Genomic DNA, 230,686 nt, shown 5'->3' with positions numbered 1-230,686 from the left:
TACCTTATGAAAGTAACCAAACCACTCACTTTAGTATCGTTGATAAATGGGGTAACGCCGTTGCTAATACTTACACCTTAAACTATAGCTATGGGTCAGGGATTGTTGCGCAAGGTACAGGGGTTTTATTAAATAATGAAATGGATGATTTCTCTTCAAAACCAGGCGTAGCTAATGGCTATGGCTTAATTGGTGGTGAAGCAAATGCCATTGAACCAGGAAAACGCCCATTAAGCTCAATGAGTCCAACGGTTATCTTAAAGGATGATCAGTTATTTATGGTAACGGGTACACCAGGTGGATCACGTATTATCACCACCACATTGCAAGTAATTTCAAATGTTATCGACTTTGATATGAATGTCGCTGATGCGAGTGCTGCACCCCGTATTCATCATCAGTGGTTACCGGATTATATTCGTATGGAGTCTGGTTTGAGTTTAGATACGATAAAACTATTAGAAGCAAAAGGTCATACACTAAAAGTTGAATCAGCAATGGGCAGCACGCAAAGTATTATTAAATCTGAATCAGGTTTATATGGCGCGTCAGATCCGCGTAGACCATCTGCATTAAGTGAAGGTTATTAAGCGATAAACTAGTAAACCTAAAGCCCGACAGCAATTTACCCGTTAGTGAGTGAGATTATTAACGGTAAATTGCTTTTTTATCTCTAATAGCAATTATACCAATTGTATTAAATAACTGATCTAAATTTTGCGCCGGAAAAATGGCTTAGTTTGAGGAGTAAGTTGATGTAAATGGTTGTTCCCTATACGAAACTTACAACGAAAAAATAAGTTGTTTTAACAAGTAAAATAGATCAGTTACTTACTATGATTGGTATTACACCAAATAACTGATTATTTTTGTAAGTGATGCAAAAGCAGTTGTTGAACTGCGGAATTAACCTGCTCTGGTGTGGTAAAAACTAACCCGTACTGTACTTCGTTATTGACCCCCAGCTCTTTTACACTTTTTAACGATACCGAGAGGGTGACTGTTGGACTTCCATCACCTAGATTGGCCATGAGTTGATAGATACTGCCCTCCGATAGGGTTTCTTCTTTTTTGCAAACAAATGCACAACCATTAATGGATAAATCAATTAATACGCCATTTGCTAATACGGTTTCATTTTCAACATTAACCAATGAAGCTTCAATACTCACATCCACTCTACGATGCTTTCTTAAGCCTACTGTTTCGATACTTTTTGGGTAATCCAATACTAGCCAACGCCCAGTAATTGTCATAATTTTTTGAATGGCAGTACGAAAGGCGGTGACATTAGCTTGCTGTTGCTCACTGTTCATAAACCGAACAATAATATCATTGTTTTCTTTAAGGTGCGGTAGCGCTTTGATCCAACTAGCATCATTACCAAAGGCTAAAATCACAGACATATTCGGGTCAATACCAATCAAGCGTGATTTTAAACGAATCGGCTTAGTAGGCGTAATGACTTGAATATGTACTATTTCACCACACTTGACATGATTCAAACGAGTCAGTTCTCGATTATCAATACCAGTCACTTCCCCCTCCCCTTATTCCTTTACCTAACCTTAAATAAGTAATAGGCGCCATTTTATATTGAGAAATATTTTATTAAGCTTATTAAATCATAAAACCATCTTTTATAAAGCAAATTTTAAATATGAGACTTCTATTTAACGAACAAATTTGCGTGGGTGGTGATACCCGTCACTATCAGTTATGATCCCGCTTAAGTTCATCACACGAGAAAAATCATGACACAACCGGTTATTAGCAAAAAACAACTTATCGATACATTGACACTTTGGCATCAACAAAAAATCGATAATGAACAATTACAAGATTGGATGGTGACACACTTTGATCCACCAGAAACATTAATTGGTGAAGATGAGCCAGAGTTGATTCAGGAAGCAATGCACGTGATCATGAATGAGTACGAACTGGCGAAGTTAGATAAGTTTAAGGAACAAGGATACGAGTTTGCGATGCAGTTTTTACAATGTAATGAAGATAACTTTACTCAGCTAAGACAGCAATTTATCCATCAAGGTTTCAGCGATTAATTCAGGAACGAAGTCAGTTTGTAATTAACTGCCTTTATTAAAAGCAGATGAAATGTGATCTATAAATAGCGTGCCATTTTATAGTAAGCGACGCCACTTTTATAAAATAGCGTCCCTTCTATTTCAAACCCAAAACCTTGATAAAATGCCACAGCAGATTCTCTTGCATCAAACCAAAAATAGGTGGTGCCTGTGTCTTTTAATTTATTAATAATAAACTTCAACATCAAGCTACCCGCTCCCTGCCCTTGATAATCAGGTAAAGTAGCAAATTTCCTTAATCGCGCTTGGCCAGCATTGAAATAAACGGAAGCAACGCAAATCAACTGCCCATTTAACTGTACAGCAAAATGAGATGCCTGTTGATCACCTTCAACGACACAAAACTCTGGAGGCTTATCAGGCCATAACACCTGATGACGAATAATAATGGTTTGTTGCCAATCTATTTTAATAATACGCAAGTTAGCGGCCTTTTAAGGTTTTTTTAACATCGATTTACAAGTCATTTAGCCTGTTGACACTGCCAACAAAAGTCAAAGGAAGCATCATTACTTTCATTACAAGCAGAGCAGGTCCAATCAGGTGAATCAGCCCCTTGTTGAGCTTTTGTAGCGATTGCCAATGCTTGTTGATGATCATTATCGTCAAAAACCCAAATTTCAGGCCAACTATCTATGGCAGACGTTTCCCCCATTGCCCCCTGTGTAAACTCGTTTTTCATGAAGACTTGGATACCTTGCGCTTCAATAAGGTTTTTTATATTACCGACAATAAAGTGATTATCATGGCTATACACTAGTTTCATTCTGACCGCCTAGGTTATCTATTCATTTTATTACTCTTTGATAATGAACAGACCGGAATTAATCCACATATATTTCCATCTCTTCACCAATTTTTTTACGCATTTCCATCAGCTTAACCGCGGTTTCATGTTGTTTAATATCTTCTTCGCTTTCTGGCACCCATTGTGGAACTAATTCAGATTGACCATTTTGGTCAACAGCGACCATGATCACGATGCAATGTGTTGTGGTGCGTTTGTTAAGAGATTTAGGGTCACAGGCATTCACTTCTAAAGCTATATGCATTGAGGTTTTACCCGTATAGACAACTTTTGCTTTTACTTCCACTAAACTGCCAACATGGATCGGCGCAACAAAGCGAATCCCACCAGCATAGGCTGTCACACAATAACGGCCACTCCAACCCGCAGCACAAGCATAAGCAGCAAGGTCAATCCATTTCATTACTGCGCCACCGTGTACCTTCCCACCAAAATTGACATCCTGTGTTTCAGCTAAAAATCGAAGTGTTATTTCACGTTGTGGTTTTTTCATTATTATTCTCATTAAGTTATGGGGAGCTTTAAATCTATATCGTTCACAAAGGCTTAGCAAATATTTAATTGTCTATTCGTCATTAACGCCATTTAGATGATTATTTAAACAATTAATATTTAATGTCTAGATATCAATAAGATATTATAAAACAGCGTAATTGGTTCTTTTATTAATTTTCTATACCGATCATACTTTGAGGCCAAAATAATGAAAGCACAAAAATAATACTCACAATGTAGTACAATTAATAACAAAAAATCACTGCCAATGACTTTTGAGCAGTAAATAAGAATGATTGAACATTGAAATGGATTGTTATGAAGGTAGACATTAACCAATTACATACGGCAATTTGGATTTATGATATTGATGCTTTTGCAATCACATGGGCCAATCCAGCGGCACTCATGTTATGGGATAGCTCGAGTATTGAGGACTTATCACAACGTAACCTCAAAACAGGCCAATCAGATGCAGTACGGGAAACCATAGAACAATACCGAACCGCCTTCAAAGAAAATAAAGTACTACAAGAGAATTGGACCTTCTCACCAAAAGGAAAAGAGATAGAAGCTTTATGTCAATTCTCTGGTATTCAGCTAGAGGATGGGCGACTAGCAATGCTAGTAGAAGCAACGCCAACTTTACCAAATACCAACATGCAATTTAAAAGCGCGACTATCCTCTCTTTATATGATTTAGACGGGGAATTGCTCAGTGCAAATCCACCTTTTTCGAAAAATTTTCACAGTAGTACAAGCCATTTAAAAGCGCTCTTTTGCCACCCTCAAGATGCCATTAATTTAATACAAACTGTCAATCAAGGTGCAACCTTTGAGTCAGATATTCTAATGGATACCTGCCACGGTGAGGTTTGGTTTAGGGTGATTGCCAACCGCATTAATAACCAAGATAACTCATCACATATTTTACTTAGTCAATATGATATTCATAAAATTAAAGTAATAGAACAAAACCTACGACAACAAGCTTGGGCAGACCCTTTAACCAATTTAATCAATAGGCGCGGTTTAGTGGAAAAATTAACGCCTATGTTTGAAAATAATACGCCATTCACTCTGCTGTATATCGATTTGGACGGCTTTAAAATGGTTAATGATTCTTTAGGTCACTTACAGGGTGACGATATATTATTAAAGGTTAGTAAACGACTCAAAGCGCAAATACAAGATGGTGACACGCTGTGCCGTTTCGGGGGAGATGAATTCATTTTTATTATTGAAAATGGAGGAACACAAAGTGATATCTCCACGACCTTGCGCTGCCAAGCAATCATTGATGCCTTAAGCGAACCTTACCAAAGCTTTTTAGGCCGAGATTTACTGCTATCTGCCAGTATTGGAATTGCAGAATTCCCCAGTGATGCACAACATTATGAGCAGATCGTTGCCTATGCCGATGCTGCTATGTATCACGCGAAAAAACTCGGTAAAAAACAGTGGGTGCAATACCAAGTTGGAATGGAGAATGCGCAGAAACGCTTAAGTGTAGTGGCTCAGAAATTATCTTTTGCCTTAAGCAATAATGAACTGTGTTTACATTACCAACCGGTAATTAATTACTCTACTGGAGAGATAGTCTCTTTTGAAGCTTTATTAAGATGGTATAACCAGGAGTTAGGCTATGTTTCACCAGAGGAAGCGGTTCGTATCGCCGAAGAAGTTGGTTTGATATGTGAGATTGAAAATTGGGTGCTAGACCAAGCTTTGCATGATTTAGTAACCTTTAAGCAGTTACTCAATGACGACATCACCATGGCGGTAAACTTATCTGGTTTACACTTAGTAAACCCCAATTTAGTAGAGACAACTTTATACCTACTCAGTAAACATGAATTACAACCGCAGGACTTGATTATTGAGTTAACGGAAAGTGTATTATTAACCGATGTAAACCATGAAAATAGTCCAATTAACGCCCTGACTAGCCAACATATTAACGTGAGTATCGATGACTTTGGAACAGGCTATTCTTCTTTGGCTTACCTACATACGATCCCAGCGACCACAGTAAAAGTGGATAAATCGTTTCTCGACAACACCAACAACACCTTAACCCTTAAGTGTATCCAACGTTTAGTAAAAGACCTTTCCATGAATAGTTTAATTGAAGGTATTGAGACTAAACAGCAAGCAGAGTTGTTAAATGCTTTAGGTTATCACTTACAACAAGGCTACTACCATGGCCGCCCTCAGCCACTTTCATATTACTTAAGTGCAGACACACAGAGACAATCAGAAGTTTGAGATTGATGACATTGTTCAACGATTGTTAACAGTTCCCGCTCTAATTTTTTTAATTGGGTTATCTTATTTCGTATATCCGTTAAATGGCTCTGTACGATATCGTGAGATTGCTGGCCGCTATTAAATTGACCTCCCTGCAGTTCAATCAACTGTTTGATCTCTTCAAGACTAAACCCTAAAGCACGGCTATGGCAGATTAAGTGTAAGCGGTCACAATGTGCCTGTGAGTATTGACGTTGATTGCCCGTACTTCGCATCGCTTTTTGTAATACCCCAATGCCTTCGTAATAACGGATTGTTGGTATTTTACATTGTGTCATTTTACTCAGCTCACCAATTGAATAAATCATGATATCTCCCCCTTTTGTTCAAAATAAAACTTGAACCTCTAGTGACTAGAGCTTGTAGACTATTTTAGTAGACCCTAATTCATTAATCAAAGAGGTACAAGTTATGGCTGGATGTTGTCATCATGAATCTGATTTTACTGGGATTGACCCTGCTTATAAACGCATCTTAATCGCAGTCATTTTAATCAACGCTATCATGTTTTTAGTGGAGATGCTCGCTGGGGTTAAATCTAATTCACAGGCACTACAGGCCGATGCATTAGACTTTTTAGGTGATAGCCTAACCTACGGCATTAGTTTATGGGCCATTGGAAAATCCCTCACCCTGCGTAGTAATATAGCGATGTTAAAGGGCGTTAGCTTGTTACTGATGGCTATCTATGTATTAGCTTCAACATTCTATAAGCTTTGGTTTACTGTCACGCCTGACGCTGGCATCATGAGTAGTATTGCCATTTTAGCTTTTGCCGCCAATGTATTAAGTGTGTTGCTATTAATGAAATACAAAGATGGTGACGCTAACGTGCGCTCAGTATGGTTGTGCAGCCGTAATGATGCCATTGGTAACTTAGTGGTGTTACTAGCTGCTTCAGGCGTATGGGTTACGGACAGTGCATTACCCGACCTGATTGTAGCCGCCTTCTTAGCGACTCTGTTTTTGAGTTCATCAAAACAAATTATCCAACAGGCAAGACACGAGAAAAAACATGCACTTGAAAAAGACCACTGAGCATAAGTCTTTTGCTAAGCGGCGTCCTATAGCCGCTTAGTTTTTACTTGTCCTTTTTCATAAAAAACACAAAAAGGCGATGCAAATAACATAAACACCCTTTTACAAAAATTTAACCTGCCCTTATGATGGAGAATAAAACAATTAATTATTATTCACATTGGAAATTGTTATGCAGCCTATTTTATATTCTTTTAGACGTTGCCCTTACGCAATGCGAGCAAGGTTGGCACTTGCAATTAGCGAACAATCAGTACGACTCAGAGAAATTGTATTAAAACATAAACCAGCTGAACTATTAGCTATTTCACCTAATAAAACCATTCCAGTATTACAATTAGCACAACAAGCGACACCTGATATAGTACTTGATGAAAGTTTAGAAATAATGGTGTGGGCTTTGTCAGAAAACGATCCTGAACAGTGGTTATCTCCTTCTATTGAAGAGATGTTAGAGCTGATCGATATTAGCGATTACGAATTTAAACCTTGGTTAGATAGGTATAAATATGCAGATCGCCATCCTGAACACACACTAGATTATTACCGTCAACAAGCAGAAGAGTTTATTTTTCTATTAGAATCACGTCTAAATGAACATCCCTACTTGTTTTCAGATCGTATTAGTTTAGCAGATATGGCTATTTTTCCGTTTATTCGTCAATTTGCCAGTGTTGATAGGGCTTGGTTTGACCAAGCAGGTTATGGGCAAGTTAAACAATGGTTAGAGACATTAATGGCCAGTGACTTATTTGCCAAGTGCATGAAAAAATATCCAACATGGTTGGAGTCAGGTGAAGAGGTTCAATTCCCTTAACAGGTAAAGTGAGGTGTAATATGGCGACGTTAATAACAAAGTATCATGGCTTAAGCCGTTTTTTCACTGGATTTCAGCGATCATTGTGATTGGCTTATTTGCTGCTGGTTATTGGATGGTAGATTTAAGCTATTACAGTGAATGGTACAAAACGGCGCCACATTGGCACAAATCCGTAGGTCTTTGTTTTGTGGCATTTACCACAGCTCGTTTAATATGGAAATTACTCTCAACCGCACCAGCAATGGAAGGCTCAGCATTTGAAAAAAGCAGCCAGCGCAGCGCATATACTGATTTATATTTTGTTATTTACTATGTTTTTATCCGGTTATTTAATTTCAACAGCCGATGGTCGAGGCATTGATGTCTTTGATTGGTTTGAAGTACCTGGATTAGGCTCTTTTATAGAAGACCAAGCTGATTATGCGGGATTAGTACATGAATACGTCGCTTATACCTTAATTGGATTAGCGAGCTTACATGCCCTAGCTGCATTGAAGCACCATTTTATTAATAAAGATAACACCCTAAAGAAAATGCTTTAAATTTAACTCAATAAGGAAATATCATGAAAAAATTAATGATGGCTTCAGCATTAACAGCCGCAATGGCGTTCCCGCTAAGTGCAATGGCTGCTGACTATACAGTTGATACTAAAGGTGCACATGCTTTTGTTAGCTTTAAAGTAAGCCACTTAGGTTACAGCTTTATTCAAGGTCGTTTCAACGAATTTGACGGTACATTCAGTTACGATGCAGACAATATTGAAGCATCAAAAGTAACAGTCAACGTCAATACGGAAAGCTTGGATTCAAACCATGCAGAGCGTGATAAACACCTTAGAAGTGATGACTTTATTAACGCCAGTAAATACTCAACGGCTAAGTTTGTTAGTACTAAAGTGACAAAAAATGCCGATGGCACACTGTCGATTGCTGGTGATATGACCTTACACGGGGTGACCAAACCAGCGGTTATTGATGCTAAATTCATCGGTGAAGGTAAAGATCCTTGGGGTGGTTACCGCGCAGGGTTTGAAGGAACAACCCGTTTACAAGTGGCTGATTACGGTATTAAGGTCGTTGGTGCATCAAGCTATGTCGATTTAGATATCGTATTAGAAGGCGTTAGAAACTAACCACGTCTTCGTTCAGAAAAATCAAGCTATACACTTGATATAAAATAAATAAAAACTTTACCTGTGACTTTTTATTATGCGGGTAAAGTGCCCACTCTTAATATCATCAACCTCGCCCAATTCACCTGTTTGTTTACCAAAATGACTAAACTCTGACTTAAGATTTATCAAATAATTCTCTTTAAAATTTTATTTTTCAGCAATTTACCTATACTTTTCATTATAGAAACGCGTTACACTTTTTATGTGATTAGCAACACTATGGTGAATATATGACTTTAGAGACAAACACAGTAACAGTGAACAACCTACAGGAAGCTAACGACACAGACTTAAACTTACAGCAAAATCAGCCTTCGCTTTCTGTATCTGATATTTGGCTAGAACGTTTAACGGCAGAGCCGAACAAAAATCGACGCCTCGACCAACGTAGTGCATTTCAACGTGATAAAGCACGTGTCTTACATTCAGCTGCGTTTCGACGACTACAATCTAAAACACAAATTCATAACAATGGATTAAGTGATTTTTACCGCACCCGTTTAACTCATTCATTAGAAGTGGCGCAAATTGGCTCCGGGATTGTGGCCAACTTAAAATTAATTCAACCGGAATTTCGTAAACTTCTTTCTGGCTATAACCTAATAGAAACGATTTGCCTTAGCCACGATATTGGTCACCCGCCCTTTGGTCACGGCGGAGAAACAGCGCTTAATTACATGATGGTCAAACATGGTGGTTTTGAGGGGAATGCACAAACCTTTAGAATACTCACACAATTAGAGCAATACACTGAGCACAACGGTATGAACCTAACTCGGCGGAGCCTTTTAGGAGTGCTTAAGTACCCACTTTGTTTAAGCGAACTGAGTGTGCCCTATCCTGCTGACAACCAACGTAACTTCCGCCAACTTAAAACCGAAGAGTGGACACCAGCAAAAGGTATCTATGACCATGACCGACATTTGCTCGATGCAGTGCTATCAACGCTGTGTGAAAGTGATCGCAACTTGTTTGCCAGCACCCGAACGCCTGATGCCGATGCACCGACCAAGCAACACTTAAAAACAAAATATAAATCCTTTGATTGTTCCATCATGGAAATTGCTGATGATATTGCCTATGGGGTGCACGACCTTGAAGATGCCATTGCCATGGGGATTATCAACAAAGCGCTATGGCAAGAAAAAGTAGTGCCGCAATTAGCCGCCATTGAAAACTTTTGCCTGCATGATAAATTACAGGAGTTCACCGACAACCTATTTTCATCGCAACACTTTAAACGCAAAGATGCGATAGGCTCATTAGTTAATGCCCTGATCACCTCTATTACCATTCAGCGCGTAGATAAACACTTTAAAGAGCCACTACTGGCTTATAATGCTTATTTAGATACGGCTATGTTTAAAACCCTAGAGATATTGAAGAAATTTGTCTTAACCTATGTCATTCATAGCCCAGACCTGCAAATTTTAGAATACCGAGGGCAACAAATTGTGATGGAATTATTTGAAGCCTTTGAATCTGGCCCATTACGTTTTTTACCAGAAAGAGCCAAAGCCCTATGGAAATTTCATGAAGGTGATGTTTCACGTCAACAACGAGTGATTGCCGATTATATTTCTAGTTTAACCGATAACCATGCATTGCGGTTACATGCGAGCTTGTTTAGTAGCAACCAAACCGCACCAATGATTGGAGAGCATGCTTTTTAATGGATAGACTTTTTTAACAGGCAGGTTTAATAAAACGGCGCTTAATAGCGCCGTTTTTTTATTTAAAAACTCCTTTTATCGACATTGTTTTCTTGTAATACCAATTGTATTAAATAACTGTTCTAAATTTTGCGCCGGAAAAATGGCTTAGTTTGAGGCGTAAGTTGATGTAAATGGTTGTTCCCTATGCGAAACTTACAACGAACACATAAGTTGTTTTAACAAGTAAAATAGATCAGTTACTTACTATGACTGGTATAAGTTATTGGATACTCTAAAATAAACTTAAATGGAGTTTAAACGATGAAAACTATTCTATGCTTTGGTGATTCTAATACTTGGGGCTACTCCCTTCTCTCACGCGTCGTTATAATGAATCAGAACGATGGACAATGTTGTTGCAATCGCAATTGCCTAATGAATATCGGATCATTGAAGAGGGCTTAAATAGTCGCACCACCGTGTTTGAAGATCCCATTGAAGCAGGTAAAAAAGGATTAGATTACCTACTCCCTTGTTTAGGCAGTCACCACCCTGATTTAATTATTATTATGCTAGGCACAAACGATGCTAAGTCGAGATACAATGTCACTGCAAGCGATATATCTAAAGGAGCTGCACGCTTAGTTGAAGTTGCACAGCGCTTTGAACCAGGCTTTACCAGAACAGCCCCAGACGTGCTTTTAATTTCCCCTGCACAGATATTAGAGCTTGAAAATGGTAAAGAAGGCTGGGAAGGTGCTCAAGCTAAATCGGAACAATTTGCTCACTACTATGAGCTACGTGCGACCGAATTAGACTGTCACTTTTTAGACGCCGCTAAGTTTGTAAAACCTTGTGAAAAAGAGGGAATACATTGGCCCCAAGAAGAACATAAAAAACTAGCGAATAAATTGAGTGAATTGATCCCTACAATATTGCCATTGGATAACTGAAAATTAACTCAATAGTGTTTAATAACCTTAGCGAATAGAGTGTATGAATGTTCTATACTTTATTTAGGTATAGAACACTGCTTGCTAAGGTTTAAGTTAATCTCTCATGAAAAGATTGTATCATTTCTTCCATTATCACAATGATTATTGCTCCAATTAAAACAGGGGTTACAAAACAAACTCTGTACAGTCATTTTGAAAGCAAGGAAAGCTTAATACTTTCAGCACTTCAACAAAGACACACAAATTTCATTGAATGGTTAAAAACTAAACTTGATGGAGTAGACTCTAATGAGCAACTAATAATACGATTACTCTTCAGCAATAAAATGTATACGAATACTTAAACAATACGAAAATAACACTGCATTCACTGATTAATAAATAATTTTATTTCAAAGCGACGATAAACAAAAATCCCATGGCCTATTAAGCGATGGGATTTTTATTTAGAGCTGAATAAGTGGCTTCGCTTATGACCTAAGCATAACACTCTTCTTCTTGTTTGATATTACGGTAAGCCAGTGCAATAGGGTAACCACGTTGCTGAGTATAAAGCTCAGAACGTTTTGTAATGGCTTGGTCTTCAATAGTATCAGTGATTGGGAACAAGCGAGCCCCTACTTTATCTTTATCGACAAAACCTAGCTCTGCTAACTTTTCAGTTAATGCATCAGCACAGGTTAATACTGACGAAGCTTTAACGATTTCACAACGTGCATAATGATTGCTTTCAAAAGACACACCAGCGGTACGTAAGGTTGAGTCGTCACCTGGAATCTGTTGCGCACCAAATAAAGGCTTACCAGCGACAGTGGCCGTTTTAAAAGCAGGAATATATTGAGAAATGTGATCGATGGCGCGCTGTCCACGCGTAGTGACCTCGTGCTCTAACCAACCTTTATCTATTTTACGTAAAAACTTCTCATCCAATTGTGGTTGAGAGCTGTTTTTAGCGCTTTCTACTAAGCCGTCTTTAAATAAAGTAATATCTTCGGTCATGCCATGTAATTGTACTAGGTCGCCAGGGTATGGCGTAAATTGAGCCATGCCCTGAGGTGTACCACGCGTACCATGAATAATCACTTCCGGCCAAAAACCACCAGTACCTTTCCAGTGGGTAACATAAGCAGCTTTAAACTCAACTAAACGGTCACGATTAAAACCTGCTAGGTCGTCAATTTCACCGGTTTTAAAGCCTGCAGCGTTAATCACATAATCAAACTCATGCTCAGCTGGAAGATCATTTTCAGTGTAGCCCAGCTGCCATTTTTCAGGCTGTTGTTGCGAGAGTTTTGTTACCTGACTGTTTAAGTGAATCTGACAGTTAGCATTTTTCTCTAAAGATAACGCAGCCGTTGCCCCTAATCGGAAGACATTCCAACCAAACTCTTGCACTAACACCACAGGAAACTTAAGCAAAGATAAGTCAGTATGCTTGGCAAAAGGAATTAACCACTCTTCCGCTGTGCTTGGCACTTTTTTCTCATCTAAAGTGGCGAGGTGCTGCAACTCTTCTAGCTCAACTAAACGGTAATATTCGTTTACTTCACCCAGCACTTTATTTTTACTGTCTTTATCAATTAGCTTTTGATATTCATCTTGCAGCAGCGTTAAACGTGGTAACAGATCTAATGGTTGGCCTGCATCATGTTTTGGCACGGCAATAACCGTGGGTCTGTAATCGATAGAATCAGGATACAAACGTAATGCTTCTATAGACTCTTCTAATAAGGTCACACATTGTTCGTCAGGGATCTCTCTGTATAGATTACCACCCGCATGCAGATGGCAAATTGGAGGACCATTAACTAAACTTGTGCCCTTCTCAAATAGATCTACTTTTAATCCTATTTCGCTCAAGTACAGGGCAATCGAAGCTCCTGCTATACCGCCGCCTATTACTGCAATTTTTTTATCAGACATATCGCTTCTAGTCACTGTTTAACCGTTAATATTTGCGTAAAAAAGAAGAAACTAAACATTCAATGGTTATTGCTTAGCATCCGAAAGAGTGTTAACAATATTAGCAAAATCATCAAAGCTAACATCAGGCCCATGTTCGTTAATATCTTCGCCGTAGTTATAACCATAGGTTAAACCAATGCTCTGCATTTTCGCTGCATTTGCGGCTAAAATATCATTTTTAGAATCCCCTACCATGACGCAGTCATCGACAGTGACACTTAACTGTTCACAAGCGAAGTGTAATGGAAGTGGATCAGGTTTACGTTTTTCTAAAGTATCGCCGCCAACTAATAATGAAAATAAACCATTCATTGATAAACCATCTAAAATAGGTTGAATAAAATCGTAAGGTTTATTGGTAACGATTGCTAACTGGTAGCCTTTTTCTTTTAATGCTTGTAGAGAGCTAACAACATTAGGGTAAGTCACCGTATCCACGCATAGGTTTTTGGCGTAAAATTCCAAGAAAATAGCTAAAGACTTCTCTAATAATGCAGGGTCTAAATCAGGGTCAATCTCAGTTTGTCCAGATAAACCACGTTGTACTAAAATACTTGCGCCGTTACCTACCCAAGAGCGAATAATGGCTGGGGAAATCTCTTCTCTACCAATACTAGTTAGCATGTGATTGATTGCTAATGCTAAATCTGGCGCACTATCAATTAAAGTACCGTCTAGATCAAACAGGATGGCTTTTTTATCCGTGAATTTCAAAAATAACTCCTACAACATTTTTAATTATTTATATGTGTTCATCTAAGCAGAATGTGTTTAATAACGCCAATAAAATTTGATATTTATCACAATTATTCGCCATTTTAGCCTTTAATAAGTGATACGAAGATCTCTTAAATTAAGTTCACCGGTTTTTAGATTATTTAGATAGTTTTAATCAATTATTTCATTAGTTATCGCCGATTAAACTTTGTAGTCTAATTGCTGATGATTTCAGAAGAGCAGAGTAGGTTTTATGGAGAAAAATAAAGGAAGGTTAAAATACCAGAAAGGAAAGTATCACTAAGGACAGAGATAATTCATGCCCTTAGTCAGAAGCAATTAAGCTTCGAAGCCACCATGACGAGAGCCTGAATCTGAACCTGAATCAGGGCCTGAACCGTTGGAATCAGAGTCATCATCATTTGTTTCTGTCACTGCAATACTCACGCCACAGATTTGACGATATACAATGCCTAATACGTTTATACAGTATGGAATAACAAACAGTAAACCGATACCAGAGGTGATTAAACCAAACATAAACAGTACACAGAAAATAACTAATAACTGCGTAAATTGACCAATATTTTTGTGTACTAATTTAAAAGACAATTTTAAGGCCATGACAGGAGAGGCTTTCTTTTCTGCAATCAATGGGTAGACCAAGCAGAATGACATTTTTAAATACAGTAAAACAAGTACAGACAATACAAAGCCTGCACTGCCAAATACTTGTCCGAAAACCATACTCACCGCATTTGTCATTAAATTAACCATCATCGCTGCCAGCGACAATTTCAAGATTATTTTAAAATAATGAAAAAGGTGAAAAGAGTTAGTTTTAAGCCCCACTGAATGATGAACGCCCATCATAATAAGACCGGTCATTATTGGCGGTGCAATCAGTAATGCAAAAACAAAAAACAGACCAATGACTTTAGGGTCGGTTAATGAAGTGTCAGTATCTATAAATAAACTTAATAAAGAAAAAGACGCTAGCATGATAAAAAGACATGCCGAGACAAGCGGTAAAAAATGTTTGCGAGTGATCTTAAAACCATCGCTTAACAATTTTTTTAAATCTAAATGGTACCCTTCAGCCAGTGATTTTTTAATATCACCGCCCAATACAAAATATTTTGAACTCATAACCAAGTAACTTCCCTAAATGAAATAACAGCTGTTCAGCAGCCAGTCATTGTAGGGGGTTCTGGTAGCTTTTCAAGCTTATTCATAATTGCAGCCTCTGATATTAAAGTGAAATTTAAATCAGATCGCCAGGTGTTTATTTTAAAATCTGTTTAACTAACTGTGGAACCAGTTCCGTTGCTTTGCCCTGTAGCACTTGGTCAAAATGACTATGTACTTCACTGACTTCTAAATTAACCTCAATGGACTCTGCCCCACTACTTTTGGCTTCCTCTACAAAGCCCGCAGCAGGGTAAACTGTGCCAGATGTACCAATGGCAATAAACAGGTCTGCTTCTGAAAGAGCATGATAGATTTTATCTAAGCCTATCGGCATTTCACCAAACCACACTATATGTGGGCGCAAAGGTGATGGATACTGACAACAGGTACACAGGTCATCACTGTTTAAATCCTTTAGCCACTGAATCAACTGATTAGAGCTAGGACAGCGTGCTTTTAGTAATTCACCGTGCATATGCAATACGTTTTTTGAACCTGCTTGCTCATGTAAATTATCAATGTTTTGTGTCACTAATAGAAACTCACCCTCAAACTTTTGCTCTAATTCTACTAAGGCATGGTGAGCAGCATTTGGTAGGTTGATACCTGAACAAAATTGCTTACGGCGTTGATTATAAAAATCTAACACTAACTCTGGGTTGCGCTTATAACCTTCTGGTGTTGCTACATCTTCCAGTTTATATCTTTCCCATAATCCATCTTTAGTACGAAAAGTATCTATGCCCGACTCTGCAGAAATACCCGCTCCAGTTAATACCACAATTCTTTTATATTTACTCAAATCTTCGGTCCTAATTGTTAATGGAGGTTCAAAGCACATAAAGTAAGCACTCATACCACAGCACATTGTAATCTGAACAGCGTGACAAATGTGTGTCTGAACTCATGTAATATCATTCATACTAACTAGGCTAGGCAAATTTTAGGCAAAAAAAGCCGCAGAGCGACTTTTTCTAGATAGCTTAATGGCTTATCCTAGATTGATAACTAATGGCGAAAACGCTGATTAATTATTTGTTAGGTTTATCTGATAAGCTAGTTTCCACTAACTCTTTCAGTTTCTGACCCGCTTTAAAGGTAACAACTCTTCGAGCTTCAATCGGGATATCTTCTCCCGTTTTAGGGTTACGACCTGGTCGCTCGCCTTTGTCTTTTAGCTCAAAACCACCAAAGCCAGAAATTTTAACTGGCGAACCAGATTCAAGCGTTGATTTAATTTCTTCAAAGAAAGATTCTACAAACTCTTTTGCTTCTCGTTTGCTTAATCCAATTTCTTCCGATAAGTGTGCTGCTATTTCAGCTTTTGTCAGTGCCATAAATTAATCTCTCAAAGATGCATTAAACTCCGTAGAAACCGCTTCAACAATAGAACTAACGCTATCAGCAATCTCTTGTTCTTCCAAGGTACGTGAAGAGTCTTGTAATATTAAGCCTATTGCTAAGCTCTTTTTACCTTCTTCAACGCCTTGTCCTTGGTATACGTCAAACAAGTTTATGCTAACTAGCTCGGAACCGCCAATTTTTTCTATAAATTTTAGGACCTTACCTGCATTTACTTGCTCATCTACCACAAAAGCGAGATCTCGACTGTTCGCTGGGAACTTAGAAATATCACCCGCTTGAGGTAGCTGTCTAGTTAATATACTATCAACTTCTATTTCAAAAACAATAGCTTGCCCATTTAATGCAAAAGGTTTCTTCAAACTTGGGTGCAAACTACCAATATAACCCACATTTACGCCGTTACGGTAGATACCTGCAGATTGACCTGGGTGCAATGCACTGTGTTTTTCAGCTTTAAACTCAAAACTAGCATCATCAACGGTTAAATCTAACACAGCTTCTAAATCTGCTTTAAGATCAAAGAAGTCTGCAGCACGAGTTTCCAGTGACCAATGTTCATCACTGACGTTACCAATAATCACACCTGATAACATGGCTTGTTGGCGAATACCGTTTTCAGCTTGCTCATCTTTAATGAAACGTAAACCCGTTTCAAATAAACGAACGCGGTTTTGCTGACGTTTTTGGTTTTTAGAGACACTTTCTAATAGACCTGTCCATAAGCTAACACGCATTGCCGACATATCTTTAGAGATTGGGTGCGGTAAAATAAGCGCATCCGCTTCTGGGTGCAATTTAAGTTGCTTGTCTGGGTCAACAAAGCTGTAAGTGATCGCTTCTTGGTATTCACGGTTCACTAACACATCACGGATTTTAGATAATTTCAAACGTGATTCATTGTGAGCAGGCATAGTTAATGCTGCTTGTGGCGCAATATTTGGAATGTTGTTGTAACCAAATACACGTGCTACTTCTTCGATTAGGTCTTCTTCAATCTCCATATCAAAACGATAGCTTGGTGCTACTGCAGACCAACCTTCAGCAGTTTCAGTCACTTCACAACCTAACTGAGTCAAGATTTGCTGAACACGCTCTGCATCAATTGAAATACCGATTAAACGATCTAATTTACTACGACGTAATTCAATAGTTGCTTGTTTTGGTAAGTTTGCTTCACTCACTGCTTCTGTGATTGGGCCAACTTGACCACCACAAATTTCAACTAATAACTGTGTTGCACGCTCCATCGCAGTGACTTGTAACAGTGGGTCAACGCCACGCTCGTAACGATGTGACGCATCTGTGTGTAGACCGTAGCTACGTGCACGACCAGCAATCGCTAGTGGCGCGAAGAAAGCACTTTCTAAGAAGATATCTGTTGAACCTTCTTGTACACCAGAGTCTTGACCACCAAAAATACCTGCCATCGCTAAGGCTTTTGATTGGTCTGCAATCACTAATGTATCTGCATTTAATTTAACTTCTTTACCGTCTAATAACGTTAATGCTTCATCTTGATTAGCTAGGCGCACTTCAATGCCACCTTCTAATTTAGATAAATCAAAAGCATGCATTGGATGACCTAACTCTAATAATACATACTGAGTAATATCAACCACAGCATCAACACTGCGCACACCACAACGACGTAGTTTTTCAACCATCCATAATGGTGTTGTTGCATTTTGATTAATGCCTTTGATTACACGACCAAGGTAACGAGGGCAAGCTTCTGGTGCTTGTAAGTTGATAGCCACTTGGTCATCAATTGATACAGCTACGTTTTCCCAAGTTGGTTGTGTTGCTTCAATGCTATTTAACACTGCGACTTCACGCGCAAGACCGGCAATACCTAAACAATCAGCACGGTTTGCTGTTAAATCTACATCGATGATCACATCATCTAACTGTAAGTATTCACGAACACATTGGCCAATTGGCGCGTCTAAAGGTAGTTCAATGATACCTTCAGCACTTTCTGCCATGCCTAATTCAGACTCACTACACAACATACCAAAAGATGGCTGACCACGTAGTTTGGCTTTTTTAATTTTGAAGTCACCTGGTAAAACAGCACTGACAACAGCCACGGCTACTTTTAGACCTAAACGACAGTTTTTAGCACCACAAACAATATCGATTAACTCTTCTTCACCGATATTGATTTTAGTCACTTGTAATTTGTCAGCATCAGGGTGTTGACCACATTCAACCACTTCACCAACTAATACTTTAGTAAACTCACCAGCAACAGGATCAACATCGTCGACTTCAAGACCTGCCATAGTGATTTGATGTGTTAATTCATCACGTGTAATTTCTGGGTTAACCCACTCGCGTAACCAAGCTTCACTAAATTTCATTATTATTAACCCTTATTTGAATTGCTTGAGGAAACGAAGATCGTTTTCGAAGAATGAACGTAAATCATTAACGTTGTAACGTAGCATTGTTAAACGCTCAATACCCATACCGAAGGCAAAACCAGAGTATTTCTCAGGATCAACACCCATTGATTTTAATACGCTTGGGTGAACCATGCCGCAACCTAGTACTTCTAACCAACCGTTTTTACCTTTCACATCTACTTCTGCAGAAGGTTCTGTGAATGGAAAGTAAGATGGACGGAAACGAATCTCTAAATCTTCTTCGAAGAAGTTGTGTAAGAAGTCATGCAGAATACCTTTAAGCTGTGTAAAGCTTACGTTTTCTGCAATCATCAAGCCTTCAACTTGGTGGAACATTGGTGTATGTGTTTGGTCGTAATCATTACGGTAAACACGTCCAGGAGAGATAATACGTACTGGTGGCTTCTGTGCTTCCATAGTTCGGATTTGCACACCTGAAGTTTGTGTACGAAGTACTAAATCAGGGTTGAAGTAGAAAGTATCGTGATCAGCACGTGCTGGGTGATGCGGTGGAATGTTTAATGCGTCAAAGTTATGGTAACCATCTTCAACTTCAGGACCATCTTTTACTTCAAAACCTAACTCACTAAAGAACTCAACGATACGATCAGTGGTACGAGTTACAGGGTGAACGTTACCTTGCTTAGTACCACGACCAGGTAGTGTTACGTCAATCGTTTCTGAGGCTAGTTTGGCATTTAAAATTGCCTCTTCCATGCCTTTTTTACGTTCAACTAATACCGCTTGAATCGCTTGTTTTGCCTTATTAATTAATTGACCTGCAGCTGGTTTCTCAGCAGGTGGTAATTTACCTAAGCCTTTCATTTGCTCAGTCATTAGGCCTTTTTTACCCAGATACTGTAAACGAATCTCTTCTAATTCATTAGTATCTGCGGCGTTTTCGATCTGTTGTTGCGCGTTAGCAACGATTTCATCTAGATGCTGCATTCAATTTACTCTACTTTATACAAGTGATAAAAAATATGGCTGTAATTTTACGCAGATCAAATAGATATGGCTAGTGCTGAGGTGTGTTTGCGGTAGATAAAAGGCTGGAAATGCATAATTATTTTGTGCATTTCCAGTGCCTAATAGAATGAGTGCTTAATGCACCTTATAAGACGGTCCAACTTTGTGAGACTAAAAGTGTGTCTTGAGAAAAAATTTGCCCAGTGAATTTATCACCTTGGTTAATTTTACCCACGCCTTTTGGTGTGCCTGTCATTAAAATATCGTGTTTTTCAAAGGACATAAACTCATTCACTGCCGTAACTATCTCAGCAGGTTTGTAGATCATCAATTGATAATTAGCCTGTTGAATCACTTGGTCATTAATGAATAACACTAAACTTAATGAATCTACTGGCTGCTCAAAACTGACAAACTCTGAAAATACCGCAGAGGCATCAAAGGCTTTAGCACGCTCCCAAGGTAAAGATTTACTTTTAAGCACACTTTGAACTTCTCGTTTGGTTAAGTCTAAACCAATGCCAACACCAACAAACTGGTTATTATCCATCAAGAAGGAGATTTCTGCTTCATAGTGAATCGCGTCCACGGCATGGGTTTTAATCTCAGTGCTGATCGCAGAGTTCGGTTTTACAAAAATCACCGGCTCAGTAGGCACTTCATTATTTAATTCAGCAATATGCTCAACATAATTACGGCCAATACAGACTACTTTTGAAGGGCTAATAGGTTGTCCATCGAATAACACTGTTTGCATGAAAACTCCTAGATTATTATCGGCTAATTAACGTTTTGCGTTTTTAAATAAGGTGAAGTAATTATTAGTGGTTGCTGCAGCTAGCTCTTCGAATGAAACGCCTTTTAAATCAGCAACAAACTCGGCTACGTTGTAGGTGTAAGCTGGTTCATTTTCCTCACCACGATGTGGTACAGGTGCTAAATAAGGTGAGTCAGTTTCTACTAATAAGCGATCTAGCGGTACAGCTTTAATCACTTCCTGTAACTCTTTGGCATTTTTGAAGGTAACAATACCAGACACTGAAATATAAAAGCCCATTTGCATCGCTTCCTGTGCCATCTCAATAGACTCTGTAAAACAATGTAAAATACCTCCGACTTGCTCAGCACCCTCTTCTCGAAGAATATCTAAGGTATCTTCACGTGCGCCACGAGTGTGGATAATCAGAGGTTTGTTAAGTTTTTCGCGACGCGGATCTGCTTACGAAAAGCATCTATTTGCCACTCTTTGGTTTCTGGTGAGTAGAAGTAATCTAACCCTGTTTCACCAATAGCAATCACTTTTTCAGCACTTGCATACTCAAGCAATAAATCTTCATTCATCACCGCTTCTTTATATAAAGGATGCACACCACAGGTACTTGACACTTGATCGTAAGGTTTGATCATTTCAGCCATCGCAGGGTAATCTTCTAACGTAACACAAACGCTGAGTAGATGATTAATCCCTTTTGCTTGTGCCTTTTCAATCACATCGGCAATACCCGTGTGCTTTTTGGTGTAATCTAATCGGTCAAGGTGACAGTGAGAATCAACTAACATAGTGTGTTTCCTTAAATTCGTTCTTTATTTTAATCAACAAAGCGCTGATCAATAACTCTTGCTTTAATGCATTGTGCTCGGTTAATAAGCTGCGTGTTTTTAATATTTCTTGGCTTAACACACGCAAACTTTTAAAACTTAACTGTGCTTGCCAAAGTTGTAACTGTGGTAATGCAAAATAATAGATAGCATCTTGATTTAGTTGTTCAGTATTTAACTTCAACTTATGAATATCATGTAATAGATGAAAAAGCAGTAATAAATTTTGCTCTGCATCATTGGCTAATAACCGTGAAAAGCTAAATAACTGCTGTGGTTGATACAACATATTAAAGACACCTTCCACACATTGGCGACGTGTATCTAAACTTGCATCTTGTTGTAATGCCTTTAAATGGTTTAATAACGCTAATGGACTATTTTGAAACCAACGTAACACGCCTAGGTCACTCACTTGATAGCCCAATTCATATAACCAGTTAATTAAGGTTTGATCATCAGGGCTATGCAAATGAGTTTGCTGCAATCGGCTTAATAACGTTGGCATTAATTGATGATGGGTTCTTGCAAGCAAAATCAGATAGCTATCACCTTGCGGCTCTTCTAATGTTTTTAATAGGGCATTAGCCGCAGCCTCAGTAAGCTGCTCAGCACCTTTAATCAACACCACCTTATTGTTACCTAGCTGTGGGCGTTCATTAAGTTTTTCAGTCAATAAACGAACTTGGTCAATACCAATGGACTTATTTTTTTCAGCCACTAAAAAATGATAATCAAGATGATTATGTGCGCTAAATAGTTTGCAAGAGTGACATTCAAAACAAGCATCATCATGCTGTTTGTTTGTACATAGCAAATATTGCGCTAACTGTTGCGCTAACTTGTATTTACCAATACCAGCACTGCCGGTAAACAATAAACCATGGGCAAAACGTCCCTGCTGATAAGTCTGTTGCAGCTGCTGATAAAAAGGCGTTAACCAAGGCGTTGAAACCTGTTCAAAACTTGATTCAGCCATATTCGATGGAGTTTGCGTATTAGCCATTTATAAACTCGCTAACCAAATATCAAGTTGTCGGTGAATGGATTCCTTGACTTGATCAAAGCCTTGACTTGCATCGATACACACAGCATTTTTTTCTTGCTCAGTAAGCTGCTGGAATACAGCGCGAGAACGGTTAAAGAAATCAATAGCTAACCGCTCAATACGATCTAACTCGCCACGGCCTCTTGCTCGGCTTAACCCAAGTTCCGGTTCAATATCTAAAAACAGTGTAAAATCTGCTTTGAAATCACCTAACGCCACTTGCTTAATATCATTAATGAGTTGTAAATCGATACCACGACCACCACCTTGATACGCTAATGAAGACCAGTTATGACGGTCACCAATGACCACTTTATCCGCTGCTAAGGCGGGTTTAATTTTATGCTCAACTAGTTGTACGCGCGCCGCATACATGATTAATAACTCTGCTTTGTCATCCAGTTGCTCATCTGCCACATCCATTTTTACTATCTCGCGCATTTTCTCTGCGAGAGTAGTACCACCAGGTTCGCGGGTTAATTCGATATTTTGTTCAATAACACCTTGTAGTGCTAACCAATCTTGGATGTATTGAATGGCAGTGCTTTTACCTGCACCTTCTAATCCTTCAATAACAATAAATTTACCCGCTAGTTTTTGTATTGCTGACATTTTATTTTCCTCGGATATATTTATTAACGGCGTTGTTATGCTCTCTTAAATTTGTAGAGAAGTAAGAGGTACCATCACCTTTGCTGACAAAATACAGATACTTGGTGTCTGCAGGATGCAAAGCCGCATACAGGGCTTCTTCACTCGGCATTGCAATGGGCGTTGGTGGTAAACCGGTTATTGTATAAGTATTGTAAGGCGTTTTCTCTCTTAAATCTTTACTACGAATGCGCCCATCATAACGCTCTCCCATGCCATAAATAACCGTAGGATCCGTCTGTAAACGCATGCCTATTTTTAATCGGTTAACAAATACCGAGGCGATTTTATCTCTGTCGTTGGCTAAACCACTCTCTTTCTCGATGATTGACGCCATAATCAAAGCTTCATAAGGGGTTTTATAGGGAAGGTTTTTGTCTCTTTCAGCCCATAATTTCTCAACGATTACCTGTTGATGTAAGTACGCTTTTTTAATAATAGTAAAGGCACTCATATCAGCAGAGTAGTGATAGGTTTCAGGAAAGAGTAATCCTTCTAATTTAGATGAAGTACTGCCTAACTTAGCTAAAATGGCTTGTTCATCTTCTACAATAGGTTTAATTCTTTCTGCTTTACTTAACGTTTTCAGCCAATCTTTATAGGTACTGCCTTCTACAAAAGTGACTTTAAACTGATAACCTCGTCCGCTGTTCAAAATGGTTAATATTTGCTGTAAAGATGCTGCTTCAGGTAGTTGGTAAGTACCTGATTTAAGATGTGTTAATTCGGGATGTAGCTTAGCGACCACTTTCCACCAACGGTCTGAGTCTAATAAACCTTGCTCCATTAATTGTGGTGCTAATTGTGAAAAATAACTGCCATCTGCTAAGGTAAATAGCTGTGTTTCCGCAACACGTGGTGTACTTAAATAACTATCCACTTGCTGTTTTGCCCAACCAATCACACCTATTAGGATAACTATTAATAAGGCTGCTACTACACCTATTTTCTTGATCATAAAAACTAACTTCCTTGCTTAAGCAATGTTTGTAATTCTGTCACAGGCTTTAATTGCTCTGCTGAATAGTGTTTGTCTTGATATTGTTTGACCGCAACAACGCCCATAAGTGCATTGGTTAAACACAGGCAGGTTGCTTGGTTAATGTCTGCTAAGGTGATCTCTCTTTCAACGACTTTGATAGTTGCTAACTGTAGAATCCGCGCTCTCATTACCCCTGCGACACCACTATAATTAAGTATCGGAGTGATCCACTGCCCTGCTAAGTAAATAAACACATTAGCGCTACATGCTTCGACAACATGACCAAACTCATCACAGACTAAACCTTCTACGGCCTTTAATTTAAGTAACTCTTGTTTAATTAAAACTTGCTCTAAACGCGCTAATGATTTTAAGCCAGCAAGTTGTTTATTGCGCCCTAATTGGCTCTGACATTGCACAATCGCAATCCCATTTTTCTGCCAATCAAGGTATTGCTTAGGAAAAGCCGACAAGCTGATAACCCGCACTGTTTGTTCACAACCAGCAGCACTATAACCTCGACCACCACTGCCTCTGGTAAGCATCACTTTTAATACATGATGAGCATGTTTCGCCACTGATTGTGCAGTGTTGAATACTTCAGTTTGTAGTAAGTCCCAATCCACCTCGGGAAAAAATAAACGCGCTGCGCCATCTTTAAGTCGTTGTAAATGCAATGACCAATCAATGAGTTCACCGTGTTCAATTTTAATCGTAGAAAATAATCCATCACCATAGGCTAAACCACGATCAGTTGCATCAATACTTTGACTGACAATACCGTTAATTAACATGAAGTTACTCATCCAGTGTAAAATTGAATAAAGGATTATACGCATAATCCTTTATTCACTAAATAGATGATTAGAAATAATAGCAATCATGCTAGATAGCAAAGCATTATTGATGCCTTCCAGTGATTAGTATAAACATGCTTACGAGCACAATTTTTGGACATAAAAAAACCCGAACTTACGTATCGGGCTTTTAAAAATCAACCACAAAAAATGGCTAATTATTAGTAATAGTACTAGATACGTTTAAAGATCAACGTACCGTTAGTGCCACCAAAACCAAATGAGTTTGATAATGCGTATTCAATACTCGAAGGTCGCGCTTTACCGTCTGTTACATAATCTAAATCACAACCTTCACTTGGGTTTTTAAGGTTAATTGTTGGTGGAGCAACTTGGTCTTTCAGTGCTAATACACTGAAGATAGCTTCGATTGCACCAGCAGCACCTAATAGGTGACCAGTCATTGATTTAGTTGAGCTCATCATCACTGAGTTTGCTGCTTCACCCCAAATGCTTTTCACTGCTTGTGTTTCAGCGATATCACCTGCAGGTGTAGACGTACCATGTGCATTGATGTACTGAATATCAGCAGCCTCAATACCTGCATCACGGATAGCATTTTTCATTGATAATGCTGCACCTGCACCACTTTCTGGTGGTGACGTCATGTGGTAAGCATCGCCACTCATACCAAAACCAACCATTTCAGCGTAAATTTTTGCGCCACGTGCTTTAGCATGTTCATATTCTTCAATAATTAATACACCCGCACCATCACCTAGTACAAAACCGTCACGCGACTCATCCCATGGACGACTTGCAGTTTCTGGCGAATCGTTACGTGTAGAAAGTGCACGTGCAGCACCAAAGCCACCCATACCCATTTCAGTTGACGCTTTTTCTGCACCACCTACAAACATCACATCCGCATCACCATGTTGGATCATACGAGCGCCTAAACCGATGCTGTGTGTACCTGTAGTACAAGCAGTCGTTACGGCGATGTTTGGACCTTTTAGGCCTTTGTTAATTGAAACATGACCAGAAATCATATTGATGATAGTTGCTGGTACAAAGAAAGGACTGATTTTGCGTGGTCCTGATTTGTTATAGTTATCTTTGTTTTGTTCGATGATACCTAAACCACCAATACCAGAGCCGATTGCAACACCGATTCGCTCTGCATTTTCTTCTGTAATTTCTAAGCCAGAATCTTGTAATGCTTGTTCAGAAGCAGCTACACCGTATTGGATAAATGAGATCCATTTTACGTGCTTCTTTCTTTGGCATGTACTCTTCGACGTTAAAGTCTTTAACTAAACCAGCGAATTTAGTAGAAAACTTTTCAGTATCAAAGTGTTCAATATTTGAAATACCACTTTGACCAGATTGAATAGCCTGCCATGATTGCTCAACCGTATTACCTACTGGTGAGATGATCCCTAAACCGGTTACTACAACGCGACGCTTTGACACTAGACTCTCCTAAAATAAAGCTATAAAAATAATAACTAAAAATTTTTATACCAATGTATATTAAATCCATGTTGATAATATGACACAGAGAAAAAAATGGCTTAATTTGTGAGGTAAGTTAATGTAATCATGTCTCTTTTACAAACTTACAACAAAAGTAACTCATTTTTACCAGGTATATAGCACACGGGATTTTTACGATTGGTGTTTTAAAACACTTAGCTATTATTTACGATTAATTTATTAATGTTTAAATAGACAAAAGGCGGTCACAAGACCGCCTTTAGAGATTTCTGCACTTATAGTGAGAAATTAGCCGTTGTTAACAACGTAATCAATCGCAGATTGAACAGTAGTGATTTTCTCTGCTTCGTCATCTGGGATCTCTGTATCAAATTCTTCTTCTAGAGCCATTACAAGCTCAACTGTGTCTAGTGAATCAGCACCAAGATCGTCAACGAAAGAAGCTTCGTTTTTAACTTCGTCTAGTTGAACACCTAATTGCTCAACGATGATGTTCTTTACGCGTTCTTCGATATTGCTCATTTTTATCTTCCTATGTAATTACGCATTTGCGTTAAGTTGCGGTAGTTTATTCTATCGCGTTTAATATTCAAGTATTCTATCACTGGTTAGACCAGTATTTTAAGATTTTAATCAATAAATTAATAGAATATCTATCTTTTTGAGTTAATTGCTTATTTGCTCAACAAAGTTAGGCAAAAAATTAAACCATGTACATGCCACCATTAACATGAATTGTTTCACCATTAATGTATGCCGCACCTTCAGAGGCTAAAAATACAACAGTCGCAGCAATCTCTTTTGGATCACCTAAACGGCCAGCAGGTACGTTTGCTAAAGTAGCAGCACGTTGCTCTTCATTTAGTGCTTTAGTCATATCTGTTTCAATGAAACCTGGGGCTACTGTGTTAACAGTAATGCCACGGCTTGCAACTTCACGTGCTAATGATTTAGTAAAACCAATTACACCAGCTTTAGCTGCGGCGTAGTTAGCTTGACCAGCATTACCCATTGTACCAACTACAGAACCTACATTAATAATGCGACCAGCACGCTTTTTCATCATTGGACGAAGTGCAGCTTTACTCAATTTAAAGATAGGCGTTAAGTTAGTACCAATGATGTCATCCCACTCTGCATCTTTCATACGCATCAATAGGTTGTCACGTGTGATACCTGCGTTATTCACTAACACATCCACACTACCAAACTCTTTCTTAATGTCAGCAAATAATGCTTCAATAGACTCAGTTTCTGTGACGTTTAAGACAAAACCTTTACCTGCATCACCTAAGTATTCACTGATTGCAGCTGCGCCACCTTCACTTGTTGCTGTACCTAATACAGTTGCACCTAGTGCTACAAAACTTTCAGCAATTGCTCGGCCGATACCACGGCTTGCACCTGTTACTAAAACAACTTGATCTTGCATACTCATTATTATTCTCCTTTAACAGCAGCTAATGCAGCCGCTAAACTTGCTGTGTCATTAATTGCTTGTGCAGTAAAGCTCTTGTCAATACGACGAACTAAACCACTTAATACTTTACCTGGACCAGCTTCAACTTGTAAGTTGATACCTTGTTCAGCCATTTTAACAACGATATCTGTCCAACGAACTGGGCAATATAGTTGACGCACTAGCGCATCTTTAATCTTGTCTGCATCAGTTTCAATTGCTACATCAACATTATTAATCACTGAAATACTTGGTGTATTAAAAGTGATCTCTTGTAATGCAACGGCTAACTTATCTGCTGCCGGTTTCATTAATGCACAATGTGAAGGCACTGATACTGGTAATGGCAATGCACGTTTAGCGCCTGCTTCTTTACATAACGCACCAGCACGTTCTACGGCATCTTTGTTACCCGCGATAACCACTTGACCTGGTGAGTTGAAGTTTACTGGAGAAACCACTTCACCTTGCGCAGCTTGTTCACAAGCCGCTTTAATTTCTGCATCACCTAGACCAATAATGGCGAACATTGCGCCAACACCAGCAGGTACGGCTTGTTGCATTAACTGACCGCGTAGCTCAACCAATTTAATTGCATCTTTAAAGTCAATGACACCCGCACACACTAGTGCAGAGTATTCACCTAAGCTGTGTCCAGCAATCGTTGTTGGTTTTTCACCACCCACTTCAGCCCAAACACGCCAAATAGCAACAGAAGCTGCTAATAAAGCAGGTTGTGTTTTATCCGTTTGGTTTAATGATTCAGCAGGTCCATCTTGGCATAACGCCCAAAGGTCGTAACCTAATACATCACTTGCTTCTTTAAATGTTTCAGCAACAACTGGGTAAGTTGCAGATAAATCAGCTAACATACCTAAGCTTTGTGAACCTTGGCCAGGAAAGGCAAATGTAAAGTTTGTCATGTTTAATTCCTAATATTTATTCTTACGATCTCATCACTGTATCGCTTGTCTATATAATTACTTTAAAGGGGCCAGTTGTTACATCACAACTAATGCACTTCCCAAGTAAAACCACCACCAAATGCTTCTAATAGGACTAATTGGCCTGGTTTAATTTTTCCACTTCTTACCCCTTCATCTAAGGCAAGTGGTACTGAAGCAGCTGACGTATTGCCATGTTTATCAAGTGTTAAAATCACTTGTTCCATCGACATACCTAATTTTTTAGCCGTTGCAGCAATAATTCGTTGATTGGCTTGATGAGGTACTAGCCAGTCTAATTTGTCTTTTTCAATGTTGTTTGCAGCTAAGGTATCCACTACCACTTGGCTTAATTTTTTCACCGCGACTTTAAACACTTCATTACCTGCCATTGATAGGTATGAGTTGGTTAATGTCTGACTGTTACCACGTTCAACATTAGGTAATTTTAGTAAATCACCAAAGCGACCATCGGCATTAATATGAGTAGATAAAATACCCGCCTCTTCAGTTGCTGTTAATACCACGGCACCAGCACCGTCACCGAACAAAATGATAGTACTACGATCTTCAGGATCACAAGTTGCTGCTAACGCATCTGCGCCAATCACTAATACATTTTTAGCACTGCCTGATTTAATAAAGTTATCAGCCACACTTAATGCATAAGTGAAACCAGCACATGCGGCTGATACGTCAAATGCAGGAATATCATAAATACCCAATAGATTCTGAACTTCACAAGCAGCAGAGGGGAAAGCATTATGATTACTTGTTGTAGCAACAACAATTAAATCTAAATCACTTGCAACTAAACCAGCAGCTTGTAAAGCCTGCTCGCCAGCTTTTGTGCCCATAAACGCGATCGTTTCTTGTTCACTTGCAATACGACGTTCTTTAATGCCAGTGCGTACCGTGATCCATTCATCACTAGTATCAACCATCTTCTCTAAATCTTGATTGGTGCGTACTGCTGTTGGTAAATAACTACCCGTACCTATAATTTTGCTATTCATTTAATAAACAATCTCGCTCTGCTAAGACAGATGCTAACCTTTCACTAATACTGGTTGGTATCTGCCATTGAATTTCTTTGATGGCTTGTTCTATTGCGCAACTAAATGCAGCAATATTTGCACTGCCGTGACTTTTGACCACTATGCCACGTAACCCGATCAAACTGGCACCATTATACAGATCTGGATGTAAATGTTTTAATTGGTTTTTTATCAATGGATTTAATAACTTACCAAGCAAACGACTATACCAGGTTGCATCCATGGCTTTTTTAATTGTGCTATAAAAACGCGTCCCATCCCTTCATAGCTTTTTAATGCAATATTGCCACTAAATCCATCAGTTACGACAACATCCGCAGGGCTATCAAACAGCTCATTTGCTTCAATAAAGCCAATATAATTAATATACTTAGTTTCATTAAGCAAAGTTGCACAATGTTTGATTTCATTGCTCCCTTTATTACTTTCTCGTCCTACATTTAATAGGGAAACAGAGGGAGAACTCACCTGTTCAACCTTTTCGCAAAGCACACTTCCCATTAATGCAAAGTTAAATAAAGTATCACAACCACACTGTAAATTTGCCCCTAAATCCATCAAATAACTGTGACCACCACGATTATTCGGTAATGCAGAGACCAAAGCAGGTCGTGAAATTCCCTCAAGCGTTTTTAACACATGCTTAGATAACAACATTAATGCGCCGGTATTTCCCGCACTAACACATGCATCGGCCTCACCATCAGCGACTAATTGCAGTGCAATTAACATTGATGAAGGCACACGATGACGTAACACTGAAACAGGATCATCTTCCATCGATATGGTTTCAGGTGCATGCACTAATTTAACGCGAGCGTGATCAAGTAAATGATATTTTTGTAAAAGGGATTTATTTGCTGCTTATCACCGACAATAATGATGAATAAGTTGGTATGAAGTTGTAGGGATTGATAACTTGCAGGTAAAGAAATATGGGGGTCAAAATCACCCCCCATGGCATCAAGCGCAATAGTAAAGTTACGCAAAGTAATAACTTACTTTTCGATTACTTTTTTGCCTTTATAGAAGCCGTCAGCAGTAACGTGATGACGACGGTGAGTTTCACCAGAAGTGCTGTCAACAGTTAAAGTAGGTGCACTTAGTGCATCATGTGAACGACGCATACCGCGTTTTGAAGGAGTCTTACGACTTTTTTGTACTGCCATTTTAAAAATTCCTGCTTGTTACTTGAGCTTTAGCTGAGCTAGAGCATCAAATGGGTTAGGACGTTCTTGTTCTTCTTCAATTTCGCCAAAGCTACTTTCGTAGTCACTGTAATGACAATCCTCAATTGCATGCATTGCAATCTGCGGAAGTGTTAATAACAGTTCGTCTTCAACTATTTGATGAAGATTTACCTCCCCATTTTCATCGTAATAAATGGGTTCATAAACGTCTGGTAAATTATTTTCCTGCTCTTCATTCAGAACAGGACAATACGTAAATTCAGCTTCACATTGATAAATCATAGGCTCATTGCACCGTTGACAAGTGAGTTCTACTGCGACGCTTGCTTTCCCATGAAATATTCTCAGCCTTTGCTGATCCACTTCAAAAGAAAAATGAACGTCGATATCAGAGTGAATACTGTTTGTTGATTCTCTTAATCTGCTTAATAAAGACTTTTCTAGGCTAGCATCTAGCACTAATCTATTATTAGCAGCGCGAACAGAATCAACGCTAATCGGTAGTTTAACCTTTTGCATGGTCGCGAATAATATAGATAGAGTTCAATATAGTCAAAGAAAAACCGCTATTTTTATTAAGTTTTTACTCAACTATCGCTTTATTCTTTCACAGTCCTTAAAATAAACTTATTTTTATACTTAACTAGGATTCAATATGCCACAAAAGCTAGTATTAGCATCAACTTCGCCGTTTCGCAAACAACTATTAGAAAAGCTACATGTAGAGTTTTCCACAGCTAACCCACAGGTTAACGAAGATGAATTGCCAGGTGAAACCGCTATTCAATTAGTAGAAAGACTGGCAATTGCTAAAGCACAAGCTGTCACCGCTGACTTTACCGGTGCATTAATCATTGGCTCTGACCAAGTTTGCCTAAATAATGGCAAGATTTTAGGTAAACCAGGCAATTTTGACAATGCCTTTAAACAATTAAAAGCAGCCAGTGGTCAACATGTTACCTTCTATACAGGTTTAGCCTTAGTGAACAGTGCAACGGGAGAAGTACAGTCTTTAGTTGAAGCTTATGATGTTTACTTCCGTGAACTATCGGATCAAATGATTACCAACTACCTAAACAAAGAAGAGCCTTATAATTGCGCAGGTAGTTTTAAAAGCGAAGGTTTTGGCATTAGCTTATTTAGTCGTTTTGAAGGTAAAGACCCAAATAGTTTAATTGGTCTACCACTTATTTCTCTTATTGAAATGTTGGATAAAGAAGGCTTTTCAGTTCTTTAATCACAGCTATAGAAACAATCACAGCTATAGAAACGAAAATAGGGAAGTAAGATCACTTCCCTATTTATGTTTTAGTTGGTTTAATCCATTAATATAGAATCAACCTCATTACCCTGTTGCACTTCCATTTTGCCATTCATGAAAAGAGTCACCTGATTTTATTATGGATTTAACCACATACATGTTTTTATCTGCTTTATGAATCAAACTATCCGGTGAACAAAATTCACTTGGACCAGTCTGCGCATAACCAATGCTCATGGACAGCTTATTCAAATTAGTATGTGCCTGCTCAGCTAACCTGACACCAAAGGTTTGTCGTACTTGCTCATGTACACAGTTCGGGAAAACAATACAAAATTCATCACCACCGTAACGAAAAGCGTGGTCTTCAACCCTGGTTAAATCTTTAATTGCCTGAGCAACCGCCAATAAAATTTCATTGCCCTTTTGATGCCCTTGTTTATCATTAATCTGTTTAAAGTCATTAATATCAATATACACTAAGGTAACTGGGTACGAGTGTCGTTGGGCAATTTTTAATGTATCGGCTAAGGTATCATTCAGCGCTTTTACATTAAGCAATCCAGTTAATGGATCTTTCCTAGCTTGCTCTTTTAAATAATTAAACACATATTCTCTTTTAGACTCGTAGACATATACCATTGACCAGATAGCCGCGAGTGTAAAACCTGCATTGCCCATTACAATCCAATGCATTTCATGGTTATTAACCCAGACCATTTTTCCTAACACAAACAGCCCACCACTAACACTAACCAAGGTGATCAAGGAACCCGCTTTAATGCCTAATAAAAGATAAGATAAAATAGGGAAAATAAATAACCAGGAAAATAGTCCAGCTTTAAAGGTAGTGATCATAATGCCGTAGATCACCAGAAAGTAAAACGTACACAAATAGATAAATGACCATCGTTGCAAGTATTGCGTACGTTTGGCAATTAAAAAAATGGCACACCAAAAGCCCCAACAATCGCTTCAATCACAGCAAAAAGCTGCAAACCTGCAATCCAATTATTCACGGCAAAAAAGCTTACTGCAAAAATAGTAACTGCTAATAAAACGCGCAATGTAGTGCGACGATATCCATATTCTTCATTATCAACCATTAACTTTCCATTTTTAAGATTGCTTTATTCTTTAACTATTCAATAATTATTGTTTAGTTTGAGAATTTTTCCTGTTGTTCCCACTTTTAATATTGGAAAAACAATGTCAAAACACTTCACTTTGATAAGCGACTTACTTTATTTCCGTATAAAATAAGCCTTAATATTCTAAAACATGTGGTTAATTAGTAATAGTCATTTATCCAGTAGCGATAAGTTGCTCATGTAATTTAGATACCTGATCACGTAATTGCGCAGCTTTTTCAAACTCTAAATCCTTGGCAAAAGCAAACATCTGTTTTTCTAATTTCGCTATCTCTTTCAAGATGTCTTGCTCTGAACGAACCATACTATCTGCAGCATAAGGCGCATCTGTTTCAGCCACTTTATTCAACGGAGTGATAGTTGATTTTGGTTGAGGATTTTGCCCTAGTTGCATCACATCTGTTACCGACTTCGATAAACCTTTTGGTGAGATACCATTGTCTTTATTAAAGTTATCCTGTAGTTCTCTTCTATCTTCAGTGGTTTTAATCGCTTTTTTCATTGAATCAGTGATGCGATCTGCATATAAAATGGCTTTACCTTCCAGATTACGTGCTGCGCGTCCCATGGTTTGAATCAATGAACGCTCAGAACGTAAAAAACCTTCTTTGTCCGCATCAAGTATCGCCACTAAAGAGACTTCCGGAATATCTAACCCTTCTCGTAGTAAGTTAATACCGATTAACACATCGAACACACCTAAACGTAAGTCACGAATAATCTCTACACGTTCCACCGTATCCACATCAGAATGTAAATAACGTACTTTAATGCCGTGCTCATTAAGGTATTCCGTTAAATCTTCTGCCATACGTTTGGTCAATGTAGTGACTAATACTCTCTCACTTTTAGGGATACGAATATTGATCTCTGATAACAGATCATCAACCTGAGAGCTCACTGGTCGCACTTCGATAATCGGGTCTAATAACCCAGTAGGCCGTATCACCTGTCTGATAATATCTCCCTGTGATTTATCTATTTCATAATCGCTAGGGGTTGCCGACACATAAATAGTTTGTGGAGCCAGCTTTTCAAATTCTTCGAATTTAAGAGGACGATTGTCTAAGGCAGAGGGTAATCGGAACCCATAATTGACCAAGTTTTCTTTACGTGAACGGTCACCTTTATACATAGCGCCAATTTGCGGCACGGTAACATGGCTTTCATCGAGTATTAACAAACCATCCTTAGGTAAGTAATCAAATAAGGTTGGTGGCGCTTCACCCTGCCCTCTACTGGACAGGTAACGAGAATAGTTTTCGATGCCTGAGCAATACCCTAGTTCATTCATCATCTCTAGGTCGTATAGAGTACGTTGTGAAATACGTTGTTCTTCTATTAATTTATTTTCTGCTAGAAACTCTTTTTTACGCTCCTGTAACTCTTCCTTAATCCCTTCAATGGCATTAAGGATCTGCTCTCTTGGTGTTACATAGTGCGTTTTAGGAAAAATGGTGGTGCGCGATAGCTTTTCTAATTGTTGCCCGGTTAAAGGGTCAAACACACTGATACTTTCCACTTCATCATCAAAGAGTTCAATACGTATTGCTTGCTTTTCAGAGTCAGCAGGGAAAATATCGACCACTTCACCTCTGACTCTAAAGGTACCACGGCTTAATTCTGTTTCATTTCGTGTGTATTGAATATCCACTAAGCGCTGTAAGATGTCTCGGCTTGAGATGATTTCGCCAACACTGATGTGTAGCATCATTTGTAAATAGGATTGCGGGTCTCCCAAACCATAAATGGCGGACACAGACGCAACTAACACTACATCTTTACGTTCTAATAAGGCTTTAGTAGCCGATAAACGCATCTGCTCAATATGAGCATTAACCGCCGCATCTTTCTCTATAAAAGAGTCAGAGCTTGGGACGTAGGCTTCAGGTTGGTAATAGTCATAATAGGAAACAAAATATTCCACAGCATTATGTGGAAAAAAGGCTTTCATTTCTCCGTATAATTGAGCCGCTAAGGTTTTATTCGGCGCAAGAATCAAAGTTGGCTTATTTAACTGAGCGATAGTATTAGCTAATGTGAATGTTTTACCCGAGCCTGTTACCCCTAATAAAGTTTGATAAGCTAACCCTGACTCTATCCCTTCAACTAGTTGCTCTATTGCCTGTGGTTGGTCCCCTGCTGGAGCAAATGGACACACTAATTCAAATGACTTACTCATAAACCCTCATTACAACCTATTACTTATCCTTTAATCTTATCATTAGTCATTAATAAGCGAGTGATCCTTTGTTAATAAAAATCAATAAATTTACTTCTTAAAAACAAAAACAGCTAAAAACACAAGATATGTTAAATTTTTTACTCGAAACTTGTATTTCAATTAACAAAATTACGACAAAATAGCTCACTTCACCACAATAGAATTATCAAAAGTTATTTACTAGCCAACAAATACCGCATTAAAAGCAGGTCTTTTGGCAAAATAGGCTGTACAGTAAACAAACAATATAAATTCCTTAAACAGAATTTTTGTCAATAAAAATAAATAAAAATATTTTTAAATAATACACACATAGCTATTGACACAAGAATAAAAAAGAGAGCCCCCTAGGTGAATAACTTAAGCGATGAAAAAACCACTTGACGATTATAACCAATTGATAATAAACAGTTATTTTTTGCGGTTAAAAATAACCCTATTTAACCTAAAGCAAGGTGTAGCAAGGGCTTCAGACACTTCTCATTGATCTTCCCACAGAGTTATCCACAGAAAAAGTGGATAACCGTCTCTAGCCTAGAGTTAATCAGTGTTACAGAAAGATTAAGGTTATATGACGAAGATCTCACAATAAAAAAAATAGGCTAACCAGGTCAAATTTTATGCAAAATGTTTTTAATAAAGCTAATGCCTATTTGGCATCACAAAGCCTTAAATCCCTGCTCATAAGAGGTAAAACTAAGCTAATCGATTAAACATAAGCGAAATAAAATCATCACAGCTCAAAATTACACCTAGCAATGGAATCAGTAATAATAAATTCGCTTATTTCGTTAACAGGTTTGCTATGATGTTGTTTTACTCACCCAGCCAGGAACTAAAAATGTTGAAAACAAGTTTCAAAGGACTTTTACTCAGTGCCAGCATACTCACTTTGTTAGGCTGTACCGCTACCCCGAGTTATACGAACATCACCCCACAACTACAACTTGAAAGTAATAGACAAGTATTTACTAACCAACAACCTTGGAAAATTGACAGCCAAGACTTGCGCATCGCTCGATATGTAATTGAAATATCCAGCGGAGACGGAGTTGCCACCTTAATCAATGAGCAACAATCTTTACGTCTATTAGTTGAAAAAAGCTTAACTCAAGCTTGGACGGATAATAACTTAAAGCTAGATAACAATAGCGATTACCAGGTCGATATTAAGTTAGTGAAAGCTTTAGCTAAGGTGACTGAATCGACGCTAAGTTACGATGCATCATCACAAATGATTGTAGATGTGGCACTGAGTCATCAGGGTAAACATTTTCACAAAATTTTCCGCTCTACTAAACAATGGGATGGGGCTTTTGCTAATCAAGTAAACAATATAACTGAGCAACTTAATAAGCAATTATCGCTACTATTAAAACAGATCGTCGAAGATCAAGAGTTAAATAGTCAGCTGCAGCAATTTTAATCGCCACCTTTAATCTAACCAAGGAACTTAAATGAAAATTTTTAGTGCATTACTCTTATTAATCCTAAGCCATAGCGCATTCGCAGCTAACCCAACGATATTAATTGATACTAATAAAGGACAAATAACCCTAGAGTTATACCCTGAACAAGCACCCACCACAGTTGCTAATTTTTTGAAGTATATCGAAAGAGATCAATTTAAAGATACCGTATTTCACCGAGTCATTAACGGTTTTATGATCCAAGGTGGTGGTTTTTTAAGTTCAGGTCAACGTGCAGATATCCTTTCACCAATTACTAATGAATCAACCAATGGTTTAAGTAATGAAAGAGGTACGATTGCCATGGCACGTACTAATTCACCTCACTCCGCTTCTCGTCAATTTTTCATTAACCAGAAAGACAATGGTTTTTTAGATGCTAAAGGTAGCCAATGGGGTTATGCCGTATTTGGTAAGGTTACTCAGGGTTTAGATGTGGTGGATAGCATTGCTAAGGTAGCCACTAACTCACAGGATAAGCCGTTACAAGCAGTCATCATCAACAGTATTGAACTACAAAAGTAATCAACACCAATGATTAATCAAAAAATGCGACTTAATGGTCGCATTTTTTATTTTAAGTACTTTAAATTAAGTGACTACTTATGTTTTGGTAAAGTAACATTCACTTCCAATACAGATAACTCATCTTCTTCTTTGTCACTGAATTCACATTTCACATCATCTGTTGAAATATCCATGTATTTACGGATAACAGCAACTAGCTCTTTTTGTAATTCAGGCATGTAAGATGGCACATCAAAACTAGAGTGCTCATGCGCAACAATAATCTGCAAGCGATCTTTTGCTAATTTAGCCGTACCTTTTTTTGGTTTGTCCTTAATAAAGTATTGTAATAATCCCATTTTATCCCCCAAATATACGACTTAAAAAGCCTTTCTTTTCGACTGTTACAAAACGTAAGTCGCGCTTTTCTCCTAGTAACCTATCCACTGCGTCTTGGTATGCTTTACCCGCATCGCAATCTTGATTTAGAATCACTGGTTCACCTAAGTTAGATGCACTTAATACATCCTGAGACTCAGGAATAACACCGAGTAAATCAATGCCTAATAAGTCATCGATATCTTCAATGCTTAACATCTCTTCACGCTCTACACGCTCAGGTGCATAACGCGTGATCAGTAGATGTACCTTAACTGGCTCCATCTGCTTTTCTGAACGGTAAGATTTACTTGATAACATCCCAGTAATACGATCAGAATCTCGCACAGAAGAAACTTCTGGATTGGTTGTAACAACAGCTTCATCGGCAAAATACAATGCCATCATCGCACCTTGTTCGATACCCGCTGGTGAATCACAAATAATATAATCGAACCCATCTGCTTTTAATGCTTCGATAACTTCAGCCACACCTTCTTTGCTTAACGCATCTTTATTACGCGTTTGAGAGGCCGGTAAAATGTATAAGGTTTCAACACGCTTATCTTTTACTAATGCTTGCTGTAAGTTAGCTTCGCCATTAATCACATTAATCAGGTCGTAAACAACACGTCGTTCACAGCCCATGATTAAATCTAGGTTTCTTAAACCAATATCGAAGTCAATAATAACCGTTTTAGCGCCTGTTTTCGCTAATCCTGTACCAATAGCGGCACTACTTGTTGTTTTACCAACACCGCCTTTACCAGATGTGACAACAATTACCTTTGCCATATAACTTTCCTTTGAATTTTAAATTTTATTTAAACTTGAAAAGACCAAATTTTGATCCTTTAAAGAAACAGAGCAAGAGGTAGACCACATATCCTCTGGTAATGTTTCACTTAATTTATAAACACCCGCAATTGATACTAATTCAGGCTCTAATACAGTACAAAAGATAGCTGCACTCGTGTTGCCCATAGCACCTGCTAATGCCTTACCTCTTAATGTTCCATATACATGAATGTTGCCATCAGCAATAACTTCTGCGCCGGCCCCCACATCGCCGTTAATGACTAAATCACACTCTTTTGCATATATTTGCTGGCCAGAGCGAACTCGACCAACGTGCACTTTTGTTTTTACTTCGCAGACAACATATTCAGGGTCGCCAGACGCAGTGTCAGTGCTTGTTTTAATCTCTTCTTTTGGTTGATCAGATTGTTCAACATTTTTATCTGATGCTGGTGCTTTCACCATTTGTCTTTTTGAACTATGCAATACAGCAATTGATTCTGCTATTGCTTGCTCTTTTTGTTGTTCTGACAGCGTTCCAGTTATACCAGCTAAAATGAAACCATGCTCTGCAACTGTACGCTTTAATTGAGAAAAATCGATATTTAATGAAGATTCTTCTATACTTACCACCATCGGAGTATTAGCAAAAAACTCGGGAGCCATTAGTCGTTTTTTATTTAACTCTTCAGCTAATGCTGAAAGTGATTCACTCTCGAGATTGACGACCAACAAGGTAAAATTCAACGATTTTAACGTCATAATTGTCCTTTCTAATTAAATCTTTCTGTTTTGACATAAAATTCAGTCAATTTCTATAAAAAATAAATGCTTATGCATGTTATAGTTTGCGCCAACATTAGGCAAGTAAAGGGCTCGATTAGTATTATGTTATGTGCTGTATATAAAAGTATCCGTAAACCGCAAACCTATCTTTTTGTTGCAAAACGAGATGACTTTTCTCGCGTTCCGACGCCTTTGCTAGAACAATTTGGTCCACCGAAATTAGTCTCGGTATTAAATATTACCGACTCCACTAAAATGGCGATGGCTGACGCATCAAAAGTGATCTCTGAAGTGACACAAGCAGGTTTTTATTTACAGCTTCCACCGCCACCGGTAGATTACTTAAAAGAACATAAAAAACGTAAACAACAGCAATTGGAATCTGATTCATGAAAGTAAAAAATGTATTACTTAACCATCTCCATCGCTCAATAAAAAGTATCTCGGCGATCACTTTATGTTGTTTTTCTATGACAGGCTATGCAACCACTGAGCGTGACATTTCATTTACTCAGTATGTTGACACCTTAAAACAAGAAGCAACTGAGTTAGGTATCGACCCAACTACCGTTGAAAATGCTTTTCAAAAAGCAGAATTTTTGCAGCGCAGTGTCTCCTCGGATAAGCAGCAACCAGAATTCAAAATGACCTTAGATACTTACATTCCGCGAGCGGTACCGGAGTGGAAAGTCAAACAGGCCCGTGAAGCTTATAAAAAACATTACAAACTATTGCATAAGATTGGTGATGAATACGGCGTTCAACCTAGCTTTATTGTTGCGCTTTGGGGCATTGAAACTAATTTTGGACGTTTAACTGGACGCCATTACGTGATCTCTTCATTAGCAACCATGGCTTATGAAGGTCGTCGTGAAGCTTTATTTAAGAAGCAACTCTTTGCTGCGTTAACTATTTTAGAGCAAGGCCATATTAGCCAAGACAAATTTATTGGTTCATGGGCGGGAGCAATGGGGCAAGTGCAATTTATGCCAACCTCATATTTAAACTATGCAGTTGATTATGATGGTGATGGCAAAAAAGATATCTGGAATACCCCCGCAGATGTGTTTGCCTCTGCCGCTAATTACCTAAAAACAGAAGGATGGGATAGCCGTCATATTTGGGGACGTCAAGTGACTATCCCTGACGATTTTGATACTAACCTAGCGGGCATTAAACAACAGAAATCGTTAGCAGAATGGCAAGCATTAGGTGTGCGCCGTTATGAAGGCCAAGATCTGCCTAATGTTGATTTGCAAGCGTCGATTGTTATCCCAGATGATAAAAATGGCCGTGTGTACCTCGCTTACAATAACTATAAAGTACTGATGCATTGGAATCGTTCTTATTACTTTGCAACCGCGGTAACCTATCTTTCAGAACGTATTATGTCACCGAAAATTGTCGTTGAGTAAGGAAAAGTAAATGGACAAATTTTGGGAAACCAAGACACTGGCACAAATGTCACAATCGGAGTGGGAATCGCTATGTGATGGTTGTGGTAAATGTTGTCTTAATAAGATAATTGATGATGAGACAGAGGACTTACATTTTACCAATGTAGCTTGTCATCTTTTACACACCAAAACATGCCGCTGTAAAAAATATGAGAAACGTTTAAAAATTGTGCCTGAATGCGTGAAAGTATCCTTAGACGATATTGAACAATTTCATTGGCTACCAGCCAGTTGTGCTTATAAATTATTAATCGAAGATAAACCTTTACCAGAATGGCATCCACTATTAACAGGCAGTCAATCTGCAATGCATAAAGGTGGCCATTCAGTACGTGGCAAAATAGTCTCAGAAACACAGGTTCACCCCGATAACCTAGAAGATCATATTGCGATTTGGCCAGCAGAATAATCGAATACAAGACAGAGGATGATATGACAGATATTACTTTTACCACAATCCACGTTGCTCTAAAAGCCGTGAAACATTAGCGTTAGTAGATAATGAACAACACCAAGTAGAGATAATTAAATACTTAACAACACCACCTTCAGTGGAGACAATTGCACAGCTAATTAAGCAGTTAGGATTTGATTCAGCACGTCAATTAATGCGTACTAAAGAAACCTTATATAAAGAGTTAAACTTAGCATCCGAGCAAGATGAAGCAGCACTAATTGCAGCGATGCAGGCTAACCCAAAATTAATTGAGCGCCCAATTGTAGTTGCTAATGGCAAAGCAGCCATTGGTCGTCCACCTGAATCAGTCTTAACTATTTTATAATTAACTATTAGATAAAAAATACCGATGATAGAAGCTAATATCATCGGTATTTAATTGTTCAGTTAACGGCGAGCGTCTTTCTATAACCCCTCTATAAACGTAACACCTCTTTGACAAAAGGGATGGTTAGCTTACGCTTAGCTTCCAAAGAAGCATTATCTAATTGGTCTAATGTATTTAATAGCATACACATTTCACGTGATAAACGATTTAATAAAAAGCGTCCCACATCAATGGGTAATCGCATCCCTTTTAATTGAGCACGTAGCTGCAGCGCCCCTAATTTCTCTTCATCATTTAATGGCTGCAAATGGTGACAAGCACCCCACTCTAGCCGTGACACTAAGTCCACTAATTCAATACCAATCTGCTTAGGTAAATCACTGGCAGAGATCACTAAGTTAGCACCAGGTGCACGATTATCTTTGTTATCTAACCAACGATTATAAAAATCAAACAGTGCTTTTTCCCACAGTTTATTACCCGCAATAGCATCAACGTTATCTATGCACACTAGGGTAATATTTTCCATATTTTCAAAAATATCTAGGGTCATACTACGATGATGGTGTAGAGGGATGTAAGCAACGGTTTCGCCTATTTCATCTACTTCTGAACACAAGGCATGTAATAGGTGTGAGCGACCACTTCCCGATTCACCCCACATATATAAGATAGGTTCCCCTATCCCAACTACATTATTTTTAAGTAAGGTTAATAGTTCTGCATTTTGGCCTGGATAAAAACTTGCAAAGGTTTCATCGTCAGGAAACTTTAACGCCAATAAAGGGTATTGAAATCTTAATTCATCTTGAGGCATTAAATACTCTACTGTCGCCAAATATAATAAAAAGGAGCACTGGTCATTAAATCTCGTTGTAATTTAGGTTGTGCATTCAACGCATTTTCCAAACTCGTAACACTGCCCCTTAATGTCACTAAGAGTTCTGCTTTTGTATCACTTAAACTGACTATTTCAAAGCTCTCAACAGCATTTAAGTTATTTAATATATTACTTAAAGTCATTAATTCAGCGAGAGAGTCTACATTGTTAATATTAACCGCTTGTGTAGAACGTGCGCCGTTATTTTCTAAAATGGCAAACTGTTGTGCATAATAGTCAGCAATATCTCCCATCATTTCCGCGGTTACATCGGATTTTTCACCCTTACTGGTTTGTTTGATCACGACTTGGCTTTGTTTATTCTGCGCATTATATTTAACGAGTTCCCACTTCAATTGCCACTGACCACCTGCGCGGTTTAAATTAGCTAATACAAAGTATTCCGCATCATATCGAGTAGACGCCTCTGCCACGGTTTGATAAAAGCGTCCGCTTACATCTGATACAGACACCGCTAAAGAATCGTCAAGGTCAATCAAAGGAAAACTGGCTGTAATACCACGATCAAGTTGAGCTTGTTCTAAGCCAATGGTTAACGAGTTATCTTGATGACTATTAACCATATTATCGGAAGTCAGTTGTCTATTTTCATTCACTAACCAAATTAGAGGGTTAGGACGAGTTTCTCCCCAGATAGGCTGTTGCATTGAGATCAAAGCTTGATTAATGCGTTGTTTATCGAATAAAGCCGAGTAGTAACGCTCACCTTCAATATTTTGATAACCAAACTGTGAAAGGATTGAAGAAATGTCTTTTGCTAGTAATTTAGTGCCATCTAGATTAGTCACACTTTTGTTACCGGATACTTTGACTAAGACTTGTTGTAAAGCCTGTTCTCGTAATTGCTCCTCACTGTTGCCTTCAGCAACAACTAAGCCTTGATAAGCACTGATTTGTGGTAACGCAATACTGTGTGCTGAAAACAACACACTCACCACTAACAAAAAAGTAATCAACACATTATTTTTCATTTACTTATACAACCATACAATTTTTAATATAAAGAGATCATAAGCAGATCTTCTACTAATGCAAGTATCATGCATTAAATATATAAACGTTTGACTATTTAACCTGCTTTTTAATGAGTTACGAGATTAAATCAAAAAAGTTTAGATAAAACGGACAATTCTTTTCAGAAATAATTCGACCCCTGTCATATAGATGTTAAAATACGCGCAATTTTTTACCTTCTAAACTTTTAAAGCGATATTCGCTTTTAACTTCTATCTGTGGGGAAACCAAGTGAGCAACCAAAAAACCTCTTTAAGCTACAAAGACGCTGGTGTTGATATTGACGCGGGAACAGCATTAGTTGAACGTATTAAAGGTGTAGCTAAAAGCACTAAACGTCCAGAAGTAATGGGTGGACTAGGTGGTTTTGGCGCATTATGTCAACTACCAACGGGTTACAAAGAGCCGCTATTAGTTGCTGGTACTGATGGTGTTGGTACTAAGTTACGTCTAGCTATCGACCTTAAAAAACACGATACAGTAGGTATCGATTTGGTTGCTATGTGTGTAAACGACTTAATCGTACAAGGTGCTGAACCACTATTCTTCTTAGACTACTACGCAACAGGTAAGCTAGATGTTGATGTTGCTGCTGACGTAGTAACGGGTATCGGTGAAGGTTGTCTATTATCTAACTGTTCATTAATCGGTGGTGAAACTGCTGAAATGCCAGGCATGTACGAAGGTGATGATTACGATATCGCTGGTTTCTGTGTTGGTGTTGTTGAGAAATCTGAAGTAATTGACGGTACTAAAGTAGCCGCTGGTGATGCATTAATCGCTGTTGCTTCAAGTGGCCCACACTCAAATGGTTACTCTTTAGTACGTAAGATTTTAGAAGTATCTCAAGCTGATACAAATGCACCATTTGGTGATTCAACGTTAGGTGAAACATTATTAACACCAACAAAAATCTACGTTAAATCAACATTAGAATTAATCAAGAACTGCCCTGTTCATGCTATTTCTCATATTACTGGCGGTGGTTTCTGGGAAAATATTCCTCGTGTATTACCAGCAGGTAGCAAAGCGGTTGTTGATGGAAAAAGCTGGGAATGGCCTGCTATTTTCGACTGGTTACAAGAAAATGGTAATGTTGAAACAGAAGAGATGTACCGTACCTTTAACTGTGGTGTTGGCTTAATGATTGTTGTACCTGCAGCAGAAAAAGAGAAAGCTGTTGAGATCTTAAATGCACAGGGTGAAAACGCTTGGGTATTAGGTCACATCGAAGATGCTGCTGAAGGTGAATCTCAAGTAGAGATTAAATAATCAGATGAGCATTAAAAAAGTCGTTGTACTTATCTCTGGTAGTGGCAGTAATTTACAAGCACTAATGGATAAATTACACCAACAACAGATAAATGAACAACAAGTTGAAGTGGTTGCTGTGATCAGCAATAAAGCAGATGCCTACGGTTTACAACGTGCAACTGATGCTAATATTCCTGCTATTTTAGTAGAGAGTAAAGGCATTGCTTCACGTGAAGAGTATGATGCTTTATTAGCCGCTGAACTTGATAAATTGCAACCTGATCTTATTTTGTTAGCTGGGTTTATGCGCATTTTAACACCGGACTTTGTTAATAAGTACCAAGGTAAAATGCTTAACATTCACCCATCTTTATTACCAAAATACCGGTGTAAATACACATCAGCGAGCAATAGATGCAGGTGATAAAGAGCATGGCGCCACAGTACATTTTGTGACACCAGAGTTAGACAGTGGACCAACTATACTGCAAGCTAAAGTGCCTATCTTCGCTGAAGATGCCGCACAGGACTTGGCGGAACGTGTGTTAACACAGGAACACCAAATCTACGCACTAGCTGCATCTTGGTTTATTAGTGAGCGTTTAACCATGCAAGGGCAACATGCCTTTTTAGATGGTAAACAACTCACTGAGTTTGGTTACGCTGCTGATTAACCTGAACATCTATTTTGCATAATAAAAAACCGAAGCTTGCTTCGGTTTTTTCATCTACTCATTTAATAGCAATTACAAAATTAACCACTGGTACAGCACAGGCATAATCAAGGCCGATAAAATGGCGCACAGTATCAAAGCGATCGATGAAAATGCGCCAGATTCTTCATTCTCTTCTAACACTTTTGCCGTGCCCAATGCATGTGATGCACAGCCGATGGCGACACCTACTGCTTGTGGGTCTTTCACTTTAGTTAAGCGTAAAAAAGGCAAACCAATACTAGCCCCAATAATCCCAGCAAAAATAACCATGGCAGCTGTTAACGATACAATTCCTTGTAAATTTTTACTTATCTCCATGGCAATTGGCGTGGTCACGGATTGCCCAGCAAAAGAAGAGGCAGTCAGCGCATCGGCACCGAGCAAAGGCATCACATAAAAAGCACAAAAGAAGGCAACGAATACCGATAGTAAACAACTTAATAAAATGTATTTAAGGCGTGCTTTAATAACCTTTAACTGCAAATACAATGGTACAGCTAAGGCAACAATCGCAGGCTCTAATAAAGCAGTGATCACTCCCGTGCCCTGCTGATAATCTTGATAAGGGATAGCGAATAACAACAAGATTGCAATTAAGCTGAAGATAGTTACTAATACTGGATTAAATAATGGATTAGGCGCCATGCTGTATAATTTTTTAGCTAAGAAAAAAACAGCAATGTCAGTGGCGTGGCAATATAAATAAACATTATTGCTTCTCCTTAATCAGCCATTGATAACAATGCCCAACCATAAATAAGGTCAGTAAGGTGGTGAAAAACAATGAAAAGACAATCACTAACCAATGGGATGCAATCAACTCAAAATAGTTAATTAACCCCACACCTACTGGAATAAACAGAAGCGCCAAATACTTTAACACTAAGTTACCCGTAAACTCTATCCAACTAAGCTTGATAACCCCTAGGGATAAAGCAACAAACAGCATTAACATACCTAAAATAGAAGCAGGAAATGTGCTTTCAAAGTAACTCACAATCAACTTAGCAATGGCTAGAAACAAAAAAATAATCAATAAACCAAAAACCAGCTGCAAACTGTTTTTAACGAACAATGCGAACTTCTGTCTAGGTGTAATAGGCATCTCAAGCTTAGTTTGATGCGATGACGATTGAGGCTGTGGCTCTTGTGGTGGTAAAGACTCTTTCATGATATCAATTCAACTAGATTAAATGAGCTGTTACTATATCAAGTTACATCCTCAGTGTTCAAAACAATTATCAATAAGTAACTAATATGACTATACAATTACAAAATTTCATCACCGAAAGCCGCAATCAAGCGAGTACTGATATTGATATTGTGTCTACAGAAGCCATGTTAAACATCATCAATAACGAAGATAAAAAAGTCGCACTCGCCGTTGAAGCTATCTTGCCTAAGATTGCACAAGCAGTTGATCTTATTCATAACGCTTTTAGCAAGAGTGGACGTTTAATCTATTGTGGTGCAGGTACCTCTGGGCGTCTCGGTATATTAGATGCCAGTGAATGCCCACCCACTTTTGGCAGTCCAGCAGAACAAGTTATTGGTTTAATTGCTGGTGGACAACAAGCTATTTTAAAAGCAGTTGAGAATGCGGAAGATAATCAACAAGCAGGCCAACAAGACTTAATAGATATTCAGTTAACAGCCCAGGATATATTGGTCGGTATCGCTGCAAGCGGACGAACGCCCTACGTGATTGGTGCCATGCAGTATGCACAACAACTCGGTTGTAAAGTGATCAGTTTAACCTGTAATGACAACAGTAAAATGGCTGACATTGCAGATGTTCCACTAGCAGTCATAGTGGGTCCAGAAGTAGTCACTGGCTCATCAAGGTTAAAAGCCGGCACCGCCCAGAAAATGGTGCTAAATATGTTAAGTACTGGCGCTATGATCAAAAGTGGTAAAGTCTTTGGTAACCTGATGGTAGATGTACAAGCAACCAATGCCAAGCTTATCGAACGACAAAAAAAGATCATTATGGAAGCCACCGACTGTAGCAGGGAAACCGCTGAAGTAGCCTTACAAGAATCAGGTAATCACTGTAAAACAGCGATTGTTATGGTCTTAACTGGGGTTGATGCACAACAAGCTAAAAACAGCTTACAACAACACCAAGGTTTTATTCGTCAATGTATTTAGTCTGATCGGTATAATCATTTAACAATGCATAAAAAAATGCCGCTCACACAGTGAACGGCATTAGTAAAAGTTAATCACTAAAATTAGCTAAAGACTACTCTTCGTAAAGGTTGTCGTAAACGTAGTTTGTCGCTTCGATGTAGCCAGGGACACTACCACAGTCAAAACGTTTACCTTTAAATTTGTAGGCTAATACACAACCACGTTTAGCTTGCTCTAATAACGCATCGGTAATTTGGATTTCGCCACCTTTACCTGGTTTAGTGTCTTTAATAATATCAAAGATATCAGGTGTTAAGATATAACGACCAATAACCGCTAGGTTACTAGGCTCAGTACCTGGAGCTGGTTTTTCAACCATATCATCAACACGATAAATATCATCACGGATCATTGACCCTTTAATAACGCCGTATTTATAAATCTCTTCTTTTGGTACTTCTTGTACAGCAACAATTGAACAACGGAACTGCTCGTATAAGGCAGCCATCTGTTTCAGTACACCATCACCTTCAGGGTTAATACATAAGTCATCCGCTAAAACAACAGCAAAAGGTTGGTCGCCAATCAGCTCTTGACCGATTAAGATAGCGTGACCTAAGCCTTTCATTTGACGTTGGCGGATAAAAGAGAAACGCGCATTATCCATAATCTTGCGGATATCTTTTAACTTCTCTTCTTTTGGTGTGCCGCTAATTTCATTTTCTAACTCGTAATTATGATCAAAATGATCGGCAATTGAATGCTTACCACGACCAACTACAATCCCCATACCTGTCATGCCCGCTTCAAGTGCCTCATCAACACCAAATTCGATTAACGGTTTGTTAACCAATGGCATCATCTCTTTTGGCATAGATTTAGTAGCAGGTAGAAAACGCGTTCCGTATCCAGCAGCTGGAAATAAACATTTTTTAATCATAATCCCTCACCTAGTTAATACATTTATTTGACATAGATCTACTTTATCATTGTTTTAAAAATAAAACACCTAATCATAATCTATTGTTTTTTAACTTCTTGTACGAGTTACACGGCGTCTTTCGCCAGCTTTACGATGTTGATTATGTTTTTTAACTGCACGACGAATTCGAGCCTGTGGGTTAGATACTTTGTTAGTATCAACACGCACTTTGGTTTCTGTCTCACGCGGCATATCAACCATTTTACGTAAATAGTTAACTTCTTTAAGCGTCAGTTCTTGCCAACCGCCCTGTGGTAGTTGATTATTTAAAATAATGTTGCCGTAACGAACACGCATCAAACGGCTCACTTGAAGGCCTTGGCTTTCCCATAAACGACGTACTTCACGCGTACGACCTTCCGTTAATACTACGTGGAACCAACGGTTAATACCTTCACCACCGTGCTCTTTAATATCTAAGAACTTAGCTTCGCCATCTTCAAGTTGTACGCCGGTGCGTAAACGATTCAAAATAGCTTCCGTCACATCACCAAATACACGTACTGCGTATTCACGTTCAACCTGTTGGCTTGGGTGCATCATTTTATTAGCGAATTCACCGTCAGTTGTAAATAACAACAGACCAGAGGTATTAATATCTAAACGACCAATAGAGATCCAACGAGCACCTTTTAACTGAGGTAAACGATCAAATACCGTTTTACGGCCTTCTTCATCGCTACGTGTACACACTTCACCTTCTGGTTTGTTGTACGCTAAAATACGACAAACAACACTTTCTGCCGCTTGGTATTTAACAACGTGTCCATCTACACGGATCACTTGCTCCTGTGTAACACGCTCACCTAACTCAACAATTTTACCGTCTAGGCTTACACGCCCTTCAGATATCACTGTTTCCATTTTACGACGAGAACCTAATCCCGCACGTGCTAATACTTTTTGTAATTTTTCGCTCATGTTACTTTCCTTTGGGTAATTCACATTATGCCAACTGTCTTTCACTATTTAGCAAAACTGAATAGAGAGACAAGATTGTTTCTGTTTTGTTTAAATTAATTGTTACTGGAACGGACTTAAATCGCCCGTGCCTTCTCTTACTATCACCACATCATCTTCAGATAAATCAATCACAGTGGTTGGTGATTCACCTAAATAACCACCGTTAATGATCAAATCAACTTGATGCTCTAATTGATCACGAATATCTTCTGGGTCAAACTCAGTACTTGTGTTGCCTGGTAGAATCAAACTCGTGGTCATTAGTGGTGTTTCTAACTCTTCTAACAAAGATAACGCGATGACGTTATCTGGAATACGTATACCAATAGTACGTTTACTTGGGTTCATTAAACGTTTTGGTAAATCTTTAGTGGATTTAAAAATAAAGGTATACGCACCTGGTGTATTGTTTTTCAGCATACGATACGCACTATTATCAACACGGGCATACACTGCAATTTCAGCTAAATCTTTACACACTAAAGTGAAGTTATGCTTTTTATCTATTTTTCTGATTTGGCACATGCGCTCTAACGCGCGTTTATCATCAAGTGCACAACCTAATGCATAACCGGAATCGGTTGGAAAAATGATCACACCACCTTTGTTAACTATTTCAGCCGCTTGCTTCATTAGTCGTTTTTGTGGGTTTTCTGGGTGCACATAAAAAAACTGACTCATATTGTTCTATAGCCTTTTATCAATATCATTATAAGTATAACTAGCGCGATTAAGCGCTAATCTCTGCACTATGATTAAGATCCCAATTATGCCAAATTGGCTGACAAATTTCAGGTAAAAATAGACTTTTTCCTAAATCACGCCAACGACCAACAAAGTGGAAATCACTGCCTTGAGAGGCTAATAAGTCATACTCTTGACTCCACATGCCTAATTGTAAACGCATTTGTGGCGATTGTTGTCCAATGGCCACTTCCATGGCATCACCACCAGCGGCTTTAAAAGCAACAAATAATTTTCTTAACCATTTATTGGATAATCGGTAAGCATCTGGATGTGCTAATACCGCTTGTCCACCAGCAGCATGAATCGCCGCTATCGCATCTGCTAAATCGACCCAATCGTGAGGCACATAACCTGTATTACCACGACTTAAGTATTTATCGAATACTTTAGGAAAAGTCGGTGCAACGCCAATATCAACAAGATAACGTGCAAAATGCGCTCGAGTAATTGCGCCATCGCCAGCTAACGCTTTTGCGCCTTCATAAACGTTGTCGATATTTGCTTTGGCTAAACGTCGTCCCATTTCAATGGCACGCTGCTCACGCTTCTCTTTTTGTACTTCAATCAATGCCAATAACGCGGGATGTGTTGGGTCAATATTTAACCCCACCACATGAATCTCATGATTAAGCCAATTACTGGTGACTTCGATACCATTAATCAACTGTAATTTTAACTGATGATCTTGAATATATTGTGACGCTTCAGCTAACCCATCAATGGTGTCATGATCGGTAATGGCTAAAAAATGAACTTGTCTGTTTTCAGCACGTTGCACTAATTCGCTAGGGGTAAGTTGTCCATCTGAAGCTTTAGTATGCGAGTGAAGATCAATTAACATGAATATCCTAAAAATAACCTTGACATTAGAAGCAGAATGCAAAAAAATAACTCCTAATTAATACGGGACGCATAATATATGATTTTTAATACAATTACTCTTAAAGATTCTTGGTGGCACTCATTCTCATAAGCGAGCAATGAGGTTTTTGTATATTTAATTTCCCAGAAAAACCTATTTAGAAGCTCGCATATTGCGGGCTTTTTTCATATTTGGAACACACAAAAGTAAAACAGGTAAATCATGATCATTTTAAACAGCGCCCTTAATTGGCGATGGCAAATAAAAATCAGCTAAACACTCTATTTGCAATCACTAATTTTTAAGGACTTAAATATGAACACGCACCACCCAATCGGCACATTAAAAACGATCGAAGCACCTTGTCACTACATCCAAGATTCATTGGGACTCTTTCAAAAAATCAGCGCAAACAGCCATCATCATCTACTTTTTGACTCTGCAGAGATTGAAAGTAAAGCACACTTAAAAAGCTTAATTTTAGTTGATGCTTGTTTGAAGATTACTTGCCAAGGCTTAACGGTTACCTTGGATGCGTTAACTGATAATGGTAAAGATCTACTTACTTTCATCACTCCCAAGTTTTCCACGCAACTAATCACAGCACAACGCCCAAGCCAGTTACAACTTACCTTTCCACAATCAGATACTAGCGGCGATGAAGATCAACGTTTAAAATCAGCATCTCCAATGGACGCTATTCGTTGTATCGTAGAGCGAATTAAAAAGGCCTCAACTCATCCAGAAGCGTTATTCCTAGGCGGTGTATTTGCCTATGACTTTATCGCAACCTTTGAACAATTATTAGCAGTGCCTGATGGAGAGAACACGACACCTGATTACTTGTTCTATGTGGCAGAGACATTAATGTTACATGATCATCAAACTCAACAAGGTGAAGTGCTAGGCAGTGTATTTGGAGGTTTATATTCAGATGAAAGTGAAGCACGCATTGCACAGCGTATCGAACAATTACAAGGCTTCTGTACAGACTTTATTGCACCTGTAAATCAACAAGTCAGTATTGATGCGACTGTTAAAGTCGATATCAGTGATGAAGAGTACTGTGATATTGTTGAAGAGTTAAAAACCAATATTGTTAAAGGTGATATCTTCCAAGTGGTTCCTTCTCGTAGTTTTTCATTACCGTGTCCTGATCCAATTTCAGCTTATCAAAAACTAAAAGAAACTAACCCAAGTCCCTATATGTTCTACTTAAAAGACAGTGACTTTGTATTATTTGGTGCATCCCTGGAAAGTGCCATCAAATACACACAAAGCTCAGGTGATGTAGAGATTTACCCAATTGCAGGTACACGTCGTCGTGGTTTCAATGCAGATGGATCTATTAATAAAGATTTAGATGGTCGTTTAGAGTTAGAGCTGCGTCTTGATAAAAAAGAAACATCTGAGCATTTGATGCTAGTTGATTTAGCCCGTAATGACGTGGCACGTATTAGCCAGCCAGGTACTCGCCATGTTGCTGACTTATTACAAGTTGACCGTTACAGTCATGTAATGCACTTAGTATCACGAGTGGTGGGTAAATTACGCGAAGATTTAGACGCATTACACGCATACCAAGCTTGTATGAATATGGGCACTTTAGTTGGCGCACCAAAAATCAGTGCATCAAATCTAGTACGCAAAGTAGAGAAAAAACGACGTGGTAGTTACGGCGGTGCTGTTGGTTATATTAACGGTAATGGCGACATGGATAGCTGTATTGTTATCCGATCTGCATTTGTTAAAGGTGGCGTAGCTCATGCTCAAGCTGGCGCAGGTGTGGTTTATGACTCAGTACCACAATTAGAAGCCGATGAAACGCGCAGTAAAGCTGCAGCAGTACTTAATGCAGTGGCACTTGCCCATGGCACCACACTTAAAGCAGTGACAGCCAATGCCACTAAGCAAGGAGAATAAACCATGCCTTCTACTAATAATAAAGCCACCTTATTCTTTCTTGATAACTTTGACTCGTTTACTTACAACCTAGTAGACCAATTTAAATCATCGGGTTACCCAGTGAAAATCTACCGCAATAACCAAAGCGCAGCGCAAATTAAAGCACATATTGATGCCTGTGAAGGTGAAGTGGTATTAATATTATCGCCTGGTCCAGGTACACCTAGTGCTGCGGGTTGTATGATTGAACTTATCGGTTTATGCAAAGGTGAAGTACCTATCCTAGGAATTTGCCTAGGACACCAAGCGCTAATTGAACAATATGGTGGTGTAGTAGGACAAGCAGATGAAATCCAACATGGTAAATCATCATTAATTAACCACTGTGCAGATAAAATGTTTGCAGGTTTATCCTTGCCTCTGTCTGTAGCACGTTACCACTCGTTAGTGGGCACGACTGTGCCAGACACACTAGAAACGGTGGCAGATTATAACGAGATGTGTATGGCTATCTATCACGCCCAAGATAAGGTGATCGGTTTTCAATTCCACCCTGAATCTATTTTGACCTGTGAAGGTGCACAACTGTTAGAGAACAGCCTTAATTTATTGACTGAAGCGGAGAATGTTTAAATGAGCAAATATGATGTATACCCGACCTTAGAGCAGTTATATCAAGGTCAAACTCTCTCTGAATCACAAAGCCAAGCTTTTTTTGAACAAGTGGTGTTAGGCGAAATAGATCCGATTGTACTTTCTTCAGTATTAACTGCGCTTAAGATTAAAGGTGAAACACCTGCTGAAATCACTGGTGCAGCTAGAGCCTTGTTAGCACAAGCAAAAGCATTTCCTCATCCTGATTACCCCTTTACCGATATTGTTGGTACTGGTGGCGATGGATTAGGTACTATCAATATTTCAACGGCGAGTGCATTTGTAGCGGCGGCTTGTGGTGTTAAGGTTTGTAAACATGGTAGCCGAAGTGTGTCTAGTAAGTCTGGTTCATCAGATTTATTAGCGGCTTTTGGGGTGAACTTAGATATGTCACCTGAAACGGCACGTCAATGTTTAGATGATTTAAACGTCTGCTTTATTTTTGCGCCTAGCTACCATGCAGGAATGCGTTTTGCAGCGCCAGTACGTGGCGCATTAAAAACCCGCTCTATCTTCAATGTACTAGGCCCACTTATTAACCCAGCACGTCCTGACTTTGAATTAATGGGTGTGTATGCACCAGAGTTATTAGTGCCCATTGCCAAAGTGCACCAACAATTAGGCATGAAACGTGTGATGGTGGTTTACGGTAGTGGCTTAGATGAGGTGGCATTACACGGCTCAACGCAAGTAGCTGAGCTTCACAATGGTGAAATAATCGAATATACATTAACACCAGAAGATTTTGGTGTTGAACAGCACCCTGTGGAAAGTATCTTCGGTGGTACACCAGAAGAAAATAAACAAATTATAGAACAAATTTTACAAGGTAAAGGCACTGCTGCTCAGCAATCTGCTGTGGCAATTAATGTATCTGCATTATTAGTATTAAACGGTAAAGCAGATAACTTTAAACAAGGCACTGAAATGGCGCTTAGCAGCATGCAATCAGGCCAACCTTTAACACTATTAAAACAACTTGCGGAGCAAAGTAATGCTTAATGACCAAAGTTTACAGGATACAATTTTAGGCAAGATTGTTGATGACAAATTAATCTGGGTTGAACAACGTAAACAACAACAACCTTTGATTAGCTTCAAAGATCAATTAGTAGAAAGTGATCGTTACTTCTATCAAGCGCTGGACCAAGAAGACAGTGTGTTTATTCTTGAGTGTAAAAAAGCCTCTCCTTCTAAGGGATTAATTCGTGAAGAGTTCGATTTAGACTTAATTGCAAGCACTTACAAAAACTATGCATCAGCGATTTCGGTATTAACCGATGAAAAGTATTTCCAAGGTGACTTTGAATACATTAATACTGTGCGCTCTCAAGTGACTCAGCCAATTATCTGTAAAGACTTTATCGTTGATCCTTACCAAATCTACCTAGCACGTCACTCTCAAGCCGATGCTATTCTGTTAATGCTATCGGTTTTAGATGACGATGCTTACCAAGCTTATCGTGATACTGCACACAGCTTAAATATGGGTGTATTGACCGAAGTCAGTAATGAACATGAGTTAGTACGCGCTATTGCCCTAGGCGCTAAAGTGATTGGTATTAACAATCGAGATTTACGTGATCTGAGCATTGACCTAAATCGTACTAAAGAGTTGGCAGCTAAGATCCCACAGGATCGTATCGTCATTTCTGAATCGGGGATTTACAACCACCAGCAGGTAAAAGAGCTAAGCGCTTATGCCAATGGTTTCTTGGTTGGCAGTTCAATTATGTCTCAGGCTAATATTGACCTTGCTTGTCGCAAACTGATCCTTGGTGAAAACAAAGTGTGTGGGTTAACCCATGCCCGTGATGCTGCTGATGTCCATAAAGCAGGTGCAGTGTACGGCGGATTAATTTTTGTCGAAAAATCACCGCGTTTTGTGGAGTTAGAACAAGCACGTTTAGTGATGTTAGGCGCGCCACTTGCTTATGTCGGTGTATTCCAAAATGAGCAAGTTGAACTAGTCGCTTACACAGCTAAAAGCTTAGGCCTTAGTGCAGTACAATTGCATGGTGATGAATCACCTAAATACATTAAAGAGTTACTAGCAGTCTTACCTAAAAACTGTGAGGTCTGGAAAGCCCATGGCATTATCGACAGCTTACCTGAGTTTGAAAAATACAACGTGAGCAAGCATATCTTAGATACACGTGTTGGCGAGCAAAGTGGTGGCACAGGACAACGCTTTGATTGGACGCTACTAGATCAACAAGATTGCGATAAAAATAGCATTATTCTGGCCGGTGGTCTTAATCCAGAAAACGCACAACAAGCTGCATTAATAGGCTGTGCAGGGTTAGATTTCAACTCAGGTGTTGAATCTGCTCCTGGCAAAAAAGACGCTGAAAAATTAAACCGTAGCTTCTCTGAAATTCGTCGATACATGACGCGATAGATGATGTTGGTATTTAACAACATTAAACCGATTAAAAGGTAATAAAAAAATGGAAACATTAAACGCTTATTTTGGTGACTTTGGTGGCATGTATGTGCCGCAAATATTAGTCCCTGCATTAAAACAACTTGAAGCTGAATTTTTAAAAGCACAGCAAGATGAATCATTTCAAGAAGAGTTTAAAGAGTTACTCACAGAATATGCTGGTCGCCCTACTCCACTGACGCTATGTCGCAATTTAACTAAGGGTAAAAAAACCAAGTTATACCTAAAACGTGAAGATCTATTACACGGTGGTGCACACAAAACTAACCAAGTATTAGGTCAAGCTCTGTTAGCAAAACGTATGGGTAAAACTGAGATTATTGCAGAAACAGGTGCGGGTCAACACGGTGTAGCAACCGCACTTGCTTGTGCATTGCTTGGTTTAAAATGCCGAGTTTATATGGGTGCGGTAGACTGTGAACGTCAAAAACCGAACATGTTTAGAATGCGCCTAATGGGAGCAGAAGTCATTCCAGTGACCTCAGGCTCTTCAACGTTAAAAGATGCTTGTAATGAAGCCCTACGTGATTGGGCTGGAAGCTACGAAACTGCACATTACCTGTTAGGTACAGCAGCAGGACCACACCCCTTCCCGACCATTGTTCGTGAATACCAAAAAGTGATTGGTGAAGAAGCGAAAAAACAATGTTTACGTAAAGAAGGTATTTTACCGGATAAAGTGATCGCTTGTGTGGGTGGTGGCTCTAATGCCATTGGTATTTTCTCTGATTTTATTGAAGATGAAAATGTGCAACTTATTGGCGTTGAACCAGGTGGTCACGGTATTGAAACTGGCGAGCATGGTTGTCCTATTGCTTGTGGTACAGACGGTATCTTCTTTGGTATGAAATCATTGATGATGCAAGATGACTATGGTCAAATTCAAGAGTCTTACTCAATTTCTGCTGGCTTAGATTTCCCATCTGTAGGCCCACAACATGCACACTTAGCAAAAATTGGTCGTGCAGAATATGTAAATGCCACCGATGATGAAGCGTTACTTGCCTTTAAAGCATTAGCAGAACAGGAAGGCATTATCCCTGCTTTGGAATCATCACACGCCTTAGCACACGCACTAAAAATTATTGAGCAAGATGATAGAGAACAAGTCATTATTGTGAATCTATCAGGACGTGGTGATAAAGATATCTTCACCGTGGCAGACATATTTGAAAAGAGAGGCATGATCTAATGACAGATAATCTTCAGTCACAGCGATACGCTAAATTATTCGACAAACTAGAGAAAGCTAACCAAGGTGCCTTTGTCCCATTTGTAACAGTGGGTGACCCTGACCGCGAACAGTCTTTAAATATTATTGATACGCTAGTGAAAGCAGGCGCAGATGCACTTGAATTAGGTATTCCATTTTCAGATCCAGTTGCCGATGGAGTGGTGATTCAAGATGCTTCGATCCGCGCACTAGAATCTGGTACAACACCGCAAGTTTGCTTTGAAATCATCAAAGAGATTCGTGCAAGACACCCTGATACACCGATCGGTTTATTGTTATATGTTAACCTTGTTTACCGCAATGGCATCGAGTCTTTCTACCAAGAGTGTAAAGCTGCAGGTGTTGATTCAATTCTGATTGCCGATGTACCTTTACATGAAAGCGCACCTTACCGTGCAGCAGCAGACAAAGTAGGTTTACAACAAATCTTTATTGCACCACCTAATGGCGATAAAGCGACACTTAAACAGGTTGCTGAATATGGTCAAGGTTACACTTATCTATTAAGCCGTGCCGGTGTCACTGGCGCTGATGCAAAAGCAGGTATGCCCGTTGAACATATGCTGGAAACATTAGGCGAGCATAATGCCCCACCATCACTGTTAGGGTTTGGTATTTCTCAACCTGAGCAGGTAGCTGATGCAATCAAATCAGGTGCAGCCGGTGCTATTTCTGGCTCTGCTGTCGTTAAAGTGATTGAGCGTAATCTCGGTAACCCTGATAAGATGCAATCGGAAATGGCTGAGTTTATCAGCGCCATGAAAGCTGCAACATTAAAATAAGCCACATAAAGAGAGTGTCATGAAACAATTTTTTGAATTTATACCGTTAATCATCTTTTTTATTGTTTATAAAATGGTGGATATCTACGCAGCAACTGGCTCGTTAATTATTACCACGGGTTTGTTGTTGGCTTACAACTACTTTAAGCATGGTAAAGTAGAAAAAATGCATCTGATCACTTTCTTAATGGTCTTAGTCTTTGGTTCCTTGACCTTAGTATTACATAACGACCTGTTTATTAAGTGGAAAGTAACAGCTGTTTATGCGCTGTTTGCCATTGCTCTGATCGCTAGCCAATATATCTTTAAAAAGCCGATCATCAAACAGATGTTAGGTAAAGAGATCACCCTACCAGAAAACGTCTGGACAACATTAAACCTCGCTTGGGCCGTATTCTTTATAATACTTGGCCTACTCAATATCTATGTGGCTTTTTACATGGCAGAAGATGTTTGGGTTAACTTCAAGGTATTTGGGCTATTAGGCGCAACGATTGTGTTTACCCTATTAAGCGGTGTTTATATTTATAAGTACTTGCCTAAAGATGAAGAGAAAAGCAAAGACCCATTAGATGCAGATAATGAATAAGCCTCAATAGCACTAATCTAACGCATCAATATCAATAAAATCCAATACAGCAATGTATTGGATTTTCATTAACACCACCTTGCACTTCCTATCAAATTCTATTCAATCATTCTGTGACAGAACAATTATTATGCATATTTCAACGTGAACAACTAATACCCATTAAAAAAATAAGCCTATTAAGATTAAAACGCTAAATTAAGCGCTTTTTTCAGAGTTTTATTCTGAAAGAAATGCAAATACAAACATTAATAATGGATATTAACGATTATGATGTGATTACTAATGGATGATTATTTTTGGAATAGCGATGAAAGTATTAATTTTAGGTTCAGGTGTAATAGGTGTAACAAGTGCGTGGTACTTAGCTAAATCTGGCCATGATGTGACAGTGGTTGATAGACAAGCTACCGTAGCAAATGAAACCAGTTTTGCTAATGCGGGTCAAATTTCACCTGGGTATTCTGCACCTTGGGCTGCACCAGGTATTCCAATCAAAGCAATGAAATGGTTAATGCAAGAACTTGCGCCTTTAAAAATCAATTTTAAAGATCTTGATACAGAAACCATGTTGTGGATGACCAAGATGGTTGCCAACTGTAATAATGCTGATTACCAAATCAATAAAGCACGCATGATGCGCGTAGCTGAATATAGCCGCGATTGTTTACGTGATATTCGTCGTGAAATTAATATCCAATACGACCACAGAACACAGGGTACTCTACAAGTATTCCGTACAGATAGCCAAGTACAAAGCGCTAAGAAAGATATCAAAGTGCTTACTGAGTGTGGAGTTGACCATACGGTATTAAGCGCTGATGATTGTCTGGGTTATGAACCTGCACTTAAACACACCATTAATAAAATTGTTGGTGGTCTGCATTTACCTAATGACGAAACAGGTGATTGTCACCAGTTTGTAACTGAGCTTGCTAAAGATTGTGAAAGAATGGGTGTGAAATTTATGATGGACACCAACATTCAAAAACTTAACAAGCAAGGTGGTGAGATTGTTAGTGTATCAACAGATAAAGGCGAACTAACGGCAGACTCATACCTAATGGCGTTAGGGTCATACTCTACCCATATGCTAGCGAATATCGATATCAAAGTACCGGTTTACCCAATTAAAGGCTACTCACTAACCTTGCCTATCGAAGATTATTCTGCTGCTCCTGAGTCGACAGTAATGGATGAAACCTATAAAGTAGCGATCACTCGTTTAGGTGACCGTATTCGAGTGGGTGGTACAGCCGAAATTAGCTCTTACAACTTAGCTTTATTAGAAAAGCGTCGCAAGAATATCGAATTCTCTATAGCAGATTTATTCCCTCATGCAGCAGACTTATCAAAAGCAGAATTCTGGACTGGTTTACGACCAATGACACCGGATGGCACACCTATTCTGGGTAAAACCAAGATCGATAACTTATTTCTCAATACTGGCCACGGTACATTAGGTTGGACCATGTCTTTAGGCTCAGCAAAATTTGTTAGCGATATTATGAATGATAAACAACCGGAAATTGATGACTCTGGTTTATCAATTGACCGTTACGCAAAATAGGACTCAAGATGGCTAGATCTGCAACGGCAGTTATTAAATTAAGTGCAATTAGACAAAACTATTTATACGCAAAATCATTAGCTGCCCCAGCAAAAGCAATTGCAACAATTAAAGCAAATGCATATGGACATGGCGCGATTCAAGTGGCTAATGAATTAAGTGATGTAGCAGATGCGTTTGCTGTCGCCTGTATTGAAGAGGCGATAGAATTACGAGAGGCAGGCATTAAACAACCTATCTTATTATTAGAGGGTTTCTTTACTGCCGATGAATTAGCTTACATTAGTGAGTTTAATTTATGGTGTGTTGTACACAGTCAATATCAATTGGATGCCATACAAGCGGGTGAGTTTGAGCAGCCTATTAATGTGTGGTTAAAAATGGATACTGGCATGCATCGCTTAGGTTTTTACCTAACCAATATGCAGACGCTTGGCAGCAACTTGAAAAAGATGCCACAGGTGAATAATATCACCCATATTACGCACTTTTCATCTGCCGATGACTTAAGCTCAATACGTACAGAACAACAAACAGCGCTATTTTTAGAGACAATTGGAGAGTTACCTGGTGATATTAGTATTGCTAACTCTTCTGCTGTATTAAGCAAAGCGATGCCAGATCGAGTGCAATGGGTACGCCCTGGTATTATGCTATACGGTGCGTCACCTATCGATAACCCAGAGATTGCAAAATCATTAGCACCAGCGATGACTTTTAAAGCTAAAGTCATTTCTGAACGTATTATCGAAGCCGGCGAATGTGTTGGTTACAACGCACTTTGGAAAGCTGAAAAACCAAGTAAAATTGGCACAGTGTCTATTGGTTATGCTGATGGTTACCCAAGACATGCAGGTACAGGCACACCGGTTTTAGTCAATGGTAAAAAGAGTCAATTACTAGGACGTGTTGCCATGGATATGATCATGATTGATCTGTCTATGTTTGATGACCAGGACTGTATTGGATTTGAAGTAGAGTTTTGGGGTGACAATATCCCAGTTAATGAGATTGCACAGTGTGCTGATACCATTGGTTATACCTTACTTTGTGGTATTTCACGCCGTGTAAACAAACAGCACATTCAGTAATCTTAACACTGACGATATTAAACTAGCAGTGTGATTGATAAAACTAAAAGACCTAGTAGTTTAGCTACTAGGCCTTTTTTATAGCAATTATTTTTTATACCAATGATATTAAGCTGCTATCTCATCAATGCTGTCTTTAAAATTCTCAGCAATTTCCACAAACTTCTCTTCTATTTCTAAAAAAGCGACAACCACTGCTGGGTCAAAATGCGTGCCTTGCCCCTCAACAATAATGCCCTTGGCTTTATCATGTGAAAAAGCCGGTTTATAAACACGTTGACTAATCAAAGCATCATAAACATCAGCTAATGCCATTAATCGACCAGATAAGGGAATATCTTCACCAGCCAATTGATTAGGGTAACCAGATCCATCCCACTTCTCATGATGTGACTGCGCTATCTCTTTTGCCACTTCTAAGAACGAACTTGTACCTAATTGTTTCTCTGCAATAGACAAGGCATCAGCACCGATTTGCGCATGCCCTTTCATGATCACAAACTCTTCATCGGTCAATTTACCTGGCTTAAGTAGAATATTATCGGGAATACCTACTTTGCCAACATCGTGTAATGGCGCAGACTTATATAACAGATCAATATAGGTTGGTGTTAATAGCGCTTTATATTTAGGAGATAAACTTAACCGCTCGGCTAACACTTTGACATACTCTTGGGTACGTAAAATATGTGCACCGGTTTCATTGTCGCGCGATTCTGCTAACGCAGATAAACTAACAATGGCCACATCACGTGTGGTTTGCACTTCGTTTTGTGAAACTTGTAAACTATCTAACATGGTATTAGTCAATGATGCAGTGGAACCAAACTCGTCAAAACTGAATATAGGTAAGCGTGTATCAAACCGCCCTTCACTGACCTTAGTTAAGGCTCTCTCTTGGCTTATTAATACGCCTTTAATGACCTTAGCCCATAAGCGCATCACAGCAATTGCATAACCCATCACAATCGCAGCAATAAACAGCAACTCCTTAATCACACTAATTTGTCCTGAGCCGTCAGCCAATAAAGCCGAGTTGTGCTTTAACCAAAAGATATCCTTCACTGCAACCATGGTCAGCGCACCCGTTAAAATAACTAATAAAAATACCACTAGAGCAATCATCTGATTAACTAATGAAGTACGCGCCCCTGATAATTGATAGCTAAAGTCCCCCTTTTCTTGCATTACTTGCATCTGCGTTAACTTAGCAGAAAGTTGTAAAATACAACCAGTAAAAAAGCCGAATAAAGCCATTCCAAATAATACTTTTACATTACTGTCTAAACCAAAGTCATAAAAAGTATTGTAAACAAGTGCTAAAGGGATACTGGCAATAAAAAAGCACCCTGTATCTAATTTAATTTGCTGATTACTTTTACTTAAATGATGACCGGCTAATAAAAAGTGGCGTATCAGAAATAAACTGGTAAACGTCAGGGCAACATGCACAAATATCTCAGTGAAGGTTAAAGTCGCTAAAAAAGGACAAACCTTACCGCCGTAACTACCAAATAAGATGGCAGCAAGCGCATATAACTTAAGTGTTAATGGCGCATTATAATGAGTGTTATTCATTGAATTCCCTTTCTGTTTTCCATCTAACGCAGGTTTAATAAGTATCAATTAATGAGTATAGACAAAAACAAAGAATCTACCTCTTTTGTACTATATACAGCCTAAATAAAAAACACTAAGCAAATGCATCTCAAAATAATGCCAATTTCAAAGACAAATCAAGATTAGAGCGGGGAGTAAATAGGAAGTGTTAAAGGTGACTAGCAAATACAAAAAAGGTTATCTGAAGATAACCTTAATCGTAGTATGAACTAAATATGAGTATTTAGTTTGAATGTAACATGCTGTTTAGTTCAACAGCACTTTTGTTTGCTAGACATTCAATTTGACCAGTAATAGAGTTACGACGGAATAATAGATCGTCTTTATTAGCTAGATCACGTGCTTTAACAAAACCAGCATCGTTACCTTCGTTGTCTAACATTTTAACTTTAGATCCCGCAGTCACGTATAAACCAGATTCGATAGTACAACGGTTACCTAGTGGGAAACCTAAACCAGCATTCGCACCTAATAAGCTGTTTTCGCCAATCGCAACAACCATTTTACCACCACCAGATAGAGTACCCATGATTGAAGCACCACCGCCAATATCACTACCTTCACCTACCATAACGCCAGCAGAGATACGACCTTCAACCATGCTTACACCTGAAGTACCAGCGTTGAAGTTGATGAAACCTTCGTGCATTACCGTTGTACCTTCACCTACGTGTGCACCTAAACGAACGCGTGAAGTATCTGCGATACGCACACCAGCAGGCACAACGTAATCAACCATTTTAGGGAATTTATCAACACAATCTACAGTGATAGTCTTACCTTTAAGACGTGCTTCAATTTGACGGTCTTTTAATTCTGGAAGGTCGATAGCACCTTTGTTTGTCCATGCAATGTTATGCAGTAGACCAAAGATACCGTCTAATACAACACCGTGTGGTTTAACTAAACGATGAGAGATAAGTTGTAGTTTTAAGTAACCTTCTGCAACACTTTGTGGTGCTTCATCTGTTGCTAAAATAACTAATACTAACGTTTGTTTTGATTTAGCAGCTGCAACAGCAAAATCTGCATTATCAGTATCGTTTTCACCATTAAATGCCGCAGCTAATTGCTCTGCAATTGAGCGCTCGATTTCAATAACTTGGTTGCCACCTTGGTAACCAACGATAGCAGCAATCGTTGCCACTAGGTCTTCATTTGGGTTTAAAATTGGATTTGGGAAAAACGCTTCAATGATTTTTTGATCGCGGTTTTTAGTAGCAGTACCAAATGCAAGAGAGAAAGTAGACATGATTTAAGCTCCGATTTAAAAGTCTATTAGAAATAATAAGGTGCTAATAATAGAGAAGCCACGCAGTAGATGCAAAACTAAAATGCCTATTTAGCTTAAAAGGAAACAAAAAGGTAATAGCAAACAACAGATCCTAGGGTTTTAAATTTTAGATACAGGTTTGGTACGTCTAAATAGTGTTGATATCAAGCACTTTAAGAGTGTTAATAAACCTTCTAAGATCAGCATTAACCCAATAGCGACAGTGACACCAACAACAATAGCCTGCTGATTAAGCACAATATTCGCCTGATAGGTTTGCCAGGTTTGTTTAGTGATCGGAGAGTTAATTTGTTGTGCTAAATGTACTAAACGGTGCCAGAGAGGTTGTTGTAATTCATCGATTTGTATTTGTAAATTTTGTACACGTAGATAACTGGCTTGAATCACTTTCGCTTCATCACGAAATACATTTTCATCACTGTTTTGATGTTGTTCAATAAGCGCTGTTAAGTCACCTTCAAAATATAAATCAGCCAATGCTTGAAACTGAGCTAATTGCGATTGAGCTTCTGCAAAGTGGCCTTGAAGGCGTGTTTCATATTGGTGTAAAAAACTCGGTAACTGTAAGCCAACCAGCAAACTTAAGGTAAAAACCAATTGCAAACTATAGCGTTTAATTACCGAGTACATGGGTTATTTCAAACCAGATTTATTGCAATGCACAGTTATTTAAAACCACGGCTAGTACGCAATACTTCGTAGGCTTTTTGAATATCTTGAGCTTTCTCTTTTGCAAGCTCCATCATCTCTTCAGGTAGCCCTTTTGATGCCAATTTATCTGGATGGTTTTGACTCATCAATTTACGGTAAGCTCGTTTCACTTCTTTATCCGTTGCACTGCTTTCCACACCTAATACTTTGTATGCGTCGGCTTCTGAATCGGCTTTGTTGTACTGTTGACCGCCTTGACTGCCGCGGTGGAAGTGTTGCTGACCTTGAATCATTTGAATCAGTCTATCTAACTCAAAGCGAGAGAACCCTAAGGTTTCTGCGATGGTGTATAAAATAGCTTGTTCATTTTGGTCAATTTCACCATCTGAACACGCCACTTGTACTTGAATCGCCAAAAACATCTGCAATACATTACGCTCGCCATGCAAACCACGTTTAAATAATTGTAGTCTGTCCACCAAGGCAAAATCAGCGTCCTTACCAGCAGTAAAAGCAGCTTGTGCTTGTGAACGCGCTTCACCGTGTAAATTCATTTGATCCATGTAAGCATTGGCTACTTGGATATCAGTTTGTGTTACCTGCCCTTTCGATTTTGCTACGTGCCCCATCACTGAGAAAGCAGTTTCAAAGAACAATTTTTGTTTTTCTGCGCTATTTCCGCGGCCGCCTAAAATACCATCTTGCATATTAAAGTTACGTCCCACAGCAACATCAAAACGATGGCCTAACCAGACACCTAAGATCAGTCCTAAAAAATGCCCGAACATAAATCCAAAAAGACCACCTAATAATTTGCCCCATATGCGCATAACTAATAATTACCTATAAATTAAGAAAAAATTCAATCTGTTTATTATTTTGACTAAGTCTGAAACGATTTGCCAATTATTTGTACTAAATAACAAAAATACACGCGTATTAATCAATCAAAGATTGGAGCAAGCATCAGTTTACTCTATTATATACGCCATATTATTGTTTCTGCTTAGCGTTTGTTAATACTTCTAAGCACTTGTTGTGAGTTATCCATGTTAAAACTACTACCTTTATTGTTTATAATCTCCCCCATTGCAAGTGCTGTTGCACAGGAACTTGATAATAGTGAATTAAATGACGACATAAATAATACAGATAATGCATCGGAAAGTTCAGAAAATACAGACCTGACTGATCAAGCACTTTTCTTTCAGCAATGTTATCAGCAGGTACCTCGTATCACTGCGCGCAGCAGTGAACTAGATAGAAACCAAATTCCAGTGAGCGTTGATGCGGATTCATTAAGAGGTCTAGACGGCGAGATTATATATCAAGGTGACGTTAACCTAATACAAGGCGATAAAAGTCTCAATACTGATAAATTAATTTTTAATCGCAATACTTCACAAGCAAATGCCATTGGTAATGCCCGTTATGTAGACGGTCAAATTACCCTGCTTGCTGACCAAATCGACACCAATTTCAAAACCAACGAATCTTCAATATTCCAAACTGAGTTCCAATTTCATGGTCAAGGTGGTCGTGGCAGTGCCGACCAGGTACATGACAATGGTCAAGGCTTTTACGAACTAAAGTCCTCCAATTACACCGCTTGTCCTCCTAACGACATCACTTGGAGTCTGGATGCGTCTACTTTGTATATTGATCAAGAAGAAGATATGGGCACAGCGTGGAATGCCGTACTTAGAATTAAAGATGTACCGGTATTTTATTTTCCCTACATCAGTTATCCATTATCGGATACGCGTAAGACCGGTATTTTATTCCCAACCTATGAGTATTCATCGGTTAATGGTTTAACTTACAAACAACCTATTTACATCAATATCGCACCTAACCAAGATGCCACCCTTACACCGACTTATATGCAAAATCGTGGTACCTTAATTGCAGCTGAATATCGTTACCTCTTTGGTATCGGCTCTGGTACGGCTCAGGTTGAATACCTAGCCGATGACCGTATTCGTCAAGATGATGATGGTGAAGATATTGGTGACCGTTACTTAGTGCATCTTGATCATACGGTAAATTTTGGTCAAAACTGGAGCTTTGATGCCGACTATAACAAGGTAAGTGATGAGTATTACTTCAGTGATATCAGTACTGACTATGGTACACGAAGTGATAATCAGTTATTACAAACAGCCAAACTAGACTATACAAAAACTGATTGGAACACAGAATTAGAAGTCCGAAACTTCCAAGTTTTAGAAAGCGATGACGATGATGATACATCGCATGTGGTATTACCTAAGTTCGCATTCTCTGCTTATAAGCCATTAAATTGGAAGAGCTTACAGTTTAACTGGTACTCTGAAGTAACTCGTTTCGATCACGATGACGATGATGTTTATACCGGTACGCGTGTACATGTTGAGCCTAAAATATCTTTGCCACTATATTACGACTCATTGTTTGTTAACACCGAGTTGAAGTATATGTTGAGTTATTATGAGCAAGACCTAGACAATGCCACTAAATATGATTGGTATGACGACCTAGAAGAAACAGAGGTTCGTAACTTACCCTCTTTCAAAATTAACTCAGGTATCAATTTAGAGCGAGATTTAACCTGGTTTGGTGATGATTACCGTCAAACCTTAGTGCCGCAATTACAGTATTTGTACGTGCCTTATCAAGACCAATCAGGCATTGGTTTGTATGATACAACCACGCTACAACAAGATTACTATGGGCTATTCCGTGATAACCGTTATTCAGGTTATGACCGTATTGCTGAAGCAGACCAATTGACCTTTGGTCTTTCGACCAGTTTCTTAGATGCACAAGGCAGAGAAAAACTGCATTTTGCTATTGGTCAGAACTATTACTTATCTCAATCTCGTACTGTGTTACCAACTGATGACGACGATGATGACACCGAGTACAACAAGTCATCAATCGTATCAGAGTTAGATGTTAACTTTGACAATGATTACTTCTATCATGCTGGTATTGAATGGAACAGTGATAGTAACTTCATTCGTCGCGCTAACACTACCTTTGAAAAGCGTTGGAATGGTGATAACTATGTACAACTGAGTTATCGTTATTACAAAGATGATCAAGATGCTGATTGGGATGAAATTGTTAACCAAGTCGGCACCAAAATGAACTGGGCTATTGATACCCAGTGGTCAACCTTTGCAAGTTATTATTACAATGTGGATTACAACAATAGCTTTGAAAGTATTATTGGTTTGAAATATCAATCATGTTGTTGGGCAATTGGTTTAACTTACGATCAACATTTACTCTCTTATTATGGTGACGAAAACAGTTACGATGATGATCTTGAAACAGAAAGAAGTATCAGTTTAACATTAGAGTTAAAAGGTTTAGGTGGTGTTGGCACTTCTGGTACTGACGATGGTCTATTCGACTATGGCCGTCCATTTTATTTAAAGTAATAGGTAGAAAATGAATTTATCAAAACGAATTTTAAGTGCACTTATTGTAGTGACAACATTATCGCCATTCGCGAATGCAGCAGAAGTAGAAGTCGATAAAATTGAAGCAGTCGTCAACAAAGAATTAATACTCAGCAGCGATATGACCAGTATGAAACGTGACTTGATTAAGCGTTATCAAGAAAGTGGTCAAAGCTTACCTGATGTAGAAAACCTAGATAAACAAGTATTAGATAAACTAATCAGTGACCGCCTACAGCTGCAAATTGCAGAGCGTATTGGTTTACGTATTAATGATGCACAGGTTGACCAAACGATTGCTGAAATCGCAAAAAATCAAGGCACTGATGTGGCAGGTCTTCGCGCAGATTTAGCGGCGTCTGGCATTAACTACAAACAATTTGTGAGTAATATTCGTGATGAACTGACCATCAATGAGGTGCGTCAAATACAAGTGCGTCGCCGTATCAGCATCTCTGACCAAGAAGTAGAGCAAGTGATTAACCGTATTAACCAAGCAGGTAACGCACAAACTGAGCTTCGTTTTGCACATATTTTATTAAAAGTAGCTGAAGACGCTTCTCCAGAAGCTAAACAAGCAGCCGATGAGAAAGCTGAAAAATTAGCGACACAAATTAAAAATGGTGCTGATATCCAAGCTCTGGCGAAGGCTAATTCAGAAGGTCCAAAGGCACAAGAAGGTGGTGATTGGGGTTGGAGAAAGCTAGACGATATGCCAAGCCTTTTTGTTGAAGAGTTATCTGAAAACAATACTAAAGGACAAGTCGTTGGACCATTCCATACACGCTTAGGTGTTCATATTATTCAAATATTGGACAAAAAAGGCGGTCAAAATGTGATGACTGAAGAGGTTAAGTCTCGTCATATTTTAATTAAACCAAGCATTATTTTAAGCGAAGAGAAAACTCAAGCTTTATTAGCAAACTTACGCCAACAGATTTTAGAAGGCAGCAAAACCTTCGAAGAGTTAGCTAAACAATACTCACAAGACCCAAGTTCAGCAGTACGTGGTGGTGATTTAGGTTGGGCAGATCCAAACGTTTATGTACCAGAATTCCGCGACATTGCACAATCACAAGCAATTGGTGAAATTAGCCAACCGTTCCAAACAACACATGGCTGGCATATTCTACAAGTATTAGACAAGCGAGAATCTGATACCACTGAAAGTGCCACCAAGCAAAAAGCGTATAACTTAATTTATCGACAACGCTTCCCAGCTGAAGCATACGCTTGGTTAAATGAATTACGCCAAGAGGCTTACATTAAAATCGTTAACCCTGACTACATCATCGAGGAATAAAATATGCTACCTCGTATCGTAGTAACCGCTGGTGAACCTGGCGGCATTGGCCCAGATTTAATTTTACAACTTGCTGACCAAGTATGGCCGGTGGAGTTAGTCATTTGTGCTGATTTAAACGTACTAAAATCGCGTGCGGCACTGCTTAATAAACAGATTAACTTTGTTGAGTATCGAGCAGATAGTCAACAAGCAACACCCGCTGTCGGGCAGCTAACTGTTGCACACATTGCAGCACCAGCAACTGTTGTAGCAGGTGAATTAAACGTAGAAAATGGCGCCTATGTACTAGAAACATTACGCTTTGCTAGTCAAGGTTGTTTATCTGGTGAATTTGCTGCAGTTGTCACTGCACCTGTTCATAAAGGCATTATTAATGATGCAGGCGTTGTATTCAGCGGTCATACTGAATTTTTTGCTGAACAAGCAGAAGTAGACTTAGTGGTAATGATGTTAGCTACAACTGGCTTACGCGTTGCACTTGCAACCACTCACCTGCCTTTATCAGCGGTGCCAGCAGCTATTACCGAACCATTGCTCGATAATATTATCAGCATCTTAAACGCAGAGTTAAAGAACAAATACGCAATACAAAACCCAACCATCTATGTCTGTGGATTAAACCCACACGCCGGAGAAGGTGGACATATGGGAAGAGAAGAGATTGAAGTTATTGAGCCCGCTTTAGATAATATTAGGGCAAAAGGCATTAATTTAGTGGGTCCACTTCCCGCTGACACTCTCTTTCAAGAAAAATACTTACAACATGCAGACGCTGTATTAGCGATGTACCATGACCAAGGGTTACCGGTACTTAAGTACAAAGGTTTTGGTCAATCAGTGAATATCACACTGGGCCTACCTTTCATCCGTACATCGGTTGATCACGGCACCGCATTAGATTTAGCAGGAACAGGAAAAGCCGACTCAGGTAGTTTAATATGTGCAGTCAATGAAGCAATTACCATGGTCCAAAGTAACATCAACAAGGTTAACTAAAAAATGAATGATAAAACCCACCTAGGCCATACTGCCCGTAAACGTTTTGGACAAAACTTTTTACACGATGATTACATCATCGACTCAATCGTTGCGGCTATTGCACCACAGGCAGACGACAATATCGTAGAGATTGGCCCAGGTTTAGGCGCATTAACAGAGCCAGTTGCGCGTAAAGTAGATTGCTTAAACGTAGTCGAATTAGACCGTGATTTAGCAGCACGTTTAGAAGAACACCCAACCCTGCGCGATAAGTTAAAAATAACTCAAGCCGATGCGATGCGTTTCGACTTTGGTCAACTTGTGCAAGGTGATAAGCAACTGCGTGTATTTGGTAACTTACCTTACAACATATCTACCCCATTAATGTTCCACCTATTTGAGTTTGCAGACAAAATTTCAGACATGCACTTCATGCTACAAAAAGAAGTGGTTAACCGTTTATGTGCAGGCCCTGACTGTAAAGCTTATGGCCGTTTAAGTGTGATGGCTCAATATTACTGTAATGTCATTCCAGTACTAGAAGTACCACCAACAGCCTTTAAACCAGCGCCTAAAGTGGATTCTGCCGTAGTACGTTTAGAGCCTTACGATACACCACCGTTTATTGCAAAAAGCATCAAGGTATTAAACCAAGTCTGCTCAATGGCCTTTAACCAACGTCGTAAAACAGTGCGTAATGGTTGGCGTGAAATCTTAACGGCAGAAGAGTTAATCAGTTTAGATATTAACATCGGTAGTCGCGCAGAAAACATCTCTGTAGAAGAGTATGTGCGTGTGGCTAACTATGTTTTTGACCGTCAACAAGATTAACTCTTTATGGCAACTTATATAGTCGGTGATATTCAGGGCTGTTATGACGAATTACGTCAATTACTGGCCCTCGCTGAGTTTGATACTCAACAGGATGAACTATGGGTCACTGGTGATTTAGTGGCACGAGGCCCTAAATCAATACAAACCTTACGCTATATAAAGAAAATAGGTGCAAAAGTGATCCTAGGTAATCACGATTTGCACTTATTAGCTACTGCGTTAGGTATTCACTCTTTTAAAGATAAAGATAAAACGGCGGCAATTTTACAAGCAGACGATGGCCAAGAGTTACTCGATTGGTTACGCATGCAGCCTTTGTTATTACAACACCCTGAGCATAAGTTTATTATGGTTCACGCCGGTATATTACCTGCTTGGAGTATTAAAAAAGCGAAAAAGCTCGCGAAAGAAGTAGAAGCACAACTACACAGTAAACATTACAAAACCATGCTAAAGGATATGTATGGTAACCACCCTACTCGCTGGAATAATGATTTACAGGGTGTAGAGAGAATGCGTTTTATTATTAATGTGTTCACGCGGATGCGCTACTGTACTATTGATGGTGAATTAGAGTTCCACAACAAACGCTCGCCGAGTGAAGTGCAAGACGAACAATTAAAACCTTGGTTTGATATTACGCCTCGTAAACATAAAAAACCGATTCTATTTGGTCATTGGGCAGCTTTATTAGGGCAAACCGAGCAACCAGACATTTATCCGCTAGATACTGGGTGTGTGTGGGGAAATAGTTTATCTATGATACGCTGGCAAGATAAAAAGATGTTCTCTCTATCCTGCCCTGCGTATGGTTAAGGCTATTTAATTTAAACCTAGTCTAACTTTTCTTAACTTATACCAATTGTATTAAAAAACTGTTCTAAATTTTGCGCCGGAAAAATGGCTTAGTTTGAGGCGCAGTTGATGTAAATGGTTGTTCCCTATACGAAACTTACAACGAAAAAATAAGTTGTTTTAACAAGTAAAATAGATCAGTTACTTACTATGATTGGTATTATATTCTATCCAGTGTAACAAATTCTAAATCATGGGCATTTTTTTCGTCCGCAGCATAATGCTCACTACTGACCTTTTGCCATTGACCTTGTGCTTGATAGTCAGGGAAATGTGTATCTCCCTCAGTTTTTAAATCAATCAAAGTCAAATATAAACGATTAGCAGACGCTAAAAAGTGCTCGTAAATGGTTGCTCCACCAATAATCATCACTTCATCAACACCTTCGGCCGCAGCAATCGCTTGCTCTACGGTAGTAACGCAAGTCACTCCTTCAATAGTTAAGTTTGCATCTCTTGATAACACGATATTCAAACGCCCCGGTAGCGCGCGACCAATTGAATCATAGGTTTTTCTCCCATGATCACAGGTTTACCTAAAGTGGCTTTCTTAAAGTGCTGTAAATCAGCAGGCAAGTGCCAAGGCATATCGTTATCTAACCCAATTACGCGATCTTCAGCCATTGCTACTATCATTGAAATTTTCATCTAAAGTCCAAAATGTAAAGTGAATATATAGTTTGAATAGACTAAGTTTAACAATTAAGTTTTAGAATTCATCTATTTAATTATTATCTACAAAGGATAATTCTTACTCAGGTTATGCTACAGTCATATTATAGTTAATACTAAAATAGGAAGCCTATAATGCTTACTTCACTAAAGAAAATTGCAATTCCCTTTTTAATCATTGTTATTTTTATCTCATGGATACTTTCAATTTGGTGGGGGTGGATGCCGTCATCATACAATGTGAAGTCACGCGTTCAAGAAGCGGCACAAGCTGAAAATGTGGAGTTAGTGCCAGGCTACGCGACTGTTACTACTTTAATTGATATGACTGAATGGCTAGTCAATAAACCTGGTGGTTTATTATCTAACGATGTCACTCCTCCTGGTTTAATCATGGATAATATGCCAGCCTTTGAATATGGTGTATTGGAGCAGGTACGTGACTTAGCATTAGTCATGCGTTTAGACTTTAGTCGCTCTCAATCACAATCCACAGGTGATAAAGACCTAGAAACAGCACAAAATAAAGTGAATATTTCGCATAAAAATTGGGTATTACCAAGTGCTGAAAATGAGTATAAAGATGCGATTAAAGCCTTTAACCGTTACCGCACTCGTTTAAGCGCAGAAGATGAAACTGAAGCTCAGTTTTACACTCGTGCGGACAACCTGAGTGATTGGTTACGTGAAATTGAAAAGCGCCTAGGCTCCATCTCACAAAACTTAAGTGCCAGTGTGGGTAATGATATATTCGATACTAACTTGGCAGGCGATACAACAGCGAAACAATCAACAAGAACCTCTGAAGAATTAAAAATACAAACCAGTTGGTTTAAAATTGATGATGTATTTTATGAAAGCCGTGGTTCAACGTGGGCTATTTTGCACTTCTTAAAAGCTGTTCAAATTGACTTTGCTGATGTATTAGAAAAGAAAATGCCACAGTTAGCTTAAAACAGATCATCCGTGACCTTGAAGGTACCCAACAAGCCGTATGGAGCCCAATGGTATTAAATGGTAGTGGTTTTGGCTTCCTAGCAAACCATTCGTTAGTAATGGCCAACTACGTTTCACGTGCAAATGCAGCTTTAATAGACCTAAGACGTTTATTAGAACAAGGCTAAGCACTTAACCGCTAGTTATCTGGCCGCTTGTTCTACAAGTGGCCCCCCTAACAAAAAAACACTCAAACTCTACTAACTATGAAAGTTAATCTAAAGGCGTACTATGACCACTTTTTATCTCTTTAACTGAGATACTGGAATGTAAACCACTCACTCCTTGAATACGCCTTAATTGATGAATACGTTGATAATACTCATCTAAGTCTTTGGCAATAATTTGCACAATATAATCTGCATCTCCGGTAATACAATGACACATAGGGATCCAATTAGTGTTGGATACAAACTCCTCAAAGAGATCTGTGCTCTGCTCCGCATGACTCCCTAAAGACACCTGCGTAAACCCACTTACCCCAAACCCTAATTTTTTATGGTTTAGCACCGCACTATATTCTTTAATGTAGCCCTGTTCTTCTAGTTTTTTCCAGCGACGCCAACAGGGTGTTTCACTGAGATTAATTTTTTCAGACAGTTTGCTATTACTAATACGCCCATCAGCTTGAATGTATTTCAATAAAGATAAATCTGTCGCGTCAATCTCACCGTTAGTGTTTTCTTTCTTATTCATAACTCACCAAGAAATATTATGCTCGTAATAAACATTATCATAGCCTAATTAGCAACTTTATTCCTAAACAAACAGATACACTATTAACCATAAAATAATATCCGTCATACTAGGAAACCACTCTATGGATATTCAAGTTGCTATTGCCTTTATCTTTTTTGCTATCTCAATGTCATTAACTCCAGGAGGCGGAAATATTACGCTATTGGGCATATCTAATCGCCATGGTTTTAGTGCAGCTCTGCCCTTTGTTGCTGGTACAGCTTTTGGGGTATTAGTGATTTTTGCAGGTGTCAGTGCAGGTTTATTGGAAGTATTAACGCACTATCCAAGCGTCTACCTAACATTAAAATTGTTAGGGGCGGCTTACCTTCTTTATGTGGCTTGGTGCATGGCAAGTTTTCAATTTAAAGAAGTGAATAGTGAAACTAAATCACCAGGATTTTTGAGTGGCTTTGGTATTCAAGTCTTAAACCCAAAAGCCTGGGTTGCAGCGATGACCGCCTTTTCACAATTTATTAATCTATCTGAAGATTACAATACACAAGTCATGACCATTACCAGTGTATTTCTAGTGATAATGACGTTATGCACTCTGTCTTGGGCTTATTTTGGTGTGATGATGAAAAAATTACTACGCTCACCGCAACAAATATTTATCGTGAATAGAGTACTCAGCTTAACCTTAGTGATCACAGTTGTATTTATGTTAAGCAATTAATACCAATTGTATTAAATAACTGATCTAAATTTTGCGACGGAAAAATGGCTTAGTTTGAGGCGTAAGTTGATGTAAATGGTTGTTCCCTATACGAAACTTACAACGAAAAAATAAGTTGTTTTAACAAGTAAAATAGATCAGTTACTTACTATGATTGCTATAATATTTATCTAGAGTGATATAAGTAAAAAACGAGCTCAAAGGCTCGTTTTTTTATATTCAGTGTGTTGTTAATACTGAGCGTTATGCGCCACAACACTTTTTATATTTTTTACCACTACCGCAAATACACGGTTCATTACGTGCAGGTTTCTTCTCAAAACGAGTTGTCACTGGTTTGTTGATTAACACGTCTAACTCAGTGGTGTTTTCTGCTTGTTCGGCATCTACAGTCACTGCCACAACTAGCTCATGTTGCGCAGCTAAAGCTTGAATCTCTTCACTGCGTGCTTCACTGTTTACCACAACCTGCAACGGTAACTCTTCAGTTCCCGCTTTTACAGCACGTTTTGTATTAAAACCATAACTTGAATGTTTTGGTTTCTTCTCTTTTTTACCTTTAAAGAAAAACTTATCTGACATATTTAACCTTTGTTATTTTATTCTTTATTCTTACTTAATCTGTTGCGGAGGCTTAGCACTCGCATTTTGTCGACAGTGTACAGTATTATTAAGACCAATCTAGCCTAATCTATAAGCAAGGTCAGATTAAACAATAGGTCGGCCACGGTATATAAGAATCGACGGTAAAGCCAAACCAAAACTCAAAGCGGTTAAGATAAATAAAGTGCGCAAGCCATTTTCCATCACCAATTGCATTAACGCTAAGCTATAACCGGTCGTATTGATTTCCACTAAAGCAATCATAGCGGTAAAGGCATAACTTCCAGGGATCATCGGAATAACCGAAGCAACGGTAAATACAGGTCTTGGTATCAGATGTTTACGTGACCAATACAGGCCTAAAAAGCCCATATTAGCGGAAACAATAAAGGTTGCCCATTCAATGGGGACGCCGTAATGCATTAATAAAAAGCGTGAACTATGCGTTAATGCTCCACCAATGGCGCAGTAAATTAACATTCTACTCGGTACATTAAACACCATTGCAAACCCTACGGCGGGTATCCAAGCAAACCAGGCATCTTGTAATAACAAATAAAGTAACTCAATCATTAGCTTGTCCACCCTGATACACCCACTAGGGTCATAGAAGCAACAATGCCTATGGATACACTTATCGCTAATAACGTCGCAAATACCCAGCGAGCGATGCCCATATTAATATGCCCTTTGAGCATATCCGATACTGAGTTAATCAAAGGAAAACCCGGCACTAACAACAATACACTGGCCGCCATCGCAATTTGTGGATTTTCACCCGCTTCAAAAATCACTCCAAAACTGGTGATAGTGGTAGCAAAAAACGCCGCAGCTGCAAAGTTTACAAAGGGATTATGATGTCGATGAGCCAACTCTTGACGTAGGATCATAGCAACCGCTGCCGCCACAAAAGTCACCCAATAAGCGGCTCGGTCACCACCAAAAAAGTGACTAAAACTGGCACATGAAAAGCCAATCATCAACACCACCAGCCAGCGATTATGCTTAAACGGCGTTAAACGCTTTAAACGTTTTTTTACATCACGAGCATCCAATAGCTGCTTTTCAGCCATCACACAAATACGCTGAACTTCACACACCATTTGCATATTAATACCACGGTCAAAGCAGCGTCTTGTGGTGGTCACACAATGGCCATCGGATAAACTGGTAATGACAATGGCATCGGGGCTAACAGATAACTCTATGTTATCAGCTCCTAACGCTAAACCGATACGTTGTGTCGTTTGTTCAATCAGACGACTTTCTGCGCCGTGTTGATGTAAAATTTGTCCTGCGAACACGGCTACCCGTGTCAATTCCGTTTGTGCTTCCTTCGACAAGCTCATGGTGTACTCGACCTATAGTTGAGATTCAGCCAGTTTTAAATCCAACGTGGCTTTAAGAAGTTTAAATAATAATATAGCAGCATCTATCTCTTCTTTGCGATTGGTTAAGCTTTCGATGTTTAATCCAAGCGGAATATTAAAAGGTAATACGGCCTGTAATATTTGCTCAAAGTTATTACGGCTGATCTGTAATGATTCTTTTAATGGGTTATCAGACTCTAAAATACGCAGTGACGTGGCTTCTGGTACTGAAATACCTAACCATTCGATAAACTCTAAGGTTTTAGCACTACCACAAGGAGAGAAGGTTAAAATGACTCGTTTTGGTTGGATACCTTGTTGCTTACATTCACTAGCATAACGGGTTAGTAGATCAATGGTTGCTTGTGCGTTGTACACCGCTTGAGTAATAAAGTACTCACAGCCTTGGTCTTGTTTGTTACGTAAACGAAGGTGTTCATTGCCTTTCGCTACATGACGCTCCGCAATAGTTACCCCACCTAAGTAAAAATCTTGTGGATGGTCAGCTAGTGTTTTATATGCATCATTCAGCGATAATTTGATATCACCATCCGATGAAGGAGAACCAACTAATACCAAGTCACGAACAGAGAATTGATGCCACGCGTCAGATAACCATGCGGTAAAGTCCGCCGCATCACGTTGCGATACACTCTTGTAAGTAATAACCGGTTTATTGACTTTATCGTGTAATAATTTGGAATATAAACGTGAATCATGAGTATATTTGAAAGGGAATGGACGTGGTTTATCAGTACGAGACGTTTCATCTTGAATATCGTAAACGATTAAACCGTCATATTCGATCTCATCTAAACGCCCTAACAATTTATCAGCAATGCCAGAAACCAGCTCTAAATCAGTATCTTTTTTTGGTGGAGTGGTACCAATGAAATAAACGCCACGTTTGGGATCAGTGGTAATACTTTTTAACTTAGAGTTAGACATATCAAGTTCCTAGACTTTACACAAAAAATAAAAGAGCAAAAGTATCCCATATCTTGACAACAATTGGTATTAAGGAAAGCATATAAAAAGCACCAGCTTAAGGTTCACTGCACTAAAAATCGGCGATTAAACTAAAAGCTTGTATTGAATAGGAATAATTGACCTTTCAGCGATGGCGACATAGAAAGATTTCGCGCTATACTAGCTATTATTTACAACAAAAAGACTCGATATGCGCAACCCTCGTTTTTATGAACCACAACCACTAGCAGAAAACAGCATCATCACTCTTTCCGATGACGCCGCTCAACATATACGTGTACTACGCCTTAACCAAGGTGACCAAGTCACTTTGTTTAACGGCCAAGGTGGGCAGTTTTCAGCACAATTGACAGAGGTTCAAAAACGCAGCTGTAAAGCGCAAGTAAACACATTTCAAGCCTCAGATAATGAAAGCCCACTATATTTACACTTAGGGCAAGTCATCTCACGCGGTGACCGAATGGAGTTTGTGGTGCAAAAATCCGTAGAATTAGGGGTCAATGAAATTACCCCCTTAGTCAGTGAGCGCTGTGGTGTTAAATTAAATGCCGAACGCATGGCAAAAAAACAGCAACAATGGCAAAAAATTGCGATTGCCGCTTGTGAGCAATCGGGTAGAAATATCGTGCCTACAATCCATCCGGTTATCTCTTTGACAGAGTGGAGTGAAGAGCCCGTTGATTGTTGTAAATTAACCTTACACCCACGTGCTAAATATTCAATGAATACGCTACCTGATGATATCCAACATGTACGTTTATTAATTGGACCAGAGGGTGGATTTAGTGATGAAGAGATCACACTGACAGAAACCTTAGCATTTACAGAAACATTATTAGGGCCACGTGTTTTACGCACTGAAACTGCGGCATTAACTGCGATTACCGCACTCCAATGTCGCTTTGGCGATTTAGCTTAATTACTATCAATAGGAAATTTTATGACCATTAAAATTGGTATCGTGATGGATCCCATCGCTGACGTTAATATTAAAAAAGACTCAAGTTTTGCCATGTTATTAGAAGCTCAATCACGTGGTTGGGAATTGTACTACATAGAAATGAAAGACTTACACCTTGAAAACGGTCGTTGTTTTGCAAGTACTAAAAAATTAACAGTACAACGCGAAGAAGGTAACTTTTATCAACTTGAAGAGTCGGTAACACACCCTCTCTGATTTAGACGCGGTGTTAATGCGTAAAGATCCTCCTTTTGATACCGAATATATCTATGCCACTTACCTATTAGAGCGTGCCGAAGATGAAGGTTGTTTAATCGTCAACAAACCACAAAGCCTGCGTGATGCAAATGAAAAGCTATTTACTGCTTGGTTCAGTGAGTTCACGCCAATTACGTTAGTGACGCGCAGTGCAGAAAAAATTCGCGAGTTTCATGCTAAACACAAAGACGTTATCCTAAAACCACTAGATGGTATGGGCGGTGCTTCTATTTTCCGTATTAAAGAAAATGATAGCAACGTAGGTGTGATCATCGAAACACTGACTGAACATCAACAACGTTACTGTATGGCTCAAGCATTTATCCCTGAAATCAAAGACGGCGATAAACGTATCCTAATTGTTGACGGTGAGCCAATGCCATATTCATTAGCGCGTATTCCTGCAAAAGGTGAAACGCGCGGTAACTTAGCGGCCGGTGGTAGAGGCGTTGCTCAGCCATTATCTGAATCAGATTGGCATATTGCCAATACCATTGGTCCCAAGTTAAAAGAGAAAGGATTAATCTTTGTTGGCTTAGATGTCATTGGCGATAAAGTCACTGAAATCAATGTAACCAGTCCTACTTGCATCCAAGAAATTGATAAAGCTTACGGGACTAATATCAGTGGGAAATTAATGGATGCCATTGAGAAACGTGTAAAAGGCGCTTAAATTAGCGCTAAAAAATCCTATCAATTTGAATGCATTGTTATACTCTAAAAGTACAGCGTATTATCAATGTATTCAACATTCATGGAGAAGCCTATGACGATTGATAAAACAAAACTTCCTTTTGCCGATCCAGAGATCGACTCAGTACTGGATGCATCCTCAACTGATGCAGATATAAAACGCACCGATGAAAATGCACAAACAGAAGTGGTTGCCTCTTTAAAAAACCATTTTTTGATTGCCATGCCTTCTTTAACTGATCCCTACTTTAAGCAATCCGTAGTTTACTTATGTGAACATGATGAATTAGGTGCAATGGGTTTTATCATTAATTATCCAGTTAAGCTAACGGTACAAGAGTTATTAAAAAATGCAGAAAGCATTGATCATGTGCCAGAACCTCCACTCAAAAACCCAGTATTTTTAGGGGGCCCGTTGGACATGGATAGGGGTTTTGTATTACATAGCCCTATCAATGACAATAATGTGCAAAGTACTGTATTAAATGAACACCTAATGATGTCTAACTCAAATACTGTTTTATCATCGTTAGGCACCGCCGCTGAACCTGCCAAATACATGGTGACATTAGGGTACGCGAGTTGGGATTCAGGACAATTAGAAGAAGAGATGAATAAAAATCAGTGGCTGACCATCAATTTTGAAAACGATATTATTTTTAACACACCCGCGGAACAACGCTGGGCGAGCTCCTTACAACGATTAGGCGTAGACCCATTACAATTAAGTAGCGATATAGGCCACGCATAATGAGCACAGAGAATAAAGCCCCAAATGCCCTACTGGGGTTTGATTTCGGTACCAAAAGTATCGGCGTCGCAACAGGACAAATGATCACCGCCACGGCACAACCACTTGCCGCGATCAAAGCCAATGATGGTATTCCTAGCTGGGAAACCGTAGAAAAGGTAATTAAAGAGTGGAATCCAGACCTAATTGTTGTTGGTTTACCCTTAAACATGGATGGCACAGAACAACCTATTACGCAAAGAGCTAAGAAATTTGGTAACCGCCTAGCTGGACGATTTGGCGCAAAGGTAGCATTTCAAGATGAGCGTTTAACCACTGCCAGTGCGAAAGAATTTATATTTGAGCGAGGCGGTTATAAAGCCTTAGAAAAAGGCAAAGTAGATAGCGTATCCGCCGCATTAATTCTCGAAAGCTGGATGGAAAGTTACTGGCAATAACAACAGTATTTTATTGCCTGAATGCATCACAGATACTTAAGTACATTTCTCATTTTTATTTAAGTATCTGTTATTTATCCCTTCTTCCCCCTAGCTTATTTTTATACCTGCTTTGGTATTATATTGACCTACCTGATATTCAGTTTTATATTAAACCGTTGCCTACCAGCAATTAATACCAATCATAGTAAGTAACTGATCTATTTTACTTGTTAAAACAACTTATTTTTTCGTTGTAAGTTTCGTATAGGGAACAAACATTTACATCAACTTACGCCTCAAACTAAGCCATTTTTCCGGCGCAAAATTTAGATCAGTTATTTAATACAATTGGTATAAAAGGACGCTGCATATTATTGCAATTTTTGATCATTTAGAAAATGGACCGCCAATGCCTATCTTACATATTGAAGCTTTTCTGATCGCTATTACCATCTTAACGCTAACACCTGGACTCGACACTGCATTAGTCATTCGTAATACTACTCGAGGTGGTGAAAAGGATGGCTTTGTCACTAATGTTGGGATCTGTTTTGGTTTATTCTTCCACGCAACCTTATCTGCCGTTGGTATCTCATTAATACTTTCACAATCACCGCAACTATTCCAAGCCGTGAAAATGATTGGTGCCCTATATATCTTGTATTTAGGTATTCAAGGGTTAAGACACAGCTTCTTTGCTTCTGCAAAAGATCCAGAAAAGCTTGGTAGTCAAGGGCGTTTTAAAGCCACTAGAAGCTTCCGTGAAGGGTTATTGTCGAACGCATTAAATCCCAAAACAGCTATATTTTACCTAGCATTTTTACCGCAATTTATTAACCCAGAATATTCAGCTTTCATGCAATCTTTATTAATGGCAACCATTCATTTTGTGATTGCACTATGTTGGCAAGCTTTTATTAGCCGTATGATTGTAGTGGCGAAAAAACGCTTCGATGGGGGTAAAACACAACTTATCATGGAACGCTTAACAGGCGTGGTTATGATTGGTTTAGCAGTGAAGCTGTTAATGGAGAAGTAACCCATAATGGAGGCATCACATAAATGTGCCTCCATTACTTATATCAGCTTACCTTAGGGCTAGATATAAACCAGCCAAAATCATAATACCACCAGCTACTTGATTTAACCTTTTCTGTGCGCTTGGTGTTTTTAACAGCACTACCATACGACTAGCTCCCACCGAAATCATCATTAAACCGGTAAACAACGCAAAAGCAGAAAGTACTGACACTAATACAATATCCGATGAAGTCAGTGCATTTAAATCGATAAAAGTTGGCAAAAATGAAATATAAAACAAGATCACTTTAGGATTGGAAATAGAGATCAAAAAGCCTTGAACAAAACTAGCCACTTCGCCTACTTGCTTAGCACTCCCAGCTTCGCTTTTGAGACCTTCCTGTGATGCAGGAAGAACGCGAAACATTTTATAACCAAGGTAAATAAGGTAGCTGGCACCAATATAACGAATCGCTATAAATACTTCAGACCAATTATTAGCAATAGTCGCCAGTCCTAAACAGGCTAAAATAAGATAAAGCACATCACTGCCTATCATACCTAAAATTAATGTCACTGTGCTTTTAGGTCCATTCACCATTGATCTTGCTAATACCGCAAAAATACCCGCCCCGGTGTAATTCCAAAAATAAAAATAGCAATAAAAAATGTAACCGCTGACTCCAATGACATATTTAATCCTTAAGTCGTCATACTAGTTATATTAAAAAATGACGCAATGTTGTGTTCAGATAACCATCTATTTTTACAAGTAAAATAAATTGATTGATGAGATTGAAACAATAGTAACATTGTTTTTTATAATACTTCCTGATAGGTTATTGAACACTTGTTCTTTTATTTTCCAATGCGTTAAATAAAAGAACTCCGCCTAGACTTTGAACAGCTGATTAGGAAAAAAATGACAACATTAAGAGAACAAACTGAAGCAAAAATTGCAGCAGGCCGTAAAGGCAATCCTGAATTTATGAAAGGGATTGATGACGTGATCCAAGAAGCTAAATCATTCAAAGAAGGTAGCAATGCACTGAAACTAGGTGACAAAGCACCGAGTTTCACCTTACCAAATCAACAGGGTAAATTAACATCATTAGATGACTTATTAGCAAAAGGTCCTGTCATTGTCACTTTCTATCGTGGTAGCTGGTGCCCTTACTGTAACCTACAATTAAGAGCCTTACAGTCACGTTTAGAAGAGATTCATGGCCTGGGAGCACAATTAATTGCAATTAGTCCTGAAGTTCCTGACGACTCTCTGACTAAAAATGAAATTAGTGAAATGAGCTTTGAAGTGTTATCGGATCAAAATGCAGATGTCGCAGCGCAGTTTGGAGTGGCTTGGAAAGTGCCTGATTTTGTATTAGATCACATGAAAGTTGACCGTAATCTAGACATTGAGAAAATTAATAATGGTAATGCCAATATTATGCCTATCCCTGCTACCTATATATTAGATAAAGCAGGTACTGCAGTATGGCGTTTTGTCGATGTGGATTACCGTGTTCGCTCTGAGCCAGAAGATATTATTGATGAGTTAAAAAAATTAGCTTAAAACGCTCGTTACTATTGAATTAGAAGTCAGCGATTTAGGCTGACTTCTTTTTAAACAACTACAAACCATTAGCGCGGAGGATCAACCCGGTCAGTAACCGAGGTATTTACCCTAAACCAACCTGCAATTGAATAACGATCGCGGTTTGCCGCTAACACTTCATGTGGAAACTCTTCACTTAAAAAAGCCACAATCGTCCCCATTAATGGTACAACTCTTGTGCCGACTTGATTCTGCTGATCCTGATATAACACTAACTCACCACCATCACTTGCTAACCAGTTACTATTAAAGTAAACAATCAATGATAAAACACGATTTGACTCACCTTTAAAAGCATCATAATGACGCTTGTAATAGTCGCCAGGGCTGTAATGAGCAAAGTGGCTTTCAAATGAAAATAAGCCTAAAAACAAACGACGATTTAAATAACTTTGTAAACCTGCGACCCAGTTTAACCAATCGGCTCCAGCCTCGGTTTCACCTGTGATCCAGCTGATAGCATCGGTTCTCACAAACTCATTTTTTAAATACTCTTTACCACGGCCTATACCAGCATTTTTAAATTTATCTGCTTCCATCAATTGTTGGTGAGTAAACAAGGTTTCGGTTAATGCTTCAGGCAATGCAGTTGGTAAAATACTATAGCCATTGCTTTCAATTCCCTGAGCAATTAATGCAAATAAAGAATCATCATTAAAGTTATTTTCAGAAAACTGGCTGACATTTTTTAGCGCTAGCAAAGCGGTGCCCTTATTAAATAAATGAATAAAATAAATACTAGCTAAAGCGTATTGTTGATTAAAAGCTATTTAGCTAACAACACTGCGTCTTTGATTGGAGAGAATAAAAGGATCTCTTTTTATCGCAATAAGGAGTGGACGCGCATAGTGCCACTTTTTTAAAAAAGGGAAGCTTTTTAAAGGCCGATTAATCAATTTAATCAGCCTCTATCAAAGAACAACATGATTGAGATGATATAAGTAGTATTAAACTTGGTTAATGTATTCAGCAAGGGTTTTAAAACGGTCACTAATGCTATCGCCAAACAATGGATCTTGATACTCTTTTTGCTTCCATTGTAAGCTTAAATGAGCCCAATCATCAGGAGTAAGGCTAGCCTGAATAGCAGGTAATATAGACAACTCCTCATAACTTAAATGTTGTTTTTGCTTACTAACAAAGGTTTCGAGTTTTTCAATAAAGATATGTTTAGGAATAATCGCATCCAGTAAAATCATACTTAACATATCATCTAGCTCTTTGGTCAATTCACTTAATTGCTGGTGCTCTTCTTCCAAACGATTCGCTACTTGATCTGACACTACCCTGTATTTTAAATAATAAGCATAGATCAGGTCTTCCATAGGATGATGGTATTTATCTGCATAACTTTTAAGATAATCGGTAATCGATTTTAATAACCGATAATCAATATTGCCGTCAATTCTTAACAACGCAATTTTATTCTCAATCACCTTTAATAACTGCATAATATTAATATGATCTTTATGGATTCGATTTATCATGTTATTTCACCTATCAATAAATGTATTAATAGATGATAAACAACTCTATTCGAATAACTCCTGCGCCATATCAATAAATAACCGATTAAAAAACAAACAACATATTTACCACTTAATTGGCGCTTTTCCTTGCTCTGCGAGTAGTTGATTGGTTTTTGAAAAGTGCTTACAGCCAAAAAAACCACGATAGGCAGATAAAGGAGATGGGTGTACTGCACGCAAAATATGGTGTTTCTGTTGATTGATTAAGCTAGATTTCTTGATCGCATAACTTCCCCATAATAAAAAAACCACTCCTTCAGTTTGCTCATTAATATGTTCGATCACATTATCAGTAAACTGCTCCCAACCTTGTTTAGCATGGCTACCTGCGTTGGATGCTTCTACCGTTAATACCGCATTCAATAACAATACACCTTGTCTCGCCCAATGGCTCAAATTACCATTACTTGGTAATGTATCCCAAGCCAAATCATCTGCTAGCTCTTTGTAAATATTGCGCAATGAAGGTGGAATAGCAACACCAGGCTGAACCGAAAAACTCAAACCATGTGCTTGTCCAGATCCGTGATAGGGATCTTGTCCTAAAATAACCACTTTAAGCTTGTCTAATTCGGTTAATGCAAAGGCATTAAAACGATCTTTTTCCATTGGGTAGATAGTTTTTCCTGCATTGACTTCACTATCGATAAACTGTTGCAGTTTTTGAAAATAAGGGAGTTGTTGCTGTGCGATTATAAATTCTGACCAAGACATAATTACCTACTATTAACCCATGACTAATTATTAATATAGCATATAAGCTATTGTTAAATATTATGTTTATTTTTTTACATTTAAACAACATGAATTATTTATAAAAAACAACCAGTTACTAAACTTCTTTGATATGGCTCAATTAGCACCCAAATAAACCATAAATAAAGTAGGTGAATAGTGTTGTACATCCAATAAATCCAGCCCTATAATCATTAATAGATTAATTAATCGGCAGTTTAAATGGCAAATATTAACTGCCATGTTCATTAAACAAAATTAAGGGAAATATTATGGCTTTAGGTATTCAAATTACACAATCAAATAACGCAGCATTATTAAACTCATTCTGGTTATTAGATCAAGAAAATGCACAGGCTCGTTGCTTATGTGTAAAAGATAATGCTTACGCTGAAGATCAAATCATCTCTTTAGCTGAACTAGGTGATATACAATACAAAGAAGTAGCGATTGAAGCCCCAGTTGCGCAGGAAGGTGGTCAACACTTAAACGTGAATGTATTGCGCCGTGAAACATTAGAAGATGCGATTAAACACCCTGAAAAATACCCGCAATTAACCATTCGTGTATCAGGTTACGCAGTACGCTTTAATTCATTAACACCTGAGCAACAACAAGATGTATTAACACGTACATTTACTGAAAGTTTATAAGCGGCTCGATTACATCTTAAAGAGTTACTGAACATAAATCCCTTAAAGTCTAATATAGTATCTGTATTAGGCTTTAAGGAATTATTTTTAGGAAAGACCAACCTCATTAAATACCCTACTTTACTTTTTATTCTTGCAAACATTCTCCCGCTTCTTATCCTTTTAAATAATGACTTATTAACACAATTCAAAATAAAAGATGTCGACTAAATGCCGCTGAGAGAAGATGGCTTAGTTCATGGATTAGCTCAATGCGTAAATCGTATTTTTCTATGAATGAGTAAAATAGATGGTAATAATATGATTGCTTTACACATTTTACGTAATAATCAACTATTATTGAAAATCAGAATAGTGATAGATGAATAAATTCATGGTGATACGTTTTACTTGCCACCTTTTTTTATTATTATGCTCGAGATAATCAACAAGATCGTCAAAAGAAGCAATAAGCTTTGAGCGACTATGTCTCACTATTTAATAAAATATGTAAATCGTTTTTTAATTTTAGAAAAAACCGACCTAAAATCGGCAGATATCGCATTAAACAAGTGATCAAATAATCACTAAAATAAACATAACTAATTATATTTATTCTTTATATTTGCTCATATATAAATCATAATGAAATTGAATAATATCACTTAATTTAAGCTGTAGCTGAGGTTGGATGTAAAATGGACTTAACACACGAAGAAATAACAAATGGAAATCACAGTGATTTGTATCTTTCAATTCTTCTTAAGAATACGCCTGAAGAAAAAACAGCTGTTTTACGAGAATATCGTAAAAGAATAAGTGACAGTAAAAAAGCAGATCAAGCTTTGTCACTGCAAAATGAGGATGTTTTAACAGCTGTAAAAAACTTAGTTGACTCCTCAAATGAGATGCAAATTTCGCTATCACTGGAAATTGAAAACATATTATTATCTGAGCTTGAGGCTTGCCAACAGGTAATTGATAAACAAAGATTATCCATTAGCAATCTAGAAAAACAATTAATTCAAAAACGAGAAAATGAAAAGTCTGTTGTTCAGTCTGTTAGAAAATTTAAAGAAGATAACCAGAAAGAGCTAACCAAGATAGCTGCAGCTCATCAGGAAGAGATAACAAGATTATCAGCCTCCCACCAAGAGGAGATAACGCGATTATCAGACTCTTATCAAGAAGAGATAAGAAAGCTCTCTGATACGCCCCAAAAGGAAAGTATTCCATCATTTGTTCTAGATCCTTCGCCTTTAGAAGATGAGCAATCTATTGAAAGTATTATTTTTGAAGAAGAGCCAAAAAAAGAAGAGCCAGCAGCAAAACCAGAACAAGATCTATATTATAAATTATCTGCTTGGCCTGATTTTAATAATCTAACTAAAGGTGACAAAATTATCCCGCTAGCAACAAGATTAATGGCTCAACAGATGTCTTTTAAGCAAATGGAACACTTTTTGGGAGGGCCAACTCAAAAGCCAAGATTACTACTATTCATTGATGAGTTATCTGCAACTGGTTTATTAACGACTACACATACTAAAGAACAATCGGCAGTTATAAATGAGAAACCAGAGACAAATAATCGATTACAACTTTTCAAACGCATTCGTTCATCTTTAGGGATATAGTAATGACACAATTAACAGAGAAAATTATTTTTGCTGGATCAATGGGGTCAGGAAAAACCACTGCAATTAAATCAATTAGTGAAATAGAACCCGTTTCAACGGAAGTGACCAATAACGATACAGAACAGAACGATAAAGAATTAACTACCATGGCAATGGACTTTGGTACGTTAACATTAAGTGATAAATCTAAACTGTTACTTTATGGTACACCAGGGCAGCAACGATTAAGCTTTATGTGGTCAGTTATTTCTGATGGTTCGTTAGGTGTTATCATTTTAATTGATAACTCGGTATCAGATCCCCTCGCAAGTTTAGATATCTATTTAGAAGGTTTTGCTAACTTGATTAATCAGTCTAAAGCAATAATAGGCATTACTAAAAGCGACCTGAATGACGAAGTAGATGTTCTCTCTTATCATCAGCACCTTAAATCAAAAGGGCTCTCTATACCTGTATTTACTGTTGATGTACGAGAAAAAGAAGACGTACTAGTTTTATTAGACGGTTTAATTAGTCTTTGTGAATCTCAATATACTCTAGGAGAATGACTACAATGCTTTTAGTTGAAAAATTTTTGGTGTTAATAAAGTACAAAAGATTAACTCCGTTTTACAAGACTTTATTAACAATACACCACAGATCAGTTCTGCTGTGATTTCTACACCAGATGGGTTTTGTATTGCCTCTTCTAAATTTAATGATAATTCACAGGAAAAACTAGCAGCGATGAGTGGCTCAATCCATTCACTAGCCAAGTCTATTTCACATGAAATTTCCGGCCATGGCTGCGATATGTTAATACTTGAAAGTAATTTAAAGAAAATAATTTGGTGTACAATACAGGCCGAAACAACTACAGTTGTGATGACGTTTATTTCAGAAGATAAAAAACTTCTTGGAGAGTTACTTTTATCGGCAAAACAATGTTGTAAACTTATTCAAAAAATTCTAAATGATAATCAATTAAACTAAGGAAAGGTTATAAAAATGGCAAATATTGAAAAAGCTTTAACACAATTATTAGAAATCAATGGTGCTGTTGCTGCGTGTATCGTGGACAGTAGTTCAGGTATGGTTCTTGGTAAGTTAGGTGATAGCATAGACCTAGATATGGCTGCTGCGGTTAATACTGAAGTAGTATCTGCAAAGAAAAGAGCAATACAAGAATTAAAACTTGATGACGAAATTGATGATATATTAATTACACTAAACAAACAGTATCATATCATTTGCCCTCTAAAATCAAATACTGACTTATTTATTTATTTAGTGCTAAGTAAATCAATTGCTAACTTAGCATTAGCACGCCTTAAAGTTAATAGCGTAGAAGCTGATTTAACAATCTAAACACAGTCAGCCTAAACACTTTCAGTCTAAATATAACAAACGAATCAAAATCTGAATTTTGTTATTTGACAAAGGTTAAGAGTATATTTTCAGACAATATACTCTTTTTTTACAAAAATTTTGATGCATAGACATAATACCAATCATACTAATTAACTGATCTCATTTTACTTGTTAAAATAACTTATTTCTTTGTAGTAAATTTCATGAAGAGAATAGCCATTAAAGGATGAATATTTTTTCGTTCATTCTCCGACAGATGATTAACGAAGTTAATCATAGATAGGCTCAATTTACGCCTTAAACTAAGCCATTTTTCATACGTAAAATTTAGATCACTTATTTGATATAATAGCTTCATAAAACACATCCCTACAACACTCTTAATAGTGTTTAGCCGCGTATTCACGCACTCGTTTTAACCTTCCAATCATGGCAATTATATTAAATGTGCGTACGATATTTCACATACGAAGACTGAGAGGGGTTAGAGTGAGGTTAAAACATAATACCAATAATAGTAAGTAACTGATCTATTTTACTTGTTAAAACAACTTATTTTTCGTTGTAAGTTTCGTATAGGGAACAACCATTTACATCAACTTACGCCTCAAACTAAGCCATTTTTCCGGCGCAAAATTTAGATCAGTTATTTACTACAATTGGTATAACTTCAGTCTCACAAAGGTAAGCTGAGTTAAAACATCTCCCGAGAATTAACCAAAAGATGTTGATTAGCGTGATGGGTATAACATGGCTAGCATAAATGCATGCGAATAAGCATGTCAGCAGGAGTGTATTAACTCACTATAACAACTAAAACTTTGCATTCACAAACTAGAGTTGTATACAAAAATGCATTGTGAGATTACTTGTTATAAGCGATTTTATATTAGTTATTCGTGTCTTTGATTAACTTATCTAAATCCTTTGCTGGGATTGGTTTACTAAAATAGAAACCTTGGAAGATGGATAAACCAAGTTGCTTTAATAATTCAAACTGAGGCTTCTCTTCCACTCCTTCAGAGACCACTTGCATATCAAAATTATCGGCTAGACTGATAATCGACTTGACCATCATTAAGGCTTTTTTATCATGATTAATATCTTGCATAAACGAGCGATCAATCTTTATTTCATCTATCGGTAAATCACGCAAATAGCTTAAAGATGAAAACCCAGTTCCAAAGTCATCAAGTGAAACGGAGATGCCAATACCTTTAAGTTTATATAACTTAACGGTCGCGGTTTTTAAATCTTTAATAAAAATAGATTCTGTCACTTCAACAATCAATTTACTCGCATCAATTTGATAACTATTTACCACATCAATAATCTTTTCTGCGAAATCTTTTTGCCAGATCTGTTTAGCGCTTAAATTTACAGCAAGTGTAAAATGCGCTGTTTCAGGAGATGTTTGCCATTTTTTCAGTTGTTCACAAGCTTGCTCAAGTACTTGCATGCCAATAGGAATAATTAAATTACTCTCTTCAGCCATAGCAATAAAATCATAGGGTGCTAATAAACCTAAACTAGGTGCTGCCAACGTACTAAGGCTTCTGCACCAATGATTTGGCATGTATTAGAGTATTTAGGCTGTAGGTGGATGCAGAAGTCAAGGGCCTCAATAGAATCGCGCATACTTTTTTGTAATTCACCGCTATGGTTTAAATCATTTTCAGTTGCAGGGTCAAGGATGACTGCTTCATTACCACCGTTGCCTTTTGCTCTATATAGCGCCATGTCAGCTAATTGTAGAATTTTATTTTCTTGCACATCGCCAGATTTAAAAATGACACCGCCTAAACTTGCAGTCACTTCATATTCAATTTTAATGTCTTGTAAATCACTGGTTAAAGAGACCGCTTCAGATAACAAATTAATTACTTGATTAGCATAGGTTGTTGTGTAGGCTGTCGCTGCTGATAACTGTTTATCAACCAGAGGTAGGATCACTACAAATTCATCGCCACCAAATCGCGAAATTAACTCTTCACCTTGTTTATGGCTCAATAATTTTTGTGCGATGATAGTTAATAATTTATCGCCCATGTGATGGCCATAACTATCATTGAGCAACTTAAATCGATCAAGGTCTAAGAACAGCAAGGCGCTATAAACGTCCTCTTCTTGGCTTTTTTTCAGTGTATTAGATAGGTCTATTTCAAACTGAAAACGATTGTTAAGCCCTGTTAATTGGTCATGATAAGCTAATTCATTGATTTTTTGTTTGTTATACATTTCTTGGGTGATATCCATCGCTAACCCGACCACTAATGTTGGGTTATTTTGAGCATCACGTTCAGCAATTCTCCCTCGGTCCCACACCCACATTACCACCCCATCAGGTCGTCTTAAACGATATTTAATATTCAATGTCACATCATCATCTAGCATCGCTTCAATGGCATCAAATACAATCGCCTTATCTTCTTCAAAAATACAATTTGCGTACTCATCAAAAGAGCCTTCACCTGCACAAACACCAGTCATCAACTCCCATCGCTCATTATAACTAACATAACCGGATTGAGGGTTCCATTCCCATAACCCTTCCTCTGAAACACCTAATACATTCTGTAAGCGAGCTTTGTTTTTCTCAGACTCTTCTTGTAATTCGATTATTTCAGTAATATCTTTAGAGATAACAAATAGTCGCAATTGCTTGTCTGCATTATAGAAAGGGATCTTAATCGAGTAAAAATGATGTGTTTTATTGTCTTTAACATCAACAAAAACATCAAAGGTTTCTTCAGTTTTAAATGTATTTAACACAGATGTTGTATTTTTTAACATGGCTTCAGACTGCGCTAAATTACCAGTAAAATCATAATCTGTTTTTCCAACTAACTCGGCTTCCGTTGTGTTATACCAGTCAGTAACACGCTTATTACCATAAATAAAGCGCCCTTCTTGATCCTTAATTACGACAAAATCTGTAATGTTTTGGAGAATATGATTAGTAATATAGAGTTGTTTTTTGTAAGTAATAGTTGCGATGCATAGTAGACTCGCAGTTATCACTAAGAAAAGGAGCAAAGCACTGAGTAAACTACCAAATTGAAGTGGCAGTAAAAAATGAGTTAACCAAATAAAAACCGATGCCAGACAAGCTATCGCATACACGTAGATGTACTTTTTTGTAGAGATTAATTCTACAACATTAGCCATATCCAATTCCCCATAGATAAAAGATCTTATTTTCACATATTAATCATTAAAAATTAAATAAATACTAATAATTAGCTTTTAAAGTGAAAATATTGATATGTAATCAATAATTTAAACCTTTACTCATAAAATTAGTTTAATAATTTAAAAATAGCTAACTATAGGTGGAAATTCTAAAACAACTACACAACATTCAGCTAAAAACTCTCATTACTGATAAACAAGAGTTTTGTATTAACTTTGAAATTTTTAAGTCCCGTTTTAACCTAAAGTAGTGTCCAACAACATCATTAAAGCAAAGCCAATCATCAAGCCTATAGTGGCGACAGTTTTATTACCATTGCTATGGGTTTCTGGGATCACCTCATTGGAAACAACAAACAACATTGCCGCCCCCGCTAATCCCAAACCAATCGGATAAGCAATCATGAAGCCACCCGCTAGACTCACACCGAGTATTGAACCAAGTGGCTCTAACACCCCTGTTGCTGCTGCAATCAACACTGAAAAGACAGTGCTAAACCCGGTCGCCCGCAATGTGAGTGCAACGGCTAAACCTTCCGGAATATCTTGCAATGCAATTGCAGTAGTTAAAGGTACTCCTACAGATAAATCACCTTGCGCATAACCGACCCCAATCGCCATCCCTTCGGGAAAATTATGTAATGCGATGGCGAACACAAATAACCATGCTCGACTACAGGCTTCATGGCCTGCACCACAAGGCCCTGAATCCATATGTTCATGGGGCACAAATTCGTCTAAGCCCATCATCAACGCAACACCAATAACCATACCAAATAACACAACCATAGAGCCTAAAAAAGAGCTACCTGTAAAATCTATTGCAGCTTCAATACCAGGCAATAACAGTGAAAATGCAGAAGCGGCTAACATCATTCCGGCCGCAAAGCCAAGCATCGCATCTGATAATTTACGCGGGATCTCTTTAATAAACAGCGCAGGTAACGTACCAGCGGCAGTAGCCAAAAAACCAGCTGTGCCACCTAACAGGGCATATTTTAAATAAGCCTGCTCGCCTAAATGAATGGAATGTAGAATCAATAAAGTGATTAATATAACAGAGGCAAGTAATGCGATAATAAGATAAGGATGGTGCTTACAGTGCTGTTTAAAAGCCACTAACCAGCTTTCTGGTGCAGTTATTTCCATAGTAAATCCTCTTGGTGCCATTCAATTGCAATACACAGAGTTAATATGACGCTCCCTTATTAACGCATACTATGAGATAAATTAACAATTTAAGTGTGTTTTGTTTTTTACGCAATGTCTATTTATTAAAATACAACTGAAACTAACATGTTACTAGCATTGCTTTATGTAACTTTAAATCGAGACTTTATAACCATGAAGCGTTAGCCTTGTTACATTAAAAAATTTAAAGCTAAAGGAGCATAGGTTGGTTTTTTATTAATAGGAAAGCGACTTAAGTTGGTTAAGTTGTTTTCCTGAAAGCCATGAAATAACATTTTCTAATACATCTTCAAAGGCTTTTCAAATGATTGCTAACCTTTTGCTTAATGTATCACTCAGGCTCTTTTAACAAATTTAGCCGTTACCATCATTTCGCCAACACCATCTACTTTACAGTCAAGTTGGTGATCTTTACCTTCAACTATTCGCTTAATAATGGCTTTAGTCCCGACCTTAATCACTTGAGAGCTTCCTTTTACTTTAAGGTCTTTAATCATGGTGACCTTGTCCCCTTCATTAAGCGATGTACCATTAAAATCTTTAATTTTTAAACTCGCTTCTTCAGCAAGTATTTCAGATGGGTTCCACTCATAGGCACATTCAGGACAGATCAACTGATTTTGATCTTGATATACAAATTGTGAGTGACATTTTGGACAAGGAGGATTCGACATATATTTCTCATTTAATTAAATTTTAACGCATATTATAAACATAAGTTATCACTCTGTAGAAAGCTAATAACGCTTCCTGCTAGCAACAATCAATCATTCCGCAACAGCCAAAACAAAAAGTGAATTTACCCCACTTAAAATCTTAAATACTGCGCTATATCAAAACGAGCGCCTGACACGCACAGTATATTGATAGCATCAAGTTACTCCTAAGTTAAGGGTATTTATGACACCAGTTATCGCTCAAACTATTACTCAAATTATGTTGCCCGTTGTATTGGGATTAGTGATGTTAGGGATGGGGTTGAACTTAAAAATAAAAGACTTTAAAGCTGTTTTAAACACACCTAGGGTCGCTATTATTGGTTTTTTACTACAACTGTGTTTACTACCTATATTGGCACTGCTTATCATTAAAGCCTTTTCGCTTGATCAAGCCGCAGCGGCTGGTTTGTTTTTATTGGCATTATGCCCAGGTGGGGCAACATCAAACTTATTCTCTTTTATTGCAAAGGGTAACCTTGCCTTAAGCGTTTGCTTAACCAGTATAGTCAGTATGTTATCGCCACTTATTTTACCCTTAGCTTTTATTGGCTTCATTCATTACACAGGTAACGCAGATAGCAAACTTTTCAATTTACCACTATTGCCTGCAATCAAACAGCTCACTGTAGTGACCTTGCTACCTACCGTTATTGGCATGTGTATAGGTTATTTTGCTGATCAGTGGTCACAGTCTGTTATTCCTTTAATTAAAAAGATTTCAACAATTTCCATGTTAATGATCATTAGCGCCCTTGTTCTGGCCAATCTAAGTATTATTCCAGCAATGTTTTCGTTACAAGGTGTCGCAGTAATGGCCTTATGTAGTTTGGCATTAATCATTGCCTATTTTATTACTGGAAAACTGAATGTTAATGATACTGATAGAAAAACCATTGCCATAGAAGTGGGTGTTCAAAATGCAGGTACAGCAATGATGATTGCCTTTACTATTATGCATCAACCTGCATTAATGACGATTCCATTAATGTATGGGTTATTAATGAATATACCCGCATTCCTGTTTGTGTATTGGTTGTTAAATAAAGGCAAGCGCCAAATAGCTATTTCGGGAAACGTAGTTCCATAGAGGATTAGAGAGGAAAGATCTAATATAAGAAAATAAAACAAGGCTAGCCTTTATTAAAATAAGAGACTAGCCATAATATTAATGAACTTATTTAGAGCTTATTAACGGCGTTGGTCTTTTCTGGTGATATTTTTTTCAACCGTCAAATGACCAAGTAATTTAGCAATAGGCTCGGGGATTTGAAAATAAAAACCCTGAGCGAGATCGCAACCATTATCTCTAACAAACTCCAGTTGCTCTTGGGTTTCAATCCCCTCTGCCACACTTTTCAGCTGTAATGCTTTAGCAATCGATATCGCTGCTTTTACTACCTCTTCAGCAGTGCCTATTCCACCTATTTTTGAGATAAAGCAACGATCAATTTTTAGTTGGTCAAAAGGATTGTTAATAAGGTAACCCAAATTCGAATAGCCAGTCCCAAAATCATCCATGGAAAATAATACATTCAATTTTTTATATCGCGCTAAATGCTTTTGGTTTTGTTCATTAGATAAAATAACTTTTCTTTCGGTTATTTCGAGCGTAATCGCATTGTCTTTGATATTGAATTGTTGCAGATACTTTTTAAAGGTAAAGAAGAGTTCGTCGCTTTCCAAATCTTTTAATGAATAGTTAATCGCGACTTTGCAATCATAATCATTAGATTTACTTATTTCATGGATTGTTCTCATCACATTTAAAGTGATGTATTTAGTAATCTCAGTAATAAGCTCAGATTCCTCTGCCAATGGAATAAACTTATTCGGCATGATTAAACCAAGTTTAGGGTGGTTCCAACGGATCAATGCTTCTAAATGCGAAAGGGTCATTGTTTTCACATCGACAATGGGTTGATAGTAGATCTCAAATTCATCGTTATTCAACGCATCTCTGATTGAACTTTCCATGGTTGCTTTTTCAAAAGCATCCGATGAAAGCTCTTGTGAGATATAACGATAAATATTACGCCCATGCTCCTTTGCATCATACATAGCAATATCAGCTTGGCGTATTAATTCATCGCCAGAAAGGCCATCATTAGGATAAATACTAATGCCAATACTGGCACCGACTTTTATCTTATGCTCTTCAATAATCATCTCTTTTTGAATCGACTCAAGCAAGTTAGTAGCAATTTTAGAGGCATCAAGTGCAGAATCTAAATCTTGAGCAATCACAATAAACTCATCACCGCCGACTCTTGCAACGGTATCTTCAGAACGTAACACCTTGGTAAAACGATTAGCGACTTCTATTAATACCCCATCCCCCACCTTATGTCCCAGGCCATCATTAATAATTTTAAAACGGTCTAAATCAATAAAGAAAACCGCAATGTGCTTCTTAGAACGGCGCGCTTCCTGTAACGCATGTTCTACTCGGTCTGATAATAAAGTTCGGTTAGGTAAACCAGTTAACGAATCGTGATTCGCAAGGTACTGTATTTTATCCTGAGATTGTTTAATCAGAGAGATATCCGTTAACACCACCACATATTGGATAATGTTACTCTCATCATCTCGGACAGCGCTTATATTAAGGTAAACAGGGAAAACGTCCGTATTTTTAGCCTTGCAAATAATCTCTCCCGACCAAATACCGCTCTGTTTATAAGCACGTTCCAAATCATTATAAAACTCTTCACTATGCATCTCAGAGCGAAGTATTGATAAAGATTCACCTTTAATATCATCAATGGAATAACCCGTTAAATTTTCAAAGGAAGGATTAACATTAATGACGTTTGTTTCTTGGTCGGTGATAACAATGCTTTCTTGTGTGGTCTTAAATACGGTTTTTGCTTGGATACTATCTAAAGACAAGCGTTTTTGTGTATTGATATCTTCAATAACAGAGATGAAATACTTAGGTTGACCCTGCTCTCGAATAATCGAAACAGAAAGCATGGCCCAGAATAACTCGCCATCTTTTTTATAATAACGCTTTTCTACTTTATAGGAGTCACTTTTTCCATCTAGCAGTTCCTGAAAGTAGACTAAATCATTCTCTAAATCATCGCTACAAGTGATATTTTGGAAGGTTAAATTCATTAACTCTTCTTCACTATACCCCAACATCGTTGAAATCGTTTTATTGACCGAAATCCACTCACCTTTAAGTCCAACATGTGCAATACCAATATTGGCATAATCAAATGTGGCCTTAAATTTTTGCTGGCTTAATAATAACTCTTGGCGCGCATAGGTTTCTTTTGAAATATCCGATGCAAATGACCAAATCTGTGAATTGCCCTTTTCATCTCGACTTAAATAATCTTCAGTTCGAAGAATGGTATCCATACCATTTTCCGATTTAATATGAATGTTGTAGGGACCAAATTTACCACTTTCAGTGAGTTCTTTTTCTCGATTTGAAAAATCAATGTCCATCTGTACAGGGGCTAAGTTTAACCAATGCTTCGCCAACAATTGCTCTCTGGGTAACCGACAAAAACCTTGCATTGCCGTATTCGTTTTGAGAATAATACCTTCCAGATTAGTAATCACCACTCCGTCGTTAATATTATCTAATACAGATTCATATCGATCATTTAACGCACCATAGCTTTCCTTTATATTGGTATTCTCTAGATACATCTCTTTTAGTTCAGCATAAGCCGTGTGTAACTCTTCATTGGTTGACTGCAACTCTTCATTACTGGTTTCCATCTCTTCATTAGTTGCTTGAAGCTCTTCATTGGCACTTTGTAACTCTTCATTGGTTGATTGAAGCTCTTCATTAGAAGTTTCAAGTTCTTCAATAAGCGTTTGCATATGCTCTTTAGTACGTTGCAATTCAAACTCTAACTCCTGAGAAGATGAAGGCAAAGGCTCGCTTTCAGTTTGATTCAAGAATGGAAAGTCATCACCAGAGATACTTTGAAAATAATAAATATAGGTTTGATTGCGACCATTCAATACTGGAACGAGATACACTTTGATAAATCGAGTTGTGCCATTTTTATGTGGTAAAGGAATATAACTACTAACAGCCACCGTTGCACCTTGCTTAAGGTCACTAAATAACTTCCTCAAATCCATTGCTAAACGTGAATCAACAATTTTATAAATATTATAGGAAACATACCCTTCTGGTATCGTGAAAAAATCCAAATCGCCTTTTTTATAAATGACATCAAGTTGCTCATTAGTAACAATCATATTTGGCATCAATAGCTTGGTTGCTTCGGCTATAATTGTATCTTGTATTGGCCTGTTTACTTGTTTTGTAGTGGCATTATCTAATTCAGGCTGAGTGTAGACAGGAGGCTTAACTGTGATTGCAGGATAATTTTTTTGTGTGAAGCCACACTTTTAAATATTTTATTAGTTTTATCAACAGGGGCAAAAGAGTCTTCAAAATTAGTGGCATTCTCGGATTTCCCAAGAAAAAGTAACCCGTTACTTTTTAATGCATAATGGAAAGCAGGCATGATCCAGTTTTGTGCATCAAGGTTAAAGTAAATTAATAAGTTACGACAAACGATAAGGTCTACATCTTTAAACGGAGGGTCAGATAAAAGATTATGATAAGAAAACACTATATTTTGTCGTAGTTCTTTTGTGGCTTCAAATTCATTATTTGAAATGGTGAAGTAATCTTTAATATAAGTATCAGACACCTTAGTGATTGATGCTTGACTGAAAACACCTCGACGAGCAATTTTTAAGGCATCTTCATCTATATCTGTTGCAAAAATTCTCAGGTCTAGAGATTGCTGCCGTTCATTTAATAATTCATTTAATATAATGGCAACAGAATAGGCTTCTTCTCCTGTGGATGCTCCCGGCATCCAAATCCGCAACTCTTTTAAGTCAGGAGTTTGCTCTAAGTAAGTATTCAAATGATTTTCAAGCGACTCGTAAGCTTCATTATCTCGAAAAAAGCTTGTCACTCCGATTAAAATATCTTTAAAAAGTAACTCAACTTCCTTGGGCGAGCTTGAAATTAATTTAACGTATTCATTTAATGTAGTGACTTTTAATGCCACCATTCTGCGTTCAATACGTCGCCCAATGGTTGCTTTTTTATAAACGGAAAAATCAACATTTTTTGCTTTATGTAATAGCTCAAAAATGACCGATATATAATCATTTTCAGGCGTCACTTGATGTCTTTTTAATACATTTTGTCGAGGGAAGTTAGCTAATGAAACCAGCTCTTTCCCTATCTTTTCAGGCTCAATTAAAATATCAACGATTGAACCGTTGATTGAAGCCATTGGCATACCATCGTATTTTGCAGTACTAGGCTCTTGAACAATGGTAATCCCTCCTTCGGCGTTAATCGCACGCATACCTTGCGAACCATCTGAGCCAGTGCCCGATAAAATGATGCCAACCGACTTTTCTTTTTTATATTTAGCGATGGATATAAGCAACTGATTCACAGATGGTTTTGGCAAGAACGAATGTTTTTCGGGAGCGGATAAAATGAGTTGGTTTGCTGCGTTTATCTCAACATTTGTATTGGGCAGTGTAATATAAATAACGTCACTTTCAAGCTCTTCACCACTTTCCACCTCCTTAATACGCAAGTTACTTTCTCTAGCAAGTAACTCAACCAGCATAGTATTATGCTTAGGGCTAAGGTGTTGAGCGACAATATAAGCACAGTTATTACTTTCAGGTAATCCCCTAATCAGTGAAGTTAGCGCCTCTAACCCACCCGCGCTCGAGCCGATGCCTACCACCATTGAACCATTCGTTTCTGAAATTAGTTTTTCTTTTGGAAGTACTGCATACTTTTCTCGTTCTGATAGCATTTTTTGTTCATCGATTAATGCTTGATAATCGCCACCTGTTAACACATTATTGATAACTCGCCCTAGTGTTTCTGTATCTGTCGGTCGACTCACGAAACCATTAATTTTATCTTTAACCGAATCTAATAAGAAATCTTCTTGAATATAAGCGCTGAATATAATGATGGGTGTGTTTGTATTGGCTTTGCGTATTTCGTGAATTAATTCAACGCCACTCATTTTCGGTAATTCGATTTCAGTGATCACTAATTGTGGCTTATGGTGTTTAAACTTTGCTATCCCCTCTAACCCATCATCAGCTTCAATAACCTTTGCAAAATTTTCATGAAGAAAATCTGAATATACTTTGCGTGTATTAGCTGCATTTCTAATATAAAGTATGGTTGCATCGTATTTCATTTAATCACCTTGATAGAGGCCAAATATATATTTAGCTAAATTTAAATCAGAGTTAGGAAAGGTTTAAAGTTAAAGGGTAATTTCAATTTAACATGTCCCTAGGATACTTTTTCTATCCATACTCAAAAGTAGAAGTGCTGTTTAAGCCACTTTAATTCTGGATAACGAAATCGTTTCAACACATTAATTTCTCAAAAATTTCAGCATTAAATTACCTTTTACAACCAGCAACCACAATCATTTTTGAGCTGTAAAAACTCATTAAACTATATAAAATTAATTATTTAATGCGTTGATATTTAACTAAATTACACTTTTATTAAGCATAACTAAAGTTAAGTAGATAACCAAAATTATAAGATAGTAATTTTAGAGTAATTTGATATTATTAGCTAGACGCAGCTGACTTTAATTATTTATAAAATAAATGCTCTTTGGTCATTATATTCTATTAACAACATCAAAAAACCCATCAAAGTTGCTTATTTACACCACTAATTTAGCTGTTTCATAATACAAATCACCCTTTACGCTCACTTCACAAAAAATAAAGCGATTAGTGCTGTTTATGGGAGTTATTCAATGTCATGGGGATACCTGCTGACACAGATAAAGTGGAATTGGGAATTGCCTGCATTCCCACACAAAGCATGGGAACCAGTAAGACTGTCGGAAAGTACAGGTAAGCAGTTCTACGATATAGCTTCGTGTCTGCATTCCCACACAAAGCATGGGAATCAGTAAGACTGTCGGAAAAGTACAGGTAAGCAACTCGGCAATATAGTTTCAAGTCTGCATTCCCATACAAAGCATGGGAACCAGTAAGACTGTCGGAAAAGTACAGGCAAGCAGCTCTGTGATATAGTTTCAAGTCTTCATTCCCACACAAAGCATGGGAACCAGTAAGACTGTCGGAAAAGTACAGGTAAGCAGCTCGACAATATAGCTTCAAGTCTGCATTCTCAAGCAAAGCATGGGAATGAAACAGCTAAAACTTTTAACCTTTAACTTTTAACCTTTAACCTTTAACTTTTAACCTTTAACCTTTAACTTTTAACTTTTCCTTCTTAAATACTTCTAACCTTTTAACTCAGTTAACTTTAACCTAACACGTTTAGCGGACACTGGATAAGGTGTCCCCAACTGTTGAGCAAACAGTGAAACACGTAGTTCTTCCATCATCCAATACACTTCTGCTAAACCTTCATGTTCATTCTCATTACTTAAAAGCTGTTTACATAAAGCACGGTAACGTTCTTCGAGTTCATGAAGTTCAATGGTGTTTAGTCGATCTTGATTTGGGTTTACAGGTAGTTTTTCTAAACGTTTTTGTAACGCTAATAAGTAACGTTTAATATCATTTAACTTGGCTTCACCCACTTGGCATACAAAGCCAGGGAATATCAAACGTTCTAGTTGTGATTTAATGTCACCTTTGGCTACAAGCATAGTTAATTCAGCCTTACCTTTAAGCAGTTTATTAACAGCATGGGCTAGGGTTAACACCTCTTCAACCTGCTGCGTAATTTGTAAGGTTTTATCAGCTAATTCAGCGCGTACTTTCTCTTTTTGCACTTCAAATTCAGGCGCTTCTTGCGGATGTACTTCACCGTCTAGAATGGCATCCACCGCACAGCTTATACAATCATCAATTAAGTCTTTAATTTGCCCAAAGGGATTAAAATACAACCCTAACTTAGCTTTATTGGGCAAGCTTTGTTGCAGGTATTTAATCGGTGATGGCACATTTAATAGAATTAAACGGCGAACACCAGCTTGGTTAAAGCGTTGCGCTTTGTCTTCACTATCAAACAGCTCAATGGCCACACTTTTGTTTTTATCTACTAATGCAGGATAGGCTTTAACTTCGTAACCACCGTGATCTTTCTTGAATGATTTAGGTAATTTACCAAAGTCCCACTCAACTAAGTCAGACTTCTCAATGCCTTGTTTCGACACTTTAGATAAAGTTTGTTTTACCTTACCTTTTAGGTCGTGTTGTAACAATTTTAGGTCGGTGCCCACGGCAACACTTTTCTGTTTGTCGTCAACCACATTAAACTTAATACGCAGATGCGTAGGTAAGGCATTCACATCCCATGAATTTTCAGGAATACGTACACCCGTCATGCGTAATAGTTGTTTTTCAAAGGCTTCTAATAAAGACCCTTGTAATGGCGCTAAATTAGCCATAGCTGCTTCTGCATAGTTAGGCGCAGGCACAAAGTTACGGCGTATCGCTTTAGGTAAAGTTTTGATTAACGCGACTAATAACTCTTCACGTAACGCCGGAATTTGCCAATCAAACCCTTGCTCAGATACTTGGTTTAACAAGGCTAAAGGAATATTTACCGTGACACCATCTTGGCTAGTGCCCGGCTCAAAGGCGTACTCTAATTTTAAGCGGAAATCACCCTTTTGCCAAAAATCAGGATAAGCATTAGCAGTCACTTTATCGGCATCATGCGCCATCACTTGATCACGCTGATAATTTAATAACTCAGGTTGCTGTTTCTTTTCACGATTCCACCAGCTATCAAACTGTTTAGCACTACAAACATTTTGCGGCACAATTTCATCGTAAAATAGGAACAGTGTTTCATCGTCCACCAAAATATCACGACGACGTGATTTATGCTCTAACTCTTCAATATCGTTTAATAACGCTTGGTTATCTTTAAAGAATTGATGGTGTGTTTCGAACTCCCCTTCTACTAAGGCATGACGAATAAACAGTTCACGACATAATACAGGATCGATTTGTGTGTAAACAACACGACGTTTGCTGACGATAGGAATGCCATAAAGCGTTTGTGTTTCAAACGCCCCTACTACCCCCGATTTTTTCTGCCAATGCGGCTCAGCATAACTGCGTTTAATAAGGTGTTGTGCTTGCTTCTCAACCCATTCAGGTTTGATACGCGCAGCGACACGTGCAAATAATTTAGAGGTTTCAACTAACTCTGCAAACATGCCCCATTTAGGCTGTTTTTTAAATAAACCTGAACCAGGGAACATATAGAATTTACTATTACGTGCACCTAAGTATTCTGCATCTTTATCTTTTAAACCAATATGCGACAGTAAACCTGCTAACAAGGCTTGATGAATAGCATCAAAGCTTGAAGGTGTATCGCTTACTTTAATATCTAACTCATCAGTAACTTGTTTGATTTGAGTGTAAATATCCTGCCATTCACGCACACGCATGTAGGCTAAGAAATCTTTCTGACACATTTTACGGAAGTTGTTATTGGTTAACTCTTCACGTTGTTCATTAATGTAATTCCATAGGTTTACATAAGTGATGAAGTCAGACTCTTTATCATAAAAACGACGATGCTTTTCATCAGAAGCTTGTTGCTTATCCATTGGGCGTTCACGAGGATCCTGGATACTTAACGCAGCACTGATCACCATCACTTCATGTACACAATTAAACTCTTTTGCCGCTAGAATCATTCGTGCTAAGCGTGGATCGACGGGTAACTTGGCTAATTGACGTCCTAGTCCAGTGAGCTTTTTACGTGGATCTTTAGCCTTTAAATTAACGGCCCCTAACTCTTCTAACAGGTTTAAACCATCTTTAATATTGCGATCTTCTGGTGGCTCTACAAATGGAAATTTATTTAATTCACCTAAACCAAGCGATAACATTTGTAGAATAACCGACGACAAGTTAGTACGCAGTATTTCTGGATCGGTAAACTCTGGTCGTCCATTAAAATCTTCTTCGCTGTATAAACGAATACACACACCTTCACTAACACGACCACAACGCCCTTTACGCTGATTGGCACTAGCTTGTGAAATAGCTTCGATAGGTAAGCGTTGTACTTTAGTGCGGTAGCTATAACGACTAATACGTACTGTCCCCGTATCAATCACATACTTAATACCAGGGATAGTTAATGATGTTTCAGCTACGTTGGTGGCGAGTACAATGCGTTGACCACGATGGCCTTGAAAGATTTTATTTTGCTCTGCCACACTCAAGCGAGCAAACAAAGGTAACACCTCAGTATCACGCAATTTACGTTTAGTTAAGGCCTCTGCAGTATCACGAATTTCACGTTCACCATTCATGAAGATAAGAATATCACCACGGCCTAAACGTTGTAACTCATCAACAGCTTGGAAGATACCTTCAATTTGATCACCCGCCGCATATTCATCTAATGGGCGGTATAAGGTCCCCACAGGGAAAGTACGACCAGATACTTCAATAATCGGTGCAGGTTTACCGCGTTTATCTGAAAAGTGATTTGCAAAACGTTCAGGGTCGATGGTTGCAGAAGTAATAATCACTTTAAGGTCTGGACGACGAGGCAACAGACGTTTTAAATAACCCATTAAGAAGTCGATATTTAAACTACGCTCATGGGCTTCATCGATAATAATCGTGTCGTATTGACTTAAAAAACGGTCATTTTGAATTTCCGCTAATAAAATACCATCGGTCATCAATTTGATGTACGACTTGTCACTCACTTTATCGGTAAAACGAACGCGGTAACCAACGGTTTCACCTAACTCAGAATCCAACTCATCGGCAATACGATTAGCAACGGTTCGCGCTGCTAAACGACGTGGCTGTGTATGGCCAATTAAACCAGACACACCGCGTCCTAACTCTAAACATATTTTAGGAATTTGCGTGGTTTTACCAGAGCCTGTTTCACCAGCGATAATCACCACTTGGTTATGCGCGATCGCTTCGGCGATTTCATCTTTTTTCTGGCTGACCGGTAAGTCTGGATAACTTACTTCGGGTAGGTTGTCTAAACGCTGTTTACGCTTGTCCATTGATACTTGAATATCAACGGCTATTTTGGTCAAACTCGCTTCTACTTTTTCGGGTGTTTTTAGATTGCGCAAATCATCAATTCGGCGCTTAAGGCGGAACTGATCTTTATATAACACGTCATTTAAATGGTCTTTTAAAGTAGTAGCAGAAATGGTCAAAACAGGTACCTAGCAGAAACAAAAAAGCGATCCTAGCAAGGCTAATGAAAAAAGGATAGTGGCAGTTCAACGTTTAGGAATGGTATTACCAATAAACAATCCAGTTTAACGGGTAAAAATAGAAGCCAGCGCTAAAACTACTAGTTATACCCATCACACTAAGTAACAGATCTATTTTACTTATTAAAATAACTGACGCCTTCGTTGTCATTTCCGCCAATAGAACAACTATTTAAGCATTAACCTCTTTTGGTTAATTCTCCGATAGACTATTAACGAAGTGAATCGTCGAAAGGCGTAACTGACGCCTTGAACTAAGTCATTTTTTCTGCGCAAAATTGAGATTACTTATTTAATACCATTGCTATGGTCACTGACTTCGCGGCATTTTTACAACTCAATGGCCTCTGCAATCACCTTGAGTGTTAATCCAGCTTTGTGTTGTTGAGCAACCTCTTTTTGTAACATAGCGAATAGGTCATTTTCTTTAAATAATACCGCTGGTACATCAAGCTGTAATTTATCACCTTCTAACTTAATTTTTGCTAATTGTAGTGGAAAGTCTCGGCGACCTAGCGTTAGGATAATAGCGACCCTTAACAGTTGCACTAATTGATAATATTCACTTTCAGTGATCATATCTGATACAACAGCTTGTTTAATTTTGCCACGATGATCACCCACCATAGTCGCGATTATTTCCTGTCCCTGCTCACTAAAACCGGGCATGTCTGAATGATGTAAAATATAAGCACCGTGATGTTGACGCTTTTTAGAGTGGATATTAATGCCAATTTCATGGAGTAAAGCCGCATAACGTAAGAACATAAAGTGCATCTCGTCCAGTGCTTTACCTTGCTCAGCCAGTTGCTGGTTAAATAACTGAAGTTGTAATAACACACGTCTACTAAATACTTGGTCGATACGATGCAGGTGTAATAAGTTATTTACAGTACGATCACGTGGTGCCATATCTTCTTCAGTACTGCTTAGTCCGTATAACACCCCCTCACGTAACGCTGAGGTACAGACATTAATGCTCTTTATGGCAAACTCATCCATAAAACTACTGACAATAGCTAATGCCGCTGCAGTGAGTTCAAAACGGCTCTCTTCAATACTTTCTAGTCCTAGTTTATCGAAGGTTTTAGCCCCAACAAATTGAGCAATTAAACGACGTACACGCTTTTCCGTAATATGACTATCACCATATAACTCTAATATACATTGTTTAATAGACTTGTAAGAACCAGAAGTGCCTAACACGCCTTTCCAGCCTAACTGTAGACATTCTTCTACAATAGGCGCTAAAGTTTGTCTTGCTTCAAATTGCGCTTGGCGCATGCCTTTACGAGTGACTTCACCTTTATCAAAGTAACGTTGTGCAAACGAGCGAGATCCCATCTCTAAGCTTTGTGCAAATTTTATTTTAAAACGCTTACCAATAACGAATTCAGTGCTGCCACCACCAATATCCATCACAAAGGTAGTACCTTTCAATGGGTAAGTATGAGCGACACCTTGATAAATTAGTTTGGCTTCTTGCTCACCGCTGATCACTTCAATAGGATGAGGGAAAATGGCTTTAGCGCGTTCAATAAACTCATCACTGTTGATAGCAACGCGAAGGCTGTAAGTAGCCACAATGCGTACTGCACGACAAGTCAACCCTGACAGTTGTTGGTTAAACTCAGCAAGGCAATCTAAGCCTCGCTGAATCGCTTCTTCCGATAAGACTTTATTTTCATCTAAGCCACTGGCTAAACGAACACTTTTCTTATTAGTGAAGACGGTTTGAATACAGCCTGTTAGCTCTCTTGCTACAATCAAATGAAAACTATTTGAACCTAAATCAATAGCGACTAAATGACAGTCCTCGTTCATATCTCTTCCTTATTATTATTTTAGTGCTTTAACTTCTTCTTTATTAATCTTTTGAAGATAATCATAAATCACCATTTGCGAGCGTAATGAGTCATCACCCTTCTTCGGTTTTAAATATTCATTGGATTGATCTGAATTTAATATTCTTGCTTTGCAGTTATCAGCTAACTGAATGTTAATAATATCGACAATGGTTTTTTGTACTTTAGGACAATAAATCGGACAACCCACTTCGATGCGTCTTTCAATATTACGGGTCATCCAATCCGCCGAGGAGATATAAACTCGCTGATCTCCTCCATTAGAAAAAATAGAAACGCGTGCATGCTCTAAGTACCTATCTACAATACTCACCGCAGTAATATTGTCACTTTGTCCCGGAATACCTGGCACTAATGCACAAATACCACGCACAATTAACGTCACTTTCACACCTGCTTTACTGGCGCGATACAATTGTTCAATAAAGATATCATCCACTAAATTATTGAGTTTCAGGATGATTTCACTTGGGTAACCTTGCTTAGCGAATTTAATCTCTTTATCGATTAAGGCAATTACGCGATCTCGAGTATGTGTAGGCGAAACAATCAGGTGCTTAAACTTAAATTGTAGGTACGGTGATTTAATAAACTCGAACACCTGCGCCGACTCTTTACAAATATCTACATCGGCAGTAAACAAACTAAAATCAGTGTAGATTTTAGCGTTACTTTCGTTAAAGTTGCCGCTACCCACATGCGAATAACGAACAACTTTCCCTTCCTCTTCACGGGTTACTACACATAACTTGGCATGTACTTTTAAGTTACTCACGCCATAGGTTACATGCACACCAGCATTAGATAACTCTTCTGCCCATTCGATATTAGCTTCTTCATCAAAGCGCGCTTGTAGTTCGATATTTACGTGTACATGTTTACCATTTTTAACCGCTTCAATAAGTGCTTCAATCACAGCTGAACGTTTGGCTACTCGGTATAAACATATTTCAATACTCACCACCTGTGGATCAAAGGCAGACTGTCTTAGCCATTCAGTGAAGTAACTAAATTTATGGTAAGGGTAATACAGTAAAATATCTTGCTCTTTGATTGCCTGTGTAATATTGCGGTAATTATCTAAAACGGTATGCGGTAAAGCAGGTAATTTTTTATAACGTAATTCTTTAGAACCAATAGATGGAAATTGGATAAAGTCTTTAAAACTTAAATAACGACCACTTTCATTTAAGCGTTTATTGGATTTTATTTTCAAGCCTTTTTTTAACACTTCTACCATGGCTTCAGGCATTTTTCTATCATAAAGCAAACGCACGGGCTCTGCGTTTAAACGTGAACGAAGTCCACTAGACATACTTTCTAATAAGCTTTGGTTTATCTCACCGTGCACTTCAAATTCAGCATCACGAGTTAATTTAATTGAAAAAGCACGAATATGGCTAAAATCATAAAAAACACTAAATACTGACTGTAAAGAATGACGAATAATATTATCAATTAAGATAATGTTTTTTTGCTTGCTGTTTTGATCAACAGGCAGCTCTACAAAACGTGGAACATCACTCGGCACTTCTACTAAGGCGTAATGGTCTTTTAGGTCTTCTTCAGCAGTACGCATCTCGATCATAAGATAAGTACAATCATTTTTAATCTGTTCAGTTAGATTAATTTTATCAGTAATCATCAAGGGAAAGACATGGCTACTTAATTCATTATGAAAATATTCTGTTAGCCATTTTTGTTGATATTCATTGAGTTGCTTTTCATTAATTAGGTCAATATCGTGATCGCTTAGTTGCAGTAATAATTCTTGATAAGTCTGATCAAACTCATTTTGTAACTGTTGCACCTTTTCCTGAATTTCAACAAACAGCTGTTTGGCTTTATCTTTTTTCTGAAACTGGCTTAAAAAAGCAACACGTCTAACACTGGCTACACGCACTTGATAGAACTCATCAATATTACTTGAATAGATACCTAGAAAACGCAGGCGTTCAATAAGAGGAACGGTTTTATCTTGAGCTTCTTGTAATACACGTTGATTAAAGGATAACCAACTCAATTCTCTATCGAAGTAGTGTTGTTGCGATGTTGACATAATATTCTGCATTCCATTGATTAAGTGTAAGACTTTTCAAACTAGTCAAAGAAGATGACAAGGGTATGGCTAAAATATGAAATAAAAGTGACACAAAGTAGTAATAAATATAAGGGGAAAGGATCGACTAAGCAAATAATATTAAACAATAAAATACTAAAGTTTGAACTGCAGAAACAAAACAAGCAGGCGAACCTGCTTGTTTTATTGAAAGGTAATAAAGCTCACCTAATAAGGTTTATATCAGTTATTTTTAGCCATGATTTTCATTGTGGCGATAACAGCAATAAAGGCAATACTCGCTGCCGTCAATGAGATCGCCATAGAGCCGGTAAAACCAATGACTACGAACCCCACAATAGACACGAATGCCATTGATAACGCATAAGGTAACTGTGTTGATACATGATCAATATGCTTACAACGCGCACCCGTTGAAGACAAAATAGTTGTATCAGAAATAGGAGAACAATGGTCGCCAAATACAGAGCCAGCTAATACTGCGCTTAACATAGGTAACATCATCGCTAAATCCGTGGCCCCCGCCATATCACCTGCAATCGGTAACATAATACCAAACGTTCCCCAAGAGGTGCCTGTAGAGAAAGCCATCGCACCTGATAATACAAACAGAATCACAGGTAACCAATGTAAGCCGATATTGCCTTGTACTAACGTCGATAAATAAGTACCGGTATTCATATCGCCGATCACACTACCAATTGACCATGCAAAGAACAGGATGATAATTGCGCCAAACATCGATTTAGCCCCCACCCATAAAGCAAAGCGGATATTATCAAAAGTTTGTTTTTGTTTTAGTACCGTAAATAGCGCGAGTACTAAGCCTACTAAGCCACCATAAACTAATGATGCACCTACATCGGTATTTTCAAAAGCACCTAACACAGAAAAAGGTTTACCCACTTCAGCTAAGGCACCGTTACCGGTGTAAACCATAAAGAATAAGGTCGCAAGAATAAGCCCAATAATAGGGTAAACTAAATCACCTACTTTACCACGTTGGTGCTCTTCAATACCTAACTCATCTTGTAAATCAACGTGACTTGCATCTTCCACTGAGCCATTGCTTTGTGCCGCTTGCTCATGCTTTTTCATTGGGCCTATATCTAACTTAAATAGGATCACAGCAAACACCATTAACAGCGTAAACAGCGCATAGAAATTCATTGGAATTAAAGCGACATAAGCACCTAATGGCGAGTATTCAGTCATACCATGGCTTACTAAAATACCACCAATGATAGTCATGATGTAAGCACCCCAGCTTGATACAGGCATCAAGATACACATAGGTGCTGCAGTCGAGTCAAGAATATAAGCCAGCTTGGCACGTGACACACTAAAACGGTCAGTCACTGGACGTGAGATTGAGCCCACCGCTAAACTGTTAAAGTAATCATCAATAAAGATAAATACACCTAAAAATGCAGCAAGCAGAGACGCTCCACGCTTATTTTTAATATGATCTAATGCCCAATCAGCAAAAGCACGCGTGCCACCAGACAAGGTTAATACTGCCGTCATCATACCAAGCAACAGTAAGAAGGCGACAATACTCATATTCCAAGTATTTAAACCGCCATCTTCTACTACAACGCTTTTAACTGTGCTGTAAATATATTTGCCAGCCTCTACCACTGAATAGTCAGCCAGTAACATAGCACCTAATACAATACCGATACCGAGAGAGATGAGTACGCGACGCGTAATAATAGCCAACCCGAGCGCAACGGCTGCAGGTAAGATCGACAGCATCGAAGCTGAATAGTCGATTAAAGACATGAAACTTTCCTTTGGTCTACATTAAATTAGAAACTGCAAACAGTCAGTTTCTAGACAATGTGTTTTAATTGAACGATAAAGTCCCAATCACACTAATTAAGTGCTCTATTTGACAGAATAAATAGGCTTATCACTTCGCTATTCATTTGCTCAAGAAATGCCTTAAGCAATCAAACTAAGTATTAAACTAGGCTATTTTTCCTGTACATACATTTAGCTCACTTATTTAATATAATCGGCATTAAATACCGAGTTCAGGGGGCGGGATTTTATACTAGTTTGAACACAAAAAAACCCCTACTCTTAAAAAGAGAGGGGGTTTATGTTTTTACTATAATTTAAAACAAATATTGATTGATTTATCGTTTACAACAGTTCAATAAACCAACAATCTTGCCCGTTAAATTTAGTTAGCGATCATTAATGAGTCGTTGATACATTCAAGATTAGTGTTACCCATTAAATATGTATCGATAGCACGTGATGCTTCACGGCCTTCATTAATACAACGTACAATCAATGATTGACCTGTACGCATATCACCAGCAGCAAAAACACCTTCTTGATTGGTTTGGTAATCATCAGTTTTAACGTTACCACGCTCATCTAAGCCAATTTCTAATTGTGCTAATACACCCGTTGGTTCTGGGTGTAAGAAACCCATTGCCAAGAAAGCTTTAGTACAAGGAATTGAACGTACAGAACCTTCAATCTCTTTAAAGTTTGGACGTTGACCCGGTGCTGCTTCTTCCCATTCGATATCCGCAACCACTAACTCTTTAACGTTACCGTTTTCATCACCGATGAACTCTTTAGTCAGGATAGACCAATGACGATCAACACCTTCTTCATGTGAAGTAGTTGTTTTTAAGATCATTGGGTACGAAGGCCAAGGCATATTAACAGTACGTTTTTCAGGTGGAATAGGCATGATTTCCACTTGCGTTACTGACGCTGCTCCATGACGGTTTGACGTACCCACACAGTCAGAGCCTGTATCACCACCACCGATAACCACTACGTGATCATCAGCTGCATGAATCTCTTCTGTTTTAAGGTCCATATCGTTAGCACGACGGTTATTTTGACCTAGGAATTCCATTGCAAAATGAACACCTTTCAGGTCTCGACCTGGAATAGGTAAGTCACGCGGTACAGTAGAACCACCCGTCAATAACACCACATCAAACTGCTTACGCAAATCTTTAGCATCGAAATCAACGCCAATATGTGCATTCACAACCATTTTAATACCAGCTGCTTCCATTACCGCGATTTTACGATCGATAACGTCCATACCCAGTTTAAAGTCAGGAATACCAAAACGTAATAAACCACCTACTTTTTCGTCACGCTCATAAACTGTCACGGTGTGACCCGCTGAGTTTAATTGCTCAGCAGCAGCAAGACCCGCAGGACCTGAACCAATGATAGCCACTGTTTTACCCGTACGAGATGTCGGAATTTTAGGCGTCACATAACCATTTTCGTAGGCTTTTTCAACGATGGTTTTTTCGATATTACAAATCGTAATTGGGTCTTGGTTGATCCCTAATACACACGAGGTTTCACAAGGAGCAGGACAAACACGACCAGTGAATTCAGGAAGTTGTTTGTAGAGCTTAGGATATCCCAAGCTTCTAACCAACTTTCACGATATACCGCGTCATTGAATTCAGGGATGATGTTACCAATCGGACAACCGCTGTGACAGAAAGGAACACCACAGTCCATACAACGAGAAGCTTGGTCATTAACTTTTTTACCAAACACGTCGTTTTGTACAAACTCTTTATTGTCTTTTAGGCGCTCTTCAACCGATACTTTCGGTGGCAATTCACGACCTAATTCTAAAAATCCAGTAGGCTTACCCATTATGCTTCTCCTTTCGCTCGAGCTGCTAATACTGCCTTGTAATCACGAGGCATTACTTTCACTACTTTAGCTAAGCTTTGCTCAACATCAGCCAAGAAATCCGCTGCTGTATTAGACTCAGTTAGTTCTAAATGTTTAGTGACTTTAGCAATTAATAGCGCTTTATCAGCTTCATCTAATGGATCTAAATCAACTAGCTCCATATTACAATTAGCTGTAAATGTGTCATCTCTATCCCAAATATAAGCAATACCGCCGCTCATACCTGCTGCAAAGTTACGACCTGTTGTACCAAGGTTAATCATGATACCGCCAGTCATGTACTCACAACCGTGATCACCGATACCTTCAACAACCACTTCTGCCCCCGAGTTACGAACACAGAAACGTTCACCAGCCATACCGTTAATGTAAGACTCACCAGACGTTGCACCGTAGAAACATACGTTACCTACAATGATGTTGTCTTTAGATACAACACTTGAATCACGATGAGGATACACTACGATTTGACCACCAGATAAACCTTTACCCCAGTAATCGTTCGCGTCACCTTCAACAGTAAACTCAACACCTTTTGCAAGGAAACAACCAAATGATTGACCTGCAGAGCCGTTAAACTTAACTTGCATCGGCTGTGGTAAACCTTGGTCGTTATACACTTTTGAAATTTCGTTTGACAACATCGTGCCACACGAACGGTCGATATTAGTAATTGGGAATGAACCTGATACCGCTTCGCCTTTTTCCAGTGCTGGTTTAGCTAATTCAATTAGTTTTCTATCTAATACTGCTTCAAGATTATGATTTTGAGTTGTTTGATTAAACATCCCATCTTCTTCTTTAGCCGTTTCTTTAAATAGAATAGTGCTTAAGTTTAGGTTTTTGTATTTCCAATGGCTTACATCATCACGTACTTTAAGGTTTTGCGTTTGACCAACCATTTCAGTAATCGTCTTGTAACCTAGCTTAGCCATGTTTTCACGCATGCCTTGCACCATGTAACCGAAGAATGTCACAACATCTTCTACACGGCCGTCAAAACGTTCACGTAACGTTTTGTTTTGCGTTGCGATACCAACAGGACAAGTATTCAAATGACATTTACGCATCATGATACAACCTTCAACCACTAGTGCTGCAGTTGCTACGCCCCACTCTTCTGAACCTAATAACGCTGCAATAGTTAAATCACGTGGTGTTTTCATCTGGCCATCAGCTTGTAGAACAACACGGTTACGTAAACCGTTCTTCATTAGCGTTTGATGTGCTTCAGATAAACCTAGTTCCCACGGTAAACCCGCATGACGGATAGACGATAAAGGTGATGCACCTGTACCACCATCAAAACCAGCAATTAAGATAACGTCAGCTTTTGCCTTCGCAACACCTGATGCAATCGTACCAACACCAGCTTCTGATACTAACTTAACGTTAACACGACCTTCACGGTTCGCATTTTTCAAATCGTAGATAAGCTGAGCTAAATCTTCGATTGAGTAGATATCATGATGCGGTGGCGGTGAAATCAGACCTACGCCCGGTGTAGAGTGACGTGTACGACCAATCCAGTCATCCACTTTGTGACCTGGTAACTGACCGCCTTCACCTGGTTTAGCACCCTGTGCCATTTTAATTTGGATTTCAGCAGCGTTAGTTAGGTAATAAGACGTTACACCAAAACGACCCGATGCCACTTGCTTGATAGCTGAACGTTCCCAATCACCGTTTTCTTTTGGTGTAAATCGAATTGGATCTTCACCACCTTCACCAGAGTTTGACTTAGCGCCAATTCGGTTCATCGCAATAGCTAATGTTGAGTGAGCTTCATGTGAGATAGAACCGAAGCTCATCGCACCTGTTGCAAAACGTTTTAAAATGTTTTCAGCTGGTTCTACTTCATCAATTGAGATTGGACCCGATGCTTTTGGTACAAATTCAAATTGACTACGCAGTGTAGCTGCATCATCACCTTGTTTATCAACTGTTTCAGCGTACTGTTTGAACTGTTCGTAGTTCTTGTTACGCGTTGATTCCTGTAATAATGAAATCGTTGTAGGGTTGAATAAATGCTTCTCACCACGTTGTTTCCACTGATATACACCACCAACATCTAAACGTTGTACTGGTACTGCACGTAATGGATAAGCAAAACGGTGACGCACTAGAATTTCATTAGCGATGTCATCAATCGAGAGACCTTGGATACGGGTAACTGTGCCTTTGAAGTAATCATCAACCACAGATTTACTGATACCTAGAGCTTCAAAAATTTGTGCACCTTGGTAAGACTGAATCGTTGAGATACCCATTTTCGAGAAGATCTTCAATAGACCCGCATCAATCGCCGCTTTGTACGACTTAAAGATATCTTCTACAGATTTCTCTGCAGGTAAACGGTTCTTAGCTTGTAAATCAACAATCATCTCTTCAATTAAGTAAGCGTTAACAGCAGACGCACCGTAACCAATTACTGTTGCAAAATGATGTGTTTCACGTACGTCGCCAGTTTCAACTACGATATCACACATAGCACGTAGGCCACGTTTGATTAAGTAGTGATGTACCGCACCTGTTACTAACATAGCAGGAATTGGTGCATGGTCAGACGTTGCATTACGGTCAGAAAGAATGATGATTGAGTAACCATCGTGAATTGCATCTTCCGCGTAACGACAAATACGTGCTAATGCTTTTTTCAGCTTGCCTGGTTCACCAGATGCAGCGAAGAAAGTCTCTAATGTTTTAGCTTGTAAATGTTTATCATCCAGTGCATTAATTTTTTGTAATTCAGCATTACTTAATACCGGAGATTCAAGCTCAACCTTATGACAATGCTCAGGTGTTTCAGCCAATAAGTTTTGGTCTTTACCTAAGTATGTATTTAGCGACATAACCATACGCTCACGAATCGGATCGATTGGTGGGTTAGTTACTTGCGCAAATAATTGCTTAAAGTAGTGAGATAGATGTTGCGATTGATGTGATAGAACCGCTAACGGCCAATCCACACCCATTGCACCCAATGGCTCTTTACCATCGCGGAACATAGGTAGAATAATTTCGTTAACTTCTTCCGATGTTACACCAAAGGCTTGTAAACGTTTTAGTAATTTACCTGCATCAGGTTGAATATTACGCTCTAACGCCGCTGGTTGGTTTTCTAACTTAACTAAGTTATTTTCTAACCATGTTTCATACGGTTTTCTTGCTGCAATACCGTCTTTCACTTCGTCATCAGAAATGATGCGGCCTTGCTCAAGGTCAGCAACAAAGATACGACCAGGCTGTAAACGACCTCGTAACTTGATGTTTTCAGGTTTGATTTCTACTACACCTGACTCAGAAGCCATTACTAGGAAATCATCTTTAGTCACTGTGTAACGTGATGGACGTAGACCGTTACGGTCAAGCGTTGCCCCTACTTGCACACCATCGGTGAAACAAACAGACGCTGGGCCATCCCAAGGTTCCATTAAGTTTGCATGGTATTGGTAGAAAGCACGGCGTTTAGGGTCCATGTTTTTATTTTCTTGCCAAGCTTCAGGGATCATCATCATTAATGCATGAGGAAGACTACGGCCTGACAGTACTAATAACTCCAGTGCCATATCAAAGCTTGCAGAGTCAGACATACCATCGGTACAGATTGGCATTAACATGTCTAATTCTGAGCGAGTGAAGTATTCAGCTTCAAGCAAAGCTTCACGCGCTTTCATCCAGTTGATATTACCGCGAACCGTATTGATCTCACCATTGTGAGCAATGTAACGGAACGGTTGCGCTAAACGCCAACGTGGAATGTATTCGTTGAGAAACGAGAGTGTACTAATGCCAGTGCAGTTACCATGCTTGGATTTTGTAAATCTAAGAAGTATTGAGGCACTTGCTCAGTCGTTAACTGACCTTTGTAAACAATCGTTTTGTAAGAGAATGTATTAATGTAGAAGTTATCTTCAATACCATTAACAGACTCTAAACAGATACGTGTTGCATAATTACGTAAAATAAATAATTTACGCTCTAATACTGCTGGCTCCATATCTGGCCCACCAGTAACAAACATATGTTCAAACTGTGGTTCGCTGCTTAGGGATCAGCACCAATCATTGAGTTATCTGTAGGAAGAACGCGGTAACCAATTACTTCAAGAGAAAGACGTTCAGCGGTACGTGCTAGAATTTCACGACAATGATCACGATGATTTTCATCTTTAGGAATAGGATGGTACCTACACCATATTGATCAAATTTAGGAAGAGTAATACCCTCTTTTAATGCTTCTGTTACTAAAAACTCATGCGGTTTTTGTAAAAGAATACCTGCTCCATCACCGCTACATGGGTCACAACCTTGACCACCACGGTGCTCCATACGCGCTAACATATCCAAAGCTTGTGTCACAATCTTATGAGACTTGCTATTTTTCAGATGTGCTACAAAACCGATACCACAGGCATCGTGCTCCATTTCAGGCACATAAAGGCCTTGAGCATTCTGCTCTTTATTTGTCATAAACATGTCCTTCTAGATATAACAGTAAAAATGTCCCTCACTGCCAAACCTAATGTTTCGAAGTGCTACACACGGCTTGTTATTTAAATAAATAAAAACAAGCAATTAATTTATTTTTACTTTTGTAAGAAAACTACTTTTTGAGAAAAGTGCACTTTTTACAAAACGTCCTTGCCTAGTAAATAATTGGCACAGCCCATTGCAAGCATGGGGCCAATACACAAATTATTGAGAACCACCCTAGTAACAGAAGTGATATTTGCTCATTATTCTATCTTTTAACCCAAGCAAAATCCAATTTTCTTATTCAGTTCCACTCTGACTGCTTATTAATCGGTACTGTGCTTTGATCCACAGCGCACTTAAAAAATAAACTATTGATTTATAATAATTAAAAGCAAAAAACAGAGTCAAAATAAAAAATAAAGGCGGAGTAATGTATCAAATTATAAATTTTATAAAAGAAAAATTTGAATTTTTAGTTAAAAAAGTGAATAGTAATTCACAAATGATAGTGATTATCATTACAAACAATGTTGATTTAAAAAGCAGTAAACTCTATTAAAACATCATGAAATATGACTTTTTATTTACAAAAATCAACCTTAATCTTTTACCCAAATGCGTCTTTCTTGGTGCCAAAATCAGCGTTTAAAGCAGTAAAAAATCAATGCCTTAAATTAATTGTTAATATAAAGTCACGCTGCAGTTTGTTATTTTATTACAAATATATGTTTTAAATATACTTAATACTAGAAAATGGCATGAGAAGTTATGTTTAAATCGCCTATTTAAAGGTGTAAAAACGCTAATTTATAGGTAGAGAGAGCCTATAGATTTGACTTAATATGCAATAGTAAGGTGATATTTTATCTTTGCAGTATTTTACAATGCCTCAAATTTACCTGATAAACGATTTATTCCTGAGCATTAGCCCCTAACCAAGCTTAATTGCTGTAAAAGTAGGCGAATAAAGCGCTAATCAGAGAATTAAAAGTGAATACATAATTATTTTAGTTATTGAGAGGACTGACCTGATCTGATTTTACGAGGCTTATAACGGGTATCAAACTCTATGCGGAGCTTTAAACATTCAATAATAAAGGCGGATAAAGCGCTTTACCTAATACCAATCACTTATTTAATGCAATTGGTATAAGATGTAAAACGCATAAGTTTACGAAACGATTACCCTTGTACACCACCTTGCGTTAATTTTAGAGGGTCAAGTAACCTATTTAATTCATCGACAGAAATATCAGTATTCTCTGCGGCCACTTCAACAATAGGTCGGCCACTTTTATAGGCTAGTTTAGCGATTTCAGCAGCTTTCGCATAACCAATGATAGGGTTTAATGCCGTCACTAGAATAGGATTACGTGATAAAGCTTCTTTTAATTTTTCCTCTTTAACGACAAAGGTCGCAATCGCTTTGTCTGCTAAAAGGTGACTAACATTAGATAACAACTCAATACTTTCAAGTAAGTTGCTGGCTATCAAAGGTAACATCACATTAAGTTCAAAATTTCCCGACTGCCCTGCTACAGTGATCGTTGAATCGTTACCAATCACTTGTGCCGACACCATACAAGTAGCTTCAGCAATAACTGGATTGACCTTGCCTGGCATGATTGACGAGCCAGGTTGTAAAGCTTGCAACTCAATCTCACCTAAACCAGCTAAAGGTCCTGAATTCATCCAACGTAAATCATTGGCTATTTTCATCATACTAACGGCTAGTGCTTTCAGTTGTCCTGAGAGCGAAACAGCAATATCTTGCGAACTAATATGCGTAAAAAAGTTATCCGCAGGCGTAAAGTGAAGCTTAGTCTTTTCACTTAACGCCTCAGCAAATTTCTTAGAAAAAGCAGGATCCGCATTAATACCAGTCCCTACCGCGGTGCCGCCCTGTGCTAAGCTTTGAAGGTTAGGTTGCAACTGTTCCAATACACCTTTATTTAAGGCGATTTGATCCGCCCATGCCGCTAAGGTTTGGCTCATACGAATTGGCATAGCATCCATGAGGTGAGTACGCCCAGTTTTCACATACTGATCAACAGCTTTCGCTTTTTTCTAATCGTCTCTATCAAGTGCTCCAAGGCCGGTAATAAGTTTTCATTTAGCTCTAATGCGGCACTGATATGAATAGCAGTTGGGATGATGTCATTACTACTTTGACCATAATTAATATGATCATTAGCGCCAACAGTATCTCCGTAAAGTTTAGTCGCTAGAGTGGATAACACCTCATTGGCGTTCATGTTAGAACTGGTGCCTGATCCAGTTTGGAATACATCAACAGGGAAATGTACTTGATAATCAGTGTCTAATAACTGATCGGCCGCTTGGCAAATAGCTTTTCCCATTTCAGTAGGGATTAATGTTAATTCGGCGTTTGCTTCAGCAGCTGCATATTTAGCTAATATTAATGCTTTGATAAATGCTTTTGGCATCCCTTTACCGCTTACAGGGAAGTTATTAATAGCTCGCTGAGTTTGCGCACCATAAAGTGCATCAACAGGTACATTTAATTCGCCCATGCTATCTTTTTCTACTCTTGTCTGTTTCATGCTTATCCTTATTCTATTTATTGTTGCAGGCTATATTTATTGTTGCAGGCTATATTTGAAATATTGTGAGGTCAGTGATAATTCATGTAAAAGTTGTTTTATTTGCGTATGTTCTTGCTCATTTTTTGCAATGCGTTGTAGTGAGCAAATAGGTTTATAGATGTTATCCAGACAAATACATCGCCAATGCACAGGATTAAGCTCATCAACAAAGGCTTCTAATAATAAATAGAACTGCTCCTGATAACGTGATTGTCGATTAATTTTTGCATGCTCTATATTCTGATGGCACTCTCAGCAGATAACCACAGTGAAATTAACATGGGATTATCAGGTTCTTTGGCATAACGAATTTTATCTTTTAAGATTGATAACATCATACTCATGGCAATAACTTCTTTGAAAGGAATATCTTTAAACACTAACAGTATCGATAATCATTATCAAATGAACTTAAGGGTAATATATTGCTTTAGCTAACAAAAATGGATTAAAGAAAGAGTGAAGATGGAACAATAATGGCAATAAAAAAGGCTTACTAACATTCTATTATACCAATTGTATTAAATAACTGATCTAAATTTTGCGCCGAAAAAATGGCTTAGTTTGAGGCGTAAGTTGATGTAAATGATTGTTCCCTTTACGAAACTTACAACGAAAAAATAAGTTGTTTTAACAAGTAAAATAGATCAGTTACTTACTATGATTGGTATTAGTAAGCCCTATTAAACTAAAATGATAGCGGATGTATAACTACCTTAGTATACGTCTCTAACATAGCGCTTTTGTTTTTTCAGTTTTGCAACATATTGCACTGCTTCATCTGCTGTCATGTTGCCGTGCATTTCGATAATTGAATGTAATGCTTTTTCAACATCTTTTGCCATGTATAACGCATCACCACAGATAAAGAAGTAACCGCCCTTATCTAACCAAGCAAACAACTGCTCACCATGCTCTAACATACGGTCCTGAACATATATTTTTTGTTGTTGGTCACGAGAGAAGGCTAAATCTAACTTAGCGATCAAACCACTGGCTTGCATTGCTTCTATCTCTTCTTGATAGATAAAGTCCGTTTTACTATTTCTGTCACCAAAAATTAGCCAGTTTTCACCCTCTGCACCCGTTGCTAAACGCTCTTCTAGGAACGCTCTGAAAGGTGCAATACCGGTACCAGGACCCACCATGATCATTGGTGCTGTAGGGTCTGTTGGTACAGCAAAGTGACTGTTTGGTGCAAAGTAACACTTAACCTTATCGCCAATTTCAGCCTGGTCAGATAAGAAGGTAGAACAGACACCATTATGGTCACGGTCATTACTGTGATAACGCACATTACCTATGGTTAAATGCACTTCGTTATTATGCTGTTTAATGCTTGATGAGATAGAGTAAGCACGTGGGGCTAATGGTTTAGTTAGATTAATAAACTCTGCCACACTAAACTGGGCCTGTGGGAAAAGTACCAATAGAATCAATAGTATCCTTGCCCCATAGGAAGTCATTCAATTGATCTGTTTCACCATTAACCAGTTTCGATAACTGTTTATCTCCACTTCTAATAGCCAATTCAGCAATAAACTCTTTACTCGGGATACGGATCTCAACTTCTTCACTAAATATGTGCAATAAGCTAAGGCTCTCACCCTTGTATGGGATAACCTCTTTGCCAGATGCATCAAATAAAGCGAGTAGCTCTTCTACTAATTCCGTTCTATTCACAGGGATCACGTTTAACGCATCACCGGCTTCATAAACTTCACCACTATCACCTAACGAAAACTCATAATGGAAGGTTTCTTTACTTGATCCCGCTTTGGTTAAGGCTTTTTTAGTGATTAATTCAGCCTGTAATGGATTTTTACGCGTATATTTTGATTTTGGCTTAGTAGCGCCTTTCACTTTAACGGGTTGCACACTCTCCACTACAGAGCCTTTAGTCGCGATATCTGGTAAGACTTCTGCAGTCCATTGACTTGCTTGATCTTCAAAATCGATATCACAATCCACTCGCTCAACAATACGTGTTGCCCCTAATCCTTCTAGGCGTTGATCCCATTGTATACCTGCCAAACAAAAGTCATCGTAATTGGTATCACCTAAAGATAAAACAGAATAAAAAGTATTACTGAATTTAGGTGCATCTTGTTCATTAATAGCATCCCATAATGCTTGTGCATTATCTGGCATTTCACCTTCACCATAGGTACTAGTGACTACTAATAAACGCTCAACCTTAGCAAGCTCTGCTAAGCTGATATCATCCATATCAACCACACTTGCAGTTAAACCATACTGTGCAGCTAAATCAGCAGCCTCTTCTGCCACTGTTTGTGCATTACCTGTTTGGCTACCATAAATGATAGTTAAAGGTTTAATTGCAGGGGCTGCAGCTTGTTGCGCCGTTGTACCTTCTTCTTTCACTAATAAACGCGTATGTAATCCAGCTAGGAAACCGCCTAACCATTGTTTTTGTTCGCCATTAAAAGGCATGTTTTCTGGTAAATATGGTACTTTTAAGTCACTCATGAAAAACTCCAATAAATTAAGCAGTGTCTTTAATAGCAAGCGCTAAGATATGACAATAATGAGCAGCGAGTTGCTGTTCAAAAATAGGTAACTCAGCTAACTCAGCTAACTTAGCTTGATTTACACGGTTTCGTTCAATGATCCACACACTGGTGCCCCATGCATTACTATCTGAAACTTCTTTCTTATCCAGAGATTCCTTATAATCTTGCAAACGTTTATCAGCGAGCAAATAAGCAAGCGCTTGATCATCGTAACTTGCAAGTACCGATTTACAGTCTTTAGCAAGTACTTCAATTAACTTTCTATCTTCACTTTCAAATAGATATTCAGTCACTCTATCAACGGATTCCCCTTCTTAACTGCATCAGATTTCTGAGCAGCTTCAAATGCTCGGCGTATAGTGCCCGTTGCATTGATATATTGACAAATAAGCGTGCTATCTAACTCGCCATAATCAGGTAACTTACCGTTGAACAAATATTGTTGTTGATCTATTTGATGGTAAGCAGACTTAATACTCAATGTAAGCTGTTTAGCATAATATTGAGAAAGCTCTTCAAGCATATTTTTACGTGCTGAATGTGCAAAGATCTGCTCACTACACTGATAACTGAATAAAGACAGTGGGATCAGCACATAAAAATGTGCTCTGCTATTTTCCCAATCATCTAATAACAGTTGTGTTTTTGTCGATTTTGTCGCTAATAAGTGTTGCTCTAGATGATAACGTAAGGCTACCTCATGGCCCGCAGTTAACTCACTCGCTTCCGCTAAACAGATTGCTTTCACTGAATCTTTGCTACACTTAGTCAAAATAGCGCCAGTCTGGTCATATTGGTAAGCAGAACCACCACTCATACCATTACCAAAACCTTTACCAAAAGCCCCTAAGTTAACGATCGAACCGTTGGTCATGTATTCACAACAAAAGTCCCCCACCCCTTCAACAACTGCCACGGCACCGGAGTTACGAACCCCAAAACGATCCCCTGCTTGCCCTTCAACAAACAACTCACCACCCGTTGCACCAAATAACGCAAAGTTACCTATTAACACGTTACCTGCAACATCTGTTGCACCGCCACCAGGGCTAGTCACAACAATACGACCACCACTTGCACCTTTACCAACACCATCATTACAAGTCCCATCATGGATAAAGGTAATACCTGAGTTAAGGAAAGCTGCGTAGCTTTGCCCTGCAGAGTGACTTGTTTTAATCACTAAACTACCATCAGCGAAGACTTTACGTCCGTTAGAGAGTTGATGGATAGCAGGATGCGCATTAACCTCTGTGTCGCTTAAGTCGTAATTAAGTAAACGTTCGATATCAATGGATAACTGACCGCCAACGGTTTTATTACAGTTATCTAAAGCAGGCCCCTCGATAGTCAATGAAGGCACTGACGCATTCACTAAATCGCTGATCGCCTGTTCTAAAAAGCGTTCATCTGGTGTGAAATTCGCTTCTAAGTAGATAGGTGAAGTAATTTTTACTTCTTCGACAGGTTTAAACATCCCCGTCATATCTAACTGGCCAACCATAGCGGCGTGGTTAATCAGATATAAAAGTTCAGTTTTACCGCGGATCTCTTTAAGACTTTGGTAACCTAATTCAGCCAGTAATTCACGTACTTCATGTGCCACATTTAAGAAATATTGTGCCAGTGCTCTTGGGTCACCTTGGTAAAGCTCGGAGTTAGTTGTTAAACCGGCGGGACATTTAATGTTACAGTTTTTCGCCATCACACACTTCAACATCATCAGCGCAGTCGTACCAAACTCAAAAGAGTCACCACCTAAAATGGCAGATTTAATCACATCTAGGCCTGTTTGATGTGCATCGGAACAACGTAATACGATTTTATCGCGTAAGCCATTTTCCGCTAATGATTGATGTACTTCAGCAATACCAATACAAGATGCACGACCAGTATTTTTCAAACTGGTCACCTGTGCGGCACCAGTACCACCTGTATTACCTGCCACATTAATTACATCAGCGCCAGCTTTTGCTACACCAACGGCAATTGTGCCTATTCCTTCACTAGATACTAATTTAACCACAACACGTACACGTGCAGCTTTTGCATCGTGGATCAGTTGCCCTAAATCTTCAATAGAGTAAGTATCGTGATGAGGAGGTGGAGAGACAAGTTCTACACCCGGTGTACCACCACGTGCCGCTGCGATTTCAACATTCACTTTCGCAGAAGGTAATTGCCCCCTTCACCGGGTTTAGCACCCTGTGCGATTTTTATTTCAATCTCTTGCAACGCAGGGTCTGCTAAGTAACCGGTCCATACGCCAAAACGACCAGAAGCAAACTGCTTAATTTTACTGGCTTTAACCGTATTATACCGAGAGGAGTGTTCGCCCCCTCACCAGAGTTACTCATTGCCCCTGCAATATTGGTCCCCTGTGCAACAGCCTCATGCGCTCTTGCCACCAAGGCACCATGACTCATTGCTCCAGAAGCAAAACTTGCTGTAATTTGATGCGCAGGTTGCACATTATCCAGCTCAATAGAGTGTGGCGCAGTGAATATTTTATTCACCCAAACTAATGCATCTTCAACCACATTAATAGTTAACAAAGCCTCATCAACATTCACTAAAGTTACGTGCGTTGGATGCAGTGCTTGAATAGCTTGATAGAGCTGTTGGTGTCTTGCTTTTGTTCCAGCAGATAAAGATAAGCTCGCTTGGCCATCTGCAGTGATATCCACTGTCATCCCTTTCACAGAGAATCGGGGAGAGCCTGCATAGGAGATGCTATTGAAGGCATTCACAAAATCACTTTCTAACTGACACTCATTTAACAATAATGGCAAGGCCAATACGTCACGTATCGCCGCTGGGCGTTTATCACGCTCTTGATGCATGCTTAATGAGAATTGGCGATAAGCTGGCGTAATTTTAAAGGCATCAATCTGCGCAGGGGTTCGTGCTTCAAAACCCAGGTCTTTATACCCAGCGTCTTCAGGGATCGTTAATAACTGCTCCTGATCTTGCTCACCTCGCTCATCAATATAACTAATCTGTTCTTCAGTCATATTGATATATTCACGTACCGCAGTATTACCAAAACTATGCCCAGCGCCTTCAGATCGCTCTTTAAACAAACCTAAGACAGGGATTTGATCGATATTTTGAATATCAAAGACTTTTTTATGCCAATGCGCAGAGCTCTCCGCTATATCAGAGAAACGCGCGCCCCCTATCGGCGAATGAATATTCGGGAAAAGTTTCGCTAAATGAGGGTCTTGAGTATCAATAAAGTTAGACTCAAAGAACTCACCACCAATGTAACTTTCAACGGTACATAGGCCAAATTTACCCATGGTTTTCATCAGTGCTTTTTCAATCGCTTTTTGGAACTTCTGTAAGCCCTTCTCCATTTCACTGAAATCACTACACAACTCTTGAGCGCGGTAAAAAACAGAGATAGGACACACAGCGGATGCACCAAAACCTAACAAACATGCAATATCATGCGTACTAGAAACTTGTCCGGTTTGGAATACCAAGCTAGTGGTAAAGCGTAAGCCTTTTTTAATCAAACGCTGATTAACCGCTGCAATCACCAACATAGCCGGTATCGCAGCCAATTGATGTGATACTGCTTGATCACTTAACACAATAATTTCACAACCATTGTTCGCTAATGCTTCCGCTTGGTCAGCAATCACGTCGAGCTGTGTTAACAGGCTTTGTTGATTGGCTTGTGAATCTTCTAAATCAGCCTCATATAGCGTATCAATGGTCGCTACTGATAAAGCATCTTGCAGCAGTATTTGCTGCAGCTGCTGTGGTTGTAAAATCGGTGATTCAAGCGTTAACTGTTTCGTTTTTGGCTTACCTTGTATCTCATCACCCATATTGGCTTTAGCGCCTAATGTCACTCTCAGCGTCATACCATCAGCTTCACGGATACTGTCCAAAGGTGGATTAGTCACTTGTGCAAAACGTTGGCTGAAGTAGCGAGACATCCCCCCTTCATCTTTCGCTAATGCATTAGGCGCTAGCCCATAACCCATTGCAGATATTTTCTCCATACCGCTTTGAATCATAGGGTCGAGCATAAACTTAAAACTTTCTTGGTTTAAACTATAGGCAACATGACGTGCTGCTAAACTCAGGCTAGAGGTATATTTTACGTCTGATAATGACACCTCAGGTAGCTGCGATAGTTCAATGCGCGCTTCCTGTAATAATGACGAATAGGGTTTCTCTTTAGCGAGCCTATCTAAAATGTCATTGGTGTAAGAAACCTGCTTTAATGCATGGTCAAAGACCACCATTCCACCTGCTTCAATACGGCCTCGGCGAATTACATCTTGTGCAGGGAAATCTATTTGCCCTGCTTCACTCATGACCGCTAAATAATCATCCGTTTCAACGGTTCTTAAAGGTCTTAACCCCAGTCTATCTAAACGAGCACCTATTTTGATACCATCGCCAAAAATGAACGCCGCTGGGCCATCATTTTTCTCTTCATAGAGAGAAATATTCCAGCATGTCGCGCACTGGCTCAGTTAATGATTTATCATTCTCCCAAGCAGGAGGCATCATGGCTAAAGCGGCGAAATCAATGTCGAGTTCATCTTCACAAATACGACGTGCTAAAGTTTGATCTAAGCGCGCAGAGTCTGATTGCCCTTTTGGAAAAATCACTTTTTTCTTTTTAAAACGTGCAATCGCATCTTCACTTAAACGGTTTTTTCTATCTGTATTTAATTCACCATTATGTGCCATACGATGAAACGGTTGGGCAAACATGGGATTAGGTGCAGTGTTAGTAGAAAAGCGAGTGTGAAAGAATAAAGTATGTATTTTATGGTCTATATCAACGAGGTCTTTAAAATAGGGAATCACTTCCCAACTGTTTAATCGACCTTTTAAAACTTGCGTACGGCTACTCATGGACATTGGATAAAGTCCATACAGCTCTGGTTTTGTATACGCTGGGTTCTCAATGGCCAATAAGGCTTGGTGAATTAACTTCTCAAATTCCACTTGTTCGGTGACATGCTTAGGGCAATGAAATATTAACTGCTTAATTGAGAATTGTGCCGCTTGGCTCGCTTCATTGAGTGCATTTAAATCAACGGGGAGCTCACGCCACATCATGATTGGGAATTGGAAATCATTGAGTATCTTTTCAATAATTTCATCTGCTGCTTTATGCTGCGTTTTATCTACAGGATAAAAAAAGTTAGCTACGCCAAAATCACCATGCTGTAATGTTTTATCGCCTGTCACTTTGCGGAAAAAATCTAAAGAGATGTCAATGTTAACACCTGCTCCGTCACCAATTCCTTGCGCACTCATTCCGCCACGGTGGGGAATCATACATAAAGCTTGGTGCGCATGAGATAATAACTCATGAGTTTGCAAACTGTGTTTGTTAGTAATAAACCCAACACCACAACTAGAATGCTCATCATTTCTATCAAATAAATATCGTTTCATCATAATCCATTAGAACGACTGCTCGCCAAGTAAAAGTAAAAAGGGTTTGGAGAATAAACATTCCCGATGATAAATGCAAATAACTATCATTACCATAACAGAAAGTGAAAGCTAAATACTTATGCAGAAAAACTATTTATTTAAGCAAAAAATAAAATGGGCAGTATATGAGGCATGAGAAAAAACAAACCTATCCATCTGAAATTAAAAGTGATTTTATAATGTTGAGAGTATTTCTTTATCTAAGGAAAGAATTTTTATTTTTTAGCGGGCTAGTTTAAAACAAGCTTAATAGGCACAGTGACGAAGTTTAAAAGATAGTTGAAATTGGCAGTGCTTGCAGCCAAATCAACCATATTATTGTTATTATAAGCTAACGATTACATGACTCTTCAGTAAAACAAAGTGTATTTTTTCCTGCTGATTTTGCAGCATACATCGCTAAATCTGCCGCTCTCATTAACTGGTCATACTCTTTACCATCTTCTGGAAATAATGCGATACCAGCACTACCAGTCACCTTCAAATTGAGCTGTTGATTCATCTTGTATTCAGCAAAAACAGTACCCAGTAAATCTTCAATAATCGACGCCACCTCTTGTTTATCCTTTACATCTTGCAATAAAATAACAAACTCATCTCCGCCTAACCGAGCGGGGATGATCTCAGGTAAAGCGTCATAAATGGCTAATTCACTTTTAGATAGATTGTTTAACTGAAAAAAACGAGTGAGTCTTTGACCAAATAAATAAAGCAATTCATCACCCGCTTTATGGCCGTAGGTATCATTAACCTCCTTAAATCCATCAAAGTCGATAAACACTAAGGCGCCCTTTTGATTCAATGTTATCATTTTAGCTAATGCTTTATTCGACAAACGATAAAAGTAATTACGGTTAGGCAAGCCGGTATGAGAATCAAAATAAGCGAGTTTGGCAATGACGTTTTCTTTTGCTTCTATGGTTTCCATCATATGAGCAAACTGCGTTTTCAACTCAGAAATTTCTTGGGGGACAGCCCTAGAAAATGTGAACTGAAAGTTAACTTGACTCTCTCCGCTTTTAATTGAATTGATGGTTCGGGATAGGTTTTCCAAAGGTTTAATTATCAACAAAGAGACGGGGATGGCAAATAAACAGGCTAAAGCAATACCTATCAGCATCACCATTAGCGCCGCTTTATCAATTTCAACGGCGGTACCTTCTAATTCTTTAATCGGTTGCGGTACCATTACCCCCACCCAGCACCTGGCACACTGGTGTAACCAGCGATCATGTCACCTTTCAAAGCTGGAGAGTAAAATTTCTCAACTCCGGTTTTACCCGCTAGCATTTTTTGTACTGCACTTATTTTACTCATATCCTTTCTGGTTTTCACCCAAGAAGCTAAAGGATGAGCCAACGCACTGGCCAGCTTGATCAACAATCGCAGCATGGCCTTTTTCACCGAACGCCACTCGTTTTCCCATTTTTATAATGTATTCTGTAGACAGATAACCCAATAAAATCTGATTTCCTAGCTTTTTAACCACCAGCATTAGCGGATTGTCATCAATATTCATAGCTTCTGTCACCGTAGAAATACGAATTTTTCCTTCCTCTAACGTCTGCTTAGCTAACAATAAAATGGCATTATCGGTGACTGGTTGACACTGCTCATGACGACTAAAAATACAGGTTTGCAGTTCGCCATTTTGAGTAATTACAGCTACTTCAAGAAACTGAAAACTATTTAATAAAGCATTAAATTCAGGTGAATTGACTTGTTTTTGAGAACCCGTCTCTAATATAGAAAAAACACCTAATACATCTTGATAGTAACGTTCAAAAGCAGTAGAAAGGTTCTTAGCGATAACTAAATGTTTTTCATTCACTTCTTGAATTTCAAGGTCTAACGCTTTTGAATAAGGCCACGCCCAAAAAATCGTCATGGGTATGATGACTATTAAGCAAAAAGTAATGATAAGTAAACCACGGATATTCATGTTTATTCCGTTGACAAGTTAATGCCAAAATTAATATTTAGTACTTATATTACACGTTAAGTAATATAAAACACCCCTGTTCGATCAAATAATAGACTAAAAAAATCAAGTACATATGGAAGCCAGTTAATGGATGAATTTGCACAAAATATTTTTACCCTTTTATCCTACTTAGAAAAAGGAAAATTAACCACTTATGGACAACTTGCCAGCCAAGCGGGATTCCCAGCACATGCTAGGCATGTAGGAAAAATATTAGCAAAGCTTCCTAAAGACACTCGCTTACCTTGGTATCGCGTCGTAAACTCTCAAGGTAAGATATCATTAAAAGGTGAGGCTTTTTTAAGACAGAAAAAGTTATTAGAAGCTGAGCACATAGTAATAACTGAACAAGGCAAAATTTTAAAATTTAAACAATATCTTGAGTAAGATGAAACTACTTATTTCAATGCTTATAAAAATGGAGCATCAATATGAAACAGGAACAATCAACGACTAAAAAAATAACCGATATAAAACAAGCTTGTACACTTTATTACCAAGCGATCAAAGCAGAAAAAACCGCCCCACTCCTATCTACCAAAGAAAGCCTTAAATTACTCCACCAAGCAGGGCAATTTGCTTATTCAGAACGTCTTGATAAAGAAGAATATGAAACGAGCTTAGTTAAATTACAAATTGAGTTGGTGAAACTCCAAGATTACCTGTTAAAAAGTGGTAAACGTTTAGTGGTGATTTGTGAGGGTAGAGATGCAGCAGGTAAAGGCGGTGCGATTAAGCGTTTTACCGAATACTTAAACCCACGTCATGCAAAAGTTATTGCCTTGGATAAACCGAGTGACCGAGAGCAAGGACAATGGTATTTCCAACGTTATATTAATCACTTTCCAAGTGCAGGTGAAATCGTCTTTTTTGACCGTTCTTGGTATAACCGTGCTGGTGTAGAGCGCGTAATGAACTTTAGTAGTAAAGATGATTTAGCACGCTTTTACCAACAAGCCCCGCTACTTGAAAGCATGTTAGTAGAGTCCGATATCGTATTAGTAAAATTTTGGTTTACCGTTGAAAAATTAGAGCAATTACGCCGTTTCCATGAGCGTATGAGTAGCCCACTAAAACAATGGAAATTAAGCCCAATGGACTTTGAAGCATTAGAAAAATGGGATGAATATGCCACTGCGCGAGACGATATGTTTAAGTTTACCGATAAAAAGTCCACACCTTGGATCACCATCAATTCCAATGATAAACGCCGCGCACGTGTCCACGCTATCCGTCACCTATTAAGCCAATTCGATTACCCTGATAAAGACAACAAGCTAGTTAATGAGATCGACAACAACATAGTGCTATTCAAACATAATTAATTTGACTATTTTTGACCTCTATATTCTTAGACTGATTGATTAACAGGCAAAAAAATCCGATGCGGTGAAACATCGGATTTTAAATAACAGCTTATTGGTAATGTGCTAAACGCAGACTATTTTAAGTGCGGCGTATTAGTTGTTACATGTAAGTTTTGTGCACGATGACGTAATACATGGTCAAGTAAAGTGATTGCCATTTGCGCTTCTGCAATTGGCACAGCACGAATACCCACACATGGGTCATGACGACCTTTAGTGATCATCTCAGTTGCTTCACCATCAGTTGTAATAGTACGACCAGGGATGGTTAAACTAGAAGTCGGTTTTAACGCAATAGAGGCAACAATATCTTGGCCCGTTGAAATACCACCTAAAACACCACCAGCATGGTTAGATAAGAAACCTTCAGGCGTCATTTCATCACGGTGCTCAGTACCTTTTTGGTTGGCTACTTCAAAACCATCACCAATTTCTACACCTTTAACAGCATTAATGCTCATTAAAGAGTGCGCTAATTCCGCATCTAAACGATCAAATACAGGCTCACCTAAACCAACAGGTACACCAGAAGCAACCACTGTTACCTTAGCGCCAATTGAGTTACCTTCTTTAATTAACGCTTTCACGCAATCTTCTAAATCAGTTAACTTGCTCGTATCAGGGAAGAAGAAAGGATTGTTTTCTACTTCATTCCAATCAATTGTATCTGGCGTGATATCACCCATTTGGCTTAAGTAACCACGGATCTCAATACCAAATTGCTCTTTCAAGTATTTCTTAGCAATCGCCCCGGCTGCTACACGCATTGCTGTTTCACGTGCAGAAGAACGACCACCACCACGGTAATCGCGGTGTCCATATTTTTGATGATAAGTGTAATCAGCATGACCAGGACGGAACAGGTCTTTAATTGCTGAATAATCTTTAGAACGTTGATCAGTGTTTTCAATGATCAAACCAATGCTGCAACCTGTGGTTTTACCTTCAAATACACCGGATAAAATCTTTACTTGGTCGCCTTCTTGGCGCATGGTGGTATAACGTGATTGCCCCGGACGACGGCGGTCTAAATCATGTTGTAAATCTTCTTCAGTGATCGCTAAGTTAGGTGGAATACCATCAATGATGCAACCTAACGCCACACCATGGCTTTCACCAAAGGTTGTCACTTTAAACACTTGACCAATACTGCTTCCTGCCATTGTTAATTTCTCACTTTAATAAATTTCAAATAATACCCAGCACCATTAAGATGCGAGGTATAACTAAATGTTAATGTTTTCAAGCTGTGCTTTAGTCAGAGCAAATACACCGTGTCCACCGATTGAAAATTCAATCCATTGGAATGGGATCTCTGGATAAGCAGCTTGTAAGTGCACTTGCGAGTTTCCTACTTCTACAAATAACACACCATCATCATTTAACATTGCACTTGCTTGACGTAGCATTTCACGGACTAAATCCAGTCCATCATCACCACAAGCTAAGCCTAATTCAGGCTCATGTTTATATTCTTCAGGCAAGTTTGCCATATCTTCCGCATCAACATAAGGCGGGTTAGATACAATCAGGTCATACTTCTCATTTTCAACGCCACTAAACAGATCTGACTGAATAGGGAATACTTGTTGAGATAAACCGTGATTTTGGATATTAATATCTGCTACTTCTAATGCATCTTCAGAGAGATCAACAGCATCCACCTCTGCATCAGGGAAAGCATAAGCACAAGCAATCGCAATACAACCACTACCAGTACATAAATCAAGAATGCGTTTTGGTGCAGTTTGTACCCAAGGTTCAAACTTAGTTTCAATCAATTCTGCAATAGGAGAGCGTGGCACTAAAGTGCGCTCATCCACGTAGAACTCTAACCCTGCAAACCAAGCACTGTTAGTTAAGTACGGCACAGGAATGCGCTGTTCAATACGTGTCACAATTAACTCAACCAACATTTTACGTTCACGTTGTGTTAAACGTGATTGCAAAATTGAGATATTGCTTTGTAGCTCAAGGTTTAATGACGGCAAGATTAGTTGTACTGCTTCATCCCAAGCATTATCAGTACCGTGACCAAAAAATAGCCCCGCACGATTAAACTCGGTCACAGCCCAACGTAATATATCTTGAATGGTTACTAACTCATCAACCGCTTCATCACTAAAAATCGTATCCAATTTATTCTCCACTTAAGGTAAACTTCGCTCATTCAACTACCTAGTTTAGGAAAAACCATGACCGATTATAATAATGATGATGATTTTTCGCTGTTTAGCGCAGAATTTGCTGGTATCAAAAAATTGCAACAGGATACCATAAAATTGCCCCCGAAAAACATTAAGAATAAAGCGGTCATTAAAGAAAAACGTGAACAAAACTTTGAACAAAGCCATTTCTCTGATGCCTATGAACCATTACTACCAAGTGACGGTCCCGTTCGTTATAGCCGAACTGATGCTGAAAAGTACTTAGTAAAGCAATTACGTCGTGGTGACTTCACGCCAGAGATCATTCTTGACCTGCACGGTTTAACCCAACAAGAAGCTAAAAGTGAATTAGCAGCCTTGATTAACTGTTGTAAAAGAAGGCTTATATTGCTGTAGTGTGGTGCATGGCATGGGTAAACATGTTCTCAAAAACAGGTTCCACTTTGGTTAGCACAGCATCCAGATATCCTTGCTTTCCATCAAGCACCTTTGGAGTTTGGTGGTCAAGGCGCACTATCGGTTTTAGTTGAGTTAGAAGATTGGCAGATGAAAGAAGAGAAAAACGCTAAGTTTAACTTAATCCACCAGCAGCCCCATTAAGAGGTCCCATTATGGCTAGTTTATTAATTTTATTAGATGACATTGTCACTGTATTAGATGATGTTGCAGCCATGAGTAAAGTCGCAGCGAAGAAAACAGCGGGTATTTTAGGTGATGACTTAGCGCTTAATGCACAACAAGTATCAGGTGTAAAAGCAGACCGAGAAATACCTGTGGTCTGGGCTGTTGCCAAAGGGTCATTATTAAATAAAGCGATTATTCTCCCTGTGGCCCTGTTGTTAAGCACCTTTCTGCCGATCGCAATTAATATATTGTTATTAATTGGTGGTGTGTATCTTTGTTTTGAAGGGTTTGAAAAAATAGCTCACTCTCTTTTTACTGCAGATAAACCAGCTCAAAAACAACAACGCCTGCAAGCTAATGCAGACCAACATATCGACTTACTAGTAATGGAGCAAAAAAAGATTAAAGGTGCTATTCGTACCGATTTTATCTTATCGGCTGAAATCATTATTATTGCCCTCGCCTCCATTCCTTCCGATGACCTAACGGCTCAAATTGTAACATTAGTAGCCTTATCAGTAGGATTAACCGCGTTTGTTTATGGCTTTGTTGCCGCTATCGTGAAAATGGATGACCTAGGTTTATATTTAATCAATGGCTCACAGGATAATTCAAGATCACTGTTAGGCTGGGTTGGAAAATCATTAATCGCCTTTGCACCTCTCTTAATGAAATTATTAGTATTGGTGGGGACGGTTGCAATGTTCTTAGTAGGCGGTGGTTTAATCGAGCATAACCTACCTTTTATTGCAGAATGGAGTGAGCATTTAATGACGTTATTCACTGATTTACCGGCCTTATTAACCACCAGCCTACCCACTATTTTCGCAGGCATAGTAGGTTTAATCGCTGGGGCATTATGCTTTATGGTGGTCACACTGTGCTTAAAGTTGCGTAAACCTGATTAATACTAAACTCTACAGAGTTTTTAAGTTAGCGACCTATTTATTAGCCTATCGCTCGCTTAAACCGTTCTTCTCATACGTTTCAATATTGTTTCGGAATCTAAATGCGCTTGGTACTTTTCATACTCCAAGCCTTTAGCGAAGATATATTTAGTCACTAAAACCCGAACCTGTTTTAATAACATTCCTTCATCCCAGTCCTGTTCATAAAATCGATTTACGTGTGCAATATTAATGGCATTAATAAATACTTCCTTAGACGTATCATTGCTAATTAAAATCCTTTTAGTATGTATAAATCGAATATCCTCAGCGATGTATTCTAACAGTGGAACATCACAGCTTGCACATTGCGTGATGCCTGAAACAATCAATACCAGGAAGTCTCCTTGCCTGTCTATTTCATCCATTTTTTTAACGCCTCATCTGCAGAATTACATTGTGACAATGTCATAAAGTTAGATAAAGGAGACAGTGTCTGCAGTAAATTAAAGGTAATTTCGGTATTATCATCAACACAAACAAGATGTAATTTATCCATAAATACTCCTTAAACAGCGCCAAATAAGTTCACTATCCAGACCGTAACAAAACTTAATAAAACACCGGTAATACCAATAATTACCCCCACTTTTGCCATCTCTTTGGTTTTTATATGCCCAGTAGCATGTGCTAATGCATTAGGAGGTGTGCTGATCGGTAATGCCATCCCCAGTGAAGAGGCAAAGGTCACCACTAATAACAAGGTCACTTCTCCGCCCAATGGAGCCAATGAACTCATCGAGACACCAAGTGTTGCCATCATCGGCATCAGTAAATTAGCGGTAGCAGTATTAGACATAAAATTAGCCATCAATAGACTTAAAAATGCAGCGCCAATCAACACGATATAGGGCGAAAAAAATCAAAAGGAATGCTATAGACAATTAATGCCGCTAAACCACTTTTATCCAAGGCAAGACCCAGCGCAATACCACCAGACACTAACCATAAAACATCCCAAGATATTTTCTTTAAATCGTCTTTAGTAATAATCCCTGTCATTAAAAAAACCGTCACAGGTATCATCGCCACCGTGTAGGAGTTCATGCCATGTAAGGAGCCCATTAACCATAATAGAATGGTGATAATAAATACCGCATACACTAATAATGCTTTAGGTGTTTTTAAAAACTCACCTTGAATATCAAGCTCTATTTTACGCTGTTTCGCTGGGAACATTTTATTAATTAAGTACCAGGAAAAAGCCATTAAGATGATCGTAAATGGCACACCAAATGCCATCCATTCAGCAAAATTAATATTATTAACGCCTTGTAAATACTTCAAGGCAATCGCATTAGGTGGCGTACCAATAGGAGTGCCAATTCCACCAATATTAGCCGCCAGCGGTATACATAAAGCAAAGGCCACTCTGCCAGGATCTTTAGGATTAAATAAGGCAATAACAGGTGCTAAAATAGACAACATCATAGCGGTCGTTGCTGTATTTGACATAAACATGGAAAATAATCCAGTGATCAGCATTAAACCTAACATCAAAAAACGAGGCTCTTGACCAAAAGGTTTAAGTAATACACGCGCTAAATTCACATCTAGACGGTATTTTGTCGCAGCAATAGCAAGAAAAAAACCACCAAGAAACAACATAATAATTGGGCTAGCAAAAGTAGCCATAATATCCACATGGCTCATCACAACCCCATACTGTGCAGAGCCTTCCTCTGCGCGAAAAAAATAACGGCTTTATCTGAAACCAGCAGTAATTCAAAGGCAATAATGGCAACGGAAGTGGAGTAAATAGGAATAGGCTCTAATATCCAGCTCAATGTAGCAAAAATAAAAATAGCGGCGATACGCTTCTGAACAATAGTCATTCCTTCAAAGGGAAACGCCGACAATGGCAAATACAGAATCAATAAAGGTACGCATATAGGCAATATGTATTTTAAATATTTATACAATCTAACCTCCAAAACCCCGATCTTAAAATAAGATTATCAAGGTATTGAAATTAAGATTAATAGGCTTAGATCAATAAATATTTTATAAACATAACGCATCTGGTTAATTTGTGGAGAAGCTCAAAATACGTGATTGGAAATTGTTCAGATAAAGGCGATAAAATATCAATGTCCGAGCACCGACTTAGCAATAGGTAATAAAGCCGCACCTTGATCCGTTAAAACAGCTGTGTGTGTTTCACGATTAAATAATGTCTTATCAATGCAGATTTCAAGGTGTTTTATTAATCGCTATTATCCCTGTTATTGCGTACTTATTAGGCGTCAGCTTATGCCAGGCATTAATGATGAATATTGGTGTGGATATTGGTGTGACCATTTTTATTACAATTTACGCTTTCTTCTACAACCTAACTTAAACCTAACTTACGACCATACAAGAGCATTTTATTGTAGGTGACTGTTCAGTTGCTTGTTAAGTCTACTATTATTCGAAATAATGACTCGCTTTATTGATTGAAGCGAGTCATTAATCCCACCTCTATCTAACGAACATCGCTCATCAATATTAATAATAAGATTAAAAAAACACCTATCAAAGCAGTGTCATTCATTGAATTGATATTTTACATACCTTCTATTATTAACAAAAATTTGAAACTGTTTTTAGCCTTACCAATCTTATAAAACCATAACAAATCAATATACTAGTCAACATCAAATGAGCATGACTAATTGCACTAAGAACACTCATTACTAATACATTGCTAGACACTAAAAAATTCAGGAAATAACATTATGAGCCAACAAATCATTAAAGACCTAAACGTTCGTTACACCACTAAAAAATACGATGAAACAAAACGCATCTCAGCTGAAGATATGCAAATAATCAAAGAAGCACTGCGTCTATCTGCTTCATCTATTAACTCACAACCATGGAAATTCATCGTTGTTGAAAGTGAACAAGGTAAACAACGTTTACATGATACATTTGCTAACAAGCACCAGTTTAACCAACTACATGCAAAAGAAGCTTCTCATACAATTTTATTTGCTTACGACCCTAAATTTACTAAAGACAAATTCCGTAAACGTGTCGATGCAGAAGTAAGCTCAGGACACCTACCAGCTGAAATGTACGATAACTTCATGGGCGCTTACGCTTTTGCAGATTTCAACACTGATGAAAATGGTTTTAACGGTTCATGGACTAAAGCACAGGTTTACCTTGCACTAGGTAACATATTACATACTCTGCCACGCATGGGCATTTCATCAACACCGATGGAAGGTGTAGATGCTGATTTAATCGGTGAATTATTCAAAGAAGAGTTAGACGGACATATCTGTGAAGTTGCATTAGCCATCGGTTACCCGAAAGCAGAAGAGGATTACAACTACGGCTTACCAAAAGCACGTTTAGCAATGGATGATGTGATCACAGTTGTTTAATCAAATAATGCTAGCCAGCATCACCATGTTAGCTAGCTAAATTATTCTAGGGGACACAATGTTGTCCCCTTTTTTATTGGCGTTAAACCTCTACCCCCGCTTCATCGCATTCGACAATATCAGTTTCAGTTAGTGCTTGTGCTACCCACCTCTGCAACACAGGGCAACTTAGCACATACTCACAATACTGCTCCGCCAGCGGAGATAAACTAATTTGATATGTTTTTAAACGTAATACAACAGGTGCATACATTGCATCAGTAATACTAAAGTCACCAAACAACCAAGCATTAGGGTAAACAGTTTGTTGTGTAGCAAAAATATGATCAATACGCGCAATATCTTGTTTAGCCGCTGCTGACAACTCAAGGTGACGGGTTGCTCTTATATTCATTGGCATTTCGTTTCTTAACGCAATAAATCCAGAATGCATCTCTGCACTTAAACTACGAGCTTGGGCTCTATTTACAATATTTTTTGGCCATGCAGCACCTAACAAATAAGCATCATTGATGTATTCACAGATCGCCAATGAATCCGATACCTTTAAATCGTCATCAATCAGTGCTGGTACTTTATGCACGTTGAAATGCTTTTGTAACTCACTATAAAAATCAGGCGTATCAAGTACTAGCTGAGTTTCATCAAATACTACATTGAATTTGCTCATTAAATACCATGCTCTCAATGACCATGTAGAATAGTTTTTATTACCAATAAATAATTGCATTACAACTCCTAAGTGATTAAGTTATCAACAATATAAAACAGGATGTGGCTAAATACTCGCCAAAGTTTTTCATACCTTACATCAATGATATTGATGTATTGAACACCATAGGATTAATATGGAGATTGATGCACTTCGTACTTTTTTAGCCTTTGTAGATACAGGCAGCTTTACTCGAGCCGCGCAACAAGTCTGTCGGACTCAGTCAGCGGTAAGTATGCAAATGAAGAAGCTAGAATCGGATGTTGCTACCCCATTATTTGTTAAGCAAGGTCGACAGCTTGTGCTCTCACATGCGGGGATTCAGTTAGCGAGTTATGCAAAGCAATTAATCACACTACATGACGAAGCTCATAAACAATTAAAAACAAGTGTTGGTCTGGTCCGTATTCGACTAGGTTGCCCTGATGATTATGCTCAATCGATATTACCTAGAATCACCCGACTCTTACATCAACTTATAGAACAATTAGATTTACAGATCACCTGCGCATCAACCCTAGAACTAAAGAAGCAGCTAGACCAAGGTTTACTAGATTTAATTATAGCGACTCGCTCTCCTAGTTCTGAAGAAGGGTATTTCCTTCATTCCAGCACCGGAGTATGGGTAAAAAGTGAGTTGTTTAATTACCGCCAAGAAATGACCTTACCATTAGCTATTTTTATGCGTGATTGTAAATTTCATCAAGCAGCGATCGAAGGGTTATTAAAAACTGAACGACAATTTAAAGTAGTTGGATGTTGCTCAAGTTTAAGTGCTATTGAAGGCCTAGTAAAAAACCATTTAGCAATAGGAGCAATGGCAGAAATAAGCAAAGCGGAATCATTAATCATCATTGATGATCCAACCCTACCCACTTTGCCATCCGTTGATTTAGTGCTGTTGCTTGCAAACCATACCCATAACCCGATTAGCCAAACCATGGTAAAAAAGCTAGCTGAGCAATTTGTTAATGAAGGAAAGCATTGAACAATATGAACAAGCTGGTAATTACCAGCTTAGAAAAAACCTTCAACGTTAATAATGTTGCTTTAAAAAGTGAATAATATCCTGTGATTCGTACATCCACTGATCACTTTTGCCTTTTTCAGAAATCAATAAACAAGGTACCTGTACTTTACCGCCGCCTGCCATTAACTCCTTTCTTAACTTATCATGTACATCTAAATCTTTATAAGTCACGGCCACTTTTTGGCTCTGAATGACTTTAATCACTCGCTTGCAGAATGGACAGTGTCCCATGTGATAAAGCGTTAATTTCATCAGAACTCCTTTTGAATGAATGTATATAAAGAAGAATCACAATACGCAAAGAGAGAATAATAACAATACAAATTAACCTCAACGATTAATCACTCACCTGCCCTTGCTTCATTAAATAATCTTTTAACATAGTCGTGTTACGTGTATTGGCTTTAAAGAAGGCATCAAAAAAGTCACCAAACAAAGGAATTAAACCACCGAAGAAGTCGATTAATATATTAATAACCATTTTCAATTTAATGCGTTTACTAGCGCCAACTCGGTGTGCTTCAAACAAGACATAACTTGATAACAGCACACCAACCGCATCCCCAACAAGTGGCACCAAGCCGATGATAGCGTCAATACCAACCCTAAATTGTGTAAAAGGAATACGCATACTGCTATCGGTTAGTTTACTAAACCGCTCAAGTCGCTTAATCGCGGCGTCTATTTTTTGCTGAGAGAGCTTTTTATTTGTATGTTTTGAATTAAGCATAATGAACATCCACTTAATGAATAATAACAGCACATAACATCAAGTTATTCATCACTTTAACATTAACTCCTTCACAGTAAAACGAAATAGAAAAGTATGATCAAACTTCACCAATGAAACAATAAGAAAATATATGTTAAGAAATGTGACAAAAGATCTGAAAAACCTATCAAAAAACCTATAAATTAACAATAGTAAACATAAAAACACCTGTTAATATTAAAAACAAAGGATTATTACAATGAACAAAATAAAGTTGATGTATAAATGGTTAGTTTTTACAACTTTGTCTACTTTAGTTTTCTCAGTTCATGCAGTGGATTACATGAAAGTGACAAAAAGCGAATATACGATAGATAATTTTAAATTTGAAAGTGGTGAAACTTTGCCAAATTTAAAAATCACATATCGCACCTTTGGAAACCCTGAAGGTGAGCCTGTTCTTCTTTTACATGGCACTCATGGTAATGGCGGCAGCATGCTATCAGATGCACTTGTTGAAAACCTTTACGCCCCTAATAAAGCTCTTGATGCCCGAAAATATTTTTTAATCGCACCAGACTCTATTGGCACAGGAGACAGCACAAAACCTTCAGATGGTTTAAAAGCAAATTTCCCAGTTTATAATTATCATGACATCGTCAAAACACAATATGCTCTATTAAAAAACCACCTAAATATCGATCATTTACGAAGTATTTTTGGGTACTCAATGGGTGGTATGTTAGCTTTTGATTGGGCAATAATGTACCTGGATTACATGGACTCTATTGTACCGACTGCAGCCTTTCCCATAACAATGTCAGGTAAAAACTGGGCTATGCGCAAACTTTTAATTGACTCAATACGTAGAGATCCGCTGTGGGATAACGGAAATTATACTGATGTTCCCCTTCTTTCCTTACCGCTCGAATTTGGTTTGGTACAGCATTTTATTTAAACAATAAAAAAATGTCAGCACTTTATCCAACTCCAGAATCATTTAACAAAGCACTTGAAGAGAAATATTCAGTTAAAACGGCTCCAGATGCTAACGATGCAATGTATCAATGGGGAGCATCTCGAGATTTCGCGCCTGAAAAAGATTTAAATAAAATTAAAGCATACGTCCTATTAATTAATGAAGATGGAGACCCAAGAAATCCCGCTGATCTAGATACTTTAAGTATTAACATTAATAAGATACCACATGCAAAATCACTCATGATTAAGGCTGATAGTAGTTACTCAGGGCATGGTACGGTTTACCACCTCCCATGGTTATACGAAAGTAATCTTGCGAAGTTTCTTTCAGAAGTACCAGAAATATAAATATTTAATAGAGTTATCTAATGGCTCATAAATGAAAGTTTAAGGTTATTCATTTATTAATAACCTTAAACTTAAATAATGGATGCCATTGATTAAAGCCAGTTATAGCTATGAAGTGCATTCGTGAGTACTAGCCAACAGACTTTGCTTTGTAATTAGCATCCCTTTCACTGATCACTTCTTTTAATGCCAAGGTGCCATTAATAGCCGCTGGGAACCCGCAATACACACTCATTAAAATCATGATTTCTCGAATGTCTACTTGGCTGACACCTATACTTAAGGCCGCTTTTATGTGAAATTGCAGTTGTGGTGAAGCTGTGCCCATAGCGGTTAACGCTGCAATGGTGGCCATTTCTCGATGCTGGCTATCTAAAGCGGGTCTGGAGAAAATATCGGCAAAACCGTATTCAATCACCAATCTGGCAAGGTCAGGCGAGATATCTTTAAATGTCGCTTCTAAGTTTTCAACTTGGTTCGCATCCAATTGACTAAGGTGTTGCGCACCTAGCGCATAACGTGAAGTACCTTGAGGAATAGCAGCCGACTGAATAACACCAGCTTCATCTAACTTGCCCTCTTGTTTGCGTTCAGCAACCACCTCTTTTAAGGCCAACATGCCATTAATCGCAGCGGGGAAGCCAGCATAGCTAGACATTTGTAATATCACTTCTTGAATTTCAGCGATATTAGCACCGACATTCAAGGCACCATGAATATGTACTCTTAGTTGTGGTGCCGCATTACCCATGGCGGTGAGTGCAGCAACAACGGTTAACTCTTTTGACTTAAGTGCTAGTTCAGTTCGATTATAAACGTCACCAAACCCATATTCGATAATGTATTTCACTAGGTCTGGTGAACAGTCCATCAGGCTTTCAACGACCTTTTCACCCGCCTCTTTATCAATTATTTTTAAGTTTTTTAATCCTGTTTCATACCGTTCATTTGACGTTGTCATAGTAACCTCTGTTCATTGATGGGAAGAACATCAGCTTAATCCTTAGAGTAAACTCTAAGTCAACCACTTAAATTTTCGTAATAAAGGATTTTTTCTTTAATCTTCTTGAGGTGTAATGCCTCTAAAGCGATTCTCTCTTCTAGGATAACAACATGCTCTTGTAACAACTCCTTACGTTGATCGGCTGTTGATTCCCCCTGCTCACGTAAATCGGCATATAACTTAATATTATCCAGCGGCATGCCCATCTCTTTTAACCGTTTAACAAATTCAATCCACTCCATATCTTTAGTCGTAAAGAAGCGGTGCCCACTGGCATTGCGCGCGATGTGTTTTAACACCCCAATCTTTTCATAATAGCGAATGGTATGGGAAGAGAGGTTCGTTAAGGTTGAGAAGCGTTGAATGTTGATAAAAACCTCCAAGGAAATGAATTCGTCGGGTATGGCAAATGATGGTTAATCATTTAAGTTTGGATAGCTGAGCCTTAGTGACTCTACCTGATGATGCACTTTACTATGCGAGCTATCGACTGTTAAAGCACTCTACCTTCACAGAATGACGGTATTTCAGGCTGTAAAGCACTCCAGTTAGCGCGATAGTTTGTATAGATTTGAGCGTCAATGGTCACCGGAATATCATCATCAAAAAGCGCAATAGCTAACTCTATCTCTTCTATTGGTGCGTCTTTAACCCTAAAACCTACACTTGAGCCACACTCTTTGCAAAAGAACGAGTAGTACCATTTTCGGCTGTAAAATCTTTTATCAATTCAACACCAGAAACCCACTTTAGCCCTGAGACACTGACCAATGTGCCGAATGCAGCACCATGAAATTTTTGACACATAGTACAATGGCAATTAGCCGCTTTTTCGTTAAAACCGTTAACGACAAAAGTAATTTGATGACATAAGCAAGCGCCTTTGTATGTGTGATTCATAATGTTCCCTATTGTATCGAGGTTTATAATTTCTACTTGGAATGAGTGGGAGCTATATTGACTCTCTGTTTAAGTGGTCAAGGTTTATGGGTTTCACACTTTACGCTTACCGTTATATTTCAAGGTAAAAACATGTTCACCCATGTGCCTTATATTTCTCATATTCTTCTAGGTATAAGTTTTCTGAAGTGTCACGAAACTGTTGCCGCCTTAAGTGTAAATCGTTAAGCTTTTCGCTAATACTTTTGTAAATGATTTGATGAGCTTGGTTCTTTAAGTAGAGATTCATCATAATCATCAATTAAATAATCATCTTCCAAAGCGATGTTAACTAGTTGAAGTAATATCGTTTTGTCTAATTTATCTAAAGATTCATAATTACCGTCTTTTTTCAAAAGAATCCCTGAGAATTTTCAATTTTTAATGCTTTCATAACCACTCTTTCTTTCTGTATATGCTGTTTCACCAGCTTCTAACGAGTCTATAGTCACTTTGAAGTTATCCATTTTTATTCCATCAACAGTACTTAACTCTTTAACGGATGGGTGCCCAGAATATCTTCTATATACAATTTCACCCTTTTCAACTTCTTTGGATGTATAAACTACATAATCAGCCTTAATGGATGCTCCAACCGTACTGTTGTGTGTTACCACAACTATAGGCATAGTTTGTGAGAGCTCTTTCAATATTTGATTCACTTCTCCTTTCAAAAAAACGTTGTCAAAAGAAGACTCGGGCTCATCAATTAATAAGTAGTCGTAGTTTTGAGCATCCTTAATTTCTTGAAGCAGTCTGAATTCTGATCTTTCGCCACCTGAAACTTTAAAGCCATCTTTGTTAAGAATTTCATATTCAATACATGCAAAGTATTTATAGAACTCAGAAGGAGTTAACGCCTCATTATTTTTTAACTGAAGAAGATATTTATATGGGGAAGAGTATTCTTTGTAGGCACTAGTAAAGGCGACTTTCTTACCACTTACACTTTTAATTTCTCCAGCCCCGTTAAAAGCTCGTTGCTTACAAACAACTTTAAAGCCTTGAATGTTTTCTTCATTAATAATTTTTTCAGTCTGTAGTTGTTTAGTGATTAGATTAAAATTCAAAACTTTTCGATGTTCAATCATTACTTTGTACAAATCAACATCTTTCACTTGTGTGCTAGAAGACCGTAGTTTGAGTTTACTTTTTACATCCCGTACAGCCTCATTAACAACTTTTTTCTTCTTTTGGCTAAGTGTTTTTTCCCAAAGAGACTCTATTAACTCACATGCTAGACCCTTCAAGTTAACTATATTTATATGTTTATCAATTACATCTCTGTACTCAATATTTTCAATTAATAGTCGAATAGAGGTTATGAGGTCAGTAAGTCCTTTCTCTTCATTTATTTCAAATTGTGACTCGTTAAATAGAGTAACTTTAGAGAAAGCGTCTCGTTTACTTACCTCTTCTGCCTGTTTCAAAAGAGTTTCAAGATACTCATCTACTTTACGTCGATTAGTAACAAGGTCAATAGTACTTACATCATCTAGTACTACTTTAAAAGGGGCTAAGTGCTTGTCTACAAAATTGCTTTTCTTTCGAGCTACACCTTCATTAAATTCTTTTTCATAATTGGAATCATCTCTCTGTACTAGAGAAAATTGAGGGATATACTTTACGTTTTTACATTCCTCATTGATCCGATTTAAAGTCACAGTTTTTCCAGAAGATCTTGCCCCGAGAACAATATTCAAACCAGTAGAAAGTTGTTGACCATCATCAAATATCTGGAACAGTTTATTTCCATCAGATTTTGATAGAGCAACTTTGCTTCTATCACTCAAACTATGCTTGATTGCACTTATTGTTAATTCACCACAATCAATATAGGTTTGCCTTGGGGGAACTTACGTAAACCGTCCTTAATCCTTACATCACTAAATAGCACAGGAGTTATTTCATTCTCATCCCTTGCCATTCGAACAAATTTCTTTGGGCTGTCAACCTCTCCTGCATCTATGAAGGTGCGTAGTTGTTCAAAGGTATCTTTTGATATGGATGGTTTTTTCTGGTAATGAGGAATAATTAAATAATTATTAAGACTTCCAAATATCTGAATTAATTCTTCGACATTTATATTATCTCCTGCCTTCTTTATTTTTTCAGATACTTTATTAGCTTTAAGTTGAAAATCATCTAAGTTTTCGTTCTCTGAAATGAGAAGGATATGACCATTATCAACATAAATTTCAATGCCAGGGAATACTATGCAATTCAAGGCTTTTTGAATCTCATGAAATTGAGCGAGATCGAAAACGTCGTGGTTTGTTATAGCAATAGCATCAAGTTCTGTCACCGTAACGTATTCATTTAGCTTATCCAATGAAAATTCAAAGTGTGCATCACTAAATGTAGGGACTGTATGCAAATGGAGATCAATTTTTTCAACGAATATTCCCTTTATAATTAAAATCGTTTACCTATGCAGAGCAATACTCGTATCCCCCTAAATTTTGGCGATACTGACTAGGAATCCGAGCTGCTATCCACAACTATTAGCTCACACTGATTTTTAATCATATTTTATAAAACAGTATAAATTACTAGCATTAAAACTAAAAAACCAACCAACCACTTGGATATACGATAAAAAGGTTCGCCAACTTTAACCCTATCCCACTCAACCTTGAATGTTTTATGACTTACCATTTCTAATTCAATAACAGCTTCTGACAACTCACCTAATTTACTTGGTTCTTTGATTATTGAATTTATATTTTCTAATGAGGTTATCATTCGCTTATCTTTATCAGGGTTCAGGCTTAGTTTAGCCTTAGATACCGAAAAACAAATCTCTCTCAATAAGTCTGCGTTTTTCTCAAAAAACTCTGCTTCGAGTCCAGGGCGCATTTGTGTGTGTGTTATCGATATCCAAGATTGTAAGAGAAGACTAGACTTGCTAATTACTTCACTTACATGATCTCTCAACTTGTCAATCCAAGCCTGCCTAAATTCAGAAACTTTAAGCTCCTTGGATATTAACAACCCCATAAAAGATACAAATGAAGCCAACAGTGCTACGGTAATTTTTACGTCCATGGTTCCTCATAAAATATAACAACACCACTAAATCCAATAATTCGGTATTAACAGCGGAAGTGCGGAATAGTTTAATTTGTTAAAATATACGCTGTCAGAACATAAAAACAATGATTTAAAGCTGATAATCAAAAAATAATCATTTGATGAGAAGCATTCTCGTATTAATAAGCAAAATACGGAATGGGATAAAGGGGGTTATTGAAATGACTATTTCAATTAATTGCTAACTCACCTTCGGCTTTGTGTAGCCTTAGGGAGTTAGCGATACAGACATTATTATTCAGTCGGCTTTTGAATGGGTAACTTTATTGAGATCAAGCTGGTAATAACTAAAAACGCAAAGGCTATCCATAAACACGCGGCAAATCCATAGGCTTGGTAAACCCAGCCCGATAATACGGTGCCGACTAAACGTCCCATGGCATTGGCCATATAATAAAAGCCCACATCTAATGACACGCCATCTTGTTTGGCATAACTGATAATTAAGTAAGAATGTAAAGAGGAGTTAATGGCGAAGATAGCACCAAAAATCAATAACCCAACAATAATTAAGGTTTGTACATGCCACTCTAGGTGTATTCCCACCGCTAATACACCCGTTATCATCGCTAATAATGCACACCATAACATGGCGTTTTTACCGTCCGGTGTTGCGCCCTCTTTTGTGAAGTATGCGGTAATTTTAGGGGCAAAACCTTGCACTATGCCGTAAGCAACTACCCACGCTGCGAGGAAAGCGCCAACAATAGAATGCGACCAGCCAAAAATACTGGCTAAGTAGATAGGCAGAGCAACCACAAACCACACATCACGGGACGCAAACAGAAATAAGCGTGCCGCTGATAGAATGTTCACAGGGCCAGATTTGGAGAACATCTGACTAAATTTAGGTTTGGTTTTAGCTTTTCCTAAATCCCCTTCCAGGAACATCAAGCTCATCACAAAAACCGCCGCCAACACACCCGCCATAATCAACAAAGCCACTTGGAAACCTACCAGCGTTAATAGCAAACCACCGATGAAAAAACCTGCCCCTTTTAAGGCATTTTTAGACCCGGTTAATACTGCCACCCAGTGGTAAAGTTTCCCCTGTTGATTATTAGGAATTAGGGTTTTAATGGAGCTTTTGGCACTCATTTTATTGAGGTCTTTTGCTATTCCCGACAAGGCTTGTGCCATCATCACCCAAGGAATGGTTAACCATTGGTTAGGAACGGTCAGCAATAACAAGGCGACCACTTGCATGGCCAAGCCAATATTCATGGTGCGGTTTAACCCAACGCGTGCCCCTAACCACCCACCTACTAGGTTGGTGATCACCCCAAATACTTCATAAAACAAAAACAATAAAGCGATATCTAACGGGCTGTACCCTAGTTCATAAAAGTACAGCACCACTAACATACGTAATGCACCGTCAGTGACTGTAAAGTTCCAGTAATTAAAGGTAACAAGTAGGTATTGTCGTAGCGATTTATCCAGTGTTGAGAACCACTTCATTGCTTTTATTCCTAAGGGCGATTAAATTAATGAGACTTTTTTAATAAGCTCAGCAGTACGTGTTGCGTAGCCCATTTCGTTATCGTACCAAGCGTAGATTTTTAACATACGTTTACCGATTAACATGGTTGATAGGGCATCAACAATTGTTGATCGCTGGTCACCACGGTAATCGATGGATACTAATGGACGCTCTTCGTAACCTAAAATACCCGCTAATTCACCTTCTGATGCTTCTTTTAATAACTGATTCACTTCTTCAACACTGGTATCTCTTGCTACTTCAAACACAATGTCTGTTAATGATGCATTCGCTAACGGCACACGTACCGCATGCCCGTTAATTTTGTCTTTTAAGTCAGGGAATATTTCAATAATGGCCTTTGCTGACCCGGTTGTAGTAGGGATCAAACTCATACCACAAGCACGCGCACGGCGTAGGTCTTTATGCGGTGCATCAAGAATAGTTTGTGTATTAGTTAAGTCATGAATCGTTGTAAATGCGGCATTAGTGATACCCAGTTTTTCATAAATGACTTTCACAACCGGTGCAATACAGTTAGTGGTACAAGATGCTGCCGTAATGATTTTATGAAACGCTGGTTTAAAGGTTTCTTCATTTACGCCCACTACAATATTAGCGACATCTGGGTGTTTAACCGGAGCTGAAACCACCACTAATTTAACGCCTTGCGCAGTGTATTTATCCAATAATGCTTTGTCTTTATTAACGCCCGTTGACTCAATAACCACATCACAACCAGACCAATCTACGGCATCGATTTCACCTTGTTGTGTCACTTTAATTGATTGCCCTGCTACTTCCATGGTGTTGTCTGTGCAAGTCACGGCGTGATTCCAACGACCTTGTACTGAGTCAAACTCTAATAAATGCGCTAAGGTTTTTGCATCACCAGCCACATCATTAACTTGTACAAATTCAACTTCAGGCCAATCAAATGCTGCGCGCATTGCTAAACGGCCGATACGTCCAAATCCATTAATACCTACTTTAATTGTCATGGTCACTCTCTCTATTTAATTTACATTTAATCTGATTTATTTTTCTGTCATTTTGCTTTGTTGATAATTTTCAATATCATCAAGGTATTCTGCTTTTAAACATTTTGAAGTCGTTAATCCTGCAATCACTTGGCGCATCCAACCTGGTAAAGCAGGATTGACTTGGTAATAGATCCACTGCCCTTCTCGTTGATCCAAGAGCACGCCCGATTGACGCAGAATAGCCAGGTGACGCGATATTTTTGGCTGACTTTGATTCAGTGCCAAACACAGTTCACCAACACTAATCCTTTCCTCTCTTGCGATTAAGATAAGGCAGCGTAATCGTGTTTCATCGGATAACATTTTAAAAAACTGATGAGGTTGCATATAAAATTCCATATATTCACATATGCGCATATTATAGTAAGTAAAAATAAGAATGCAATATGGCATAAAAGAATGTTCTGACTTTTTCTATAGCTAATACAAACAGAATAAACCGAAAAATTGACAGTTTTGTGAACCATTTAAACCACTATTTGGCAATGTATTAAAAACCGAATGGTTAACTTGGAAAAAACTGATACCAATTGCATTAAATAAGTGAGCTAAATTTTGCGCAGGAAAAATGACTTAGTTCAAGCCGTCATTTAAACCTATCGGCGATTAACTTGGTTCATAGTCTGATGGAGAATTAACTAAAAAATTTTAATTATTAAATAGTTGTTCTATTTGCGAAAATTAAACAGAGGAGTCAGTTATTTTAACAAGTAAAATAGCTCAATGACTGAGTGGGATTGGTATTAGTCTAAATAGAAATAAATGACTATTTACTACGGTAAGCTAGGCTGTTGTTTAATATAGTAAATTGATGAGGAGTGAAACATAGAGTACGTTTGGGTTCGCTCAGTTTCTGACTTGATTGACCCGATGTTTGCTCTAACCATAGTATTTCACTGGTCACCTTTATCTGTACAGCATGTCCCTGCTGCCAATCGCAAAATAAGAGACTTGCCGTGGGATTCTCCATTAAGTTACCTAAGGTGTTAAAGAAGCCATTACCTAAGTAGTCTTCTATTAATAATTGCCCGTTGTCGTTAATTCTAACAAAACCAGCTTCCCCGCCACGATGCGCGATATCAGCGCCACGACTTCTCTTATCTTCTCCATCATCAAAGTAGCTGGCAATAAAAAAACTATCTGCTTGGCATATCAAGGCTCGCAGATCATTGGTCATTATTATCGAAGATAACTGCGACGTCGGATCATAATCTGCGTTACTAACCAATGTTTTAGGTTGAATATATTTAGGGCAATTGCCATAACTCTGTAATACAGACACTTTAATGTTCTTTTGGTTAATCTCAGTAATGATCGCATTAACACGATTACGCCGCTTTGTATTAAATTCAATAGCGAGTAAACCAATACGATCTCCCACGTTAATTTGATTGTGCCTGAAATCACCCATTGGATTTTGTGTATTGATCCATAACTCAGTCTCTGTGGGTGAGGAAATAAAGCCCTCTTCACCAAACAGAATACTGCTTTGAATAATTGAAGTGGCATCTCGATAAGCCATGAAAATCATAGTCTGAGAATGAAAAAATTCACGGTGTTGTAAAGGCATAAACTGACGAATGAATTTAGGGCCGATTTCAGCCATTCGTTGTTCAGTACCCGCTCGCTTCTGTATTAAGCGCTCACCTTGGTGCCAACTACTTTCCATCGTTTTCTCTTTATTGACTAATCAATTCAAGTCTAACGCCACCGGAATTGAACACATCATGTGTACAAAAGGAGAATCACCTAATGCTTCTGGTGCAAACTCAATGTCAACGTCATCCAGTTTAAGTAGGTTCTGATAGAGAGTCTGTAGTTGTTCGATGCTATTCACTTTCAATGCAAAATGGTGCAAGCCAACATTTTTTGTGCGATCAAATTCAGTCAAGTTATCAGCATCTTTGATCTGCCATAACGTTAACATCACTGTGCCATCAGAAACAAAAATGGCTGGGTAAGCAGGCTTTTCGCCTACTACTTTAAAGTTTAATTGTTCAATAAAAAAAGCGGCAGTTTTTTTGATGTCCGGAATAGTAAGGCCTAAATGGTGAATACCTGAAGTACCGATTGTTGTTTTACCGCTTTCAATTGATTTTTCTGAAGATGTAGCGCACATAGCAAATACCTTTATTAATTTATCGTTGTATAAAATGTTTGTTACCCAAATGGCGATATTAATGCTCAATAACATGAAAGCAAAAACAAGGGTGAACAAATCTGTTCACCACTATAGGTGAACAGAACTGTTTACGTCAAGTTTAAATTGGTTATAATTTAGGTCTTATGAACGCTTATTTAACATATTTGCTAAAAGGACAAGCAATAACATGCAACCAAGAAAACAACACCTAATCGATACTGCATTGATTTTATTCAATAAATTTGGATATCATGCGACAGGCATTGATTTGGTTTTAGCGGAGTCCGGTGTGTCTAAGGCAACGCTGTATAAGCATTTCCGTAGCAAGGAAGAGCTAATATTGGCGGCATTACAACTTCGTCATGAGCAAGTTGTCAGTAAATTAAAAAGTAAAATTGAAAGTAATAAACAAGATCCCCAAAATACTGACTCACAGGAAGATGTATTGGTTATTTTTGATAATTTAAATGAATGGTTTAATAGTGATACATTCTTTGGTTGTAACTTTATTAATGTCAGTGCTGAATATGCTGATCCTAATCACCCTATCAATATTTTTGCGGCAAAACACAAGCAAACCCTAGTCGATATTATTGCTACGCAATTACCCCCTCAAGCGGATCCGAAAGTCACTCAGCAAAAAGCAGATCAGATCGGTTTATTGGTTGAAGGTGCGATTGTAATGGCTCACACTCGCGGCATGAAACAATCAGCACTGATTGCAAAAGAGATGGCAAAAACAATACTCAAGGCTTAATGAGTAGTTGATGCGCTGAGTTATTTAAATATTTTTTAAGCAGTGATAACTTATGTTTATAAGGCGGATACAGTAATGGTAAATCTAACCAAGTCGCTGCAGTGAGTACACTCTTTTGGTGTGAAAAGCAGTCGAACCCGTGTTTACCATGATAACTCCCAATACCGCTTAATCCTACGCCACCAAAAGGTAAGTTTGGATTCGCAAGGTGTTGAATGCATTGATTAATGGCAAGACCGCCCGCTTGTATTTTTGAGGTCAGTAGCGACTGTGTTTGTTTACTTTCAGTAAAAATGTATGCCGATAGAGGGTGTGCTGGTAAACGATCAATGACCTCCAATACCTCTGCAAATTTAATAAAACTGATGACAGGTAAAACCGGCCCAAACACTTCTTCTTGCATGATCGCGTCATCTAAAGACACATTATCCATTACTGTGGGTGCAATATAACGTTGGGTAATATCAATATCCCCGCCTACAATGACTTTTTTTGCATCGATTAAACGACTAATACGTTGCGTGTGACTTTGACTCACAATACGCCCTAGGTCACCACTAGTACTGGCATCTTCCCCATATAAATCAATGATGCGTTTCACTAATGTTTGTAAGAACTTATCTTTTATTTTTTCATCAATGAGCAGGTAATCAGGGGCAACACACGTTTGACCTGTGTTTAACATTTTGCCATACACAATGCGTTTTACAGCCACATCAATGTTTGTGTCAGCACAGACAATACATGGGCTTTTTCCACCTAGCTCCAAGGTTACCGGCGTTAATTGTTTTGCCGCTGCTTGCATCACAATTTTCCCGACCTGAGTGCTGCCAGTGAAGAAAATATGATCAAACTTTTGTGTTAATAATGCAGTGACTTGCTCAACCTCACCTTCCACACACTGCACATATTCAGGCGGAAAAGTCGCATTGATCATCGAGGTTAATACTTGACTGACAGTCGGTGTTAATTCAGATGTTTTGACAATACAAGTGTTTCCCGCTGCGAGTGCGGCAATCAGCGGAGATAAACACAATGAAACAGGGTAATTAAAAGGTGCAATGATTAAACAAACGCCTAATGGCGAAGCATGAATGTGACTTTTAGCAGGTTGTAAATAATAAGGTGTCGTTACTTTTTGGGGTTTCATCCACTTTTTTAAGTGTTTGATGGTATCCGATAACTCATTGAGCACGAAACCAACTTCAGTCAAGTAAGCTTCAAATTCCGGTTTATTTAAATCAGTATTAAGCGCTTCAATTAACGCATCTTGATTGTCGGTAATGGCCTGTTTTAATAACTTAAGTTGTTGCACACGATAGGTGAGTGAAAAGGGAACATGCTCGGTAAAATAAGTACGTTGCAACTGCACCTTTTGCTTATAATTTGCATTTAACATAGCAGTATCTACGGTCATAAATTCCTATTACGTCATTAACGATAGATGAGCTAATCAATAATTCGGCGCGTTAACGCCGATGAAAGTGATTAATCGAGGATTTGAGAGACTGTCGTAAGACTGACTAATTCAGCAAAACCGTCTTCATCGTTCAACGCAATATGGCCAACAGCAGAAGTTGAAAAAGCAGGTACGCCTGCCGAAGGTGCTAATTCACCAACGATATAGCCCACCAAAGGAAGATGTGAAACCAGTAAGACAGATTGCACTCCAGCAGCTTGTAGAGCGAGTATTTCATCAACGGACTTTCTAGCGCTACCTGCAGGGGTTAAACACGGTAAAACTTGAATGTTACTAATGCCTTCGAAAAAAGGACTGACTGATTGCCAAGTTTGTTGTGCTCTGACATAGGGGCTAACTAATACCGCATCGAATTTAACATCTTGTTTCACAAGGTGCTTAGCCATCAGTTCTGATTGTTCGCGCCCTTCATCCGTTAGGTTACGCTCTGAATCTGAATTAGCCATCATTTCTGCTTGGCCATGGCGCATTATATATATTTGCATAAATTCATTTCTCCGAAATAAATAAGCATGGCGAATCTTATGAGCCGATACTTATGAAAGTAGTTAGCACCGGTATTTACCGTGCAACTGATGTTATTGATCATCAATAAATACATGCCTACTAACGCTCGATATAGGTTAATACGTTATTGTTATGCAATATGATCAATGCCTTTAATATATTGCTGTTCCTTAGCAATAGCCGATTAAGACGGCTTAAAAGCATACTTCAATATAGCCTAAAGAAAAGCGTAAAACTTTTATTTCAGTAAAGGTTTTTAACTAATACTATAATTTCACTTTTATTTTACAAATAGTTGCAACCCCCTTAACATGAATTTAAAACATTTTGAAGATTGAAGTTGCGGATGATTGGCAGTATATTTTCCGCACCATCAATTTAAATGCAGATACCCGCAATGGCAAAACAACAGTTAAATCAATTACGTGACTATTTAAATAAAATGATTTTGGGTCAAAGTGAGCTGGTTGACAGCTTATTGATCGCACTACTAGCAGATGGACATATCTTAGTTGAAAGCCCACCAGGTTTAGCAAAAACCCGAGCAATCAACGCATTATCAGACGGAATTGAAGGCGATTTTCACAGGATCCAATTTACCCCAGACCTCCTCCCTTCGGATGTCACAGGGACCGATATTTTTCGCCAAGAAACAGGTCAATTTATTTTCGAGAAAGGGCCTATTTTCCATAACTTAATCTTGGCCGATGAAATAAACCGAGCACCAGCAAAAGTACAATCGGCCTTGTTAGAAGCGATGGCTGAACGACAAGTGACGGTAGGTAAAACCACTTATCCTCTCCCACCGCTGTTCTTGGTCATGGCCACACAAAACCCATTGGAGCAAGAAGGGACTTACCCATTACCAGAAGCACAATTAGACCGTTTCATTATGCATCTTCAGTTAGATTATCCAGATGCTGATACAGAACGCCTGATCCTGCAGTTAAATCAAAAAGAGATCCTCAAAGAGAAAATTGCGGCGGTTACACCGTTACTCAATGAGCAGATCTTCGCGATGCGTGAAGAGGTAATGAAAGTCAGTATTGCTCCGCATTTAGAGCAATATTTGATTGATTTAATCATGGCAACACGTCAACCAGCGCGTTTTGGTGAAAAGCTCGGAGAGTGGATCAGCTATGGAGCCAGCCCCCGCGCTACCTTAGCTTTAATGCGCACCGCAAAAGCACGCGCTTGGTTAAATGACCGAGACTACGTCATGCCTGAAGATATTATTAGTAACTTATACCCTGTTTTACGCCATCGACTTATTTTAAGTTATGAAGCAGAAGCACAAGGGTTGAGTGCTAATCAGGTTATTCAAGAAATTATTAATCAAGTGGCGATCGCAGGCTAATGAGTACACATATTCCCGCTATTTTTGCTAATACGCCTTATACTACTGGCGTTGATGTTCAATTAAACGAACTGCTTAGTTATAAACAGCACGGAAAGCTATCTTTAAGTAGCAAGCAATTACCGGCAACACGTCAGTTGTCTGGTAATTACTTAGCCAACATTAAAGGCCGCGGCATGGAGTTTGCCGAAGTTCGACATTATCAACCCGGTGACGATGTCCGATCCATTGATTGGGCGGTCACCGCCAGAACGGGAAGAGCGCATACTAAGCTATTCCAAGAAGAGAAAGAGCGGCCAGTCTTTTTATTGGTAGACCTTTCCGACAGCATGATATTTGGTAGTCAATTTGCCTTTAAGTCGGTACAGGCATGCCATTTAGCATCGCTATTAAGTTGGCAAGCCAAACAACGTAATGACCGCTTGGGGGAATTGTTTTTAATCAGCAAAACGTCGCAGAATTAAAACCAACATCCCGTAATAAAGGCTTGATGGCGTTTCTGCATCAAAGCCAGATATTATGTCAAAAAACAGCCTTTAAAATACCGCAGCAACAATCGCTCTTCTTACAATTAAAACGTCTTTCTCATTTAGTACAAACCGGTAGCCAAGTACATTTAATCAGCGATTTTTCACAGTTAGATGAAGCCTGTTATAAACTCATTAATCTGTTAAGACGGCATAACCAATTGACTATTTGGCAAATTAGCGATCCATTAGAATCACACTTACCAAAGAAAATGTTACAGGCTAATTTAAAAATTAACTCGTTAAAAGGAAGTGGATTTTTGCGCAATAAGCGACAACAAAAGTCTTATAACACTGCGGCAACAGAACGCCAGCAACAGATGCAAAGTCACTTTTTAAAATACGGTATTGCACATTATCATATTAGTGCTGCTAGCCCATTATTGGAGCAATTCAATGCCAACATCCAATAACCCCTTTGAACAAATAATATTACCAACACAAGCTCCATCAGCATGGCCACCAGCGCCGATTTATTGGGTCATTTTAGGCGCTATGCTTATGTTACTGGCACTGCTTGTTTGGCTGTTTAAGCAACACCAAAAAAAACAGAAAAAAACCAAGCAAGCCCTAGTAGCACTCAAACAGTTGAGGCAACAAGCAACCCCTCGCTTTGCGGAGTTGAATCAATTACTGAAAGGCTTAGCACTGCAGTATTACCCAAGGCATCAAGTTGCTTCATTAACAGGAGAAGCTTGGTTTAACTTTATCCAAGCTCACCACACTGGTAGCACCCCGCTATTTGGTGAGCAAACGCAATTTTGTCAGCGTTTATATCAACAGCCTTCGATGTGCGATGAACAGGATTTCAAATCAGTCTCACATTGGATAAAAGGATTTCCCGCACAGGTGAAAAGGCTGAAAAAATCAACTTCCGTTGATCAATCATTAACAGGCCAACATCATGTTTGAATTTAGTTACTGGTGGGTATTCCTTTTATTACCTTTACCATTATTAGCAAGACGTTTATTACCCCCTAAAAAACAAGCTTATACACAATTATGGATCCCATTAGCTGAAGGCTTAACAGAGCAAAAAGATAAAAAGGCTAACCCTTTAATGGGGTATTTTGTCCCTTGGTTGCTATGGGCATTGTTATTAGCTGCTATTGCAAAACCTGTCTGGTTTGGGGAGCCTATTCGTATTCAGCAACAAAGCCGAGATATGATCCTCTCTTTGGATTTATCGGGCAGTATGCAAGAAGAGGATATGCCATTAAATGGACGTACTGTAGATCGGCTTACCTTAGTAAAATCGATTGTAAAAGACTTTGTTAAACAGCGAAGTGGCGACCGTTTAGGCCTTATTTTATTTGCTGACCACGCCTACTTACAAACCCCCTTAACCTTTGATGTTGATACGGTGTCGACCATGGTTGATGAAACAGAGATCGGCTTAGTGGGGAAACAAACGGCCATTGGAGAGTCCATTGGTATGGCCATTAAACGCTTTGTTGAAAATCAAAATGAACAGCGTGTGTTGATTCTATTAACCGATGGTGCAAACACGGCTGGTAGTATCAAGCCCATTGCAGCAGCGAAACAAGCCGCTAAAAACAATATTAAAATCTACACGATTGGTATTGGTGCAGACTCCATGATCAAACCTGGTTTCTTTGGTAATCAACGTGTTAACCCATCTGCAGACCTTGATGAAGAGACGCTAAAGCAAGTAGCTTCATTAACCGATGGGCAATATTTCCGCGCACGTAGCCAAGAGGATTTACAAAAAATCTACGACACCATCAATCAGTTACAACCTGTTGATGGGGAGTATTTGGAGTTCCGTCCTGAAAAGAACCTATTTTACTGGCCTTTATCAATCGCCGTATTGATTCTTTTAGTCGTGATATTGTCATTAAAAATAAGAGGTGAAGATGAACTTTAACGACACCCTAGACAGTAGCTTCGGCGCGTTAGAATTCCTACGCCCCTACTGGTTAATTGGCCTGGTTATTATTTTTGCATTAAGTTTATGGCGCTATAAACAGGGTAAAAACCAATCCAGTGATGTGATTGCAAATCATTTAAGTGAACACTTAGTGACACAACCTGAAAGTAAAAAAAGCAATCGAGTGGCATTAAGTATCCTAGCGATTATTGCTTGTATTGCTTTATCGGGTCCGAGTATCCGCTCTGTAAAACTACCGGTATATGAGATACAACAAGCGCAAGTGATTGCCTTTGATCTCTCTTATTCAATGTACGCAACAGATGTTAAACCTAACCGTTTAAATCAAGCTAAATACAAAGCCATTGATCTTTTAAAGCAATGGAGTGAAGGTGATAAAGGTTTGATTGCTTACGCTGGTGATGCATTTACCATTACACCTTTAACCAAAGACAGCAACGCGATTATTAACCATATCCCTAACCTGTCACCTGATTTAATGCCAGCTCGTGGGTCTCGCCCTGATTTAGCCTTAGCAAAAGCGATCACCTTGCTAAAAAATGCGGGTTATCAACAGGGACATATTGTGTTTATCAGTGATGGAGTTGATCAAGAGAGTGCCGATAAGATGCAGCAGATGCTCGAAGGGACTGACTTTATGGTATCTGTTCTCGCGGTTGGCACGCCTGAAGGAGCCCCCATTAAACTCAGTGATGGTAGCTTATTAAAAGACAACAGTGAAAAAATCATTATCCCTAAATTAGCAACAGAAACGCTGTACCCTGTGGTACAAAGTACTCGTGGACTTTATACAAGATTCGATCATACAGGTAACGATGTATTACGTTTAGCGGCACATTACAACAGTGAACAACTGAATAAACAGCAAGATGAACAAGCAAATAACAGTAATAGCGAACAATTAATTGATGATGGTTATTGGTTAAGCTTCCTATTAATTCCGCTATTCTTATTGTTGTTTAGAAAAGGTGTTTTCTATATTGCGCTATTGAGCGTTACCTTAAGCTTGCCTTTTGCAAATACTAAAGTACAAGCTTCAGTGTGGGAAAATAGCCAACAAAATGCTTATCAAGCTTTTCAAAATGGCGATTATAAAGCAGCTGGCGAGCAGTTCGAAGATCCGAGTTGGAAAGCGTCAGCCCTGTTTAAAGATAAACAATACCAACAAGCTGAAGCGCTTTATGAAAGTCAGAAAGAGCAATCACCTAAGGATACCAACAATCTTTATAATTTAGGGAATGCACAGGCGATGCAACAAAAATACCAACAAGCACTGGCGAGCTATAATGCTGCTTTAGCGATAAAGCCTGATTTTGCAGAAGCCCTGGCCAATAAAAAAGCCGTGGAAGAACTATTAAAACAACAAGAACAACAACAGAAGCAGCAAGACCAACAATCTTCTGATGACCAGCAACAAAGCCAACAGCAGAGTCAGCAAGACCAACAATCTTCTGATGACCAGCAACAAAACCAACAGCAGAGTCAGCAAGATCAGCAATCTTCTGATGACCAGCAACAAAACCAACAACAGAAGCAGCAAGACCAACAATCTTCTGACCAGCAACAAAATCAACAGCAAAGTCAGCAAGATCAACCATCTTCTGACCAGCAACAAAACCAACAGCAGAGTCAGCAAGATCAGCAATCTTCTGAACAGCAAAGTCAGCAGCAGAGCCAGCAAGATCAGCAATCTTCTGAACAGCAAAGTCAGCAGCAGAGCCAGCAAGATCAGCAATCTTCTGAACAGCAAAGCCAGCAACAGAATGCAGCTGAACAACAAGAGCAACAACAGCGAGAATCAGAACAGCAACAGGCACAACAAGCTGCTGACGATAGTCAGGATGAACAAGATAATACGGAGCAACAAGCCGCAGCGGCTAGCGCAACTCAAGACCCTGATGTCAATCAAGAGTATGAAGACTTGCCTTTGTGGTTAAAAAACGTCCCCGATGACCCAGCTTTGTTACTAAGAAATAAAATGCAGCTTGAATACCGCAAGCGCGCTGCTAACAAACCTGTGCTAAATAACAACAATAATAACGGAGAGATCTGGTAATGCCGTTTATACAAAAACTAATCAATGTCAGCCTATTACTCATCGCTTTTTGCATGCCAGCTATGGCAGCGACACAAGCAACGGCCTCTATTAGTAGCAATACTATTTATTTGGGTGATACCTTCTATTTAACCGTCCAAGTTGATGATAAGGGCTCTGAATATCAGTTAGACACCAGTCAATTAAGTGAGGACTTTAATGTCGGCTCACCTTCCCGAAGCCAACAAACGTCCTACATTAATGGTGACTTTACTCAACAGACGACCTGGACGGTCAGTTTACAAGCTAAATCAGTGGGTCAATTTACTATTCCTGCACTTCAATTAGATGACCTAAAGACCCAAGCCATTAATATTGAGGTCAAGCAACACTGGTAAACAGCAACAATCAACGGCTAGCGATACTATCTTTATTGAAAACAGCCTTAATAAAGATAGCGTGTATATAGACCAACCCGTGATTGTAGACACTAAAATATTTGTTTCTGAAAATGTGGCGAATGGTGATATTCAGCCACCAACATTAGATGACGCCAGTATTGAACAAGTACAACTTGACCAACAACAGAATCAAGTGATTCGTAATGGTTTACGCTACCGTGTATTCCATTACCAATATACAGTCACTCCTTCGGTCGCAGGTGATGTGTCGATAACGTCTCCTTTATTAACGGGTTCAGTACGTCAAGTAACCCGTGTTAATGGTTGGCAAGACAGAGTAAAAAATACGCCTATTAATATCCGAGGCAATAATCTACCGTTAACCGTTAAAGCAATGCCAGCTGATTTTCAAGGTGATTGGTTAATTAGCGAAGACGTGAGATTAATTGAAAATAATGATCTGCAAGCTGACACACATTTTGTCGGAGAGCCAATTACACGTAGTATCAGCTTACAAGTTGCTTCAGTGGCATTGGATAAAATGCCGGAAATTAACCTTAATTACGATAAAGCATTACGTGTTTACCCTGATCAAGATGATTTAAAACAAGGGACTATTGATGGCACTATTTATAGCCAGCGCACGGTTACCCATGCCATTATTGCTAATAAAGCAGGACAGCTTGTTTTACCTGAAATCAAAGTCGCTTGGTGGAACAGTAAAACAGAAAAGCAGGAGTTCACTACACTTCCCGCGCAAACTTTAACGATTAAGCCGGCACCACAGGGCGTAAACCAAACAAGTAGCAATAACACCACACAGCCAACTCAAAGTGTAACAGCGTTACCAGCTGAGGCAGCGGCCCCTACTTTAAACAATCAAAGCAATCAACAACAAGAAACCCAGTTATTGTATTGGCAGATAAGCACCTTGGTTTTATTACTCCTATTAATCGCATTTAGCTTTTACCATGTAAGGTGCACTCGAAATCTAAAACTTGCTCCTACTACCACACCTAAAAAAAGCAAACAGAGCTCGCCTTATAAAGCCCTAGTAGCGGCTTTAAAAGACGCTAAACCAAACCAAGTTTATTTAGCGCTTTACAGTATGGGCAAGTACAGCAACCTACTATGAGCAAATTACAACAGCTTTGTGAGGTCAATGGCTTAGAAAGTGATGTCAAACAGGCATTATTAATTAATTTACAGCAACTTGAGCAAGCATGTGCCGGCAAAACGCACCAATGGGATGCGCAACAGCTATTAAAATTAATAAAAATGCACCATCAAGTTACAACCACTAGTGATCCAAATCAAATAACCAATATCAATCCGTAATTTTCCACCTATTTATGAGCAAATTATGGCCTTAAAAATTTGCTCATAAATGGTGCATAAAACCCAAATCCAGTCATAAAACAAACAGAAATATGACTTAAATCAAAAAAATGATGGGTTAGGCGCTTAGGGGCTAGTAAAAGCCTGCCTCTATCTTATGATTAATCTCGTTAAATATATTGGTGGCATGCAACTTGCTCTTATGTATTTATATGAATATTGTTCTAAATATGAAATGGCATGGAACTTGCCATAATTATTTTTATATGAGTATCGTTCTAAACCACGTTATCTATATTCATAGTGATTTATCAATAATTTTAAGCCATAAGGAAAATACGATGAAAGTAACAAAACTAGCTTTATTACTTGGTCTAACAGCGGCAGTCCCTACTTTATCTCACGCAGGTACATTAGAAGACGTTATCAAAGAAGATGTACTAAAATGTGGAGTTTCTACAGGTATCCCAGGTTTCTCAGCTGCTGACTCTAACGGTGAATGGAAAGGTCTAGATGTAGATTTCTGTAAATCAGTAGCAAGTGCAGTGTTAGGCGATGCGAGTAAAGTGAAATACTTCCCATTAACGGCTAAAGAGCGTTTTACTGCATTACAAAGTGGTGAAGTTGATGTACTAGCCCGTGCAACCACTTGGACTGCTACACGTGATGCTTCTCTAGGTTTAAACTTTGCTGGTGTTAACTACTACGACGGTCAAGGTTTCTTAGTAAGTAAAAGCTTAGGTGTATCGTCTGCTAAAGAGCTTGATGGTGCAACATTCTGTATTCAAGCGGGTACAACAACAGAGCTTAACTTAACAGATTACTTCAAAGCTAATGGCATGGAATATAAAGCCGTTACTTATGATACATCAGGTCAAACAATCGATGGTTTCAAAAAAGGCCGTTGTGACGCAGTAACATCTGACCGTTCTCAATTAGCTGGTTTACGTATTAAACTTGACGATCCAACATCAGCAATTTTATTACCAGAAACTATCTCTAAGGAACCACTAGGCCCTGTAGTTCGTCAAGGTGATGATGCTTGGTTTAACGTTATTCGTTGGACTATGTTTGCAACAATCGAAGCGGAAGAGCTAGGTGTATCATCAACTAATGTAGATGAAATGCTAAAATCATCAGCTAACCCAGGTGTTAAACGTCTATTAGGTTCTTCAGGTAAAACTGGTGAAGATCTCAGGTCTTAAAAATGATTGGGCTTACCAAATTGTTAAACAAGTTGGTAACTACGCTGAATCATACGACTTAAACGTAGGTAAAGATTCACCAATCAAAATTGACCGTAGTTTAAACAAACTATGGAATGATGGCGGTATCATGTACCCAATGCCAATCCGTTAATTTTAACCAGTCTCTAGGGGAAGTTTTACTTCCCCTTTTTCCTAGCTGATTAAAAGGCACATTATGACAGACAAACAGCTCCCAGTAGACGGTAAAGGATTGTTAAACAACCCTCAGCACCGCGCAATTTTCTTCCAAGTTTTCGCTTTAGCACTCGTTGTATTTTTTGCATTCTATTTTGCAAATAACATGTTTGATAATATTGAAAGCCGTGGTATCACCACTGGTTTCTCATTTTTAGATAACACAGCAGGCTTCGGCATTAGCCAAACGCTTATCCCTTACGACGATGGCACATCTACCTTTATGGATGTATTTATTGTTGGTTTATTAAATACCATTCTTGTATCTGTATTAGGGATCATCTTCGCTTCAATTATTGGCTTATTATTAGGTGTCGCTCGTTTATCAAGTAACTTTTTGGTTTCAAAACTTGCACTTGTATATATTGAGACATTTCGTAACATCCCAATTTTGTTACAAATTTTATTCTGGTACAACGTTGTACTTGCAGCATTACCAGGGCCACGCCAAAGCTTTGCTTACTTAGACAGCATATTCTTGAACAACCGTGGTTTATTATTACCAGAACCTATTTTCCAAAGTGGTAGTGGCGCAGTGTTGATTGCGTTTGTTTTAGCTATCGCCGCGGTTATTTACCTGACTCGTTGGGCTAGTAAGCGTCACGATGATACAGGTGAAGAGTTCCCTATCATTAAAGTATCGATAGCGATCTTAGTTTTAGCACCAACGCTCGTTTACTTTATTGCAGGCCAACCAATTACTGCTATTTACCCTGAATTAAAAGGCTTTAACTTTAAAGGTGGCTTAACCATCATTCCGGAGTTACTTGCCCTACTATTTGCATTAAGTATTTATACGGCGACTTACATTGCAGAGGCAGTTCGTGCGGGTATTGAAGCCGTGCCTAAAGGACAAAAAGAAGCCGCTAAATCTTTGGGTCTTAAAGACTATGTGATTTTAACTAAAGTAGTATTACCACAAGCACTTCGTGTCATCATCCCTCCTGTTATTAATCAGTTTTTAAACTTAACTAAAAACTCATCATTAGCAACGGCGATCGGTTACCCTGAATTAGTCACACTCTTCTCAGGTACAACCTTAAACCAAGTAGGGCAAGCGATTGAGATTATTCTCATGACCATGGCAGTTTACCTCACCATCAGTATTCTTATCTCACTGTTGCTGAACTGGGTTAATGCGAAAATGGCGATAAAAGGACGTTAAGATGGCAACTTATACAATGAAAGAAGCCAAACCGGCTCCAACGGCCAATAAAGGCGTTGTTTTTTGGTTAAGAGAGAATCTTTTTCCAGATGTAAAAAATACACTATTAACCCTTGCAGGTTTATACCTTCTGTACGCAATTATCCCACCATTATTGGATTGGATGATTTTTGATGCGACTTGGACTGGCTCAAAAGATGAGGTAGTCAACAGTGGTGCTCGCTGGATATTTATTGTCGAGAAATTCGACCAATTTATGTATGGATTTTACCCTGAAGCATTGCATTGGCGCCCTAACCTAGTCGGTATTTTAAGCCTTGTACTGATTTTTGGTTTCAAATATATCGGCAGCGTTAAACTTAAAATTGCGACTATCATTCTTTTCCCAATTATCTGTTTTGTATTAATCAGTGGTGGATGGTTTGGTTTAGAAGTGGTTGAAACTGAAAAATGGGGTGGCTTAATGCTGACCATTTTAGTTGCGGCAGTAGGCATCGTTGCTTCCTTCCCGATTGGTGTGGTATTGGCATTAGGTCGTCAATCTAACATGCCGATTTTAAGAACGCTGTGTATTGGATTCATTGAGTTTGTTCGTGGTGTGCCACTGATTACGATTCTATTCATGGCATCGGTGCTATTACCGTTATTCTTCCATGACGGGATTGAGTTTAATAAGCTATTACGTGCACTGATCGGTATTACGCTATTCCAAGCCGCTTATATTGCAGAGGTAATACGTGGTGGTTTACAGGCGATACCAAAAGGTCAATATGAAGCGAGTGAAGCATTAGGCTTAACTTACTGGCAAGGTATGATTTTAATCATCCTTCCACAGGCTTTAAAAATATCCATCCCGAACTTAGTGGGTTCATTTATCTCACTGTTCAAAGATACAACGCTTGTTTTAATTATCGGTTTATTCGACATTTTAGCAATGGTGACACTGACCAACAGTGATACCAATTGGCTAGGCTACGAAGTAGAAGGTTACGTATTTGTAACGCTTATTTACTGGGTATGCTGTTTTTCAATGTCACAATACTCAAAATCGATTGAACGCAAATTTAACACCGAGCATTAAAAAGGAAACGTCATGTCTGACCAAGAAGTTATGATTACAATGAAGGACGTCAATAAGTGGTATGGTGATTTCCATGTACTAAAAGATGTAAACTTAAACATTAAAAAAGGCGAAAAAGTGGTTATCTGTGGCCCATCGGGTTCAGGTAAATCAACAACAATACGCTGTTTAAATCACCTTGAAAAGTTCCAAGAAGGCAGCATTAACATCAATGGTACTGAGTTAATTGAAGATGTGAAAGTAGTCCGTCATATTCGCTCTCAAGTGGGTATGGTGTTCCAACACTTTAACCTTTTCCCACACTTGTCTGTATTAGAAAACCTGTTGATAGCACCAACTTGGGTACATAAAAAGCCACGTAAGGAAGCCATTGAAACGGCGATGTATTACTTGGAGCGAGTTAAAATTGCCGAGCAAGCACATAAGTACCCTAACCAACTTTCAGGTGGTCAACAACAACGTGTAGCGATTGCACGTTGTTTATGTATTAACCCTGAAATTATGTTATTTGACGAACCAACGTCTGCACTGGATCCAGAAATGGTATCGGAAGTATTAGATGTAATGGTTGAGCTAGCTGACGAAGGTATTACTATGATATGTGTAACACATGAAATGGGCTTTGCGAAAAAAGTAGCCGATCGAGTGGTATTCATGGATGCAGGGCAAGTTATTGAAGAAAACGAACCAAATGAATTCTTTGATAACCCACAATCAGATCGTCTGAAACTATTCCTAGAGCAGATTTTATCTCACTAGAGAAATGAATCAGTATTTACCAATAACAAAGGGCTAATGATTAGCCCTTTTTTTGTACCTGAAAATCAATAATTTATTTGTTGAATGACCTTCTCATGGAAAGTCTGATCAGAATAAAACTGAGTCACCAAATAACGCGGCTCAATACCTGCACGTTGAATTAATGGTACCGCCCTTTCAGTAGCCACAATATAGGCATTAACGTCTTGGTAACGAGCTAGTAGTGGTATAATCACCTGCTGATAGGTCTGTTTCGCTAATAAACTGGCATAACCTTTATTACGATGCTCGGGCAATGTGACAAAATGTAATACACCGAGGTCTTGATAGACTTCACCTTCAAAGCACTTCACCTTGTCATCACAAGCTTCATAATTCTCTAATAGGCTATAGGCGACTAACTGCTCATTGACATATAGCTTTATCACTTCGGCTTGCGTACCATGGCGTAATTCGCCATGCTCTACTAACCAGCTAAAAAGATACCACATTTTCATATTAATTTGCCCAAGTGCTAACAGCTCCTGAGCACAGTGTTTTGCATTGCACAATTCAAATCGTTGCATGAGCTACTTAGTCTTTATTATTTAGCATCAAGTCTTTTACCCTACTTTTCTCGTTGTTGAATTGCTTTGACTGCTGAGTAAGTAGAAACACAATAAGGGACACAGTAAGTTAATATGATTTGAAATAGACGTTGGCTATCAAAATCCATTTGCATTATGGCACTACTGTGATTAATAACCGCCAGCAGAGTGCCAACCAATAACGATACTTTTAAAGCAGGAATAATAATCTTGCGACTGCAAGCCAGTTCAAAAAGCCAGGCGATGTTTTCATATAAGTCATGTCCCTAAAGGTGTGGTTAACTATTTTAATAGCTTCAGTAGCTATCCTTTGTTATCAACAAATAAAATTAGTTGAGCTAATGATTAATGACCGGAGGTATTAGAAAAAACATTCAAAATAATCACACCAATAATAATGAAAATTATGCCGATAATAGCCGCAAGGTCTGGCACCTGTTTATAAACAAGTGCTCCAAAAGCCGCCACCAAAACGATTCCCATACCAGCCCAAATGGCATAAGCAATACCAATCGGCACAGTTTTTAACACAAGCGATAAAAAATAAAAGGTAATCACATAAGCAATGACACAAACGCTACTATAAACCCAGTGACTAAAACCATCTGACGCTTTTAAGGCTAACGTGCCTATCACCTCAGATATTATCGCAATAGCTAAATACCAATAACCCATTTGTACTCCAATATTGTGTCATGCCGATCACCATAAATAGTCCAATTTACGTAGCAAAATTGGTTTATCTCAACGCATAAATTGCGCCTTTTGAAGATTAATTTCGATAGTCGTCTACCGGGCATTGACGAAAGAGGTTAATTCTTAAATGTTTGTTCTTGCTACAAAACTTACAGCCAAACAACAATCCTTAATTTGTTTAGTGTATTCGCAACATATAAACAATTGAAAATTAATAAAAAACAGCCAAAAAATGCTGCCTTAGTATAATGGCTATAATGACAATTAGCATCACTAACTTCTAATAAATGCTTCTATTTTAGGCTTAATGGTTAATGACATAACGACGATAATTGCCAAGCCGACTGGTAACGCCCCTAAATACCCCGCTAACCAACCTTGGTAAAAATCCCCTAAGTCCGCTAGACCAATATTATTTATCGCAGTACTAAATGACATTACCGCCTCCATGGTAAAGGCCATAATGGTACCAGTGACTAAATTACGCTTTAATTCACTTAAATGTGGATATTTTCGGTTAATTAATTTCGTTATTAATGCCATAACGAATAACCCTACCGGAATAACCAATAAAGAAGCCAAAAAAGAACTAAACCAATCCATAGCAAAATGCTCTGTATAACCTAAGTTCATATAAGTCATGATCGCGGTTAAGGTACCGGCAAAAAATCCCAACAAGCAGAGTATAACAAACACTTTATAGCTCAATGGTGTTTTAGGTGCGGTTAATTTCGCCTGTTCATTTTGATTTTGTAGTTCTAATGGCATATTTTGCTTATTATTAACTAAAAGTGGTTGATAAATGCAACCATATTGAATTTGGTTGACAAAAGCAACTTATTTCTATTTTTAACCATATAAATATGAACCTAAAAAACAATCCAAACGTATTGAAATGGGTAAAATAACAGAAAGGAATAAATGATGTTTTCTCTATTTAAAAAAGATCCATTAAAACAACTTAATAAACAACTTTCCGCTAAATTAGAAGAAGCGATGCATGCACAGAGAAATGGCGATATTAAACGTTACTCGCAGTTAAGTTTTGAAGCACAAGAGATAGATAGACAAATCATAGAGATTGAACAAAACGTAAGAGTCCGATGAAGATTAAAAATAAATAGTGCCTGCTTTTTAAGAGGTTAAATAATTAATTTAACCCTCTTTTTTGTTTTGCCTCTTCAATACTGCCCTCGTTGGTTACAAACTCATACCCAGCTCGTTCTAATGCAGACATTGCGATATCAGATCGACCTCCTGTTTTATCATAAAGGTGAATTTCTGTGCTTTTATCTGGGTATAATTTTGTCACTTCTCTGACAATATTCGAATGTGAGATACGTAGATCACCAGGAATGTTGTTGCGCAAACTTTCAGATAGCGTGCGAACATCAATCCAAACAGGATCCGCAAAAGCAAGCGAGCTCGCCATAGAAAAACAAGCTAATAGTACTCCGCAACACACCTGTATTTTTTTCATAACTCTCCTGATCCTGTTTGCGCTAACACTATGCTCACTCAAAAAATCGACATGCCTAACGATTAAGTCAGTAGCTCTGATATTGGGTATACCGCTGAATTAACACGAGTAATATAGTGATATTCGGCAATAGGTGAAATACCAATAATAGCACGTCGTAACATATCTAAAGCAATGGCTGCGCTAATATCTCGAATATAAGCACGACTGCGTTGTGATGAAAGACGAATAGTTTGACAATAAACTTGGTGATTAGCTTTAACGGCAATCACCAAAGTACCAATTGGGTTTTGCTCAGTGCCACCACTTGGCCCTGCAATACCTGTTGTTGCCAGTGCAAAATCGGTTGTCCTGATTTTAGTATTTGCGCTGGCCACACCAGCCGCCATCTGTGCAGCACATAATAAGGACACTTCAGTGTTTTGCTCAATACAGTGCTCAGAGACTTTCAACAGCGACATCTTGGCTTCATTACAATAACTCACTACACCTTGTTTTAGGTAGTTAGAACTGCCTGAAAAGGCCACTAACTGATTACAAATATCACCGCCAGTTAAGGATTCAGCTACTGCTAAGGTACTTTCTTTAGTAAGTAATAATTGGTGAACCTCTGCAGCAAGTGTATCTTGATCTCGAGCAACAACAGCATCACCTAATTCAGCCATAGCTTGTTCAATAGCCATAGTTTGCTGTGCTTGTGGTACATCACGGGCGATTAATTTTAATTCTAAGTAAGGCATATATGCCCTGTAACCAAGGGTGATACCAACAGGCCATGACAGCTTCTCTAACCGCTCAGCCATTGTTGATTCCCCCATTCCGATACTCAATATCTTGGTGACTTCTACTTTACTTTGTAGCCCAGCTTCAGCTTTTACAAAAGGGAGAAATTGCTCTAACACCATCTTTTTATATTCATGCGGCACACCTGGTGTAAAAAATAACCACGCTCGATTGAGCTTTACTCGGAAACCACAGGCACTGCCCACTGGATTATCAACGAGTACTGCCCCTTCCGGTAACCAAGCTTGTTTCAAGTTACTAGCGGTTAAGGTAATGCCTCGTTCAGCCCCCCAAATACGCAGTTGATCTAGCCATTGTTGATTTTCAACCAAAGGCACCCCCATCGCATCCGCCATGGCTTGTGCTGAAAGATCATCAGCTGTTGGCCCCAGGCCACCATTCACTAAAATGATATCTGCGTACTGACTACGCTCTTCAAAGACTTCAATTAAATCCTTTAATCGGTCACCCACTGTCGTACGACGATGCATTTCAAAACCATGGTTCATCAGTTGATTACCCAACCATGCTGCATTGGTATCAACGATTTGACCAGCTAAGACTTCTTCGCCTGTACATATCATCTCTAGTTTCATGAATGCCTCTTCATATATGATTAATGACTATAGTTAATTAAGAGTACTACAGATACATTATATTAATCACATACTTAATAAGATTTTTCTTAAAAATAATTTGTCACAATTGTCTGTTAATATTATTGAAATAATGGCTTTATTAAGTATTAAAATGCCATAACATATTAACAATATAAGTAAGTTAATATTGTTCACGTTTTTATTAACTAAAAATGTAGATAATTGATCATCTTAACTCTGCCTTAACTCCTTTTATGGGATAGTTATAATCCATCGTTCTATTTTATTTTACACCGAGGTTGACCTATGACTTTTGCTAACGCAATTAAATACCCTTTACTGTTAAGCCTTTCCTTAAGCCTATTGGGCTGTGGAGATGAAACACCACCAAATCAACAAGCTGCAGCAAAAATACATGTCGATACATTAACCGTAGATTATGTAAATTTACGGTTAAGTAGTGAATTACCCGGTCGAGTGACAGCCTTTAAAGAAGCAGAAGTAAGACCACAAATAACAGGTATTGTGAAAAGTCGCTTGTATGAAGAAGGCAGTTCTGTACAGGAAGGTGATACTCTTTTCTTAATTGACCCTACCACTTATCAATCAACGGTGAACAGTGCTAAAGCTGAATTAAAAAAAGCGCAAAGTACAGAAGCTAATGCCAAAAAAGAGATGGAGCGTTACGCAGAACTATTAAAAGAAAAACTCAGCAGCCAACAACTTTTTGATCAAGCTGAAGCAACTTACTTAGAAGCAAAAGCTGAAACAGCAATCAGCCAAGCTGCATTAGATTATGCCAACATAGAGTTATCTTATACTAAAATTAAAGCCCCTATCTCAGGTCAAGCAGGCTTCTCTAATGTATCTGAAGGCTCTTTATTAACCTCAGGCCAAACTGATTACCTGACAACCATCATTCAAACGGATAATGTATATGTAGATATGCAACAGTCTGCTGTGAACTTATATAAAATAAAACGACAATTTAGAGATGCCCTCGCAACAAAACCTGTCGTGCCTGTTACATTGACATTAGAAGATGGCACCACTTACCAACAACCAGGTACTTTGGGCTTTGTTGACACACAGGTAGAGGGCTCAACAGGTACAGTGACATTAAGAGCGGTATTTCCTAACTCAGACGGGGAATTATTAGCGGGTATGTATGTTCGAGCACATATCGCTTACCCAGAAGCACGAGATTACCTCGTTGTACCACAAAATGCTGTGGTAAGAAGTCAATCAGGCGCACCTTCTGTTTATGTTGTGAATGAAGACAATGTGGTGGAGAAAAAAAGCATCACATTAAGCAATGAAGTGGGCAGCAGTTGGGTTGTTGAAAAAGGCTTAGAAGTTGGTGATCGTATTATTACCAACAACCTAACTAAAATAAAAAGTGATTTGTCTGTCGTCGTTGATAGTAACATCACCAGCGCCGAGCTTGCTGCAAACACCACTACCCCATCAACAACAGATACAGCGGAATAGGAACTAGTATGTCTCACTTTTTCATTCATAGACCCATTTTTGCGTGGGCGATGACCATCGTAGTATTAATTGCGGGTATCGCTTCGATTTTAAATTTACCAATAGCACAATATCCAACTATTGCGCCACCCTCAGTTGAAATCAGTGCAACTTATACCGGTGCATCGGCAAAAACCATTGAAGACAGTGTAACTCAGGTTATTGAGCAGAGCATGACGGGAATAGATAACTTACTGTACATGTCATCCACCAGTGACTCTTCAGGTAGTGCTTCAATTACCTTAACTTTTAGTGCTGAAACCGATCCAGATATTGCACAAGTACAAGTGCAAAATAGCTTACAACAAGCAAGTAGCCGTTTGCCTACAGCCGTTCAAAATGCCGGTACAACCGTAACAAAAAGTACCTCAGGGTTTATGTCGGTTACCGCACTTTATTCCCCTGATGGTTCAATGAATGCAGGCGATATCCAAGATTATGCTAATTCAAGTATCAAAGATATTATTAGTCGTGTAAATGGTGTCGGTAGTGTGACTATTTTTGGTCCTTCTTATGCGATGCGTATTTGGTTAGATCCCGCTAAATTATATAGCTATAACTTAACTCCTGTTGATGTTTCGGACGCAGTATCAGTACAAAATAGTCAAGTCACGGTTGGACAAATTGGTGGTACCCCTTCCACTGATTCACAAATGATTAATGCGACGATTACCGCACAAAGTTTATTAACATCAGTTGATGAATTTAAAGAGATTTTACTAAAAGTAAATGAAGATGGCTCCAAAGTACGCTTAAAAGATGTGGCAAGAGTAGAGTTAGGTAGTAAAAGCTCTAGTGTTGTCCCGATGTTCAATGGCTATGCAACATCAGGTATTGCAATCACCCTTGCATCAGGTGCAAATTCGCTTGATACACAAAATGCTGTAGATGAAAAAATAGCGGAATTATCTAAATCATTTCCTGAGGGGTTAGCATTTAAGAAAGCCGTAGATAATAACAAATTTATTCGCTTATCAATTGAAGAGGTAGTTAAAACCTTAGGTGAAGCAATCATTTTGGTTTTCTTTGTTATCCTGCTTTTCTTACAAAATTTCCGTGCAACGCTCATTCCTACTATTGCCGTACCCGTAGTATTACTAGGTACCATTACTGTTATGTCTCTATTAGGCTTTTCCATTAATACCCTTACCATGTTTGGTATGGTATTAGCGATCGGCCTATTAGTCGATGATGCGATCGTCGTGGTCGAGAATGTTGAGCGTATTATGCATGAAGAAAAGCTCTCTCCTCTAGAAGCGACTAAAAAGTCAATGGGACAGATCACCAGTGCCTTAGTTGGCATTACTATGGTATTAACCGTGGTATTTATCCCAATGGCCTTTATGTCAGGCTCAACAGGGGTTATCTATAAACAGTTTTCAATTACTATTGTTACCGCAATGGTGTTATCGGTGATCGTTGCCTTAACCTTAACGCCGGTACTTTGTTCAACCCTATTGAAACCAGTAGATAAAACTAAATCATCAAAAGTGTTTACCTACTTTAATATAGGTTTTGATCGTTTGTTAAAAGGTTATCACGGCTCAATTGGGCGTGTATTAGCTCGCCCTGCCCGCTTTGTGATTATTTACGTGGTGTTATTTGCCGGTGCTGGTTACTTGTTTAACAATATCCCAAGTTCATTTTTACCCAGTGAAGACCAAGGTGACTTTAATGTGATGGTACAACTGCCAACAGGGGCAACCATCAAGCAAACTGAAGCCGTCATGAACGATGTGAGAACTTATTTCGAAGACAATGAAAGTGACACTGTTAGCACCATATTTACAGTATCAGGCTTTAACTTTGCTGGGTCGGGTCAAAATGCAGGTATGGCATTTGTCGGTTTAAAAGATTGGTCTGAAAGAACCACAGATGAAACTAATGTTAATGCCATTATTCAACGCAGTATGGCTTACTTTTCGAGTTATAAAAAAGCCTCAATTGTTGCCTTCAATTCTCCAGCTATTCGTGAGTTAGGGACATCAACAGGTTTCGATTTCTATCTAGAAGATATTGGTAATGTTGGCCATAGCAAGTTAGTTGAGATACGTAATCAACTATTGGCTAAAATGGCTGAAAGCCCTGTACTGCAAAGAAGCCGAGCAAATGGCTTAGAAGATAATGCACAGTTCTATCTCGATATCGATTATGAAAAAGCCAAAGTATACGGTCTGAGTATCAGTGATATTAATGATACTTTATCGATTGCTTGGGGTTCATCTTATGTGAATGACTTTATCGACAAAGGTCGCTCTAAGACAGTGTACATTCAAGCCGATGCACCGTACCGTATGAGCCCAGAAGATTTAGATCATTGGTATGTACGTAATAACCAAGATGAAATGGTTCCCTTCTCTGCCTTTACCTCTTCGCATTGGGGAGTGGGTTCCCCGCAATTGGCGCGCTATAATGGTAACTCAGCATTAGAAGTGTTAGGTGAAGCGGCAACAGGTTACAGTACAGGTGATGCAATAGCGGAAGTTAATAAATTAGCTGCTGAAGTATCAAGTGATGTGCAAGTAAGCTGGACAGGAACTTCATACCAAGAGATAGAAGCGGGTAACCAAGCACCTATTTTATATGCGATTTCAATATTGATGGTTTTCCTTTGTTTAGCTGCTTTATATGAAAGCTGGAGTATTCCATTAGCGATTATTTTAGTTGTACCGTTAGGGGTATTAGGTGCATTAACAGCTATCTTATTACGTGGCTTTGAGAATGATGTTTACTTCCAGGTTGGTTTATTAACCACTATCGGTTTAACCGCGAAGAACGCTATTTTGATTGTGGAGTTTGCTAAAGAACAATTCGACAGAGGTGTTGACCTAGTTTCTGCCACAGTACATGCCTGTGAAATGCGTTTACGTCCCATTATCATGACTTCGCTAGCCTTTGTATTAGGGGTCTTGCCGTTAGTTGTGAGTACTGGAGCTGGTGCTAATGCACGAAATGCACTAGGTACATCAGTAATGGGGGGATGATTGCGGCAACTTGTCTCGTTATGTATTTTGCACCACTGTTCTTTGTGATGATCGTAAAACTATTTAAAACCGAACCTAAACCGGAAGTAATAGATTAAACAGCAGTATTAAAAAGAGCGGCAAAGCCGCTCTTTTTGTTTCTGACATATAAAATAATATTATTATGACGCATCCATAAAAGGATAATCTGTATAACCCTCTGCACCAGGTGTATAAAAGGTACTTTGCTCAGGCGTGTTCAACTCTACTCCTTGTTGAATGCGTTCTACAAAGTCAGGGTTGGCTAAAATACTGGTACCAAAAGCAACACTGTCAGCTTGGTTATTACTGATAACCTCAGCCGCTTCTGCTGCTCCGTATCCCATATTCACCATTAGATGCCCTTGATAAGCTTCTCTTGCTACCGGAATAACATCAGCTTTCTGCAAACCAAAAAAGTCGGCACGCATCACATGTAAGTAAGCTAACTGATACTGATTCAACATAGTGGCAAGGTAAGTTAACCAAGCAATAGGATCGCTATCTTTCATGCTATTAAAGCTATTTAAAGGTGATAAACGCAAACCTACTCGCCCACTTCCCATTACTTCAGTTACAGCCTCTATCACCTCTCGTAAGAAGCGAGAACGATTCTCAAAAGAACCACCATATTGGTCTGTTCGTTTATTGGCACTATCTCGCAGGAACTGATCAATTAAGTACCCGTTCGCACCATGAATCTCTACTCCATCAAACCCTGCTTCTTTTGCATTAAGCGCAGCTTGACGAAAATCTGCAACAATTTCTTTGATTTCTTCAACACTTAATTCACGTGGTACTGTATAAGGCTTTTTACCTTCTGGTGTATGTGTTACATCTTCAATAGCAATCGCACTTGGCGCAACGGCTTCTTTACCACCATTAAGTAATGGATGAGCCGCACGCCCGGCATGCCATATTTGCATAAAAATACGACCACCGGCTTGATGTACTGCTTCTGTAGTTAACTTCCAGCCTTCGATTTGTTGTTGTGAGTAGATACCAGGATCATCACCAAATGAAGAAGTATTTTCACTGACCATAGTACATTCAGTGATCAGCAAACCAGTACTTGCACGTTGAGCGTAGTATTCCGCCATCAATGCATTTGGTTGGTGATTAGGAGCACGCGTACGCGTTAATGGCGCCATTACAATACGATTCGCTAGTTCAACATCACCCACAGAGACAGCTTGAAATAATTTATTTTCAGCTAAAGTCATCAATAACTCCTAATTTCAACAATAAGCAGCGTCGATTAACGCTACAATAATAACTTTGGAGTTGCATATTAATACCATAAAACATTAACAACAATAGACCTAAATACAATTAACTATTGTCTAAATAACAACAATTAACTCTCTATTATACGTTTTATAATCAAGGCACCTCAAAATAAGTAACCACTTACTATACCGGCTTACTAAGTTTAATATGTACAGCTTGAAGTAACTGCTCACCAATTAACTCCGCTGTATGACCATTTTTTTGTTGATCAAACACCTCATTATTATCTAACTTATCCTGTGCTATAAACAGGTCGCCGGAAGAGAAATCTCGATACTCACCATTACGTAAGGTCATTCTTAAGGTTCCTGAGCGAATAATGATTAGTGTTGGATCGCCCGCAACATGCCAAGTACTAAAATAGCCAGGTTCACTGATTCGATAGCGAAAATTCAACGCCCCCTGTCGTTCGCTGATCATTAAGCCGTTATAATCTTCAACAGAATATTCAACCTCTTTAAAAACAGAAAGACCTGTTACATCGGATGTAATGACCGGTATTGTGATTGTATTCAAAATAGAAACGCCCTTTATAAAAAAGATAACAGACGTTTATTATTAACATGGGTTGTACTGGAATGATAGAAAGATAAGCCAGCGTTGAAACCTTTTAGTAAATTGGAAAAGGATCAATGAAACATTCAAAGCTTAATAATTCACCTACAAATTACAAGGTTGTTTACCTTGATGTCCATGATAAAATATCGCTCCTCACCTGTGGCTTCCCCTTGCTTAAGGCCTCACAACAACAGAGTTATAATATTTTATGAGTAGTACTGGTTTAAATAGCATTGAAAAAAGAGCAGCCTTTTCATTAGCCGCTGTTTTTGGTCTTCGTATGTTGGGTCTATTTATGATCCTACCCATTTTTGCCATTTATGGCGAACAACTCATTGGCTATAGCCCTGTTTGGATCGGTATCGCTATTGGTGCCTACGGCTTAACCCAAGCGATGCTACAAATTCCAATGGGCATTTTATCTGATAAATATGGACGTAAACCGATTATCCTGATTGGTTTACTTATCTTCTTACTCGGTAGTATTGTAGCTGCCATGTCAGATACTATTTATGGCGTAGTATTTGGACGATCATTACAAGGAATGGGCGCAATTGCCAGTGCGATTCTAGCCCTTGCTGCTGACCTAAGTCGAGAAGAACAACGACCTAAAGTGATGGCGACTATCGGTATGTTTATCGGTTTATCTTTCACTATTGCGATGGTGGTAGGCCCTATTACCGCTGAAGCCTTTGGTTTAAGTGGGTTATTTTGGTTTATTGCAGTATTAACTATTTTAGCCATGTTTTTGATTCAATTCTTTGTACCTAACTCCATTAATAAAGCGCCTCGTGGCGATAGTGTTGCCTTACCAACACAACTCAAAAAATTAATCCGTCACCCACAATTATCACGACTTAATTTTGGGGTATTTACATTACATATGGCTATGACAGCGTGTTTTATTACTTTACCTAAACAGTTTGTAGAAAGTGGTTTAATGCTAGAAGATCATTGGCAATTATACCTACCCACGTTAATCGGCTCATTTTTCCTGATGATTCCATTTATGATATTTGCCATCAAAAAACAAAAAGAGAAGCAAATGTTATCAGCATCGGTTTTATTACTCACTCTATCTTTGTTTTTACTGTGGTACCTGCCTACCGGTTTTACTAGTTTAGTAGTAATGGTAGTATTGTTCTTTACTGCCTTTAACTATTTAGAAGCAACCATGCCCTCTCTTTTGTCTCGTATTTCACCGGCTGGGGTAAAAGGCAGCGTGATGGGTATCTATTCAAGCAGTCAGTTCCTAGGGGCTTTTACAGGTGGAGTATTAGGGGGATTAATTGCTGGTGAATTCGGTGAACAAGCTATTTTTCTTGCAATGTCGATCATTAGCGCCGCTTGGTTTTTGGTGTCTTTAAGCATGCGAGCACTAAGAAAATCTAAAAACTTTAGTTTTGCTATTAATGTCAAAAATGAAAAGAAAGCTGGCGAAGTCGCAGAGCAGCTAATCAATATGCCAGGTGTAATAGAAGCAACGATTGTCTTTACCGAGGCCATCGCTTACCTGAAAATTGATGAGAAGATTGTCAATATTGCCGATATTAAAGCTCTATTAAACCAACCTAAATAACTCTTTATATTACCAGTGGTACTGGTGCATAGGTTGCACCTCTGCCACACCTTCCCTGTTAATAATCCTTACTCCAATTCCTCTGCACTAAGCTTATATCAAGTAATGCACCTATATCTTTTATAAAGTGCCAAGTAAAAACCTACACTTACTCTGAAGGTCTAATACTAATTTTTTAAATAAGTGATCTCAATATTGCGCAGGAGAAATGGCTTAGTTCAAGGCGTAATTTAAGCCTTTCGACGATTAACTTCGTTAATAGTCTATCGGAGAATTAATCAAACGATGTTAATGCTTTAATAGTTGTTTTATTTGCGAAAATTACAACGAAGGAATCAGTTATGTTAACAAGTAAAATAACTCAGTTACTTAGTGTGATTGGTATTAGTTTAACAAGTAAGCTAGATCAGTTAATTAATGTCATTGGGGTGATGGCTATAAAACTACGATTGGTTTTTTAAAAACAAAAAAAAGGCCCCGAGTTCTCACTCAAGGCCTTCAATAAATACATTTAACTGTTTAGTTAAAAGCTGAACGCTTGCGGTGCAATGCTTTGGTAATCTAAAGCCATCGCAATACTTAATGCTGTAATATTCACAATTGAAAATGCGAATACTCGACGTGCCCAACCAACGATATCAACATCACGACGGTAGCCACGTAAAGCCATTAGTAACCACCAGAAACTAGTGATACAAGCAACCGCCATAAAGGCTAAACCTGTAAAACCAGCAATAGGCAATAACATCACCACTAATGCATAGATTGCGATATAAATAACAATACGTTGCTTCGCTTTATCAATACCTTGTGATACTGGTAATACTGGTATATTCGCTGCTTGATAATCTTTAAAGCGGAAAATAGCAATCGCGTAAGAGTGTGGCATTTGCCACAAACTGAACATGACTAATAAAATAACCGCTGCCATATCAAACTGACCTGTCACTGCACAGTAACCCACAACAGGCGGCACTGCACCAGATAAACTACCAACAAAGGTACCGTACACAGATTTACGTTTCATATATAAGCTGTAAACAACAACATAGATGAAGTAACCAAACAAACCAGAAAGTACTGCTGCCGGCGTCGTATAGGCAATAAGCAGACCAAAACCTGCAATACCTAATACTACGCCGTGAGACAACGCACAGAATGCAGACATTTCGCCAGTGACGGTAACTCGCTTACGAGTACGTGCCATCACCACATCTATATCCCTATCAATCACGTTATTGATTGCACACCCCGATGCTATGATCAGTGATAAACCAATTAACGTGGCACACATTAACCATAGGTCTACATCACCACGCGAAGCAAGTAGAAAACCACCCGCTCCACTGATGAAGTTACCCATGATAATGCCAGGTTTAGTTACACTTAGATAACGACGAAACATCTCTAACCTCTTTTGAAAATACACTAGAATCTAGAAGTGCATCATCATTGCGTTTGATTCATAAATAATCCAAACAGACAAACCTACTACCATGACAATAATCAATGCACTAAATAGGAATGAGAAGCTATTTGCACGGCCATCTTCAGTAATAAAGTTTAGGTGTAAGAAGTATTTTAAATGCACCCAGATTTGAATAATCGCTAAAGTAACGATTGTCCAAATAGTAGTAATTTTAGAGTAATCACCACCCATTACCATGTAAAATGGGATAGCCGTTAAAATAACTGATAGCACAAAGCCAACTAAGTAACTTTTAACAGTACCGTGTGATTCATCATGATGTGTATCTTGACTCATTACATTGCCCCCATTAAGTAAACAACGGTAAATACGCAAATCCAAACGATGTCTAGGAAGTGCCAGAATAAGCTTAGGCAGCTTAAACGTGTTACCGTCGCTTTACCTAAACCACGACGAGCCACTTCAATCATCATAATAGTCATCCAGATTAAACCAGCTGTTACATGTAAACCATGTAAACCAACTAATGCAAAGAATGAGCTTAAGAAAGCACTGTGTTGTGGGCCATGACCATTAACGATCAAGTGATGGAATTCGTAGATTTCCATGCCGATGAACACTGCACCTAAACAAAACGTTACTAATAACCAGATTAATGTTAATGCTTTCTTCTGGCCTTGCGCTGCAATCATTGCAAAACCAAAAGTAATACTACTTAACAATAATGCTGCTGTTTCCACAGCAACAAAATCCAGTTCAAAAATGTCTTTACCTGACACTCCACCTGCTGTGTTCATAAACAACACAGCGTAGGTAGCAAAAAACGAGGCAAATAATAGACAATCCGTCATTAGGTATAACCAGAAACCAAATACGGTATCACCTGATGTATCATGATGATCATCATGTGTTGATGCAGCATCTACATTAGTAGATGCTAAATCTGCTGAAAGCGTACTCATGCTTTAACTCCTTCACGGCCACTTAAATTAAATGCTTTTTCAGTTTCAAGAATCTCATCTGGTTGTACATAGTAATCAACATCGTTGCAGTAACAGCGTTTAATAAACACCGCAATCGCACCAATTAGACCAGCACCTGCTAACCACCAGATATGCCAAACCATCGCAAAACAGAAAATAGTTAATGTAGCACCCATTAGGACACCCGCAGAGGTATTCTTAGGCATATGAATCGGGCTGTAGCTTTCTTTAGTAACGTAAGCTTGACCTTTTTCTTTCATATCTGTCCAAGCGTCAATATCATCAACGTGTGGAATGACAGCAAAGTTATACGCTTGTGGTGGTGACGTACTCGCCCACTCAAGTGTATGACCGTTCCATGGATCACCTGTTTTATCATCAAGCGCTTCACGGTCTCTAAAGCTCACGTATAGTTGAATCACTTGCGCAATAATACCGAACATAATAATGATCGCACCAACAGCAGCTAGGTATAACCAGAAGTTCCACTCAGGTGTATTAGTATGATTTAGACGACGAGTCATACCTAGGAAACCTAGTACGTATAACGGCATAAATGCTACGAAGAAACCAACAATCCAGCACCAGAAAGATACCTTGCCCCATTTTTCATTAAGCTTGAAGCCCATCGCTTTAGGGAACCAGAAAGCAAAACCAGCTAGGTAACCAAATACAGCACCACCGATAATTGTGTTATGGAAGTGAGCGATTAGGAATAAGCTGTTATGTAATACATAGTCAGCACCAGGAATAGCTAATAGTACGCCTGTCATACCACCGATAGTAAAGGTCACCATGAAACCAAGTGTCCATAATACTGGTACCGTGATACGTAAACGTCCGCGGTAGATGGTGAATAACCAGTTAAATAGTTTCACACCAGTTGGTACCGCAATAATCATGGTCATTACACCAAAGAAGGCATTAACGTTAGCACTTGATCCCATTGTAAAGAAGTGATGTAACCAAACGATGAAGCCTAAGATAGAAATAGCACCACTTGCGTAAATCATCGATTTGTAACCAAATAAACGTTTACCCGTAAATGTAGAGATAATTTCTGAGAATATACCAAATGCCGGTAATACTAGAATGTAAACTTCAGGATGACCCCATGCCCAGAACAGGTTGATGTACATCATTGAATTACCACCAAGATCATTGGTGAAGAAGTGGAAATCCATGTAACGGTCAAGTGTTAACATTGCTAATACAGCAGTTAAAATTGGGAATGAAGCAGCAATTAGGATGTTTGCCCAAGTACAAGTCCAAGTGAAAATAGGCATTTTCATTAAGGTCATACCAGGAGCACGCATTTTAAATACCGTCACTAGGAAGTTAACAGAAGTTAACAGTGTACCCAGTCCCGATATCTGCAAGGCCCAAATATAATAATCGACCCCCACCCCAGGGCTAAAGGTCAACTCCGAAAGCGGAGGATAAGCTACCCAACCTGTCTTAGCGAACTCACCAAATACCAGTGAAATGTTCATTAAGATCGCGCCACTTGCAGTTAGCCAGAAGCTTAAGTTGTTTAAGAATGGGAAAGCAACATCACGCGCACCAATCTGTAGTGGCAAGATGATGTTCATTAAACCAACCATGAATGGCATTGCCATAAAGATGATCATAATGACACCGTGTGCCGTAAAGATTTGGTCGTAATGCTCTGGCGGTAAATAGCCAGGCGAACCATTGGTTGCCAATGCTAATTGTGAACGCATCAAGATTGCATCACTGAAACCACGGAATAACATGATTAATGCAAGAATGATGTACATGATACCAAGGCGTTTGTGGTCAACTGAAGTGATCCAGTCACGCCATAATATGCCCCATTTTTTGTATTTTGTAATAAGCCCTAATAAAACGAGGCCACCTATAGCAATACCGATCATGGTCACCACAAGAATGGGATCATGAAGTGGAATTGCATCCATAGTTATTTTACCTAAAAACGACATGATTACTCCTCGCCTTGGGTGTGAGATGAATGCGCTGAATGATCCGAGTGTCCTGAATGATCTTTATGTTCACCCATTTTATGCTCCATACCTTTCATTTCAGAAATGTCATTTTTACCTGACATATGCACCATGAACTTCATCAGGATTGTGTGGAATAAATCGTCTTCAACATTACCGTAATAAGTAACAGGATGGTTTTCAGTAGGTTCAGCTAGTTCATAGTAACCATCTTTAGTTAATGTATTACCCTGAGCTTTAATATTACTTACCCAATCGTCAAAGTTCGCTTGCGTTGGTGTTGCAATAGCATTGAATTTCATTCCAGAGAAGCCTGCACCACTGTAGTTAGCTGAAATACCTTTGAACGTACCAGGTTCATCAGCAATCAAGTGCAATTTAGTTTGCATGCCAGCCATTGAATAAATTTGGCTGCCTAACTGTGGAATAAAGAATGAATTCATCGTGCTTTCTGATGTGATCTTAAACTCAACAGGTACATTAGCAGGGAACACTAATTCATTTACCGTAGCAATGCCTTGCTCAGGATAAATAAATAACCATTTCCAGTTTAATGACACCACCTCAACGGTAATGTGTTCACCTTTACCTTCAAGTGGTTTATATGGGTCTAAACGATGTGTTGATTCCCATGTGATGACACCTAAAACAAGAACGATTAAAATAGGCACAGCCCAAACGACAGCTTCAATCTTAGTAGAATGAGCCCATTTCGGTGCGTATATTTCATGAGTTCGGGAGTCTCTATATTTCCATGCAAAATATAAAGTCATTACGATGACGGGAATAACTACGAGCAACATAAGAACGGTAGCTATGATGATAAGATTTTTCTCATCGTAGCCGATCTGTCCTTTTGGATCGAGTACTCCGCCTTTACAGCCTGACAAGGTCAAGACTATGCTAGCTAAAGCTATATTACAAAGGTTACGAATTAACAATGGACCATCCTACTAATACCAATCCGTGTAACTATCTATGCAAGTGACTAGTAAAAATAAGTGAAAAATAAATCCTTTCACGCACTTTTATTACCTACTTTGACACATGTTAATTAAACGTATTGCTATAACCTAAAGTTAAAAGATGTTGTATCAAGTACTAAATACAACAGTATAAGATTATTCTCAAATACGTTTTCATCGCTGATAAAAAACATGAATGAAAACAATAAGAGAAAAGTAACTAAATGCGGCTAAATAACATTATAAAAATGAGTAACACCCATTTTTAAAATAACTATTTAACCTATACCTGAGGTGGTGCACGACAACCACGGGTATTAGTAACAATAAAGGTTTGCAATGTGTCACAAAAAGCAAAAGCTGCTTTTTGAGCAACCATCGCAGCACGATGTTTAGGAAAGAAATAGAAGATTAACCAACATAACCCGACTATTAAGTGGTTAGACAATATAGGGCTAGTGAAATAACCTACTGCATTAGCTGAAATAATATCAGGCAATGCGCCTTTCGCTAACAAACTGCTTATTTCACTTTTTTCTTCAACAATGCCTTGAAAAAGTATTGCTAAGTTCAAAAATAAAATAACCAATATTGAAAGTACGTTTCGTTCCATAAAAAAGTTTCGCGCACACGAAAAAAATCTACAGGTAATAGACAATAATTCCGTTTGCTGACGATACTGTAAACTCAAAGGTATAACCTTATTTGCTTTTATAAAACGAACTGGAAAGTAATGGCTACTTTACTTTTAGATTACTTAATATGATATAAGTCAAAAAAACAGCGGTAGTCATTAAATTTTCGCAAGTATATCAAAGTCACTCTAGGCAACAAGTAGAAAACACCTTCAGCACTAAATTAATTGTTAAATATTGAGATCATAAGCCTGCAAAATAACCACAAACAAATTAACAGCGTCTATACATAGCAAACCATTCTATCTATTTTCTCCCGTTAACAAGTGATAAGTGTTAACATTTATCTATAAATGTTCATTTTTTATAATAGTAATGCTGATCAAGTTTTTATGGGGTCATAAAGTGTATTTATCCCCACCACTATTATCGAAAATAACTATCCAAATAAGTAAATTTAAAAGGCAACAACATACATGAGTAAAGCGAATATCCAGTGGTTTCCTGGGCACATGCATAAAGCACATAAGCAAATTAAAGAAGTTTTACCTCAGGTGGATATCATTATAGAAGTGGTTGATGCACGTATTCCTTATAGTAGTGAAAATCCACTCATAGGTGCGATTCGTGAAAAGACACCTTGTATAAAAGTATTAAATAAAGCAGACCTTGCCGACCCAGCTATTACTGAAAAATGGATTGAATACTTAGAGCAAGATCAAGATATCAAAGCCATTGCGATTACTACTAGTAAACCTGAACAAGTACATCAAATCACCAAACTATGTGAACAAATGTTACCGCATCGTTTAGGCCAAGATAAACAGATTCGAGCCATGATCATGGGGATTCCAAATGTTGGGAAATCGACCATTATTAATATCTTAGCCGATAGAATCATCGCTAAAACAGGTAATGAACCAGCAGTCACTAAAAACCAACAGCGTATTCGTTTACCTAGTGGCATCATGCTTTCTGATACTCCAGGTTTTTTGTGGCCTAAAATTGAAAATGCCAATTCAGGCTATCGTTTAGCAGTTACAGGTGCCATTAAAGATACAGCCATAGAGTATGAAGATATTGCATATTACGCGGCAGAGTACCTTATTGAGCACTATCTACCGCGTTTACAGCAACGCTATGAATTTGATGATGTACCACAATCAGACCATGAGTTAATGGAATTAATTGCTAAACGTCGTGGAGCTTTGCGTGCAGGTGGGCATTTTGATATCTATAAGGTATCCACTATTTTATTAAATGAGTTACGTTCAGGCGCACTTGGCCCGTTAAGTATTGAAACACCTGAAATGGCAGCAGTTGAGAAAGTGGAAGTTGCAGAGCTGATGGCACTTCAAGCAGAAAATAAAATTGAGAAAAAAATCGAGAAGACGTAAATATAATAAAAGAAAGTAACCTTCTTCTATCCTTTAACTTTAAATAGTTTGTATTGGTACAAGTTATCATCAATACAAACTATAACTCATCTCTCAGTACAATCTCTTAAATAACAGACACAAAAAAGCCCACTTCAATGAGTGGGCTATTAAGTACTACTTACTTAAATGATTAGATAATTATTGAACGCCTAATTTCTCTAATGTCTCTAATGTTAATGCACCTTTGTTTAAGTTTTGATCTTCTTGGTATGCATTAACTGCAGCTCGTGTTTCTGCACCATAAACACCATCAACTTGACTAATGTTGTAGTCTTCAGCTTGTAATGCACGCTGTAGTTTTGAAACAACATCTTCAGTTGTATTTGTTTCACATAAAATCTCTTGCCATTTCAGGTAAGGTTCAGCTGTTTTAACGCTTGTGTCATAGGTCTCATATTCTGCAGGAATAGAGATTTTAGTCTCTTTCGCAGCTACATCTAACACACGTGTTTTAACCATTTTGCAAATTGCTGGGATTTTAACTTCTTCAGTTGTTGCTGGCGTATCTAACACGTTACTTGAAACGAGCTCATATACAGCTGGTGTCACGACCTCTTTCGTTGTTGCAGGTGTCACTAGCTCTTGTTTAGTCACTGTTTCATAGATAGCAGGTGTTACTACTTCTTTTGTTGTTGCTGGTGTAACTAATTCTTGTTTAGTAACAGTATCGTAAACAGCAGGTGTTTTGACTTCTTTAGATGTTGGTGCTGTATCTAATGCTTTTGTTTTCACCGTTTTGTAAACAGCCGGTGTTTTTACTTCTTTAGTGTAAGCATCTTGGTCTAATACTTTAGTCGTTACCGTTTTGTAAACCGCAGGTACTTCAACTAAACATAAGATCTCACCAGTAGCGTGGTCAACTTTTTCAATTTCACCACGCCCTTTTTTCCACTCGGTGTGAGCTGGAGAAACAAGGACTTGCTCAGAAACCATTTTGTAAGTTGCAGGCACTGTCACTAGCTCAGTTTTTTCTGGCTCAACCATAATACTTTCACTTACCGTTTTGTAAGTAGCAGGTACGGCAACAAGTGCAGTTTTCTCTGGTTCAACCATCACAGTTTCGGTGACCGTTTTATAAACCGCAGGTACCGCAACAAGTGCAGTTTTCTCTGGTTCAACCATGACACTTTCAGTCACTGTTTTGTAAACAGCTGGTACTGGCACCAATGTAATTTTTTCAGGTTCAACCATGATGTTTTCTGTTACTGTTTTGTAAGTAGCAGGAACAGGTACTAATTTAGAACTCGCTTCACGAATCGTTACTTTCTTTTCAACAACTTTATAAGTTGCAGGTGTCACTTCAATTCTAGACTGCGCTTCTTTAATTAAACGTTGCACAGGGTCAGTACGGTATTGAGCAGGCACTAATACTTTTGCATAACAATGCCCTAATTCAGCATTTGGCGGAATAAGAGAGTTAGCAACTGAAGCCTCATCATTTGCACCAGGAACCGAAGGTGAAGAACTTAATGCTGCAATTGTTGTGTTTTTCTCTTCGATTTGTTCATTCAGTTTTTGAATTTGTTGATCTTTAATTGCTAAAGCTTCATTAGATGAGTCTGATACTGAACACCCTGTTACAGTAAGCAAGACAGCGGCTGAAATAGCTGATACTTTGAAGTTATTATTCATTGTTTTTCCCTTTCGTTGAGTAATATCAAGTACCTTATCACAAAAATAACTTTTATTTGCCTATTTAATTCTCAGTTCGTGATATAGTTCATTAAATGTTTCAGAAATTATAAAAAGGAGTTTATTTTGAAAACACTAAAAACACTATTTACAACCTCTGTTCTAACACTAGCATTGGCTAGTAATGCCTTTGCACAAGATGGGGGTGAGGATTGCCCTGATTGTATAATGGTTCCTGATTTAAATGTCGAATTTAAAAACGACTCAACTGTATATATGAATGACGCTGAAAAAACGGAAATCGCCGAGTTCGCAACTTTCTTAAAAGAAACTGACTTATATGCAGTAATCGAAGGCCATACCAGCAAATTTGCAACAGCCACTTATAACTTACAACTATCTTCTGATAGAGCTGTAAAAATAAGAGCTGAGTTAATTAAGTTAGGTGTAAAACCTGCACAAGTCAAAGCGATTGGATTTGGTGAAAGCTCTCCATTGTATGATAACAACACAGAAATTGGTGCTCAGAAGAACCGTCGTGTTATTGCTGAAGTATTTAATGATGCCGTTGAATTAGCTGAATATGTTTCTTCAGAAAGAAGCCGTATCGCAGAGATAAAATACAAAGAGCAATAAGATTTCATCTCATCGTTTATTACCGTTAATCAAATTATTGTAACAGTAAACTAACGAGATGCCATAATTAACCACTATCTATTCTGATAGTGGTTACCACTCTCTCTATTGTATTACAATTTCGAAATATATCCTTCCATTTGATACGTATTTACCTTAAACCTACAAAAATATGATTATTTATTCATTTTAAGCCCAAAAATATCTATTGCTTTGAAGATCTCTGCTATAGTCAACTATTAGCAAATAGATTTGTATATATAGGCTCAAAGCGTAAAAGGAATTATTGAGTGCTTAAAAATATCAAAATATTAATTTCCTTTTTGGTGCTTCTTAGCCACTTCTCACATTCAGAAGAGTTAAAACAGATAACACTAAAAACATCTTGGTTTGAACAATTTCAATTTGCAGGTTATTACATGGCAAAAGAGAAAGGGTTTTACAATCAAGAGGGGCTTTCTGTATCCATAAAACCTTTCACCATAGCAAGCCAACCGGACACAGTTAAACAAATACTCACGGGAGAATTAGACTTTGCCGTTGGCAAAGAAAACCTCATCCTAGAAAAAGCAAAACATAAAAAAATCGTGGTTATGTATGCTTTATTCCAATCAAGTCCATTAACCTTGCTCTCTACAAAGTCCTCAAACATAAATACATTTGCGGATTTCCCTGGCAAACGGATCATGACGAGTGTTGCAGACGCTAAACAGATCTCAATTAAAGCGATGCTTAATGCTAATCATTTAAAACTAACTGATCTAGAACAAATCCCTCACTCACATAATATCAACGACTTAATCAACAAAAAAACCGATATTATGTCTGCTTATATTTCTAAAGCCCCTTTTGATTTACAAAATAAAGGCGTGGAATTTAATATATTCTCACCACAATATGATGGTTTTGACCTATACAGTGACTACTTATATACCAGTGAAGATTTTATTGCTAACGACATAACTTCTACCAAAGCCTTTAGAAAGGCCTCGTTAAAAGGCTGGGAATATGCTTTTGCACATATAGATGAAACAGTAAAAGTGATACTCGAGAAATATAACGAGCAAAATTTAAGTAAAGAAGCGCTCACTTTTGAAGCAGTTGCATTAAAGAAGCTTGCCTATTTAAACACCGATAAAATAGGTGTTGTTGATAAAACAAAAATACAAAAAAGCTTTGATCTATATAAAGTATTAGGGATTAATGAAGGAACGATTAATTACGAAAGATTCATTTATGACGAACAAAACCCGTATATTTTCTTCACTCCTGCTGAACAAGCCTATTTACAACAAAAGCAAAAAATAACAATTTGTGTCGATCCAAACTGGCTGCCCTTTGAAGGTTTAGATGGCCATGGTCACCATATAGGTACCAACAAAGTATTTATTGATACTTTTAGAGAGCAACTACCTATTCCACTTGAAGTCATTCCTACAGAAAACTGGCTTGAGTCTGTGGAGCTGGCAAAACAAAGAACCTGCGACCTATTGTCATTAGCAGCAGAAACAGAAGAGAGAAAAGCTTATCTTAATTTTACTTCCCCTATTTAGTGTTTCCACGTGTACTCGTTACTAAGTACCACGTTCCTTTTGTTAATAATTTTAACTTATTAGCAAATAAAAGAATTGCGATGGTGAAAGGATATGCTCAACAAGACTTTATACGAAAGAACTACCCAAATATTATAATCGTGGATGTTGATGATGTAAAAAGTGGCTTAAAAAAAGTCGCAGATGGGGAAATTTACGGTTTTATCGATGGCTTAGATGCCGTGACTTACTTTTTAAAAGAGCACTTTTTAGGACAACTTAAAGTCAGTGGCAAGTTTGATCAAAGAAGAGAGTTAGGCATTGGGGTGAGGAGTGATCAGCCTGCTTTGCTCACTATAATGGATAAGTTAGTACATAATTTATCACAAGAAAAAATAGCCACAGTGATCGACAGTAATAATTCAATCAAATATATAGAGACGTTTGATTACAGGTTACTTGGTTGGGCAGCTCTACTTATTGTCTTGATCGTCGCATGTTTTTGGTATCGTCAGAATATACTAAATAAACTAAACAAAAACTTGAATGCTCAAATTGAAGAAAAAACCAAAGCATTAAGAGAGTTAAATGAAAGCTTAGAATTAAAAATTAAAGAAAGGACTGAAAAAATTGAGCACTCCAAAGAGCTACTTCGCGATGTGGCTTATAAAGACAATTTAACTGATACCTTTAATCGTCACTATTTGATTGAACAATCGCGGTTATTTTTTAAAACCGCACAAGAACTTAATGAACCTTTATCAGTATTGCTCATTGATATAGACCACTTCAAGAAAGTGAATGATGACTTTGGGCATATTACAGGGGATAAAATTCTAAAATACTTTGTAAAATGCATACAGGAAGCATTACGTGTGGATGATTTATTTGCCCGTTATGGCGGAGAAGAGTTTGTTATTTTACTACCGAAAGCAGGTTTGGAGGAAAGTATCACAGTTGCCGAGAAGTTACGTAGTAAAATAGAGAAGCACCCCTACCTTTCTAATAGACTAAACTGTTATATCAACGTAACGATAAGTATCGGAGTGAGTGAATATGCAATAGACGACACATTAGAAAGCTTAATTGAAAAAGCTGATATCGCTTTATACAAAGCCAAAGAGAAAGGTAGAAACCAGGTACAGTCAAATATTTAAGACTATTGATGTGAATGATAAAATGAATTATTTTCCCACGGCAATATTTTGCAGCGGGAAAGGTTTATGCCGCAAAGGACAGCCTATTGGCAAAAAATATTTCCACCGACTCCCAAACAGAGACACTAGCAAACTCTAAAATACTAAACACTAACCAACAATAAGGATCATGTTCGTACCATCTTAATCCAGCCGAATCGAGTCTAAATTCGTTCGCTTTTTCATCGCTTAATAAACTCGGATCCTGTTGCTCTACTAAATCAATAATTTCTTTTAAAATGGGCTCCCTAACTTCAGGCTCCATCTCTTTAAATCGATCCAGTCCTTTGCCCAATTGAGGACGTTTGTCATACCATCTACTCATAAATTCTACTACTTTATAATAATTAAGGTTTTCAATCTTTTTATAAAAAGATCAAACATCTGAACATTAAAGTCATATAAAGTTTATTATTATTTTACATATAACATTTAACAACAAAAAGATATTACACCAAAGGGTAGTTAATTTCATTATTTAAGCGAGGATTAATACTTGAACCTTAATTTGTGATAAATAACTAGATGAATATATTAAAAACACACACTGCTAAGTACTTAATATCGCTTATTTTTTAGCTGGCCTTGCTCTTTTTTTATAACTGCTAGTAGTGGACTTACTTGTTGTACGCTTTTTAAATCTTTTTGCCGCACTTGCAGGGCTGCTTGGCAAATTAACCAATGCTTGTGGTCCATCAGCGATCGCCTTAACAATAATCGCATCAAGTTTAGCTAACAAAGGTGATACAAAGCCTTGATAATTTTGCTGCTTGAGACTTATCGCATTTAATTGCATTTCCCATAACGCGGTCATATCAGGTAACGTTAAACTATCCGGTAAGCTTTCAATGAGCTTACGCCCTACTTCTGTCGCTTGAATAGTTTTACCAACGCGTTGTAAAAACTGCCTTTTAAATAAAAGCTCAATGATCCCAGCCCTTGTTGCTTCCGTGCCTAAACCATCTGTATCTTTTAACACTTTTTTAAGCTCTGGATCTTGTACAAAACGGGCAATATTACTCATTGCTGCAAGTAAAGTCGCATCGGTAAAATACGCTGGAGGCTGAGTATTTTTATCAATAACTTCCCCTCGCTCACAGTGTAAAATCTGCCCTTTTGTTAACTGCGGTAAAAAGCTTTCCGATTCTTTTTGTAGAAACAGAATTTTCCAGCCGTCACTTATTTTAGACTTCGCTTTACTGACAAATAAGCCCTGATTAATCTCGATTTCAGCAATACACTCTGCATAACAATAATCATCATAAAACTGACATAAATATTGACGAGCCACTAACTGATAAATATTTTTGCTTATATTATCTAATGAGCTGCTCAGTTTTTTACTATCTGTTGGAATAATCGCATGATGGGCATCTACTTTACTGTCATTCCATGCTCTGCCTTTAATTGATAAATTAGCGCCTTCAACGGCCTGCTTCATCTCTGTATCATTATGCTTAATAGCCAGGCTAATTGCTTTAGCTTGGTGATGATGATTACGCGGTAAATAACGTGAATCAGAACGCGGATAAGTGATCAGTTTATGTCGTTCATATAATGCCTGTGCTGCATCTAAAACCTGTTGTGCACTATAACCAAATCGTTTGGCTGCATCAATTTGTAAGCTTGATAAGTTATAAGGTAATGGTGCTATCTGTTTTTTCTGTTTATTAACAAAACTCAACACCTTTGATGGTTGGTTAGTAATACGTGCTGCCACATTTTCGGCTAAGCCTTTAACTAGTACTCGACCTTCACTATCTTGATATGGCGCACAGGCATCACTAGGCTTCCACTTAGCGGTAAAGTTTTCTCCAGCCTCTGTATTACAATGAGCTAACACTTCATAAAAAGGTTTACTTATAAATTGCTGTATCTCTTGGTCACGTTTAGCGACCAAACCTAACAGTGGTGTTTGAACACGCCCCACTGAGATAACCCCTTTATAACCAGATTTTTGTGCCAACAAGGTATAAGCACGTGTTAGATTTAATCCGTATAGCCAATCTGCACGAGTACGTGCTAATGCGGATGTTGAGAGCGGAATAAATTCTTGATTAGAGCGTAATGACTGTAATGACCGCTTCACGGCATTGACGGTTAAATCACTGATCAAACAACGTTCAACTTGCTGCAATTTAGCGCCTTTTACACCACTAAAATGGATAACTTCATCAACGAGTAACTGCCCTTCCCTATCGGGATCACCCACATGCACTAATTGATCTGCTTGTTTAATCAGTTTTTTTAATATGCTCAGCTGTTTACTGGTTTTAGGGACTGATTTTAATTTCCACTGTTCAGGTATAATAGGGAGGTGTTCGAACTTCCACTGCTTAAAACTAGGGTCATAAGCTTCGGGATCCACTTGTGTTAAAAGGTGTCCGATACACCAACTAACAACATCTCCATTGCCCGTATAAATACAACCGTCTGCTTTACGATGTGGTTTAGGCAATGCATCGGCAACGGCTCGCCCTAAGCTTGGTTTTTCGGCAATATATAACTTCAACGTGGACTCCAACTGTTTTTATAGACAGTATTTTATATGCTGCAATAATTCAAGTCCATCGCGCTTTATTTGCAACTAAATTAACCAATAGTGGTCTATTTTTCAGTATAGATCGCATCTAAGTCTGTTAGTTAACAATAGCGCTTCGATTGTTAATGAAGTTATTAAACAAAGTGTAGGTTGAATCGTCTGAAGTAAAAAATTCATAGCTCAATGTTTGACTAATTAACCTGCCTTTTATAATACTGATGCTCAATAAAATTACTCATGACAGTGTACAGGAAATATTTATGACCCATTCTACGATCAAAAATGCAGCTCTATCTGCAGCAGCCCTTTTACTCCTTAGCGCGTGTAATGATCAACAGCAAACCACCAGCGAACCAACTGTGGTAGAAACTGAGCAAGAAAGTGCAGCCCAAAATAATATAGAAAAACCAACCTTATTAGAAAGAGCCACTGCAGATGCCGCTAAAGAAAGAGAAACAAATAAAGATTCCTCTTGGGATAATGTGAAAAAATCCAGTGAAGAAATTTGGGATAAAAGCAAAAAAACTAGCCAAGAGGCACTTAGTTTAAGTATTGAATCAGGTAAAGATGCATGGCAAAAAAGCAAAGAAACTAGTTTAGAAGCTTGGGAAGGTGGTAAAGAAAAAACACAAGCACTCTGGGAAGATGGTAAAGAAACCAGTCAAGATTTATGGGAGAACGGTAAAAGCACTAGTGAATCTCTCTGGCAAGATAGCAAACAAAAAAGCAAAGACCTGTGGGATGAAAATAGCCAAAAGCTGAATGGTTTATTTGAAGAGTCAGACCAACCAGATGCATTTGAAAATGCCAATAAGGCTTTTGAAGCAGATGAAATTTAATCTTCTCTGCTTATTACTGATTAGTATAATTGAATAACTGGATATAAATAAACGCTTACGCCTATTATGTTTAAAAAGGTCATTATATAAAAATAACGCCGAAAGGGCTTTTTAGTGGTTTTATGGTTAAACAGCATTTGCCCAAGCACACTACTGGGCCAACTACAGCAAAGTGCTAAACCATAAAAATGTTTCTGGGGTTCTTTGGCAATGTTTAATCGCAGCCAACTTACCCATTCCATAAAAAATAAAACGAAGTAAATTAATAACCACTAAATAAGCCAGCAACCAACTAGGCAGTCATTGCATAGACTGAGCATAAAAAACACCCAGCCCATATAAAATGGCGAGCATTACCTACAATTACTTACCTAACTTACCCACCAATGCAATCAGCGATGCTTGAAGTTGTTTGTTAACGACTTTATTCGTCACAATATCAAAAACATCAAAAAAGTTAGGTACTGATAGCTCTCCTTTTACATCGGCGGCAAAATAAGTCGCAGACCCTGAGGCAGAAGTCAGAACCGACGCTGCACCACTAGGACCTGGCGACGTAGCTAACATCAACATAGGAGTATCTTGATACACCTTCATATCAATACGTGAAGTCCAATCAAAGAGGTTTTTATAAGCAGCAGTGTAAGACCCATTATGCTCTGCAAATGAGATGATAATTGCGTCAGCTTCTGTGATCTTATCGTAAAAATCCAGTGCTTGTTGTGGTTTACCTAATTTAACTTCACGTTGAATACTGTAGATTGGCATCTCATAATCATTGATATCCAGTAACTCTACTTCAGCGTCTGTAATTAGACTGGCAGTGTATGCAGCTAACTTTTGATTAATTGAATTTTCAGAATTACTGGCGGCAAATGCTAATACTTTCATATTGATTCCCTTGTTACTTGAATGACAATAAATTCTGGTTTAATCGTTCTTTTAGTTATTACGACATAATGGGTAAAATCACTAAAAGAGTCACAGAATTTACCTTTGTGTCTCAGTGCATATTTATAGTTAATATTCACGTTATGTTAATGATTCTTAAACGTTAACCTTTGAAAGCATTTTAGCACCTTCATTCCAGATCATTCAATGACGATAATTGATATCATTTCCACAGCATGTAAACTTTTCAATCCACGTCACTTATATGAAGTTTTACTAAAAATAGGTGAAAAAAAGGTTGATGTAATCATCAACCTTTTTATGACAGAAAATATAAGCGAAAGATGCCCAGATTAGTTCTGTACTACTTTAAAAAACATAGAGAATCACTTCTCTGCAAAGATAAAATATCTTTAGCTATCTAGGTAATCCAAATCGTCGTAATCATCACCTAATAGCTCTTTTAAACGTTTTCTTTCTTTAATTTCTTCAATACTACGGCGTACTTTGCCTCGCTTTCTGTCGTTCATTAATGCTTGTTTCTTTTTCACTGATGAGTTGTCCTCATTCCAGTCATCTTCAGAAAAAAGTCAACCATATCTTGTGTGTCGTCTTCAGTTTGTAGAGAGTTTCTATTACTATTTGCCATTTTAGTTCTCCAATCATGACAGTATTGCTGAGCCGATTATCGGCTTATATAACTACAAAAATTAATATTTAAATTGTGTGGTATGGGTGACTTTATTCGGATTTAAATAAATAACCATACACTCTCTTTTTAACTCATTATTCGAAAAATTCAATATAAATATTCAAAATAAATTAACTAAAATATTTTTTATTAAAAAATATGCGATTAGTGCATTATTTTAATACAGATTTAAATTATACCCAGCTAAGTGGTCGGACATATTAAACACATTGATTCATAACAGAGAATATACAATTACCCAATAAGCGGTTACATTAACCACTTATTTTTAAGACGAGAAAAAGGGTGAATATGCAATTTTCAACGTTAGGTAGCAGTGGTGAATCAGTTTCGCGTGTTTGTTTAGGCAGTATGACGTGGGGGTTACAAAATAATCAGCAGGATGCAGACCAACAAATTGCCTATGCTTTAGCACAAAACATCAACTTTATTGATACGGCAGAGATGTACGCGGTCCCACCTTCAGCAGATACTTATGGTAAAACTGAATCCATCATCGGTCATTATTTAAAAAATAACCCAAATCAACGCCAAGATATTATCCTCGCCTCTAAAATTGCAGGCCCAGGCTTACCCTGGGTAAGAGATGGTGGTCTTATCACAGGAGAAGCTGTAATTAGCTCTGTAGAGGCTTCTTTAAAGCGCTTACAGACCGATTATATAGATCTTTATCAACTACACTGGCCAAATCGTCAATCGCCGCACTTTGGTCGTCATCAACCAAACCACTTTAAATTCTCTGACAGTGATGCAAACGAGCAGACTGAGTCTATGCTTGACGTATTACAAGGTTTAGAAAAGTGTGTTAAAGCGGGCAAAATTCGTCATTGTGGTTTATCCGATGATACCCCTTGGGGCATTAATACTTTCTTAAAATTAAGTGAGCAACATAATTTACCGCGCATGGTCTCGATTCAAAATGAATTTAACTTATTGCATGCCAAAGATTGGCCTTACTTGATTGAAAATTGTGTGCATGAAGATATTGCTTATTTACCTTGGTCACCCTTAGCAACCGGTATGTTAAGTGGCAAGTACTTGAATGGTGAACGCCCTGAAGGAAGCCGTTGGACATTACAACAACGTAACGGTTTATACCGCGATACTGAAACCAGTAAACAAGCCATTAAAGCTTATCAAGAGATTGCCACAGCGAACGGGATCACTGCTGCACAGTTAGCATTAAAATGGTGCGATCAAGTTGATGGAGTAACGTCAACTATTATTGGGGCAACAACAATGGCACAATTAAAAGAGAACATTGATGCCTTTAAAGATTCACTTTCTGAGCAAGCATTGTCAGATATTAGTGCCGTGATCAAACAATACCCTGCGCCTTATTAATCTATTTAATAACAACGCAATTTAAGCACAATGTAATCGCCGAACTGCTCGCAGTCCGGCTTTTTTATATCTTTAAAATAGCGACATTTGATCTGACGTTATTAAGTTAAAATCTTTGCTTAACACAGGTAAAATAGCTTCTGCGATAGGTTTTAATTGCTTATCAATGTATTGCTGGTAATCAATATCAGAATGAAGATATTCCTGTGGCTCTGGGCCATTAACAGTCAACAAATACCCTATTCTTCCACGTTGTTGATAACGTAATGGTAAACCTAATGCCGCATTTTGTTGATCCGCTAAACGTGCTGCTTTTACTTGTGGAGGTACATTCTTAACATAATCTGCTAAAGGGCGACGTAAGCGTTTATGATAAACCAACTTATCATCTAATTGCCCTTGTTTGAGTTGCTCAATAGTATCCATGATATAGGTTTCTACGGGCAACCCTGCGAATATCTTTTGATAAAGTGCCTTCTGAAAATTTTGTGCTAACTCAGTCCAATCCGACCGAACCGTCTCCAACCCTTTGAAGACAATTTCCTCGCCTTTATCGGTCATGGTTAAACCTGCATAACGCTTTTTAGACCCAGTATCTTGGCCGCGTAGGGTTGGCATAAAAAATTTCGAAAAAGCCGTTTCAAATTCAATCTCTAAGAAACAATCTAAATCAAACTCTTCACGTAACCTAGTTTCCCAATAATGATTAATATCCTTAGCTAACAGCTTGCCTGCTTGCATTGCTTGTTGTTGATCTTGGCAACTTTTCAAGTACACAAAAGTAGAGTCCGTATCACCATAAATAACCTGCTGTCCCTGCGCTTCAATAAACTGTGCCGTATCTTGCATTATTTGGTGACCACGTAACGTGATCGAGCTTGCTAAGCGGGTATCATGAAAACGACAACCCGCAGAACCCAAGACACCATACATACTATTCATAATGATCTTAATAGCATGTTGGAAGGCATGATTTTTATCTTTTTTAGCCTGTTCACGAGCAGCAGTTAAGGTATTAATAATCTTAGGTAAGTGATGCGCAGTACGGCTAAACCTTGCTCCTCTAAAGCCAGGTATGGTTTCATCTTCAGGTGCTAATAACCCTTCTACCATACCCAATGGGTCAATCTTAAAACTACGCATGATATTAGGGTACAAAGACTTAAAATCTAATACTAATACCCACTCATATAATCCTGGTCGTGAGTCCATCACAAAACCACCAGGAGTGCTGTGCCTGTACATCCCCTAAATTCGGTGCAATATAACCACTACGGTGTAATAACGGTAGATACAGATTAATAAAGGCCGCCACCGATGCGCCGCGCCTTTCCAAAGCAAGTCCAGTCAAACGTGCTCGTTGAATAGTATATTCAGCAAGTTGTTTATCCTCAAAAATACGCTCGACGAGTAAGCAATCTTGTAAATTGTAACGTGCTAAGGTTAACGGCTCTTGCTCAAATTGGCGTTTAATTTCAAGGCCTTTATCGCTGTTGTTAGCGATTAACTTACCTTCACCAAATAAGCTTTGGCTAACAAACTCTAAACTATAACTTTCAAAGTGCAGACTGGCATTCTTTAAGGCATCTATGCCGTCCAGGACAACTCTTCCATTTAATATCACAGAGCCAGAGTCAGGATCGTCTCTATGTGTTAACCACTTTAAGGCACTCCCATCTCGGCCTATAGTCAAAGGCACACTTAATATCTGGGCTCTTTTAGCTAATAAACGCATATCGAAATTTGCTACCGCCCACCCAATAATTGCATCGGGGTCGTATTGTTCAAACCAATGGATAAGCGCTAATAACAATGCCCGTTCATCTTTAACCCATTGCACATTAATATCATCGGCGGCTTGAGGGTGGCCTATCATCAATACTGTATGATGAGCATTTTCAGCGTCACCAACATTGCCCATACTTAACGCAATACTATACAACTCACTCTGTGGGCTGCATTCGACATCCAATGACACCATAGTTACATGCCCATTGGCTTCAATCACCTCAGCATCTGTCTCACTAGATACTGTCGCATGTTGACAGGACCAGTACGATCCAAGCCAATCAATTTGCCCTGACACCTTGACCACACCATAAATAAAACGCTCCATCAAAAAACGGTCGCTTAATTTAATATCTCCTTCATAGGTAGCAATACCTTGCTGCATTAAGACCAATTGGCACCACTTATGAAGTTGTTGTTTAAACGTGTAAATGGCACAGACTTTCTGTCCATTAAAGGTTTTAAGGTCAATAGGCCTAATAAAATCTGGAAAGCAGTTTTCTTGTTTCCAAATAGATTCAGCCTGCTCCAATTGTGCTTGCTCAATAAGAAAAACATAACGTTGTTGGGGGATAACAATTCGGCATGGTCCACGCTCGGTGGTTAACCAGAAAATCAAATCAACACCCTGTGCTGTTTCGACTTGTTGGCGAGATAAAATCAGGCCTGATAGGGAAGTAATAGAAGTTTCGCTCATAAACTGCATCTTATACTAATATCAATTATATTAAATAAGTGTTGTGTATTATAAATAGAAAAAATGACTTAGTTTAAGCTGTTAATTGACAGGATTGGAATGTGTTATAAAGCTGAGAGTGAATAGCAATCTCTTATTCAAGATAATTGCCATTCACTCCCTTTATATTAACCGCGATGACGAGGTAGGAGTAGATTCAATAAGATAGCCACGATGCCACACAGGCTAACCCCTGTAAACTGAATGAACCAATGCCTAATGCCATACCGCCAATACCAAATACTAAGGTAACAGAAACAATACACATATTCCGTGGTTGAGATAAGTCTACACGATGGCGAATCATGGTATTCAAGCCTACAGATGCAATCGTACCAAACAACAGCATCATAATACCGCCCATGACTGCACCCGGAATAGTTTGTAATACAGCACCAAACTTACCTACAAATGCCAGCAAGATAGCAATAATAGCTGCCCACCACATGATTTTAGGATTGAAGTTACGCGTTAGCATGACTGCACCCGTTACCTCTGAATAAGTTGTATTAGGCGGGCCACCAAATAATGATGCGGCGCTTGTAGCAATACCATCACCCAGTAAAGTGCGGTGTAACCCTGGCTTTTTCAGATAGTCTTTACCTGTCACATTACTGATCGCTAGAATGTCACCAACATGCTCAACGGCAGGTGCAATAGCAACCGGAATCATAAATAATACCGCCTGCCAATTCCACTCAGGAGCCACAAATTTAGGCACACTTAACCAAGCAGCGTTACTAATTGCACTAAAATCTAACACGCCAAAAAAGAAAGCTAGAATATAACCGACCAATACACCACAAAATATCGGCACTAACTTAAATATACCTTTCGCTAATGTTGAGACTAACAAGGTGGTGATCAATGCAGAAAAAGAGATGATCATAGCCGTATTCTGCTCCATCAATACCGCACTTGCATCACCGGTTTTACCTAACGCCATATTCACTGCAACAGGTGCTAAACCTAAACCGATTACCATGATCACAGGGCCAACCACCACTGGTGGTAATAAACGATGGATAAAACCAACACCTTTTAATTTCACTGCATAAGACATCAACATATACACCACACCGGCTGCAAATAAACCGGACATCGTTGATGCAATGCCCCAGGTTTGCACGCCATAGGCAATAGGTGCAATAAAGGCAAAACTAGAAGCAAGGAAGATTGGCACCTGACCTTTGGTGACTAAATGGAACAATAATGTACCAATACCAGCGGTGAATAACGCCACATTAGGATCTAAACCGGTGATCAAAGGCATTAATACCAATGCACCAAAGGCCACAAATAACATTTGTGAACCAGCAAGCGCTTGCTGGAATAATGATAGATTAGCTGTACTATCTAGCTCAGCTGAGTCAGAGGAGACACTGTCTGACATATTAAATTCCCTTTATAAAAACAATAGAGTAGGTAAATCAACCTATTTTATTTAAGTAAAATAGGTTGATTTATTAGCATAAAATTATTTAGTACCGAAGATTTTATCACCCGCATCACCTAAACCAGGTACGATATAACCATGCTCATTTAAGTGAGAATCGATAGAAGCCGTATAAACTTCAACATCTGGGTGAGTCTCTTCCAAAGCTTTTAGACCTTCTGGAGCAGCCACTAAAATAAGTACTTTAATATTTGTACAGCCACTTTCTTTGATCAAATCTAATGTTGAGATCATCGAACCACCAGTTGCTAACATCGGGTCAACCACTAATGCCATACGTTGATCAATTTGACTAACTAGCTTTTGGAAATATGGCACGGGTTCTAGCGTTTCTTCATCGCGGTAAATACCAACTACACTGACTTTAGCACTTGGGATATAGTCTAAAACACCGTCCATCATGCCTAAACCTGCACGTAAGATAGGCACAACCGTTACTTTTTTACCTTCGATTTGCTGTACTTCAATCTCCCCTTCCCAGCCTTCGATTTTCACTGTTTCTAATGACAAGTCATTAGTTGCTTCATAAGTTAATAAGCTTGACACTTCACGTGCTAATTCACGAAAACGTTTGGTACTAATACCCGCTTCACGTAATAAACCTAATTTATGCTGGATAAGCGGATGTTTTACTTCAATGACTTTCATGCTGTGTCTCCAAATGAATAAAATGTTAAAATCGACCGATGTTAGCAAGATAAAATGAATCAATTTATGTGCTGTATCATTATAAATTGAAATCAGTTGTTTTTGTTAAAATTAGTCAATTTTTTAAACAAAAAAGGCTAATGGTTTCCCTTTAGCCTATTGATTTAAATGTATATTAATAACAAGAGAGCCCTAGTTATTATTTAAATTAGTAGCGCCGATTTTATGAATCGCCACATCTGCACCTTTGAACTCGTCCTCTTCATCTAAACGAATCGGTGTAATCGCATTCACTAACTTATAAACAATAAAACCACCCACTACAGCAAACACAATGCCCGCTAATGAACCGATTAATTGACTCATAAAGGTTACGCCACCTAAACCACCAAAACTTTCTAATCCAAAGATCCCAGCGGCAATACCGCCCCATAGTCCACATATTCCGTGTAAAGGCCAAACCCCTAATACATCATCAAAATTAGAGAACTTATTCTGTACATAAGTGAATATCCAAACAAATAAACCACCCGCAACTAAACCTGTCATTAACGCGCCAATGGGATGCATCAAATCGGAGCCAGCACAAACCGCTACTAAACCCGCTAGTGGGCCGTTATGAATAAAACCAGGGTCTTTTTTACCAATCACTAAAGAACTGATAATGCCGCCGACCATCGCCATTAAAGAGTTAATGGCTACTAATCCACTAATGCCCTCAATCGCCTGTGCAGACATCACGTTAAAACCAAACCAACCAATAGATAAGATCCAAGCACCTAACGCTAATAAAGGGATATTAGACGGTGCAAAGGCAATCACTTTGCCTTGACGAAAACGCCCATGACGACTGCCTAAAACAACAATGGCAGCAAAAGCAATCCAGCCCCCCACTGCGTGTACTACAATCGAACCGGCAAAATCATGGAAAGCAGCCCCGAAATTAACCGTTAACCAATCTTGGAATCCATAATTACCATTCCAAATCATCCCTTCAAAAAACGGATAAACAATACCAACACATAAAGCGGCAGCAATTAACATGGGATTAAATTTAGCTCGTTCGGCAACACCACCTGAAATAATCGCAGGAATTGCAGCAGCGAAAGTCATTAGGAAAAAGAATTTAACTAATTGATAGCCATTATTTTCGGCTAAAACGGCGGCGCTATCGAAAAAAGTAACACCGTAAGCTAACCAATAACCGAAGAAGAAATAAACCAATGCAGAAACACCAAAGTCAGACATAATTTTAACCAAAGCATTCACTTGGTTTTTATGACGAACCGTCCCAACCTCTAAAAAAGCAAAACCTGCATGCATGGCAAACACCATGATTGCGCCTAATAAAATGAATAACGTATCCGCACTACTGATTAACGCGGTGACATGATTTTGTACTAAGTCCATCTTTCCCTCTTTTTACATCCTTAAAAAATTGAGGCGAACCTTACCCGATCAATAAGTTAGTTAACATAGCTTTATCCTATTTTTCGCTTTTTTTGATATCAAATCAAGATTAGGCAAAAAGATGAAAGGTCGTGCATTTAATAAAAAACAACCTTTATAAAAACAAGATGTTTACTTAATTTAAATCAGAATAAATAGAGATGAATTTACTTTTTTCTATAACAAACCAACCGTCAATCAGTATCAGGTATTTATTTACATCGCCCACTGAAATAGATTGAACTCCTCGACAAAATGTTACACTATAACATTTTTAAATTAATGGATGAACATAGGTTGGCTTACATTGAATCTTGATAAAGATAAGAGTGTACAAATAGATATACACTCACTTCCCTGCTTTACACATTGCCAAGCAGCCTGTTTACAATTAAAAGCCTTAACTTGGTCTCCTAGCCGCCACAAAACTTTATTAAAACCTATCTCGTTGACCGTGCAATCAGGTGACTTTGTCGCTGTAGTCGGCCCTAATGGTGCAGGAAAAACCAGCTTATTGCGCTGCCTTTATCGCGTAAATAAACCTTCTAGTGGTGAAGTGCTAATCGATGGCGAAAACATTTGGTCTTTAACTGCTCGTCACTGTGCGCAACGCATTGCCACAGTATTACAAGATTCCAGCGCAGAGTTTGCATTGACCGTATTTGAAATGGTTGAAATTGGTTTAATACCACGCTCTACCGGCTGGAAACGCACAATACCGGATACACAGGCCATCAACAGTGTATTAACGCTATTGGATGTCACTCACCTTACTCATCGTAACTTCAATTCCTTATCCGGTGGAGAACGGCAACGTGTGATGATTGCTCGGGCTTTAGTGCAAGAGCCTGACATCCTTATTTTAGATGAGCCGACCAATCACCTGGATATACGCCATCAACTTGAAGTATTAGCTTTATTATCTTCGTTACCTTGCACCGTAATTGTCTCTTTACATGATTTATCATTAGCAGCCGCCTACGCAGACCGAGTATTAGTCTTAAAAAAGGGAGAGATGCAACATTACTCCCCCAAGTGATGTATTTACTAAAGCTAATATTGAGCAAGTGTTCGATGTAAAAACGATTATTGATCAACACCCTATAACCGATCGCCCTCGATTCTCATTCTATCTTAACCAGGCACAGGATTAACCTACTATGACCAAAGTTCACTCGATACTGGGCAGTTCATTACTGCTTCTTACCAGTACTGTCACCCTACCCGCTTTTGCAGAAACAGATGCACAGCATTACCCTATTGATGTGCAAAGTTGTAACCGCACAGTTACCTTCAACCAGCAACCTAAGGCAGCTGTATCTAATGACGTGAACTTAACAGAAATGATGCTGGTATTGGGACTGCAGGATAAGATGGTAGGAGTAACCGGCATCTCAGGTTGGAAAACCTTAGACCCTATCTTACGGGAAGGCATAGGTGAATTACCTGAGTTATCACCTAAATATCCAAGTAAGGAAGTGTTACTTGGTGCTGATACCGACTTTTATTTCGCAGGTTGGAACTATGGTATGAAGGTCGGCGGAGGAGTAACACCTGACACCTTAGCACCACTAGGTATTAAGACCTATGAGCTAACAGAAAGCTGCACGCATATTATGCAAAAGACTAAAGCTTCCATGGATGACTTATATGTTGATTTACTTAATTTAGGGCGAATTTTTAATGTTGAAGATCGCGCAAACCAACTCGTTGAAAATTATAAGGAACAGCTGCAAGCCTTTACTAACGATTTAACGCCTTTAGCCAAACCTATTAAAGTATTCGTTTATGATTCAGGACAAGAACAGCCTTTTACTTCCGGCGCAAAAGGAATGCCTACCGCATTAATAGAAGCCGCTGGTGGTACAAATATCATTGATGATGTACAAAAAGTTGGACACAAGTTAACTGGGAGTCAATTATCGACCGAGCACCAGAGGTAATAGTGATTGTTAACTATGGCGATGTCACTGCACAGCAAAAAATCGAATTTTTAACTCAGCATCAGGCACTCCAAGATATCCCTGCAATCAAGAATAAACGATTTGTAGTCTTAGAATATGTTGAAGCAACACCAGGCCCTCGTAATATTGAAGCCATTCAACGCTTAGCAAACGCTTTCAGAAGCTAGCATGAAAGCAGTTTTAAAAAGTAAAACTAATTTATCGACGCCAACCCTGCTAGTGAGCTTAGGGTTATTATTGATCGTACTGATCATTGTTGCTATAGGGGTTGGCTCGGTGTCTATTTCCACGTCCACAGTCTGGTCTATTATCAGCCACAAAATGGGATTAACCACCAGCCCGCCTGCTTGGTCTATTGGACGTGAAAATATTGTTTGGGAGGTCAGGTTACCTCGCGCTATTTTAGCGGCATTGGTGGGGGCTATTTTAGCCATTGTTGGAGCAGCTTTACAATCTGTTACACGTAACCCCTTAGCAGATCCACATTTGTTAGGTGTCTCTTCCGGGGCAGCATTAGGCGCAATTATCGCCCTATTACATACGGGGATGATTTTAGGCTTACTAACTGTTCCTATCTTCGCTTTTTTAGGTGCACTTTTAGCCATGTTATTAGTGTTAGGAGTCGCTAATTTTTCTCTAGCAAATAGTGCAGGTAGATTAGTGCTTGCAGGTGTCGCTGTAGCATTCATTTTAACGGCACTAGGCAACCTATTTATCTTTCTAGGTGACCATAGAGCATCACATACGGTGATATTTTGGATGTTAGGCGGTTTAGGATTAGCACAATGGAATCAATTATTGTTTCCATTTTTAACCCTGTTCTTTGGGTGCAGTTACTTATTGTATAAAGCTAAGTTTTTAAATGCCATGATTCTAGGGGATGAGACTGCCAATACCTTAGGTGTACCTGTACAAAGATTTCGCTTAACGGTGATCGTAGTCTGTGCTTTATTAACGGGTGCTGCCGTTGCTTTTTCTGGTGTCATAGGCTTTGTCGGTTTAATGGTTCCGCATATTGTGCGCTTATTGATTGGTGGAGATTACCGGAAGATATTACCGTTATCTGCATTATTAGGTGCACTGTTGCTTGTATTAGCCGATATTGTGGCGAGAGTGATTATTCCACCTGAAGATATGCCCATTGGTATTTTAACCGGCCTAGCTGGCGGCATCGCGTTTATATTTTTAATGCGCCAACGCCGTAATGTTGTTTTTTAGAAATATCACTAAGCCAATACATACAAATTGTATTGGCTGCTAATCTATAATAATAAAGTCTACTGCACTATTTTCAGTTTTTATTAAGAATCTTAACCACTCGAAATTTTCCAAAAAAAAGCCTGAACATATGTTCAGGCTTTTGTAATGTGGCTCCTCTTGCTGGGCTTGAACCAGCGACACACGGATTAACAGTCCGTTGCTCTACCAACTGAGCTAAAGAGGAATTGTAAATATTTATCGTAATTTCTTACGTTTAACTTCGACTTATCAAAGTTAAAGAATGTGGCTCCTCTTGCTGGGCTTGAACCAGCGACACACGGATTAACAGTCCGTTGCTCTACCAACTGAGCTAAAGAGGAATTGTAAATATTTATCGTAATTTCTTACGTTTAACTTCGACTTATCAAAGTTAAAGAATGTGGCTCCTCTTGCTGGGCTTGAACCAGCGACACACGGATTAACAGTCCGTTGCTCTACCAACTGAGCTAAAGAGGAATTGTATTTTCTTACTTATTAATCTTAATAGGGATTAACAGTATCTCTATGGCTCTACCAACTAACCTAAAGAGGAATTGTAAATGTTTATCGTAATTTCTTACGTTTAACTTCGACTTATCAAAGTTAAAGAATGTGGCTCCTCTTGCTGGGCTTGAACCAGCGACACACGGATTAACAGTCCGTTGCTCTACCAACTGAGCTAAAGAGGAATTGTAACTTTCTCACTGATTAATCTAACAAGGATTAACAGTGTCTCTATAGCTCTATCAACTGAGCTAAAGAGGAATTGTATTTTTCTTACTTATTAATCTCAACACGGATTAACAGTATCTCTATGGCTCTACCAACTAACCTAAAGAGGAATTGTATCTTATCACTGATTAATCTAATAACTGATCAACCGTGTCTTTATATCTAAAAGGTATTATCTAGCCCTTCATCATATCAATTCATTTTATAAATGAAAGGATAACTAAACAATATTTTGTTCGAGTCATCTTAAAGACGGGCGCAGTATATTTTTTGCGGTGAATCATGTCAACAAAAAAGGAGGATAAAAAAATTGGTTGCTGATAAATCAAACAACCAATCACAAATATTCGCTAACCTGCTTTTTTATTGTGCAATATCAATCAGATTAAATATCCCACTTAATACTGTCGTGTAATTTTTCTTGCGTCATTTCAAGTGGTTCATCAGGCTCACCAACAATCACTATGTTAGTTTTGCCCATTTTTTCAGACATACCTTTTAAATGCTCATTACTAAATTTCGCAGCAGGTGTGAATTTTCCATGTTCTGGCACGACAAACACAGTCACACGCCCTTTCTCACCTTTTAGTATCATATGTAAAGCTGAAGTACCTTTGAAACTACAGTAGTTTACAAACATCACTTCGCCTAAGCCTTCTTTAGCTTGTCCGCCATATACTGCGAGTTTAGCATTTACCGCCTGTAAGCTTGCATTCTCATTAGCCTTAGCTGTTAAGAAATACTCGTTTTTAACCATCTCTAACGCAACATTACCTATATCTTCAGGCGCTTGCTCAACGGCTGCGACTTCCACAGGTGGGGTAACTGTTTTCTGTATAAGCGGTATACTTAAACCAATAACAAAAGCGACAGAAGCAGCAATAGCCAGATGCCATCGAGCACTGATATTTTTGTCACGCTCTAACGCAAAGCTTTGCTCTAACATTATTTTGTCGGCTAAATCATCAGGCACATCCACTTTTAAACTATCTTTTAATAATTTATCGAATGCTTTGCTGTCATCGACTAGTTTTTTTGATGAATCAGAAGACATTGCTCTCTCTAAGAACTCTTCGGACTTATCATTGGGTGTTGCAATCGCTGTATGACGAAATAAAATATCATCCATGCGCTTCTCCGGTATTATTAATTTCTACTTTTAAATTAGTTTTAAGTAGATTTTTGGCTCTAAATAACCGTGTTAACACGGTATTTTTATTTAAATCTAATTGGGCCGCTATCTCTTCTGCAGTAAAGCCTGCAATGAGTTGTAACAACAGAGGTTCTTTATAGTCAGCAGGTAACGCTGCTATTTTTTGCTGAATGAGCTCTTTATCATATGGGCTAGACTCTTCTTCCGCTGCTACTTCGTAATCATCAATATCAACTAACGATAATTGCTTACGTTCAAAGCGCCTAGCATTCTCGCGGCGCAAGATTGTAAACAACCAAGCTTTGGCTGATTTATCATCAAGTAAACTGTCAATGCTTTTCCATGCACGTAAACAAGTTTCTTGCACTAGATCTTGAGCAACCTCAGGATCACGGCAAACCCACAATGCGTAGCGGTAAAGATCAGCGCTATAGACATTCACTAATGATTCATATCGTTTCTGTTTTCTATTCATATCCTTAATGACCGAGGATGATGAACTTTTATTTCGTTTCGATTTAAAAAAATTCATTATTTTCCTTTAATGCAAACTTTTCGCCTAATTTCGCTTATGAATGTCTGATATTTAGCGTCCTGCTATATAAATGCGAAGGGCTTTCTTTAAATACTATTAATAGTACCAGTAAATTAATAACCTCTATTATTGAATAGTTCTAGCAAGTTCGCAAATACAACAGTATTAAAACAAGGTTAGGTTATGCAAAGTTATTGAACATTTAAATAAATAGGTAAATAAACAGTAGATAATACGTATTGAGTGTTGATACTTAGGCTAACCTTTAATTTGCTACCAAAAACGTGTATTCGATAGGTACTGTCTTATCATCAATTAATAAAGTGATTTGTAGTGTGATTGATGCATTTTTTTCAGAGCAGGCTCCCACCATAGTTTGTGCTTGGTAAGTAATACTGTGGTTTATACTCTCAACGGGCACTAAGGTGACAGATATTTTACCTTCAAAGCCTTTTTCACTGACCATTTTTGCATCACTTACTGTCCAGTTTTTTAATTCACTGGTTAAACTGATATTAAACGGCTGATCAGGAACAACTTCCCCTTCCTCCACCGTTAATATAAAACGTCCAGACGCTGACTCTAGGACACAAGGCATAGATAACTGACACAGTAGCTGATCTGTTTTTGAAACTTGATTTGATTGCTCCGAAGATGATTGTTCACTACTCTCAAAGCTCAGTGTTCTCCATACAAATAACCCAATTAATAACGAGAGCATGATCAGTAGTTGGATTAATCGAGTAGGTGTGAGCATTATTTTTCCTTGTTAGTGGCAAAAACCACTTTTATATAAACCTAATGGCTTTACATAAAGTTACATCAGATAAGTTATACCGATGGTATTTGATATTGGATCTAAATTTAGCGTTGGAAAAATAGACCGGTTAATGATTGTGATTAGTATTCGCTTATTATAAATGTTTTCAGTTAATGGTTAAAACCTTTTAGTTTACACGATCAAATTACAGCAGTTCCTATATACAGTTTTAATTATTAATGATGAAAAGTATTAACACGCTTAACTTCTTGTGACTGGCACTACTCCTTTATTAATCAAATTTCTTTGCGCTAGCGCATAAAAACAATAAAAAATAATAATGGCACCATCATTTTTAAGCAAAAAAACACCCACTAACAACTTTAGTATTAACTATTTTAAAGGTGCTTTATAAGGTGCTAGTATTAAGTTAAATCAATAAAATGAAGAGATGAACATGGATAAAAGTAATACAAGTCGTATACAAAGTGGTGCTTGTGCAATTCATTGCCAAGATTGCAGTATCAGCCAGTTATGTATTCCTTACTCTCTCAACGAAACTGAATTGGAGCGTTTAGATACGATTATTGAACGTAAAAAGCCAATTCAAAAAGGCAGTGAGATTTTTAAGGCCGGTGAAGCAATGAGATGTCTCTATGCAATTCGTTCTGGTACTTTAAAGTCTTATACCATTACAGAGCAAGGTGATGAACAAATCACAGCTTTCCACCTTGCAGGAGACTTAGTTGGTTTTGATGGTATTAGCTCTGGCACTCATCCGAGTTTTGCACAAGCATTAGAAACAGCAATGATTTGTGAAATTCCCTATGACACACTTGATGATTTATCGACATCAATGCCTAAGTTAAGACAGCAAATTTTGCGTCTTATGAGTAATGAGATAGTAGAAGATCAAAGCATGATCCTACTTTTGTCCAAAAAGAACGCCGAAGAAAGATTAGCTTCTTTTATCCATAACCTTTCAGTGCGTTACGCCGCTCGCGGTTTCTCGCCAAGAGAGTTTAGATTGTCAATGACACGTGGGGATATCGGTAATTACCTAGGATTAACCGTTGAAACAATCAGTCGATTATTAGGTCGATTCCAGAAAAGTGGCATGATTGCAGTGAAAGGCAAATATATTACCGTATTAGATGAAGCACAACTTTCAGCATTATCAGGCTCAATGACGTAATAGTGTTAACACACAGTCCATTGCCCTTTATCGCTAATCTCACCACTAATACACTAACTATATTGTTAAGTTTTAAGGAGTATCATTAACCACTGTAGTTAGTGTGATTGGTATCACTACCTAATTAGCTGTAATTGCTCTAAATTAAAGGTAGTGATTTCTAAAAATTGGAGGCTAACATGCTTAAATATAATAATATTTTAGTTTATATCGATCCAACACAAGAACAACAACCCGCATTACAAAGAGCGATTGAAATAGCGCAAAATGATAAAAACACCAAAATAACGCTATTCCTATCTTGTTATGACTTAACCTATGAAATGACCTCGTTAAGCTCTGCTGAAGAGCGCCAGGTGATGCAATCTTTAGTTATCAAAGAAAACCAAGAATGGTTAGATACCCTCGCAGACCCTCACCGAGCAGAAGGTTACGCCATTGCTTGCCAAGTCCACTGGCATAACCGCCCTTTCCAAGCAGCCATTCAACTTATCCTAAGAGAAGGCTACGACCTGTTAATTAAATCTACTCATCCACACTCTCGTCTTAGCGCCATTTTATTCACACCAACTGACTGGAACTTATTGCGAAAATGTCCTATCCCACTGTTATTAGTGAAAGCGAAATCATGGCCTGAAAATGGCAATATATTGTGTGCTATTGATTGCAAAAGCGTTGAGGATGAAGCACACCATAGCTTAAATGAAGCGATTCTGACTGAGGCTAATGATATTGCTCAGATGATAAAATCTAATATTCATGCAGTTAATGCGTATCCAAGCCCGCCAATGAATATCATGATGGAATTACCTGAATTTGATCCAATTCATTATGAAGATGGATTAAAGAAGTTCCATCAAAAAACCTTGAATGATTATGCTAGTAAGTATCAACTTATGCCTGAAAACATTCACCTGGAACAAGGTTTACCAGAAGATGTGATCAGCGAGGTGGCGCAACAGATTAATGCTGAATTAGTTATCTTAGGCACAGTGGGACGCTCTGGTTTAGGCTCGACGCTACTTGGACATACTGCAGAGCAAGTAATTGATAAATTAGACAGTGATTTACTGGCGTTAAAACCACAAGGCTTTGTTAGCCCAATTAAGATAGATGAATAATATCAATTAGATACATAAAAGTATTGTACAAAACTAAAAGGCCCAATAACCAAATACTCGGTTATTGGGCCTTTTTAATGGAAATATTCTAAAGCTTAAAGACTTCCACTGACTTACTTAATGCATTGGCGATATCTAATAATTCATCAGCACGTTTTGCATTATTTGCAGAGCTTTCCGAGGTTATTTTCGCCATGTCGTTAATACCTACAATACTTTGATTAATCTCACCCGCAACTAAGGTTTGCTCTTCCGCTGACGTTGCAATCTGATTATTCATATCTTGAATGATAGAAACAGAATGACGGATCTCTTCTAGGGCTTGATTTGCCTCTTGAGATTTAACCGCCGTTGACTGTGCATTATTTACATTCACTTGCATCAGCTCCACTGAGTTTTTAGATTCCGTTTGCAGGCTGTTGATCATGGTTTGGATTTCAGTGGTACTCTCTTGTGTTCTATTTGCTAAACTACGCACTTCATCTGCAACTACAGCAAAACCTCGACCTTGTTCACCAGCCCTTGCGGCTTCAATCGCGGCGTTCAATGCTAATAAGTTAGTTTGCTCAGAGATAGCACGGATAACTTCGATAATACTACCGATATTATCAATTTCACCTTCTAGCTTATTCATCACTTGCTGCACGCCCGTCACCCCTTCAACCAAGGTTGAGATATCAGCGTTCATGCCATTAACCACTTCAATCCCTTTATTGGACTGATTATTTGCTTCATCAGCAGCTGTAGAAGCACTTAGCGCATTACGCGCCACTTCATCAACGGTCACCGCCATCTCATTCATCGCCGTAGAAGTTTGCTCTAACTCCATCATTTGAGTTTCTGAACTGCGGTTAACATTTGAAGCAGACTCTGACATCTGTGTAGAGGCACTGTTTAATTGACTGCTTGATACATTAATATGCTCAATAATATCTTTTAAGCTATCAACCATAGTTAAAATTGCACTATAAATTCCCGTCTCTTGCCCGGTAGCCGGCGCGACTGAACTCAACTTACCCTGTGCAATATTCTCTACAATTTTCTCTATATCAGCAGGCTCGCCACCCACAGGACGATACATAACCTTGATAATAATCAAATGAGATCAAGTATAAAGAAACAACAATAAAGACAAAAGCAATCAATAAGGTTGATTGCAAATCTTCACTGGAAGCTTTTGTTATTTCATCCCATTCCGTCCAGGTCCATACATTCCAATTTAAGCCATCAATACGAATACCTGACACTGTGTATTCTTCACCCTCTAAAAAGTAATTATGGTGACTCATTTCTGCGGTTTGGAACGCTTTATATGAAGGTCTTTCCTGATATAGGTTTTTACCCACTAAGGTATTATCTTTAGCTGCTAATAGATAACCATCTTCACGACTTACGAAGACATGATTATCAGGGTCCAATATATGTACAAACTCGCTCATTTGTTTAACACTAATATTCAAGCAAACAACACCAACAATCGAACCATTCCGTTTCACGGGTAATGCTAATGCCATGACGTTACTGCCTAATGAACTTTTATAAGGCTTAGTAATGATACGGTCTTCGCCATTAAATATTCTGACATACCACTCACGTTGTAATTGTTTGGCATTAAAGCCCACTTCTAAGCCATCGCTGGCATGCGCATAGGTTTTAGCATCCTTAGTGGTAATATAAGCGTCGAGGATATCCAAATTATTAGCCATGGCATGTAGGGAATTAACCGTTTCACGTTCATTTAATAATCCCGTTGAGTTAATCTCAACACTATCAGCCAAAATGCTTAACGCATCAAAATAGCGTTCCATTTTCTGTTCAATTGATTTAGAAATCAAAGCGGTTTGAACATCCATTCTGGTATTGTTATTTTCAATAGATTCAGCTCTAAAGTTAAAATAACCAACACCCGAGATAGCTGATATAGCCAGCGTTAATAACAAGCCTATCAGTAATAATATTTTTGTTTTTGCGGTCATAGTTTATGCTTCCTTGGTAAACTACTTTCATTTCAGTAATGAAGAAAAGTAATACAATGTTCTGTTGGCTTTTGATAACCGTTATAGCAACAGAAATAGATGAAATAATGTGGGTATATTCGATCAAATTGACTCCTTTTTTACTGAGATATTTACAATAAAAAAGGAGTGTTCTAACGTTAAGCTTGCTCGTTTAAGTAATTCAACACCACTTCGTGGTGATCTTTAGTTTTAAACTTATTAAAGATATGTTGTAACTTGCCCTCTTCATCGATTAAAAATGAGGTTCTTACTACGCCCATATTTTCTCTACCCATGAATTTTTTTAGTTGCCAAACACCAAAGCTTTCACAAACGCTATGGTCCTCATCACCTAATAAAGTAAAGTTCAAGGATTGTTTGTTGATGAAGTTAGTTAACTTCTTTGGTGTATCAGGGCTAATACCTAATACCACTACATTCAAGTCTGCTAAATCATCTTTACTATCGCGCAAAGCACAGGCTTGTGTTGTACAACCAGGGGTAGAGGCTCTTGGGTAAAAATAGACCAATACTTTTTTACCCAAGTAATCACTTAAAGTAACCTGGTTATTATCTTGATCTGGTAAGGTGAAATTTGGCGCTAAGCTACCGACTTCTAACATAAATTTTATTCCCACTAGTTAAAAATTAGACACATTATTGGTGTTTGTCTGTTCTTTTGATGTTATCGGCAAAAGAACAGACTTCTTTACCTACTTTTTTAATAAAATTGAAAAAATATCCTATAAAAACAACCTTATTAATCAATTGACTCTATTACATTGTTCTCCATTTGTACTGCTGGCCACGCATTAAGCACAGCTTTGACTAAGGTCGCTAAAGGTATCGCGAAAAAACTCCCCAGAACCCCCATAAACCACCAAAAATTAATACTGAAATAATAATAACAACTGGGTGTAAGTTTACCGCTTCAGAAAATAATATAGGTACAATCAAATTACCATCTAATGCTTGAATAATGCCGTAAGCAATCATCAAATAAGCAAACTCTGGCGATATTCCCCATTGAAATAACGCCACAACAGCCACAGGTACTGTCACTACGGCTGCACCGATATAGGGGATCAAAACAGATAAACCAACCAATACAGCTAATAAGGCTGAATAACGTAAGTCCATAAAGAAGAAGGTAAAGTACGTCGCTACGCTAACAATTAATATTTCAGTAATTTTACCGCGAATATAGTTCATGATTTGGCCATTCATTTCTGACCATACTTGCGCAGCTAGTTTTCTGTTATTAGGCAAAAACTTAACCATGCTCGCTATCAACTCATTTTTATCTTTAAGCATAAATACCATCATCAGAGGTACCAATATTGCGTACACGAGTAATGCAGCAATATTCAATAAAGATGCAAAAGATTGGGATAATAGGAAGCCGCCACTATCCACTAAATAACTTTTTATAGTGCCTATCAAGTGTGTAATGGTTTCAGGATCAACCGCTTCTGGGTAATGTGCCGGTAGGGTTAACATATAAGTTTGTCCCTGATTTAGCATAGTAGGTAAATCTTGCACAAAAGAAGCAGCCTGTTTGAATAGTGTTGGTAAAACACCTAAAAAACCAAAAATACAAATAGAGACAAACAATGCCATTACAATCAGCGTTGCCACTGTCCTGTTCATTTTGAAGCGCATCAAGTAGGTCACAGGCCAATCCAGCAAATAAGCCAAAACAATCGCAACAAATAAAGGCGTTAAAATATTACCAAAAAGATAGATTACAAAAAAAGAAAACAATAAAAGCAGGAACAAAACACTTAAATTAGGGTCTGAAAAACGTGTCTTATACCATTGAATTAGTTGCATAAACATTGGAGATTTATCCTTATATGATGGCGAATATGTTATTTTATCACTGACCTAAATAATGAGATAACAAACGCTATTATCCTTGTTTAATACCAATCACACATATTAAATATTATTGATAATACACAAACACTAACACATTATTTTTAATGTGAATGTAATGTACTTAATTTGCTCAGCGTATCTACTTAAAATAGATACCTTAAAAGACCAATAGATAACTGATTAATTTCATTTAATCATCTCTTTTGCTGATCATGATAGCAACCATTGTTTCTATTATGAACGGTTAGTCAGCGATAGTTAACTATACAAACTAAAAGGCGAGTTAATGTAAATGACTGTTTTATTAACAAAGTTTAATGGTAGCATTTGAAGCAAGTAAATAAGCAACCTTTTCCAAGCCGATCAGTACTCAGCCGCGACTTAATTAAACCGGAGCGCATATGCTTTACAGATTAAAAAAATTAACAGTTTATTTACTGTTATCAACCTTAACCAGTACCAGCTTTGCTAATAATGATTTACCTGAAATTGGTACCGTAGGTGCGGGTGTATTAACCATTCAAAAAGAGAAACAATATGGCTGGGCATTTAAAATGATGGCCCAACAGTCGTTACCTATTGTACGCGATCCAGTATTAAATCATTACATTACTAGTCTCGGAGAAAACATTGTTAGCCATGCTGATTCAGTAAAATTACCCTTTGAATTCTTTTTAGTAGAGGACAGTGAAATCAATGCTGCGGCATTTTTAGGCGGCAATATAAAAATCAATACCGGTTTATTTCTTTACGCTGAAACCGAGAGTGAGTTAGCCAGTGTTATTGCTCACGAAGTCGCGCATATTACCCAGCGCCACCTTGCACGTATGTTAGAAAAGCAAGCACTGAGTAACCCTGCTTCCATGGCTGCATTAGCAGGTTCGGTTTTATTGGCGATTATCGCACCAGCGGCGGGATTTGCTGCGTTAACATCAACCTTTGCCATCAATATTCAAAATCAAATCAACTATACCCGAGCCAATGAATATGAGGCTGACCGAATCGGTATACAAACCTTAGCTAAGGCTGGTTATAATCCCTATGGCATGGCTGACTTTTTTGGAAAGCTAGCAGAAAAATATAAATATGCTTCTTCACAGCCACAAATGTTATTAACCCACCCGCTCCCTGAAACTAGATTGGCAGAGGCAAGGTTAAGAGCCAGTCAGTTTATCAATAAACACATGAAGAAAAGCCTCGACTATCAATTGAGTAAAGCACGTATTATCGTGCGATTTGATCAAGATAATACAGCGGCGCTAATCAGTCGTTACCGCAGTCAACTTACTAATCAAAGTTATCAACTTAAAGCTGCGGCGCAATATGGCTTAGCCTTAGCTTATTTTAAGAATAAACAGATGGACCTAGCCGAAAAATTAAATAACCAATTGTTAAGCGACGATCCAGATAATCTTTTCTATCTTGATTTAGCAACTGATATTTCACTGTCCACTAATCAAGATCAGCAAGCAATTAAGCGCCTTACTGATTACGAAAATAAGTTTACTAGCAATGCCGTTAGCACGTTAAACCTGGTTATTGCATTACAGGAAGATAAGCAATATGAACTTGCTGATAAAAAGCTTTCTTACTTTATCCGCAACAACCCTGAACATGTTTTAGCACATCTTATTGCCATTGATCTTTATAAAGAAACAAAACAAAAAGCCAAGGAGTTTGCCACCAAAGCGGAATACCTTGCTCTATTAGGACGCTTTAAAGAAGCCTCTGAACAGATGGGCTCTGCGCTCGCCTATACTGATAAAAAATTAGACCAAGCACGCTATAGCGCCAAAATAGAAGAGTATAAACAGGATGACTTACGATTGAAGGAACTACAGGAATAATGAGTTTGCTGTATCACCTGTTATTAAAGAAATGAAACAGGTGATACTAACTTAGCGGTAAATGCTTATTTGCTTAGATGTACTCGCTTAGATTTGTTTTTCAAAATGTAACTGATCGTTTGCTTTAGCAACAAAGCCCATCTTAATTAAATAATCACGGTGCATATAATGACTTGCCGCTGCTTTTAAGACCTGTATTCCTCTATTTTTTAAGAACTCTTTATGTGTTTTAAAGTAATAAGTCCCTAATTTATAGTCACGGTATTTGGGAACCACATAATCTAGATAGATTTCAAAGTGTCCCGCTTCATCTAAGTAACCAATTAATAATCCAGCGATATTATCATCACGCAGCATGTAAAAAACACGGTTAGCTCGATACAACTCCGCAAAGCTTGCCTGCTTTGTTATCTCCTCTTGATTATTAGTTAAGAAATGACGCAGGTACTCAGAATCTATAGATGTGGCAACTATCTTGAACTCTTCTTTGGTCGAGTAAATCTTGTATAAAAAATAGATATTAATAACAGCGATACCTAGGTTCATTGCCACTGTCGGCCATGAATTAATAAAATAGGCAAAGGCCGCAAATAATAAACAACCTATAAAGTTAATCAGACGTAACTTAATAATCGAACTCATGGTTAACGAAATCAATACCACTAATGATGCTGCATACCCAAACCATTCAACCCAATTTGTTGAAATTAACTCATACATAAAACTCACTCCAATAAAAACTAACAACACTGCTCGTATTCGGCAGTGTAAATACAAATCCCAAATTCAATTAAGACTAAAATCAAAAGTAGTTTAAATAAGTTAAGTATTTTTAATATATAAATAAACATAACTTATGATGCGCCTCTCTACTTTGCTAAAAATTTAAAGCGACTCCTTTTACCTACTTCACTGCACTACATATAAATGAATGATAAAACTAAATAAATACTATATTTAATCATCATTTTGTCACTATAATGAAACTTCATTTTTCTTACTAAACAAGATGAGCACCGCAATGGATCACAACCTGCTACTACTCTTTATTCCAACATTTTTTTCGTTTCGATTACTCCGGTATGTGCATGACATTAGCAATGACCTTAGGTATGACTATTGGTATTCGCCGCAGCTTATGGATGATGTTAGGAGAATTGGTCGGCGTTGGATTAGTCGCATTATCTGCATTAATAGGTGTCGCAACCTTATTACTTGCTCGCCCACAACTTTTCTTATTACTTAAATACGCAGGCGGGGCTTACTTACTCTACCTTGGTATTCAAATGTGGCGTTCAAGAGGGAAAATGGCAATCCCTTCTGCTCCAGTTGATAATGCCTCAGTCAAACGTTCAGCTTTAATTGCACAAGGGTTTATTACTGCTATCGCTAACCCTAAAGGCTGGGCATTTATGATTTCATTATTGCCCCTTTTATTAACCCAGATATTAATTTGTTACCGCAAGCCACTCAGTTAATTGCAGTTATCTTATGCTTTGAGTTAATCTGTATGTTGTTATATGCAACAGGCGGCAAGACCTTACGTCACCTATTACAGCAACAGAGCAGTGTTAAACTACTTAATCGTATTGCTGGGTCGATGATGATGTTAGTGGCGGTTTGGTTAGTGATCAGTTAATTCATTACAGGGGTTTCTATGACAATAATTCAAAAACACTTTGGTTTATTGCAACAGCTGGAAATCTGTTCCTACTGAGTTTATCTATTTACTCTCCCCATATCATCACCTTTATACTGCTATTCTTCTCACTGACTTACACTTTTGTTGGGTTATATGATTATTTTTATAGCCCACATACTTTAAACCGACTTTATCCTGTTGTTGCTTATTTACGTTATTTCCTTGAGTCTTACCGCGTTGAAATACAACAATACTTCATTGCTAACAATACCGAAGAAAGCCCCTTTAACCGCGAGCAGCGTTCGCTTGTTTATCAACGTTCAAAAAATCAACGTGACACCATGCCTTTTGGTACACAACGAGAACTACTCGAAAATAACTATTTAAGTTTATGGCATTCTTTAGCCCGGTGCACCTTACACAAGAAACGCAAGGTGTGTTAATTGGCCAACATAACTGTGCACAACCTTATACGGCATCATATTTAAATATTTCAGCAATGAGTTTTGGCGCTTTAAGTGGCAATGCCATTGAAGCGCTCAATTTAGGGGCCAAAAAAGCTAACTGTTACCATAATACGGGTGAAGGTGGTGCAAGCCCCTACCACTTTAAGCATGGTGGTGACCTCGTATGGCAAATTGGAACAGGGCTATTTGGTTGTCGCGACCAGCAAGGAAACTTTGATGCCAATAGCTTTCAAAAAACAGCCAGTTTACCAAATGTAAAAATGATTGAAGTGAAATTATCTCAAGGTGCGAAACCAAGTCATGGCGGCGTATTGCCTAAGGAAAAGATCACCGATGAAATTGCTAACATTAGACAAATAGAACAAGGTGAAGATTGTATTTCTCCAGCGGTGAACTCTGAATGTACTACTCCCAAAAAATTACTCTATTTTATTGAACGATTAAGAACATTAAGTGGTGGAAAACCTGTCGGTTTCAAGTTATGTGTAGGTAACCCAGCTGATTTTTTAAGTATTTGTAAAGCCATGCTGGCGACTGGTATCACACCTGACTTTGTTACAGTAGATGGCGCTGAAGGAGGAACGGGAGCAGCACCCGTTGAATTCTCGAATCGGCTAGGGCTTATGTGCATGGAGGGTATAAGCATCGTTAATAATGCCTTAAACGGCGTTGGGCTACGCCATAAAGTTAAAATAATTGCTTCTGGTAAAACAGCTTCTAGCTTTGATCTGCTTGCTAAAATCGCAGCAGGTGCAGACTTAGTCAATGCAGCAAGAACCATGATGATGGCAATCGGATGTGTTCAGTCCAGGAGTTGCAATACCAACCTATGCCCAACGGGCATTGCAACACAGGATCCAGCACGCTCTAAAGCACTAGATGTACAAATAAAAAGTGAACGTGTTAAACACTTTCATAATAATACACTCGCTAGCTTCTTTGAATTAGTTGGTGCAATGGGTTTAGACTCCCCGCTAAACTCACCACACAGATGATCAAAAAGCGCACTATTTGTGGTAACCAAGTGTCTATGGCTAGTTTTTCTGATCCATTAAATACTAATGATCTGATTGATAAAAAGGACCTAGGGGAGCCATGGCAAGCATGGTGGGAAGCGAGCAGCGCTGAGCAGTTTTTTGTCAATGATCTATTTATATTAAAATTGCCAACACCTTATACCAATTGTATTAAATAACTGATCTAAATTTTGCGCCGGAAAAATGGCTTAGTTTGAGGCGTAAGTTGATGTAAATGGTTGTTCCCTATACGAAACTTACAACGAAAAAATAAGTTGTTTTAACAAGTAAAATAGATCAGTTACTTACTATGATTGGTATTAGATATAAACAAAAGCGCGCCAACTCATTACTGAATTGGCGCGCTATCTTTTCTATACTGAAACCGGCTTATTTACTGGTAACAGTAATACCTTTATCTTCAATTACAATATGCCCTTGTTTATATAATTGGCCAATTGCTTTTTTGAAATTACCTTTACTCATTTTTAAAATCTTAGCGATTTTATCTGGGCTACTTTTATCTGATAAAGGTAAGAAACCATCATGTTGCTTTAAAGTTAATAGAATACGGTCAGCTAAACCATCCATCTTCGCGTAACCCGTTTGCGTTAAGCTTAAATCGATTTTACCATCTTCACGAATACGACGAATGTAACCTTTACATTTCTTGCCAATACCTAAATCACCAAACACATCATTTTCAAAAATAACGCCCCAGTGTTGATGGTTTATAATCGCTTTAAAACCAATATCAGTGCGCTCTGCGATCAGTAGGTCAACTTTATCACCCGCTTTATACGTGGCAGGCACTTTATCTAAGAAACGATCTAGCTTTGACGACGCTAATAAACGCTCGCTGATATCATCTTGATACACATAAACCACATAACCAAAGCCGGTTTTCATGGCCACTTTCTGTTGGTTAAATGGAACGAGTAAGTCTTTAGGTAAGCCCCAATCCAAAAATGCACCAGCACGGTTAGTATCTACTACTTTTAATGAAGCAAATTCGCCAGCGACTGCTTTTACATGTTGCGTTGTTGCGATTAAACGATCTTCTGAATCGTAATACAAAAATACAGAGATACTCTGTCCAATGCGCATTTCATCTGTGATGTAGCGTTTTGGTAAAAGGATTTCACCATAGTCATAGCCGCCATCTAAGTACAACCCAAAATCTACTTCTTTAACGATTTTAAGGTCGTTATAAGTACCTACTTTAATCATAATTTCTCTTTTTAAATAACCTTCAACAGTGAAGGTCTTATTGTGTTGGTTTATCAATCACCGCCACAGTCAAACGTGATGTACACACTAACTGTTGGCGCTCATTGCAAATTTGTATCTGCCAAACTTGAGTACTGTAACCAATATGAAGCGCAGTTGCTGTGCCGGTTACGACTCCTTTCTTAACGCTACGAAGGTGGTTTGCATTCACTTCTAAGCCAACACAAACCTTATCATCTCCGACCACTAAATTAGCAGCCACACTACCAATAGTTTCCGCTAATACAACCGATGCTCCACCATGTAATAAACCATGGGGCTGATGAGTTCGCTCATCAACTGGCATAGTCGCCTGTAAATAGTTATTGCCGATTTCAGTGTATTGAATGCCTAATAAGGCGATGATTGTATTTTCACTCAGCGCATTTAAGCGGCGTAAATCTGTACTCTTTTTCCAAATATCTTCCGCGTTTTTCATATTATTGTTAACCTTTTCTAGGATTACAATAGACTTAGTAAAGCCTGTACTGGGTGTTTTAAAGTTTCACCTTCAATACGTTTAACTTGGCTGCGACAAGAGTAGCCTGTTGCTAAGCATTGAGACCTTTCATGCTTGGCAATCTCAGCTTCCCAACTTAAGCTGTAAATAGCTTTCGAGTCTGCCAGTTTACCTGCATCGTGACCATAAGTCCCAGCCATCCCACAACAACCCACAGCAACATTCGATAAAGCACCACCAAAATGTTTAAAGATAGTAGCCCAATCATTGCCAGAAGTAGGTTCAGCGGTTTTTTCGGTACAATGCCCTAATAAATAGAACTGTTTGCCCTGCTCAGCTTTAGCTTGCTCAGGTAATCGTTTGATTAACCATTCTTGGAATAACTGAACATTAAACTCACCACGTTGCTCACCTAGGGCTTGTTTATACTCATCACGGTAACACAACACCATTGCAGGATCTGTTCCCACCATGGCAATATCTAATGCAGCCATTTCATTTAAAAAGGCAGCAGAATCCGCAGCCGTTTTTGCAAACTTAGTTAAAAAACCTTTAATATGCTGAGGTTTACCATTTGGTTTAAACGGTAATAACACAGGTTTGTAACCTAATTTTTTAATGGTTAAAAATAGGTCGCGTACAACATCTGCATCATAAAAAGTAGTAAATGGGTCTTGAACAATTAACACATACTTTTCACGCTCTTTTGCACTTAACGCCTGTAATTTCGCTAAGTCAAACTCACTGATATCATTGTTGTGTAAAGCTGTTTTTAAAGTAGGAGAAGAAAGCTGAGGGATGTCTACCATACCAACTACTTTTTCAGTTAATGCCGAAGTGACTTTCAAACCAGTAAAGAAGTTAAAGAAACCAGGCATTTTCCCCATTAACGGTGCATATTGCTCAACATAGGCAACAAAATAGTCTTTAACTGGACGTAAATAGCGATCGTGATACAAGTGTATAAAGCGCGATCTAAAGGTCGGTACATCCACTTGAATTGGACATTGGCTACTACACGCTTTACAGGCTAAACAACCTTGCATCGCTTCCATTACTTCATGTGAGAAGTCATATTCACCACCACGTTTTGCTAGTGTATTTTTAAATTTAGTAAAGATACTGGCATTTTTACCTGCATATAAGTCACTTTCTAACTGCAGAATATCAATATCATTGTTCGCCAATTGACGTAACCATTCACGCATTAAACCAGCACGGCCTTTAGGTGAATGAACGCGGTCACGGGTTACTTTAACCGACGGACACATGGGTGATTTAGTATCATAGTTAAAACATAAACCATTACCATTACAGTCCAAGGCTTGCGCATAGCTTTCACGTACTTGAATCGGGATTTGGCGATCAAAGCTGCCACGCTTAGGCGCATCAACACTCACTAACTCATCTGTTGAATCAATCGGTGTACAGATTTTCCCAGGGTTAACACGGTTATGTGGATCAAAAGCTGTTTTTATTTTTCTTAATTCAGTAAATAGTTCATCGCCGAAGAAGTCTGGTCCATATTCACTACGGAAACCTTTACCATGCTCACCCCACATTAAGCCTTTATATTTTGCCGTTAGGGCAACCACCTTATCAGAGATTTCACGCAACAGTTTCTCTTGCTCAGGGTCACACAGGTCTAATGCAGGACGCACGTGTAATACACCTGCATCAACATGCCCGAACATGCCGTAATGTAGACCTTTATCATCCAATAATTGACGGAACTCAATAATATAATCTGCTAAATTTTCTGGAGGTACACAGGTATCTTCAGCAAAAGCGATCGGTTTTGCTCTGCTATCGGCTTTACCCAATAAACCTACTGCTTTTTTACGCATACCATAGATACGGTTAATATCAGCAAGGTCACTACAGATTTGATAACCAATCACACCAGCTTGTTTATTTTCAATCAGGCCATCAAGCATAACAATTAATGCATCAATTTTTTCCTGTTGAATCCTTTGATCTGCCTCTGCAAACTCTACGATATTGATACCATCTAACACTTGCCCTGGTACATCACTGATCAAATCTTTTACGCTGTGCCAAACAATATCTTGTTTTGCTAAATTCAGTACTTTTGAATCAACTGTTTCAACGGATAATGCATTCGCTTTGACTAGGAAAGGAGCATTTTGTAATGCCGACTGGAAACTATCGTATTTGATATTGAATAAAGTACGGTAAGTAGGGATCGGCTGTACGTGTAACGTTGCTTCGGTGATAAAGGCTAAAGAGCCTTCCGCACCACATAAAATACGCGTTAAATCGACTGTGCCCGTTTCATGGTCGTAAACATGTTTTAAGTCATACCCCGTTAAGAAACGGTTTAATTTAGGAAAGTATCTTCAATGTTTTGCTGTTGTGTTTCGCAAGTATCAATAACCTGACGGTAAATCGCACCCACAGAGTCTTGGCGCTCTACTTGGCTAATTAAATCAACAGCTGTTAATGGTTTGCTGTCTAGTACACTACCGTCAATTAATACCGAAGTCAGACCTAAAACATGGTCACTGGTTTTGCCATAAATTAATGAGCCTTGTCCTGATGCATCATTACTGATCATGCCACCAATGGTCGCGCGGTTACTGGTTGATAAATCAGGCGAGAAGAATAAACCATGTGGTTTAAGGTATTCGTTTAATTGGTCTTTAACCACCCCAGTTTGAACACGTACCCAGCCCTCTTCAGCATTTATCTCTAGTATATTATTCATATACTTAGATAAATCTAACACTATATCATTGGTTAAGGATTGGCCATTTGTCCCAGTACCACCACCACGAGGAGAAAAACGAATATCTTCAAACTCAGCAGATTGTGCAAGTTGACAAACCGCCACAATATCCTGTGTTGATTTCGGGAAGATAACCGCTTGAGGTAAACATTGATAAACACTATTGTCCGTTGCTGCAGCTAAACGACTAGCATAACTTTTCGCTATTTCACCGGAGTAATCGCTTTCTGATAACGCTTGCATAAAAGAAAAAGTATCTTGTTTAATATTTTCTTGGTGGTTTAAATTTGGGATCATGTAAAAAACGCTCTAGTCCAGTAATGATATTTTAGAAGATAAAATAGACACTGATAATAGCATAATTAACCAACAATTAAGCACTTTAAAAAACAGGGGTATTGTCTTAATGACCTGCTATTTCATTTAGTGTATTGCTGTTAATGGTGTAATGATAAGGGCCGCACAACCTCAAATCATTCATCGCTTTCAAGCCTTTTATCTACGGGGGTTACACAGGTTATATTGTTTATATAAGCTGATTAGAGGGTGACTTAGGGTAATCTAAACAGCTTATGTTTTATCGCTTATTTATATTTTAGAAAGCGTAATTAGTTAATTTGTTTTTAGGTGGAAAACTCGGCTCTTCGACTACTGGCTCTGGTGTAGCCGGAACGGGTTTCACTTCTGGTGTTGGCGCAGCTATCACTACCGGCGCTAATTGCTCATAATTTTTTTGTTTTTCGCTTAAACATGAAAACATTAAAGTGGTTTTTGTCTCATTGCCAAAAAAGCCAGAATATTCATTTAAATGTTTCACTTCCATATAGCGTTGTTGTTCAACACAATATTCATTTGCCTGTGAAAGAATTGAAGATAACAATTGATCTTCTTCACTTGAAAAAGCAGAGATCTCTTTGCTGATGATATAGCTATCGGGACCGGCTGGAATAGGCCCTACAGAGACAGTTGAACAACCGCCTAATAACGCAAAACCAGATATAATTATGAGTGCTTTGATAACCATTGCGACTTTCTCTATTTATTCTAATTTAAAACAGGGCATAACATGCCTACATAAGGCGAGATTCTACGTTATTTAAATATAAATTTCACGTTTTACCCAAAGTTCAATAATTTTAATGAATAAAAGTTTGACCTGACTATATTAGCATTGAAAGGCAAGTCTGCATTTTGAAAAGATCTTCATTATTAACCGATCATTAACGGGGATTTTAAACATAAAAAAGCCAATATTATCATCTTATAATATTGGCTTAATAGGGTTGCTCTAATCTGTTGTATTGTTGTTACTTAAGCAATAAATCGCAAATAGTTTGTACGCCATGACCTTTACCACCAGCAGCCCAAAGACCATTGGCAGATAATTGGTAACTGCCAGATAAATCAAAGTGCAGCCAGTTTTGCTCTGGATGTTTCACAAATTTAGCTAAAAAGGCTGCCGCTGTAGATGCCCCAGCCATGCTCTCACCACCACTGTGAATATTCGCAATATCAGCAAATGACGAACCAATCTGTTGAAGATGGAAAGACTCTAATGGTAAACGCCATAGTTTTTCGTTGGTCTCTTTTGCTGACGCTAACGCTGCTTCCACAAATTCATCATCCATGCTTAACACACAGTTGTAATCACGACCCACGGCAACTTTCGCAGCACCTGTTAATGTTGCTGCATCAATAATGCGCTGTGCTTCATCTTCTTGCGCTGCAATTAAACCATCGGCTAACACTAAACGCCCTTCCGCATCAGTATTTAATACTTCAACAGTCACTCCGTTTTTATAGGTAATGACATCACCTAATTTGAAAGCTTTATCACTGATCATATTTTCTGCACAACACAGGTATAACTTAACACGCTTTTGTAAGCCATTAGCAATTGCTAAGGCTAATGCACCCGTTACTGTCGCTGCGCCGCCCATATCACTTTTCATCGCAGCCATTGACGCACTTGGCTTCAAGCTATAACCACCTGAGTCGAAGGTAATACCTTTGCCGACTAAAGCAATCTCAATCGGTGCATCACTATCACCCGTTGGATTATAGTCAACTTGCAGCATACAAGGTGCATGAATACTCCCCTTACCCACATTATGAATACCCACAAACCCATGCTCAAGTAACGCTTCCCCAGCGATCTCATTAGTTGTGATCCAGCTTTTATCAGGACATATATCAGTTAACAAGGTAGCCGCTTTTTCACTTAACACTGTTGGAGCAAGTGCATCTGGTCCTAAGTTAATGGTTTCTCTCACCCATTCGCTGATACGCTTTTTATTGTGTAGTGTGGTCATTGATTCTTCATCTAATTCCGGGAACGTCACCGTTGCACCGCTTTTAGCGTTATAAAAACCTTGACTGAAAGCCCAACATAAATCTGAGTTCCACTGTTCACCAACCAGTTCAATACTAGGTAACGACATTCCATCGAGCTTACGCGCAGCACTTTGTACCTGTGATAAAACATCATTAACATAGTTGATATGGATGGTCGCTTGTTGCTGATCAAAAGATAATAACGCATGCTCACCCCATACTGGGCTGGCTTTTTGATCCGATAGATTAACTAAAAATGGCTGGCTCATAATATTCCTAGATTGAAAGTGATTTACACTTATATTAACTGCCTCATTGCTTTTTTAGCAAAGGAAATTGTATTAAAAAAGAAATTACAATGGGATTAATAAAGAGATGGAGTTTAATTTTAGAAAATAGTCTCGAGCGTGATAACCATGGCAGGTGATCACGCTACAAGACACTGATAATTGAATCGTTATGTCAACGACAACCGATTTATTAACAATAGATTATAGGCTTTTAGCGCCTTGCTTAAAGCTTTCCCATAAAGGAGACATATCACGTAAACGGCCTACGTTTTCACGAATAACTTTAATCGCATAATCTATTTCGGCTTCCGTGGTGAAACGGCCAATACTAAAGCGGATAGAACTATGTGCTAGCTCATCTTCACGTCCGATTGCACGTAATACGTATGAAGATTCAAGGCTTGCAGAGGTACACGCACTACCAGAAGACACCGCTAAATCTTTTAATGCCATCACTAATGACTCACCTTCAACATAGTTGAAGCTGATATTAATATTGCCTGCTACACGATTGTCTAATGAACCATTAATGTAGATCTCTTGCATACTCTTAACACCCTCTAATAGGCGTTGACGTAATGCTAAAATACGTTGATTTTCACTTTCCATCTCTTCTTTTGCAATACGGAAAGCTTCACCCATTGCGACAATTTGATGTGTTGGTAATGTGCCACTACGCATACCACGCTCATGGCCACCACCATGCATTTGTTCCTCTAAACGAATGCGTGGTTTACGGCTAACGTATAATGCACCAATGCCTTTAGGGCCATAG

At 38.4% G+C, this 230,686-nt stretch carries 205 protein-coding genes, 4 tRNA genes and 25 pseudogenes (2 of these 234 cut by a window edge); 90 read left to right on the top strand and 144 right to left on the bottom strand.

From position 1 onward, the window contains the following. Positions 1-590, top strand: partial view of a gamma-glutamyltransferase gene (ggt, locus tag ACLKL2_RS19390; RefSeq protein ID WP_413692862.1) — the final stretch only. The gene continues 1,168 nt to the left of window position 1, outside the view; 590 of the gene's 1,758 nt are visible here — the last part of the coding sequence; its start codon lies beyond the left edge, outside the window; the stop codon is at positions 588-590. A 273-nt stretch (positions 591-863) separates the two neighbouring features. On the opposite strand, the gene ACLKL2_RS19385 is transcribed toward ggt, so the two are convergent. Next, entirely contained in the window at positions 864-1,538 is a 675-nt protein-coding gene (locus ACLKL2_RS19385; protein WP_181817682.1) for a PilZ domain-containing protein, read from the bottom strand. 216 nt (positions 1,539-1,754) lie between these two features. Here ACLKL2_RS19385 and ACLKL2_RS19380 point away from each other — a divergent pair, with 216 nt between their 5' ends. Next, positions 1,755-2,066 carry a hypothetical protein gene (locus ACLKL2_RS19380; RefSeq protein WP_113817823.1) on the top strand — a complete coding sequence of 104 codons (312 nt, stop codon included), beginning with the start codon at positions 1,755-1,757 and terminating at the stop codon, positions 2,064-2,066. 59 nt (positions 2,067-2,125) lie between these two features. On the opposite strand, the gene ACLKL2_RS19375 is transcribed toward ACLKL2_RS19380, so the two are convergent. Genes ACLKL2_RS19375 through ACLKL2_RS19365 form a run of 3 tightly spaced genes read right to left on the bottom strand, consistent with a single transcriptional unit; the run spans position 2,126 to position 3,409 of the window. Further along, positions 2,126-2,530, bottom strand: a complete 405-nt coding sequence (locus ACLKL2_RS19375; protein WP_413692861.1) for a GNAT family N-acetyltransferase — start codon at positions 2,528-2,530, stop codon at positions 2,126-2,128. Positions 2,531-2,571: 41 nt separating this feature from the next. Next, positions 2,572-2,874 carry a DUF2007 domain-containing protein gene (locus ACLKL2_RS19370; RefSeq protein WP_413692860.1) on the bottom strand — a complete coding sequence of 101 codons (303 nt, stop codon included), beginning with the start codon at positions 2,872-2,874 and terminating at the stop codon, positions 2,572-2,574. Positions 2,875-2,932: 58 nt separating this feature from the next. After that, the gene (locus tag ACLKL2_RS19365) at positions 2,933-3,409 is read right to left on the bottom strand and encodes an acyl-CoA thioesterase (protein WP_113817826.1); all 477 of its coding nucleotides are present in this window, start codon (positions 3,407-3,409) and stop codon (positions 2,933-2,935) included. A gap of 320 nt (positions 3,410-3,729) precedes the next feature. Here ACLKL2_RS19365 and ACLKL2_RS19360 point away from each other — a divergent pair, with 320 nt between their 5' ends. After that, positions 3,730-5,679, top strand: coding sequence for a sensor domain-containing protein (locus ACLKL2_RS19360; protein ID WP_413692859.1), 1,950 nt, complete (start codon positions 3,730-3,732; stop codon positions 5,677-5,679). Here the strand turns inward: ACLKL2_RS19360 and ACLKL2_RS19355 are convergent. Next, complete coding sequence (locus ACLKL2_RS19355; protein WP_413692858.1) at positions 5,640-6,029, bottom strand: MerR family transcriptional regulator; 390 nt, start codon at positions 6,027-6,029, stop codon at positions 5,640-5,642. The two genes, ACLKL2_RS19360 and ACLKL2_RS19355, sit on opposite strands and share 40 nt — an antisense overlap. Positions 6,030-6,132: 103 nt before the next feature. Between ACLKL2_RS19355 and ACLKL2_RS19350 the strand changes: the two genes are divergently transcribed. The 6 genes and pseudogenes from ACLKL2_RS19350 to ACLKL2_RS19325 all read left to right on the top strand — a co-directional run bounded on the left by ACLKL2_RS19350 (position 6,133) and on the right by ACLKL2_RS19325 (position 11,364). After that, positions 6,133-6,759 carry a cation transporter gene (locus ACLKL2_RS19350; RefSeq protein WP_113817829.1) on the top strand — a complete coding sequence of 209 codons (627 nt, stop codon included), beginning with the start codon at positions 6,133-6,135 and terminating at the stop codon, positions 6,757-6,759. Positions 6,760-6,931: 172 nt separating this feature from the next. Beyond that, a complete protein-coding gene (locus ACLKL2_RS19345) occupies positions 6,932-7,576 on the top strand; it encodes a glutathione S-transferase (protein WP_413692857.1) in 645 nt (214 codons plus the stop codon). Between the two features lie 85 nt (positions 7,577-7,661). Beyond that, a pseudogene (locus ACLKL2_RS19340) lies at positions 7,662-8,121 on the top strand (cytochrome b). A gap of 23 nt (positions 8,122-8,144) precedes the next feature. Next, the gene (locus ACLKL2_RS19335; protein WP_413692856.1) at positions 8,145-8,714 is read left to right on the top strand and encodes a YceI family protein; all 570 of its coding nucleotides are present in this window, start codon (positions 8,145-8,147) and stop codon (positions 8,712-8,714) included. 272 nt (positions 8,715-8,986) lie between these two features. After that, positions 8,987-10,429 carry an anti-phage deoxyguanosine triphosphatase gene (locus ACLKL2_RS19330; protein WP_113817833.1) on the top strand — a complete coding sequence of 481 codons (1,443 nt, stop codon included), beginning with the start codon at positions 8,987-8,989 and terminating at the stop codon, positions 10,427-10,429. Between the two features lie 338 nt (positions 10,430-10,767). After that, positions 10,768-11,364, top strand: coding sequence for a GDSL-type esterase/lipase family protein (locus tag ACLKL2_RS19325; protein WP_413692855.1), 597 nt, complete (start codon positions 10,768-10,770; stop codon positions 11,362-11,364). A 480-nt stretch (positions 11,365-11,844) separates the two neighbouring features. On the opposite strand, the gene ACLKL2_RS19320 is transcribed toward ACLKL2_RS19325, so the two are convergent. The 21 genes and pseudogenes from ACLKL2_RS19320 to yceD all read right to left on the bottom strand — a co-directional run bounded on the left by ACLKL2_RS19320 (position 11,845) and on the right by yceD (position 31,729). After that, positions 11,845-13,290 carry an FAD-dependent oxidoreductase gene (locus ACLKL2_RS19320; RefSeq protein ID WP_413692854.1) on the bottom strand — a complete coding sequence of 482 codons (1,446 nt, stop codon included), beginning with the start codon at positions 13,288-13,290 and terminating at the stop codon, positions 11,845-11,847. A 66-nt stretch (positions 13,291-13,356) separates the two neighbouring features. Further along, complete coding sequence (locus ACLKL2_RS19315) at positions 13,357-14,046, bottom strand: phosphoglycolate phosphatase (protein WP_413692853.1); 690 nt, start codon at positions 14,044-14,046, stop codon at positions 13,357-13,359. Between the two features lie 342 nt (positions 14,047-14,388). Next, on the bottom strand, positions 14,389-15,198 hold the full coding sequence (locus tag ACLKL2_RS19310) for a hypothetical protein (RefSeq protein WP_113820662.1): 810 nt from the start codon (positions 15,196-15,198) through the stop codon (positions 14,389-14,391). 136 nt (positions 15,199-15,334) lie between these two features. Next, complete coding sequence (cobB, locus tag ACLKL2_RS19305; RefSeq protein WP_113820661.1) at positions 15,335-16,042, bottom strand: Sir2 family NAD+-dependent deacetylase; 708 nt, start codon at positions 16,040-16,042, stop codon at positions 15,335-15,337. 229 nt (positions 16,043-16,271) lie between these two features. Continuing rightward, on the bottom strand, positions 16,272-16,577 hold the full coding sequence (locus tag ACLKL2_RS19300; protein WP_113820660.1) for an integration host factor subunit alpha: 306 nt from the start codon (positions 16,575-16,577) through the stop codon (positions 16,272-16,274). Between the two features lie 3 nt (positions 16,578-16,580). Then, positions 16,581-18,968, bottom strand: a complete 2,388-nt coding sequence (gene pheT / locus ACLKL2_RS19295; RefSeq protein WP_413692852.1) for a phenylalanine--tRNA ligase subunit beta — start codon at positions 18,966-18,968, stop codon at positions 16,581-16,583. Between the two features lie 12 nt (positions 18,969-18,980). Further along, positions 18,981-19,961 carry a phenylalanine--tRNA ligase subunit alpha gene (pheS, locus tag ACLKL2_RS19290; protein ID WP_113820658.1) on the bottom strand — a complete coding sequence of 327 codons (981 nt, stop codon included), beginning with the start codon at positions 19,959-19,961 and terminating at the stop codon, positions 18,981-18,983. A gap of 166 nt (positions 19,962-20,127) precedes the next feature. Continuing rightward, entirely contained in the window at positions 20,128-20,739 is a 612-nt protein-coding gene (locus ACLKL2_RS19285; RefSeq protein ID WP_413692851.1) for a fumarylacetoacetate hydrolase family protein, read from the bottom strand. Positions 20,740-20,766: 27 nt separating this feature from the next. Next, positions 20,767-21,542: pseudogene (locus ACLKL2_RS19280) on the bottom strand (TatD family hydrolase). After that, positions 21,532-22,587, bottom strand: a complete 1,056-nt coding sequence (gene holB / locus ACLKL2_RS19275) for a DNA polymerase III subunit delta' (RefSeq protein ID WP_413692850.1) — start codon at positions 22,585-22,587, stop codon at positions 21,532-21,534. Before holB ends, ACLKL2_RS19280 begins: the two are co-directional and overlap by 11 nt. Continuing rightward, on the bottom strand, positions 22,588-23,241 hold the full coding sequence (gene tmk, locus ACLKL2_RS19270) for a dTMP kinase (RefSeq protein WP_413692849.1): 654 nt from the start codon (positions 23,239-23,241) through the stop codon (positions 22,588-22,590). A gap of 1 nt (position 23,242) precedes the next feature. Then, positions 23,243-24,238 carry an endolytic transglycosylase MltG gene (mltG, locus tag ACLKL2_RS19265; protein WP_413692848.1) on the bottom strand — a complete coding sequence of 332 codons (996 nt, stop codon included), beginning with the start codon at positions 24,236-24,238 and terminating at the stop codon, positions 23,243-23,245. 5 nt (positions 24,239-24,243) lie between these two features. Continuing rightward, positions 24,244-25,056, bottom strand: coding sequence for an aminodeoxychorismate lyase (pabC, locus tag ACLKL2_RS19260; RefSeq protein ID WP_413692847.1), 813 nt, complete (start codon positions 25,054-25,056; stop codon positions 24,244-24,246). Positions 25,057-25,292: 236 nt separating this feature from the next. Next, positions 25,293-26,535, bottom strand: a pseudogene (gene fabF / locus ACLKL2_RS19255) (beta-ketoacyl-ACP synthase II). Positions 26,536-26,847: 312 nt separating this feature from the next. Further along, positions 26,848-27,081, bottom strand: coding sequence for an acyl carrier protein (gene acpP, locus ACLKL2_RS19250; protein ID WP_025562459.1), 234 nt, complete (start codon positions 27,079-27,081; stop codon positions 26,848-26,850). 181 nt (positions 27,082-27,262) lie between these two features. Beyond that, complete coding sequence (gene fabG / locus ACLKL2_RS19245; protein WP_413692846.1) at positions 27,263-27,997, bottom strand: 3-oxoacyl-ACP reductase FabG; 735 nt, start codon at positions 27,995-27,997, stop codon at positions 27,263-27,265. Positions 27,998-27,999: 2 nt separating this feature from the next. Then, positions 28,000-28,941, bottom strand: a complete 942-nt coding sequence (gene fabD, locus ACLKL2_RS19240) for an ACP S-malonyltransferase (protein WP_413692845.1) — start codon at positions 28,939-28,941, stop codon at positions 28,000-28,002. Between the two features lie 89 nt (positions 28,942-29,030). Further along, positions 29,031-29,978 (bottom strand): beta-ketoacyl-ACP synthase III, encoded by a 948-nt coding sequence (locus tag ACLKL2_RS19235; protein ID WP_413692844.1) that lies wholly within the window; start codon positions 29,976-29,978, stop codon positions 29,031-29,033. Continuing rightward, positions 29,971-31,009: pseudogene (gene plsX / locus ACLKL2_RS19230) on the bottom strand (phosphate acyltransferase PlsX). The gene ACLKL2_RS19235 and the pseudogene plsX overlap by 8 nt, the downstream one beginning before the upstream one ends. Before the next feature lie 9 nt (positions 31,010-31,018). Beyond that, a complete protein-coding gene (gene rpmF, locus ACLKL2_RS19225) occupies positions 31,019-31,189 on the bottom strand; it encodes a 50S ribosomal protein L32 (RefSeq protein WP_025562454.1) in 171 nt (56 codons plus the stop codon). Positions 31,190-31,207: 18 nt separating this feature from the next. Then, positions 31,208-31,729, bottom strand: coding sequence for a 23S rRNA accumulation protein YceD (gene yceD, locus ACLKL2_RS19220; protein WP_113820648.1), 522 nt, complete (start codon positions 31,727-31,729; stop codon positions 31,208-31,210). Between the two features lie 136 nt (positions 31,730-31,865). Between yceD and ACLKL2_RS19215 the strand changes: the two genes are divergently transcribed. After that, positions 31,866-32,447, top strand: coding sequence for a Maf family protein (locus ACLKL2_RS19215; RefSeq protein WP_413692843.1), 582 nt, complete (start codon positions 31,866-31,868; stop codon positions 32,445-32,447). A gap of 108 nt (positions 32,448-32,555) precedes the next feature. Here ACLKL2_RS19215 and ACLKL2_RS19210 read toward each other — a convergent pair whose 3' ends face one another. The 3 genes from ACLKL2_RS19210 to uvrB all read right to left on the bottom strand — a co-directional run bounded on the left by ACLKL2_RS19210 (position 32,556) and on the right by uvrB (position 35,804). Then, a complete protein-coding gene (locus ACLKL2_RS19210; protein ID WP_413694369.1) occupies positions 32,556-33,365 on the bottom strand; it encodes a GGDEF domain-containing protein in 810 nt (269 codons plus the stop codon). A gap of 44 nt (positions 33,366-33,409) precedes the next feature. Next, entirely contained in the window at positions 33,410-33,577 is a 168-nt protein-coding gene (locus ACLKL2_RS19205; protein WP_413692842.1) for a hypothetical protein, read from the bottom strand. 199 nt (positions 33,578-33,776) lie between these two features. Next, complete coding sequence (gene uvrB / locus ACLKL2_RS19200) at positions 33,777-35,804, bottom strand: excinuclease ABC subunit UvrB (protein WP_413692841.1); 2,028 nt, start codon at positions 35,802-35,804, stop codon at positions 33,777-33,779. 883 nt (positions 35,805-36,687) lie between these two features. On the opposite strand from uvrB, the gene ACLKL2_RS19195 reads away from it, so the two are divergent. Both ACLKL2_RS19195 and ACLKL2_RS19190 read left to right on the top strand, forming a co-directional pair. Continuing rightward, complete coding sequence (locus ACLKL2_RS19195) at positions 36,688-37,272, top strand: YajG family lipoprotein (RefSeq protein ID WP_413692840.1); 585 nt, start codon at positions 36,688-36,690, stop codon at positions 37,270-37,272. A gap of 31 nt (positions 37,273-37,303) precedes the next feature. Then, positions 37,304-37,840, top strand: coding sequence for a peptidylprolyl isomerase (locus ACLKL2_RS19190; protein WP_413692839.1), 537 nt, complete (start codon positions 37,304-37,306; stop codon positions 37,838-37,840). Between the two features lie 74 nt (positions 37,841-37,914). On the opposite strand, the gene minE is transcribed toward ACLKL2_RS19190, so the two are convergent. From minE to minC, 3 genes are read right to left on the bottom strand one after another with little or no spacing between them, the layout of a single operon-like run. After that, positions 37,915-38,181 (bottom strand): cell division topological specificity factor MinE, encoded by a 267-nt coding sequence (minE, locus tag ACLKL2_RS19185; protein WP_113820642.1) that lies wholly within the window; start codon positions 38,179-38,181, stop codon positions 37,915-37,917. 1 nt (position 38,182) lies between these two features. After that, positions 38,183-38,995 (bottom strand): septum site-determining protein MinD, encoded by an 813-nt coding sequence (minD, locus tag ACLKL2_RS19180; protein ID WP_113820641.1) that lies wholly within the window; start codon positions 38,993-38,995, stop codon positions 38,183-38,185. An 18-nt stretch (positions 38,996-39,013) separates the two neighbouring features. Further along, positions 39,014-39,760 (bottom strand): septum site-determining protein MinC, encoded by a 747-nt coding sequence (gene minC / locus ACLKL2_RS19175; RefSeq protein ID WP_413692838.1) that lies wholly within the window; start codon positions 39,758-39,760, stop codon positions 39,014-39,016. 126 nt (positions 39,761-39,886) lie between these two features. Between minC and ACLKL2_RS19170 the strand changes: the two genes are divergently transcribed. The 4 genes and pseudogenes from ACLKL2_RS19170 to arsC all read left to right on the top strand — a co-directional run. Beyond that, a complete protein-coding gene (locus ACLKL2_RS19170; RefSeq protein ID WP_113820639.1) occupies positions 39,887-40,177 on the top strand; it encodes a YcgL domain-containing protein in 291 nt (96 codons plus the stop codon). A 77-nt stretch (positions 40,178-40,254) separates the two neighbouring features. Next, positions 40,255-41,199 carry a lytic murein transglycosylase gene (locus ACLKL2_RS19165; RefSeq protein WP_413694368.1) on the top strand — a complete coding sequence of 315 codons (945 nt, stop codon included), beginning with the start codon at positions 40,255-40,257 and terminating at the stop codon, positions 41,197-41,199. Positions 41,200-41,209: 10 nt separating this feature from the next. Then, on the top strand, positions 41,210-41,650 hold the full coding sequence (locus tag ACLKL2_RS19160) for a YcgN family cysteine cluster protein (RefSeq protein ID WP_413692837.1): 441 nt from the start codon (positions 41,210-41,212) through the stop codon (positions 41,648-41,650). Positions 41,651-41,690: 40 nt separating this feature from the next. Continuing rightward, positions 41,691-42,023, top strand: a pseudogene (gene arsC, locus ACLKL2_RS19155) (arsenate reductase (glutaredoxin)); the annotation flags it as partial. A 91-nt stretch (positions 42,024-42,114) separates the two neighbouring features. Here arsC and hda read toward each other — a convergent pair. Then, a complete protein-coding gene (gene hda / locus ACLKL2_RS19150; RefSeq protein WP_113820636.1) occupies positions 42,115-42,843 on the bottom strand; it encodes a DnaA inactivator Hda in 729 nt (242 codons plus the stop codon). Positions 42,844-42,851: 8 nt separating this feature from the next. Then, on the bottom strand, positions 42,852-43,898 hold the full coding sequence (locus ACLKL2_RS19145; protein WP_413692836.1) for a DUF2066 domain-containing protein: 1,047 nt from the start codon (positions 43,896-43,898) through the stop codon (positions 42,852-42,854). 274 nt (positions 43,899-44,172) lie between these two features. On the opposite strand from ACLKL2_RS19145, the gene purM reads away from it, so the two are divergent. Together purM and purN are read left to right on the top strand one after the other, a co-directional pair. Further along, complete coding sequence (gene purM / locus ACLKL2_RS19140) at positions 44,173-45,213, top strand: phosphoribosylformylglycinamidine cyclo-ligase (RefSeq protein ID WP_113820634.1); 1,041 nt, start codon at positions 44,173-44,175, stop codon at positions 45,211-45,213. A gap of 4 nt (positions 45,214-45,217) precedes the next feature. Continuing rightward, a pseudogene (gene purN, locus ACLKL2_RS19135) lies at positions 45,218-45,869 on the top strand (phosphoribosylglycinamide formyltransferase). A 72-nt stretch (positions 45,870-45,941) separates the two neighbouring features. Here purN and ACLKL2_RS19130 read toward each other — a convergent pair. Continuing rightward, complete coding sequence (locus ACLKL2_RS19130; protein WP_413692835.1) at positions 45,942-46,556, bottom strand: LrgB family protein; 615 nt, start codon at positions 46,554-46,556, stop codon at positions 45,942-45,944. A 64-nt stretch (positions 46,557-46,620) separates the two neighbouring features. Continuing rightward, positions 46,621-47,082: a CidA/LrgA family protein gene (locus ACLKL2_RS19125; RefSeq protein ID WP_413692834.1), complete on the bottom strand. Its 462-nt coding sequence runs from the start codon at positions 47,080-47,082 to the stop codon at positions 46,621-46,623. 86 nt (positions 47,083-47,168) lie between these two features. On the opposite strand from ACLKL2_RS19125, the gene murQ reads away from it, so the two are divergent. Then, the gene (murQ, locus tag ACLKL2_RS19120; RefSeq protein WP_413692833.1) at positions 47,169-48,062 is read left to right on the top strand and encodes an N-acetylmuramic acid 6-phosphate etherase; all 894 of its coding nucleotides are present in this window, start codon (positions 47,169-47,171) and stop codon (positions 48,060-48,062) included. Positions 48,063-48,156: 94 nt separating this feature from the next. On the opposite strand, the gene galU is transcribed toward murQ, so the two are convergent. From galU to rnm, 4 genes are all read right to left on the bottom strand, one after another. Then, positions 48,157-48,984, bottom strand: a complete 828-nt coding sequence (galU, locus tag ACLKL2_RS19115) for a UTP--glucose-1-phosphate uridylyltransferase GalU (RefSeq protein ID WP_413692832.1) — start codon at positions 48,982-48,984, stop codon at positions 48,157-48,159. Positions 48,985-49,074: 90 nt separating this feature from the next. Continuing rightward, positions 49,075-49,947, bottom strand: a complete 873-nt coding sequence (gene rluB, locus ACLKL2_RS19110; RefSeq protein ID WP_113820629.1) for a 23S rRNA pseudouridine(2605) synthase RluB — start codon at positions 49,945-49,947, stop codon at positions 49,075-49,077. 102 nt (positions 49,948-50,049) lie between these two features. Then, positions 50,050-50,670 carry an L-threonylcarbamoyladenylate synthase gene (locus ACLKL2_RS19105; RefSeq protein WP_113820628.1) on the bottom strand — a complete coding sequence of 207 codons (621 nt, stop codon included), beginning with the start codon at positions 50,668-50,670 and terminating at the stop codon, positions 50,050-50,052. Between the two features lie 49 nt (positions 50,671-50,719). Next, complete coding sequence (rnm, locus tag ACLKL2_RS19100) at positions 50,720-51,577, bottom strand: RNase RNM (protein ID WP_113820627.1); 858 nt, start codon at positions 51,575-51,577, stop codon at positions 50,720-50,722. Between the two features lie 336 nt (positions 51,578-51,913). Between rnm and ACLKL2_RS19095 the strand changes: the two genes are divergently transcribed. The 9 genes from ACLKL2_RS19095 to alr all read left to right on the top strand — a co-directional run bounded on the left by ACLKL2_RS19095 (position 51,914) and on the right by alr (position 61,869). Beyond that, positions 51,914-53,521, top strand: a complete 1,608-nt coding sequence (locus ACLKL2_RS19095) for an anthranilate synthase component 1 (protein ID WP_413692831.1) — start codon at positions 51,914-51,916, stop codon at positions 53,519-53,521. Positions 53,522-53,524: 3 nt separating this feature from the next. Then, a complete protein-coding gene (locus tag ACLKL2_RS19090) occupies positions 53,525-54,136 on the top strand; it encodes an aminodeoxychorismate/anthranilate synthase component II (protein WP_413692830.1) in 612 nt (203 codons plus the stop codon). After that, positions 54,137-55,159, top strand: a complete 1,023-nt coding sequence (gene trpD / locus ACLKL2_RS19085) for an anthranilate phosphoribosyltransferase (RefSeq protein ID WP_413692829.1) — start codon at positions 54,137-54,139, stop codon at positions 55,157-55,159. It abuts the gene before it with no gap. Beyond that, complete coding sequence (gene trpCF, locus ACLKL2_RS19080; protein ID WP_413692828.1) at positions 55,152-56,558, top strand: bifunctional indole-3-glycerol-phosphate synthase TrpC/phosphoribosylanthranilate isomerase TrpF; 1,407 nt, start codon at positions 55,152-55,154, stop codon at positions 56,556-56,558. The genes trpD and trpCF overlap by 8 nt, the downstream gene beginning before the upstream one ends. A gap of 49 nt (positions 56,559-56,607) precedes the next feature. Continuing rightward, on the top strand, positions 56,608-57,795 hold the full coding sequence (gene trpB / locus ACLKL2_RS19075) for a tryptophan synthase subunit beta (protein ID WP_413692827.1): 1,188 nt from the start codon (positions 56,608-56,610) through the stop codon (positions 57,793-57,795). Beyond that, complete coding sequence (gene trpA, locus ACLKL2_RS19070) at positions 57,795-58,619, top strand: tryptophan synthase subunit alpha (protein ID WP_413692826.1); 825 nt, start codon at positions 57,795-57,797, stop codon at positions 58,617-58,619. The genes trpB and trpA overlap by 1 nt, the downstream gene beginning before the upstream one ends. Positions 58,620-58,638: 19 nt before the next feature. After that, entirely contained in the window at positions 58,639-59,208 is a 570-nt protein-coding gene (locus ACLKL2_RS19065) for a septation protein A (protein WP_413692825.1), read from the top strand. Between the two features lie 310 nt (positions 59,209-59,518). Further along, complete coding sequence (locus tag ACLKL2_RS19060; protein ID WP_413692824.1) at positions 59,519-60,778, top strand: D-amino acid dehydrogenase; 1,260 nt, start codon at positions 59,519-59,521, stop codon at positions 60,776-60,778. Between the two features lie 8 nt (positions 60,779-60,786). Then, positions 60,787-61,869, top strand: a complete 1,083-nt coding sequence (alr, locus tag ACLKL2_RS19055) for an alanine racemase (RefSeq protein ID WP_413692823.1) — start codon at positions 60,787-60,789, stop codon at positions 61,867-61,869. Positions 61,870-61,977: 108 nt separating this feature from the next. Here the strand turns inward: alr and ACLKL2_RS19050 are convergent, their stop codons facing one another. The 4 genes from ACLKL2_RS19050 to djlA form a co-directional block, all read right to left on the bottom strand. Further along, the gene (locus ACLKL2_RS19050) at positions 61,978-63,447 is read right to left on the bottom strand and encodes an HD-GYP domain-containing protein (RefSeq protein ID WP_413692822.1); all 1,470 of its coding nucleotides are present in this window, start codon (positions 63,445-63,447) and stop codon (positions 61,978-61,980) included. A gap of 265 nt (positions 63,448-63,712) precedes the next feature. Beyond that, on the bottom strand, positions 63,713-64,741 hold the full coding sequence (gene dapD, locus ACLKL2_RS19045; RefSeq protein WP_113820616.1) for a 2,3,4,5-tetrahydropyridine-2,6-dicarboxylate N-succinyltransferase: 1,029 nt from the start codon (positions 64,739-64,741) through the stop codon (positions 63,713-63,715). 141 nt (positions 64,742-64,882) lie between these two features. Next, positions 64,883-65,413 carry a DUF2937 family protein gene (locus ACLKL2_RS19040; RefSeq protein WP_413692821.1) on the bottom strand — a complete coding sequence of 177 codons (531 nt, stop codon included), beginning with the start codon at positions 65,411-65,413 and terminating at the stop codon, positions 64,883-64,885. Between the two features lie 35 nt (positions 65,414-65,448). Then, positions 65,449-66,264 carry a co-chaperone DjlA gene (gene djlA / locus ACLKL2_RS19035; RefSeq protein WP_113820614.1) on the bottom strand — a complete coding sequence of 272 codons (816 nt, stop codon included), beginning with the start codon at positions 66,262-66,264 and terminating at the stop codon, positions 65,449-65,451. Between the two features lie 219 nt (positions 66,265-66,483). On the opposite strand from djlA, the gene lptD reads away from it, so the two are divergent. Genes lptD through ACLKL2_RS19010 form a run of 5 tightly spaced genes read left to right on the top strand, consistent with a single transcriptional unit; the run spans position 66,484 to position 72,817 of the window. Further along, on the top strand, positions 66,484-68,862 hold the full coding sequence (gene lptD, locus ACLKL2_RS19030; RefSeq protein WP_413692820.1) for an LPS assembly protein LptD: 2,379 nt from the start codon (positions 66,484-66,486) through the stop codon (positions 68,860-68,862). A 10-nt stretch (positions 68,863-68,872) separates the two neighbouring features. Then, positions 68,873-70,186 carry a peptidylprolyl isomerase SurA gene (gene surA, locus ACLKL2_RS19025; protein WP_413692819.1) on the top strand — a complete coding sequence of 438 codons (1,314 nt, stop codon included), beginning with the start codon at positions 68,873-68,875 and terminating at the stop codon, positions 70,184-70,186. Positions 70,187-70,189: 3 nt separating this feature from the next. After that, the gene (gene pdxA, locus ACLKL2_RS19020; RefSeq protein ID WP_413692818.1) at positions 70,190-71,185 is read left to right on the top strand and encodes a 4-hydroxythreonine-4-phosphate dehydrogenase PdxA; all 996 of its coding nucleotides are present in this window, start codon (positions 70,190-70,192) and stop codon (positions 71,183-71,185) included. A gap of 3 nt (positions 71,186-71,188) precedes the next feature. After that, a complete protein-coding gene (gene rsmA / locus ACLKL2_RS19015; protein ID WP_113820610.1) occupies positions 71,189-71,998 on the top strand; it encodes a 16S rRNA (adenine(1518)-N(6)/adenine(1519)-N(6))-dimethyltransferase RsmA in 810 nt (269 codons plus the stop codon). 6 nt (positions 71,999-72,004) lie between these two features. Continuing rightward, entirely contained in the window at positions 72,005-72,817 is an 813-nt protein-coding gene (locus tag ACLKL2_RS19010) for a symmetrical bis(5'-nucleosyl)-tetraphosphatase (protein WP_413692816.1), read from the top strand. Positions 72,818-73,016: 199 nt separating this feature from the next. Here the strand turns inward: ACLKL2_RS19010 and folA are convergent. Next, positions 73,017-73,504, bottom strand: a pseudogene (folA, locus tag ACLKL2_RS19005) (type 3 dihydrofolate reductase). A 159-nt stretch (positions 73,505-73,663) separates the two neighbouring features. Between folA and ACLKL2_RS19000 the strand changes: the two are divergent. Continuing rightward, positions 73,664-74,652 (top strand): annotated as a pseudogene (locus ACLKL2_RS19000) (DUF2333 family protein). 85 nt (positions 74,653-74,737) lie between these two features. On the opposite strand, the gene ACLKL2_RS18995 reads toward ACLKL2_RS19000, so the two are convergent. After that, positions 74,738-75,220, bottom strand: a complete 483-nt coding sequence (locus ACLKL2_RS18995; protein ID WP_413692815.1) for an Lrp/AsnC family transcriptional regulator — start codon at positions 75,218-75,220, stop codon at positions 74,738-74,740. Positions 75,221-75,344: 124 nt separating this feature from the next. Between ACLKL2_RS18995 and ACLKL2_RS18990 the strand changes: the two genes are divergently transcribed. After that, on the top strand, positions 75,345-75,941 hold the full coding sequence (locus ACLKL2_RS18990) for a LysE family translocator (protein ID WP_413692814.1): 597 nt from the start codon (positions 75,345-75,347) through the stop codon (positions 75,939-75,941). 243 nt (positions 75,942-76,184) lie between these two features. Here the strand turns inward: ACLKL2_RS18990 and ACLKL2_RS18985 are convergent, their stop codons facing one another. The 4 genes from ACLKL2_RS18985 to ACLKL2_RS18970 all read right to left on the bottom strand — a co-directional run bounded on the left by ACLKL2_RS18985 (position 76,185) and on the right by ACLKL2_RS18970 (position 78,862). Continuing rightward, entirely contained in the window at positions 76,185-76,523 is a 339-nt protein-coding gene (locus ACLKL2_RS18985; protein WP_113817630.1) for a PBPRA1643 family SWIM/SEC-C metal-binding motif protein, read from the bottom strand. A gap of 126 nt (positions 76,524-76,649) precedes the next feature. Further along, positions 76,650-77,117 (bottom strand): threonine/serine exporter family protein, encoded by a 468-nt coding sequence (locus ACLKL2_RS18980; RefSeq protein ID WP_113817631.1) that lies wholly within the window; start codon positions 77,115-77,117, stop codon positions 76,650-76,652. Continuing rightward, complete coding sequence (locus ACLKL2_RS18975) at positions 77,117-77,893, bottom strand: threonine/serine ThrE exporter family protein (RefSeq protein ID WP_413692813.1); 777 nt, start codon at positions 77,891-77,893, stop codon at positions 77,117-77,119. Before ACLKL2_RS18975 ends, ACLKL2_RS18980 begins: the two co-directional genes overlap by 1 nt. 12 nt (positions 77,894-77,905) lie before the next feature. Continuing rightward, complete coding sequence (locus ACLKL2_RS18970; RefSeq protein ID WP_113817633.1) at positions 77,906-78,862, bottom strand: methylenetetrahydrofolate reductase; 957 nt, start codon at positions 78,860-78,862, stop codon at positions 77,906-77,908. Between the two features lie 232 nt (positions 78,863-79,094). Here ACLKL2_RS18970 and rsmE point away from each other — a divergent pair, with 232 nt between their 5' ends. The 5 genes and pseudogenes from rsmE (at position 79,095) to ACLKL2_RS18945 (ending at position 83,025) form a co-directional block, all read left to right on the top strand. Further along, positions 79,095-79,823, top strand: coding sequence for a 16S rRNA (uracil(1498)-N(3))-methyltransferase (rsmE, locus tag ACLKL2_RS18965; RefSeq protein ID WP_413692812.1), 729 nt, complete (start codon positions 79,095-79,097; stop codon positions 79,821-79,823). Positions 79,824-79,844: 21 nt separating this feature from the next. Beyond that, positions 79,845-80,796: pseudogene (gene gshB, locus ACLKL2_RS18960) on the top strand (glutathione synthase). Positions 80,797-80,889: 93 nt separating this feature from the next. Further along, positions 80,890-81,567 (top strand): YqgE/AlgH family protein, encoded by a 678-nt coding sequence (locus tag ACLKL2_RS18955; RefSeq protein WP_113817636.1) that lies wholly within the window; start codon positions 80,890-80,892, stop codon positions 81,565-81,567. Further along, positions 81,567-82,004 (top strand): Holliday junction resolvase RuvX, encoded by a 438-nt coding sequence (gene ruvX, locus ACLKL2_RS18950; RefSeq protein ID WP_413692811.1) that lies wholly within the window; start codon positions 81,567-81,569, stop codon positions 82,002-82,004. Before ACLKL2_RS18955 ends, ruvX begins: the two co-directional genes overlap by 1 nt. 391 nt (positions 82,005-82,395) lie before the next feature. Continuing rightward, a complete protein-coding gene (locus ACLKL2_RS18945) occupies positions 82,396-83,025 on the top strand; it encodes a LysE family translocator (protein WP_413692810.1) in 630 nt (209 codons plus the stop codon). Positions 83,026-83,073: 48 nt separating this feature from the next. Here ACLKL2_RS18945 and ACLKL2_RS18940 read toward each other — a convergent pair whose 3' ends face one another. After that, positions 83,074-83,607, bottom strand: a complete 534-nt coding sequence (locus ACLKL2_RS18940; protein ID WP_413692809.1) for a LysE family translocator — start codon at positions 83,605-83,607, stop codon at positions 83,074-83,076. Between the two features lie 321 nt (positions 83,608-83,928). Between ACLKL2_RS18940 and ACLKL2_RS18935 the strand changes: the two genes are divergently transcribed. Then, positions 83,929-84,579: a peroxiredoxin-like family protein gene (locus ACLKL2_RS18935; RefSeq protein WP_113817640.1), complete on the top strand. Its 651-nt coding sequence runs from the start codon at positions 83,929-83,931 to the stop codon at positions 84,577-84,579. A gap of 68 nt (positions 84,580-84,647) precedes the next feature. Here ACLKL2_RS18935 and ACLKL2_RS18930 read toward each other — a convergent pair whose 3' ends face one another. The 3 genes from ACLKL2_RS18930 to ung form a co-directional block, all read right to left on the bottom strand. Next, entirely contained in the window at positions 84,648-85,322 is a 675-nt protein-coding gene (locus ACLKL2_RS18930) for a 2OG-Fe(II) oxygenase (protein ID WP_413692808.1), read from the bottom strand. Between the two features lie 246 nt (positions 85,323-85,568). After that, positions 85,569-86,108 (bottom strand): hemerythrin domain-containing protein, encoded by a 540-nt coding sequence (locus ACLKL2_RS18925; RefSeq protein ID WP_413692807.1) that lies wholly within the window; start codon positions 86,106-86,108, stop codon positions 85,569-85,571. 105 nt (positions 86,109-86,213) lie between these two features. Then, positions 86,214-86,864, bottom strand: coding sequence for a uracil-DNA glycosylase (ung, locus tag ACLKL2_RS18920; protein ID WP_413692806.1), 651 nt, complete (start codon positions 86,862-86,864; stop codon positions 86,214-86,216). 293 nt (positions 86,865-87,157) lie between these two features. Here ung and grcA point away from each other — a divergent pair, with 293 nt between their 5' ends. From grcA to ACLKL2_RS18895, 5 genes are all read left to right on the top strand, one after another. Beyond that, positions 87,158-87,538: an autonomous glycyl radical cofactor GrcA gene (gene grcA, locus ACLKL2_RS18915; protein ID WP_413692805.1), complete on the top strand. Its 381-nt coding sequence runs from the start codon at positions 87,158-87,160 to the stop codon at positions 87,536-87,538. Between the two features lie 677 nt (positions 87,539-88,215). Continuing rightward, positions 88,216-89,154 carry a hypothetical protein gene (locus ACLKL2_RS18910; RefSeq protein ID WP_113817645.1) on the top strand — a complete coding sequence of 313 codons (939 nt, stop codon included), beginning with the start codon at positions 88,216-88,218 and terminating at the stop codon, positions 89,152-89,154. Positions 89,155-89,156: 2 nt separating this feature from the next. After that, on the top strand, positions 89,157-89,705 hold the full coding sequence (locus ACLKL2_RS18905) for a GTP-binding protein (RefSeq protein ID WP_113817646.1): 549 nt from the start codon (positions 89,157-89,159) through the stop codon (positions 89,703-89,705). Between the two features lie 22 nt (positions 89,706-89,727). Then, complete coding sequence (locus ACLKL2_RS18900; protein WP_413694367.1) at positions 89,728-90,129, top strand: roadblock/LC7 domain-containing protein; 402 nt, start codon at positions 89,728-89,730, stop codon at positions 90,127-90,129. 15 nt (positions 90,130-90,144) lie between these two features. Beyond that, positions 90,145-90,504 carry a roadblock/LC7 domain-containing protein gene (locus ACLKL2_RS18895; protein WP_113817648.1) on the top strand — a complete coding sequence of 120 codons (360 nt, stop codon included), beginning with the start codon at positions 90,145-90,147 and terminating at the stop codon, positions 90,502-90,504. 892 nt (positions 90,505-91,396) lie between these two features. On the opposite strand, the gene ACLKL2_RS18890 is transcribed toward ACLKL2_RS18895, so the two are convergent. From ACLKL2_RS18890 to ACLKL2_RS18875, 4 genes are all read right to left on the bottom strand, one after another. Then, a complete protein-coding gene (locus tag ACLKL2_RS18890; RefSeq protein ID WP_413692804.1) occupies positions 91,397-92,050 on the bottom strand; it encodes an EAL domain-containing protein in 654 nt (217 codons plus the stop codon). Then, the gene (locus ACLKL2_RS18885) at positions 92,032-93,675 is read right to left on the bottom strand and encodes a diguanylate cyclase domain-containing protein (RefSeq protein WP_413692803.1); all 1,644 of its coding nucleotides are present in this window, start codon (positions 93,673-93,675) and stop codon (positions 92,032-92,034) included. The genes ACLKL2_RS18890 and ACLKL2_RS18885 overlap by 19 nt, the downstream gene beginning before the upstream one ends. Before the next feature lie 261 nt (positions 93,676-93,936). Beyond that, a complete protein-coding gene (locus ACLKL2_RS18880) occupies positions 93,937-94,848 on the bottom strand; it encodes a ZIP family metal transporter (RefSeq protein ID WP_413692802.1) in 912 nt (303 codons plus the stop codon). 377 nt (positions 94,849-95,225) lie between these two features. Beyond that, entirely contained in the window at positions 95,226-95,564 is a 339-nt protein-coding gene (locus ACLKL2_RS18875; protein WP_413692801.1) for a zinc ribbon domain-containing protein YjdM, read from the bottom strand. 226 nt (positions 95,565-95,790) lie between these two features. Here ACLKL2_RS18875 and ACLKL2_RS18870 point away from each other — a divergent pair, with 226 nt between their 5' ends. Then, complete coding sequence (locus ACLKL2_RS18870) at positions 95,791-96,696, top strand: bile acid:sodium symporter family protein (protein ID WP_413692800.1); 906 nt, start codon at positions 95,791-95,793, stop codon at positions 96,694-96,696. A gap of 101 nt (positions 96,697-96,797) precedes the next feature. Here ACLKL2_RS18870 and ACLKL2_RS18865 read toward each other — a convergent pair whose 3' ends face one another. The 18 genes and pseudogenes from ACLKL2_RS18865 to ACLKL2_RS18785 form a co-directional block, all read right to left on the bottom strand. After that, positions 96,798-99,845, bottom strand: a complete 3,048-nt coding sequence (locus ACLKL2_RS18865; protein ID WP_413692799.1) for an EAL domain-containing protein — start codon at positions 99,843-99,845, stop codon at positions 96,798-96,800. Between the two features lie 71 nt (positions 99,846-99,916). After that, complete coding sequence (locus ACLKL2_RS18860) at positions 99,917-101,839, bottom strand: CheR family methyltransferase (RefSeq protein ID WP_413692798.1); 1,923 nt, start codon at positions 101,837-101,839, stop codon at positions 99,917-99,919. Between the two features lie 1,077 nt (positions 101,840-102,916). Next, positions 102,917-106,804, bottom strand: coding sequence for an ATP-dependent RNA helicase HrpA (gene hrpA, locus ACLKL2_RS18855; RefSeq protein ID WP_413692797.1), 3,888 nt, complete (start codon positions 106,802-106,804; stop codon positions 102,917-102,919). A 390-nt stretch (positions 106,805-107,194) separates the two neighbouring features. Continuing rightward, positions 107,195-108,688 carry a hypothetical protein gene (locus ACLKL2_RS18850; RefSeq protein ID WP_413692796.1) on the bottom strand — a complete coding sequence of 498 codons (1,494 nt, stop codon included), beginning with the start codon at positions 108,686-108,688 and terminating at the stop codon, positions 107,195-107,197. Between the two features lie 15 nt (positions 108,689-108,703). Then, a complete protein-coding gene (gene ppk1, locus ACLKL2_RS18845) occupies positions 108,704-110,788 on the bottom strand; it encodes a polyphosphate kinase 1 (protein ID WP_113819115.1) in 2,085 nt (694 codons plus the stop codon). A 243-nt stretch (positions 110,789-111,031) separates the two neighbouring features. Further along, positions 111,032-112,594, bottom strand: coding sequence for a Na+/H+ antiporter NhaC family protein (locus tag ACLKL2_RS18840; RefSeq protein WP_413692795.1), 1,563 nt, complete (start codon positions 112,592-112,594; stop codon positions 111,032-111,034). A 406-nt stretch (positions 112,595-113,000) separates the two neighbouring features. Further along, a pseudogene (locus ACLKL2_RS18835) lies at positions 113,001-114,328 on the bottom strand (glutamate synthase subunit beta). A 140-nt stretch (positions 114,329-114,468) separates the two neighbouring features. Continuing rightward, a pseudogene (gene gltB, locus ACLKL2_RS18830) lies at positions 114,469-118,511 on the bottom strand (glutamate synthase large subunit). 47 nt (positions 118,512-118,558) lie between these two features. After that, positions 118,559-118,938 (bottom strand): annotated as a pseudogene (locus ACLKL2_RS20285) (hypothetical protein). 1,233 nt (positions 118,939-120,171) lie between these two features. Further along, positions 120,172-121,553: pseudogene (locus tag ACLKL2_RS18825) on the bottom strand (class II fumarate hydratase). A gap of 758 nt (positions 121,554-122,311) precedes the next feature. Continuing rightward, complete coding sequence (locus tag ACLKL2_RS18820) at positions 122,312-123,034, bottom strand: hypothetical protein (RefSeq protein ID WP_413692794.1); 723 nt, start codon at positions 123,032-123,034, stop codon at positions 122,312-122,314. Next, a complete protein-coding gene (locus ACLKL2_RS18815; protein ID WP_413692793.1) occupies positions 122,997-124,085 on the bottom strand; it encodes a flavodoxin domain-containing protein in 1,089 nt (362 codons plus the stop codon). Before ACLKL2_RS18815 ends, ACLKL2_RS18820 begins: the two co-directional genes overlap by 38 nt. A gap of 16 nt (positions 124,086-124,101) precedes the next feature. Then, positions 124,102-124,422, bottom strand: a complete 321-nt coding sequence (locus ACLKL2_RS18810; RefSeq protein WP_413692792.1) for a hypothetical protein — start codon at positions 124,420-124,422, stop codon at positions 124,102-124,104. Further along, positions 124,419-125,606 carry a hypothetical protein gene (locus tag ACLKL2_RS18805; RefSeq protein ID WP_413694366.1) on the bottom strand — a complete coding sequence of 396 codons (1,188 nt, stop codon included), beginning with the start codon at positions 125,604-125,606 and terminating at the stop codon, positions 124,419-124,421. Before ACLKL2_RS18805 ends, ACLKL2_RS18810 begins: the two co-directional genes overlap by 4 nt. 147 nt (positions 125,607-125,753) lie before the next feature. Continuing rightward, positions 125,754-129,562, bottom strand: a pseudogene (locus ACLKL2_RS18800) (glutamate synthase-related protein); the annotation flags it as partial. A gap of 373 nt (positions 129,563-129,935) precedes the next feature. Continuing rightward, positions 129,936-130,793: a diguanylate cyclase domain-containing protein gene (locus ACLKL2_RS18795; protein ID WP_413692791.1), complete on the bottom strand. Its 858-nt coding sequence runs from the start codon at positions 130,791-130,793 to the stop codon at positions 129,936-129,938. After that, entirely contained in the window at positions 130,793-130,921 is a 129-nt protein-coding gene (locus ACLKL2_RS18790; protein WP_413692790.1) for a hypothetical protein, read from the bottom strand. The genes ACLKL2_RS18795 and ACLKL2_RS18790 overlap by 1 nt, the downstream gene beginning before the upstream one ends. Next, positions 130,914-131,546, bottom strand: coding sequence for a hypothetical protein (locus ACLKL2_RS18785; protein WP_413692789.1), 633 nt, complete (start codon positions 131,544-131,546; stop codon positions 130,914-130,916). Before ACLKL2_RS18785 ends, ACLKL2_RS18790 begins: the two co-directional genes overlap by 8 nt. A 129-nt stretch (positions 131,547-131,675) precedes the next feature. On the opposite strand from ACLKL2_RS18785, the gene ACLKL2_RS18780 reads away from it, so the two are divergent. Together ACLKL2_RS18780 and ppk2 are read left to right on the top strand one after the other, a co-directional pair. After that, complete coding sequence (locus tag ACLKL2_RS18780; protein ID WP_413692788.1) at positions 131,676-131,975, top strand: MGMT family protein; 300 nt, start codon at positions 131,676-131,678, stop codon at positions 131,973-131,975. Positions 131,976-132,019: 44 nt separating this feature from the next. Next, positions 132,020-132,913, top strand: coding sequence for a polyphosphate kinase 2 (gene ppk2, locus ACLKL2_RS18775; RefSeq protein WP_413692787.1), 894 nt, complete (start codon positions 132,020-132,022; stop codon positions 132,911-132,913). 116 nt (positions 132,914-133,029) lie between these two features. On the opposite strand, the gene aroC is transcribed toward ppk2, so the two are convergent. Together aroC and prmB are read right to left on the bottom strand one after the other, a co-directional pair. Continuing rightward, positions 133,030-134,118 (bottom strand): chorismate synthase, encoded by a 1,089-nt coding sequence (gene aroC / locus ACLKL2_RS18770; RefSeq protein ID WP_113819104.1) that lies wholly within the window; start codon positions 134,116-134,118, stop codon positions 133,030-133,032. 63 nt (positions 134,119-134,181) lie between these two features. Further along, the gene (gene prmB / locus ACLKL2_RS18765) at positions 134,182-135,093 is read right to left on the bottom strand and encodes a 50S ribosomal protein L3 N(5)-glutamine methyltransferase (RefSeq protein WP_113819103.1); all 912 of its coding nucleotides are present in this window, start codon (positions 135,091-135,093) and stop codon (positions 134,182-134,184) included. A gap of 57 nt (positions 135,094-135,150) precedes the next feature. Between prmB and smrB the strand changes: the two genes are divergently transcribed. The 3 genes and pseudogenes from smrB (at position 135,151) to ACLKL2_RS18750 (ending at position 136,655) form a co-directional block, all read left to right on the top strand. Then, positions 135,151-135,519 (top strand): endonuclease SmrB, encoded by a 369-nt coding sequence (gene smrB, locus ACLKL2_RS18760; RefSeq protein ID WP_413692786.1) that lies wholly within the window; start codon positions 135,151-135,153, stop codon positions 135,517-135,519. Between the two features lie 45 nt (positions 135,520-135,564). Further along, positions 135,565-135,723, top strand: a pseudogene (locus ACLKL2_RS18755) (hypothetical protein); the annotation flags it as partial. 11 nt (positions 135,724-135,734) lie between these two features. After that, positions 135,735-136,655, top strand: coding sequence for a DUF808 domain-containing protein (locus ACLKL2_RS18750; protein WP_413692785.1), 921 nt, complete (start codon positions 135,735-135,737; stop codon positions 136,653-136,655). A gap of 56 nt (positions 136,656-136,711) precedes the next feature. Here ACLKL2_RS18750 and ACLKL2_RS18745 read toward each other — a convergent pair whose 3' ends face one another. The 5 genes from ACLKL2_RS18745 to ACLKL2_RS18725 are packed head-to-tail and all read right to left on the bottom strand — an operon-like array spanning position 136,712 to position 138,616. Next, positions 136,712-137,062, bottom strand: coding sequence for a hypothetical protein (locus ACLKL2_RS18745; protein ID WP_413692784.1), 351 nt, complete (start codon positions 137,060-137,062; stop codon positions 136,712-136,714). Continuing rightward, positions 137,050-137,193, bottom strand: coding sequence for a hypothetical protein (locus ACLKL2_RS18740; protein WP_413692783.1), 144 nt, complete (start codon positions 137,191-137,193; stop codon positions 137,050-137,052). Before ACLKL2_RS18740 ends, ACLKL2_RS18745 begins: the two co-directional genes overlap by 13 nt. A 9-nt stretch (positions 137,194-137,202) precedes the next feature. Next, a complete protein-coding gene (locus ACLKL2_RS18735) occupies positions 137,203-137,493 on the bottom strand; it encodes an anion permease (RefSeq protein ID WP_413692782.1) in 291 nt (96 codons plus the stop codon). Positions 137,494-137,531: 38 nt separating this feature from the next. Beyond that, entirely contained in the window at positions 137,532-138,347 is an 816-nt protein-coding gene (locus ACLKL2_RS18730; RefSeq protein ID WP_413692781.1) for an SLC13 family permease, read from the bottom strand. Further along, positions 138,347-138,616: a hypothetical protein gene (locus tag ACLKL2_RS18725; protein ID WP_413692780.1), complete on the bottom strand. Its 270-nt coding sequence runs from the start codon at positions 138,614-138,616 to the stop codon at positions 138,347-138,349. Before ACLKL2_RS18725 ends, ACLKL2_RS18730 begins: the two co-directional genes overlap by 1 nt. Before the next feature lie 251 nt (positions 138,617-138,867). On the opposite strand from ACLKL2_RS18725, the gene ACLKL2_RS18720 reads away from it, so the two are divergent. Both ACLKL2_RS18720 and ACLKL2_RS18715 read left to right on the top strand, forming a co-directional pair. Next, a complete protein-coding gene (locus ACLKL2_RS18720; RefSeq protein WP_413692779.1) occupies positions 138,868-139,035 on the top strand; it encodes a chlorhexidine efflux transporter in 168 nt (55 codons plus the stop codon). A gap of 379 nt (positions 139,036-139,414) precedes the next feature. Further along, positions 139,415-140,071: a nitroreductase family protein gene (locus ACLKL2_RS18715; protein ID WP_113819097.1), complete on the top strand. Its 657-nt coding sequence runs from the start codon at positions 139,415-139,417 to the stop codon at positions 140,069-140,071. Positions 140,072-140,153: 82 nt separating this feature from the next. Here ACLKL2_RS18715 and ACLKL2_RS18710 read toward each other — a convergent pair whose 3' ends face one another. After that, a complete protein-coding gene (locus ACLKL2_RS18710) occupies positions 140,154-140,801 on the bottom strand; it encodes a glutathione S-transferase family protein (protein WP_413692778.1) in 648 nt (215 codons plus the stop codon). A gap of 118 nt (positions 140,802-140,919) precedes the next feature. Here ACLKL2_RS18710 and ACLKL2_RS18705 point away from each other — a divergent pair, with 118 nt between their 5' ends. Continuing rightward, on the top strand, positions 140,920-141,771 hold the full coding sequence (locus ACLKL2_RS18705) for a LysR family transcriptional regulator (RefSeq protein WP_413692777.1): 852 nt from the start codon (positions 140,920-140,922) through the stop codon (positions 141,769-141,771). A 48-nt stretch (positions 141,772-141,819) separates the two neighbouring features. On the opposite strand, the gene ACLKL2_RS18700 is transcribed toward ACLKL2_RS18705, so the two are convergent. Together ACLKL2_RS18700 and ACLKL2_RS18695 are read right to left on the bottom strand one after the other, a co-directional pair. Further along, positions 141,820-142,065, bottom strand: coding sequence for a glutaredoxin family protein (locus ACLKL2_RS18700; RefSeq protein WP_333382466.1), 246 nt, complete (start codon positions 142,063-142,065; stop codon positions 141,820-141,822). Positions 142,066-142,150: 85 nt separating this feature from the next. Continuing rightward, on the bottom strand, positions 142,151-142,543 hold the full coding sequence (locus ACLKL2_RS18695) for a DUF4112 domain-containing protein (protein WP_413692776.1): 393 nt from the start codon (positions 142,541-142,543) through the stop codon (positions 142,151-142,153). A 241-nt stretch (positions 142,544-142,784) separates the two neighbouring features. Here ACLKL2_RS18695 and ACLKL2_RS18690 point away from each other — a divergent pair, with 241 nt between their 5' ends. Together ACLKL2_RS18690 and ACLKL2_RS18685 are read left to right on the top strand one after the other, a co-directional pair. Beyond that, positions 142,785-143,483 (top strand): alpha/beta fold hydrolase, encoded by a 699-nt coding sequence (locus tag ACLKL2_RS18690; protein WP_413692775.1) that lies wholly within the window; start codon positions 142,785-142,787, stop codon positions 143,481-143,483. Between the two features lie 11 nt (positions 143,484-143,494). Next, positions 143,495-143,854 (top strand): hypothetical protein, encoded by a 360-nt coding sequence (locus ACLKL2_RS18685; RefSeq protein ID WP_413692774.1) that lies wholly within the window; start codon positions 143,495-143,497, stop codon positions 143,852-143,854. A gap of 130 nt (positions 143,855-143,984) precedes the next feature. On the opposite strand, the pseudogene ACLKL2_RS18680 reads toward ACLKL2_RS18685, so the two are convergent. The 13 genes and pseudogenes from ACLKL2_RS18680 to ACLKL2_RS18620 all read right to left on the bottom strand — a co-directional run. Further along, positions 143,985-144,278: pseudogene (locus ACLKL2_RS18680) on the bottom strand (carboxymuconolactone decarboxylase family protein); the annotation flags it as partial. A 159-nt stretch (positions 144,279-144,437) separates the two neighbouring features. Next, positions 144,438-144,815 (bottom strand): annotated as a pseudogene (locus ACLKL2_RS18675) (carboxymuconolactone decarboxylase family protein); the annotation flags it as partial. Positions 144,816-144,874: 59 nt separating this feature from the next. Beyond that, positions 144,875-145,240, bottom strand: coding sequence for a MerR family transcriptional regulator (locus ACLKL2_RS18670; protein ID WP_413692773.1), 366 nt, complete (start codon positions 145,238-145,240; stop codon positions 144,875-144,877). A gap of 277 nt (positions 145,241-145,517) precedes the next feature. After that, on the bottom strand, positions 145,518-145,757 hold the full coding sequence (locus ACLKL2_RS18665) for a GFA family protein (RefSeq protein ID WP_413692772.1): 240 nt from the start codon (positions 145,755-145,757) through the stop codon (positions 145,518-145,520). Positions 145,758-145,993: 236 nt separating this feature from the next. Next, positions 145,994-146,152, bottom strand: coding sequence for a hypothetical protein (locus ACLKL2_RS18660; RefSeq protein ID WP_413692771.1), 159 nt, complete (start codon positions 146,150-146,152; stop codon positions 145,994-145,996). 18 nt (positions 146,153-146,170) lie between these two features. Continuing rightward, positions 146,171-147,589, bottom strand: coding sequence for a hypothetical protein (locus tag ACLKL2_RS18655; RefSeq protein WP_413692769.1), 1,419 nt, complete (start codon positions 147,587-147,589; stop codon positions 146,171-146,173). Between the two features lie 23 nt (positions 147,590-147,612). After that, positions 147,613-148,101: a hypothetical protein gene (locus tag ACLKL2_RS18650; RefSeq protein ID WP_413692768.1), complete on the bottom strand. Its 489-nt coding sequence runs from the start codon at positions 148,099-148,101 to the stop codon at positions 147,613-147,615. Between the two features lie 227 nt (positions 148,102-148,328). Next, complete coding sequence (locus ACLKL2_RS18645; RefSeq protein ID WP_413692767.1) at positions 148,329-148,844, bottom strand: hypothetical protein; 516 nt, start codon at positions 148,842-148,844, stop codon at positions 148,329-148,331. Positions 148,845-149,123: 279 nt separating this feature from the next. Then, a complete protein-coding gene (arsJ, locus tag ACLKL2_RS18640) occupies positions 149,124-150,350 on the bottom strand; it encodes an organoarsenical effux MFS transporter ArsJ (RefSeq protein WP_413692766.1) in 1,227 nt (408 codons plus the stop codon). A 21-nt stretch (positions 150,351-150,371) separates the two neighbouring features. Beyond that, positions 150,372-151,373: an ArsJ-associated glyceraldehyde-3-phosphate dehydrogenase gene (locus ACLKL2_RS18635; RefSeq protein ID WP_413692765.1), complete on the bottom strand. Its 1,002-nt coding sequence runs from the start codon at positions 151,371-151,373 to the stop codon at positions 150,372-150,374. Positions 151,374-151,409: 36 nt separating this feature from the next. Then, entirely contained in the window at positions 151,410-151,742 is a 333-nt protein-coding gene (locus tag ACLKL2_RS18630; protein ID WP_113819086.1) for a metalloregulator ArsR/SmtB family transcription factor, read from the bottom strand. 439 nt (positions 151,743-152,181) lie between these two features. Then, positions 152,182-153,084, bottom strand: coding sequence for a pyridoxamine 5'-phosphate oxidase family protein (locus ACLKL2_RS18625; protein WP_413692764.1), 903 nt, complete (start codon positions 153,082-153,084; stop codon positions 152,182-152,184). A 21-nt stretch (positions 153,085-153,105) separates the two neighbouring features. Continuing rightward, a complete protein-coding gene (locus ACLKL2_RS18620; RefSeq protein WP_413692763.1) occupies positions 153,106-153,534 on the bottom strand; it encodes a VOC family protein in 429 nt (142 codons plus the stop codon). Positions 153,535-153,745: 211 nt separating this feature from the next. Here ACLKL2_RS18620 and ACLKL2_RS18615 point away from each other — a divergent pair, with 211 nt between their 5' ends. Beyond that, a complete protein-coding gene (locus ACLKL2_RS18615; RefSeq protein ID WP_413692762.1) occupies positions 153,746-154,315 on the top strand; it encodes a TetR/AcrR family transcriptional regulator in 570 nt (189 codons plus the stop codon). Here ACLKL2_RS18615 and ACLKL2_RS18610 read toward each other — a convergent pair. Both ACLKL2_RS18610 and sixA read right to left on the bottom strand, forming a co-directional pair. Next, positions 154,305-155,732, bottom strand: coding sequence for an aldehyde dehydrogenase (locus ACLKL2_RS18610; RefSeq protein ID WP_413692761.1), 1,428 nt, complete (start codon positions 155,730-155,732; stop codon positions 154,305-154,307). The genes ACLKL2_RS18615 and ACLKL2_RS18610 overlap by 11 nt on opposite strands. A 71-nt stretch (positions 155,733-155,803) precedes the next feature. Continuing rightward, positions 155,804-156,280, bottom strand: coding sequence for a phosphohistidine phosphatase SixA (sixA, locus tag ACLKL2_RS18605; protein ID WP_113819081.1), 477 nt, complete (start codon positions 156,278-156,280; stop codon positions 155,804-155,806). Between the two features lie 419 nt (positions 156,281-156,699). Between sixA and ACLKL2_RS18600 the strand changes: the two genes are divergently transcribed. The 13 genes and pseudogenes from ACLKL2_RS18600 to ACLKL2_RS18540 all read left to right on the top strand — a co-directional run bounded on the left by ACLKL2_RS18600 (position 156,700) and on the right by ACLKL2_RS18540 (position 168,319). After that, positions 156,700-157,659: an AAA family ATPase gene (locus ACLKL2_RS18600; protein WP_413692760.1), complete on the top strand. Its 960-nt coding sequence runs from the start codon at positions 156,700-156,702 to the stop codon at positions 157,657-157,659. After that, positions 157,659-158,123: a DUF58 domain-containing protein gene (locus tag ACLKL2_RS18595; RefSeq protein WP_413692759.1), complete on the top strand. Its 465-nt coding sequence runs from the start codon at positions 157,659-157,661 to the stop codon at positions 158,121-158,123. The genes ACLKL2_RS18600 and ACLKL2_RS18595 overlap by 1 nt, the downstream gene beginning before the upstream one ends. 26 nt (positions 158,124-158,149) lie before the next feature. Beyond that, on the top strand, positions 158,150-158,599 hold the full coding sequence (locus tag ACLKL2_RS18590; protein WP_413692758.1) for a hypothetical protein: 450 nt from the start codon (positions 158,150-158,152) through the stop codon (positions 158,597-158,599). Further along, positions 158,583-159,098 carry a DUF4381 domain-containing protein gene (locus tag ACLKL2_RS18585; RefSeq protein WP_413692757.1) on the top strand — a complete coding sequence of 172 codons (516 nt, stop codon included), beginning with the start codon at positions 158,583-158,585 and terminating at the stop codon, positions 159,096-159,098. The genes ACLKL2_RS18590 and ACLKL2_RS18585 overlap by 17 nt, the downstream gene beginning before the upstream one ends. Beyond that, complete coding sequence (locus ACLKL2_RS18580; RefSeq protein ID WP_413692756.1) at positions 159,091-160,074, top strand: VWA domain-containing protein; 984 nt, start codon at positions 159,091-159,093, stop codon at positions 160,072-160,074. The genes ACLKL2_RS18585 and ACLKL2_RS18580 overlap by 8 nt, the downstream gene beginning before the upstream one ends. Then, entirely contained in the window at positions 160,064-162,154 is a 2,091-nt protein-coding gene (locus ACLKL2_RS18575; protein WP_413692755.1) for a vWA domain-containing protein, read from the top strand. Before ACLKL2_RS18580 ends, ACLKL2_RS18575 begins: the two co-directional genes overlap by 11 nt. Then, on the top strand, positions 162,154-162,531 hold the full coding sequence (locus tag ACLKL2_RS18570; RefSeq protein ID WP_413692754.1) for a BatD family protein: 378 nt from the start codon (positions 162,154-162,156) through the stop codon (positions 162,529-162,531). The genes ACLKL2_RS18575 and ACLKL2_RS18570 overlap by 1 nt, the downstream gene beginning before the upstream one ends. Continuing rightward, the gene (locus ACLKL2_RS18565; RefSeq protein WP_413692753.1) at positions 162,509-163,669 is read left to right on the top strand and encodes a hypothetical protein; all 1,161 of its coding nucleotides are present in this window, start codon (positions 162,509-162,511) and stop codon (positions 163,667-163,669) included. The genes ACLKL2_RS18570 and ACLKL2_RS18565 overlap by 23 nt, the downstream gene beginning before the upstream one ends. After that, on the top strand, positions 163,666-163,872 hold the full coding sequence (locus ACLKL2_RS18560) for a hypothetical protein (RefSeq protein ID WP_413692752.1): 207 nt from the start codon (positions 163,666-163,668) through the stop codon (positions 163,870-163,872). Before ACLKL2_RS18565 ends, ACLKL2_RS18560 begins: the two co-directional genes overlap by 4 nt. 341 nt (positions 163,873-164,213) lie before the next feature. Further along, positions 164,214-165,231 (top strand): annotated as a pseudogene (locus ACLKL2_RS18555) (amino acid ABC transporter substrate-binding protein). A 63-nt stretch (positions 165,232-165,294) separates the two neighbouring features. After that, on the top strand, positions 165,295-166,479 hold the full coding sequence (locus ACLKL2_RS18550) for an amino acid ABC transporter permease (RefSeq protein ID WP_413692751.1): 1,185 nt from the start codon (positions 165,295-165,297) through the stop codon (positions 166,477-166,479). 1 nt (position 166,480) lies between these two features. Further along, the gene (locus tag ACLKL2_RS18545; protein WP_413692750.1) at positions 166,481-167,560 is read left to right on the top strand and encodes an amino acid ABC transporter permease; all 1,080 of its coding nucleotides are present in this window, start codon (positions 166,481-166,483) and stop codon (positions 167,558-167,560) included. A 12-nt stretch (positions 167,561-167,572) separates the two neighbouring features. Beyond that, on the top strand, positions 167,573-168,319 hold the full coding sequence (locus tag ACLKL2_RS18540) for an amino acid ABC transporter ATP-binding protein (RefSeq protein WP_113819072.1): 747 nt from the start codon (positions 167,573-167,575) through the stop codon (positions 168,317-168,319). A gap of 65 nt (positions 168,320-168,384) precedes the next feature. Here the strand turns inward: ACLKL2_RS18540 and ACLKL2_RS18535 are convergent, their stop codons facing one another. The 4 genes from ACLKL2_RS18535 to ACLKL2_RS18520 form a co-directional block, all read right to left on the bottom strand. Next, complete coding sequence (locus ACLKL2_RS18535) at positions 168,385-168,816, bottom strand: GNAT family N-acetyltransferase (RefSeq protein ID WP_413692749.1); 432 nt, start codon at positions 168,814-168,816, stop codon at positions 168,385-168,387. Between the two features lie 110 nt (positions 168,817-168,926). Then, positions 168,927-169,109, bottom strand: a complete 183-nt coding sequence (nrtS, locus tag ACLKL2_RS18530; protein WP_413694365.1) for a nitrate/nitrite transporter NrtS — start codon at positions 169,107-169,109, stop codon at positions 168,927-168,929. Between the two features lie 142 nt (positions 169,110-169,251). Beyond that, the gene (locus ACLKL2_RS18525) at positions 169,252-169,581 is read right to left on the bottom strand and encodes a DMT family transporter (protein WP_113819069.1); all 330 of its coding nucleotides are present in this window, start codon (positions 169,579-169,581) and stop codon (positions 169,252-169,254) included. Between the two features lie 294 nt (positions 169,582-169,875). Then, on the bottom strand, positions 169,876-170,370 hold the full coding sequence (locus ACLKL2_RS18520; protein ID WP_413692748.1) for a DUF2798 domain-containing protein: 495 nt from the start codon (positions 170,368-170,370) through the stop codon (positions 169,876-169,878). A gap of 156 nt (positions 170,371-170,526) precedes the next feature. On the opposite strand from ACLKL2_RS18520, the gene ACLKL2_RS18515 reads away from it, so the two are divergent. Further along, entirely contained in the window at positions 170,527-170,709 is a 183-nt protein-coding gene (locus tag ACLKL2_RS18515; protein ID WP_413694364.1) for a DUF6435 family protein, read from the top strand. 43 nt (positions 170,710-170,752) lie between these two features. Here ACLKL2_RS18515 and ACLKL2_RS18510 read toward each other — a convergent pair whose 3' ends face one another. Both ACLKL2_RS18510 and ACLKL2_RS18505 read right to left on the bottom strand, forming a co-directional pair. Further along, the gene (locus ACLKL2_RS18510) at positions 170,753-171,082 is read right to left on the bottom strand and encodes a rhodanese-like domain-containing protein (RefSeq protein ID WP_258546877.1); all 330 of its coding nucleotides are present in this window, start codon (positions 171,080-171,082) and stop codon (positions 170,753-170,755) included. A gap of 62 nt (positions 171,083-171,144) precedes the next feature. Further along, complete coding sequence (locus ACLKL2_RS18505; protein WP_413692747.1) at positions 171,145-172,461, bottom strand: CinA family nicotinamide mononucleotide deamidase-related protein; 1,317 nt, start codon at positions 172,459-172,461, stop codon at positions 171,145-171,147. Positions 172,462-172,770: 309 nt separating this feature from the next. Here ACLKL2_RS18505 and ACLKL2_RS18500 point away from each other — a divergent pair, with 309 nt between their 5' ends. Further along, the gene (locus tag ACLKL2_RS18500) at positions 172,771-173,955 is read left to right on the top strand and encodes an efflux RND transporter periplasmic adaptor subunit (protein WP_413692746.1); all 1,185 of its coding nucleotides are present in this window, start codon (positions 172,771-172,773) and stop codon (positions 173,953-173,955) included. 8 nt (positions 173,956-173,963) lie between these two features. Next, a pseudogene (locus ACLKL2_RS18495) lies at positions 173,964-177,076 on the top strand (efflux RND transporter permease subunit). A gap of 63 nt (positions 177,077-177,139) precedes the next feature. On the opposite strand, the gene ACLKL2_RS18490 reads toward ACLKL2_RS18495, so the two are convergent. Both ACLKL2_RS18490 and ACLKL2_RS18485 read right to left on the bottom strand, forming a co-directional pair. After that, positions 177,140-178,219 (bottom strand): alkene reductase, encoded by a 1,080-nt coding sequence (locus tag ACLKL2_RS18490; RefSeq protein ID WP_113817847.1) that lies wholly within the window; start codon positions 178,217-178,219, stop codon positions 177,140-177,142. Between the two features lie 190 nt (positions 178,220-178,409). Next, positions 178,410-178,802, bottom strand: coding sequence for a hypothetical protein (locus ACLKL2_RS18485; RefSeq protein ID WP_413692745.1), 393 nt, complete (start codon positions 178,800-178,802; stop codon positions 178,410-178,412). A gap of 250 nt (positions 178,803-179,052) precedes the next feature. Here ACLKL2_RS18485 and ACLKL2_RS18480 point away from each other — a divergent pair, with 250 nt between their 5' ends. Then, a complete protein-coding gene (locus tag ACLKL2_RS18480; RefSeq protein WP_413692743.1) occupies positions 179,053-180,423 on the top strand; it encodes an MFS transporter in 1,371 nt (456 codons plus the stop codon). Between the two features lie 523 nt (positions 180,424-180,946). Here the strand turns inward: ACLKL2_RS18480 and cyoE are convergent. From cyoE to ACLKL2_RS18450, 6 genes are all read right to left on the bottom strand, one after another. Next, the gene (cyoE, locus tag ACLKL2_RS18475) at positions 180,947-181,828 is read right to left on the bottom strand and encodes a heme o synthase (protein ID WP_113817850.1); all 882 of its coding nucleotides are present in this window, start codon (positions 181,826-181,828) and stop codon (positions 180,947-180,949) included. Between the two features lie 30 nt (positions 181,829-181,858). After that, positions 181,859-182,188, bottom strand: a complete 330-nt coding sequence (gene cyoD, locus ACLKL2_RS18470) for a cytochrome o ubiquinol oxidase subunit IV (protein WP_113817851.1) — start codon at positions 182,186-182,188, stop codon at positions 181,859-181,861. Continuing rightward, a complete protein-coding gene (gene cyoC / locus ACLKL2_RS18465; protein WP_413692742.1) occupies positions 182,188-182,814 on the bottom strand; it encodes a cytochrome o ubiquinol oxidase subunit III in 627 nt (208 codons plus the stop codon). The genes cyoD and cyoC overlap by 1 nt, the downstream gene beginning before the upstream one ends. Beyond that, positions 182,811-184,799, bottom strand: a complete 1,989-nt coding sequence (gene cyoB / locus ACLKL2_RS18460; protein ID WP_113817853.1) for a cytochrome o ubiquinol oxidase subunit I — start codon at positions 184,797-184,799, stop codon at positions 182,811-182,813. Before cyoB ends, cyoC begins: the two co-directional genes overlap by 4 nt. A 2-nt stretch (positions 184,800-184,801) precedes the next feature. After that, on the bottom strand, positions 184,802-185,761 hold the full coding sequence (gene cyoA, locus ACLKL2_RS18455) for a ubiquinol oxidase subunit II (RefSeq protein ID WP_113817854.1): 960 nt from the start codon (positions 185,759-185,761) through the stop codon (positions 184,802-184,804). A gap of 307 nt (positions 185,762-186,068) precedes the next feature. Continuing rightward, positions 186,069-186,359: a hypothetical protein gene (locus tag ACLKL2_RS18450; RefSeq protein WP_413692741.1), complete on the bottom strand. Its 291-nt coding sequence runs from the start codon at positions 186,357-186,359 to the stop codon at positions 186,069-186,071. Positions 186,360-186,896: 537 nt separating this feature from the next. Here ACLKL2_RS18450 and ylqF point away from each other — a divergent pair. Then, positions 186,897-187,817 (top strand): ribosome biogenesis GTPase YlqF, encoded by a 921-nt coding sequence (ylqF, locus tag ACLKL2_RS18445; RefSeq protein ID WP_413692740.1) that lies wholly within the window; start codon positions 186,897-186,899, stop codon positions 187,815-187,817. A gap of 180 nt (positions 187,818-187,997) precedes the next feature. On the opposite strand, the gene ACLKL2_RS18440 is transcribed toward ylqF, so the two are convergent. Then, positions 187,998-189,491, bottom strand: a complete 1,494-nt coding sequence (locus ACLKL2_RS18440; RefSeq protein WP_413692739.1) for a peptidoglycan-binding domain-containing protein — start codon at positions 189,489-189,491, stop codon at positions 187,998-188,000. Between the two features lie 126 nt (positions 189,492-189,617). Here ACLKL2_RS18440 and ACLKL2_RS18435 point away from each other — a divergent pair, with 126 nt between their 5' ends. From ACLKL2_RS18435 to ACLKL2_RS18425, 3 genes are all read left to right on the top strand, one after another. Further along, positions 189,618-190,127: an OmpA family protein gene (locus ACLKL2_RS18435; protein WP_113817858.1), complete on the top strand. Its 510-nt coding sequence runs from the start codon at positions 189,618-189,620 to the stop codon at positions 190,125-190,127. Positions 190,128-190,417: 290 nt separating this feature from the next. Beyond that, positions 190,418-191,680 carry an ABC transporter substrate-binding protein gene (locus tag ACLKL2_RS18430; protein ID WP_413692738.1) on the top strand — a complete coding sequence of 421 codons (1,263 nt, stop codon included), beginning with the start codon at positions 190,418-190,420 and terminating at the stop codon, positions 191,678-191,680. A gap of 80 nt (positions 191,681-191,760) precedes the next feature. Further along, on the top strand, positions 191,761-192,816 hold the full coding sequence (locus ACLKL2_RS18425; RefSeq protein WP_413692737.1) for a transporter substrate-binding domain-containing diguanylate cyclase: 1,056 nt from the start codon (positions 191,761-191,763) through the stop codon (positions 192,814-192,816). Positions 192,817-192,880: 64 nt separating this feature from the next. Here the strand turns inward: ACLKL2_RS18425 and ACLKL2_RS18420 are convergent, their stop codons facing one another. Both ACLKL2_RS18420 and ACLKL2_RS18415 read right to left on the bottom strand, forming a co-directional pair. Then, positions 192,881-193,180 carry a hypothetical protein gene (locus ACLKL2_RS18420; RefSeq protein WP_113817860.1) on the bottom strand — a complete coding sequence of 100 codons (300 nt, stop codon included), beginning with the start codon at positions 193,178-193,180 and terminating at the stop codon, positions 192,881-192,883. 243 nt (positions 193,181-193,423) lie between these two features. After that, on the bottom strand, positions 193,424-195,367 hold the full coding sequence (locus tag ACLKL2_RS18415) for a DNA topoisomerase III (protein ID WP_413692736.1): 1,944 nt from the start codon (positions 195,365-195,367) through the stop codon (positions 193,424-193,426). A gap of 290 nt (positions 195,368-195,657) precedes the next feature. Between ACLKL2_RS18415 and ACLKL2_RS18410 the strand changes: the two genes are divergently transcribed. Beyond that, complete coding sequence (locus ACLKL2_RS18410) at positions 195,658-196,236, top strand: hypothetical protein (RefSeq protein WP_413692735.1); 579 nt, start codon at positions 195,658-195,660, stop codon at positions 196,234-196,236. Positions 196,237-196,256: 20 nt separating this feature from the next. On the opposite strand, the gene ACLKL2_RS18405 is transcribed toward ACLKL2_RS18410, so the two are convergent. The 3 genes and pseudogenes from ACLKL2_RS18405 to ACLKL2_RS18395 all read right to left on the bottom strand — a co-directional run. Beyond that, positions 196,257-196,478: a DUF1294 domain-containing protein gene (locus tag ACLKL2_RS18405; protein ID WP_413692734.1), complete on the bottom strand. Its 222-nt coding sequence runs from the start codon at positions 196,476-196,478 to the stop codon at positions 196,257-196,259. Positions 196,479-196,599: 121 nt separating this feature from the next. Beyond that, on the bottom strand, positions 196,600-197,127 hold the full coding sequence (locus tag ACLKL2_RS18400; RefSeq protein ID WP_413692733.1) for an NADPH-dependent FMN reductase: 528 nt from the start codon (positions 197,125-197,127) through the stop codon (positions 196,600-196,602). A gap of 413 nt (positions 197,128-197,540) precedes the next feature. Then, a pseudogene (locus ACLKL2_RS18395) lies at positions 197,541-197,699 on the bottom strand (PA3496 family putative envelope integrity protein); the annotation flags it as partial. 431 nt (positions 197,700-198,130) lie between these two features. On the opposite strand from ACLKL2_RS18395, the gene ACLKL2_RS18390 reads away from it, so the two are divergent. Beyond that, positions 198,131-199,183, top strand: coding sequence for an aldo/keto reductase (locus tag ACLKL2_RS18390; RefSeq protein WP_413692732.1), 1,053 nt, complete (start codon positions 198,131-198,133; stop codon positions 199,181-199,183). Positions 199,184-199,255: 72 nt separating this feature from the next. On the opposite strand, the gene ACLKL2_RS18385 is transcribed toward ACLKL2_RS18390, so the two are convergent. The 5 genes and pseudogenes from ACLKL2_RS18385 to ACLKL2_RS18365 all read right to left on the bottom strand — a co-directional run bounded on the left by ACLKL2_RS18385 (position 199,256) and on the right by ACLKL2_RS18365 (position 205,221). Beyond that, the gene (locus ACLKL2_RS18385; RefSeq protein ID WP_413692731.1) at positions 199,256-200,395 is read right to left on the bottom strand and encodes a DNA polymerase II; all 1,140 of its coding nucleotides are present in this window, start codon (positions 200,393-200,395) and stop codon (positions 199,256-199,258) included. Further along, positions 200,370-201,668 (bottom strand): 3'-5' exonuclease, encoded by a 1,299-nt coding sequence (locus ACLKL2_RS18380; protein WP_413692730.1) that lies wholly within the window; start codon positions 201,666-201,668, stop codon positions 200,370-200,372. The genes ACLKL2_RS18385 and ACLKL2_RS18380 overlap by 26 nt, the downstream gene beginning before the upstream one ends. 167 nt (positions 201,669-201,835) lie before the next feature. Then, positions 201,836-203,013, bottom strand: a pseudogene (locus tag ACLKL2_RS18375) (uracil-xanthine permease family protein). Positions 203,014-203,184: 171 nt separating this feature from the next. Further along, positions 203,185-203,811, bottom strand: a complete 627-nt coding sequence (gene upp, locus ACLKL2_RS18370; RefSeq protein ID WP_113817869.1) for a uracil phosphoribosyltransferase — start codon at positions 203,809-203,811, stop codon at positions 203,185-203,187. Between the two features lie 192 nt (positions 203,812-204,003). Then, a complete protein-coding gene (locus tag ACLKL2_RS18365; RefSeq protein ID WP_413692729.1) occupies positions 204,004-205,221 on the bottom strand; it encodes an ammonium transporter in 1,218 nt (405 codons plus the stop codon). Between the two features lie 346 nt (positions 205,222-205,567). Here ACLKL2_RS18365 and ACLKL2_RS18360 point away from each other — a divergent pair, with 346 nt between their 5' ends. The 4 genes from ACLKL2_RS18360 to ACLKL2_RS18345 all read left to right on the top strand — a co-directional run bounded on the left by ACLKL2_RS18360 (position 205,568) and on the right by ACLKL2_RS18345 (position 208,442). Then, entirely contained in the window at positions 205,568-206,299 is a 732-nt protein-coding gene (locus tag ACLKL2_RS18360) for an ABC transporter ATP-binding protein (protein WP_413692728.1), read from the top strand. A gap of 121 nt (positions 206,300-206,420) precedes the next feature. Continuing rightward, positions 206,421-207,203: an ABC transporter substrate-binding protein gene (locus tag ACLKL2_RS18355; protein ID WP_413692727.1), complete on the top strand. Its 783-nt coding sequence runs from the start codon at positions 206,421-206,423 to the stop codon at positions 207,201-207,203. A 2-nt stretch (positions 207,204-207,205) separates the two neighbouring features. After that, positions 207,206-207,391 (top strand): hypothetical protein, encoded by a 186-nt coding sequence (locus ACLKL2_RS18350; RefSeq protein WP_413692726.1) that lies wholly within the window; start codon positions 207,206-207,208, stop codon positions 207,389-207,391. A 1-nt stretch (position 207,392) separates the two neighbouring features. Beyond that, positions 207,393-208,442 carry a FecCD family ABC transporter permease gene (locus ACLKL2_RS18345; RefSeq protein ID WP_413692725.1) on the top strand — a complete coding sequence of 350 codons (1,050 nt, stop codon included), beginning with the start codon at positions 207,393-207,395 and terminating at the stop codon, positions 208,440-208,442. A 150-nt stretch (positions 208,443-208,592) separates the two neighbouring features. Here ACLKL2_RS18345 and ACLKL2_RS18340 read toward each other — a convergent pair. From ACLKL2_RS18340 to ACLKL2_RS18310, 7 genes are all read right to left on the bottom strand, one after another. Then, a tRNA-Asn gene (locus ACLKL2_RS18340) sits at positions 208,593-208,668 on the bottom strand. Between the two features lie 60 nt (positions 208,669-208,728). Beyond that, positions 208,729-208,804: transfer RNA gene (locus tag ACLKL2_RS18335), tRNA-Asn, on the bottom strand. Between the two features lie 60 nt (positions 208,805-208,864). After that, a tRNA-Asn gene (locus ACLKL2_RS18330) sits at positions 208,865-208,940 on the bottom strand. A gap of 136 nt (positions 208,941-209,076) precedes the next feature. After that, positions 209,077-209,152: transfer RNA gene (locus tag ACLKL2_RS18325), tRNA-Asn, on the bottom strand. A 428-nt stretch (positions 209,153-209,580) separates the two neighbouring features. Further along, positions 209,581-210,324, bottom strand: coding sequence for a DUF3379 family protein (locus tag ACLKL2_RS18320; RefSeq protein WP_413692724.1), 744 nt, complete (start codon positions 210,322-210,324; stop codon positions 209,581-209,583). Then, on the bottom strand, positions 210,317-210,880 hold the full coding sequence (locus ACLKL2_RS18315) for a sigma-70 family RNA polymerase sigma factor (RefSeq protein WP_413692723.1): 564 nt from the start codon (positions 210,878-210,880) through the stop codon (positions 210,317-210,319). Before ACLKL2_RS18315 ends, ACLKL2_RS18320 begins: the two co-directional genes overlap by 8 nt. 268 nt (positions 210,881-211,148) lie before the next feature. Next, entirely contained in the window at positions 211,149-211,640 is a 492-nt protein-coding gene (locus ACLKL2_RS18310) for a hypothetical protein (protein WP_413692722.1), read from the bottom strand. A 454-nt stretch (positions 211,641-212,094) separates the two neighbouring features. Here ACLKL2_RS18310 and ACLKL2_RS18305 point away from each other — a divergent pair, with 454 nt between their 5' ends. Together ACLKL2_RS18305 and uspE are read left to right on the top strand one after the other, a co-directional pair. Next, complete coding sequence (locus ACLKL2_RS18305; protein WP_113817876.1) at positions 212,095-212,838, top strand: FNR family transcription factor; 744 nt, start codon at positions 212,095-212,097, stop codon at positions 212,836-212,838. A 179-nt stretch (positions 212,839-213,017) separates the two neighbouring features. Beyond that, positions 213,018-213,959 (top strand): universal stress protein UspE, encoded by a 942-nt coding sequence (gene uspE / locus ACLKL2_RS18300; RefSeq protein ID WP_113817877.1) that lies wholly within the window; start codon positions 213,018-213,020, stop codon positions 213,957-213,959. A gap of 88 nt (positions 213,960-214,047) precedes the next feature. On the opposite strand, the gene ACLKL2_RS18295 is transcribed toward uspE, so the two are convergent. From ACLKL2_RS18295 to ACLKL2_RS18280, 4 genes and pseudogenes are all read right to left on the bottom strand, one after another. Further along, entirely contained in the window at positions 214,048-215,040 is a 993-nt protein-coding gene (locus ACLKL2_RS18295) for a methyl-accepting chemotaxis protein (protein ID WP_413692721.1), read from the bottom strand. Continuing rightward, positions 215,009-215,935 (bottom strand): cache domain-containing protein, encoded by a 927-nt coding sequence (locus ACLKL2_RS18290; protein WP_413692720.1) that lies wholly within the window; start codon positions 215,933-215,935, stop codon positions 215,009-215,011. Before ACLKL2_RS18290 ends, ACLKL2_RS18295 begins: the two co-directional genes overlap by 32 nt. A 179-nt stretch (positions 215,936-216,114) precedes the next feature. Further along, the gene (bcp, locus tag ACLKL2_RS18285; RefSeq protein WP_113817879.1) at positions 216,115-216,579 is read right to left on the bottom strand and encodes a thioredoxin-dependent thiol peroxidase; all 465 of its coding nucleotides are present in this window, start codon (positions 216,577-216,579) and stop codon (positions 216,115-216,117) included. A 137-nt stretch (positions 216,580-216,716) separates the two neighbouring features. Then, a pseudogene (locus ACLKL2_RS18280) lies at positions 216,717-217,795 on the bottom strand (AI-2E family transporter). 443 nt (positions 217,796-218,238) lie between these two features. On the opposite strand from ACLKL2_RS18280, the gene ACLKL2_RS18275 reads away from it, so the two are divergent. Then, the gene (locus tag ACLKL2_RS18275; RefSeq protein WP_413692719.1) at positions 218,239-219,684 is read left to right on the top strand and encodes a M48 family metalloprotease; all 1,446 of its coding nucleotides are present in this window, start codon (positions 218,239-218,241) and stop codon (positions 219,682-219,684) included. 87 nt (positions 219,685-219,771) lie between these two features. On the opposite strand, the gene ACLKL2_RS18270 is transcribed toward ACLKL2_RS18275, so the two are convergent. Next, entirely contained in the window at positions 219,772-220,461 is a 690-nt protein-coding gene (locus ACLKL2_RS18270; RefSeq protein WP_258546828.1) for a YgjV family protein, read from the bottom strand. 244 nt (positions 220,462-220,705) lie between these two features. Between ACLKL2_RS18270 and ACLKL2_RS18265 the strand changes: the two are divergent. Then, positions 220,706-221,323: pseudogene (locus tag ACLKL2_RS18265) on the top strand (LysE family translocator). Positions 221,324-221,341: 18 nt separating this feature from the next. Beyond that, positions 221,342-222,988: pseudogene (locus ACLKL2_RS18260) on the top strand (FMN-binding glutamate synthase family protein). A gap of 211 nt (positions 222,989-223,199) precedes the next feature. Here ACLKL2_RS18260 and ACLKL2_RS18255 read toward each other — a convergent pair. The 6 genes and pseudogenes from ACLKL2_RS18255 to ACLKL2_RS18230 form a co-directional block, all read right to left on the bottom strand. Beyond that, positions 223,200-224,039: a CvfB family protein gene (locus tag ACLKL2_RS18255; RefSeq protein WP_413692718.1), complete on the bottom strand. Its 840-nt coding sequence runs from the start codon at positions 224,037-224,039 to the stop codon at positions 223,200-223,202. Between the two features lie 37 nt (positions 224,040-224,076). Continuing rightward, positions 224,077-224,517: a hotdog fold thioesterase gene (locus tag ACLKL2_RS18250; protein WP_413692717.1), complete on the bottom strand. Its 441-nt coding sequence runs from the start codon at positions 224,515-224,517 to the stop codon at positions 224,077-224,079. 23 nt (positions 224,518-224,540) lie between these two features. Next, positions 224,541-227,584: pseudogene (ydiJ, locus tag ACLKL2_RS18245) on the bottom strand (D-2-hydroxyglutarate dehydrogenase YdiJ). A gap of 298 nt (positions 227,585-227,882) precedes the next feature. Then, positions 227,883-228,311: a hypothetical protein gene (locus tag ACLKL2_RS18240; RefSeq protein WP_113818955.1), complete on the bottom strand. Its 429-nt coding sequence runs from the start codon at positions 228,309-228,311 to the stop codon at positions 227,883-227,885. A 283-nt stretch (positions 228,312-228,594) separates the two neighbouring features. Next, positions 228,595-229,890 (bottom strand): aminopeptidase PepB, encoded by a 1,296-nt coding sequence (gene pepB / locus ACLKL2_RS18235; RefSeq protein ID WP_113818956.1) that lies wholly within the window; start codon positions 229,888-229,890, stop codon positions 228,595-228,597. Between the two features lie 222 nt (positions 229,891-230,112). After that, positions 230,113-230,686 carry the 3' portion of an IscS subfamily cysteine desulfurase gene (locus ACLKL2_RS18230; RefSeq protein WP_413692716.1) on the bottom strand. It continues 620 nt past the right edge of the window, so the window shows 574 of its 1,194 coding nt (coding positions 621-1,194); its start codon lies beyond the right edge, outside the window; it ends in the stop codon at positions 230,113-230,115.

The sequence above is a fragment of the Psychromonas sp. KJ10-2 genome (assembly GCF_047323255.1).
Classification (GTDB): Bacteria; Pseudomonadota; Gammaproteobacteria; order Enterobacterales; family Psychromonadaceae; genus Psychromonas.
The sequence above is the reverse complement of the archived record's forward strand: the minus strand, read 5'-3'. Positions and strand labels throughout refer to the sequence as shown.

Bases quoted from the DNA above. Each gene is read 5' to 3' on its own strand.
- ACLKL2_RS19065 (WP_413692825.1), top strand. From the start codon at position 58,639: ATGAAACAATTTTTTGAATTTATACCGTTAATCATCTTTTTTATTGTT.
- ACLKL2_RS18345 (WP_413692725.1), top strand. From the start codon at position 207,393: ATGAAAGCAGTTTTAAAAAGTAAAACTAATTTATCGACGCCAACCCTG.
- ACLKL2_RS18970 (WP_113817633.1), bottom strand. From the start codon at position 78,862: ATGTCTAACTCTAAGTTAAAAAGTATTACCACTGATCCCAAACGTGGC.
- grcA (WP_413692805.1), top strand. From the start codon at position 87,158: ATGGCTTTAGGTATTCAAATTACACAATCAAATAACGCAGCATTATTA.
- sixA (WP_113819081.1), bottom strand. From the start codon at position 156,280: ATGCAAATATATATAATGCGCCATGGCCAAGCAGAAATGATGGCTAAT.
- ACLKL2_RS18510 (WP_258546877.1), bottom strand. From the start codon at position 171,082: ATGAAAAAAATACAGGTGTGTTGCGGAGTACTATTAGCTTGTTTTTCT.
- alr (WP_413692823.1), top strand. From the start codon at position 60,787: ATGGCTAGATCTGCAACGGCAGTTATTAAATTAAGTGCAATTAGACAA.
- pheT (WP_413692852.1), bottom strand. From the start codon at position 18,968: ATGAAATTTAGTGAAGCTTGGTTACGCGAGTGGGTTAACCCAGAAATT.
- ACLKL2_RS18925 (WP_413692807.1), bottom strand. From the start codon at position 86,108: ATGATAAATCGAATCCATAAAGATCATATTAATATTATGCAGTTATTA.
- ACLKL2_RS18895 (WP_113817648.1), top strand. From the start codon at position 90,145: ATGGCAAATATTGAAAAAGCTTTAACACAATTATTAGAAATCAATGGT.
- ACLKL2_RS19380 (WP_113817823.1), top strand. From the start codon at position 1,755: ATGACACAACCGGTTATTAGCAAAAAACAACTTATCGATACATTGACA.
- ACLKL2_RS18400 (WP_413692733.1), bottom strand. From the start codon at position 197,127: ATGAAAGTATTAGCATTTGCCGCCAGTAATTCTGAAAATTCAATTAAT.
- aroC (WP_113819104.1), bottom strand. From the start codon at position 134,118: ATGGCAGGAAGCAGTATTGGTCAAGTGTTTAAAGTGACAACCTTTGGT.
- mltG (WP_413692848.1), bottom strand. From the start codon at position 24,238: ATGATCAAGAAAATAGGTGTAGTAGCAGCCTTATTAATAGTTATCCTA.
- ACLKL2_RS18525 (WP_113819069.1), bottom strand. From the start codon at position 169,581: ATGGGTTATTGGTATTTAGCTATTGCGATAATATCTGAGGTGATAGGC.
- ACLKL2_RS18535 (WP_413692749.1), bottom strand. From the start codon at position 168,816: ATGAAAATGTGGTATCTTTTTAGCTGGTTAGTAGAGCATGGCGAATTA.
- ACLKL2_RS19355 (WP_413692858.1), bottom strand. From the start codon at position 6,029: ATGATTTATTCAATTGGTGAGCTGAGTAAAATGACACAATGTAAAATA.
- minC (WP_413692838.1), bottom strand. From the start codon at position 39,760: ATGACGTTAAAATCGTTGAATTTTACCTTGTTGGTCGTCAATCTCGAG.
- ACLKL2_RS18940 (WP_413692809.1), bottom strand. From the start codon at position 83,607: ATGGTGAATGGACCTAAAAGCACAGTGACATTAATTTTAGGTATGATA.
- ACLKL2_RS18730 (WP_413692781.1), bottom strand. From the start codon at position 138,347: ATGAGCCATGTGGATATTATGGCTACTTTTGCTAGCCCAATTATTATG.
- ACLKL2_RS18745 (WP_413692784.1), bottom strand. From the start codon at position 137,062: ATGGATGAAATAGACAGGCAAGGAGACTTCCTGGTATTGATTGTTTCA.
- ACLKL2_RS18275 (WP_413692719.1), top strand. From the start codon at position 218,239: ATGCTTTACAGATTAAAAAAATTAACAGTTTATTTACTGTTATCAACC.
- ACLKL2_RS18840 (WP_413692795.1), bottom strand. From the start codon at position 112,594: ATGTCTTTAATCGACTATTCAGCTTCGATGCTGTCGATCTTACCTGCA.
- ylqF (WP_413692740.1), top strand. From the start codon at position 186,897: ATGAGTAAAGCGAATATCCAGTGGTTTCCTGGGCACATGCATAAAGCA.
- uvrB (WP_413692841.1), bottom strand. From the start codon at position 35,804: ATGAGTAAGTCATTTGAATTAGTGTGTCCATTTGCTCCAGCAGGGGAC.
- ACLKL2_RS18595 (WP_413692759.1), top strand. From the start codon at position 157,659: ATGAGTACACATATTCCCGCTATTTTTGCTAATACGCCTTATACTACT.
- cyoE (WP_113817850.1), bottom strand. From the start codon at position 181,828: ATGTTTCGTCGTTATCTAAGTGTAACTAAACCTGGCATTATCATGGGT.
- pepB (WP_113818956.1), bottom strand. From the start codon at position 229,890: ATGAGCCAGCCATTTTTAGTTAATCTATCGGATCAAAAAGCCAGCCCA.
- ACLKL2_RS18805 (WP_413694366.1), bottom strand. From the start codon at position 125,606: ATGTTTAAACCTGTCGAAGAAGTAAAAATTACTTCACCTATCTACTTA.
- ACLKL2_RS19160 (WP_413692837.1), top strand. From the start codon at position 41,210: ATGGACAAATTTTGGGAAACCAAGACACTGGCACAAATGTCACAATCG.
- ACLKL2_RS19335 (WP_413692856.1), top strand. From the start codon at position 8,145: ATGAAAAAATTAATGATGGCTTCAGCATTAACAGCCGCAATGGCGTTC.
- ACLKL2_RS18545 (WP_413692750.1), top strand. From the start codon at position 166,481: ATGGCAACTTATACAATGAAAGAAGCCAAACCGGCTCCAACGGCCAAT.
- ACLKL2_RS19060 (WP_413692824.1), top strand. From the start codon at position 59,519: ATGAAAGTATTAATTTTAGGTTCAGGTGTAATAGGTGTAACAAGTGCG.
- ACLKL2_RS19235 (WP_413692844.1), bottom strand. From the start codon at position 29,978: ATGAATAGCAAAATTATAGGTACGGGTAGTTATTTACCAACAGCAGTA.
- smrB (WP_413692786.1), top strand. From the start codon at position 135,151: ATGACCGATTATAATAATGATGATGATTTTTCGCTGTTTAGCGCAGAA.
- fabD (WP_413692845.1), bottom strand. From the start codon at position 28,941: ATGACAAACTTTACATTTGCCTTTCCTGGCCAAGGTTCACAAAGCTTA.
- minD (WP_113820641.1), bottom strand. From the start codon at position 38,995: ATGGCAAAGGTAATTGTTGTCACATCTGGTAAAGGCGGTGTTGGTAAA.
- ACLKL2_RS18790 (WP_413692790.1), bottom strand. From the start codon at position 130,921: ATGAGTAAAATAAGTGCAGTACAAAAAATGCTAGCGGGTAAAACCGGA.
- ACLKL2_RS18310 (WP_413692722.1), bottom strand. From the start codon at position 211,640: ATGCTCACACCTACTCGATTAATCCAACTACTGATCATGCTCTCGTTA.
- ACLKL2_RS18305 (WP_113817876.1), top strand. From the start codon at position 212,095: ATGAACATGGATAAAAGTAATACAAGTCGTATACAAAGTGGTGCTTGT.
- rsmA (WP_113820610.1), top strand. From the start codon at position 71,189: ATGAATGATAAAACCCACCTAGGCCATACTGCCCGTAAACGTTTTGGA.
- ACLKL2_RS18850 (WP_413692796.1), bottom strand. From the start codon at position 108,688: ATGAACGAGGACTGTCATTTAGTCGCTATTGATTTAGGTTCAAATAGT.
- ACLKL2_RS18505 (WP_413692747.1), bottom strand. From the start codon at position 172,461: ATGAAACTAGAGATGATATGTACAGGCGAAGAAGTCTTAGCTGGTCAA.
- ACLKL2_RS18380 (WP_413692730.1), bottom strand. From the start codon at position 201,668: ATGAGCGAAACTTCTATTACTTCCCTATCAGGCCTGATTTTATCTCGC.
- ACLKL2_RS18480 (WP_413692743.1), top strand. From the start codon at position 179,053: ATGAGTAGTACTGGTTTAAATAGCATTGAAAAAAGAGCAGCCTTTTCA.
- ACLKL2_RS18520 (WP_413692748.1), bottom strand. From the start codon at position 170,370: ATGCCATTAGAACTACAAAATCAAAATGAACAGGCGAAATTAACCGCA.
- ACLKL2_RS18365 (WP_413692729.1), bottom strand. From the start codon at position 205,221: ATGGACTTAGTACAAAATCATGTCACCGCGTTAATCAGTAGTGCGGAT.
- ACLKL2_RS19190 (WP_413692839.1), top strand. From the start codon at position 37,304: ATGAAAATTTTTAGTGCATTACTCTTATTAATCCTAAGCCATAGCGCA.
- ACLKL2_RS19300 (WP_113820660.1), bottom strand. From the start codon at position 16,577: ATGGCACTGACAAAAGCTGAAATAGCAGCACACTTATCGGAAGAAATT.
- ACLKL2_RS18990 (WP_413692814.1), top strand. From the start codon at position 75,345: ATGGATATTCAAGTTGCTATTGCCTTTATCTTTTTTGCTATCTCAATG.
- ACLKL2_RS18635 (WP_413692765.1), bottom strand. From the start codon at position 151,373: ATGACAATTAAAGTAGGTATTAATGGATTTGGACGTATCGGCCGTTTA.
- ACLKL2_RS18750 (WP_413692785.1), top strand. From the start codon at position 135,735: ATGGCTAGTTTATTAATTTTATTAGATGACATTGTCACTGTATTAGAT.
- ACLKL2_RS18905 (WP_113817646.1), top strand. From the start codon at position 89,157: ATGACACAATTAACAGAGAAAATTATTTTTGCTGGATCAATGGGGTCA.
- ACLKL2_RS19050 (WP_413692822.1), bottom strand. From the start codon at position 63,447: ATGAATAACACTCATTATAATGCGCCATTAACACTTAAGTTATATGCG.
- ACLKL2_RS18420 (WP_113817860.1), bottom strand. From the start codon at position 193,180: ATGAGTAGATGGTATGACAAACGTCCTCAATTGGGCAAAGGACTGGAT.
- ACLKL2_RS18975 (WP_413692813.1), bottom strand. From the start codon at position 77,893: ATGAGCTTGTCGAAGGAAGCACAAACGGAATTGACACGGGTAGCCGTG.
- lptD (WP_413692820.1), top strand. From the start codon at position 66,484: ATGTTAAAACTACTACCTTTATTGTTTATAATCTCCCCCATTGCAAGT.
- ACLKL2_RS19145 (WP_413692836.1), bottom strand. From the start codon at position 43,898: ATGAAAAATAATGTGTTGATTACTTTTTTGTTAGTGGTGAGTGTGTTG.
- fabG (WP_413692846.1), bottom strand. From the start codon at position 27,997: ATGAGTATGCAAGATCAAGTTGTTTTAGTAACAGGTGCAAGCCGTGGT.
- ACLKL2_RS19165 (WP_413694368.1), top strand. From the start codon at position 40,255: ATGACAGGCTATGCAACCACTGAGCGTGACATTTCATTTACTCAGTAT.
- ACLKL2_RS18515 (WP_413694364.1), top strand. From the start codon at position 170,527: ATGTTTTCTCTATTTAAAAAAGATCCATTAAAACAACTTAATAAACAA.
- hda (WP_113820636.1), bottom strand. From the start codon at position 42,843: ATGCCTCAAGATGAATTAAGATTTCAATACCCTTTATTGGCGTTAAAG.
- ACLKL2_RS18410 (WP_413692735.1), top strand. From the start codon at position 195,658: ATGACCCATTCTACGATCAAAAATGCAGCTCTATCTGCAGCAGCCCTT.
- ACLKL2_RS19330 (WP_113817833.1), top strand. From the start codon at position 8,987: ATGACTTTAGAGACAAACACAGTAACAGTGAACAACCTACAGGAAGCT.
- dapD (WP_113820616.1), bottom strand. From the start codon at position 64,741: ATGTCTACTTTCTCTCTTGCATTTGGTACTGCTACTAAAAACCGCGAT.
- ACLKL2_RS18590 (WP_413692758.1), top strand. From the start codon at position 158,150: ATGGCGTTTCTGCATCAAAGCCAGATATTATGTCAAAAAACAGCCTTT.
- ACLKL2_RS19010 (WP_413692816.1), top strand. From the start codon at position 72,005: ATGGCAACTTATATAGTCGGTGATATTCAGGGCTGTTATGACGAATTA.
- trpB (WP_413692827.1), top strand. From the start codon at position 56,608: ATGGAAACATTAAACGCTTATTTTGGTGACTTTGGTGGCATGTATGTG.
- ACLKL2_RS18255 (WP_413692718.1), bottom strand. From the start codon at position 224,039: ATGATTAAAGTAGGTACTTATAACGACCTTAAAATCGTTAAAGAAGTA.
- ACLKL2_RS18620 (WP_413692763.1), bottom strand. From the start codon at position 153,534: ATGTGCGCTACATCTTCAGAAAAATCAATTGAAAGCGGTAAAACAACA.
- ACLKL2_RS18570 (WP_413692754.1), top strand. From the start codon at position 162,154: ATGCCGTTTATACAAAAACTAATCAATGTCAGCCTATTACTCATCGCT.
- tmk (WP_413692849.1), bottom strand. From the start codon at position 23,241: ATGTCAGCAATACAAAAACTAGCGGGTAAATTTATTGTTATTGAAGGA.
- ACLKL2_RS19360 (WP_413692859.1), top strand. From the start codon at position 3,730: ATGAAGGTAGACATTAACCAATTACATACGGCAATTTGGATTTATGAT.
- murQ (WP_413692833.1), top strand. From the start codon at position 47,169: ATGACTATACAATTACAAAATTTCATCACCGAAAGCCGCAATCAAGCG.
- ACLKL2_RS19095 (WP_413692831.1), top strand. From the start codon at position 51,914: ATGAACACGCACCACCCAATCGGCACATTAAAAACGATCGAAGCACCT.
- acpP (WP_025562459.1), bottom strand. From the start codon at position 27,081: ATGAGCAATATCGAAGAACGCGTAAAGAACATCATCGTTGAGCAATTA.
- ACLKL2_RS18685 (WP_413692774.1), top strand. From the start codon at position 143,495: ATGTCAGCACTTTATCCAACTCCAGAATCATTTAACAAAGCACTTGAA.
- ACLKL2_RS18715 (WP_113819097.1), top strand. From the start codon at position 139,415: ATGAGCCAACAAATCATTAAAGACCTAAACGTTCGTTACACCACTAAA.
- ACLKL2_RS18780 (WP_413692788.1), top strand. From the start codon at position 131,676: ATGGATGAATTTGCACAAAATATTTTTACCCTTTTATCCTACTTAGAA.
- ACLKL2_RS18240 (WP_113818955.1), bottom strand. From the start codon at position 228,311: ATGGTTATCAAAGCACTCATAATTATATCTGGTTTTGCGTTATTAGGC.
- ACLKL2_RS18705 (WP_413692777.1), top strand. From the start codon at position 140,920: ATGGAGATTGATGCACTTCGTACTTTTTTAGCCTTTGTAGATACAGGC.
- ACLKL2_RS19205 (WP_413692842.1), bottom strand. From the start codon at position 33,577: ATGGTTGATAATGAAGAATATGGATATCGTCGCACTACATTGCGCGTT.
- ACLKL2_RS18710 (WP_413692778.1), bottom strand. From the start codon at position 140,801: ATGCAATTATTTATTGGTAATAAAAACTATTCTACATGGTCATTGAGA.
- ACLKL2_RS18490 (WP_113817847.1), bottom strand. From the start codon at position 178,219: ATGACTTTAGCTGAAAATAAATTATTTCAAGCTGTCTCTGTGGGTGAT.
- rnm (WP_113820627.1), bottom strand. From the start codon at position 51,577: ATGTTAATTGATCTTCACTCGCATACTAAAGCTTCAGATGGACAACTT.
- holB (WP_413692850.1), bottom strand. From the start codon at position 22,587: ATGGCTAATACGCAAACTCCATCGAATATGGCTGAATCAAGTTTTGAA.
- ruvX (WP_413692811.1), top strand. From the start codon at position 81,567: ATGAGCACAGAGAATAAAGCCCCAAATGCCCTACTGGGGTTTGATTTC.
- trpD (WP_413692829.1), top strand. From the start codon at position 54,137: ATGAGCAAATATGATGTATACCCGACCTTAGAGCAGTTATATCAAGGT.
- ACLKL2_RS18955 (WP_113817636.1), top strand. From the start codon at position 80,890: ATGACGATTGATAAAACAAAACTTCCTTTTGCCGATCCAGAGATCGAC.
- ACLKL2_RS18815 (WP_413692793.1), bottom strand. From the start codon at position 124,085: ATGAGTGACTTAAAAGTACCATATTTACCAGAAAACATGCCTTTTAAT.
- ACLKL2_RS18995 (WP_413692815.1), bottom strand. From the start codon at position 75,220: ATGAATAAGAAAGAAAACACTAACGGTGAGATTGACGCGACAGATTTA.
- arsJ (WP_413692766.1), bottom strand. From the start codon at position 150,350: ATGAAGTGGTTCTCAACACTGGATAAATCGCTACGACAATACCTACTT.
- ACLKL2_RS19040 (WP_413692821.1), bottom strand. From the start codon at position 65,413: ATGTACTCGGTAATTAAACGCTATAGTTTGCAATTGGTTTTTACCTTA.
- ACLKL2_RS19130 (WP_413692835.1), bottom strand. From the start codon at position 46,556: ATGGCGCCTAATCCATTATTTAATCCAGTATTAGTAACTATCTTCAGC.
- rluB (WP_113820629.1), bottom strand. From the start codon at position 49,947: ATGAGCGAAAAATTACAAAAAGTATTAGCACGTGCGGGATTAGGTTCT.
- ACLKL2_RS18585 (WP_413692757.1), top strand. From the start codon at position 158,583: ATGCCAACATCCAATAACCCCTTTGAACAAATAATATTACCAACACAA.
- ACLKL2_RS18795 (WP_413692791.1), bottom strand. From the start codon at position 130,793: ATGGTACCGCAACCGATTAAAGAATTAGAAGGTACCGCCGTTGAAATT.
- pdxA (WP_413692818.1), top strand. From the start codon at position 70,190: ATGCTACCTCGTATCGTAGTAACCGCTGGTGAACCTGGCGGCATTGGC.
- pheS (WP_113820658.1), bottom strand. From the start codon at position 19,961: ATGCAGCATCTAGATGAAATCGTTGCTAACGCGCAACAACAGATCGAA.
- ACLKL2_RS19320 (WP_413692854.1), bottom strand. From the start codon at position 13,290: ATGTCTGATAAAAAAATTGCAGTAATAGGCGGCGGTATAGCAGGAGCT.
- ACLKL2_RS18935 (WP_113817640.1), top strand. From the start codon at position 83,929: ATGACAACATTAAGAGAACAAACTGAAGCAAAAATTGCAGCAGGCCGT.
- trpCF (WP_413692828.1), top strand. From the start codon at position 55,152: ATGCTTAATGACCAAAGTTTACAGGATACAATTTTAGGCAAGATTGTT.
- ACLKL2_RS18695 (WP_413692776.1), bottom strand. From the start codon at position 142,543: ATGCTTAATTCAAAACATACAAATAAAAAGCTCTCTCAGCAAAAAATA.
- ACLKL2_RS18250 (WP_413692717.1), bottom strand. From the start codon at position 224,517: ATGAAAAACGCGGAAGATATTTGGAAAAAGAGTACAGATTTACGCCGC.
- ACLKL2_RS18700 (WP_333382466.1), bottom strand. From the start codon at position 142,065: ATGAAATTAACGCTTTATCACATGGGACACTGTCCATTCTGCAAGCGA.
- ACLKL2_RS18425 (WP_413692737.1), top strand. From the start codon at position 191,761: ATGGTGAAAGGATATGCTCAACAAGACTTTATACGAAAGAACTACCCA.
- uspE (WP_113817877.1), top strand. From the start codon at position 213,018: ATGCTTAAATATAATAATATTTTAGTTTATATCGATCCAACACAAGAA.
- ACLKL2_RS19285 (WP_413692851.1), bottom strand. From the start codon at position 20,739: ATGCAAACAGTGTTATTCGATGGACAACCTATTAGCCCTTCAAAAGTA.
- ACLKL2_RS18540 (WP_113819072.1), top strand. From the start codon at position 167,573: ATGTCTGACCAAGAAGTTATGATTACAATGAAGGACGTCAATAAGTGG.
- cyoD (WP_113817851.1), bottom strand. From the start codon at position 182,188: ATGAGTCAAGATACACATCATGATGAATCACACGGTACTGTTAAAAGT.
- ACLKL2_RS18860 (WP_413692798.1), bottom strand. From the start codon at position 101,839: ATGAAATACGATGCAACCATACTTTATATTAGAAATGCAGCTAATACA.
- upp (WP_113817869.1), bottom strand. From the start codon at position 203,811: ATGAAAGTCATTGAAGTAAAACATCCGCTTATCCAGCATAAATTAGGT.
- ACLKL2_RS19345 (WP_413692857.1), top strand. From the start codon at position 6,932: ATGCAGCCTATTTTATATTCTTTTAGACGTTGCCCTTACGCAATGCGA.
- minE (WP_113820642.1), bottom strand. From the start codon at position 38,181: ATGGGATTATTACAATACTTTATTAAGGACAAACCAAAAAAAGGTACG.
- ACLKL2_RS18385 (WP_413692731.1), bottom strand. From the start codon at position 200,395: ATGGACTCACGACCAGGATTATATGAGTGGGTATTAGTATTAGATTTT.
- ppk1 (WP_113819115.1), bottom strand. From the start codon at position 110,788: ATGTCAACATCGCAACAACACTACTTCGATAGAGAATTGAGTTGGTTA.
- cyoC (WP_413692742.1), bottom strand. From the start codon at position 182,814: ATGAGTACGCTTTCAGCAGATTTAGCATCTACTAATGTAGATGCTGCA.
- ACLKL2_RS18910 (WP_113817645.1), top strand. From the start codon at position 88,216: ATGGACTTAACACACGAAGAAATAACAAATGGAAATCACAGTGATTTG.
- galU (WP_413692832.1), bottom strand. From the start codon at position 48,984: ATGATTAAAAAATGTTTATTTCCAGCTGCTGGATACGGAACGCGTTTT.
- ACLKL2_RS18735 (WP_413692782.1), bottom strand. From the start codon at position 137,493: ATGTCTAATACTGCTACCGCTAATTTACTGATGCCGATGATGGCAACA.
- ACLKL2_RS19350 (WP_113817829.1), top strand. From the start codon at position 6,133: ATGGCTGGATGTTGTCATCATGAATCTGATTTTACTGGGATTGACCCT.
- ACLKL2_RS19370 (WP_413692860.1), bottom strand. From the start codon at position 2,874: ATGAAACTAGTGTATAGCCATGATAATCACTTTATTGTCGGTAATATA.
- ACLKL2_RS18625 (WP_413692764.1), bottom strand. From the start codon at position 153,084: ATGGAAAGTAGTTGGCACCAAGGTGAGCGCTTAATACAGAAGCGAGCG.
- ACLKL2_RS18390 (WP_413692732.1), top strand. From the start codon at position 198,131: ATGCAATTTTCAACGTTAGGTAGCAGTGGTGAATCAGTTTCGCGTGTT.
- ACLKL2_RS19125 (WP_413692834.1), bottom strand. From the start codon at position 47,082: ATGAAAGAGTCTTTACCACCACAAGAGCCACAGCCTCAATCGTCATCG.
- ACLKL2_RS19170 (WP_113820639.1), top strand. From the start codon at position 39,887: ATGTTATGTGCTGTATATAAAAGTATCCGTAAACCGCAAACCTATCTT.
- rpmF (WP_025562454.1), bottom strand. From the start codon at position 31,189: ATGGCAGTACAAAAAAGTCGTAAGACTCCTTCAAAACGCGGTATGCGT.
- surA (WP_413692819.1), top strand. From the start codon at position 68,873: ATGAATTTATCAAAACGAATTTTAAGTGCACTTATTGTAGTGACAACA.
- ACLKL2_RS19365 (WP_113817826.1), bottom strand. From the start codon at position 3,409: ATGAAAAAACCACAACGTGAAATAACACTTCGATTTTTAGCTGAAACA.
- ACLKL2_RS19090 (WP_413692830.1), top strand. From the start codon at position 53,525: ATGCCTTCTACTAATAATAAAGCCACCTTATTCTTTCTTGATAACTTT.
- ACLKL2_RS18720 (WP_413692779.1), top strand. From the start codon at position 138,868: ATGTCTTATCAATGCAGATTTCAAGGTGTTTTATTAATCGCTATTATC.
- ACLKL2_RS18870 (WP_413692800.1), top strand. From the start codon at position 95,791: ATGACACCAGTTATCGCTCAAACTATTACTCAAATTATGTTGCCCGTT.
- ACLKL2_RS18880 (WP_413692802.1), bottom strand. From the start codon at position 94,848: ATGGAAATAACTGCACCAGAAAGCTGGTTAGTGGCTTTTAAACAGCAC.
- ACLKL2_RS18985 (WP_113817630.1), bottom strand. From the start codon at position 76,523: ATGTCAGATAAGTTTTTCTTTAAAGGTAAAAAAGAGAAGAAACCAAAA.
- ACLKL2_RS18600 (WP_413692760.1), top strand. From the start codon at position 156,700: ATGGCAAAACAACAGTTAAATCAATTACGTGACTATTTAAATAAAATG.
- trpA (WP_413692826.1), top strand. From the start codon at position 57,795: ATGACAGATAATCTTCAGTCACAGCGATACGCTAAATTATTCGACAAA.
- ppk2 (WP_413692787.1), top strand. From the start codon at position 132,020: ATGAAACAGGAACAATCAACGACTAAAAAAATAACCGATATAAAACAA.
- bcp (WP_113817879.1), bottom strand. From the start codon at position 216,579: ATGTTAGAAGTCGGTAGCTTAGCGCCAAATTTCACCTTACCAGATCAA.
- ACLKL2_RS18645 (WP_413692767.1), bottom strand. From the start codon at position 148,844: ATGGACGTAAAAATTACCGTAGCACTGTTGGCTTCATTTGTATCTTTT.
- ACLKL2_RS19105 (WP_113820628.1), bottom strand. From the start codon at position 50,670: ATGAGTCAGTTTTTTTATGTGCACCCAGAAAACCCACAAAAACGACTA.
- ACLKL2_RS18315 (WP_413692723.1), bottom strand. From the start codon at position 210,880: ATGAATTTTTTTAAATCGAAACGAAATAAAAGTTCATCATCCTCGGTC.
- ACLKL2_RS18665 (WP_413692772.1), bottom strand. From the start codon at position 145,757: ATGAATCACACATACAAAGGCGCTTGCTTATGTCATCAAATTACTTTT.
- djlA (WP_113820614.1), bottom strand. From the start codon at position 66,264: ATGCGCATATGGGGCAAATTATTAGGTGGTCTTTTTGGATTTATGTTC.
- ACLKL2_RS19215 (WP_413692843.1), top strand. From the start codon at position 31,866: ATGCCACAAAAGCTAGTATTAGCATCAACTTCGCCGTTTCGCAAACAA.
- ACLKL2_RS18320 (WP_413692724.1), bottom strand. From the start codon at position 210,324: ATGGATGATATTTTATTTCGTCATACAGCGATTGCAACACCCAATGAT.
- ACLKL2_RS19195 (WP_413692840.1), top strand. From the start codon at position 36,688: ATGTTGAAAACAAGTTTCAAAGGACTTTTACTCAGTGCCAGCATACTC.
- pabC (WP_413692847.1), bottom strand. From the start codon at position 25,056: ATGTTAATTAACGGTATTGTCAGTCAAAGTATTGATGCAACTGATCGT.
- ACLKL2_RS18980 (WP_113817631.1), bottom strand. From the start codon at position 77,117: ATGATTGAGTTACTTTATTTGTTATTACAAGATGCCTGGTTTGCTTGG.
- ACLKL2_RS18945 (WP_413692810.1), top strand. From the start codon at position 82,396: ATGCCTATCTTACATATTGAAGCTTTTCTGATCGCTATTACCATCTTA.
- ACLKL2_RS18580 (WP_413692756.1), top strand. From the start codon at position 159,091: ATGTTTGAATTTAGTTACTGGTGGGTATTCCTTTTATTACCTTTACCA.
- ACLKL2_RS18405 (WP_413692734.1), bottom strand. From the start codon at position 196,478: ATGGAATGGGTAAGTTGGCTGCGATTAAACATTGCCAAAGAACCCCAG.
- ACLKL2_RS18785 (WP_413692789.1), bottom strand. From the start codon at position 131,546: ATGAATATCCGTGGTTTACTTATCATTACTTTTTGCTTAATAGTCATC.
- ACLKL2_RS18560 (WP_413692752.1), top strand. From the start codon at position 163,666: ATGAGCAAATTACAACAGCTTTGTGAGGTCAATGGCTTAGAAAGTGAT.
- ACLKL2_RS18865 (WP_413692799.1), bottom strand. From the start codon at position 99,845: ATGCCAAATATGATTGTTACTAATGAGCAACTTGATGTCATTTATAAA.
- ACLKL2_RS18355 (WP_413692727.1), top strand. From the start codon at position 206,421: ATGACCAAAGTTCACTCGATACTGGGCAGTTCATTACTGCTTCTTACC.
- ACLKL2_RS18690 (WP_413692775.1), top strand. From the start codon at position 142,785: ATGAACAAAATAAAGTTGATGTATAAATGGTTAGTTTTTACAACTTTG.
- ACLKL2_RS18875 (WP_413692801.1), bottom strand. From the start codon at position 95,564: ATGTCGAATCCTCCTTGTCCAAAATGTCACTCACAATTTGTATATCAA.
- ACLKL2_RS19310 (WP_113820662.1), bottom strand. From the start codon at position 15,198: ATGAGTTCAAAATATTTTGTATTGGGCGGTGATATTAAAAAATCACTG.
- ACLKL2_RS18740 (WP_413692783.1), bottom strand. From the start codon at position 137,193: ATGGATAAATTACATCTTGTTTGTGTTGATGATAATACCGAAATTACC.
- ACLKL2_RS18550 (WP_413692751.1), top strand. From the start codon at position 165,295: ATGACAGACAAACAGCTCCCAGTAGACGGTAAAGGATTGTTAAACAAC.
- yceD (WP_113820648.1), bottom strand. From the start codon at position 31,729: ATGCAAAAGGTTAAACTACCGATTAGCGTTGATTCTGTTCGCGCTGCT.
- ACLKL2_RS18885 (WP_413692803.1), bottom strand. From the start codon at position 93,675: ATGGCTAATGTTGTAGAATTAATCTCTACAAAAAAGTACATCTACGTG.
- ACLKL2_RS18440 (WP_413692739.1), bottom strand. From the start codon at position 189,491: ATGAATAATAACTTCAAAGTATCAGCTATTTCAGCCGCTGTCTTGCTT.
- ACLKL2_RS18575 (WP_413692755.1), top strand. From the start codon at position 160,064: ATGAACTTTAACGACACCCTAGACAGTAGCTTCGGCGCGTTAGAATTC.
- ACLKL2_RS18615 (WP_413692762.1), top strand. From the start codon at position 153,746: ATGCAACCAAGAAAACAACACCTAATCGATACTGCATTGATTTTATTC.
- ACLKL2_RS18295 (WP_413692721.1), bottom strand. From the start codon at position 215,040: ATGTATCGTCCTGTGGGTGGCGAGCCTGCTGATATAGAGAAAATTGTA.
- ACLKL2_RS18630 (WP_113819086.1), bottom strand. From the start codon at position 151,742: ATGCAACCTCATCAGTTTTTTAAAATGTTATCCGATGAAACACGATTA.
- ung (WP_413692806.1), bottom strand. From the start codon at position 86,864: ATGTCTTGGTCAGAATTTATAATCGCACAGCAACAACTCCCTTATTTT.
- ACLKL2_RS18500 (WP_413692746.1), top strand. From the start codon at position 172,771: ATGACTTTTGCTAACGCAATTAAATACCCTTTACTGTTAAGCCTTTCC.
- rsmE (WP_413692812.1), top strand. From the start codon at position 79,095: ATGCGCAACCCTCGTTTTTATGAACCACAACCACTAGCAGAAAACAGC.
- ACLKL2_RS18610 (WP_413692761.1), bottom strand. From the start codon at position 155,732: ATGACCGTAGATACTGCTATGTTAAATGCAAATTATAAGCAAAAGGTG.
- cyoB (WP_113817853.1), bottom strand. From the start codon at position 184,799: ATGTCGTTTTTAGGTAAAATAACTATGGATGCAATTCCACTTCATGAT.
- ACLKL2_RS18290 (WP_413692720.1), bottom strand. From the start codon at position 215,935: ATGACCGCAAAAACAAAAATATTATTACTGATAGGCTTGTTATTAACG.